This window comes from Geodermatophilus bullaregiensis (assembly GCF_016907675.1).
Taxonomy (GTDB): Bacteria; Actinomycetota; Actinomycetes; order Mycobacteriales; family Geodermatophilaceae; genus Geodermatophilus; species Geodermatophilus bullaregiensis.
In genome coordinates this window covers 4,736,213-4,960,046 of the sequence record NZ_JAFBCJ010000001.1, presented here as the reverse complement: position 1 = coordinate 4,960,046, position 223,834 = coordinate 4,736,213, and the positions used below count along the sequence as shown (strand labels likewise).

232 protein-coding genes, 2 pseudogenes and 1 riboswitch (2 of these 235 cut by a window edge) are annotated in these 223,834 nt (G+C 76.0%); of the genes and pseudogenes, 102 read left to right on the top strand and 132 right to left on the bottom strand.

Translation table 11 applies throughout. The annotated features are described in order from the left end of the window. The 5 genes from JOD57_RS23835 to JOD57_RS23815 all read left to right on the top strand — a co-directional run. Nucleotides 1-1,050, top strand: partial view of a flavin-containing monooxygenase gene (locus JOD57_RS23835; protein WP_204694289.1) — the 3' portion only. The gene continues 459 nt to the left of window position 1, outside the view; 1,050 of the gene's 1,509 nt are visible here — the last part of the coding sequence; its start codon lies beyond the left edge, outside the window; it ends in the stop codon at nt 1,048-1,050. Further along, a complete protein-coding gene (locus JOD57_RS23830; protein WP_204694288.1) occupies nt 1,047-1,988 on the top strand; it encodes an alpha/beta fold hydrolase in 942 nt (313 codons plus the stop codon). Before JOD57_RS23835 ends, JOD57_RS23830 begins: the two co-directional genes overlap by 4 nt. Beyond that, a complete protein-coding gene (locus JOD57_RS23825; RefSeq protein ID WP_204694287.1) occupies nt 1,985-2,839 on the top strand; it encodes an SDR family NAD(P)-dependent oxidoreductase in 855 nt (284 codons plus the stop codon). The genes JOD57_RS23830 and JOD57_RS23825 overlap by 4 nt, the downstream gene beginning before the upstream one ends. Before the next feature lie 19 nt (nt 2,840-2,858). Next, on the top strand, nt 2,859-4,082 hold the full coding sequence (locus JOD57_RS23820; protein WP_307824900.1) for an AGE family epimerase/isomerase: 1,224 nt from the start codon (nt 2,859-2,861) through the stop codon (nt 4,080-4,082). Nucleotides 4,083-4,495: 413 nt separating this feature from the next. After that, nucleotides 4,496-5,494, top strand: a complete 999-nt coding sequence (locus JOD57_RS23815) for a CG0192-related protein (protein WP_307824899.1) — start codon at nt 4,496-4,498, stop codon at nt 5,492-5,494. Here JOD57_RS23815 and JOD57_RS23810 read toward each other — a convergent pair. Next, nucleotides 5,487-6,452: a 2-hydroxyacid dehydrogenase gene (locus tag JOD57_RS23810; RefSeq protein ID WP_204694286.1), complete on the bottom strand. Its 966-nt coding sequence runs from the start codon at nt 6,450-6,452 to the stop codon at nt 5,487-5,489. The two genes, JOD57_RS23815 and JOD57_RS23810, sit on opposite strands and share 8 nt — an antisense overlap. Before the next feature lie 58 nt (nt 6,453-6,510). On the opposite strand from JOD57_RS23810, the gene JOD57_RS23805 reads away from it, so the two are divergent. Both JOD57_RS23805 and JOD57_RS26545 read left to right on the top strand, forming a co-directional pair. Further along, nucleotides 6,511-6,825 carry a hypothetical protein gene (locus JOD57_RS23805; RefSeq protein WP_204694285.1) on the top strand — a complete coding sequence of 105 codons (315 nt, stop codon included), beginning with the start codon at nt 6,511-6,513 and terminating at the stop codon, nt 6,823-6,825. A 137-nt stretch (nt 6,826-6,962) separates the two neighbouring features. Continuing rightward, nucleotides 6,963-7,091, top strand: coding sequence for a hypothetical protein (locus JOD57_RS26545; RefSeq protein ID WP_275582119.1), 129 nt, complete (start codon nt 6,963-6,965; stop codon nt 7,089-7,091). 18 nt (nt 7,092-7,109) lie between these two features. Here JOD57_RS26545 and JOD57_RS23800 read toward each other — a convergent pair whose 3' ends face one another. From JOD57_RS23800 to JOD57_RS23790, 3 genes are all read right to left on the bottom strand, one after another. Then, a complete protein-coding gene (locus JOD57_RS23800) occupies nt 7,110-8,195 on the bottom strand; it encodes a serine hydrolase domain-containing protein (protein ID WP_204694284.1) in 1,086 nt (361 codons plus the stop codon). 139 nt (nt 8,196-8,334) lie between these two features. Next, on the bottom strand, nt 8,335-9,135 hold the full coding sequence (locus JOD57_RS23795; protein ID WP_204694283.1) for a DivIVA domain-containing protein: 801 nt from the start codon (nt 9,133-9,135) through the stop codon (nt 8,335-8,337). Continuing rightward, nucleotides 9,132-10,286 (bottom strand): globin domain-containing protein, encoded by a 1,155-nt coding sequence (locus tag JOD57_RS23790; RefSeq protein ID WP_239568764.1) that lies wholly within the window; start codon nt 10,284-10,286, stop codon nt 9,132-9,134. Before JOD57_RS23790 ends, JOD57_RS23795 begins: the two co-directional genes overlap by 4 nt. Nucleotides 10,287-10,632: 346 nt before the next feature. Here JOD57_RS23790 and JOD57_RS23785 point away from each other — a divergent pair, with 346 nt between their 5' ends. After that, nucleotides 10,633-11,871 carry a globin domain-containing protein gene (locus JOD57_RS23785; RefSeq protein WP_204694282.1) on the top strand — a complete coding sequence of 413 codons (1,239 nt, stop codon included), beginning with the start codon at nt 10,633-10,635 and terminating at the stop codon, nt 11,869-11,871. A gap of 12 nt (nt 11,872-11,883) precedes the next feature. Here JOD57_RS23785 and JOD57_RS23780 read toward each other — a convergent pair whose 3' ends face one another. Next, a complete protein-coding gene (locus tag JOD57_RS23780) occupies nt 11,884-13,203 on the bottom strand; it encodes an FAD-binding oxidoreductase (protein ID WP_204694281.1) in 1,320 nt (439 codons plus the stop codon). A 128-nt stretch (nt 13,204-13,331) separates the two neighbouring features. Here JOD57_RS23780 and JOD57_RS23775 point away from each other — a divergent pair, with 128 nt between their 5' ends. After that, nucleotides 13,332-16,220: an AfsR/SARP family transcriptional regulator gene (locus JOD57_RS23775; protein ID WP_204694280.1), complete on the top strand. Its 2,889-nt coding sequence runs from the start codon at nt 13,332-13,334 to the stop codon at nt 16,218-16,220. 9 nt (nt 16,221-16,229) lie between these two features. Here JOD57_RS23775 and mug read toward each other — a convergent pair whose 3' ends face one another. Continuing rightward, nucleotides 16,230-16,778, bottom strand: a complete 549-nt coding sequence (gene mug, locus JOD57_RS23770) for a G/U mismatch-specific DNA glycosylase (protein WP_204694279.1) — start codon at nt 16,776-16,778, stop codon at nt 16,230-16,232. A 144-nt stretch (nt 16,779-16,922) separates the two neighbouring features. Between mug and dhaK the strand changes: the two genes are divergently transcribed. From dhaK to dhaM, 3 genes are read left to right on the top strand one after another with little or no spacing between them, the layout of a single operon-like run. Beyond that, complete coding sequence (gene dhaK, locus JOD57_RS23765) at nt 16,923-17,924, top strand: dihydroxyacetone kinase subunit DhaK (RefSeq protein ID WP_204694278.1); 1,002 nt, start codon at nt 16,923-16,925, stop codon at nt 17,922-17,924. Continuing rightward, nucleotides 17,879-18,562 (top strand): dihydroxyacetone kinase subunit DhaL, encoded by a 684-nt coding sequence (gene dhaL / locus JOD57_RS23760; protein ID WP_307824898.1) that lies wholly within the window; start codon nt 17,879-17,881, stop codon nt 18,560-18,562. Before dhaK ends, dhaL begins: the two co-directional genes overlap by 46 nt. After that, a complete protein-coding gene (gene dhaM / locus JOD57_RS23755; RefSeq protein ID WP_204694277.1) occupies nt 18,559-18,969 on the top strand; it encodes a dihydroxyacetone kinase phosphoryl donor subunit DhaM in 411 nt (136 codons plus the stop codon). Before dhaL ends, dhaM begins: the two co-directional genes overlap by 4 nt. Before the next feature lie 8 nt (nt 18,970-18,977). On the opposite strand, the gene JOD57_RS23750 is transcribed toward dhaM, so the two are convergent. Next, nucleotides 18,978-19,328 carry a PspC domain-containing protein gene (locus JOD57_RS23750; RefSeq protein ID WP_204694276.1) on the bottom strand — a complete coding sequence of 117 codons (351 nt, stop codon included), beginning with the start codon at nt 19,326-19,328 and terminating at the stop codon, nt 18,978-18,980. A 153-nt stretch (nt 19,329-19,481) separates the two neighbouring features. Between JOD57_RS23750 and JOD57_RS23745 the strand changes: the two genes are divergently transcribed. Continuing rightward, nucleotides 19,482-20,555, top strand: a complete 1,074-nt coding sequence (locus JOD57_RS23745) for a YihY/virulence factor BrkB family protein (RefSeq protein WP_204694275.1) — start codon at nt 19,482-19,484, stop codon at nt 20,553-20,555. A gap of 37 nt (nt 20,556-20,592) precedes the next feature. Here the strand turns inward: JOD57_RS23745 and JOD57_RS23740 are convergent, their stop codons facing one another. The 3 genes from JOD57_RS23740 to JOD57_RS23730 form a co-directional block, all read right to left on the bottom strand. Beyond that, nucleotides 20,593-20,880, bottom strand: a complete 288-nt coding sequence (locus JOD57_RS23740; RefSeq protein ID WP_204694274.1) for a hypothetical protein — start codon at nt 20,878-20,880, stop codon at nt 20,593-20,595. Nucleotides 20,881-21,038: 158 nt separating this feature from the next. Further along, complete coding sequence (locus JOD57_RS23735; protein WP_204694273.1) at nt 21,039-21,806, bottom strand: alpha/beta hydrolase; 768 nt, start codon at nt 21,804-21,806, stop codon at nt 21,039-21,041. 22 nt (nt 21,807-21,828) lie between these two features. Then, complete coding sequence (locus tag JOD57_RS23730; RefSeq protein ID WP_204694272.1) at nt 21,829-22,464, bottom strand: DUF2238 domain-containing protein; 636 nt, start codon at nt 22,462-22,464, stop codon at nt 21,829-21,831. A 104-nt stretch (nt 22,465-22,568) separates the two neighbouring features. Here JOD57_RS23730 and JOD57_RS23725 point away from each other — a divergent pair, with 104 nt between their 5' ends. The 4 genes from JOD57_RS23725 (at nt 22,569) to JOD57_RS23710 (ending at nt 26,579) form a co-directional block, all read left to right on the top strand. Then, nucleotides 22,569-23,756, top strand: coding sequence for an MFS transporter (locus JOD57_RS23725; RefSeq protein WP_204694271.1), 1,188 nt, complete (start codon nt 22,569-22,571; stop codon nt 23,754-23,756). 86 nt (nt 23,757-23,842) lie between these two features. After that, the gene (locus tag JOD57_RS23720) at nt 23,843-25,387 is read left to right on the top strand and encodes an ATP-dependent DNA ligase (RefSeq protein WP_204694270.1); all 1,545 of its coding nucleotides are present in this window, start codon (nt 23,843-23,845) and stop codon (nt 25,385-25,387) included. Between the two features lie 41 nt (nt 25,388-25,428). Beyond that, nucleotides 25,429-26,022 carry a TetR/AcrR family transcriptional regulator gene (locus tag JOD57_RS23715; protein WP_204694269.1) on the top strand — a complete coding sequence of 198 codons (594 nt, stop codon included), beginning with the start codon at nt 25,429-25,431 and terminating at the stop codon, nt 26,020-26,022. Beyond that, entirely contained in the window at nt 26,019-26,579 is a 561-nt protein-coding gene (locus tag JOD57_RS23710; protein WP_204694268.1) for a TIGR03086 family metal-binding protein, read from the top strand. Before JOD57_RS23715 ends, JOD57_RS23710 begins: the two co-directional genes overlap by 4 nt. Before the next feature lie 18 nt (nt 26,580-26,597). Here JOD57_RS23710 and JOD57_RS23705 read toward each other — a convergent pair whose 3' ends face one another. The 3 genes from JOD57_RS23705 to mscL all read right to left on the bottom strand — a co-directional run bounded on the left by JOD57_RS23705 (nt 26,598) and on the right by mscL (nt 28,544). Beyond that, nucleotides 26,598-27,626 (bottom strand): LLM class flavin-dependent oxidoreductase, encoded by a 1,029-nt coding sequence (locus JOD57_RS23705; RefSeq protein ID WP_204694267.1) that lies wholly within the window; start codon nt 27,624-27,626, stop codon nt 26,598-26,600. A gap of 217 nt (nt 27,627-27,843) precedes the next feature. After that, on the bottom strand, nt 27,844-28,014 hold the full coding sequence (locus JOD57_RS23700) for a hypothetical protein (RefSeq protein WP_204694266.1): 171 nt from the start codon (nt 28,012-28,014) through the stop codon (nt 27,844-27,846). 119 nt (nt 28,015-28,133) lie between these two features. Continuing rightward, on the bottom strand, nt 28,134-28,544 hold the full coding sequence (gene mscL, locus JOD57_RS23695; RefSeq protein ID WP_204694265.1) for a large conductance mechanosensitive channel protein MscL: 411 nt from the start codon (nt 28,542-28,544) through the stop codon (nt 28,134-28,136). A gap of 169 nt (nt 28,545-28,713) precedes the next feature. Between mscL and JOD57_RS23690 the strand changes: the two genes are divergently transcribed. Continuing rightward, nucleotides 28,714-30,360: a glycoside hydrolase family 13 protein gene (locus tag JOD57_RS23690; RefSeq protein ID WP_204694264.1), complete on the top strand. Its 1,647-nt coding sequence runs from the start codon at nt 28,714-28,716 to the stop codon at nt 30,358-30,360. Between the two features lie 128 nt (nt 30,361-30,488). Continuing rightward, nucleotides 30,489-30,872, top strand: a complete 384-nt coding sequence (locus tag JOD57_RS23685; RefSeq protein WP_204694263.1) for a YchJ family protein — start codon at nt 30,489-30,491, stop codon at nt 30,870-30,872. Here the strand turns inward: JOD57_RS23685 and JOD57_RS23680 are convergent. The 3 genes from JOD57_RS23680 to JOD57_RS23670 are packed head-to-tail and all read right to left on the bottom strand — an operon-like array spanning nt 30,848 to nt 33,840. Then, nucleotides 30,848-31,522 (bottom strand): dienelactone hydrolase family protein, encoded by a 675-nt coding sequence (locus tag JOD57_RS23680; protein WP_204694262.1) that lies wholly within the window; start codon nt 31,520-31,522, stop codon nt 30,848-30,850. The genes JOD57_RS23685 and JOD57_RS23680 overlap by 25 nt on opposite strands. 9 nt (nt 31,523-31,531) lie before the next feature. Next, the gene (locus JOD57_RS23675) at nt 31,532-32,200 is read right to left on the bottom strand and encodes a response regulator (protein ID WP_204694261.1); all 669 of its coding nucleotides are present in this window, start codon (nt 32,198-32,200) and stop codon (nt 31,532-31,534) included. After that, a complete protein-coding gene (locus tag JOD57_RS23670) occupies nt 32,197-33,840 on the bottom strand; it encodes a sensor histidine kinase (protein ID WP_204694260.1) in 1,644 nt (547 codons plus the stop codon). Before JOD57_RS23670 ends, JOD57_RS23675 begins: the two co-directional genes overlap by 4 nt. Before the next feature lie 165 nt (nt 33,841-34,005). On the opposite strand from JOD57_RS23670, the gene JOD57_RS23665 reads away from it, so the two are divergent. After that, nucleotides 34,006-35,421, top strand: coding sequence for a cation:dicarboxylate symporter family transporter (locus tag JOD57_RS23665; RefSeq protein WP_204694259.1), 1,416 nt, complete (start codon nt 34,006-34,008; stop codon nt 35,419-35,421). 103 nt (nt 35,422-35,524) lie between these two features. Beyond that, nucleotides 35,525-36,757 (top strand): lycopene cyclase family protein, encoded by a 1,233-nt coding sequence (locus tag JOD57_RS23660; protein WP_204694258.1) that lies wholly within the window; start codon nt 35,525-35,527, stop codon nt 36,755-36,757. A gap of 103 nt (nt 36,758-36,860) precedes the next feature. On the opposite strand, the gene JOD57_RS23655 is transcribed toward JOD57_RS23660, so the two are convergent. The 7 genes from JOD57_RS23655 to JOD57_RS23625 form a co-directional block, all read right to left on the bottom strand. After that, nucleotides 36,861-37,343, bottom strand: a complete 483-nt coding sequence (locus tag JOD57_RS23655; RefSeq protein WP_204694257.1) for a hypothetical protein — start codon at nt 37,341-37,343, stop codon at nt 36,861-36,863. A 76-nt stretch (nt 37,344-37,419) separates the two neighbouring features. Further along, complete coding sequence (locus JOD57_RS23650) at nt 37,420-37,911, bottom strand: universal stress protein (protein ID WP_204694256.1); 492 nt, start codon at nt 37,909-37,911, stop codon at nt 37,420-37,422. A gap of 99 nt (nt 37,912-38,010) precedes the next feature. Further along, entirely contained in the window at nt 38,011-38,865 is an 855-nt protein-coding gene (locus JOD57_RS23645; protein ID WP_204694255.1) for a nitroreductase family protein, read from the bottom strand. Nucleotides 38,866-39,014: 149 nt separating this feature from the next. After that, the gene (locus tag JOD57_RS23640; RefSeq protein ID WP_204694254.1) at nt 39,015-40,226 is read right to left on the bottom strand and encodes a low temperature requirement protein A; all 1,212 of its coding nucleotides are present in this window, start codon (nt 40,224-40,226) and stop codon (nt 39,015-39,017) included. Between the two features lie 87 nt (nt 40,227-40,313). Next, nucleotides 40,314-42,041, bottom strand: a complete 1,728-nt coding sequence (locus tag JOD57_RS23635; protein ID WP_239568761.1) for a potassium channel family protein — start codon at nt 42,039-42,041, stop codon at nt 40,314-40,316. Between the two features lie 53 nt (nt 42,042-42,094). Beyond that, entirely contained in the window at nt 42,095-42,481 is a 387-nt protein-coding gene (locus JOD57_RS23630) for a DUF6394 family protein (RefSeq protein WP_204694252.1), read from the bottom strand. 142 nt (nt 42,482-42,623) lie between these two features. After that, nucleotides 42,624-44,447 carry a flavin-containing monooxygenase gene (locus tag JOD57_RS23625; RefSeq protein ID WP_204694251.1) on the bottom strand — a complete coding sequence of 608 codons (1,824 nt, stop codon included), beginning with the start codon at nt 44,445-44,447 and terminating at the stop codon, nt 42,624-42,626. Between the two features lie 118 nt (nt 44,448-44,565). On the opposite strand from JOD57_RS23625, the gene JOD57_RS23620 reads away from it, so the two are divergent. The 3 genes from JOD57_RS23620 (at nt 44,566) to JOD57_RS23610 (ending at nt 47,614) form a co-directional block, all read left to right on the top strand. Continuing rightward, nucleotides 44,566-45,756, top strand: coding sequence for a GAF domain-containing protein (locus JOD57_RS23620; RefSeq protein ID WP_204694250.1), 1,191 nt, complete (start codon nt 44,566-44,568; stop codon nt 45,754-45,756). A gap of 185 nt (nt 45,757-45,941) precedes the next feature. Continuing rightward, nucleotides 45,942-46,538 carry a peroxidase-related enzyme gene (locus tag JOD57_RS23615; protein WP_204694249.1) on the top strand — a complete coding sequence of 199 codons (597 nt, stop codon included), beginning with the start codon at nt 45,942-45,944 and terminating at the stop codon, nt 46,536-46,538. Between the two features lie 59 nt (nt 46,539-46,597). Next, a complete protein-coding gene (locus JOD57_RS23610; RefSeq protein ID WP_204694248.1) occupies nt 46,598-47,614 on the top strand; it encodes an LLM class flavin-dependent oxidoreductase in 1,017 nt (338 codons plus the stop codon). Nucleotides 47,615-47,621: 7 nt separating this feature from the next. Here the strand turns inward: JOD57_RS23610 and JOD57_RS25875 are convergent, their stop codons facing one another. Both JOD57_RS25875 and JOD57_RS25870 read right to left on the bottom strand, forming a co-directional pair. After that, nucleotides 47,622-48,128 (bottom strand): diacylglycerol/lipid kinase family protein, encoded by a 507-nt coding sequence (locus tag JOD57_RS25875; protein WP_307824896.1) that lies wholly within the window; start codon nt 48,126-48,128, stop codon nt 47,622-47,624. After that, nucleotides 48,062-48,523, bottom strand: coding sequence for a diacylglycerol/lipid kinase family protein (locus JOD57_RS25870; RefSeq protein ID WP_307824895.1), 462 nt, complete (start codon nt 48,521-48,523; stop codon nt 48,062-48,064). Before JOD57_RS25870 ends, JOD57_RS25875 begins: the two co-directional genes overlap by 67 nt. A 72-nt stretch (nt 48,524-48,595) precedes the next feature. On the opposite strand from JOD57_RS25870, the gene JOD57_RS23600 reads away from it, so the two are divergent. Continuing rightward, nucleotides 48,596-49,753 (top strand): MalY/PatB family protein, encoded by a 1,158-nt coding sequence (locus JOD57_RS23600; protein ID WP_307824894.1) that lies wholly within the window; start codon nt 48,596-48,598, stop codon nt 49,751-49,753. Here JOD57_RS23600 and JOD57_RS23595 read toward each other — a convergent pair. From JOD57_RS23595 to JOD57_RS23585, 3 genes are all read right to left on the bottom strand, one after another. Continuing rightward, complete coding sequence (locus JOD57_RS23595) at nt 49,750-50,214, bottom strand: DUF3237 domain-containing protein (RefSeq protein WP_204694247.1); 465 nt, start codon at nt 50,212-50,214, stop codon at nt 49,750-49,752. The two genes, JOD57_RS23600 and JOD57_RS23595, sit on opposite strands and share 4 nt — an antisense overlap. A gap of 142 nt (nt 50,215-50,356) precedes the next feature. Continuing rightward, nucleotides 50,357-51,730 carry an FAD-dependent oxidoreductase gene (locus JOD57_RS27130; RefSeq protein ID WP_204694246.1) on the bottom strand — a complete coding sequence of 458 codons (1,374 nt, stop codon included), beginning with the start codon at nt 51,728-51,730 and terminating at the stop codon, nt 50,357-50,359. 25 nt (nt 51,731-51,755) lie between these two features. Then, nucleotides 51,756-52,196 carry a flavodoxin family protein gene (locus tag JOD57_RS23585; protein ID WP_204694245.1) on the bottom strand — a complete coding sequence of 147 codons (441 nt, stop codon included), beginning with the start codon at nt 52,194-52,196 and terminating at the stop codon, nt 51,756-51,758. An 89-nt stretch (nt 52,197-52,285) separates the two neighbouring features. Between JOD57_RS23585 and JOD57_RS23580 the strand changes: the two genes are divergently transcribed. Together JOD57_RS23580 and JOD57_RS27385 are read left to right on the top strand one after the other, a co-directional pair. Beyond that, nucleotides 52,286-52,597: a hypothetical protein gene (locus tag JOD57_RS23580; RefSeq protein WP_204694244.1), complete on the top strand. Its 312-nt coding sequence runs from the start codon at nt 52,286-52,288 to the stop codon at nt 52,595-52,597. Nucleotides 52,598-52,601: 4 nt separating this feature from the next. After that, nucleotides 52,602-52,946 (top strand): annotated as a pseudogene (locus JOD57_RS27385) (VOC family protein); the annotation flags it as partial. Nucleotides 52,947-53,066: 120 nt separating this feature from the next. Here JOD57_RS27385 and JOD57_RS23575 read toward each other — a convergent pair. Together JOD57_RS23575 and JOD57_RS23570 are read right to left on the bottom strand one after the other, a co-directional pair. Beyond that, nucleotides 53,067-53,735 (bottom strand): hypothetical protein, encoded by a 669-nt coding sequence (locus JOD57_RS23575; protein ID WP_204694243.1) that lies wholly within the window; start codon nt 53,733-53,735, stop codon nt 53,067-53,069. 111 nt (nt 53,736-53,846) lie between these two features. Beyond that, on the bottom strand, nt 53,847-55,217 hold the full coding sequence (locus tag JOD57_RS23570; RefSeq protein ID WP_204694242.1) for a vanadium-dependent haloperoxidase: 1,371 nt from the start codon (nt 55,215-55,217) through the stop codon (nt 53,847-53,849). 229 nt (nt 55,218-55,446) lie between these two features. Here JOD57_RS23570 and JOD57_RS23565 point away from each other — a divergent pair, with 229 nt between their 5' ends. Continuing rightward, entirely contained in the window at nt 55,447-55,656 is a 210-nt protein-coding gene (locus tag JOD57_RS23565; RefSeq protein ID WP_204694241.1) for a hypothetical protein, read from the top strand. Beyond that, the gene (locus JOD57_RS23560) at nt 55,656-56,093 is read left to right on the top strand and encodes a hypothetical protein (RefSeq protein ID WP_204694240.1); all 438 of its coding nucleotides are present in this window, start codon (nt 55,656-55,658) and stop codon (nt 56,091-56,093) included. Before JOD57_RS23565 ends, JOD57_RS23560 begins: the two co-directional genes overlap by 1 nt. A gap of 90 nt (nt 56,094-56,183) precedes the next feature. On the opposite strand, the gene JOD57_RS23555 is transcribed toward JOD57_RS23560, so the two are convergent. Both JOD57_RS23555 and icmF read right to left on the bottom strand, forming a co-directional pair. After that, nucleotides 56,184-57,011: a helical backbone metal receptor gene (locus JOD57_RS23555; protein ID WP_307824893.1), complete on the bottom strand. Its 828-nt coding sequence runs from the start codon at nt 57,009-57,011 to the stop codon at nt 56,184-56,186. After that, entirely contained in the window at nt 57,008-60,244 is a 3,237-nt protein-coding gene (icmF, locus tag JOD57_RS23550; protein WP_204694239.1) for a fused isobutyryl-CoA mutase/GTPase IcmF, read from the bottom strand. The genes JOD57_RS23555 and icmF overlap by 4 nt, the downstream gene beginning before the upstream one ends. Before the next feature lie 82 nt (nt 60,245-60,326). Here icmF and JOD57_RS23545 point away from each other — a divergent pair, with 82 nt between their 5' ends. The 3 genes from JOD57_RS23545 to JOD57_RS23535 are packed head-to-tail and all read left to right on the top strand — an operon-like array spanning nt 60,327 to nt 63,534. Continuing rightward, a complete protein-coding gene (locus JOD57_RS23545; RefSeq protein ID WP_204694238.1) occupies nt 60,327-62,177 on the top strand; it encodes a SpoIIE family protein phosphatase in 1,851 nt (616 codons plus the stop codon). Continuing rightward, nucleotides 62,159-62,938 carry a sporulation protein gene (locus JOD57_RS23540; protein ID WP_204694237.1) on the top strand — a complete coding sequence of 260 codons (780 nt, stop codon included), beginning with the start codon at nt 62,159-62,161 and terminating at the stop codon, nt 62,936-62,938. Before JOD57_RS23545 ends, JOD57_RS23540 begins: the two co-directional genes overlap by 19 nt. Further along, entirely contained in the window at nt 62,929-63,534 is a 606-nt protein-coding gene (locus JOD57_RS23535) for an NUDIX hydrolase (RefSeq protein ID WP_307824949.1), read from the top strand. The genes JOD57_RS23540 and JOD57_RS23535 overlap by 10 nt, the downstream gene beginning before the upstream one ends. A gap of 27 nt (nt 63,535-63,561) precedes the next feature. Here the strand turns inward: JOD57_RS23535 and JOD57_RS23530 are convergent, their stop codons facing one another. The 5 genes from JOD57_RS23530 to JOD57_RS23510 form a co-directional block, all read right to left on the bottom strand. Then, nucleotides 63,562-63,948 (bottom strand): hypothetical protein, encoded by a 387-nt coding sequence (locus JOD57_RS23530; RefSeq protein ID WP_204694236.1) that lies wholly within the window; start codon nt 63,946-63,948, stop codon nt 63,562-63,564. Continuing rightward, a complete protein-coding gene (locus JOD57_RS23525; RefSeq protein ID WP_204694235.1) occupies nt 63,945-64,502 on the bottom strand; it encodes a hypothetical protein in 558 nt (185 codons plus the stop codon). Before JOD57_RS23525 ends, JOD57_RS23530 begins: the two co-directional genes overlap by 4 nt. After that, nucleotides 64,499-65,131: a class I SAM-dependent methyltransferase gene (locus JOD57_RS23520; RefSeq protein WP_204694234.1), complete on the bottom strand. Its 633-nt coding sequence runs from the start codon at nt 65,129-65,131 to the stop codon at nt 64,499-64,501. Before JOD57_RS23520 ends, JOD57_RS23525 begins: the two co-directional genes overlap by 4 nt. 38 nt (nt 65,132-65,169) lie before the next feature. Next, nucleotides 65,170-66,045 (bottom strand): alpha/beta fold hydrolase, encoded by an 876-nt coding sequence (locus tag JOD57_RS23515; RefSeq protein ID WP_204694233.1) that lies wholly within the window; start codon nt 66,043-66,045, stop codon nt 65,170-65,172. A 62-nt stretch (nt 66,046-66,107) separates the two neighbouring features. Continuing rightward, a complete protein-coding gene (locus tag JOD57_RS23510) occupies nt 66,108-66,680 on the bottom strand; it encodes a TIGR03086 family metal-binding protein (protein WP_204694232.1) in 573 nt (190 codons plus the stop codon). Nucleotides 66,681-66,717: 37 nt separating this feature from the next. On the opposite strand from JOD57_RS23510, the gene JOD57_RS23505 reads away from it, so the two are divergent. Beyond that, nucleotides 66,718-67,566: a helix-turn-helix domain-containing protein gene (locus JOD57_RS23505; protein ID WP_204694231.1), complete on the top strand. Its 849-nt coding sequence runs from the start codon at nt 66,718-66,720 to the stop codon at nt 67,564-67,566. Nucleotides 67,567-67,575: 9 nt separating this feature from the next. On the opposite strand, the gene JOD57_RS23500 is transcribed toward JOD57_RS23505, so the two are convergent. Beyond that, nucleotides 67,576-67,989 carry a PPOX class F420-dependent oxidoreductase gene (locus JOD57_RS23500; RefSeq protein WP_204694230.1) on the bottom strand — a complete coding sequence of 138 codons (414 nt, stop codon included), beginning with the start codon at nt 67,987-67,989 and terminating at the stop codon, nt 67,576-67,578. 194 nt (nt 67,990-68,183) lie between these two features. Between JOD57_RS23500 and JOD57_RS23495 the strand changes: the two genes are divergently transcribed. Both JOD57_RS23495 and JOD57_RS23490 read left to right on the top strand, forming a co-directional pair. Continuing rightward, entirely contained in the window at nt 68,184-69,701 is a 1,518-nt protein-coding gene (locus JOD57_RS23495; protein ID WP_204694229.1) for a dihydrolipoyl dehydrogenase family protein, read from the top strand. Next, nucleotides 69,698-70,186 carry a DUF1579 family protein gene (locus tag JOD57_RS23490; RefSeq protein WP_204694228.1) on the top strand — a complete coding sequence of 163 codons (489 nt, stop codon included), beginning with the start codon at nt 69,698-69,700 and terminating at the stop codon, nt 70,184-70,186. The genes JOD57_RS23495 and JOD57_RS23490 overlap by 4 nt, the downstream gene beginning before the upstream one ends. A gap of 49 nt (nt 70,187-70,235) precedes the next feature. On the opposite strand, the gene JOD57_RS23485 is transcribed toward JOD57_RS23490, so the two are convergent. Beyond that, on the bottom strand, nt 70,236-71,447 hold the full coding sequence (locus tag JOD57_RS23485) for an MFS transporter (RefSeq protein WP_204694227.1): 1,212 nt from the start codon (nt 71,445-71,447) through the stop codon (nt 70,236-70,238). A 44-nt stretch (nt 71,448-71,491) separates the two neighbouring features. On the opposite strand from JOD57_RS23485, the gene JOD57_RS23480 reads away from it, so the two are divergent. Continuing rightward, complete coding sequence (locus JOD57_RS23480) at nt 71,492-72,079, top strand: TetR/AcrR family transcriptional regulator (RefSeq protein ID WP_204694226.1); 588 nt, start codon at nt 71,492-71,494, stop codon at nt 72,077-72,079. Between the two features lie 105 nt (nt 72,080-72,184). Here the strand turns inward: JOD57_RS23480 and JOD57_RS23475 are convergent, their stop codons facing one another. Beyond that, the gene (locus JOD57_RS23475) at nt 72,185-72,796 is read right to left on the bottom strand and encodes a CDP-alcohol phosphatidyltransferase family protein (protein ID WP_204694225.1); all 612 of its coding nucleotides are present in this window, start codon (nt 72,794-72,796) and stop codon (nt 72,185-72,187) included. A 120-nt stretch (nt 72,797-72,916) separates the two neighbouring features. Here JOD57_RS23475 and JOD57_RS23470 point away from each other — a divergent pair, with 120 nt between their 5' ends. From JOD57_RS23470 to JOD57_RS23455, 4 genes are read left to right on the top strand one after another with little or no spacing between them, the layout of a single operon-like run. Next, a complete protein-coding gene (locus JOD57_RS23470) occupies nt 72,917-74,176 on the top strand; it encodes an ABC transporter substrate-binding protein (RefSeq protein ID WP_307824892.1) in 1,260 nt (419 codons plus the stop codon). 1 nt (nt 74,177) lies between these two features. Continuing rightward, nucleotides 74,178-75,044: an ABC transporter permease subunit gene (locus JOD57_RS23465; protein ID WP_307824891.1), complete on the top strand. Its 867-nt coding sequence runs from the start codon at nt 74,178-74,180 to the stop codon at nt 75,042-75,044. Next, the gene (locus tag JOD57_RS23460) at nt 75,041-75,835 is read left to right on the top strand and encodes an ABC transporter permease (protein ID WP_307824890.1); all 795 of its coding nucleotides are present in this window, start codon (nt 75,041-75,043) and stop codon (nt 75,833-75,835) included. The genes JOD57_RS23465 and JOD57_RS23460 overlap by 4 nt, the downstream gene beginning before the upstream one ends. After that, nucleotides 75,832-76,878, top strand: a complete 1,047-nt coding sequence (locus tag JOD57_RS23455) for an ABC transporter ATP-binding protein (RefSeq protein WP_204694224.1) — start codon at nt 75,832-75,834, stop codon at nt 76,876-76,878. Before JOD57_RS23460 ends, JOD57_RS23455 begins: the two co-directional genes overlap by 4 nt. Here the strand turns inward: JOD57_RS23455 and JOD57_RS23450 are convergent. The 4 genes from JOD57_RS23450 to JOD57_RS23435 all read right to left on the bottom strand — a co-directional run bounded on the left by JOD57_RS23450 (nt 76,860) and on the right by JOD57_RS23435 (nt 81,521). After that, nucleotides 76,860-78,272 (bottom strand): radical SAM domain-containing protein, encoded by a 1,413-nt coding sequence (locus tag JOD57_RS23450; protein ID WP_372440284.1) that lies wholly within the window; start codon nt 78,270-78,272, stop codon nt 76,860-76,862. The two genes, JOD57_RS23455 and JOD57_RS23450, sit on opposite strands and share 19 nt — an antisense overlap. Nucleotides 78,273-78,377: 105 nt before the next feature. Beyond that, nucleotides 78,378-79,238 carry an NAD(P)-dependent oxidoreductase gene (locus tag JOD57_RS23445; RefSeq protein WP_204694222.1) on the bottom strand — a complete coding sequence of 287 codons (861 nt, stop codon included), beginning with the start codon at nt 79,236-79,238 and terminating at the stop codon, nt 78,378-78,380. A gap of 159 nt (nt 79,239-79,397) precedes the next feature. Then, nucleotides 79,398-80,978, bottom strand: coding sequence for an MFS transporter (locus JOD57_RS27125; RefSeq protein ID WP_204694221.1), 1,581 nt, complete (start codon nt 80,976-80,978; stop codon nt 79,398-79,400). A 135-nt stretch (nt 80,979-81,113) separates the two neighbouring features. Beyond that, nucleotides 81,114-81,521: a RidA family protein gene (locus tag JOD57_RS23435; protein WP_204694220.1), complete on the bottom strand. Its 408-nt coding sequence runs from the start codon at nt 81,519-81,521 to the stop codon at nt 81,114-81,116. Nucleotides 81,522-81,582: 61 nt separating this feature from the next. Between JOD57_RS23435 and JOD57_RS23430 the strand changes: the two genes are divergently transcribed. From JOD57_RS23430 to JOD57_RS23420, 3 genes are read left to right on the top strand one after another with little or no spacing between them, the layout of a single operon-like run. Next, on the top strand, nt 81,583-82,194 hold the full coding sequence (locus JOD57_RS23430; RefSeq protein ID WP_307824889.1) for a TetR/AcrR family transcriptional regulator: 612 nt from the start codon (nt 81,583-81,585) through the stop codon (nt 82,192-82,194). Nucleotides 82,195-82,247: 53 nt separating this feature from the next. Next, nucleotides 82,248-83,189 carry a helix-turn-helix domain-containing protein gene (locus JOD57_RS23425; RefSeq protein ID WP_307824888.1) on the top strand — a complete coding sequence of 314 codons (942 nt, stop codon included), beginning with the start codon at nt 82,248-82,250 and terminating at the stop codon, nt 83,187-83,189. Further along, entirely contained in the window at nt 83,186-83,740 is a 555-nt protein-coding gene (locus JOD57_RS23420; RefSeq protein WP_204694219.1) for a dihydrofolate reductase family protein, read from the top strand. Before JOD57_RS23425 ends, JOD57_RS23420 begins: the two co-directional genes overlap by 4 nt. Before the next feature lie 95 nt (nt 83,741-83,835). On the opposite strand, the gene JOD57_RS23415 is transcribed toward JOD57_RS23420, so the two are convergent. From JOD57_RS23415 to JOD57_RS23400, 4 genes are all read right to left on the bottom strand, one after another. Continuing rightward, nucleotides 83,836-84,435, bottom strand: a complete 600-nt coding sequence (locus JOD57_RS23415) for a YceI family protein (protein WP_204694218.1) — start codon at nt 84,433-84,435, stop codon at nt 83,836-83,838. Nucleotides 84,436-84,571: 136 nt separating this feature from the next. Next, nucleotides 84,572-85,384, bottom strand: coding sequence for an acyl-CoA thioesterase (locus tag JOD57_RS23410; protein ID WP_307824887.1), 813 nt, complete (start codon nt 85,382-85,384; stop codon nt 84,572-84,574). Nucleotides 85,385-85,443: 59 nt separating this feature from the next. Further along, on the bottom strand, nt 85,444-86,589 hold the full coding sequence (locus JOD57_RS23405; protein ID WP_204694217.1) for a thiolase family protein: 1,146 nt from the start codon (nt 86,587-86,589) through the stop codon (nt 85,444-85,446). A 38-nt stretch (nt 86,590-86,627) separates the two neighbouring features. Next, nucleotides 86,628-86,783, bottom strand: coding sequence for a hypothetical protein (locus JOD57_RS23400; RefSeq protein ID WP_204694216.1), 156 nt, complete (start codon nt 86,781-86,783; stop codon nt 86,628-86,630). A 66-nt stretch (nt 86,784-86,849) separates the two neighbouring features. Here JOD57_RS23400 and JOD57_RS23395 point away from each other — a divergent pair, with 66 nt between their 5' ends. After that, nucleotides 86,850-87,149: a substrate-binding domain-containing protein gene (locus tag JOD57_RS23395; protein ID WP_204694215.1), complete on the top strand. Its 300-nt coding sequence runs from the start codon at nt 86,850-86,852 to the stop codon at nt 87,147-87,149. On the opposite strand, the gene JOD57_RS23390 is transcribed toward JOD57_RS23395, so the two are convergent. Genes JOD57_RS23390 through JOD57_RS23375 form a run of 4 tightly spaced genes read right to left on the bottom strand, consistent with a single transcriptional unit; the run spans nt 87,146 to nt 90,319 of the window. Beyond that, complete coding sequence (locus JOD57_RS23390; protein ID WP_204694214.1) at nt 87,146-87,913, bottom strand: crotonase/enoyl-CoA hydratase family protein; 768 nt, start codon at nt 87,911-87,913, stop codon at nt 87,146-87,148. The genes JOD57_RS23395 and JOD57_RS23390 overlap by 4 nt on opposite strands. A 50-nt stretch (nt 87,914-87,963) precedes the next feature. Continuing rightward, entirely contained in the window at nt 87,964-89,064 is a 1,101-nt protein-coding gene (locus tag JOD57_RS23385; protein WP_204694213.1) for a CaiB/BaiF CoA transferase family protein, read from the bottom strand. Continuing rightward, nucleotides 89,061-89,777 (bottom strand): dienelactone hydrolase family protein, encoded by a 717-nt coding sequence (locus tag JOD57_RS23380; RefSeq protein ID WP_204694212.1) that lies wholly within the window; start codon nt 89,775-89,777, stop codon nt 89,061-89,063. The genes JOD57_RS23385 and JOD57_RS23380 overlap by 4 nt, the downstream gene beginning before the upstream one ends. 44 nt (nt 89,778-89,821) lie before the next feature. Beyond that, on the bottom strand, nt 89,822-90,319 hold the full coding sequence (locus JOD57_RS23375) for a winged helix-turn-helix transcriptional regulator (protein ID WP_204694211.1): 498 nt from the start codon (nt 90,317-90,319) through the stop codon (nt 89,822-89,824). Between the two features lie 158 nt (nt 90,320-90,477). On the opposite strand from JOD57_RS23375, the gene JOD57_RS23370 reads away from it, so the two are divergent. The 4 genes from JOD57_RS23370 to JOD57_RS23355 all read left to right on the top strand — a co-directional run bounded on the left by JOD57_RS23370 (nt 90,478) and on the right by JOD57_RS23355 (nt 94,978). Beyond that, on the top strand, nt 90,478-90,633 hold the full coding sequence (locus JOD57_RS23370) for a hypothetical protein (RefSeq protein ID WP_204694210.1): 156 nt from the start codon (nt 90,478-90,480) through the stop codon (nt 90,631-90,633). 251 nt (nt 90,634-90,884) lie between these two features. Then, the gene (gene mftD, locus JOD57_RS23365) at nt 90,885-92,111 is read left to right on the top strand and encodes a pre-mycofactocin synthase MftD (RefSeq protein ID WP_204694209.1); all 1,227 of its coding nucleotides are present in this window, start codon (nt 90,885-90,887) and stop codon (nt 92,109-92,111) included. A 128-nt stretch (nt 92,112-92,239) separates the two neighbouring features. Continuing rightward, nucleotides 92,240-93,229, top strand: coding sequence for an LLM class flavin-dependent oxidoreductase (locus JOD57_RS23360; RefSeq protein WP_204694208.1), 990 nt, complete (start codon nt 92,240-92,242; stop codon nt 93,227-93,229). 99 nt (nt 93,230-93,328) lie between these two features. Further along, complete coding sequence (locus tag JOD57_RS23355; protein ID WP_204694207.1) at nt 93,329-94,978, top strand: Na+/H+ antiporter; 1,650 nt, start codon at nt 93,329-93,331, stop codon at nt 94,976-94,978. Nucleotides 94,979-94,990: 12 nt separating this feature from the next. On the opposite strand, the gene JOD57_RS23350 is transcribed toward JOD57_RS23355, so the two are convergent. The 3 genes from JOD57_RS23350 to JOD57_RS25855 all read right to left on the bottom strand — a co-directional run bounded on the left by JOD57_RS23350 (nt 94,991) and on the right by JOD57_RS25855 (nt 96,857). After that, nucleotides 94,991-95,563, bottom strand: a complete 573-nt coding sequence (locus tag JOD57_RS23350; RefSeq protein WP_204694206.1) for a class I SAM-dependent methyltransferase — start codon at nt 95,561-95,563, stop codon at nt 94,991-94,993. Between the two features lie 72 nt (nt 95,564-95,635). Further along, entirely contained in the window at nt 95,636-96,499 is an 864-nt protein-coding gene (locus JOD57_RS23345; RefSeq protein WP_204694205.1) for an alpha/beta hydrolase, read from the bottom strand. A 64-nt stretch (nt 96,500-96,563) separates the two neighbouring features. Next, the gene (locus tag JOD57_RS25855) at nt 96,564-96,857 is read right to left on the bottom strand and encodes a GNAT family N-acetyltransferase (protein WP_307824886.1); all 294 of its coding nucleotides are present in this window, start codon (nt 96,855-96,857) and stop codon (nt 96,564-96,566) included. Between the two features lie 464 nt (nt 96,858-97,321). Here JOD57_RS25855 and JOD57_RS23335 point away from each other — a divergent pair, with 464 nt between their 5' ends. The 4 genes from JOD57_RS23335 (at nt 97,322) to JOD57_RS23320 (ending at nt 100,262) form a co-directional block, all read left to right on the top strand. Beyond that, complete coding sequence (locus JOD57_RS23335; protein WP_307824885.1) at nt 97,322-98,050, top strand: GAF and ANTAR domain-containing protein; 729 nt, start codon at nt 97,322-97,324, stop codon at nt 98,048-98,050. Next, nucleotides 98,047-98,835 (top strand): MEDS domain-containing protein, encoded by a 789-nt coding sequence (locus tag JOD57_RS23330; protein WP_204694204.1) that lies wholly within the window; start codon nt 98,047-98,049, stop codon nt 98,833-98,835. Before JOD57_RS23335 ends, JOD57_RS23330 begins: the two co-directional genes overlap by 4 nt. Further along, complete coding sequence (locus JOD57_RS23325) at nt 98,832-99,755, top strand: hypothetical protein (protein WP_204694203.1); 924 nt, start codon at nt 98,832-98,834, stop codon at nt 99,753-99,755. The genes JOD57_RS23330 and JOD57_RS23325 overlap by 4 nt, the downstream gene beginning before the upstream one ends. A gap of 90 nt (nt 99,756-99,845) precedes the next feature. Further along, a complete protein-coding gene (locus JOD57_RS23320) occupies nt 99,846-100,262 on the top strand; it encodes a hypothetical protein (RefSeq protein WP_204694202.1) in 417 nt (138 codons plus the stop codon). Nucleotides 100,263-100,389: 127 nt separating this feature from the next. On the opposite strand, the gene JOD57_RS23315 is transcribed toward JOD57_RS23320, so the two are convergent. The 5 genes and pseudogenes from JOD57_RS23315 to JOD57_RS23295 form a co-directional block, all read right to left on the bottom strand. Continuing rightward, the gene (locus JOD57_RS23315; protein ID WP_204694201.1) at nt 100,390-100,974 is read right to left on the bottom strand and encodes a hypothetical protein; all 585 of its coding nucleotides are present in this window, start codon (nt 100,972-100,974) and stop codon (nt 100,390-100,392) included. A 151-nt stretch (nt 100,975-101,125) separates the two neighbouring features. Beyond that, complete coding sequence (locus JOD57_RS23310) at nt 101,126-102,547, bottom strand: NADP-dependent succinic semialdehyde dehydrogenase (RefSeq protein ID WP_204694200.1); 1,422 nt, start codon at nt 102,545-102,547, stop codon at nt 101,126-101,128. A 387-nt stretch (nt 102,548-102,934) separates the two neighbouring features. After that, a complete protein-coding gene (locus JOD57_RS25850) occupies nt 102,935-103,114 on the bottom strand; it encodes a hypothetical protein (RefSeq protein ID WP_307824948.1) in 180 nt (59 codons plus the stop codon). Nucleotides 103,115-103,265: 151 nt separating this feature from the next. Next, nucleotides 103,266-104,009 (bottom strand): annotated as a pseudogene (locus JOD57_RS25845) (DUF222 domain-containing protein); the annotation flags it as partial. 319 nt (nt 104,010-104,328) lie between these two features. Next, nucleotides 104,329-105,306 carry a sulfotransferase family protein gene (locus tag JOD57_RS23295; RefSeq protein ID WP_204694199.1) on the bottom strand — a complete coding sequence of 326 codons (978 nt, stop codon included), beginning with the start codon at nt 105,304-105,306 and terminating at the stop codon, nt 104,329-104,331. 104 nt (nt 105,307-105,410) lie between these two features. Between JOD57_RS23295 and JOD57_RS23290 the strand changes: the two genes are divergently transcribed. From JOD57_RS23290 to JOD57_RS23280, 4 genes are all read left to right on the top strand, one after another. Continuing rightward, nucleotides 105,411-106,322: a glycoside hydrolase family protein gene (locus JOD57_RS23290; RefSeq protein ID WP_204694198.1), complete on the top strand. Its 912-nt coding sequence runs from the start codon at nt 105,411-105,413 to the stop codon at nt 106,320-106,322. A gap of 106 nt (nt 106,323-106,428) precedes the next feature. Continuing rightward, complete coding sequence (locus tag JOD57_RS27380) at nt 106,429-106,530, top strand: putative leader peptide (protein WP_372440282.1); 102 nt, start codon at nt 106,429-106,431, stop codon at nt 106,528-106,530. Nucleotides 106,531-106,603: 73 nt separating this feature from the next. Further along, nucleotides 106,604-107,137 (top strand): cysteine dioxygenase, encoded by a 534-nt coding sequence (locus tag JOD57_RS23285; RefSeq protein ID WP_204694197.1) that lies wholly within the window; start codon nt 106,604-106,606, stop codon nt 107,135-107,137. Then, a complete protein-coding gene (locus JOD57_RS23280; protein WP_204694196.1) occupies nt 107,134-107,547 on the top strand; it encodes a rhodanese-like domain-containing protein in 414 nt (137 codons plus the stop codon). The genes JOD57_RS23285 and JOD57_RS23280 overlap by 4 nt, the downstream gene beginning before the upstream one ends. Here JOD57_RS23280 and JOD57_RS23275 read toward each other — a convergent pair. Both JOD57_RS23275 and JOD57_RS23270 read right to left on the bottom strand, forming a co-directional pair. Further along, a complete protein-coding gene (locus JOD57_RS23275; RefSeq protein ID WP_204694195.1) occupies nt 107,544-108,581 on the bottom strand; it encodes a glycosyltransferase in 1,038 nt (345 codons plus the stop codon). The genes JOD57_RS23280 and JOD57_RS23275 overlap by 4 nt on opposite strands. Next, the gene (locus JOD57_RS23270; protein WP_307824884.1) at nt 108,578-109,636 is read right to left on the bottom strand and encodes a glycosyltransferase family 9 protein; all 1,059 of its coding nucleotides are present in this window, start codon (nt 109,634-109,636) and stop codon (nt 108,578-108,580) included. Before JOD57_RS23270 ends, JOD57_RS23275 begins: the two co-directional genes overlap by 4 nt. A gap of 113 nt (nt 109,637-109,749) precedes the next feature. On the opposite strand from JOD57_RS23270, the gene JOD57_RS23265 reads away from it, so the two are divergent. Both JOD57_RS23265 and JOD57_RS23260 read left to right on the top strand, forming a co-directional pair. Next, nucleotides 109,750-111,021, top strand: a complete 1,272-nt coding sequence (locus JOD57_RS23265) for a glycosyltransferase (protein ID WP_204694194.1) — start codon at nt 109,750-109,752, stop codon at nt 111,019-111,021. Next, nucleotides 111,018-112,823, top strand: a complete 1,806-nt coding sequence (locus tag JOD57_RS23260) for a glycosyltransferase family 2 protein (protein ID WP_204694193.1) — start codon at nt 111,018-111,020, stop codon at nt 112,821-112,823. Before JOD57_RS23265 ends, JOD57_RS23260 begins: the two co-directional genes overlap by 4 nt. A 32-nt stretch (nt 112,824-112,855) precedes the next feature. Here the strand turns inward: JOD57_RS23260 and JOD57_RS23255 are convergent, their stop codons facing one another. The 4 genes from JOD57_RS23255 to JOD57_RS23240 all read right to left on the bottom strand — a co-directional run bounded on the left by JOD57_RS23255 (nt 112,856) and on the right by JOD57_RS23240 (nt 115,124). Continuing rightward, nucleotides 112,856-113,290, bottom strand: a complete 435-nt coding sequence (locus JOD57_RS23255) for a hypothetical protein (protein WP_204694192.1) — start codon at nt 113,288-113,290, stop codon at nt 112,856-112,858. Between the two features lie 157 nt (nt 113,291-113,447). Next, the gene (locus JOD57_RS27120; RefSeq protein ID WP_204694191.1) at nt 113,448-114,536 is read right to left on the bottom strand and encodes a zinc-binding dehydrogenase; all 1,089 of its coding nucleotides are present in this window, start codon (nt 114,534-114,536) and stop codon (nt 113,448-113,450) included. Further along, on the bottom strand, nt 114,533-114,691 hold the full coding sequence (locus JOD57_RS23245; RefSeq protein ID WP_239568756.1) for a hypothetical protein: 159 nt from the start codon (nt 114,689-114,691) through the stop codon (nt 114,533-114,535). Before JOD57_RS23245 ends, JOD57_RS27120 begins: the two co-directional genes overlap by 4 nt. A 52-nt stretch (nt 114,692-114,743) precedes the next feature. Continuing rightward, the gene (locus tag JOD57_RS23240) at nt 114,744-115,124 is read right to left on the bottom strand and encodes a hypothetical protein (RefSeq protein WP_204694190.1); all 381 of its coding nucleotides are present in this window, start codon (nt 115,122-115,124) and stop codon (nt 114,744-114,746) included. 150 nt (nt 115,125-115,274) lie between these two features. Here JOD57_RS23240 and JOD57_RS23235 point away from each other — a divergent pair, with 150 nt between their 5' ends. Continuing rightward, nucleotides 115,275-116,285 (top strand): bacteriorhodopsin, encoded by a 1,011-nt coding sequence (locus JOD57_RS23235; protein ID WP_307824883.1) that lies wholly within the window; start codon nt 115,275-115,277, stop codon nt 116,283-116,285. Between the two features lie 347 nt (nt 116,286-116,632). Then, nucleotides 116,633-117,493 carry a pyridoxal kinase PdxY gene (gene pdxY / locus JOD57_RS23230; RefSeq protein ID WP_307824882.1) on the top strand — a complete coding sequence of 287 codons (861 nt, stop codon included), beginning with the start codon at nt 116,633-116,635 and terminating at the stop codon, nt 117,491-117,493. Nucleotides 117,494-117,644: 151 nt separating this feature from the next. Here pdxY and JOD57_RS23225 read toward each other — a convergent pair whose 3' ends face one another. After that, on the bottom strand, nt 117,645-118,373 hold the full coding sequence (locus JOD57_RS23225; RefSeq protein WP_307824881.1) for a GAF and ANTAR domain-containing protein: 729 nt from the start codon (nt 118,371-118,373) through the stop codon (nt 117,645-117,647). 225 nt (nt 118,374-118,598) lie between these two features. Between JOD57_RS23225 and JOD57_RS23220 the strand changes: the two genes are divergently transcribed. From JOD57_RS23220 to pgi, 6 genes are all read left to right on the top strand, one after another. Further along, a complete protein-coding gene (locus JOD57_RS23220; RefSeq protein WP_204694189.1) occupies nt 118,599-120,074 on the top strand; it encodes an amino acid permease in 1,476 nt (491 codons plus the stop codon). Between the two features lie 184 nt (nt 120,075-120,258). Continuing rightward, nucleotides 120,259-121,527 (top strand): NRAMP family divalent metal transporter, encoded by a 1,269-nt coding sequence (locus tag JOD57_RS23215; protein ID WP_204694188.1) that lies wholly within the window; start codon nt 120,259-120,261, stop codon nt 121,525-121,527. A 10-nt stretch (nt 121,528-121,537) separates the two neighbouring features. After that, nucleotides 121,538-122,287: a LamB/YcsF family protein gene (locus tag JOD57_RS23210; protein ID WP_204694187.1), complete on the top strand. Its 750-nt coding sequence runs from the start codon at nt 121,538-121,540 to the stop codon at nt 122,285-122,287. Beyond that, nucleotides 122,287-122,889 (top strand): 5-oxoprolinase subunit B family protein, encoded by a 603-nt coding sequence (locus tag JOD57_RS23205; RefSeq protein WP_204694186.1) that lies wholly within the window; start codon nt 122,287-122,289, stop codon nt 122,887-122,889. The genes JOD57_RS23210 and JOD57_RS23205 overlap by 1 nt, the downstream gene beginning before the upstream one ends. 13 nt (nt 122,890-122,902) lie before the next feature. Then, nucleotides 122,903-123,745, top strand: a complete 843-nt coding sequence (locus JOD57_RS23200; protein WP_307824880.1) for a 5-oxoprolinase subunit C family protein — start codon at nt 122,903-122,905, stop codon at nt 123,743-123,745. Nucleotides 123,746-123,859: 114 nt separating this feature from the next. Further along, the gene (gene pgi, locus JOD57_RS23195; RefSeq protein ID WP_204694184.1) at nt 123,860-125,506 is read left to right on the top strand and encodes a glucose-6-phosphate isomerase; all 1,647 of its coding nucleotides are present in this window, start codon (nt 123,860-123,862) and stop codon (nt 125,504-125,506) included. Between the two features lie 65 nt (nt 125,507-125,571). Here the strand turns inward: pgi and pcaC are convergent, their stop codons facing one another. The 5 genes from pcaC to pcaH are packed head-to-tail and all read right to left on the bottom strand — an operon-like array spanning nt 125,572 to nt 129,523. After that, nucleotides 125,572-125,985, bottom strand: coding sequence for a 4-carboxymuconolactone decarboxylase (gene pcaC, locus JOD57_RS23190; RefSeq protein WP_307824879.1), 414 nt, complete (start codon nt 125,983-125,985; stop codon nt 125,572-125,574). After that, entirely contained in the window at nt 125,982-126,761 is a 780-nt protein-coding gene (pcaD, locus tag JOD57_RS23185; protein WP_204694183.1) for a 3-oxoadipate enol-lactonase, read from the bottom strand. Before pcaD ends, pcaC begins: the two co-directional genes overlap by 4 nt. Further along, on the bottom strand, nt 126,758-128,089 hold the full coding sequence (gene pcaB, locus JOD57_RS23180) for a 3-carboxy-cis,cis-muconate cycloisomerase (protein ID WP_307824878.1): 1,332 nt from the start codon (nt 128,087-128,089) through the stop codon (nt 126,758-126,760). The genes pcaD and pcaB overlap by 4 nt, the downstream gene beginning before the upstream one ends. A gap of 34 nt (nt 128,090-128,123) precedes the next feature. After that, a complete protein-coding gene (pcaG, locus tag JOD57_RS23175) occupies nt 128,124-128,780 on the bottom strand; it encodes a protocatechuate 3,4-dioxygenase subunit alpha (RefSeq protein WP_204694182.1) in 657 nt (218 codons plus the stop codon). Further along, complete coding sequence (pcaH, locus tag JOD57_RS23170) at nt 128,777-129,523, bottom strand: protocatechuate 3,4-dioxygenase subunit beta (RefSeq protein ID WP_204694181.1); 747 nt, start codon at nt 129,521-129,523, stop codon at nt 128,777-128,779. Before pcaH ends, pcaG begins: the two co-directional genes overlap by 4 nt. A gap of 101 nt (nt 129,524-129,624) precedes the next feature. Here pcaH and JOD57_RS23165 point away from each other — a divergent pair, with 101 nt between their 5' ends. Together JOD57_RS23165 and JOD57_RS23160 are read left to right on the top strand one after the other, a co-directional pair. Beyond that, nucleotides 129,625-130,368 carry an IclR family transcriptional regulator gene (locus JOD57_RS23165; protein ID WP_307824877.1) on the top strand — a complete coding sequence of 248 codons (744 nt, stop codon included), beginning with the start codon at nt 129,625-129,627 and terminating at the stop codon, nt 130,366-130,368. A 51-nt stretch (nt 130,369-130,419) separates the two neighbouring features. Then, a complete protein-coding gene (locus JOD57_RS23160; RefSeq protein ID WP_204694179.1) occupies nt 130,420-131,589 on the top strand; it encodes a 4-hydroxybenzoate 3-monooxygenase in 1,170 nt (389 codons plus the stop codon). Nucleotides 131,590-131,613: 24 nt separating this feature from the next. Here JOD57_RS23160 and JOD57_RS23155 read toward each other — a convergent pair whose 3' ends face one another. From JOD57_RS23155 to JOD57_RS23145, 3 genes are all read right to left on the bottom strand, one after another. Then, a complete protein-coding gene (locus tag JOD57_RS23155; protein ID WP_204694178.1) occupies nt 131,614-132,462 on the bottom strand; it encodes a hypothetical protein in 849 nt (282 codons plus the stop codon). Nucleotides 132,463-132,505: 43 nt separating this feature from the next. After that, entirely contained in the window at nt 132,506-133,423 is a 918-nt protein-coding gene (locus JOD57_RS23150; protein WP_204694177.1) for a ribonuclease Z, read from the bottom strand. A gap of 149 nt (nt 133,424-133,572) precedes the next feature. Beyond that, the gene (locus JOD57_RS23145; protein ID WP_204694176.1) at nt 133,573-133,986 is read right to left on the bottom strand and encodes a TFIIB-type zinc ribbon-containing protein; all 414 of its coding nucleotides are present in this window, start codon (nt 133,984-133,986) and stop codon (nt 133,573-133,575) included. 63 nt (nt 133,987-134,049) lie between these two features. On the opposite strand from JOD57_RS23145, the gene JOD57_RS23140 reads away from it, so the two are divergent. Continuing rightward, complete coding sequence (locus tag JOD57_RS23140; protein ID WP_204694175.1) at nt 134,050-135,123, top strand: DUF3616 domain-containing protein; 1,074 nt, start codon at nt 134,050-134,052, stop codon at nt 135,121-135,123. A gap of 31 nt (nt 135,124-135,154) precedes the next feature. Here the strand turns inward: JOD57_RS23140 and JOD57_RS23135 are convergent, their stop codons facing one another. After that, nucleotides 135,155-136,366, bottom strand: a complete 1,212-nt coding sequence (locus tag JOD57_RS23135) for an MFS transporter (RefSeq protein ID WP_204694174.1) — start codon at nt 136,364-136,366, stop codon at nt 135,155-135,157. A 204-nt stretch (nt 136,367-136,570) separates the two neighbouring features. Between JOD57_RS23135 and JOD57_RS23130 the strand changes: the two genes are divergently transcribed. From JOD57_RS23130 to JOD57_RS23105, 6 genes are all read left to right on the top strand, one after another. Then, nucleotides 136,571-138,292, top strand: coding sequence for a carboxylesterase/lipase family protein (locus JOD57_RS23130; RefSeq protein WP_204694173.1), 1,722 nt, complete (start codon nt 136,571-136,573; stop codon nt 138,290-138,292). Between the two features lie 169 nt (nt 138,293-138,461). Continuing rightward, on the top strand, nt 138,462-139,637 hold the full coding sequence (locus JOD57_RS23125) for an acyl-CoA dehydrogenase family protein (protein WP_204694172.1): 1,176 nt from the start codon (nt 138,462-138,464) through the stop codon (nt 139,635-139,637). Between the two features lie 8 nt (nt 139,638-139,645). Beyond that, complete coding sequence (locus JOD57_RS23120; protein WP_204694171.1) at nt 139,646-140,803, top strand: acyl-CoA dehydrogenase family protein; 1,158 nt, start codon at nt 139,646-139,648, stop codon at nt 140,801-140,803. Between the two features lie 274 nt (nt 140,804-141,077). Then, on the top strand, nt 141,078-142,631 hold the full coding sequence (locus JOD57_RS23115) for a Re/Si-specific NAD(P)(+) transhydrogenase subunit alpha (RefSeq protein ID WP_204694170.1): 1,554 nt from the start codon (nt 141,078-141,080) through the stop codon (nt 142,629-142,631). After that, on the top strand, nt 142,628-144,037 hold the full coding sequence (gene pntB, locus JOD57_RS23110) for a Re/Si-specific NAD(P)(+) transhydrogenase subunit beta (protein ID WP_204694169.1): 1,410 nt from the start codon (nt 142,628-142,630) through the stop codon (nt 144,035-144,037). Before JOD57_RS23115 ends, pntB begins: the two co-directional genes overlap by 4 nt. Before the next feature lie 64 nt (nt 144,038-144,101). Beyond that, nucleotides 144,102-144,533: a hypothetical protein gene (locus JOD57_RS23105; protein ID WP_204694168.1), complete on the top strand. Its 432-nt coding sequence runs from the start codon at nt 144,102-144,104 to the stop codon at nt 144,531-144,533. Here the strand turns inward: JOD57_RS23105 and JOD57_RS23100 are convergent. Genes JOD57_RS23100 through JOD57_RS23090 form a run of 3 tightly spaced genes read right to left on the bottom strand, consistent with a single transcriptional unit; the run spans nt 144,530 to nt 146,152 of the window. Then, entirely contained in the window at nt 144,530-145,081 is a 552-nt protein-coding gene (locus JOD57_RS23100) for a DUF4334 domain-containing protein (protein ID WP_204694167.1), read from the bottom strand. The genes JOD57_RS23105 and JOD57_RS23100 overlap by 4 nt on opposite strands. Next, a complete protein-coding gene (locus JOD57_RS23095) occupies nt 145,078-145,920 on the bottom strand; it encodes a pentapeptide repeat-containing protein (RefSeq protein ID WP_204694166.1) in 843 nt (280 codons plus the stop codon). Before JOD57_RS23095 ends, JOD57_RS23100 begins: the two co-directional genes overlap by 4 nt. A 22-nt stretch (nt 145,921-145,942) precedes the next feature. After that, nucleotides 145,943-146,152: a DUF4177 domain-containing protein gene (locus tag JOD57_RS23090; RefSeq protein ID WP_204694165.1), complete on the bottom strand. Its 210-nt coding sequence runs from the start codon at nt 146,150-146,152 to the stop codon at nt 145,943-145,945. 53 nt (nt 146,153-146,205) lie between these two features. Between JOD57_RS23090 and JOD57_RS23085 the strand changes: the two genes are divergently transcribed. Further along, a complete protein-coding gene (locus JOD57_RS23085) occupies nt 146,206-146,592 on the top strand; it encodes a VOC family protein (RefSeq protein ID WP_307824876.1) in 387 nt (128 codons plus the stop codon). Here JOD57_RS23085 and JOD57_RS23080 read toward each other — a convergent pair. The 6 genes from JOD57_RS23080 to JOD57_RS23055 form a co-directional block, all read right to left on the bottom strand. After that, nucleotides 146,589-147,002 carry a hypothetical protein gene (locus JOD57_RS23080; RefSeq protein WP_204694163.1) on the bottom strand — a complete coding sequence of 138 codons (414 nt, stop codon included), beginning with the start codon at nt 147,000-147,002 and terminating at the stop codon, nt 146,589-146,591. The genes JOD57_RS23085 and JOD57_RS23080 overlap by 4 nt on opposite strands. Nucleotides 147,003-147,052: 50 nt before the next feature. Next, the gene (locus JOD57_RS23075) at nt 147,053-147,781 is read right to left on the bottom strand and encodes a DUF72 domain-containing protein (RefSeq protein WP_204694162.1); all 729 of its coding nucleotides are present in this window, start codon (nt 147,779-147,781) and stop codon (nt 147,053-147,055) included. A 16-nt stretch (nt 147,782-147,797) separates the two neighbouring features. Further along, entirely contained in the window at nt 147,798-148,073 is a 276-nt protein-coding gene (locus JOD57_RS23070; protein ID WP_204694161.1) for a hypothetical protein, read from the bottom strand. After that, nucleotides 148,070-148,708, bottom strand: a complete 639-nt coding sequence (locus JOD57_RS23065; protein WP_204694160.1) for a class I SAM-dependent methyltransferase — start codon at nt 148,706-148,708, stop codon at nt 148,070-148,072. Before JOD57_RS23065 ends, JOD57_RS23070 begins: the two co-directional genes overlap by 4 nt. 126 nt (nt 148,709-148,834) lie before the next feature. Continuing rightward, entirely contained in the window at nt 148,835-149,827 is a 993-nt protein-coding gene (locus JOD57_RS23060) for an aggregation-promoting factor C-terminal-like domain-containing protein (RefSeq protein WP_204694159.1), read from the bottom strand. A gap of 214 nt (nt 149,828-150,041) precedes the next feature. Then, nucleotides 150,042-150,198, bottom strand: a riboswitch (cyclic di-AMP (ydaO/yuaA leader). Between the two features lie 162 nt (nt 150,199-150,360). After that, entirely contained in the window at nt 150,361-151,248 is an 888-nt protein-coding gene (locus JOD57_RS23055; RefSeq protein ID WP_204694158.1) for a hypothetical protein, read from the bottom strand. Between the two features lie 240 nt (nt 151,249-151,488). Between JOD57_RS23055 and JOD57_RS23050 the strand changes: the two genes are divergently transcribed. Then, nucleotides 151,489-152,634, top strand: a complete 1,146-nt coding sequence (locus tag JOD57_RS23050) for an LLM class flavin-dependent oxidoreductase (protein ID WP_204694157.1) — start codon at nt 151,489-151,491, stop codon at nt 152,632-152,634. Next, nucleotides 152,631-153,254, top strand: coding sequence for an FMN reductase (locus JOD57_RS23045; RefSeq protein ID WP_204694156.1), 624 nt, complete (start codon nt 152,631-152,633; stop codon nt 153,252-153,254). The genes JOD57_RS23050 and JOD57_RS23045 overlap by 4 nt, the downstream gene beginning before the upstream one ends. 70 nt (nt 153,255-153,324) lie before the next feature. On the opposite strand, the gene JOD57_RS23040 is transcribed toward JOD57_RS23045, so the two are convergent. The 4 genes from JOD57_RS23040 to JOD57_RS23025 form a co-directional block, all read right to left on the bottom strand. Next, nucleotides 153,325-154,902 carry an FMN-binding glutamate synthase family protein gene (locus JOD57_RS23040; RefSeq protein WP_204694155.1) on the bottom strand — a complete coding sequence of 526 codons (1,578 nt, stop codon included), beginning with the start codon at nt 154,900-154,902 and terminating at the stop codon, nt 153,325-153,327. An 89-nt stretch (nt 154,903-154,991) separates the two neighbouring features. After that, complete coding sequence (locus JOD57_RS23035) at nt 154,992-156,452, bottom strand: GntP family permease (RefSeq protein ID WP_204694154.1); 1,461 nt, start codon at nt 156,450-156,452, stop codon at nt 154,992-154,994. 26 nt (nt 156,453-156,478) lie between these two features. Beyond that, entirely contained in the window at nt 156,479-158,026 is a 1,548-nt protein-coding gene (locus tag JOD57_RS23030) for a gluconokinase (RefSeq protein ID WP_204694153.1), read from the bottom strand. Between the two features lie 48 nt (nt 158,027-158,074). After that, entirely contained in the window at nt 158,075-159,409 is a 1,335-nt protein-coding gene (locus tag JOD57_RS23025) for an MFS transporter (protein WP_307824875.1), read from the bottom strand. A 137-nt stretch (nt 159,410-159,546) separates the two neighbouring features. Here JOD57_RS23025 and JOD57_RS23020 point away from each other — a divergent pair, with 137 nt between their 5' ends. Beyond that, nucleotides 159,547-160,773 carry an MFS transporter gene (locus JOD57_RS23020; protein WP_204694151.1) on the top strand — a complete coding sequence of 409 codons (1,227 nt, stop codon included), beginning with the start codon at nt 159,547-159,549 and terminating at the stop codon, nt 160,771-160,773. Between the two features lie 29 nt (nt 160,774-160,802). Here JOD57_RS23020 and JOD57_RS23015 read toward each other — a convergent pair whose 3' ends face one another. Continuing rightward, nucleotides 160,803-161,990, bottom strand: a complete 1,188-nt coding sequence (locus JOD57_RS23015) for an NAD(P)/FAD-dependent oxidoreductase (RefSeq protein ID WP_204694150.1) — start codon at nt 161,988-161,990, stop codon at nt 160,803-160,805. Nucleotides 161,991-161,999: 9 nt separating this feature from the next. After that, nucleotides 162,000-162,191 (bottom strand): ferredoxin, encoded by a 192-nt coding sequence (locus tag JOD57_RS23010; protein ID WP_204694149.1) that lies wholly within the window; start codon nt 162,189-162,191, stop codon nt 162,000-162,002. 92 nt (nt 162,192-162,283) lie between these two features. Between JOD57_RS23010 and JOD57_RS27115 the strand changes: the two genes are divergently transcribed. The 3 genes from JOD57_RS27115 to JOD57_RS22995 all read left to right on the top strand — a co-directional run bounded on the left by JOD57_RS27115 (nt 162,284) and on the right by JOD57_RS22995 (nt 165,823). After that, on the top strand, nt 162,284-163,597 hold the full coding sequence (locus tag JOD57_RS27115; protein WP_204694148.1) for a cytochrome P450: 1,314 nt from the start codon (nt 162,284-162,286) through the stop codon (nt 163,595-163,597). A 55-nt stretch (nt 163,598-163,652) separates the two neighbouring features. Beyond that, nucleotides 163,653-164,492: a mycofactocin-coupled SDR family oxidoreductase gene (locus JOD57_RS23000; protein WP_204694147.1), complete on the top strand. Its 840-nt coding sequence runs from the start codon at nt 163,653-163,655 to the stop codon at nt 164,490-164,492. Nucleotides 164,493-164,569: 77 nt separating this feature from the next. Then, on the top strand, nt 164,570-165,823 hold the full coding sequence (locus JOD57_RS22995; protein ID WP_204694146.1) for a cytochrome P450: 1,254 nt from the start codon (nt 164,570-164,572) through the stop codon (nt 165,821-165,823). A gap of 27 nt (nt 165,824-165,850) precedes the next feature. On the opposite strand, the gene JOD57_RS22990 is transcribed toward JOD57_RS22995, so the two are convergent. Further along, on the bottom strand, nt 165,851-166,738 hold the full coding sequence (locus JOD57_RS22990; RefSeq protein ID WP_307824874.1) for an SAM-dependent methyltransferase: 888 nt from the start codon (nt 166,736-166,738) through the stop codon (nt 165,851-165,853). A 153-nt stretch (nt 166,739-166,891) separates the two neighbouring features. Here JOD57_RS22990 and JOD57_RS22985 point away from each other — a divergent pair, with 153 nt between their 5' ends. From JOD57_RS22985 to JOD57_RS22955, 7 genes are read left to right on the top strand one after another with little or no spacing between them, the layout of a single operon-like run. Then, on the top strand, nt 166,892-167,302 hold the full coding sequence (locus tag JOD57_RS22985; RefSeq protein ID WP_204694145.1) for a nuclear transport factor 2 family protein: 411 nt from the start codon (nt 166,892-166,894) through the stop codon (nt 167,300-167,302). A 28-nt stretch (nt 167,303-167,330) separates the two neighbouring features. After that, on the top strand, nt 167,331-168,884 hold the full coding sequence (locus tag JOD57_RS22980; RefSeq protein ID WP_204694144.1) for an AMP-binding protein: 1,554 nt from the start codon (nt 167,331-167,333) through the stop codon (nt 168,882-168,884). Continuing rightward, entirely contained in the window at nt 168,885-169,346 is a 462-nt protein-coding gene (locus tag JOD57_RS22975) for a MaoC family dehydratase N-terminal domain-containing protein (RefSeq protein ID WP_204694143.1), read from the top strand. It begins immediately after the preceding gene. Continuing rightward, nucleotides 169,343-169,759: a MaoC family dehydratase gene (locus JOD57_RS22970; protein ID WP_204694142.1), complete on the top strand. Its 417-nt coding sequence runs from the start codon at nt 169,343-169,345 to the stop codon at nt 169,757-169,759. Before JOD57_RS22975 ends, JOD57_RS22970 begins: the two co-directional genes overlap by 4 nt. Beyond that, a complete protein-coding gene (locus JOD57_RS22965) occupies nt 169,756-170,208 on the top strand; it encodes an acyl-CoA thioesterase (protein WP_204694141.1) in 453 nt (150 codons plus the stop codon). The genes JOD57_RS22970 and JOD57_RS22965 overlap by 4 nt, the downstream gene beginning before the upstream one ends. Further along, nucleotides 170,205-170,801 carry a nuclear transport factor 2 family protein gene (locus JOD57_RS22960; RefSeq protein ID WP_204694140.1) on the top strand — a complete coding sequence of 199 codons (597 nt, stop codon included), beginning with the start codon at nt 170,205-170,207 and terminating at the stop codon, nt 170,799-170,801. Before JOD57_RS22965 ends, JOD57_RS22960 begins: the two co-directional genes overlap by 4 nt. A gap of 43 nt (nt 170,802-170,844) precedes the next feature. After that, nucleotides 170,845-171,153, top strand: coding sequence for an EthD family reductase (locus JOD57_RS22955; protein WP_204694139.1), 309 nt, complete (start codon nt 170,845-170,847; stop codon nt 171,151-171,153). Nucleotides 171,154-171,208: 55 nt separating this feature from the next. On the opposite strand, the gene JOD57_RS22950 is transcribed toward JOD57_RS22955, so the two are convergent. Genes JOD57_RS22950 through JOD57_RS22935 form a run of 4 tightly spaced genes read right to left on the bottom strand, consistent with a single transcriptional unit; the run spans nt 171,209 to nt 174,779 of the window. Continuing rightward, on the bottom strand, nt 171,209-172,066 hold the full coding sequence (locus JOD57_RS22950; protein ID WP_204694138.1) for a mycofactocin-coupled SDR family oxidoreductase: 858 nt from the start codon (nt 172,064-172,066) through the stop codon (nt 171,209-171,211). Next, entirely contained in the window at nt 172,063-172,479 is a 417-nt protein-coding gene (locus JOD57_RS22945; protein ID WP_204694137.1) for a nuclear transport factor 2 family protein, read from the bottom strand. The genes JOD57_RS22950 and JOD57_RS22945 overlap by 4 nt, the downstream gene beginning before the upstream one ends. Before the next feature lie 15 nt (nt 172,480-172,494). After that, entirely contained in the window at nt 172,495-173,247 is a 753-nt protein-coding gene (locus JOD57_RS22940; protein WP_204694136.1) for an enoyl-CoA hydratase/isomerase family protein, read from the bottom strand. After that, complete coding sequence (locus tag JOD57_RS22935) at nt 173,247-174,779, bottom strand: AMP-binding protein (RefSeq protein WP_204694135.1); 1,533 nt, start codon at nt 174,777-174,779, stop codon at nt 173,247-173,249. Before JOD57_RS22935 ends, JOD57_RS22940 begins: the two co-directional genes overlap by 1 nt. A 113-nt stretch (nt 174,780-174,892) precedes the next feature. On the opposite strand from JOD57_RS22935, the gene JOD57_RS22930 reads away from it, so the two are divergent. Then, the gene (locus tag JOD57_RS22930; protein ID WP_204694134.1) at nt 174,893-175,408 is read left to right on the top strand and encodes a pyridoxamine 5'-phosphate oxidase family protein; all 516 of its coding nucleotides are present in this window, start codon (nt 174,893-174,895) and stop codon (nt 175,406-175,408) included. 16 nt (nt 175,409-175,424) lie between these two features. On the opposite strand, the gene JOD57_RS22925 is transcribed toward JOD57_RS22930, so the two are convergent. From JOD57_RS22925 to JOD57_RS22840, 18 genes are all read right to left on the bottom strand, one after another. Continuing rightward, entirely contained in the window at nt 175,425-176,195 is a 771-nt protein-coding gene (locus JOD57_RS22925) for an enoyl-CoA hydratase/isomerase family protein (protein ID WP_204694133.1), read from the bottom strand. Then, complete coding sequence (locus JOD57_RS22920) at nt 176,188-177,015, bottom strand: amidohydrolase family protein (protein ID WP_204694132.1); 828 nt, start codon at nt 177,013-177,015, stop codon at nt 176,188-176,190. The genes JOD57_RS22925 and JOD57_RS22920 overlap by 8 nt, the downstream gene beginning before the upstream one ends. Next, the gene (locus JOD57_RS22915; RefSeq protein ID WP_204694131.1) at nt 177,012-177,764 is read right to left on the bottom strand and encodes an SDR family NAD(P)-dependent oxidoreductase; all 753 of its coding nucleotides are present in this window, start codon (nt 177,762-177,764) and stop codon (nt 177,012-177,014) included. Before JOD57_RS22915 ends, JOD57_RS22920 begins: the two co-directional genes overlap by 4 nt. After that, nucleotides 177,761-178,990: a CaiB/BaiF CoA transferase family protein gene (locus JOD57_RS22910; RefSeq protein WP_204694130.1), complete on the bottom strand. Its 1,230-nt coding sequence runs from the start codon at nt 178,988-178,990 to the stop codon at nt 177,761-177,763. Before JOD57_RS22910 ends, JOD57_RS22915 begins: the two co-directional genes overlap by 4 nt. Nucleotides 178,991-179,012: 22 nt before the next feature. Beyond that, complete coding sequence (locus JOD57_RS22905; protein WP_204694129.1) at nt 179,013-180,485, bottom strand: aldehyde dehydrogenase family protein; 1,473 nt, start codon at nt 180,483-180,485, stop codon at nt 179,013-179,015. Continuing rightward, a complete protein-coding gene (locus tag JOD57_RS22900; protein ID WP_307824873.1) occupies nt 180,482-181,015 on the bottom strand; it encodes a MaoC family dehydratase in 534 nt (177 codons plus the stop codon). The genes JOD57_RS22905 and JOD57_RS22900 overlap by 4 nt, the downstream gene beginning before the upstream one ends. A gap of 2 nt (nt 181,016-181,017) precedes the next feature. Further along, nucleotides 181,018-181,944, bottom strand: a complete 927-nt coding sequence (locus JOD57_RS22895) for an HpcH/HpaI aldolase/citrate lyase family protein (RefSeq protein ID WP_204694128.1) — start codon at nt 181,942-181,944, stop codon at nt 181,018-181,020. A 14-nt stretch (nt 181,945-181,958) separates the two neighbouring features. After that, entirely contained in the window at nt 181,959-183,125 is a 1,167-nt protein-coding gene (locus JOD57_RS22890) for an acyl-CoA dehydrogenase family protein (protein WP_307824872.1), read from the bottom strand. Between the two features lie 11 nt (nt 183,126-183,136). Beyond that, nucleotides 183,137-184,819, bottom strand: a complete 1,683-nt coding sequence (locus JOD57_RS22885) for an AMP-binding protein (protein ID WP_204694127.1) — start codon at nt 184,817-184,819, stop codon at nt 183,137-183,139. 50 nt (nt 184,820-184,869) lie between these two features. After that, on the bottom strand, nt 184,870-185,406 hold the full coding sequence (locus JOD57_RS22880; RefSeq protein WP_204694126.1) for a nuclear transport factor 2 family protein: 537 nt from the start codon (nt 185,404-185,406) through the stop codon (nt 184,870-184,872). Then, nucleotides 185,406-186,131: an ABC transporter ATP-binding protein gene (locus tag JOD57_RS22875; protein ID WP_204694125.1), complete on the bottom strand. Its 726-nt coding sequence runs from the start codon at nt 186,129-186,131 to the stop codon at nt 185,406-185,408. Before JOD57_RS22875 ends, JOD57_RS22880 begins: the two co-directional genes overlap by 1 nt. Then, nucleotides 186,115-186,921, bottom strand: coding sequence for an ABC transporter ATP-binding protein (locus JOD57_RS22870; protein ID WP_204694124.1), 807 nt, complete (start codon nt 186,919-186,921; stop codon nt 186,115-186,117). The genes JOD57_RS22875 and JOD57_RS22870 overlap by 17 nt, the downstream gene beginning before the upstream one ends. Then, a complete protein-coding gene (locus tag JOD57_RS22865; protein WP_204694123.1) occupies nt 186,918-187,871 on the bottom strand; it encodes a branched-chain amino acid ABC transporter permease in 954 nt (317 codons plus the stop codon). Before JOD57_RS22865 ends, JOD57_RS22870 begins: the two co-directional genes overlap by 4 nt. Continuing rightward, on the bottom strand, nt 187,868-188,758 hold the full coding sequence (locus JOD57_RS22860) for a branched-chain amino acid ABC transporter permease (protein WP_204694122.1): 891 nt from the start codon (nt 188,756-188,758) through the stop codon (nt 187,868-187,870). Before JOD57_RS22860 ends, JOD57_RS22865 begins: the two co-directional genes overlap by 4 nt. A 71-nt stretch (nt 188,759-188,829) precedes the next feature. Beyond that, nucleotides 188,830-189,981, bottom strand: coding sequence for an ABC transporter substrate-binding protein (locus tag JOD57_RS22855; RefSeq protein WP_204694121.1), 1,152 nt, complete (start codon nt 189,979-189,981; stop codon nt 188,830-188,832). A 413-nt stretch (nt 189,982-190,394) separates the two neighbouring features. Further along, nucleotides 190,395-191,861 (bottom strand): aldehyde dehydrogenase, encoded by a 1,467-nt coding sequence (locus JOD57_RS22850; protein WP_204694120.1) that lies wholly within the window; start codon nt 191,859-191,861, stop codon nt 190,395-190,397. Nucleotides 191,862-191,888: 27 nt separating this feature from the next. After that, nucleotides 191,889-192,335, bottom strand: a complete 447-nt coding sequence (locus JOD57_RS22845; protein ID WP_204694119.1) for a nuclear transport factor 2 family protein — start codon at nt 192,333-192,335, stop codon at nt 191,889-191,891. Nucleotides 192,336-192,345: 10 nt separating this feature from the next. Next, on the bottom strand, nt 192,346-193,467 hold the full coding sequence (locus tag JOD57_RS22840) for an NDMA-dependent alcohol dehydrogenase (RefSeq protein WP_307824871.1): 1,122 nt from the start codon (nt 193,465-193,467) through the stop codon (nt 192,346-192,348). 263 nt (nt 193,468-193,730) lie between these two features. On the opposite strand from JOD57_RS22840, the gene JOD57_RS22835 reads away from it, so the two are divergent. Together JOD57_RS22835 and JOD57_RS22830 are read left to right on the top strand one after the other, a co-directional pair. Beyond that, on the top strand, nt 193,731-194,672 hold the full coding sequence (locus JOD57_RS22835) for an alpha/beta hydrolase (RefSeq protein ID WP_204694118.1): 942 nt from the start codon (nt 193,731-193,733) through the stop codon (nt 194,670-194,672). Nucleotides 194,673-194,734: 62 nt separating this feature from the next. Then, complete coding sequence (locus JOD57_RS22830; RefSeq protein WP_204694117.1) at nt 194,735-196,405, top strand: flavin-containing monooxygenase; 1,671 nt, start codon at nt 194,735-194,737, stop codon at nt 196,403-196,405. 145 nt (nt 196,406-196,550) lie between these two features. On the opposite strand, the gene JOD57_RS22825 is transcribed toward JOD57_RS22830, so the two are convergent. Genes JOD57_RS22825 through JOD57_RS22815 form a run of 3 tightly spaced genes read right to left on the bottom strand, consistent with a single transcriptional unit; the run spans nt 196,551 to nt 199,595 of the window. After that, nucleotides 196,551-197,378, bottom strand: coding sequence for a mycofactocin-coupled SDR family oxidoreductase (locus JOD57_RS22825; protein ID WP_204694116.1), 828 nt, complete (start codon nt 197,376-197,378; stop codon nt 196,551-196,553). An 18-nt stretch (nt 197,379-197,396) separates the two neighbouring features. Further along, nucleotides 197,397-198,443, bottom strand: a complete 1,047-nt coding sequence (locus tag JOD57_RS22820; protein WP_204694115.1) for an LLM class flavin-dependent oxidoreductase — start codon at nt 198,441-198,443, stop codon at nt 197,397-197,399. 27 nt (nt 198,444-198,470) lie between these two features. Then, nucleotides 198,471-199,595 (bottom strand): acyl-CoA dehydrogenase family protein, encoded by a 1,125-nt coding sequence (locus JOD57_RS22815; RefSeq protein WP_204694114.1) that lies wholly within the window; start codon nt 199,593-199,595, stop codon nt 198,471-198,473. A gap of 144 nt (nt 199,596-199,739) precedes the next feature. On the opposite strand from JOD57_RS22815, the gene JOD57_RS22810 reads away from it, so the two are divergent. Genes JOD57_RS22810 through JOD57_RS22800 form a run of 3 tightly spaced genes read left to right on the top strand, consistent with a single transcriptional unit; the run spans nt 199,740 to nt 202,475 of the window. After that, on the top strand, nt 199,740-200,930 hold the full coding sequence (locus tag JOD57_RS22810) for a thiolase family protein (protein ID WP_204694113.1): 1,191 nt from the start codon (nt 199,740-199,742) through the stop codon (nt 200,928-200,930). A gap of 4 nt (nt 200,931-200,934) precedes the next feature. Beyond that, nucleotides 200,935-201,702 carry an SDR family NAD(P)-dependent oxidoreductase gene (locus JOD57_RS22805; RefSeq protein WP_204694112.1) on the top strand — a complete coding sequence of 256 codons (768 nt, stop codon included), beginning with the start codon at nt 200,935-200,937 and terminating at the stop codon, nt 201,700-201,702. Then, nucleotides 201,699-202,475, top strand: a complete 777-nt coding sequence (locus tag JOD57_RS22800) for a crotonase/enoyl-CoA hydratase family protein (protein ID WP_204694111.1) — start codon at nt 201,699-201,701, stop codon at nt 202,473-202,475. Before JOD57_RS22805 ends, JOD57_RS22800 begins: the two co-directional genes overlap by 4 nt. A gap of 3 nt (nt 202,476-202,478) precedes the next feature. Here JOD57_RS22800 and JOD57_RS22795 read toward each other — a convergent pair whose 3' ends face one another. Continuing rightward, nucleotides 202,479-203,237 carry a FadR/GntR family transcriptional regulator gene (locus JOD57_RS22795; RefSeq protein ID WP_204694110.1) on the bottom strand — a complete coding sequence of 253 codons (759 nt, stop codon included), beginning with the start codon at nt 203,235-203,237 and terminating at the stop codon, nt 202,479-202,481. A gap of 240 nt (nt 203,238-203,477) precedes the next feature. Between JOD57_RS22795 and JOD57_RS22790 the strand changes: the two genes are divergently transcribed. Beyond that, nucleotides 203,478-204,107: a TetR/AcrR family transcriptional regulator gene (locus JOD57_RS22790; protein WP_204694109.1), complete on the top strand. Its 630-nt coding sequence runs from the start codon at nt 203,478-203,480 to the stop codon at nt 204,105-204,107. A 211-nt stretch (nt 204,108-204,318) separates the two neighbouring features. Here JOD57_RS22790 and JOD57_RS22785 read toward each other — a convergent pair whose 3' ends face one another. Next, nucleotides 204,319-205,737, bottom strand: a complete 1,419-nt coding sequence (locus JOD57_RS22785; RefSeq protein WP_204694108.1) for an MFS transporter — start codon at nt 205,735-205,737, stop codon at nt 204,319-204,321. 186 nt (nt 205,738-205,923) lie between these two features. Here JOD57_RS22785 and JOD57_RS22780 point away from each other — a divergent pair, with 186 nt between their 5' ends. The 4 genes from JOD57_RS22780 to JOD57_RS22765 all read left to right on the top strand — a co-directional run bounded on the left by JOD57_RS22780 (nt 205,924) and on the right by JOD57_RS22765 (nt 211,331). Beyond that, a complete protein-coding gene (locus JOD57_RS22780; RefSeq protein ID WP_204694107.1) occupies nt 205,924-206,325 on the top strand; it encodes a cupin domain-containing protein in 402 nt (133 codons plus the stop codon). Nucleotides 206,326-206,418: 93 nt separating this feature from the next. Continuing rightward, on the top strand, nt 206,419-207,711 hold the full coding sequence (locus JOD57_RS22775; protein WP_204694106.1) for a hydroxyacid-oxoacid transhydrogenase: 1,293 nt from the start codon (nt 206,419-206,421) through the stop codon (nt 207,709-207,711). Then, nucleotides 207,708-210,569 (top strand): FAD-binding and (Fe-S)-binding domain-containing protein, encoded by a 2,862-nt coding sequence (locus JOD57_RS22770; protein WP_204694105.1) that lies wholly within the window; start codon nt 207,708-207,710, stop codon nt 210,567-210,569. The genes JOD57_RS22775 and JOD57_RS22770 overlap by 4 nt, the downstream gene beginning before the upstream one ends. Nucleotides 210,570-210,665: 96 nt before the next feature. Then, a complete protein-coding gene (locus JOD57_RS22765; RefSeq protein ID WP_204694104.1) occupies nt 210,666-211,331 on the top strand; it encodes an NADPH-dependent F420 reductase in 666 nt (221 codons plus the stop codon). 41 nt (nt 211,332-211,372) lie between these two features. Here the strand turns inward: JOD57_RS22765 and JOD57_RS22760 are convergent, their stop codons facing one another. The 11 genes from JOD57_RS22760 to JOD57_RS22710 all read right to left on the bottom strand — a co-directional run bounded on the left by JOD57_RS22760 (nt 211,373) and on the right by JOD57_RS22710 (nt 218,863). Continuing rightward, entirely contained in the window at nt 211,373-211,993 is a 621-nt protein-coding gene (locus JOD57_RS22760) for a GDSL-type esterase/lipase family protein (RefSeq protein ID WP_204694103.1), read from the bottom strand. Between the two features lie 116 nt (nt 211,994-212,109). Beyond that, nucleotides 212,110-212,871, bottom strand: coding sequence for a 3-oxoacyl-ACP reductase FabG (fabG, locus tag JOD57_RS22755; RefSeq protein ID WP_204694102.1), 762 nt, complete (start codon nt 212,869-212,871; stop codon nt 212,110-212,112). 172 nt (nt 212,872-213,043) lie between these two features. Then, nucleotides 213,044-213,463, bottom strand: coding sequence for a DUF350 domain-containing protein (locus tag JOD57_RS22750; protein WP_204694101.1), 420 nt, complete (start codon nt 213,461-213,463; stop codon nt 213,044-213,046). 82 nt (nt 213,464-213,545) lie between these two features. Beyond that, nucleotides 213,546-214,001: an ATP-binding protein gene (locus JOD57_RS22745; protein WP_204694100.1), complete on the bottom strand. Its 456-nt coding sequence runs from the start codon at nt 213,999-214,001 to the stop codon at nt 213,546-213,548. A 77-nt stretch (nt 214,002-214,078) separates the two neighbouring features. Further along, a complete protein-coding gene (locus JOD57_RS22740) occupies nt 214,079-214,345 on the bottom strand; it encodes a DUF8836 family protein (RefSeq protein ID WP_204694099.1) in 267 nt (88 codons plus the stop codon). A gap of 85 nt (nt 214,346-214,430) precedes the next feature. Next, on the bottom strand, nt 214,431-215,792 hold the full coding sequence (locus tag JOD57_RS22735) for an AI-2E family transporter (protein WP_204694098.1): 1,362 nt from the start codon (nt 215,790-215,792) through the stop codon (nt 214,431-214,433). 139 nt (nt 215,793-215,931) lie between these two features. Further along, nucleotides 215,932-216,330, bottom strand: a complete 399-nt coding sequence (locus tag JOD57_RS22730; RefSeq protein WP_204694097.1) for an ankyrin repeat domain-containing protein — start codon at nt 216,328-216,330, stop codon at nt 215,932-215,934. Next, the gene (locus JOD57_RS22725; RefSeq protein ID WP_204694096.1) at nt 216,327-217,094 is read right to left on the bottom strand and encodes a dienelactone hydrolase family protein; all 768 of its coding nucleotides are present in this window, start codon (nt 217,092-217,094) and stop codon (nt 216,327-216,329) included. The genes JOD57_RS22730 and JOD57_RS22725 overlap by 4 nt, the downstream gene beginning before the upstream one ends. Before the next feature lie 60 nt (nt 217,095-217,154). Then, nucleotides 217,155-217,694: a hypothetical protein gene (locus tag JOD57_RS22720; protein WP_204694095.1), complete on the bottom strand. Its 540-nt coding sequence runs from the start codon at nt 217,692-217,694 to the stop codon at nt 217,155-217,157. Nucleotides 217,695-217,771: 77 nt separating this feature from the next. Further along, nucleotides 217,772-218,326, bottom strand: coding sequence for a hypothetical protein (locus tag JOD57_RS22715; protein ID WP_204694094.1), 555 nt, complete (start codon nt 218,324-218,326; stop codon nt 217,772-217,774). A 69-nt stretch (nt 218,327-218,395) separates the two neighbouring features. Further along, a complete protein-coding gene (locus JOD57_RS22710) occupies nt 218,396-218,863 on the bottom strand; it encodes a PPOX class F420-dependent oxidoreductase (protein WP_204694093.1) in 468 nt (155 codons plus the stop codon). A 101-nt stretch (nt 218,864-218,964) separates the two neighbouring features. Between JOD57_RS22710 and JOD57_RS22705 the strand changes: the two genes are divergently transcribed. Next, a complete protein-coding gene (locus JOD57_RS22705) occupies nt 218,965-220,338 on the top strand; it encodes an AI-2E family transporter (protein ID WP_204694092.1) in 1,374 nt (457 codons plus the stop codon). A gap of 80 nt (nt 220,339-220,418) precedes the next feature. Then, on the top strand, nt 220,419-221,372 hold the full coding sequence (locus JOD57_RS22700; RefSeq protein ID WP_204694091.1) for a proteasome assembly chaperone family protein: 954 nt from the start codon (nt 220,419-220,421) through the stop codon (nt 221,370-221,372). 53 nt (nt 221,373-221,425) lie between these two features. On the opposite strand, the gene JOD57_RS22695 is transcribed toward JOD57_RS22700, so the two are convergent. Both JOD57_RS22695 and JOD57_RS22690 read right to left on the bottom strand, forming a co-directional pair. After that, nucleotides 221,426-222,748, bottom strand: a complete 1,323-nt coding sequence (locus JOD57_RS22695; protein ID WP_204694090.1) for an MFS transporter — start codon at nt 222,746-222,748, stop codon at nt 221,426-221,428. Nucleotides 222,749-222,914: 166 nt separating this feature from the next. Then, nucleotides 222,915-223,834 carry the 3' portion of a catalase gene (locus JOD57_RS22690; protein WP_204694089.1) on the bottom strand. It continues 748 nt past the right edge of the window, so the window shows 920 of its 1,668 coding nt (coding positions 749-1,668); the start codon falls outside the window, past its right edge; its stop codon occupies nt 222,915-222,917.

Sequence of the window (223,834 nt, the reverse complement as noted above, 5' to 3'; positions counted from 1 at the left end):
GGCTTCACCCCGGTCTTCGAGGGCCGGGAGCGCTTCCGCGGCCGGATCGTGCACCCGCAGGCGTGGCCCGAGGACCTCGACCACGCGGGCAAGCGCGTCGTCGTCATCGGGAGCGGCGCCACCGCCGTCACCCTCGTGCCCGCGATGGCCGAGACCGCGGCGAGGGTCACGATGCTGCAGCGCACGCCGTCCTACGTCATGCCGGTGCCCTCGGAGGACAGGCTGGCCAACCGGCTGCGGAGGTGGCTCGGCGAGGAGCGGGCGTACCCCCTCATCCGGCGCAAGAACATCGCCAAGGGCCGGCTGATCTGGCAGTTCTGCCAGAAGCACCCCGAGCGGGCCCGCCGGCTCATCCGCTGGGTCAACACCAAGCAGCTGCCGGCGGGCTACCCGGTCGACGAGCACTTCAAGCCGCCGTACGGCCCGTGGGACCAGCGGCTGTGCGCCGTCCCGGACGGCGACCTGTTCCGCGCCATCCGCAACGGCACGGCCGACGTCGTCACCGACCGGATCGCCACGTTCACCGAGGACGGGATCCTGCTCGAGTCGGGTCGCGAGCTGCAGGCCGACGTCGTCGTCACGGCCACCGGACTCAACGTGCAGGCCTTCGGCGGCATCCGGCTCACCGTCGACGGCCGCGAGGTCAGCCTGCCGGAGACGGTCGCCTACAAGGGCATGATGCTCTCCGGCGTGCCGAACCTGGCCTACGCGATCGGCTACACCAACAGCTCCTGGACGCTCAAGGTCGGGCTGCTGTGCGAGCACTTCACCCGCCTGCTGTCGTACATGGACGCGCACGGCTACGACACCTGCTGCCCCGAGCCCGCCGACCCGGACATGCCGACCCGGCCGTTCCTCGACTTCGCCGCCGGCTACGTCCAGCGGGCCATCCACCTGCTGCCTCGCCAGGGTGACCGGATGCCGTGGCTGACGTCGATGGACTACCGCTCCGACGTCAGGCTGCTGCGTGCCGACGACGTCGCCGACCCGGAGCTGCACTTCTCCGCTGCCGCCCGGGCCGCCCGACCCGCCGAGGCGGTGTCGGCGTGACCGCGACCGAGCAGCGGCCGGCCGAGGTCGACGCGGACCGCTTCGTCGACCTCCCCGCCGGGCCGCGGATCTGCCACCGCGTCGACGGCCCGGCCGACGGCGAGCCGCTGCTGCTGATCGCCGGCCTCGGCATCGACCTCACGTCCTGGCCGCAGCCGATGGTCGACGGCCTCGTGGCGCGCGGCTTCCGGGTGGTGCGGTTCGACAACCGCGACGTCGGCCGGTCCAGCCGGATCGGGACGCCGCCGCCGGGCCGGCTGCGGCAGCTGCTCGCCCGCCCGCGGCCGGGCGCCTACGACCTGACCGACATGGCCGCCGACACCGTCGGCCTGCTCGACGCGCTCGGCATCGGGCGGGTGCACCTGGTCGGGATGTCGATGGGCGGCATGATCGCCCAGGTGGTCGCAGCCAGGCACCCGGCCCGCGTCGCCACCCTGACGTCGATCTTCTCCACCACCGGCTCGCGGCGGGTGGGCCAGCCGGCCCGCTCGACGATCCTGCGGCTGGCCGCCGCCGCGCCGCGCACCGTCGAGGAGTCGGTGACCCGGCACCTGGCGATGCTCGGCCACATCGGCTCGACGACGTTCCCGCCCGACGACGAGCTGGAGCGTGCCTGGGCGGTGGGGCTGTGGGAGCGCGGCGGCGGCGTCCGCGCCCGCGCCGGCGTGCCGCGTCAGATCAGCGCCATCCAGGCCTCGGGCGACCGGACCGCGGAGCTGCGGCGGATCACCGCCCCGACCCTCGTCGTCCACGGCGACCGCGACCCGATGGTGCACCCGACCGGCGGCCGGGCGACCGCGGACGCCGTCCCGGGCGCCCGGCACGTCGAGATCGCCGGCATGGGCCACCACATCGCCCCCGGCGTCGTCGAGCGGCTCGTCGCACTCGTCACCGACCACGCCCGCACCTCCCCCACCACGACAGGAGCCCCCCGTTGAGCAGCGTCGCCGGCAAGGTCGCCGTCGTCACCGGCGCCGCGTCCGGCATCGGCCGGGCGCTCGCCTTCGAGCTGGCCAGGCGGGGGGCGCGGCTGGCGCTCTGCGACGTGGACGAGCGCGGGCTGGCCGAGACCGCCGACCGGGCGGGGGCGCTGGGCGCCGACGTGCTCACGGCCCGCCTCGACGTGGGCGACCGCGCCGCCGTCCTCGCCCACGCCGACGAGGTGGCCGCGCACTTCGGGGTCGTGCACCAGGTCTACAACAACGCCGGCATCTCCGGCGGCGGCGGCACGGTGCTCGAGACCGACTGGGAGGTCTACGACCGCGTGCTGCGGGTCAACCTCTTCGGGGTCCTGCACGGCACCAAGGCGTTCCTGCCGCACCTGGTCGCCTCCGGCGACGGGCACGTCGTCAACATCTCGAGCCTCAACGGCTACCTGGCCCAGCCGGGCCTGTCGGCCTACTGCACCAGCAAGTTCGGCGTCCGCGGCTTCACCGAGACGGTGCGCGGCGAGATGCTCGCCGCCGGGCACCCGGTGCGGGTCAGCGTGGTCCACCCCGGCGGGGTCAGGACCAACATCGCCAACGCGTCGCTGCAGGAGGCCGAGGAGCGGGGCCTGGAGGTCACCGAGGAGCAGCGCGCGCGGGTCCGGACGTACGACGAGAAGCTGCTGAGGATGCCCGCCGAGCAGGCCGCGACGATCATCGTCGACGGCGTCGAGGCCGGCCGGCCGCGGATCCTGGTCGGCAACGACGCCAAGGCCGTCGACCGGCTGGTGCGCCTCCTCCCCCGGCTCTACCCGGCGCTGCTCGTCCGCCTCGAGCGCCGGGTGCAGCGCTCCTGGGGCTGACCCGCGCTAGCGTCCCGGCGTGCCCTCCCCCGAGCTGCTGACCGAGGAGCTCGACCGGCTCCTGTCCTTCGCCGCCCGGGCGCGCCGGGACGACGGCGGCTTCGGCTACCTGGCCGCCGACGGGTCGCTCGACCCCGAGCGGCCGCGTGAGACGTACGTGACCGCGCGCATGACGCACGTGTTCAGCCTCGCGGTGCTGCTCGGGTGGCCGGGCGCCGACGAGCTCGCCCGGCACGGGGTCGAGGCGCTCACCGGGCCGTTCCACGACGCCGGGCACGGCGGCTGGCCGGCCTCGCCCGACGGGGACGACACCAAGGCCGCCTACGTGCACGCCTTCGTCGTCCTCGCCGGGGCGAGCGCCGCGAGCGCGGGGATCCCGGGCGGCGCCGCGCTGCTGGCCGACGCGCTGTCGGTGTGGGACGGGCACTTCTGGGACGACGCCGCCGGCATGGCCGTCGAGGAGTGGGACCGCGGCTGGACGACGTGCGCCGACTACCGCGGCGTCAACGCCAACATGCACGGCGTCGAGGCGGTGCTGGCCGCCGCCGACGCGCTGTCCTCCGACCGCGCCGGGGAGCTGCGGCGGCGCGCGCTGCGGGTGCTCGAGCGGGTGGTGCACGGCGAGGCGCGCGCCCGCGACTGGCGGCTGCCCGAGCACTTCGACGCCGCGTGGACCGTGCTGCCCGAGTACAACGCCGACCGCCCCTCCGACCCGTTCCGGCCCTACGGCGTGACGGTGGGCCACCAGCTGGAGTGGTCGCGGCTGGCGCTGCACACCCGCGCCGTCCTCGGCACGGACGCCCCCGGGTGGCTGCTCGCGGACGCCGCGGCCCTGTACGCCGCCGCGGTGGACCGGGGCTGGCGCGCCGACGGTCACGACGGTTTCGTCTACACCCTCGACTGGTCCGACCGCCCCGTCGTCGCCGCGCGGATGCACTGGGTGCTGGCCGAGGCGATCGGGGCCGCCGCGGTCCTCGCGCACGTCACCGGCGAGGCCCGGTACGACGACGACCGCCGCCGGTGGGAGGAGCACGCCGCCGCGGTCTTCGCCGACGACGCGACCGGCAACTGGCACCACGAGCTGACGCCGGACGGGCGGGTGGGGACGACGACCTGGTCCGGCAAGCCCGACGCCTACCACGTGGCCCAGGCGCTGGTCCTGCCGCGGCTGCCGGTGCGCGGGAGCGTGGCCGCCGGGGTGCGGGCGGCGCTGCGCGGCGACCGGGACCCGTCCGGCGGCTGAGCCGGCCGCGGGGGGACGACACGGCCCCGGCGCGGGGACTTCACGACCACGCCGGGGCCGGTTCACTCCCGGTTTGTCCACAGGAGTGTGGGCCGAAACACGTCCAGCGAAAACAGGCGCAGGAAAGCTGGCGGGCGGGGCGCACCCGAGGTGTGTCGTCCCCGGGGCCCCGCCCGCCGTCATCATGCGGGTCTCGGAACCACGCCGCAACAGATGTCTGAGACGTCTACCCGTCCCCGGGCCGAAGGCGTCCCCCCAGCCGGGCCGCGGCTCCGACCTCCGCGTGGGAGGCGCGTCCCCGTCCACCCGGGAGGTGCCGTGCACCTCCCGGGTCCGCTTCTCCCGCGCGAAAGGCGTGGTCAGCGGCGGGTTGGGGGTCCGGAGGTGTCGTAGGCGGGTCGTAGGTTCGGGTCGTGCAGGAGGTCGCCGGTCACGCGTCGCCGGTGGAGCGTGCGCTCGCCGGGTGGCTGGTCGAGCGGCCTGCGCCGTTCCGCCGGTTGCCGGTCGGGCTGCTGTCGCGGGAGCAGAAGGCCACCGAGGTGCAGCGGGTGCAGGCGGTCAAGGCGATGGCCGCCGCCTACGAGGCGGAACTGGTCCTGGGCCTGGCCGACGACAGCCCCGACGACCTCGATCCCACGCCGGGGGCCAGGCGGGGGTCGTGGGCGCCGGGGGCCAGGCGTCGCTGCGGAGTCGGTCCCTGCCCGGTCCAGTGCTCCCGGGGACGGCCGGCCCGGTGCACCCGGCTCCGCGATCGAGCGCCGGCCTCTAACGTCGGCGCCGTGGCACTCGTCTACCGCGCCGAACTGTCCCCGTCGAAGCTCGAGCTGGTGAGCGGCTGGGTGGCCACCCGGCCGTGGGGACGCGACGCCGGCAGCGACCTTCAGCGGGTGGCGGCCTACCGCTTCGACGACCCGGACGGCGAGGTCGGCATCGAGGCCCACCTCGTGCGAACCGCCGACGGCCGGCTGCTGCACGTCCCGCTGACCTACCGCGGCGCCCCGGCACCCGGCCAGGAGGCACACCTGGTCGGCACCCTGGAGCACTCCGTGCTCGGCCGGCGGTGGGTCTACGACGCCTGCGGCGACCCGGTCGCCGTCACCGCGTACCTGCAGGCGGTCGTCACCGGCGGCACCGGCGCCGAGGAGCAGGTGGTGACCGGTGACGGCTCCACGCCACGGGCCACCGACGCCGCCGTCGTCGGCAGTGGTGCGCCGGGGGTGGACGTCGGCCCGCTGGACGGCCTGTCCGTCGGTGACTCCGACGCCGCGACGACGGTCCGCACCGGGCCGCTGACGCTGGTCGTGCACCGGGTGCTCGAGCCCACCGCGGCGCCCGGCGGCCCCGTGCTCACCGGCACCTGGGCGGGGCAGTCCTCCCCCGTCGTCCTGGCGGGTGTCCGGTCGCTCAGCTGACCGGCGTCAGCGGGGGCCGGCCGGCCAGGACGGCGGCCGCGTTGGCCACCGCCAGCCGGCACATCTCGCTGCGGGTGACCGACGCCGCGCTGCCCAGGTGCGGCGTGAGCACCACCTGCTCGAGCTCCAGCAGTCGCGGGTCGACGGCCGGCTCGTCCTCGAAGACGTCGAGCGCCGCCCCGCCGATCCGCCCCTCCCGCAGCGCAGTCACCAGCGCGTCGGTGTCGACGACGCCGCCGCGCGCGGTGTTCACCAGCAGCGCGTGCGGCTGCATCAGCGCCAGCGTGTCGGCGCCGACGAGGTGCCGCGTCTCCGGCGTGAGCGGGCAGTGCAGCGAGACGACGTCGCTGCGCCGCAGCAGCTCGGGCAGCTCGACGAACTCGGTGGCCGCGCGTTCGTCGTCGTCGAGCTGCGCGCGGGTCGGCGTCGCCAGCACCCGCAGGTCGAAGGCCTGCGCCCGGCGGGCCACCGCCCGGCCGATGCGCCCGAAGCCGACGATCCCGAGGGTCGCCCCGGCCGAGAGGTCGAGCCCCACCATCATCCGCGGGCCCCAGATCCACGGCGTCCCGCGGCGCAGGAACCGGTCGCCCTCGGCGATCCTCCGTGCCGCCGCGAGCACCAGCCCCATCGTCAGGTCGGCGGTGGCCCGGTCGAGCACGCCCGGGGTGTTGGTGACCACCACGCCGCGGGCGCGGGCGGCGTCGACGTCCACGTTGTCGTAGCCGACGGCCGTGTTGGCCACCACCTGCAGCTGCGCCCCCGCGGCGTCGAGCACGGCGGCGTCGACCCGCTCGGTGAGCGTGCAGACGACCGCGGCCGCGCCGGCCACACCCTCGAGCAGCTCCCCGGTGGTCGGCGGCTCCTCGCGGCCGACCCGCACCGGTCGGCCGAGCCCGGAGAGCTCGGCCATCGCGTCGTCGGTGAGCAGCCGCGGGACGTACACGTGCCCGTTGTCCATGGGCGCCATCCTGCCGGGACGCCGGGCCGGGCCGGGCCCGGCAGGGAACACTGGTCCGGTGAGCTCCCCGACCGACGGTCTGCGGGCGGCGCGGGGCGTCGTGCGCCTGCTCAACACCTCGGGCGGCGGCGTGCTGTGCCTGGCCGGCGCGGTCGACGCCGCTGCCGTCGAGTCCTTCCACCGGCGCTACGGCCGCGAGCCGGCGCGGGTCGAGGTCATCGACGCCCGCTCGGTGACCTCGCTGTCGCCCCCGGTGGTCGAGCTGCTGGTGGAGCACCTCGCGGCGGCCCACCGGGCGGGGCGCCCGGCGGTGCTGCGCCGCTCCGCGCCGGTCGAGCAGGCACTCGCCGGTGCCGTGCACGGGCCGTGCTGAGCGTCACGGCCCACGTTCACCTCGCGTTCAACGACACCACACCGGGACGCAACAGCCCTGGTTACCGTGGGGAGTGGCTGCCCGAGCAGCCGACGGACGACGACGTCCCCTCACGACCACACTCCCGAGGAGACGACATGACCTCCCGTACCACCACCACCCGCGCTCGCTCCTGGCTGCGCCGCCTCGACGCCTACACCCTCGAGGTGTTCAACCCCGGCATGCCCTACCGGCCGCGCCGGGACCGCACGCCCGCGCAGGGCTGACCGCCCGCGGCGGCCCGCTCACATCCACTCACCGCGCAGGACCGGCCAGATCCGGTCGAGGTCGTCGGTGCCGGCCTGGTCGCCGTTGCAGGAGACGGCCACGGCGACGTGGCGGTCGGCGGAGACGGCGAACCCCGAGAGGAAGCCGGCCCAGGACCCGGGGTGGGAGAGCGCGCCGCCGCGGTCGACGTACACCCCGGCGCCGTAGCCGGTGCTCCCCTCGACCGGTGCCGGGTCCCCGACCTGGGCGTCGAGCAGCGACCGGCCACCGAGCACCCCCGTCCGGTACACGTCGGCCCAGCGCACCAGCTCCGACGGCGTCGTCTGCACCGACCCGTCGCCGACCTGCCCGAACCGTGAGCCCGCCGGCTCCCACGGGGCACCCGGGGAGGCGCGCACGTGGCTGCGCGCCGACGACGTGCCGGTGTTCCCGGGGTCGGCACCGGAGGGGTCGAGCACCATCGCCAGGTCCAGCGGCCCGAACACCCGGTCGGCGAGGAACTGCGGCAGGGGCCGGCCCGCGGCCGCGGCGACCACCTCGGCCAGCAGCACGTAGTCGGAGTTCGAGTACTCGAACCGCTCGCCGGCCGGGTGCCGCAGGTCCGGGTGCGCGGCGATCGCGGCCAGCGCGTCCTGCTGGGTGGTCCGGTCGGTGACCTGCACCCCGGCCGCGGCGAGGTCGGCCAGGTAGTCGGGGATGCCGCTCGTCTGGTGCACCAGGTGGTCGACCGTCACGGTGCCGGCCCAGGCGGGCAGGCCCGGCACCCACCGCGACAGCGGGTCGTCCAGCGACAGGACGCCGTCCTGCTCCAGCAGCAGCACCGCGGTCGCGGTGAACTGCTTGCTCACCGAGGCGACGTCGAACGTCGTCGACGTGGAGATCGGCCGGCCGGTCGTCAGGTCGGCGAGACCGCGGGCGCCGGCCCAGACCACCTCCCCGTCGACGCCCACCGCCGCCGAGCAGCCCGGCGCGTCGGCGGCGAGCACCCGCTCGAGCAGGTCGTCGCTGCGGGCGCTGCTGCGCTCGACGTCGACCCGGTCGGCGGCGGGAGTCGTCGAGGGCGTCGCGTCCCTCGACGTCCCGGCCGTGCAGCCGGTGGACACCGACACGAGCGGGAGGCACGCGGCAGTCCGGGACGGGAGGCGGCGACGTCGCGGCACGGCCGCACCCTGCCGCTCCGTGGGTCCCGGCAGGCGACAGCCCGCGGCGCCGGGCCGGCCGCCTCCCGAGGAACTGGGCTGCTCAGCGCGTGGGACGCGCGGCTCCCTCCGCGGGCGCGGGCCGGGCGTCCGGGCGCAGCGCGTCCTCGCTGAGCAGCACCGCGGCCGCCTCCACGGTCGCGGGCTCCTCACGGCGGGCCGGCGCGGCAGCCGGGAGGACCGGCTGGGGGGGCCGGCCCCGGAGGCGGGCCGGCGCAGCCGGCACCGCGTCCGGGTGCGCGGCACCCCACTCCCGCTCCACGTCGTCGAGCAGGGCCTCGAGGTAGGAGCGCAGCTGCGTGCGGCAGGCCTGGCTGAAGGCCTGCAGGTAGACGACCTGCTCCTGCAGGTCCGCCGTCTGCGGGTCGGCGGCGCCCTCACCGGCGACCAGCCCGCCCCTGCCCTGACCGGTGATCCGCGCCGCGGCCTCCTGGGCCGCCTGGATCATCGCGCCCACCTTCTCGCGGGCCTGCCGGACCTGCTCCTCGTAGTGCTCGCGGGCCTCGGTGGTCATGACCCGGCTGAGCGCCTCGGCCTCGGCCACGTACTGGTCGGCGGTCTGCTGCGCCGCCGCGAGGATGCCCACGGCCTGCGCCGAGGGCGCCTCCGGCCGCGCCTCGCCGTCGACCCGGGCCTGCAGGGCGTGCACCCGGTCGCGCAGCTCTGCCTTCTCCGCGTGCAGCCGGTCCAGCTCCTGCCCCACGCGGTCGAGGAACCGGTCCACCTCGGTGTCGTCGTACCCGGGGTGGAAGATCGAGGACCGGCCGAACCGCACGTCGCGGACGTCCGCGGGGGTCAGCCGCCGGCCGCCGCTCCACGCAGCGGTGTCGGTGCTCGTGCTCATGTGGTGACCTTTCCATCGACATCGGGACCCGGGCGGCTGGGGGCGAACACCTCGGTGCGGATGCGGTCACGGGGCAGCCCGTGCCCGAGGAGCCGCTCGACGGTGTCGTCCACCATCGCCTGCGGTCCGGCGACGTAGGCCTCCCGGCTCGCCCACGGCCCCGACCGCCCCACCACCTCGCCGACGTCCCCGTGCGCCAGCGAGGAGTCCCCGTCCTCGGAGACGGCGGCGGTGACCGTCAGCCACGGGTGCTCCTGCTCGAGCCGCGCCAGGTCCGCGCGGTCGTAGAGGTCCTCCTCGAGGCGGACGCCGACGAAGAGGTCCACCCGCCGGGGCGGGCCGTTGCGGGCGACGTGGTCCACGATCGCCTTGAGCGGCGCCAGCCCCGTCCCGCCCGCCACCAGCAGCAGGTCGCGGTCCGAGTCGGGGTCGAAGCGCAGGTGGTCGACCGGGGGCCCGAGGTGCAGCACGTCCCCGACGTGGACCTGCCGCACCAGCGCGGTGCTGACCGGACCACCGGGCCGTGCCCGCGCGTGGATCTCCAGCTCGCCGTCGGGCCGGCAGGCGTTGGCCGGTGAGTAGTAGCGCCACAGCCGCGGCCGCAGCTCCGTCTCGAGCGAGATCGACTCGCCGGGACGGTGGGACAGTGGCTCCTTCGGACGCAGCCGCAGGACGGCGGTGTCGACGGTGCGCCGCTCGTGCGCGACGACCTCGGCGTCCCACCAGGGCGGCTGGTCGGCCACCTCGTCGGCGGCCTCGACCATCACCTTCGCGACCAGCCCGTAGGCCGCCGTCCAGTCCGCGGCGAGCGCGTCGTTCCAGTCGTCGTCGAAGTGCTCCAGGGTGGCCAGCAGGCTGGCCCCCACCGCCGGGTAGTGCTCGGCCACCGTCCCGAACTTGCGGTGGTCCTGACCCAGCTGGCGGAGGATCGGCACGAGGGCGTCGAGGTCGTCGACCCGGGCCACCACCTCGCCGAGCGCGGCGAACAACCGGTCGCGCTGTTGCGCCATGGAGACCGGGAACAGCTGGCGCGTCTCGGGGTGGGTGAGGAACAGGTGCGCGTAGAACCACAGCGGCGCCTCGTCCCCGGCCGCCGCGGCCTTGGCGAAGTTGGCCCGCATCGCCGGGATGTCCACGAACGCCCCCCTCAACCCGTGGTCCTCGGCCGGCCTGCTGGCCGGACCGTCGTTGGGCCGGGACGCCGCTGCGTCGTGCCGCCGCGGTCACCGCCCCCGTGAGGATCCCTCCCGGCCGCTGCGCTCGGTGCCGCGCGCGGACGCCGAGGGATCCGGGCGCACTGTATCCACGAGCCACGGTCACCGGCTAGCACTCCGGAACCGATCCGGTCGACGTCCGGGGTTTCTCCTGGCAGGGTCGCTGGCCGGGGAGTGCCGGTCGCGGTCGCCCCCGGCCCCGCCGGCCGGGAGGGCGCAGGTGCCACGGGACTCCACCGCTGCGCAGACTGGCTCGACGTCCGTCGACCGTCGGAGGAGGACCATGCTCTCGAACCGCTCCCGTCCCGTCATCGAGGCCACGCTGCCCGTGGTCGCCGACCACGTCGGGGAGATCGCGAAGCGCTTCTACGCGCACCTGTTCGACGCCCACCCCGAGCTGTTCGACGGGGTCTTCAACCGCGGCAACCAGGCCGAGGGCACCCAGCAGGTGGCGCTGGCCGGCTCGGTCGCCGTCTTCGCCAGCGCCCTGGTGCAGACGCCGGAGCAGGTCCCCGAGCGCCTGCTGTCTCGGATCGCGCACAAGCACGCCTCGCTGGGCATCACGCCGGCGCTGTACGACGTCGTCCACGAGCACCTGTTCTGGGCCATCGCCGACGTGCTCGGCGACGCGGTCACCCCCGAGGTGGCGGCCGCCTGGGACGAGGTCTACTGGCTGATGGCGTACGCGCTGATCAACCAGGAGCGCGGCCTCTACAGCGCCCGCGGGGTGCGCCCGGAGACCGTGTGGCGCGAGTGGGAGGTGGCCGAGCGGGTCGAGGAGACCGACGAGGTGGTCACCTTCCGCCTGAAGCGGACCGACGACCACCTGGTCAAGACCTCGCTGCCCGGCCAGTACGTGACCGTCCAGGTGCCGATGCCCGACGGGGTGCGGCAGCCGCGGCAGTACAGCCTCACCAGGGCCGACGACGGCGAGCACCGCCAGTTCTCGGTCAAGCGGGTCCGCGGCGGGGGCAAGCCCGACGGCGAGGTCTCCAACCACCTGTGCGACCACGCCCGGGTCGGCGACCGGCTGACCGTGTCGCTGCCCTTCGGCGACGTCGTCCTCGACGACTCCGGCCGCCCGGTGGTCTTCATCAGCGCCGGCATCGGCGTCACGCCGATGGCCGGGATGCTCTCCCACCTGACCGCGGCGGGCTCGCGCCTGCCCATCACGCTGCTGCACGCCGACGTGGACGAGGAGTCGTTCGCGTTGCGCCGGCAGGTGCTCGAGGACGTCCGGCGGCTGCCCGGCGCCACGGTGCACACCTGGTACGAGCGGGGCGCACGGAGCACCCTGCCGGTCGACGGCGTGCACGCCGGCGTCATGGACCTCGACGACGTCGTGCTGCCCGAGGGCGCCGTGTACTACCTGTGCGGCCCGCTGCCGTTCATGCAGGCCGTCCGCAGCACGCTGCTCGAGCGGGGGGTGCCGGCCCGGGACGTCCAGTACGAGGTCTTCGGTCCCGACCTGTGGCAGGCCGACTCCCAGACCGAGCCCGCGCCCGACGCCGTCCACGCCTGACCGGCGCGGGGTCTACCCGCCGCGCACCGGCCGCCCGCCCGTCCCGGGGCCCGGGACGGGCGGGCGGCCGCGGCCGGCTCCCTCGAGGATCCGGTGCGGGTCGGTGGCCGTGGCCAGCGCCGTCAGCCGGTCGCGGACGGGCGGCGTGGGGGTCCGCGCCAGCACGTCGGGCCAGCGGCCGTGCCCGTGGGCCGGCTCCCGCCCTCCGGTCTCGGGGTCGAGCGCCGCGGCCAGCTCCTCGGCGCAGGCCCAGGTCGCCGCCCGGTCCTCGGTGCCGGTCCCGCCGACGACCCGCACGGCCAGCCGCGCGTCACGGTGGCACAGCGCGCTCGAGCGCTCGGGCACCCAGCCGACCGCGCCGCCGAGCAGCCGCAGCTCCACCGTCCGCGGCGCGCAGCCTCCGGTGGCGGCCCGCAGCACCGGCCCGGCGCCGGCGGCCCCGAGCCGGTCGAGCAGCAGGGAGGACTCCACGCCGGTCACGGGCCCCACTCCCCCACCCAGGTCGGCCGGGCCGCGGACGCCGACGTCGTCCCGCGCCGGCCGCAGCCGGGCGCGCAGCCCGTCGAGCACGGCGGCGCCGTCGCCGGGGTCGCCGGTCCAGCCGAAGCGCACCGACACGGCCACCTCCCCCGTGGGGAGGCGCACCAGCACCAGCGACGTCCCGGCCTGCGGCGGGAGCGCGGCCGACCAGGTGCGCCACTCCTCCAGGACCTGGCCCGCGTCGTCCCCGGGCCAGGACAGGTCCCCCGCGTAGCGCGGCCCCGCGGCCAGCAGGTCCACCTCGACGGCGGTGACCAGGCCCAGCGCCGCGCCGCCCCCGCGCACGCCCCAGAACAGCTCAGGCTCCTCGTCCGGCGCGGCCCTCCGCAGGACGCCGTCGCCGGTGACGAGCTCCACCGCGCGCACCCGGTCCGACGCCGGCCCGTAGGTGCGCGCGAGCAGGCCCACGCCGCCACCGGTGACCGCGTCGGCGACCCGCTCGTCACCCGACGTGCCGGGGACCGGCGCCAGCCCGTGCCGCGCGGCCGCCGCGGCCAGCTGCCGCCAGCGCACCCCGCCGCCGACCCGCGCCCAGCCCGCCTCGGACACGCTCAGCTCGCCGAGGCCGTCGACGTCCACCACCAGTCCGCGGGCGGCGTCCGCGCCGTCCCCTCCTCCCGCCACGGCCACCCCGTGCCGGCCGGCCAGCCGCACCGTGGCGACGACGTCCGCGGCGTCGGCGACCGACACCACCGACCCCCGGACGGCGGCCCCGGGGGACAGCCGGCCCCGCAGCGAGGCCTCCAGGTCGGGCGGCAGGACGGCGGTCGCGGACAGCGGCGGAGGGGGCATGGCGGGCTCCGGACGGGAGGGGACGGTGCTCCCGCAGCGTGCGCACGCGCCCTTGCCGTGACCTTGTCGCGGGCTTGGGGACCGGGAGGACCCCACGACCGGCCCGGGAGCCCCTAGCCTGCCTCCCGATGACCGCGACCTCGTTCCGCGTCCTCGGGCCCGTCGAGGTCTGGCGCGACGGCCGTCTCCTGGCTCCCTCGTCCCCGCGGCACCGCGCCGTCCTCGCCGCGCTGCTGGTCGACCCGGGGCGCACCGTCCCCGTCGACCTGCTCGTCGACCGCGTCTGGAGCGGCCAGCCGCCCACCGCGGTGTCCGCGACGCTGCAGTCGATCGTGTCGCGGCTGCGCCGCGAGCTCGAGCCGGACGTCAGGAACGGCCGGTGGACCCTCCTGGTCACCCGCGAGCCGGGCTACCGGCTCGACGTGGCGCCCGGGGACGTCGACGCCGTCCGCTTCGTGCAGCTGCTGCGCAGCGCCCGCGACCTGGCCGCGCGCGGCGACGTCGAGGCGGCGCGGACGGCGGTCACCGAGGGGCTGGCGCTGTGGCGCGGCCCGGCCTACGCCGACGTGTCGGCGACCTTCGCCGTCGAGGAGGCCGAGCGGCTCGAGCACCTGCGCCTGGCCGCCCGGGAGCTGGCCGCCGAGCTGGACCTGCGGCGCGGCCGGCACGCCGAGATCGTCGACGACGTCCGCGAGCTGCTGCGCGCCGAGCCGCTGCGGGAGGGGCTGCGCGCCTCGCTGATGCTGGCGCTGTACCGCTCCGGGCGGCAGGCCGAGGCGCTCGAGGTCTACGACGAGGGCCGCCGGCTGCTGGCCGACGGCCTCGGCGTCGACCCCGGCCGCCCCCTGCAGGAGCTGCACGAGCGGATCCTGCGCCAGGACGCGGGGCTGGCCGCCGCGCCCGTGCAGCCGGCCCCGCCCGCCCCGGCGGCCGCCCCGGCCGCCGAGGTCCCCGCCACCCCGGCGGTGCGCCCGCTGCCGGTGCCGCTGACCGCCTTCGTCGGCCGGACCCGGGAGCTGGCCGCCGTGGCCACCGCGCTGGGCGGCCGCCGGCTGGTGACGCTCGTCGGGCCCGGCGGCAGCGGAAAGACGCGGCTGGCGCTGGAGGCCGCCCGCCGCCGTCCCGACGGCGCCCCGCCCGCCGCCCTGGTCGAGCTGGCCGGGGTCGAGGACCCCGACCTGGTCGCCGCGCAGGTGGCCACCGTCCTCGGGGTCAGCCTCACCGCCGGGGACCCGCTCGGCGCCGTCGCCACCGCCCTGCAGGACCGCCCGCTGCTGCTCGTGCTCGACAACTGCGAGCACGTGGTGGAGGCGGCGGCCGAGGTGTGCGCGGCCCTGCTGCCCCGGTGTCCCGACCTGCAGGTGCTGGCCACCTCGCGCGAGCCGCTCGGGCTGCCCGGCGAGGCGGTGCTGCCCTGCGGGCCGATGCCGGCGGGCGCCCCGGGCAGCGACGCCGAGCAGCTGTTCCTCGACCGCGCCCGGCTGGTCGCCCCGCACCTGGCCGAGCCGTCGGAGGAGGACCTGGCGCGGGTCCGCGACCTGGTCGTGGCCCTCGACGGGCTGCCGCTGGCCGTGGAGCTGGCCGCGGCCTGCCTGACCACGCTGCCGCTGGCCGAGGTCGCCGGGCGCGTCGACGACCGCTTCGCGCTGCTGTCGGGCGGCTGGCGCACCGCGGTCCCGCACCAGCGGACGCTGGCCGCGACCGTCCAGTGGAGCATCGACCTGCTCACGCCGCCGGAGCTGGCCGTGTTCCGGGCCGTGGCGGTGCTGCCGGGCAGCTTCGGCGCCGACGCCGTCGAGGCGGTGGCCGGGCCGGAGGTCGGCGGCGGCGCGCGGGAGCTGCTGCGGGTGCTCGTGTCGAAGTCGCTGGTCGAGCTCGACCACGGGACCGGCCGCCACCGCGTGCTCGAGACGCTGCGGCAGTACGCCGAGCAGGGCCTCCCCGAGGCCGTCGCGCGGCGGCTGCGCGACCGGCTGGCCGGTCACGTCGTCGACCTCACCGAGCGGCTGGAGCCGACGCTGCGGCGCGCCGAGTGGACCGCCAGCGCCCGCCGGCTCGACGCCGAGCAGCCGGCACTGCGCGCGGCGCTCACCCACACGCTGGCCACCGGCCAGGGCGAGCTGGCGCTGCGGATCGGCGCCGCGCTCTCGTGGTGGTGGTACCGCCGCGGCCACGTCCAGGAGGGCCGCCGCTGGCTGGCCAGCGCGCTGGACGCCACCCCGGACGCACCGCCGCGGGTGCGCAGCGGCGCGCTGCTCGGGGACGCGCTGCTGGCCTACCTCTCCGGTGACGTGGCCTCGATCTGGGCGCGCACCAACGAGATCGTGTCCGCGGCTCCCGACGAGCACGACGGCGTCCTGGCGCTGGCGCTGGTGCTGCGCGGCTTCGTCCGGGCGCTGCTGGGCCAGGCCGACCCCGACGGGGAGACCGCCCGCGACATCGCCCACGGGCTGGAGCTCGCGCAGGCCTCGGGCATCGAGTGGGTGCAGGCCGAGATCGCGATGACGCTGGGCCAGTTCGCCCGGGTGGCCGGCGACGCCGAGGGGGCGCTGGCGCACCTGGCGCGGGCCGAGGAGCTCGCCCTGGGGCTGGGCCACTCGTGGGCGCACTCGTCGGTGCTGTGGATCCGCGCCAAGGTGCTCACCGAGCTCGGCCGCGCCGACGAGGCGCTGGGCGACCTGTGGCGGATGGTCGACCTGACCCACCGCGAGGGCGACGCCACCGGCACGCTGGCCGGGCTGCTCACCGCGGTCGGCGCCGCCACCGCGGGCGGCCGGGCCCGCACCGGCGCCGTCCTGCTGGGTGCGGTGCGGTCCAACGCCCGGCTCGTCGGCTACGACCCCCTCCGGATGGACCCGGTGGACGGCGGGCGCTACGTCACGGCCGTCGAGGCCGCCCTCGACCCGGCCGCGCTGGCCGCCGCCGTGGCCAAGGGGTCCGGACTGGACCTCGGCGCCGCGGTCGCGCTGGTCGGCCAGCTGGCCGGTGAGTCCGAGCCGCTCCCGGCGGGCCGGTGAGCCGAGCGGTTAGGAGCGGGGCGCCCGCAACCCGCCGTACAGCCGGGCGAGGTCGGGCAGCTGGTAGGCGGCGTTCAGACCACTGGGGTTGGGCAGCACCCACGTCTGCGCGCCGCCCAGCCGGTCGGGCTGCCGGCCCCAGCCGGTCCGCGCCCGCTCGCCGGTGGCCAGCCGCCAGGCGGTGATGCCGAGGACGGCGACCACCCGCGGGCGGTGGCGCGCGACCAGGGCGGCCAGCGCCACCGCGCCGTCGCGCAGCTCGTCGGGTCGCAGCTCGGCGGCGGTCCGGGTGGGCCGGTCGACGAGGTTGGTCACCCCGAGGCCGTGGTCGAGCAGCTCGCGGTCCTCCTCCGGTGCCAGCCGGCGCGGGGTGAGCCCGGCCAGGTGCAGCGCCGGCCAGAACCGGTTGCCCGGGCGGGCGAAGTGGTGCCCGCGGGCGGCGGAGAGCAGCGACGGGTTGATGCCGCAGAACAGGACGTCGAGGTCCGGGGCGACCACGTCGGGCAGCGGCTTGCCCGGTCCCCCGCCGTCCGCCGTCGCACCGCCTGCCGTCCCCATGACGCGACCAGTGTCGCCGAGCCGGTCGGCACGGGCGCCGGACGGGTCCGGGCCCGGTCTTGTGGAGTCCGCTGCCCGGTCCCTAGCCTCCGGACGTCACGTGACCGCGGTCACCCCAGCAGGGCCGATCCCCCGGGAGCCCCGGTGAAGAAGCTGCTCAACGACCCGGCCGACGCCGTCGCCGACGCACTCCGCGGCATGGCCGCCGCCCACCCCGAGCTGCGGGTCGACCACGAGACCCGGGTCGTCCTCCGCCGGGACGCCCCGGTGCGCGGCAAGGTCGGGCTGGTCTCCGGCGGCGGGTCGGGCCACGAGCCGATGCACGCCGGCTTCGTCGGCGCCGGCATGCTCGACGCGGCCTGCGCCGGCGAGGTGTTCACCTCGCCCGTGCCCGACCAGGTCGTGGCCGCGACCCAGGGCGTCGACGGCGGCGCCGGGGTGCTGCACGTCGTGAAGAACTACACCGGCGACGTCATGAACTTCGAGATGGCCGCCGAGCTGGTGGCCGCCGAGTCCGACACCGAGGTCGTCGCCGTCGTCACCGACGACGACGTCGCCGTCCAGGACAGCACCTACACCGCCGGACGGCGCGGGGTCGGCGTCACCGTGCTGCTCGAGAAGCTGGCCGGCGCGGCCGCCGAGGAGGGCCGGCCGCTGGCCGAGGTCGCCGACGTCGCCCGCCGGGTCAACGCCACCGGCCGCAGCATGGGCATGGCGCTGACCTCGTGCACCGTCCCGGCCGCGGGCCGGCCCACGTTCGACCTGCCCGAGGACGAGATGGAGATCGGCATCGGCATCCACGGCGAGCCCGGACGGCGCCGGGTGCCGCTGGCGCCGGCCCGGGAGGTCGCCGAGATGCTCGTCGAGCCGATCCTCGCCGACCTGGACCTCACCGGCGGCGACGGCGTCATCGCCTTCGTCAACGGCATGGGCGCCACCCCGCTGCTGGAGCTGTACGTGGTCTACGCCGAGGTGGCCGCCGTCCTGGAGAAGTCCGGCGTCGGCATCGCGCGCAACCTCGTCGGCTCGTACATGACCAGCCTGGACATGGCCGGCTGCTCGGTCACCCTGCTCCGGGCCGACGAGGAGCTGCTGCGGCTGTGGGACGCGCCGGTGCGCACCCCGGCGCTGCGCTGGGGCGGCTGAGCGTGGCCGTCCCGGTCGACGCCGCCGGCCTGACCGCGTGGGTGACCGAGTTCGCCCGGCTGGTGCACGAGCAGCGCGACGAGCTGACCCGCCTCGACGCCGCCATCGGCGACGCCGACCACGGCGCCAACCTCGACCGCGGCATGACCGCGGTGGTCGCGGCGCTGGAGGGCGGACCGGCCGACGACCCCGCCGCGGTCCTCAAGACGGTGGCGACGACGCTGATCAAGACGGTCGGCGGGGCCAGCGGCCCGCTCTACGGCACGTTCTTCCTCCGGGCCGCCGGCGCGCTCGACGGCGGCGACGCCGGCGCCTTCGCCGCCGCGGTCCGGGCCGGGCTCGACGGGGTGGCCGCCCGCGGCAAGGCCGAGCCCGGCGACAAGACGATGCTCGACGCGCTCACGCCGGCCTGCGACGCGCTCGACGCCGCGCTGGCCGAGGGCCGTGACCTGCCCGACGCGCTGCGGGCCGCCGCGGAGGCGGCCGCGGGCGGGCGGGACGCGACCGTGCCGCTGGTCGCCCGCAAGGGCCGGGCGAGCTACCTCGGGGAGCGCAGCGCCGGCCACGCCGACCCGGGCGCCACCTCCGCGGCGCTGCTGGTGCAGGCCGCCGCGACCGCGCTGGCCGGCGGCTCGTGACCGTCGGGCTGGTGGTCGTCTCGCACAGCCGCGCGCTGGCCGAGGCGGCGGTGGAGCTGGCGCGCGGCATGCTGCCCGGCCGCGAGCTCGCCGTCGGCGTCGCGGCCGGCGACGTCGACGGCGGACTGGGCACCGACGCGACCGCGATCGCCGACGCGGTCACCGCCGCGGACGGCGGGGACGGCGTCGTCGTGCTCATGGACCTCGGCAGCGCCGTCCTGTCGGCCGAGACCGCGCTGGAGTTCCTCGACGACGACCAGCGGGCGCGGGTGGTGCTCTCCCCCGCGCCGCTGGTCGAGGGCCTGGTCGGCGCCGCGGTGGTCGCGGCCTCCGGCGCGTCCCGGGACCGGGTGGCCGCCGAGGCGCTGCAGGGCCTGGCGCCCAAGCAGGCGCACCTGGCCGGCTGAGCGACCGGTCAGTCCCGCCGGGCCGTGGGACCGGCGAGCCGGACGTGCAGGTCGTCGACGAACCGGTCGACCGGGCGGGCGGTCTCGCCGGGGCCGAGCGGCTCCTGCGGCACGAGCACCCACAGCAGCAGGTACAGCAGGGCGCCGACACCACCGGCGACGGTGAGCCCGACGAACGCCACCCGCCAGAGCACGGGGTCGGTGCCGGTGTGCGCGGCCAGGCCGCCGCTGACGCCGCCGAGCACCGCGTCGGAGCGGCTGCGCCGGAGCTGGGGCCGCCCCGTCCGCGGGGGGACGGCCTGCGGCGGGACGGCCTGCGGGGAGACGGTCTCAGGGGTGGGGAAGGGGGTCGATGTCATGGCAGTGAGCCTGCCGGGGACGGGTGCCCCGGCACATCGGGGAGCGCCCGGAACCGACCCCGGTCCGGGGCCCGGGTGCCCGTCCGGGGATCCCCTGTGCGGAGAACCGGACGGGAGCGTGCCGGGGACCGGGAGCCGGAGCACACTCCCCCCATGGCGGAGGCGCGCGGCGTCGGGGCCGCGACGGGGACACCGGTGGGGTCGGCACGCCCCCGGCCGGACGACACGGTGACCGACGGCGCGGTGCCGGACGAGGCAGCGCCGCACGACGCGGGGCCGCACGGGGCGGGGCCGCACGACGCGGTCTCGCCGCACCGGATCCCGCCGCGGGGCTGGTGGCGGGTCGTCCGGCGCGCCGTCCGGCACTCGTTCGACGAGCGGCTCATGGCGCTGATCGCCGCGGTGGCCTTCTTCGCGATCCTGTCGATCGCCCCGGTGCTGGTGACGGCGCTGTCGATCTACGGCGCGGTCACCACGCCGACGGAGGCGCTCGAGCAGCTGTCGGCGGTGGCCGGCATGCTCCCCACCGACCTCGAACCCCTGGTCGCCGAGCAGCTGACCACCATCACGGCCGCCTCCGGCCAGGTGCTCACCTGGCGCGGCCTGGCCGGGCTGGCGGCGGCGCTGTGGACGGCGACCACCGCGGCCACCTACCTCGTCGACGCGCTGACCCTCGCCTACCACGAGGAGGAGACCCGCAGCTTCCTGCGCCGCAGCGGGCTCGGGCTGGTGCTGGTGCTCGGCGGTGCGGTGCTGCTGGGTGCGTTGATCACCGTGGCGGGCCTGGTGTCGGAGGCACTCGACGGCGCGCCCGGCCCGGTCCGGGCCGTCGCGCCGGTGGCCGTCTGGCTGGGCATGGCCCTGCTGATGGCGACGGTGCTCGCCGTCCTCTACCGCTGCGCCCCCGACCGGAAGGACGCGCGCTGGCGGTGGATCAGTGGCGGCGCGGTGCTCACGACGGTGCTGTGGCTGGCGACGTCGGCGGCGCTGTTCGCCTACGTGCAGAGCCTCGGCAACTACCAGGCCACCTATGGCTCGCTGGCCGGCGTGGCGATCAGCATGGCGTGGCTGTGGCTCAGCGTGTTCCTGGTCGTCCTGGGCGCGGTGGTCAACGCCGAGGCCGAGCGGCAGACGTCCCGGGACTCCACGGTCGGGCCCGAGCGGCCGCTGGGCGAGCGGGGCGCCGTCGTCGCCGACAGCGCCCCGCCCTACCCGGAGGAGCGGTGACCGCCCGACCGGGTCAGCCGGGGACCGGCTCCGCCACCTAGCCCGAGACCGGCGTCGTGCCGAACATCAGCACCCGGCGGCCGACGTCGTAGTGGACGACGCCGCTGTCGCGGAGCATGTCCTGCAGGGCGTCGGCGTCGTCGGGCGAGAGGGTGAGGACCTCTTCCCAGGCGCCCTGGTCGAGCACCAGCTGCAGGGTGTAGACGCCCGGTGAGCCGGGCTCCTGGGCGGTCCAGGAGAACTGGTAGTGGCTCAGCTGGCGGACCTTGATGCTGTCGTCGGTGACCGGCTGGGAGACGTTCGTCGTCGCTGGCTGCTCTGCCATGAGTCACTCCTGGTGAGAGGCGTACGCGGGAGCCCGCCACCTACCCCGGCGTTCCCCGCGCGGACCCGCGGGACCCGCTCGGCACCGCCTGTCGGTGACCCTGTGCGACCGCCCGTGCCCGCTCCATGACCGCCCCCGCCCGCGGCCCGGCGACCGGGTCAGCCCCCGAGCCGGTCGACCGCCTCCCGGGCCGCCTCCGGCGGCACCACATGGCCGCCGTCGAACTCCCGGTAGGTGACGTCGTACCCGTCGTCGCGGAGCTCGGGGACGACCTCGCGGCTGGTGCGGTCGATCGGCAGGACCTCGTCGGCGGTGCCGTGGGAGACGAAGACCGGCGGCCGCCCGGTGCGCGGCCCCGGGGGCACGAAGCCCGGGGAGAAGGCGACGACCCGGCGGAACAGCTCGCCGTTGGCCAGTCCCAGGCCGAGGGCGTAGGACGCGCCGTCGGAGAAGCCGGCGACGGCGACCCGCGCGGCGTCGACCGGGACGGTGCCGGAGACCGCCGCCAGCGCCCGGTCGACGCCGGCCACGTCGGGGCCGTAGCCCCGGACGACGGCGTCCCAGGTCGACTCCCGGGAGGCGGGCGCGAGGAGCAGCAGCCCCCGCTCGTCGGCGAGCGGCCGCAGCAGCGCGAGCCCGGACTCCGCGTCCCCTCCCGCGCCGTGCAGGACGACGACCAGCGGCACCGGCCCGGTCACCCCCGCGGCCGGCACGTGCAGCAGCGCGTCGCGGGTCTGCTCGAGGCCGAGCGGGCGGGTGCCCGGCGGCGGGGGCGGCGCGCCGGGCGCGGCTCCCGGGCGCGCGGTCAGGGTGGCCGCGTCCCCGGCCGCGGGCGGGGCGCCCGGCACCTGGATCCCGCACCCGGCCAGCAGTGCGGCGCCGGCGACCCGGCCGGTCGCGAGCAGCAGGCCGCGACGGGTGAGCACGGCTCCCCCGTACCCGCTCCGGTCAGGCGCTGACCTCCTCGTGGGTGTTCACGCCCGGGATCCGCCGGACCGAGCCCCAGCCGAAGCGCGCCCACACGACCAGGAGCGCGGCGCCGGCCAGCGAGCCCAGGGTGTCGCGCACCAGGTCGCCGTTCGTGTCGTCGTTGCCCTCGGAGAGCTGGGTGCCCAGCCACGCGTCGGAGCGCCACTCGTAGACCTCCCACAGCGCCCCGATCGTGACGCCGAGGGCCGCGGTCACGACGGCGATGCCCACGTAGTGCCGCAGGTGGGTCTCGTCGCGGGGGTCGGGGACGACGTCGAGGCGGGCGAGGGCGATGTAGACGACGGGCGCGGTGAGCATGGGCAGCGTGAAGTGCACGAGGTCGTCGAAGCGGACGAACCGGTCGTAGAGCCCCAGCGTCTCGCCGAACCCCTGCAGCGCCATCCCCGCCGTCACCGCCAGGTCGTAGACCCGCGGCAGGTTCACCAGCCGGGCGACGACGGTGACCGCCCCCATCACCAGCAGCACCACCGCGGCCCCCGTCCGGCCGGCCACGGCGTAGGCGACCGCGCCGCCCAGGACCACCAGCCGCAGCACGTCGATGCCGTCCCTGACCACCGGCGTCCAGTCACCGAGCACCAGTCTGCGCGCGTCCACGGCCCCGCCCTACCCGGCTCCCGGGCCGTGAGCACGCCGGACCGTGACCGCGCCGTGGCCGGACCGCCCGCCGGCGCGCCGGATCGGCCTGCGAGCATCGGCCCGTGCGGGGACGGGGGATCGACGGGCTCCCCCGCGAGGTCGGCGTGCTCGCCGTCGTCGCCTTCGCCGTCGCCCTGGGGTTCGGCATCGTCGCCCCGGCCATCCCGCTGTTCGCCCGGTCCTTCGGCGTCGGGACGACGGCGGTCGGCCTCGCGGTGAGCGCCTTCGCGTTCTTCCGGTTCGTCTCCGCGTTCGGCGGCGGCGCGCTGGTCGAGCGCCTCGGGGAGCGCGTCGTCCTCGCCACCGGGCTGGCGGTCGTCGCGGTCACCACCGGCCTGGCCGGGCTGGCCACCTCGTTCCCCGTCTTCCTGTGGCTGCGCGCCGCCGGCGGGGTCGGCAGCGCGATGTTCACCGTGGCCGCGCTGGCGCTGCTGCTGCGGGTGGCGCCCGCGGCCTCCCGGGGCCGGGCCGCCGCCACCTACCAGGGCGGCTTCATCCTGGGCGGCATCGTGGGACCCGCGGCCGGTGGCCTGCTCACCGAGGTCTCCCCGCGGCTGCCCTTCTTCCTCTACGCGGCGTCCCTGCTGGTCGCCGGCGTGGTGGCGCTGGTCCTGCTGCGCCCGTCGGCGATCGAGCGGGCCGCGGGTCCCGCCGGGGTCCCCGGCGACCCCGGCTCCGGCCCGGTCCCGCTGCGGTCGGCCCTGCGCTCGCGCGCCTACGTCGCGGCGCTGGTCACCAACCTCGGCGTCGGCTGGGTGCTGTTCGGCGTCCGCAACTCGCTGGTCCCGATCTACGTCATCGAGGAGCTGGGCCGCAGCGCGGCCTGGGCCGGCGCCGGCCTGCTGGCCGGCTCGGCGGCACAGGCGCTGGCGCTGCTGCGCTCGGGCCGGCTGGCCGACACCTGGGGACGGCGGCCGAGCCTGGTGCTCGGGACGGCGACCGGCACGGCCGCGCTGGCGCTCCTGGCGCTGCCCCCGGCGACCGGCGTGTTCCTGCTGTCGATGGCGACCTACGGACTGGCCGCCGCGCTGCTGGCCAGCGTGCCCGCGGCGCTGGTCGGCGACGTGAGCCCGGTGCGGGGCGGCCGGGTGGTGGCGGTGTTCCAGATGTCGGCCGACCTCGGGGCCGTGGCCGGTCCGCTGGTGGCCGGCTGGCTCACCGACGTGGCCTCCTACCAGGTCGCGTTCGCGGCCAGCACCGCCGTGGTGGCCGCCGGCCTGGCCGCGGCGCTCGCGCTGCCGCGCCGCTGACCCCCCGCTCGGGGACGGCGACCGTGCACTCCCGCGGAGGTGCACGGACCTGGGCTCGTGTCGGCCCCGGGTGCGAGAGTGCCGGGGTGCTGCTCGCCGACGTCGTCACCGCCTCCGCCGCGGTGGCCGCCACCCGCGCGCGCACGGCCAAGGCACGGGCGATCGCCGACGTCCTGCGGAGGGCCGAGCCCGGTGAGGTCGGGCCGGTGACCGCGTGGCTGGCCGGCGACACGCTGCAGGGCCGGTTCGGGGTCGGCTGGCGGACGCTGACCCGGCTGACGTCCGACCCCGCCGCCGCGCCCGCGCTGACCGTGGCCGGCGTCGACGCCGTCCTCACCGTGCTGGCCGCCGAGGGCGGGACCGGGTCCGCCGCCCGGCGCGAGACCGCGCTGAGCGGGTTGATGACCGCCGCCACCGCCGACGAGCAGCGCTTCCTCGTCCGGCTGCTCACCGGGGAGCTGCGGCAGGGCGCCCTCGAGGGCGTGGTCCTCGACGCGGTGGCCGCGGCGGCCGGCGTGCCCGCCGACCTGGTCCGCCGGGCCGCGATGCTGTCGGGCTCGCTGCCGGTCACCGCGGCCACGGCGCTCGACGGCGGTGCCGCGGCGCTGGAGCGGGTGCGGCTGGAGGTCGGCCGCCCGGTGCGGCCGATGCTGGCCGGCCCGGGCTCCTCGCTCGACGCCGCGCTCGCCGACCTCGGCGCCGACGTCACGGTCGAGTACAAGCTCGACGGGGCGCGCATCCAGGTGCACCGCGACGGGGACGACGTCCGGGTGTGGACCCGCACGCTGCGCGAGGTCACCGGCGCCGTCCCGGAGCTCGCCGAGCGCGTCCGCGCCCTGCCGTGCGAGCGGGCCGTCCTCGACGGCGAGACGCTCGCGCTGGACGACGACGGCGCCCCGCGCGCCTTCCAGGACACGATGAGCCGCTTCGGCAGCGCCGGGACGGGCGCGGACGGGACGGCCGCGGTGCTGCTCAGCCCGTTCCTGTTCGACGTGCTGCACCTCGACGGCCGCGACCTCGTCGACGAGCCGCTGGCCGTCCGCCTCGACGCGCTCGCCGGGCTGCTGGCCGCCGACCCGCACGCACCGCTGCGGATGCCCGGCCTCCGCCGCCCGACGCCAGAGCAGGCCGCCGGGGTGCTCGACGCCGCGCTGGCCGCCGGCCACGAGGGCGTCGTGGTCAAGGCGCTGGACGCGCCCTACGCCGCGGGCAGGAGAGGCCGGGCGTGGCAGAAGGTCAAGCCGGTGCACACCCTCGACCTGGTCGTCCTCGCCGCCGAGTGGGGGTACGGGCGGCGCACCGGGAGGCTGTCGAACATCTCCCTCGGCGCCCGCGACCCCGACGGCGGCGAGCCGGTGATGGTCGGCAAGACGTTCAAGGGCATGACCGACGAGCTGCTCGACTGGCAGACGCAGACCTTCCCCGGGATCGCCGCCGAGACGGCGGCGTGGGGCGTGCGGCTGCGGCCGGAGCTGGTGGTCGAGATCGCCCTGGACGGCGTGCAGCGCAGCCCCCGCTACCCCGGCGGGGTCGCGCTGCGCTTCGCCCGCGTCGTCCGCTACCGGCCGGACAAGACCCCGGCCGAGGCCGACGACCTCGACGCCGTCCGGTCGCTGCTCGCCGGGAGCTGACGCCTTTCCCTCAGTGGAGTGCTGCTCTAGAGTGCCACTCCATGAACGCGCGCGGCTCGACCAGCAGGGATGCGATCGTCCGGGCGGCACTGGCCGGCGCCCGGGACCGCGGGTGGGCGGAGACCTCGATGCAGGAGGTCCGGCTGCGCGCGGGGGTGAGCAACGGCAGCCTGTTCCACCACTTCCCCACCCGGCAGGACCTCGAGTCCGCCGTGGTCGCCGCCGGTCTCGTCGAGCACGATGGCGCACTGCTGGCGGAGCTGCGCGCGTCGACGGGCGCGCGCGAGGGGGTGCGGGGCGTCGTCGTCCGCCACCTGGCCTGGGTGCGCGAGCACCCGCGCGTCGCGGTGCTGCTGCTCTCCGCCCGGCCGCCCGTGCTGCGGGCCGCGATCCCCCCGGAGGTGGTCGAGGACAGCCGGCGCTTCTTCGCCGAGGTGGCGGCCTGGTTGCGACGGCACGGGTGGAGCGGACAGCCCGGGTTGCCCGTCGTCACCGCGCTGTGGCTGGGACCGGCCAACGACGTCGCGCGGGGCTGGCTGACCGCCGGGGGCGAGGAGCCCGCCGGCGCGGTGGCCGCGGTCGTCGCCGACGCGGCCTGGGACGCGCTCCGTGCGCACCTGCGGGCGGACGCGTGAGCACGGCCCGCGACCGGTACCTGCGGGCGCTGGACCGCGTGGACGACGTCGTCGCCCGCGTCCGGCCCGCGCAGTGGGGGCTCGCCACACCGTGCCCCGACTGGGACGTGCGCGAGCTGGTGGGCCACCTGGCCGACGGTCAGGCGCAGGTGGCCGCGATGCTCCGGGGCACACCTGCCCGGCCCGGGACCGCGGGCCGCGCAGGGCCCGATCCCACGGCGGCCTGGCGGCGGGCCCGGCAGGAGGTGGTCGCCGCGCTGGCCGCGGTGGCCGACGACGCGGTCCTGCGCACGCCCCTGGGCGAGCTCCCCCTGCCGGCTCTGCTCGACACCGCCGTCGTCGAGCCCCTGCTGCACGGCTGGGACCTGGCCACCGCGGTGGGCAGCACGCCGGACCTCGACCCCGAGACGGTCGAGGTGACCCTGACCGGGGTGCGCGCGCTCGGCGACCGGCTGGCCGGGACGGGCACGTACGCGGCGGCCCTGCCCGTCTCCGACGGCATGACCGCCCGGGAGCAGTTGCTGGCCCTCACCGGACGCCGGCCGGTCGCGCCCTGACCGGCGGCCCCGGGGCCGTCAGCCGGCGGCGACCTGCGGGGCGACCTCGGCGCCGAGCAGCTCGATGCCGCGCAGCAGGTCGGCGTGCGCCAGGCGCGGGTTGGTCATCTGCAGCGAGACGCGCTGCACCCCGCCCAGCTGCTCGGAGACCCGCAGCAGCTTGGCCGCGATGGTGTCGGGGTCACCCATGAAGAACGCGCCGTTCGGGCCGCTGGTGGCGTCGAACTGGGCGCGGCTGGGCTGGGCGAAGCCGCGCTCGCGGGAGATCTTGGCGAACATCTCGTGCCAGCCGGGGTAGATGGTGTCGGCCGCGGCCCGCGTGCTCTCGGCGACGTACCCGAACACGTGCAGCCCGACCTGCAGCGCCTCGGGCGTGTGCCCGGCCTGGGCGCCCGCGCGGCGGTAGAGGTCGACCAGCGGCGCGAACTGCCGCGGCTCGCCGCCGATGATCGCGACCATGAGCGGCAGGCCCAGCAGCCCGGCGCGGACGAAGGACTCCGGCGAGCCGCCCACGCCGACCCAGATCGGCAGCGGGTCCTGCACCGGGCGGGGGTAGACGCCCTGCCCGGTCAGCGCCGGCCGGTGCCGCCCCGACCACGTCACGGTCTCGGACGCGCGGATGCGCAGCAGCAGGTCGAGCTTCTCGTCGAAGAGCTCGTCGTAGTCGGCCAGCGACAGGCCGAAGAGCGGGAACGCCTCGGTGAACGAGCCGCGGCCGACCACCAGGTCGATGCGGCCCTTGGCGATGAGGTCGAGGGTGGCGAACTGCTGGAACACCCGGACCGGGTCGGCCGCGCTCAGCACGGCGACGGCGCTGCCCAGCCGGATGCGGGAGGTCCGGGCGGCCGCGGCGGCCAGGATGACCGGCGGCGCGGAGTCGTAGTACTCCGGGCGGTGGTGCTCGCCGATGCCGAACGAGTACAGCCCCACCCGGTCGGCGAGCTCGATCTCCTCGAGCAGGTGCTCCATGCGCTCCGCGGGGCCGACGACGTGCCCCGTCGAGGGGTCGGTCACCGCCGCCACGAAGCTGTCGACGCCGAGGTGCACGGCGGTCTCCTCCCGGGTCGTGGGCGCGGACGCCCCGTGTGGTCAAGCGTTCAACGGCCAGTGAACCAGGCCCGGGCACCCACGCTCCCCGCGTCCGGTCCTCCGACACGCGACGGCGCCCCCCACGGATCGGACCGTGGGGGGCGCCGTTCGCCCTGCCTCCCTGCAGGGTCCCGCCGCGAGCTCGCGAGTGGCGGGGGGCAGGGAGGTCCTTTTGTCAGGCCGCGGAGCTGACGTCCTCGCTCGGCTGGCGGGCTGCCGTCGCGGTGCCGCGCGCGGCCTTGTGACCGGCGAGGTACCAGGCGGTGCAGTCGGGGCAGCTGGCGATCCAGACGTGCCGCGGGTGACGCAGACAGGTGGTCGGACGGGTGGACGGGTGGTGGCTCATGGCGTGGTGCTCCCTGCCGCCTCGCCGGCGGCTCGTGACTTCCGTGCGCTGGTGCAACGCCGTCCCCCCGTCCGCCCATCCGGCCGGCGGGGTGAGCCCCGTCGCGGTCGCTGCCCGCGTCACTCCGCCAGCGGCTGCACGTCGCGGGTGCAGAACATGCAGACCGAGGCGTCCACCGGGATGAAGCTCCTGCAGTGGTCGCACTCACGGCTGCCCTGGGCGCCGGCGGTCTCCCGGCCCGTGGCCCGCCGGATCGCCTGCACCAGGAACATGATCGTCAGGGCCAGCAGCAGGAACGACACGAACGCCGTCAGGAACGAGCCGTAGCGGATCTGCGAGCCGTTCACCGTGAGCACGAGCGCGTCGAAGTCCGGCTGCCCGAACACCGCGGCCACCAGCGGCAGGATGACGTCGCCGACCAGGGACTCCACCACGCCCGCGAACGCGGCGCCGATGGCCAGGCCGACGGCGAGGTCGACCAGGTTCCCGGAGAACGCGAAGTTGCGGAAGTTGGTGAACAGCTGGCCCACGGGTCCCCCTCGCTCGGTGCTCGGCGGCAGCGTAGGGCCGGCGGCAGCCCCCGGCAGGACGGAACGGGAGCGGCACGGCGGCCCTCGTGCGGAGTTGCCAACCAGCGGGGTCCGGGTTCGTGCACTCCCGCCCGGCAGCTTCCTGCCGCCCGGTGCCGATCAGAGGGGCATGTCCGCTCGACTCGTCGCTGCCGGCGCCGCTGCCGGCCGGCAGCAGGTTGCCTGGCCCTCGTCCCCGGCTCAGGCGGCCGAGGACCCGTGGTGGCGCTCGGCCGTCGTCTACCAGGTCTACCTGCGCTCCTTCGCCGACGGCAACGGCGACGGCATCGGTGACCTGGCCGGGCTGCGGTCCCGCCTGCCCTACCTCGCCTGGCTGGGCGTCGACGCGCTGTGGATCAACCCGCACTACCCCTCGGGCGGCGCCGACGGCGGCTACGACGTCGTCGACTACCGCGCGGTGGACCCCGAGTACGGCGACGTGTCCGACGTCGAGGCGCTGGTGGCCGACGCCCGGCAGCTGGGCCTGCGGGTCGTGCTCGACGTCGTCCCCAACCACACCTCCGACCGGCACCCGTGGTTCCAGGCGGCGCTCGCCGACCCCGACGGCCCCGAGGCGTCGCGCTACCACTTCGCCCCGCCGTCGGAGGAGCCGCCGAACAACTGGCGCTCGCTGTTCGGCGGCCCGGCCTGGTCGCGCACCCCCGACGGCCGGTGGTACCTGCACCTGTTCGCCCCCGAGCAGCCCGACCTCAACTGGCGCGACCCCGTCGTCGCCGAGGACTTCGAGCGGACCCTGCGCTTCTGGCTCGACCGGGGCGTCAGCGGCTTCCGCGTCGACGTCGCCTACGGGCTGTACAAGGACGCCGGCCTGCGCGACAACCCGGGCAGCTACTCCCCCACCCTGTTCGGCCACGGTCCCGAGCAGGCCATGACCTGGAACCAGCCCGAGGTGCACGACGTGTGGCGCCGCTGGCGGTCGGTCTGCGACGAGTACCCCGGCACCATGCTGGTCGGCGAGGTCTGCCTGGCCGACCTCGACGAGGTGGCCCTCTATTCCCGGCCCGACGAGCTGCACCAGTCGCTGTCGTTCCGGCTGCTGAAGTCCCCCTGGTCGACGCCGGCCTTCGCCGAGGCCATCGGCAGCGCCCTCGACGCCTTCGGCCGCGTGGGCGCGCCGGTGTCGTGGGTGCTGGGCAACCACGACAAGGACCGCATGGTGAGCCGCTTCGGCGGCGGCGAGACCGGCCTGGCCCGCGCCCGCGCGGCCGCGCTGCTGCTGCTGTCGCTGCCGGGCTCGGCCTACGTCTACGCCGGCGACGAGCTCGGCCTGCCGCAGGCCGACGTCCCCGCCGAGGCCAGGCGCGACCCGATCTTCCTCCGCAGCAACGGCGAGCGCGCCGGCCGCGACGGCTGCCGCGTGCCGATGCCGTGGAACGCCTCGGCCGGGGTGGGCTTCTCCCCCGCCGGCGCGGCCGGGCCCTGGCTGCCGGTGCCGCCGTCCTGGCGCCAGCACGCGGTGTCGAGGCAGACGCGCAACTCCGGCTCGGTCCTGCACCTGTACCGGCAGGCCCTCGCCGTCCGCGCCGAGCACCCGGCGCTGGGCACCGGCGAGGCGACGGTGAGCACCCGCGGCGACGTCCTCACCGTCCGCTGCACCGGCGGCGGGCGGACGGTGCGCTGCGTGGTCAACATGGGCACCGACACCGCGCTGGTCCGCTCCCGCGGCGAGGTGCTGCTGACCTCCGGCCCGGGCGTGCACGCCCCGGGCCGCTCGGTGGCCCTGCCGCCGGACACCGCCGTCTGGCTCGCCGACTGATCGAAGGACCCTCCTACCCCCCACCACTCGCACGCTCGCGGCGGGCCCCTGCAGGAGGGCCACCCGTCCTCCTCCTACCCCTCGCACGCTCGCGGCGGGCCCCTGGACGGGGCCCGGAGACTGGCGGCGTGGCCCCCCGACGCTGTCCCTGCGGCACAGGTCTGACCTACGCGGAGTGCTGCGGCCGGCTGCACGACGGGACGGCGGCCGCCGCCACCGCCGAGCAGCTGGTGCGCTCGCGGTACAGCGCCTTCGCCGTCGGCGACGCCGCCCACCTCGAGGCGACGTGGGACCCGGCCACGCGCCCCCGGTGGGTGGCGGTGGACCCGGCGGTGCGCTGGACCGGGCTGGAGGTGCTGGCCACCACCGGCGGGCGGGTGTTCGACGCCGAGGGCACGGTCACGTTCCGCGCGCACTCCCGCGTCGGCGGGGTCGAGCACGTGCAGGACGAGCGCAGCCGGTTCCGCCGGGTGGACGGCCGCTGGGTCTACGTGGACGGCGACCCCGCCTGACCGGTCGGCCGCTGCGCCGGCAGCCACCGGGACAGCCAGCCTGTCGTGAGGTCGACGACCTGCTCCAGGGCGCCCGGCTCGGGGAACAGGTGGGTCGCGCCCGGCACGACCGCGACCTCCCACCGCCCCGCCAGTCGGGCGGCGGCCGCGCGGTTGAGCGCGAGCACCTGCTCGTCGGCGCCGCCCACGACCAGCAGGGTCGGCGCGCGCACCCGGTCAAGCGCGTCGGCGGCGAGGTCGGGCCGGCCCCCGCGGGACACGACCGCCCGCACCCGCTCGGGCCGGTCGGCCGCGGTGACCAGGGCGGCGGCCGCCCCGGTGCTCGCGCCGAAGACCGCCAGCGGCAGGCCGGCGGCGGCGGACAGCCAGTCGGCCGCCGCGGTCAGCCGGCCGGCGAGCAGCCCGACGTCGAAGCGCAGCTCCCGGGTGCGGTCGTCGACCTCCTCCTCGGCGGCCGTGAGCAGGTCGAGCAGCAGGGTGCCGAAGCCCGCCCCCTGCAGCGCGTCGGCGACCCGGCGGTTGCGCGGGCTCTGCCGGCTGCTGCCGCTGCCGTGGGCGAAGAGCACCACCCCGCGGGCCGCCGCCGGCACGGCGAGGTCCCCGGGGAGGACGGCCCCGGGGACGGGCACTGCGACTGGTGCGGGGTCCATGCCGCCTCCTCAGCGCCAGCGGTACTCCAGCTCCGGGCGGCCCGCGCCGCCGTAGCGGGGCAGGCGGTCGACCAGCCCGGCCTCGGCGAGGTACTCCAGGTAGCGGCGGGCGGTGATCCGCGAGGCGCCGATGAGCTCCGCGGTCTCCGCCGCCGACACCCCCGCCCCCTGCCGGACGGCGGCGACCACGGCGTCCAGCGTCTCCCGGCCCATGCCCTTGGGCAGCGGCGCCGAGCGGACCGGGCGGACGGTGCCCAGCACCCGGTCGATCTCGGCCTGGCCGGCGGCGTCCCCGCCGGCGGTCAGCTGCGCGCGGTACTCGGCGTAGGCCATCAGCCGGTCCCGCAGCGCGGGGTAGGTGAACGGCTTGAGCAGGTAGCCGACGACCCCGTGCACCGCGGCGGCCCGCACGGTGGCCAGCTCCCGCGCCGAGGTGACGGCGAGGACGTCGACGTCGGCGCCCACCGCGCGGATCCGCCGGCACAGGTCCAGGCCGGAGGCGTCGGGCAGGTGCAGGTCGAGCAGGACCAGGTCGACCGCCGTCCGGGTCAGCGCGGCGAGGGCCGCCGCGCCCGTGCGGGCGACGCCGACCGTGGTGAACCCGTCGGTGCGGTCGACGTAGGCGCGGTGGGCCTCGGCGGCGACCGGCTCGTCCTCGACGACGAGCACGGTGATCACGGGGTCACCTGCTCGGGCACCCGCGCCGGCGTCCGCAGCGGCAGCGACACCCGGAACTCCGCGCCCGGGCCCGGCCGCACCGACACCGTGCCCCCGTGCCGGCGGACCACCTGCTCGACCAGCGCCAGGCCGAGCCCGCGGCCCAGTCCGGCCGGGGCGCCGTCCGGGTGGGTCTTGGTCGACCAGCCGCGCCGGAACGCCAGCCGGGCCTCCTCCTCGGTCAGCCCGGGACCGCTGTCCTCCACGCGGACCTCCAGCCGGTCGCCGTCCTCCCAGACGCCGACCTGCACCTCCCGCGGCGGCTCGCCGGAGAGCGCGGCGTCGATGGCGTTGTCGAGCAGGTTGCCGACGACGGTGACCAGGTCACCGCCCGGGATGCCGGTGACGCCGACCGCCGTGCCGGGGTCGACGTCGAGGTGGACCCCGCGCTCGGCGGCGGTGGCGGCCTTGCCGAGCAGCAGCGCGGCGAGCACCGGCTCCTCGACCGCGCCCACCACCCGGTCGGTGAGCTGCTGCGCCGAGGCCAGCTGCGCGGTGGCGAACTCCACCGCCTCCCGGCTGCGGCCGAGCTCCACCAGCGACACGGTGGCGTGCAGCCGGTTGGCCGCCTCGTGCGCCTGGGCGCGCAGCGACTCGGCGAAGGCGCGGACGCTGTCGCGCTCCCCGGTGAGCGCCTGCAGCTCGGTGTGGTCGCGCAGGGTGACCACCGAGCCGGCGTCCCGGCCGGAGGCGCGCGTGGGTGAGCGGTTGACCAGCAGCACCCGGGTGTCGGTCAGGTGCACCTCGTCGACGCCGCGCTGCGGGCGGGCCAGCGCCTGCGCCAGCTCGGGCGGCAGGCCCAGCTCGTCGACCCGGCGTCCGGCGGGGTCGCCGTCGAGGTCGAGCAGCCGCCGCGCCTCGTCGTTGGCCAGCCGCACCCGCTGCTCGCCGTCCAGGAGCAGCAGTCCCTCGCGGACGGCGTGCAGCACCGCCTCGTGGTGCTCGAGCATCGCGGCCATCGTCGTCGCGTCGAGGCCGCCGGTCTGGCGGCGCAGCCGGCGGCTGACCGCCCAGCTGCCCAGCGCGCCGACCGCCAGCGTCACCGCCGCGGTGCCGAGGATGCCCGGCACGGCGGTCGCCAGGTCGGCGCCGACGACGTCGACGGTGAGGCCGGCCGACACCAGCGCCACCACGCCGCCGTCGGCGTCCAGGACCGGGCCGGTGGTGCGCACCGAGGGGCCCAGCGTGCCGGTGTAGGTCTCGGTGAAGGTCCGCCCGGCCAGCGCGGGGGCGATCGTGCCGACGAAGGGCCGGCCGATCTGCGCCGGGTCCGGGTGGGTGAAGCGCGTGCGGTCCGGCGCCATCACGGTGATGAACGACAGCCCGGTGTCGGCGCGCACCTGCTCGACGAAGGCCTGCAGGACCGCGGTCGGGTCGCCGGCGGTGACGGCGTCGACCACCAGCGGCGAGTCGGCCAGGCTCTCGACCACGGCGGTCGTCCGCTGTTCCGCGGCGCGCTGCACGGCCGCGCGTGCGTCGAGGTAGGCGACCACCGTCGCCGTCGCCACCACGGCGAGCAGGACCAGCGCCTGCAGCCACAGCAGCTGCCGGGCCAGGCTCGTCCCCGTGCGGGCCCGCGTCCGGCGGGAGAGGATCGGCACGCTCCGCAGTGTCCCCGCCCGGCGGCCCGACACGGAGGCCGTGGTCGCCGGGGTCCACCTCGTGAACGCAATGAACGCATGCGTGACGCCCGTCACGGCGTCCGGCCCACTGGGAGCGACCACCCGCCCGACCCGGGCGCCGTCCTCGACTCACCAGGAGCACTCATGGCAGCTGGCACCGCGGCCGGCAAGCGTGACCGTACGCACTGGCTCTACATCGCCGTCATCGCCGCCGTCGTCCTCGGCATCGCGGTCGGCTTCGCGTTCCCCGAGTTCGCCGTCTCGCTCAAGTGGCTCGGCACCGCGTTCGTCGGGCTGATCAAGATGCTCATCGCGCCGGTGATCTTCTGCACCATCGTGCTGGGCATCGGCGCCATCCGGCAGGCGGCCAAGGTCGGCCGCATCGGCGGTCTGGCGCTCGGCTACTTCGTGCTCATGTCGACCGTCGCCCTGGCGATCGGCCTGGTCGTCGGCAACATCCTGCACCCCGGTGACGGGCTGCAGCTGTCCGACGAGCTGCGCGGCGCGGGCGCCGAGCTGGCCGGCACGGCCGAGGAGTCCGGCGGCACCACCGACTTCATCCTCGGCCTGATCCCGACCACGCTGGTGTCGGCGCTGACCGAGGGCTCGGTGCTGCAGGCGCTGCTGGTCGCCCTGCTCACCGGCTTCGCGATCCAGGCCATGGGCCGCGCCGGCGAGCCGCTCCTGCGCGGCATCGGGCACTTCCAGAAGCTGGTCTTCCGCATCCTCGCGATGGTCATGTGGGTCGCCCCGATCGGCGCCTTCGGTGCCATCGCCGCGGTCGTCGGCGAGACCGGGATCGACGCGCTGAAGAGCCTGGCGATCATCATGCTGGGCTTCTACGCGACCTGCGCGGTGTTCGTCTTCGTCATCCTCGGCCTGATCCTGCGGCTGGTCGCCAAGATCAACGTCTTCTCGCTGCTGAAGTACCTGGGCCGCGAGTTCCTGCTGATCGTCTCCACCTCGTCGTCGGAGACCGCCCTGCCGCGCCTGATCGCCAAGATGGAGCACGCCGGTGTCAGCGCGCCGGTCGCGGGCATCGTCGTCCCGACGGGCTACTCGTTCAACCTCGACGGCACCGCCATCTACCTGACGATGGCCTCGCTGTTCATCGCCGAGGCGCTGGGCGACCCGCTGACGGTCGGCGAGCAGATCGGGCTGCTGGTCTTCATGATCATCGCGTCGAAGGGCGCCGCCGGCGTCACTGGTGCGGGCCTGGCCACGCTGGCCGGCGGCCTGTCCGCGCACCGTCCGGACCTGCTCGACGGGGTCGGCCTGATCGTCGGCATCGACCGGTTCATGTCCGAGGCGCGCGCGGTGACCAACTTCGCCGGCAACGCGATCGCCACGGTCCTGATCGCCACGTGGACCAAGGAGCTCGACCGCGAGCAGCTGTCCGCGGCGCTGTCGGGCGACTCCCCGTTCGACGAGGCGACCATGATCGACGACCACGACGGCCCGTCCGACGACGAGCTGCCGGCCGACGCGACCAACGCCGGTCCGGGCGAGCGCGACGCCGGCGACGCGCTGCGCAAGGCGGCGGCGGGCTCCACCCGCTGACGTCCTCGGCCCCGGTGCCCGCCGTCCCCTCCCCGGGGCGGCGGGCACCGTCGTGTCCGGGGCCGGTGGTGCGGCTCCCGGGCGGGTGTGGTCGGCTGCCGCGGTGCCTCCCCTCGATGTCGTCGTCGCGGGGGCCGGGCCCGCGGGGCTGTCGGCCGCGGCCGCCTGCGCCGCCGCCGGGCTGCGCACCGCCGTCGTCGCCGCGTCGCTGTCGCCCTGGCCGGCCACCTACTGCCTGTGGGCCGACGAGCTCGACGGGGCCGCGCCCGGGCTCGGGCTGGACCCGGCCGCCGTCGCGGCGGCGTACTCCCCCACCGTGGTGCGCACCGCCGCGGGCGGCGAGCGGCGGCTGGCGCGGCGGTACGCGCGGCTGCGCAACGGCGTCGTCCACACTGCCCTGCTCGGCCGGCTGCGGGCGTCCGGCGGGGAGGTCGTGCCCGGCCGGGTGACGGGGCTGCGCGCCGAGGGCGGGCGCGAGGTCGCCGTCCTCGCCGACGGGCGCGAGCTGGCCGCCCGCCTGGTCCTCGACGCGCGCGGCGGCGGCCCCGGCACCGCCCAGCAGCGGGCCTGGGGCGAGGTGGTGGCCGGCCCGGTCGAGGACCTGGTCCCGCCCGGCGGGGCGCTGCTCATGGACTGGGCGGCGCTGACCGACCCGGCCGCGCCGCCGGCGTTCCTCTACGGCCTCCCGCTCGACGACGGGACCGTCCTGCTGGAGGCGACCTCGCTGGCCGCCCGTCCACCGGTGCCACTGGCCGACCTGCGTGCCCGGCTGACCGCCCTGCTCGGCGCGCACGGCCTGCGGCCCGCCGGCGGGCCCGAGCGGGTGGCCATCCCGCTCGACGCCCCGCCCCGGGCCGGCGGCGCCGGCACGCCGGTGGGCGCGGCGGCCGGGCTGGTGCACCCGGCCACCGGCTACAGCGTCGCCTCCTCGCTGCGGCTGGGCCCGCGGGTCGCCGCGGCGCTCGCCGACGGCGGCGTCCCGGCCGCGCGGCGGGCCGTGCGGGCCGCCCGCCCCCGGACGACGGCCGGGCTGCTCGGGCTGGGCCTGGAGGTGCTGCTGCCGCTGGACACCGGGGCCACCGACGCGTTCTTCGCCGCCTTCTTCACGCTCCCCGAGCGGACCTGGGCGGCCTACCTCGACGTCGGCTCCTCCCCCGCCGCCGTGGCCGCGGCGATGGCCCGCACCTTCACCGCCCTGCCGCCGGCCCAGCGCGCACACCTCCTGCGGACGGCGGCCCGGCTCGGCGGCACGCGCGCCGCGGCGCTGCTCGGCCGGCCGCGGGCCGCCCCACCCCCGGACGATCACGGAGCTGGAACCGCGACACGCCGTCGGTGACCGGCGTAACCCCGTCACGACGCCATGATCGTCGCCAGCAGGGGGTCAGCCGGTCCGCCCGGGAGCACGCTCCCCGGGCAGCGGCCGCCGCGCGCCGGTCACCTCAGGAGTGGTCACCGCGGCGCGTCAGCCGGTGCAGCCACGGGTGCCGCCGCTCCGTCGGCGCCGCGTGGGCCGGACCTGCGTGTGCCGGGGCCGCGTGCGCCGGGGCCTCGCGTGCCGGGGCCTCGTGTGCCGGGGCCTCACGCGGGGCCTCGTGTGCCGGGGCCTCGTGTGCCGGGCCCGCTCCGGTGGGCGCGACCTCCGGTGGCCGGGCCGCCGCGGCGGTCCCGGACACGGTCCCCGCCCCGGAGGTGCCCTTCGTCGCCCCGGCGGCCGTCGAGCCGGTGGCGCGCGGGCGGGGTGCGCGCGCGTGCGTCCGCTCCGCGACCCGGGCGCGGCTGAGCTGGTGCTGGACGCCGAGCGGGTCGCAGCGGTGCCCGCGGGCGGCGACGTCGTGCTGCGCCTCCCACTGCGCCATGAGCTTCTCCCCGGGCGTCATCTCCCACGCGCCCTCCCGCGCCCCGCGGGACTCCGACGGGTCCATGTCCCTCTCCCCTCGACCGGCCCGGGCACGGCCCGGGCGTCCTCGGTACCGACGGCGGCCGCACGGACCGCCTCGTTCAGGCGCGCACCCGCTCCGCCCAGCCCGGCCGCAGCGCGGTGCCCGCGCGGACGACGGTCACCGGGCAGTGCGCCGCCCGCAGCACCGACGTGCCGACCGACCCCGGCAGCCGCCCGCGCGCCCCACCCCGGCCCCGCGCGCCCACGACCAGCAGGTCCGCGCCGGACGAGGCGGCGACGAGCGCGTCGACCGGGGCGCAGTGCTCGGCGCGGCGCTCGACCGGGAGCTCCTCGGGCAGGCCGGCCGCGGCGATGTCGTCGGCCAGCGCCGCCAGCACCGCCCGCTCGTACTCCCAGATTGGCGGCACGTAGCCCGGCTCCCAGCAGTCCGGTCGCGGCGCCGTCGGGATGCTCCACGCCCGCACCACGGTCAGCGGCAGGCCACCGCGCGCGGCCAGGCCGCCGGCCCAGGCCAGCGCCGCCCGGGCGCACGCCGAGCCGTCCACCCCCACGACGACGCCACCCTGCGGCGTCCGCGGCGTCGGGTCCACGGCGCACCTCCTCGCCGGTCCACGCGGCCGGGTGACCTCATCCCACCCGGGGAGCCGCCCGTGCGGAAGGGTCCGAGGTCCCCGCTGCGGCCCGCGCCGTCACCCGGCGAAGGCGAGGACCTCGGCCACGGGGCGCCGGTTGGTCGACGGGGCACGGCGCCGGCCGGGTGGCCCAGCCGCAGCAGCACCTGCGGGTGCCCGCCGAGCGCGAGGCGGGAGCGCAGCTGCGCCCGCGTCGCCGGCCAGTCCAGCGCCTGGGTGAGCGGGGAGGCCGCCAGCCCGGCGGCCGTGGCCTCCAGCAGCACCCGGCCCAGCGGCCGGGCGCGAGCCGACGACGAAGTCGCGGACCAGCCAGTTCGACGGCCGGGTCGCCGGGTCCTCGCCCGGCACCGCCGCGACCGGGACCCCGTCGACGGCCGCGGGGTCGGTGCGCACCCACCGCTCCAGCTCGGCGAGGTACTCCGGCTGGCCCTGCTCGATCTCCTCGGCGCGGGACAGCAGGGACACCGTCGCCACCTCCTCGTTGACCCCGCTGATCGGCCGCAGCCACACGCGGAAGGCCCCGGCGGTCGCCTGCAACCGGTCGACGAGCTCGTCGGGCACGGCCCGCGGCAGGAACGGCGCCCGCTCGGTGTGCCGGGCGGTGATGGCCTGCCCGAGCACCCGGTCCTCCTCGTCCGGCTCGTACCCGCCGGTGACGATGACGGTGGCCAGCAGGTCGGGATCGCCGGCCTCGGGCAGCACCTCGACGTCCGTGGCGCACCCGGCCGCGGTCAGCGCGACGACGGCGGACTCCGCGGCCACCCCGCAGCTGAGGACCCGCTGCCGGCCGCTGGGGTCGAGGGTGGCCAGCGCGCGGAAGGGGTCGGTCCGCACCTGCAGCCGGTCCCCGTCCGCCCGGAAGAGCCAGGGCTGGGTGTTGTGGATCGACGGCGCCCGCGTCGCCGCCTCCACGACCCGGGTCCACTCCTGCTGCTCCGTGCCGTCCTCCCGTCGTCCGTCCGGCCAGGCTCACCCGCGCCGGCGCAGCCTCCCCAGGGCCGGAGGTCCCTGCCGCCGGAGCGTCGCCGGCGGTCCGCCGCCGTGCGGTGGGCCGAGCAGGCTCAGACCTCCTCGGTCGCCAGCTCGCCCGCCGACCGCTGCAGCGAGCCGGCCACCACGACGACGACGACCAGCGCGGCCAGGGCGCCGACCACGACGACGGCCGGCAGCTCCAGCAGCACGTCGAGCAGCGCGACCGCCGCGGCCAGCACCGGCCACCACCAGCCGTGGCGGGAGTCCGTCATGGCCGAGGCCGTGACGCTCGCCGAGACCAGGAAGACCGCCACCCCGCCGGCCAGCAGCAGCCGGGTCCCCGCCGGGACCTCCCCGGCCGCGGCCTCGACGACGGCGAGCTCCACCCCGGCGCCGACGGTGGCCAGCCCGAGTGCCAGTGGCAGGTGCCCGAAGACGTAGACGTCGTGGGAGTGCGCGCTGTTGGACTCCCCCGCCTCGCCGAGCAGCCGCTTGGCCCGCGCGCCGGCGAGGTCGAAGTAGCTCCACCAGAGGGCCGCCGCGAGGACGAACGCCAGCACCGCCACCGGCAGCGCCGCCCCGGACCACTCGGCGTCGTAGAGCCCGTGCGCCACCCCGGCGACCGGCTCGCCGAGGACGAGGATGGTGAACAGCGCGAACCGCTCGGGCAGGTGCTCGACGTGCAGCGGGACGTCGGCCGAGGACCGCGTGGCCAGCAGCGGCACCAGCGCCTCGACCAGGATCGCGGCCGCCCACAGCGCGAACCCGACCGGCCGCGGCACCGCCAGCGACACCGCCCACAGCACCGCGCCCGCGGCCGCGCCGGCCAGGTACAGCCGGGTGAGCGGCCGGGCCTCGACGACGTGCCGGTACGCGCGGTGGTACTGCAGCACCAGCATGAGGCGCAGCAGGAGGTGACAGGCCACGAAGACGGCGAAGCGCTTCCCCGTCGCCTCCGACGCCGACGCCGCCAGCCCGACGACGGCGGCCATGCTGCCCAGCTTGTAGAGCCGGTAGACGACGTCGTCGTGGTCGAAGCGGTTGGCGTAGAGCGTCGAGCTGATCCACGACCACCAGACCGTGGCGAACAGCCCGGCGAAGACGAGGTAGCCGTGCCAGGTCACGTCCTCGCGCAGCGCGATCGCCAGCTCCGCCACGACCAGCACGAAGGCCAGGTCGAAGAACAGCTCCAGGCGCGAGGCGGAGCGGCCGCCGTCGGTCCGCAGCTCCGGCGCCCGGACCGCGTCCCCCCTGCCGGGGAGGACGTCCATCACCCGTCGGGCGAGCCCTCGGTCAGCCACGTGTCTCCCCCATCGCCGGGCACCTCCGTACCGGGCCCGCCCCTACCCGCCGCCGCGGCGGTCCACGCGGCGACGCGCCGCGGGGGCTCACGGTGCGGAGGTCGGCTCCACCACCGGCGTCGAGTGCGACAGCCGCCGCCAGATCCAGCTGGTCGGCACCTGGCGGCCGGTGACCAGGTACTCGGCGACACCGTCGACCAGCAGCGTCGTCTCCAGTGCGCGGCGCATGCCGGCCCGCCCGGCGCACAGCAGCTGGTCGTCGGGCTCGAGCACCAGGTCGTCACCGGGGGCGAGCAGGGTCTCCTCGCCGCGCAGCACCAGCAGGGGCACCACCGCCAGGGGCTCGTCCCGGCGCGCCGGGCTGCGCAGCAGGTCGCCGAGCGCCAGCCGGCCGGTGGCCAGCCACGGCCGCAGCGCCGGTGCCTCGGTGTCGGTAAGCCGCACCTTCCACAGCGCCTCGAGGTGCCGACCGCAGGCGTCGACCAGCCGGTCGACGACGCCGGCCGACCACGCGTCGGTCTGCTGCGGCAGCTCGCGGAGCAGGCGCCACAGCAGCGGCGTGCTGAGCCGGGCGTAGGCGTCGTGGGCGACGACCTGGGTGGGGACGAGCAGCGCGTCGGGCTCCATGGCCGCGAACAGCGCCGCGTTGGTCGGCTGGTTCTGCCGGGCGGCGACGAACAGCTCCCGGTTGGCGCGCCGCGCCTCGGCGACCAGCGAGAGGTTGGTCGTGTCGTTGTCGGTGCCGGCGACCAGGCCCACCGCGGTCGTGAGGTCGGCCCGCCGGATGACCTCGGGCTCCGACGCGTCGCCGAGCACCGTGGCCTCGTCGTCCTGCGGGTCGACCGTGGTCACCTCCAGGCCCTCGGCGCTCAGGTCGGCGGCGAACTGCCGGCCGAACCGGCCGTAGCCGCACACCACCCACCGGCCGGGGGCCGGGGCGTCGGCCCGCGGCGGCAGCTCGGCCCCGGGGCCGCTCTCCAGCCAGGTGGTCAGCTGGTAGGACGACGGGGCGCGCAGGGCCAGCCGCAGGTGGTCCCCGAACCGGTCGAAGGGGTTGATGACCGTCGGGTTCCCGAAGCGGCGCATCCGCTCGGCCACCACCGACGAGGTCGTGCGGGTGACCACGGTCAGGTCGGGGCGCAGCAGCGCGGCCGCCATCGAGACCGCCAGGTTGGCCTCGTCGTCGTTGGTGAGCGCCAGCACGCCCTCGCAGTACGGGTGCCCCAGACCGGCGACACCGAGCACGTGCGCGTCGCGCGCGTCGCCGACCAGGCCGGGGACGTCGGCGTGGGAGGTGTTGAGCTCGAGGGCGTCGATGCGGGCGTCGGCGATGTCGACGACGGTGAACCGGCGGCCCAGCGTGTCGAAGGCGCGCCCCAGGGTCTCACCGGTCTCCCCGTAGCCGGCGATGAGCAGGAAGGGCTCGCGCAGCGCCGTCACCTTGCGCGAGACGTGCCGCAGCGCCAGCGCCTGCCGGAACGCCCGGTCCTGCAGCAGCGCGAGCAGGGCACCGATCGCGTAGGCCCAGCCGATGACGGTCAGGTAGATGGCGCCGGTGACCCACATCCGCTGGGCGTAGGTGAAGGCGTTGGGGATCTCGCCGAAGCCGATCGTCGTCGCCGTGTAGCTCATGACGTAGAAGGCGTCGAAGACGCTCATCCGCGCCGGCTGCCCGTTCGCGTCCTGCCCGGGGACCAGCGACAACCCGAGCACGCTGATCGCGAAGATCACGATGAGCGTGATGAGCGGGGCGCGCATGCGCCGCAGGACCACGAAGACCGTGGCCGACCCCTCCGCGCGTGGCACGACCGGCATCCGCCGCCGTCCGCGCCGGCCGGGCGCCCTCCCGCTGGCGGCACTGGCCATCGTCAGTGCCGCTGGAAGGAGACGGTCTCCACGACCAGCAGGACGATGGAGACGAGGTTGGCCAGCAGCGCGCCCCCTGACAGCGAGACCATGCTGGCCGTCGCGCCGGTGGTCAGTCCGTCGCTGGAGATGTACTGGGCCCAGGCCCAGGTGAGCGAGGCCGCGATCAGCTGCAGGTCGGCCACCAGGCTGGTGGCCAGGTGGACGGCGCCGATCTGCGTCCGGTCGCCGAACTTGAGCACCGTGGCGATCAGGTTGACCACGACGGCGGCGAACAGCTCGTAGACGTTGTGCAGCTCGGGGTCGGAGATGTCGCCGAGGAAGAAGCCGAAGTTCAACGTGGCGGCGAGCACCACGAAGAACCCGAAGACCACCTTCTCGAGGTTCATGCCGGACGACTCACCCCCGATCCGCGGCCCCCTGGTCGGCCCGACCCTAGCGGCGGGACGCCGACCTCACCGGTCGAGCGGCGGGCGGACACCGGCGCCGGGGAGCACGAGGCGTCCCCGGCGCCGGGCGGTCACCGGCGGCTCAGCGCAGGTGGTGCACCTCCTGCAGGCCGTACACCGGCGTCGGGGTGCCGGCCTGCCGCGCCTTGAGCTGCAGCGCCAGGTAGAGCGAGTAGTGCCGCGACTGGTGCAGGTTGCCGCCGTGGAACCACAGCGCCTCCTGCTGGGTCGGCTTCCACATGTTGCGCTGCTCGCCCTCCCACGGGCCGGGGTCCTTGGTGGTGTCCGAGCCCAGGCCCCACACCTTGCCCACGCGGTCGGCGACCTCCTGGCTGATCAGGTCGGCCGCCCACCCGTTCATCGACCCGTAGCCGGTGGCGTAGACGACGAGGTCGGCCGGCAGCTCGGTGCCGTCGTCCAGGACGACGGCGTCCTCGGTGAGGTGGTCGACCTGCCCGTGCACCAGCCGGACGTCGCCATTGGCGACCAGGTCGGCGGCGCCCACGTCGATGTAGTAGCCCGACCCGCGGCGCAGGTACTTCATGAACAGCCCCGACCCGTCGTCGCCCCAGTCGAGCCAGAAGCCGGCCTTCTCGAGCCGGTCGTAGAAGTCGGCGTCGCGCTCCCTCATCTGCTCGTACAGCGGGACCTGGAACTCGTGCATGACCCTGTACGGGATCGAGGCGAAGGTGAGGTCGGCCTTCTCCGTGGTGACGCCGCCGGCGACCGCCTCCTCGGAGTAGAGGGCGCCCAGGCCGATGTCCATGAGGCTGTCGCTCCTCACGATGTGCGTGGAGGAGCGCTGCACCATCGTCACGTCGGCGCCGTGCTCCCACAGCGCGCCGCAGATGTCGAAGGCGGAGTTGTTGCTGCCGACGACGACGACCTTCCTGCCGGCGTACTCGTCGGGTCCCGGGTGCGCCGACGAGTGGTGCTGCTCGCCGCGGAACACGTCCTGGCCGGGGATCTCGGGCACGTTCGGCTTGCCGCTCATCCCGGTGGCCATCACCAGGTGCTCCGGGCGCAGGGTCAGCGGCTCGCCGTCGCGGACGACCTCGACGGTCCACTCCCCGTCCTCCGGCGAGTAGGAGGCGCTGCGCACCTCGGTGCTGCCCCAGTACGGGATCTCCATGACCCGCACGTAGGACTCGAGCCAGTCGCCGATCTTGTCCTTGGGCGCGAACACCGGCCAGTTGTCCGGGAACGGCAGGTAGGGCAGGTGGTCGTACCAGACCGGGTCGTGCAGGCACAGCGACTTGTAGCGGCTGCGCCACTGGTCGCCGGGGCGGGCGTGCTTGTCGACGACGAGCGCCGGCACGTCGAGCTGGCGCAGCCGGGCGCCCAGCGCGACGCCGCCCTGCCCGCCGCCGACGACGAGCACGAACGGCTGCGTGGTGCGGCCGAGCTCGGCGTCCTCACGCGCCCGGCGCTCGGCCCAAGTCAGCCGCTCGCGGTTCACCCCGTGCTCGGCGCCCTTCGGGCGGGCCGGGCCGCGCGGCTCCTCGTGGCCCTTCAGCTCGTACAGCGTGGTGAGCAGCGTCCACGCCCGCGGCTGCCCGTCCTCCTCGACCAGCCGCACCAGGCCCTTGCCGCGGCCGACCGCCGTCTCGAAGGTGAACCAGGCGGTGGTCACGCCGTCGGCCTCCTCGGGCTCCTCGCCGACGGTGAAGCCCGACGGGTCGGTGCGGTCGAGGGTGGCGGTGAGCAGGTCGGTGACACCGGCCCGGTCCTCGACCGTGGTGATGTTCCAGCTGAACGCGATCAGGTCGCGCCAGAAGCTGGTGCGCGCGAACAGGCCGGCCGCCCGGTCGACGTCGCGGGCGCGCAGCGCGTCCTCGAGACCGGTGAACCAGTCCCGGGCCCGCTGGGCGGCGCCGTGCGGTGGTGCGTCGAGGGTCTGCGTCATGGAGGGCTCCTCGCCGTCGTCCCTGACACGCGGTGGTGCGCGTGGTGTGATGGGGAGCACAGCACAGCGCACCTCCCCCGCGGGCGGGAGCGTTGCAGCGGATTGCACGGAGGTGCTGGTGGCCGGCTGGTCGGCGGTCTCACCCGGGACGGACCTCTCCCGGCACGCCCGTGTCCTCACCCGGGTGCACGACGCCGTCATCGGCGGCAGCCCCCCGCCGGTCGCGCCGCGCCGGGTGGTGCAGCGCTCGTGGTCGCGGGTGCTCGGCATGGGCCTGGACCCCGGCCGCCCCAACGCCCGCGACCCGCTGCCGCTGGACGCCGTCGAGGCCCGGCGCCGGCGCTCGGCGCTGTCGCTGGTCGTCGACGAGCTGCGCCAGGTGCTGGTCAGCGTCGCCGACGCCTCGCACTTCCTCGTGGTGGTCACCGACGCCGACGGCGTCGTCCTGTGGCGGGAGGGGGCAGCGGCCACCCGGCTGCGCGCCGACCGGCTCGGCTTCGCCGAGGGCGCGACGTGGACCGAGGCGGCCGTGGGCACCAACGCCATCGGGACGGCGCTGGCCGAGGCCGCGCCGGTGCAGCTGTTCTCCGCCGAGCACTTCGAGCAGGCCCAGCACCCCTGGTACTGCTCGGCCGCGCCGATCCACTCCCCGGTGACCGGCGAGCTGCTCGGGGTCGTCGACGTCAGCGGGCCGGCGCTGACCCTGCACCCGGCCATCGGGGCGCTGGTGGAGACGTCGGTGCGGCTGGCCGAGTCGCGGCTGGCGCGACGGCACGAGCAGCGGCTGGAGCGGCTGCGCCGCAGCGCCGACCCCGTGCTGGCCGGCGTCCGGGGACCCTCGCTGCTCCTCGACGACGACGGCTGGGTGGCCTCCGCCTCGGGCGTCTGCGCGCCCGCGCGGCTGGCCGCGCCCCGGCCCGACCGGGTGATGGCCGTCGCCGGGCTGGGGCTGTGCACGCCGGAGCGGCTGGCCGAGGGCTGGCTGGTCCGCCCGCACGGCCCGCGCGCGCCGCTGACCGCGGAGCTGGACCTCGCCGGCTCCCCCGTCCTGCGGGTCTCCGCCGGCGGGCAGCCGTGGTCGGCCGCGCTGACCCGGCGGCAGGCTCAGGTGCTGGTCCTGGTCTCCGCCGCGGGCCGGGCCGGGCTGTCGGCCGGCGCACTGAGCCGCGGGCTGTTCGGCGACGAGCAGCACGTCGTCTCCGCCCGCGCCGAGGTGTCCCGGCTGCGCCGGGTGGTCGGCGACCTGGTCGGGACCGCCCCCTACCGGCTGGCCGACGGGGTCGCCCTGACGGTGCTGCGACCGGACTGACCGCTCCGGCGGCGTGGGGCTCTCCCGACGCAGGCGAGCACCGGCGGTCCCGGAGCAGGACCGGGTGGGGGAGGTGGCCCTGTCGCCGTCCCGACCGGATCCGCGCGGCCGAGCGTGCCCGCGGCCGCCCGCACGCCCGCCGCGCCGGGCTGCCGCGGCGGCCGCCCGCGGGGCAGGCTGCCCCCGTGACCACCGACACGCCCCGGCCGACCCCGGTCAGCCGCTTCCCCGTCGCCGACCCGGCCGACCTGCCCGCCGACCTCGCCGAGCGCTACGCCGACGTCCAGGAGCGCTCCGGGTTCCTCCCCAACGTCTTCGCCGCCCTGGCCTGGCGGCCGGCCGAGGCGCGCGCCTTCTTCGCCCTGCACGACGCCCTGATGGACAAGGACACCCCGGGCCTGTCCACCGGTGACCGCGAGCTCATCGTCGTCGTCACCAGCGCGGCCAACGACTGCGCCTACTGCGTCGTCGCGCACGGCGCCATCGCCCGCATCCGCACCCGCGACCCGCACCTGGCCGACCTCGTCGCCGTCGACTGGCGCAAGGCCCCGCTCGACCCGCGCCGGCGCGCCGTCCTCGACGTCGCCGTCCGCCTGGCCACCGACCCCGCGGCGGTCACCGCCGAGGACCTCGACCGGCTGCGCGCCCACGGTCTGACCGAGGACGACGTGTGGGACGTCGGCGCGATCACCTCCTTCTTCGCCCTCTCCAACCGGCTCGCGCACTTCGCCGCGATCCCGCCGAACCCGGAGTTCCACCTGCTGGGCCGCCTCCCCCGCTGAGCCGGCGGGACCCGGGGGGCACCGGCCGGCGCGGGCCGGGCGGCGGGCAGGATCGGCGCATGCCCGCCCCCGGCACGCCCCTGGAGCAGCTCGGCTTCCTGACCATCGGGACGTTCGACCCCGCCGACCCCGGACCCGGCCACGAGACCACGCTGCAGGTGGTGGAGCTCGGCGAGCGGCTCGGGTTCGACAGCGCGTGGCTGCGCCACCGGCACCTGCAGTACGGCATCTCCTCGCCGGTCGCCGTCCTCGCCGCCCTGACCCAGCGCACGTCGCGGATCGCCCTGGGCACCGCGGTCACCCCGCTGGCGTGGGAGAACCCGCTGCGGCTGGCCGAGGACCTCGCCACCGTCGACGTCCTCTCCGGCGGCCGGCTCCACCCCGGTGTCAGCGTCGGCCCGCCGATGCGCTGGGACGACGTGCGCGAGGCCCTCTACCCCGACACCGCCGAGGCGGAGGACTTCTCCTACACCCGCGTCGAGCGGCTGCTGCGGCTGGTCGCCGGGGAGCGCGCGAGCACCTTCGCCGGCCGCGAGGGCGTCGTCGAGGAGTTCTCCGACCGGGTGCAGCCGCACTCCCCCGGCCTGCGCGCCCGGCTCTGGTACGGCGGCGCGAGCCTGCGCTCGGCGCAGTGGGCGGGGCAGGCCGGCGTGCACTTCCTGACCAGCAGCGTGGTGAAGGCCGAGGGCGGCCCGGCCGACTTCGCGGCGATCCAGGCCGGGCAGGTGCAGGCCTTCCGGGCGGCGAACCCCTCCGGGCGGGTCTCGCAGGGTCTCGTCGTCATCCCCACCGACACCGCGACCGCCGAGCAGCGGGCGAGGTACGCCGCCTACGTCGAGGCGCGCACCCGGCGCACCCGCAGCCCGCAGGGCCCGGCGGGGCTGCTGTTCGCCCTCGACCTGCTGGGGACGTCCGAGCAGATCGCCGAGGCGCTGTACGCCCACGCCGGCTTCCGCGAGGTGACCGAGGTGGTCTTCGCGCTGCCGTTCAGCCTCACCGACGAGGACTACCGGCAGATCCTCACCGACACGGCCGAACGCCTCGGCCCGCTGCTGGGCTGGTCGCCCCGGGGCTGACGGCGGGTCACCCGGGGACGAGGACCGACCAGGCGCGGGGCTCGACCCGCCAGGTGCGCGCCGCCACCGCGGACCGCAGCTCCCCGTCGGCGTCGAGCTCGACCGGGTCACCCGACACCGACACCTCCCGCCCGCGGACCACCGCGACGTCGTCGCGCTCGGTGTGCCGGCCCGCCACCAGGGCCGCGGCGAAGGCGGCCCGCGCCGCCGGGCCCGTCGCGGTGCACACGACGACGTCGGCGAGGCCGTCGTCGGGCCGGGCACCCGGCGCGAGCGCGGTGCCCCCGCCGATCGTGGGGCCGTTGCAGACGCCGGCCATCAGGACGCCGGTGTCCCCGTCGGCGGACCAGCCCGCCGGGGAGCCGACCGGCGTCCCGTCGACGGTGACCCGCAGCCGCCACCCAGCGGTGGTCGCCCCGGCGACGGCGGCCCCGACCGGGTAGGCCATCACGCCCAGCACGTCCTTGAGCCGCTCGGCCCGCAGCCCCGCCTGCGCCCCCACACCGGCGTGCACGGCGTTGACGACGACCCCGCCCGCGTCGTCGCGCAGCAGGTCCAGCGCCCGCGGCAGCCCGGACAGGACCGCCCGCGCGGCCGCCGCGGGCTCCAGCGGCAGCCCGAGCGCGCCAGGTCGTTGCCCGTCCCCAGCGGCACCAGGCCGATGGGCCGGGCCGGGTCGAGGCCGCCGGCGCGGTCGAGGGCGGCGACGGCCGCGTGCACCGAGCCGTCGCCGCCGACCACCACCGGCCGGCGGTCGCCGCGCCCGGCCACGACCCGCTCCAGCTCGGCGATCCCGGCCGTCGCGGCCACCTCGACGTCGGCACCGTCGCGGAGCACCTCCAGGACCGCCGCCAGCGCGCCGTCGTCCGCCGTGCCGGCCGACCGGTTGACCACCACGAGCACCCGCACGGGCGGATCGTCGCAGGCCGGTCCGAGGGCGGGCAGGATCGGACCCGATCGAGGGACCGGCGGAGGTGGCACGTGAGGGACGACGGGGCCGACGGGATCGTCGGCGAGCTGCGGGCGCGCGGCGGGCTCAAGTGGACGCGGTACCCCGGCGCGCTCGGCGCGTGGGTGGCCGAGATGGACCTCGGTCACGCCCCCGCGATCACCCGCGCGCTGCACGACGCGGTCGACCGCGGCCTGCTCGGCTACCTGCCCGACTGGCTGGCCGCGGACCTGTCCCGGGCGTGGGCGGACTTCGCCCGGGACCGCTACGGCTGGGACGTGCCGCCCGAGCGGGTGCGCCCGCTGGCCGACGTGCTCGCGGGCCTGGAGGCGGCGATCACCTGGTTCACGACGCCGGGCTCGCCGGTCGTCCTGCCGACGCCGGCCTACATGCCCTTCCTCGAGCTGCCCCCGGCGCTGGGCCGCGAGGTGCTGCAGGTGCCGATGGCCCGCGACGGCGTCCGGTTCGTCTACGACCTCGACGCGCTCGGCGCCGCCTTCGCGGCCGGCGGCGAGCTGCTGGTGCTGTGCAACCCGCACAACCCGATCGGCCGGGTGCTGGAGCCCGCGGAGATGCTCGCCGTCGCCGAGGTCGTCGACCGGCACGGCGGGCGGGTGTTCGCCGACGAGATCCACGCGCCGCTGGTGTTCGGCCCGCACCGGCACGTGCCCTACGCCTCCCTGGGCGAGCTCACCGCCGGGCACACGGTCACCGCGACGTCGGCGTCCAAGGCGTGGGACCTGCCGGGCCTCAAGTGCGCCCAGCTCGTGCTGTCCGCCGACGCCGACGCCGAGCGGTGGGCCCGGGTGGGCGGGCACGCCGAGCACGGCGCGTCGACCCTCGGCGTCGTCGCGAACGTCGCCGCCTACACGGAGGGCCGCGAGTGGCTCGACGGTGCCCTGGCCACCCTCGACGGCAGCCGCCGGCTGCTGTCCGGACTGGTCGCCGAGCACCTGCCCGGCGTCCGGTACACCCCGCCGGAGGGCACCTACCTGGCCTGGCTGGAGGGCCTCGACGTCGACGAGCCGGGCGGGTTCTTCCTGCAGCGGGCCGGGGTGGCACTGGTCGACGGTGCCCGGTGCGGCGACGCCGGCCGCGGCGCCGTGCGGCTCAACGTCGCCACCCCGGAGCCGGTCCTCGTCCGGGTCGTCGAGGCGATGGGCGCCGCGCTGGCCGGGCGCGGCACCTAGCCGCCTCGGGCGACCCGGTAGACCCGGTACTCGACCGCCGGCCCCGGCAGGACGCGTCCCTCGCCGACGAACACCGTCTGGTTGACCCAGGAGTAGCGCTCGTCCCCCGTCTCCAGGCGGGGGGTCGTGACGAAGTACTGGTCGCCGAACCCCGTCGGGGTCCCGCCGCCGCCCATGATCGCGAGGATCGCCGGGGTCAGCTCCAGCAGACCCGGGTACTGGACGTAGACGTGGGCGCCGTCCACCGTCTGGATCGTGGCCCGCACGTCCAGGCGGCCGAACCCGTCCGAGCCCACCAGCAGCCAGTCGGCGCCGGCGCCGACGAACCGGCCCTTCAACCGCTCACCCCGGACCTCACCGCCGGTGATCGTCCCCTCCATGCGGTTCCCGAAGGGACCCGGCCCGATCGAGTGGGGCTCGAGGTCGGCGTGGTACTCGAACTCCGGCAGCAGGTGCGGCATGGCGTCCCTCCCCCGGGACAGGAGCGGGCGGAGCGCCCGCCCGGGACGGGGACGCTCTGCCGTGTCCACCGGAGCGGTCAAGGAGTCCCCGCCCGTTCCGCCGGCCAGGACGCCGGGTGGTGACGCCTGGTGCACCCCGGTGTCAGCGGAGGGTGTCGGCCTCCACCGCCTCGAACGCCTTGCGGGCGGCGATGAGCACCGGGTCCCACACCGGCGCGAACGGCGGGGCGTAGGAGAGGTCGAGGGAGAGGACCTCGTCCACGGTCATCTCGTTCCAGATGCAGATGGCCAGCGCGTCGATCCGCTTGGCGGCGCCCTGCTGGCCGACCACCTGCGCGCCGAGCAGCCGCCCGCTGCGTCGCTCGGCGATCATCTTGACCCGGATCGGCGCCGACCGCGGCATGTAGCCGGCGGTGGTGGTCGAGTCGACGGCGGCGGTGACGAACGAGTAGCCGGCCCGCTCCGCCTCGGCCTCCGACAGTCCGGTGCGGGCGGCCTCGGTGGCGCAGATCTTGGTGATGGCGGTGCCGATGACGCCGGGGAACGTCGCGTAGCCGCCGCCGATGTTGATGCCGGCCACCCGGCCCTGCTTGTTGGCGTGCGTGCCCAGCGCCACCACCACCCGCTGCTTCGAGAGGCGGTGCACCGACTCGACGCAGTCACCGGCCGACCAGACGCCGGGCACCTGGGTGCGCATCCGCTGGTCGACGGCGACGCCGCCGGAGGTGCCGAGCGGGATGCCCGCCTCCCTCGCCAGCGCCACGTTGGGCCGCACCCCGAGCCCGAGGACGACGAGGTCGGCGGGCAGCTCGCGGCCGCTGGCGGTGACCACGGCCCGCGCCCGCCCGTCGGGGCCGACGTCGATGCCGGCGACGCCGTCGGACAGGACGAGGTCGATGCCCTCGCAGCGCACCGCGTCGGCGATGTGCTCGCCGACGTCGGGGTCGAACGTGCCGACCGGCGTGGCCGACATGTCGACGACGGTGACGTCGAAGCCGCGGATCCGGCAGGCCTCGGCGATCTCCAGGCCGATGTAGCCGCCGCCGACGACCACCACCCGCTGCACCCGGCCGCTGTCGAGCTCGGCGCGCAGCGCGACGCCGTCGTCGAGCACCTGGACGCCGTAGACGCCCTGCGCGTCGATGCCCTCGACCGGCGGGCGCATCGGCACGCTGCCGGTGGCGTAGACCAGGTCGTCGTAGGGCTCGGTGCCCTCGGTGCCGGCGTCGAGGTCGCGCCAGTGGACGACGCCCTTGTCGGTGTCGATGCCGACGACCTCGGTGCGCATCCGCACGTCGAGGCCGGCGGCGCGGTGCTGCTCGGGCGTGCGGGCGACCAGCTGCGCCTCGCTCCGGACGGTCCCGGCGATCCAGTACGGGATGCCGCACGCGGAGTACGACGTCGCCCGGCCGCGCTCGAACAGGACGACGTCGAGCTCGGGCGTGCGCTTCTTGGCCTGGGACGCCGCGCTGCCGCCGGCGGCGTCCCCTCCGATGACGACGAGGCGCTTGCTCACCCTGGGGAGGCTAGGCCCCGTGGGGCTACAGGCTCACCGCGACCGTCGCGGCGAGTTCCCGGGCGGCCTCCAGGTCCTCCGTCGACGGCGCGCCGGTCAGACTGAGCGGCGCGGCCACCTGCTTCCACCGGAGCGCGCCGGTGATGGTGGCGATGGCCCGCAGCGCCCCGGCGGTGTCGTCGCCGCCGTGCACGTACACGCCGTACGGCAGGCCGACGGTGGCGTCCAGGCACGGGTAGTAGACGGTGTCGAAGAAGTGCTTGAGCGCCCCGGACATGTAGCCGATGTTGGCCGGCGTCCCGAGCAGCACGCCGTCGGCGGCGAGCAGGTCGGCCGGCCCGGCCGACAGCGCCGGGCGCACCTCCAGCTCGACCTCCTCCACCATCGCCGCGCCCTCGCGGACCGCCTCGAGCACCGCTTGCAGGTTCGGCGAGGGCGTGTGGTGGACGACGAGCAGGCGGGGCACGCCGCCATCCTCCCCGGGCGGCGACACGGTCGGGTGAACGGCACCGCCGGGGGGACCCGGTGGCCGGCCCCGCCGTCCACCATCGTGTCGTGGAGCCGGCCGCGCGCATCGTGGTCCGCCGTCCCGGGGGTGGGTACCGGGACCGGTGGCGCTCCTACGTCATCGAGGTCGACGGCGTCCGGGCCGGCACGGTCGCCCGGGGCGAGCAGGTCGAACTCCCCGTGGCGCCCGGACGGCACTCCGTCAGGGCGGTCATCGACTGGTCGGGGAGCCCGCTCGTGCAGGTCGAGGTGGCCGCCGGTGCCACGGCGCACCTGACCGTGCAGCCGGCCGGCAGCGCGACCTCGGCGCTCACGCAGCTGTGGGGACGGGACAGCTGGCTGGTCCTCCGCGAGGAGTGACGCCCTGCCTGGCTGCGGTGCACACCCGTGGGCGTCCGGCCGTGGCTGTCGACCTGTTCGCGGCGTCCCCGTCCGCGTCCACGCGCGCGCCCTGGCCTGGTACGAGCGGTCGTTCGGATCGCCGCCGGTCTTCCTGCCCGACGACGTCGAGGCGGTGTGGGAGGTCGCCGAGCACCGGTACGTCCACACCGAGCTGCGGCCCGAGCACGCCGGGCACGCGATGCACACGCTCGTCGTCGGCGACCTCGACGCGCGGGTCGCGGCGATGAGCGCCCGCGGCGTCGAGCCCGCGCTCCGGGAGACGTATGACAACGGCGTCCGCAAGGTCACCTACCGGGACCCGGACGGCAACGAGATCGGCTTCGGCGGCGCCCCGGTCGCCTCCTGGGCCCCGGCCGGACGGGTCGCGGTCCGACCGGGGAGGCCCGTCCCGCCGGGCCGTGGCGGAGCAGCCCGGCGGGACGGTCGATCAGGAGCGCTGGCGGTCCGAGGAGCGGTACCTGCCGATCGTCGACTCGGAGGACTCGCCGGGCTCGTCGTCGAAGACCATCGGCCCGATCGCGCTGCCGCGCGTGACGACGGCGTCCCGGCCGGTGACGTCGTACCGGTAGGTCCAGGTCCCGTACTCGTCGACGGTGGTGCCGCTCTCCCGGTCGGTGTAGGTGGCGCCGACGCCGGTCCAGGTGATGTCGACCGCCGGGGTACCCGTCGACTCGCCGTGCCCGCTGCCGACCGCGAGCGTGCCGGTCAGCCGTGCCGTGGTGAGCTTCTCGTCGATCGTCAGGGTGACCTGCCCGCCGTCGAGGAGACGAACGCCGAGGAACCGGCAGGGACCGTCCTCGGGTGCCGGCTCGCCGTGACCGCCACCACCGGGCAGGTACGGCGCCGTGCCGACCTCGCACTGGACGTCGTGCACGGTGCCGAACACCCGGGCGCGGCCGTTGCCGAGGTCCTCGGCCCACAGCTCGCCGAAGTGGGCGTTGCCCGGAGCGTCGGCGGCCGGCGGCAGCTCGCCGACCTCGAGCCAGGTGGTGGAGACCTGGGTGCCCGAGCTCTTCGAGAAGAACAGGTCACCGGCCAGCGCCGGTGACGGGGCGGCGACGACGGCGACGGCCGCCGTCGCGGCGGCGGCCGTCATCAGACGGCGCGGGGTGGAGGTGGACCCGGGACCTTCTCTCGGTGGCGCACGGCCGGGCCGTGCGAGGAGGGCGGGACGCCCGGCGGGCGCCCCGGGTCGCGAAGGCGGGGCTCAGCGGTGGGTGCGCACCCGCTGCAGGACCAGTGCGCCGACCTGCTGGCCCTGGGTGAGGCCCGCCTCGATGGCGTGCGGGAAGTGGATGCCGCCGTAGAGCCGGGACTGCGCGGCCTCGCGGGCGGCGTCGTGGAACGAGGCGAAGGTGCGCGGCGCGTGCCCGCGCGCGTCGTGCGAGCGGTCGGTGAAGGAGAAGGTGCCCAGCCGGTCGGTGAGCACCGCGGCGGCCGCGGGTGACGCGACGCTGTGCCCGGAGGTGTGCTCCGGGAACTGCGGGCTGTTGACGTAGGGGAGCCAGCCCTCCTCGACGTGCCGGTCGATGTAGGTGACCGGCCGGAGCAGGTTCCACCGGTACTTCCAGGTCCAGCAGTTGAGGAACGCCTCGTGCAGCGCGATCCCGGTGACGGCGAGCGTGTCCAGAGCGACGTCCAGCCGCGCTCCGCGCAGTGCGAGCGCCTGGGTGGCGATGAGCATCCAGTGGCCCGACGGCAGACCCGTCGGCGTGCCGGACGGCGGGGTGGACGACCCCGGGTTGTCCGTCCAAAACCGGGCGATCGCCCGGTGCTCGTCGGTGTTCTCGACCGACCGCCGGTGGACGGCCACCGCCTGCCGGTGGAACGCCGAGCCCGGCACGGTCGAGAACGGCAGCGGCGGCTCCGACTCGACCTCGTCGGCGCTGGTGAGCACCATCGGACGCACCTCGGACCAGTACGGCTCGATGGCCGGCCGGTGGTTGGGCGGCGTGGAGACCCAGTGCCACTGCTCGGTCGCGGGCGGCGCGTACGGCCGGCCGACGGTCCCGACGTGCCCGTCGGCGGCGGTCCACGGAGCGAGGTGTGCCGCCACGGACCTGCCGTGTGCCACGGAGGCCTGCAGGGCCCGCTCGGACACCCCCGCGGCCCGACGCCGGGCCAGCGCGCCGGCCTCGGCCGCGTCCAACCGTCCCCGCGTGCCGTCGCCGGCGGAGGGCAGCACCTGACGGAGCACGGCCGCCGCCGACGAGACCACCGCGGCCGGCCAGTCCAGCAGCGCGGCGAGGGGGCGCGGTGGCGGCACGGTGAGGTCCCGCAGCTGACCGCCCAGTGACCGGTGCGCAGGCATCCCCCGGACGGCGGCCTCGTACATCGCGATCGCCGTGTGGGCGTAGACGCGGGCGGCGGCCGGGGGGCTGAGGTTCTCCCCGAGCACCAGGTCGTAGGTGGTCTGCAGCCACCTGAGCGCCTCGTCGGCGGCGTGCCCCGCCACGGTCACACCGCCGGGAGCGGGGACGCCCACCGGCGCCGCGGCCGCCGTCCGCGGCAGCGCGAGGGCCGCGCCCGTGCCGAGAGCCGCCAGGAGCACCTGACGTCGGGTCACCTGACTGCGCATGCCGCTCCCCCGCGGAGGCGACGGCGCTCCCGGGCGGTCCGGGCGGGCGCCTCCGTGGCCGGGGATCGTGTCGGGCCGCGCACCGCAGACGACGCCGACGGACCGGTCGTTCTCGAATCGTGACGGGATGTGCACCTGGAGTGACACCTCGTCCGCGCTGTCCGCGCTGTCCGCCGGGGCGCGGGCACGTCCTCGACCCCGCGCCCGAGGTGCAGCAGGATCCCCGGGCATGGCGACCGACTCGCGCATCGGACCGGCGTCGCTCGTGGCGACGCAAATCGGCGTGCCGCCCCCCGAGGCGGACGACGAGGCCCGCGCGCGCTGGACGGCGATCGTCGAGAGCTTCCTCGCGGGCGTGCAGCCGGGACGCCGAGCGGGCGCGGACGACCGCGGGCCCGCCGGGACGTCCACCCCTCGGGCGAGGGTGCAGGAGGCGTGATGGACGGGACACCGGCGGCCCAGCTGCAGCACCTGCGGGCGCTCACGGGCGAGTGGACGACGGAGGGCACGCACCCCCTGCTGCCCGGTGAGGCGATCCGCGGGCGGGCCGTGTTCGCGTGGCTGGAGGGCGAGCACTTCCTCGTCTGGCGCTCGCACTCCGAGCACCCCGAGGTCCCCGACGCGCTCGCCGTCATCGGCGTCGTCGACGAACGGCTGTCGATGCACTACTACGACTCCCGCGGCGTCCACCGGCTGTACTCGGTGAGCGCGGGCCCGGGCGAGTGGCGGACCTGGCGCGACGACCCCGGCTTCTCCCAGCGGTCCACCGGCACGTTCGGCGACGACGGCGACACGATCACGGTCCGCGGCCGGCTCTCCCGCGACGGGACCACCTGGGAGGACGACCTCGCGCTCACCTACCGCCGGGTCCGGTAGGACCGGGCCACGCCGACGGTGTGCGCTGGGGGCGCACACCGGTTCCCGGAACGCGCCCTCGGCGAACGTCGTCGGCGCGGGGCGCCGCGGTCAGCGGCCGAGGGCAGCCAGCAGGTCGGCGCGGGCGGTGGCCAGCGAGGGGCCGTACCAGGTCAGCGCCCGGCCGGACACCAGCACCGACCGGACGCCGGGGAACGCCTCGGGGCCGTCGGCGGCGGTGAACCGGTAGGGCTCGTCGGGCAGCAGCACGACGTCGGGTGCCGCGGCCAGGACGTCGTCGACCGCCACGTGCGGGTAGCGGTCCTCCCCCGCGGCGAAGACGTTGACCAGCCCGAGCCGGGCCAGCACGTCGCCGGTGAAGGTGCGCGGGCCGACCACCATCCACGGGTCCCGCCAGATCGGTACGGCGCAGCGCATCGGCGGCGCCGGCACCGGACGCGCCCACTCGCGAGCCGCCGCCGTCAGCCAGCCCGGCTCCCCCGCGTCGAGCACCTCGCCGAACAGCCGGCGCAACGAGGCCAGCGCCTCGTCCACCGTCTCGATCACCGTGACCCAGACCGGCACGCCCGCCGCGCGCAGCCGGTCGACGTCCAGCCGCCGGTTCTCCTCCCGGTTGCAGACGACGAGGTCCGGCGCCAGCGCCGCGATCGCCGCACGGTCGGGGTTCTTCGTCCCCCGCACCCGGGCCACGTCGAGGCCGGCCGGGGAGGTGCACCAGTCGGTGGCGCCCACCAGCCGGTCGGGCACGGTGACCGCCAGCGCCTCGGTGAGCGACGGGACCAGCGACACCACCCGCCGCGGCGGCCGCGGGAGCTCGACCGGCGTCCCCAGGTCGTCTGTGGTGACGTGCCGGAACGGCCCCGCTGCAGGGCCCCGCCGCGAGCGGAGCGGGTGGTGGGGGGCAGCGGGGTCCTTCACACGTTGCGGCGGTACTGGCCGCCCACCTCGAAGAACGCGTCGGAGATCTGGCCGAGCGAGCACGAGCGGACGGCGTCCATCAGCGCGGCGAACACGTTGCCGCCCGACGTCGCCGCCTCCTGCAGCCGGGCCAGCGCGGCCGGGGCCTCGTCGGCGTGCCGCGCCTGGAAGTCGGCCAGCCGCTGCAGCTGCGACCGCTTCTCCGCCTCGGTGGCGCGGGCCAGCTCCACCGTCCTCGGCGGGGCCTCGTCGCGGTGTGGGTCGAGGAAGGTGTTGACGCCGACGATGGGCAGCGAGCCGTCGTGCTTGCGGTGCTCGTAGAGCATCGACTCGTCCTGGATCTTGCCGCGCTGGTAGCCGGTCTCCATCGCGCCCAGCACGCCGCCGCGCTCGGCGATCCGGTCGAACTCGGCCAGCACCGCCTCCTCGACCAGGTCGGTGAGCTCGTCGACGACGGCCGAGCCCTGCAGCGGGTTCTCGTTGCCGGCCAGCCCCCACTCCCTGTCGATGATCATCTGGATGGCCAGCGCCCGGCGCACCGAGTGCTCCGACGGCGTCGTGACCGCCTCGTCGTAGGCGTTGGTGTGCAGGCTGTTGGCGTTGTCGTAGATCGCGCACAGCGCCTGCAGGGTGGTGCGGATGTCGTTGAAGTCCATCTCCTGCGCGTGCAGCGACCGGCCCGACGTCTGCACGTGGTACTTCAGCTGCTGCGAGCGCGGGTTCGCGCCGTAGCGGTCGCGCATCGCCACCGCCCAGATCCGGCGGGCCACCCGGCCGATGACGGTGTACTCGGCGTCCATGCCGTTGGAGAAGAAGAAGCTCAGGTTGGGCGCGAAGTCGTCGATCGCCATGCCGCGGGCCAGGTAGGCCTCGACGTAGGTGAACCCGTTGGCCAGCGTGAACGCCAGCTGGCTGATGGGGTTCGCCCCCGCCTCGGCGATGTGGTAGCCGGAGATCGACACCGAGTAGAAGTTGCGCACCCGGTGCTCGATGAACCACTCCTGGATGTCGGCCATGCACCGCAGCGCGAACTCCGTGGAGAAGATGCAGGTGTTCTGGCCCTGGTCCTCCTTGAGGATGTCGGCCTGCACCGTGCCGCGGACGGTCGACAGCACCCAGGCGCGGATCTCCTCGGCCTCGGCCTCGTCGGGCTCGCGGCCCTCGTCGGCGCGGAAGGCGTCCAGCCGCTGCTCGATCGCGGTGTTCATGAACATGGCGAGGATCGCCGGCGCCGGCCCGTTGATGGTCATCGACACCGACGTCGTCGGGGAGCACAGGTCGAAGCCGTCGTAGAGCACCCGCATGTCGTCGAGCGTGGCGATCGAGACGCCCGAGGTGCCGACCTTGCCGTAGACGTCGGGCCGCGGGTCGGGGTCGCGGCCGTAGAGGGTCACCGAGTCGAACGCCGTCGACAGCCGGGTCGCCTCGTTGCCCGCCGACAGCACCCGGAACCGCCGGTTGGTGCGGAACGCGTCGCCCTCGCCGGCGAACATCCGCGCCGGCGCCTCGCCGGCCCGCTTGAACGGGAAGACGCCGGCCGTGTACGGGAACGCGCCCGGCAGGTTCTCCCGGCGCAGGAAGCGCAGCAGCTCGGCCTCGTCCTGCGTGCGGGGCAGCGCCACCCGCGGCACCTCCGTGCCGCTGAGCGTCTGGCGCTTCAGCGGCGTGCGGACCTCCCTGCCGCGCACCGTGTAGACGTACTCGTCGCCGGAGTACTGCTCCACCCGCGCCGGCCACTCCTCCAGCAGCGAGCGCACCTCGGGCAGCAGCCCGGAGTCGGCGGCCCCGGCGGCCGCCCGCGCCGCGTCGGCCGCGTCCCCGTCCAGCACCTCGGCCGCGGTGGTCAGGTGCTGGCGGCGCCGGACGAGCGCGGCCTGCTCCTCGGTCACCCGGTGGTGGGCGCGGACGGCGTCGGCGACGTCGGCCAGGTACCGCGCCCGCGACGACGGGACGACGCTGGTCAGCCCGGTCGAGGCGCGCACGTCGACCCGCGGCAGCACGCCGGCCCCGGCCGGCAGCCCCTTCCCGGTCAGCAGGCCGAGCAGGTGCTGGTAGAGCGCGGTGACGCCGTCGTCGTCGAACCGGGCGGCGCTGGTGCCGAACACCGGCATCGACTCCCACGGCTGCCCGAACGCCTCGCGGTTGCGGACCATCTGCCGGGCGACGTCGCGGCGGGCGTCCTCGGCGCCGCGCCGCTCGAACTTGTTGATCGCGACCACGTCGGCGAGGTCGAGCATGTCGATCTTCTCGAGCTGCGACGCGGCGCCGAACTCCGGCGTCATGACGTAGAGCGAGACGTCGCTGAACGGCACGATCGCCGCGTCGCCCTGCCCGATGCCCGGCGTCTCCACGACCACCAGGTCGAAGCCGGCGGCCCGCACCGCGGCCAGCACGTCGTCGAGGTGCTCGGGCACCTGCGCCCCGGCGGTGCGGGTGGCCATCGACCGGAAGAAGGTGTGCGAGCCCTCGCCGCTCTCCAGCGCGTTCATCCGGATGCGGTCGCCCAGCAGCGCCCCGCCGCCGCGGCGGCGGCTGGGGTCGATCGCGACGACCGCGACCCGCAGCTTGTCCTCCTGGTCGCGGCGCAGCCGGCGCAGCAGCTCGTCGGTGAGCGAGGACTTGCCCGAGCCGCCGGTGCCGGTGATGCCGAGGACCGGCACGGTGCGCGCGGCGGCGGCCTCGCGCACGCGGGCGGCCAGCTCGTCGTCGGCGCCGGCCTCGAGCACGGTGATCGCCCGCGCCAGCGCGCGCGGGTCGCCGGTGAGCAGCGCGTCGACGTCGGGGCGCTCGGTCGCCAGGTCGACGTCACAGGTGCGGACGAGCTCGTTGATCATCCCGGGCAGCCCGAGGCGGGCGCCGTCCTCCGGGCTGAAGATGCGCACGCCCCTCTCACGCAGCGCGGCGATCTCCTCGGGCACGATCACGCCCCCGCCGCCGCCGAACACCCGCACGTGCCCGGCGCCGACCTGCTGGAGCCGGTCCACCAGGTAGCCGAAGTACTCGACGTGCCCGCCCTGGTAGGAGGAGATCGCCACCCCCTGCACGTCCTCCTCCAGCGCGGCCCGGACGACGGCGTCGACGCTGCGGTCGTGCCCGAGGTGCACCACCTCCGCGCCCTGGCTCTGCAGCAGCCGCCGCATCACGTTGATCGCCGCGTCGTGGCCGTCGAAGAGGCTCGCCGCGGTGACGAACCGGACGGGGTGGACGGGCACGTGCAGCTCCGCGGATGCCATGCGCCCACGGTAGGCCCGAACTACTAGGACGTCCAACTATCTCCGGCGTGTCCGGTCCCGCGCGCGTGGGCACCGAGGGTCGGTGGAACAGGACCTGCCGGCTCCGGACTGGGCGCGCGTCTTCGACGTCGCCCCGGCCCCGTTCCTGCTGCTGACCCCCGACCTGGTGATCGTGCACGCGAACCGGGCACGGCTGGAGGCGACCGCGACCACGCTGGAGGCCACGGTCGGCCGGCACCTCTTCGACGTCTTCCCCATGCGGCCCGACGACCCGTCCGCCGACGGGCTGCGCAACCTCGAGGCGTCGCTCGAGCTCGCCCGGGACACCGGCCGGCCGGTGACGATGGCGATCCAGAAGTACGACATCCCGCTGCGCGACGGCACCTGGGCCGAGCGCTACTGGAGTCCGGTGAACGTCCCCGTGCTCGACGACGCCGGCCGCGTGGTGCTCCTGCTGCACCGCTCCGACGACATCACCGACTACGTGCAGCTGCGCGGCGAGGCCGACCGCGGCCAGCGCCGGGCCGCCGAGGTCGAGGCCGACCTGCTGTCCCGCACCCGCGAGCTGGCGGAGGCCAACGCCGAGCTCCGGGCGCTCGGCGAGCGGCAGCGGCGGACGGCGCGGGCGCTGGCCGGGCTGGCCGCGACGGTCTCGGCGCTCGCCTCCGCCGAGACCCGCGCCGAGCTGGTCGCCCGCCTGGTCGAGCGCGGCCGTGCCGCGTTCCGCGCCGACTCCCTCGCCCTCGCCCTGCCCGAGCCGCGCACCGGCGACCTCGTCCTCACCGAGGACGGCGCGGCGGTGGGCCGCAGCGTCCCCGCCGACGGCCAGCACCCCGCGGCGGTCGCCGCCCGTGGCCGCGCGGTGCTGGTGGGGGACGCCGGCGCGCAGCCGCCCCCGGCGCCCGGCCTGGCGGCGTGGGCGGCGCTGCCGCTGCGGACCGGGAGCCGGTCGCTGGGCTCGCTGACCCTCGGCTGGTCGGCGCCCCGGTCCTTCGGCGAGGGCGACGTCGGCGTGCTGGAGGCCTTCGCCGCCCAGGCCGCCCAGGCGCTGGACCGGGTCACCCGCCTCGAGGAGGAGCGGCGCCGGGCCTCGGCCACCCGGAGCCTGGCCGAGAGCCTGCAGCGCTCGATGCTCACCGAGCCGCCGCGTCCGCCCGGCCTGCAGATCGCCGTCCGCTACCGCCCGGCGGCCCGCGAGGCCGAGGTCGGGGGCGACTGGTACGACGCGTTCGCCTCCTCCCGCGGGCGGACCACGCTCGTCATCGGCGACGTCACCGGCCACGACCGGATGGCCGCGGCGGTCATGGGCCAGCTGCGCAACGTGCTGCGCGGCGTCGCGCACGCGGTCGAGGGCCCGCCCTCCCAGGTGCTCGGCGTCCTCGACGGCGCGCTCGCCGCGATGGGGATGACCACCTTGGTCACCGCCGTCCTCGCGACCGTGGCGCCTGCCCCGGAGGGCTCCCCGGCCGGCGCCCGGACGCTGACCTGGTCCAGCGCCGGGCACCTGCCGCCGCTGGTCGTCCCGCCCACCGGGCCGCCGCGGCTGCTCGACCGCCGTCCCGACCTGCTGCTCGGCGTCGACCCGGGGACGCCGCGGCGCGACGCCGTCGAGACGCTGCCACCCGGCACGACCGTCGTCCTCTACACCGACGGGCTGGTGGAGCGGCGCGACGCCGACCTCGACGAGGGGCTCGCCCGCCTGCGCGCCGCGGCCGGCGACCTCGCCGGGCGGACCGCCGAGGAGACCTGTGACGCGCTGCTGGCGCGGTTGGCGCCCGAGCGGGCCGACGACGTCGCCCTGCTGGCGCTGCGGGTGCTGCCGGGCGCGGAGCCGCCGCGCGCGGAATCCTCCCCTGCCGGCGCACGTGGTGCCAGAGTGCCCGCCGTCCCCGAACCGAACGGAGCAGTTCCCCCATGGCCTTCCGCAACCTGATGGCGAAGCTCGGCGCCGGCAACGCCGCCGTCGACGCCGTCCTCGACACCCCCACCACCACGCCCGGCGGCACCGTCACCGGCACCGTGCACCTCACCGGCGGGACCGTCGCCCAGGAGGTCGACGAGATCCGGGTGTCGCTGCAGGCGACCGTCGAGGTCGAGAGCGGCGACAGCGAGTGGCGGGAGGACGTCACCTTCGGCACCGCACCGATCGCCGGCGCCGGCCGGATCGAGCCGGGCGCGAAGGCGGCCATCCCGTTCAGCTTCCCCGTGCCGTGGCAGTGCCCGTTCACCGCCGTCGACGGCTGGACGCTGCGCGGGGTGCGGATCGGCCTGCGCACGGAGGTCGACGTCCCCGGCGGGGTCGACCCCGGCGACCTCGACCCGGTCACCGTCGTCCCGCTGCCGGTGCAGCACACGGTCCTGCAGGCCCTCGGCGGCCTCGGCTTCGCCTTCCGCGGCGCCGACGTCGAGAAGGGCCGGCTGGCCGGCAGCGAGCTGCCCTTCTACCAGGAGGTCGAGTTCGCCCCGCCGGCGTCGCTGCGCGGGCGGGTCAACGAGCTCGAGGTGACCTTCCTGGCCGGCCCGCACGGCGTGGAGGTCGTGCTGGAGGTCGACCGGCGCGGCGGGCTGCTCACGGAGGGCCGCGACGTCGGCGGCCGGCTGCGCCTGTCCCACTCCGACACCGACGTCTCCGCGGTGGCCGCCCAGCTCGACGCGGTCGTCCGCCGGCTCGGCGTCCGGCGCGGCTGGCTCTGACCGCCGACCGCGAGACGGCGGCCGCGCGGCTGCGGGACCTCCCGCGCCGCGCGGCCGACCGGCCCGAGCTCAAGGCGGCCGCCGTCGCCGTCTGCGTGACCTGCACCGGCGGGGTGCCCGCCCTGCTGATCACCCGGCGGGCGGCGCGGCTGCGATCGCACGCGGGCCAGTGGGCGCTGCCCGGCGGCCGGCTCGACCCGGGCGAGACGGCGGTCGAGGGCGCCCTGCGCGAGCTCGACGAGGAGGTCGGCCTGCGGCCCGCGCCCGACGCCGTCCTCGGCCTGCTCGACGACTACGTGACCCGCTCGGGCTACGTGATGACGCCGGTCGTCGTCTGGGCCGGCGACGTCGGGCAGCTGGAGCCGGCCGAGGCCGAGGTGGCCGCCGCCTACGAGGTGCCGCTGACCGACCTCGACGTCGAGCCGCAGTTCCTGTCGATCCCGGAGTCCGACGCGCCGGTCATCCGCCTGCCGCTGCTCGGCGGCTGGGTGCACGCGCCCACCGCCGCGGTCGTCTACCAGTTCTGCCAGGTCGTCTGCCGGGGGCTGAGAACCCGGGTCGCCCACCTCGAGCAGCCGGTGTTCGCCTGGCGGTGAGCCTCGGCGGCTGCCCCGGCCGGGTGGTCAGGTCCGCTCGCGGTGCCAGCGGACGGCCCCGGCCGAGGCCACCGCCAGCACGATCCCCGACAGGACGGCGCTGCGCCTGGCCACGTCGCCCCCGGCGTGCGCGGTCCACACCGCGGCGGCGTCGAGGGCGGTGAGCAGCAGCGCCACCTCGGTGGTGCGCCGGGCCTGCGGCGCCGGCGTCACCAGCAGCGCGGCGCCCATCGCGATGTTGCGCGCCGCGCCGAGGCGCACGAGCAGCGGCAGCGCGACGTCACCGCCGGCGGCGTCGGGCCGCACCCCCAGCGCGCCGGCGATCCACCGGGGCGCGAACAACGCCGCCGTGCCGATCCAGATCGACAGCGACCCGGCCGTCTTGCGGGTCCCGTCCCACTCTCCGCTGCTCACGCCCGGCCCTTGCCCGCGAACCGCCTGGTCGAACCGGCGACCAGCACGAGCACCAGCGCGAGGAACGGCAGCGTCACCCAGCTGGCCACCACGTCGCTGACCGTGGCGACGGCGAACGCCGCCGCCGACGGCGCGTCCAGCGGACCGAGCACGCCGTCGGCCCCGAGCGCGGCGACCGACGGCGGCAGCGTGATCAGCGCCGACACCCCACCGCCGAGGACGACGCCGGCGAGCACGGCCGCCGGGGAGGTGCGCACCGCCCGCAGCGCCGTCGCGAAGCCCCGCGCGAAGGCACCGGCCGTGCGGACCCGGCCGCCGACCGGGACCTCGGTGAACGCGCCGGTGAGCCAGACCTGCGCGAGCAGGCCGGTGGTGAAGCCGACGACGTCGACCATCAGCGCGTCGAGCAGGCTCGGGTCGCGGTACACCAGCAGCTGACGGGCCACGTCGGGGACGGTGTTGACCAGCGTGACGGCGAGCGAGGCGGCGTAGACGGGGCCGGCGTGCCGGCGCAGCAGGGCCAGCGCAGCGCGGACGGCGTCGGCCGGGCTCACGTGCGGGTCGCGACGGCCTGGATCCACCGGTCGCCGGCCGCCCGGCGCAGCTTCCCCGGCGGGACGTCGAACCCGGCGCGGTGCAGCTCGGCGACCAGCTCGTCGGTGCCGAACCGGTCGGCGGGGTGGCGGGAGACGGCGCGCAGCCAGGGTGCGTCCACGAAGCGGGCGGTCATCTCCGTCAGCGCCAGCAGCCCGCCGGGCCGCAGCACCCGCGCGGCCTCGGCGACCGCGGCCCGCCAGTCGGCGATGTGGTGCAGCGCGTGGAAGTCGACGACGAGGTCGACGCTGCCGTCGTCCACCGGCAGCGCGGTGGCGTCGCCGACGCGGAAGGTGACCCGGTCGGCGAGGTCGGCGCAGGCCATCCGCGCCCGCCCCACCGTGGCCGGGAAGAGGTCGACGGCGGTCACCGACGTCGCGCCGAACTGCTCGACGGCGCACCGCGCGCCCAGGCCGCGCCGTCCGGTGCCGATCTCCACGCAGCGGGCGCCGCGCGCGCCGAGCCGCTGGAGGATGCGCCCCTCGACGCGGCGGCCGATCTCGTCGCGCAGGCGGCTGTCGACCCAGACCCGGTTGGCGTTCACGTAGGTGGGCGGCACGGTGGTGCTGCCGCGCTGGTCGGGAGGCATGTCGCGCGGCTACCCGCTCCGCCGTCCGGGGAACCCGCTCACGGCGCCAGCGCGCCGTACACCTCCCGGGCGTGGTCGAAGACCAGGAAGTGCCCCTCGCCGGCGTACCAGTGCGCCGAGCAGTGCGGCAGCATCGCGGCCAGCACGCGGCCGAGGCCCACCGGCACCTGCCAGTCCTGGGTGCCGTGCCAGACGTGCACCGGCTGCCGCACCTCGCCGACCGGGAAGCCCCACGGCCGGAACAGCAGCGCCCGGTCCTCCGCGAGCGCCCCCGAGCCCTGGCGCATCCCCTCGGTGAAGGTGGCCGCCAGGGCCCGGCGGACGGCGGGCCGGCCGATGACCCGGCGGTCGGCCGGGTTGAGCCGCACCTGCAGGTAGCGCGGCAGCAGCGCCGGGCGGACGGTGAGCGGCGCGAACACCGGCCGCAGCAGCGCCGTCGCCGCCGGCGAGGGCCGGTGCGCGGCCGCCCGCAGGGGTCCCGGCAGCCAGCCCGGCCACGGCCAGGGCACGTCCGGCGGCGGGGCGCCGCCCAGGACCCCCACCGCCCGCACCCGGTCGGGCAGGGCGTGCGCGCAGGCCAGCGCGTAGGCCGCTCCGCCGGACAGGCTCAGCACGGCGAACCGGTCGACGCCGAGGGTGTCGAGCAGCGCAACGACGTCGGCCGGCCAGTCGGTCACCCGCCGGCCCGGCTGCGGGTCGGACCGCCCGAAACCGGGCCGGTCGGGGACGATCAGCCGCACGCCCCAGCGGCGGTAGGCGGCGGGGTCGTCGACGTGGTGCTCCAGCCGGGAGCTCGGCGACCCGTGGCAACCGAGCACCGGCCAGCCGTCGGGGTCGCCCCACTCGGCGTAGGCCAGCGTCCGGCCGTCGTGCAGCTCCAGCCGCCCCTCGCGGGGCCCGTTCGCGGCGTCCACGCCCGGGGGCTACCCGGAGGCGGCGCGATCAGGCACGGCGTCGGCTCAGGCGCGGCGGCCGTTCAGGCGCGGCGGCCGATCAGGGCCAGCACCCGCGCCTCGCGGCCGGCGCCGTCCGGCACCTCGACACCGGGGCGGCAGATGCCCTCCGTGTACAGGGCGTCCCCCCAGCTGCGGGCGCCGGCCTCGAGCCGGTCGAGCTCGGCGTCGGTGAGGCCGGCGTCCTGCCCCGTGGCGCGGGCGAGGTCCCAGCGGTGCGGGACCAGGTCCCAGACGTAGAACTGCTCCAGCGTCTCCCCCACCGTCGTCGGGCCGGAGAAGCCGTCGGAGCGCGCGTCGGCGACGACCGGGTCGCCGACCGCGGCGAGCACCCGCTCCGCGTGCGCGCGCAGCGCCGCGGCCGGGTCGGCAGCGACGTCGGGAGCGGGTCCGAGGTCGACGCCGCGGCCGGTGAGGAACTCGCGCTGCGTGTCGACCACGTGAGCGACGACGTCGCGGGCGGTCCAGCCCTCGCACGGCGAGGCGGCGTCCCAGCGGTCGGCGGGCACGGCGTCGGCGACGGCGAGCAGCGGCTCGACCGCCGCGGTGTAGGCGGTGGCGACGGGGGTGGTGGTGGCGGTGTCCGGGGTCGGCATGGCAGCAGCCTGGCCGCGTGCGGCAGCCTGCGTCTTGATGGAACCCGACAGCCCGCCCCGGCCGGCCCCGCACCGGCGCGACACGATCGAGCGCGCGCACCTGCGCGACCCGCGCGACGCCTCGCACGTCATGTACCGGCACGAGGTGGAGGGCCCGCTGGCCGCACTGGTGCAGCGGTTCTGGATCCCGGTGTGGTCGGTGCCGCCGGGGCAGGAGTCGGTGCAGCGGGTGCTGCAGTACCCGGTCTGCCTCGTCGTCGTGACGCCGGACTACGCCCGCTTCTACGGCGTCGTGTCCGGGCTGTCGACGACGACGCTCCGCGGTGCGGGCTGGGCGGTCGGCGTGATGCTCACCCCCGCGGCCGGCGCGCTGGTCGCCGGCGGTCCGGTGGCGCCCTACACCGACCGGGCGGTCGACGTCGGCGAGGTGCTGGGCGCCGACGGTGCCGCGCTGACCGAGCGGGTGCGCGCGGCCATGGCGGACGACCCGCACTCCCCCGCCGCGCACGCCGGGGCCATGGCCGCCTACGACGACGTGCTGCGCCGGTTCCTGCCGGTCGACGAGGAGGGGGTGCTGGTCGACCGGGTGGTCGCGCTGGTCGAGTCCCGCCACGACCTCACCCGGGTCGACCAGCTGTGCGCCGGGACCGGGCTGTCGGAGCGCGCGCTGCAGCGGCTGGTGCACCGACGGCTGGGGCTGACGCCGAAGTGGCTGGTGCAGCGCCGACGCCTGCAGGAGGCGGCCGGGCGGCTCCGGGAGCGCAGGACGACGGTGGCCGAGGTCGCCGCGGACCTCGGCTACGCCGACCAGCCGCACCTGACCCGCGACTTCGCGCGGGTGACCGGGATGACGCCGGGCGAGTTCGCCGCCCGGTACGGGGGCTGAGCGGCCGGCTCAGCCCATGGCGGTCTGCCGCTCCGGCTCGATCCAGATGGTGACCCGCTCGGTCCTGATGTTCTCCGCCGGGTAGGGCCGGCCGTCGTACTTCTGCGACAGCTCGTCGATCTGCGCGCGGGCCTCCGGGCCGGTCGTCGTGTCCACCACCCGGCCGCGCACCTCGGCGTAGCGGTAGGGGTTGCCCTCGTCGCGGATGGCGAGGGTGACGCGGGCGTCGCGCTTGAGGTTCTCGAACTTGCGCCGTCCCGTCTCGGTGTTGACGTAGAGCCGCTCGCCGTCGGTGCCCACCCAGATGTACTGGGTCTGGATGCGCCCGCTGGGCAGCAGCGTGCTGATCGCCGCGAAGTTGGGCCCCTCCGCCAGCTCGCGGGTGACCGGGAGGAGCTCGGGACCGTCCTGGGTGTCTGCCACGGCTGCCGCCCTACCCGCCGTGCTCGCGCGGCACGCCTCGGTGACCGGCGGCCGTGCGCCCGCCGGTGGGTCGGCGGCACCGGGGTCGTGCGCCTGCCGTCGCGGCGACCGGACTGCGCACCGCACCTCGCCGTGGGACGTTCGGGGCCGTCCTCGCCGGGAGCGGCCCGCCGAGTGCGACCCGGAGGAGAGCCGTGGCCCGCGAGCGCACCTGGGACCTGGCCGTCGTCGGCGGCGGGACCGCCGGCCTGGTCGGGGCCCGCACGGCCGCCGCCCTGGGCGCCCGCGTCCTGCTCGCCGAGCGGGACCGCCCCGGCGGCGACTGCCTGTGGACCGGGTGCGTGCCGAGCAAGGCGCTGCTGGCCGCCGCCGCCCGCGCCGCGGAGGCCCGCACCGCCTCCCGGCTCGGCGTGACCGTCGGGGACGTGCGGGTCGACCTCGGCGCGGTGATGGCGCACGTGGAGGGGGCCGTCGCCACGATCGAGCCGGAGGACTCCCGCGAGGCGCTGGAGGCGGCCGGCGTCACCGTCGTCCGCGGCACCGCCCGGCTCACCGGCCCGCGGACCCTCGACCTCGACGGGCGGACGACGGCCTTCCGCGCCGCGCTGCTGGCCACCGGCGGGAGGCCGGTCCTGCCGCCGGTGCCCGGCCTGCGCGAGGCCGGCCCGCTGACCAGCGAGACCGTGTGGGACCTCCACGTCCTCCCCCACCGGCTGGTCGTCCTGGGCGGCGGCGGCACCGGCTGCGAGCTCGGCCAGGCGTTCGCCCGCCTGGGTGCGCAGGTCACGCTGGTCGAGGCGCTGCCGCGGGTGCTGCCCGGCGAGGACCCCGACGCCTCCGCGCTGGTCGCCGCCGCCCTGGAGACCGACGGCGTCCGGCTGCTCACCGGCACCCGGGTCACCGCCGTCTCCGGCGAGCCCGGCGGCCCCGCCGACGTCACCGTCGAGGGTCCCGGCGGGCGGCGCACGCTGGGCTGTGACCGGCTGCTGGTGTCGGTCGGACGGCGCCCCGACACCGCCGCCCTCGATCCCGCGGCGGCCGGCGTCGACCTCGACGACCGCGGGTACGTCCGGGTCGACGGCGCGCTGCGCACCACCAACCCGCGCGTCTGGGCGGCCGGCGACCTCACCGCCGTCTCCCACTGGACGCACACGGCCGGGGTGCACGGCGCCACCGCCGCGGCCAACGCCGTCCTCGGGCTGCGCCGCCGGGTCGACCCCACCGCCGTCCCCCGGGTCACCTTCACCGACCCGGAGGTCGCCGCGGTCGGTGCCCGAACGTGGGCGGACGGCGAGCCGGCCCCGCGCACCGTCACGCGGCCCGCCGGCCGGGTGGACCGGGCCGTCGCCGAGGGCCGCACCGACGGCTTCGCCCGCTTGGCGCTCGGTCCGCGCTCGCGGGTCGTCGGCGCCACCGTCGTCGGCCCGCGGGCCGGGGAGGTGCTGGCCGAGCTGACCCTCGCCGTCCGCACGGGGCTGCGCACCGCCGACCTGGCCGCGACCACGCACCCCTACCCGACGCACGCCGACGGCCCGTGGAACGCCGCGCTCGACGACGTCCGGACCCGGCTGGCCCGCGCACGGCCGGCCACGTCCGCGCTGGTGCGGCTGCGGCGGCTGCTCGACCGGGGTCGGCGCAGCGATGACTTCCGCCCGTCCGGCGGGTCCGAGGAGGTGACCACCGCACACCGCGCCGCGAGGAGGACGCCGTGACCACCGAGCACGACCACACCGACGAGGCGGGCGGGCCCCGCACCCCCGAGCCCCACCCGAGGCTGCGCGACCTCGACGTCCTGGTGGGCACGTGGCGGCTCGAGGGCCGCGACCTCGACGGCGGCGCGCCGTTCACCGGCACGGTGACCCGGCGCTGGATGCCGGGCGGCCACTTCCTCGTGCAGGAGACCAGGACGGACGGCGACGAGCACGCGGGCGCCGAGTACATCGGCTACGACCACGCCCAGCAGACGCTGCGCTCGATGCTCTTCAGCGACGAGGGGCCGGGTCCGTTCTGCTCGTTCGCCCTCGAGTACTTCTGGGAGATCGACGGCGACGACCTCACGATCTGGCACGGGTCCCGGGGCTCCCCGGCGCGCTTCAGCGGCACGATCGACCGGCGCGCCGGCACCGTCGACGGGCGGTGGGAGTGGCCCGGCGGCGGCTACCGGGCCACCGCGACTCGCGTCAACGGGCCCGGGTGAGCGGCGCGGTCCCCGTCGGGGGCACCGGTGCCCGGTGCCGCCTCGTCGCTCACCGCACCCGGATCGTCCGGCGGCTCGCCCCGGCGGGTGCCGCGACGGGGTGGCCGCTCTGGCGTGCGGCGGCGACGGTGCTCAGCAGGACCAGGGCGGCGGCGCCCAGGAAGCCGGTGGCGAGGGAGGTGACGTCGGCCAGGGCGCCGAGGGCGGCGGCCCCGAGGGCCTGGCCGGCGGTGAGGGCGACGAACAGGATCGCCGTGGACCCGGCCGCGCGGTGCGGGGTGACGCGGGTGGCGCAGACGATGAGGACGCCGCTCATGGCGACGTAACTGCCGCCGAACGCGGCCAGCGCGACGGCGGCCGGCAGCACGAGGCCGGGCAGGACGACGAGGACGGCCGTCGCGGCGGCCATCACGACGGCGGTGGCGGCCCACGCCCGGCGCGGACCGAGGCGGTGCACGAGGTCACCGCTGGCGGCGCCCAGGATGCCGGCGCCACCGAGCACGGACCACAGCAACGCGGTGGTGACCGCGGGCAGGCCGCCGGTGGTGGCCAGCAGGTCGCGCCCGAAGGTCCACACGGCCGCGCTGCCCGCGCCGGCCAGCAGGGCTGCGACCAGCGACGGACGCAGGGCCGCCAGATCGGTCCGCAGCCGGGAGGCGTCCGCTCGCGGCGCCGCCGGCCCGGTCGGCCACGTGGTGCGCCGGTCGGCCCACCAGGTCACCACCACGGCGGCCACCGCGAAGCCCACCCACAGCAGGCGCCACTGGCCGGACAGGGCGGCGGCCAGCAGACCGCCGACGACGACTCCTCCGCCGGTGCCGCTGTTCACGACCGCCTGGGCGCGGTCGGCAGCCGGCGCGCGGACGGTGGCGGCCACCGCGGCGACCAGTGCCGGGGACGCCGCGCCGGCCGCGCTGCCGGCGACGACCACGCCGACGGCCAGGCTCGTGGCAGACCAGGCGGCGGCCGTTCCCAGCGCCCCGACCGTCGCGAGGGCGCACGCCGTCCAGAGGGTGAGGCGGGGACGGCCCCGGGAGACCAGCCACTGGGCCAGCAGCGCGGCGGCGCAGTACCCGGCGAAGCTGCCCGCGGCGACGGCGCCCGCCACCGTGCCGGGCAGGGCGAACTCGGCGGTGAAGGCGGGCAGGTGGAGCCCGTAGCCGAACCGGACCAGGCCGTAGGTGACCGCGATGACCCCGGTGCCCGCCGCCACCAGCGACCCGGCCCGCCGCTCGACCTGCTCCATCCGAGGTACCTCCACGGCCGTAACGATCGTTATGGTGAGTCGATCGTTACAGTAGTCGGGTGGCGGCGGATCGCACGACGACACCCGCGCGCGAACGGCTGCTGGAGGCCGCCGACCGGCTCTTCTACGCCCGCGGGATCGCGGCCACCGGCGTCGACGCGGTGCTGCAGCTGGCCGGCGCGTCCCCGGCCACGCTCTACGCCCACTTCGCCGGCAAGGACGGCCTGGTCGCCGCCTACCTCGAGCGTCGGCACCACCGCTGGCGCGCCACCTGGGACGCCGTCCTCGCTGGGGCCGAGGACCCCGTCGACCGGCTGCTCTCCGTCCTCGACGCCCTCGTCCTCTTCCGCCGGCAGGAGGGCGCCACCCGTGGCTGCGCCTTCCTGGCCGCCGCCGCCGAGCTCCCCGCCGCCGACCACCCGGCGCGGGCGTGGATCGAGGCCGACACCACCCTGCTGCACCACCGGCTGCACGAGCTGGCTCTCGCTTCCGGCGCCGACGACCCCCGTGCGCTCGTCGCGGAGCTGGTGCTGGTCTACGACGGCACGCTGGCCGCCTACGCCCGGGGAGCTCCCGACCCGGTGCCCGCCGCGCGGGAGCTGGCCCGGCACGCGATCCGGCGCCACTCGGTCACGGGCTCCGCCTAGCCGCCCCGAGGGCCGGCGGAGCGCGGTGGCCGTCGTGAGGACGGACCCGTCACGCTGACGCCGCCGCGACGTCACGAGGGCGAGAGCCCGCCCGAGCCCGCGGGGTCAGCGCAGCGCGCGGTGGCCGGCGACCATCCGCTGCAGGCCGCTGACGCCGACCACCGCGGCCCAGACCCAGGCGATCGTCCCGGCGTGCGCGGGCAGCAGCAGCCACAGGGAGTGCACCAGCACGGTCTCGGTGCCCTCGGCCAGCCCCCCGAGGAACGACAGGGAGCGCCCGTCGTCCAGCCGCCGTCCGGTCCGCTCGGCCAGGGAGGAGAAGGCGAGGAACGTCGCGCCGTTGAGGTAGTAGGCGACCAGCACCGCCACGAACGGCAGCAGCGACCCGCCGTACCCGATCCCGACGCCGGCCACGGTGGCGCCGTAGACGAGGAAGTCGGCGGTGATGTCGAGGTAGCCCCCGGCCGCCGAGAGCGGCTGCCCGTCGCGGGCGCGGCGGCGGGCGAGCACGCCGTCGAGGCCGTCGGCGACCCGGGACAGCAGCCACAGCGCCAGCGCGGGGACCCAGAGCGCGCCGGTGGCCGCCGCGGCCGAGCCGAGACCGAGGGCCAGGCCGAGCAGCGTCACGCGGTCGGGGGTCACGGCCGGGCGGTCCACCCGCGCGGCGAGGCCCTCCAGCGCCGGCGCCACGAGCCGCCGGGTCGTCCCGTCGAGCACAGCGCCTCCTCCGCCTGGCGCGCGACCGGGTTGCGTGACAGCCTTCGCGCGATCGCCATCCTCCCGGGCAGCCCGCCCCGCCGCCTGCCCGTCGCGACCCCTGATCGAGGAGCCGCCCCCGTGCCGAGCAGCCGGCGCCACCTGCGCGTGCCCACCCTCCTGACGGGCGCCGTCCTGGTGACCTCCGCCTGCTCCGGCGCGGCCGGGCCGGGCGCCACGGGCGGCCCGTCGACCACCGCGCCCGACCGCAGCTGGGACGAGGTGCTCGCCGAGGCCGACGGCCAGACGGTGGACCTGTGGATGTACGGCGGCGACCAGCTCGGCAACGCCTACGTCGACGACGTCCTGGCCCCCGCCGCCGCCGGGCTCGGCGTGACCCTGCGCCGGGTGCCGGTCACCGACACCGCCGACGCCCTCAACCGGGTGCTCTCCGAGCTGCAGGCCGGCACCGACGACGGCAGCGTCGACCTGGTGTGGGTCAACGGCGAGAACTTCGCCAGTGGCCGGCAGGCCGACGCGTGGCTGTGCGGCTGGACCGACCAGCTGCCCTCGATGGCGTACGTCGACCCGGAGGACCCGCTGCTGACCAGCGACTTCGGGACGCCGGTCGACGGCTGCGAGGCGCCGTGGCACAAGGCCCAGTTCGTGCTGGCCTACGACTCCGCGGCCGTGACCGACCCGCCGTCGTCGATGACCGAGCTGTTCGCCTGGGTGGAGGCCAACCCCGGGCGCTTCACCTACCCCGCCCCGCCGGACTTCACCGGCTCGGCGTTCCTCCGCCAGGCGCTCTACGCCGTCGCCGGTGGCCCCGACGAGGTGCCCGCCGAGTTCGACCAGGCGGCCTTCGACGAGCTCGCCCCGGAGCTGTTCGACCGGCTGGCCGCGCTCGCCCCCTCGCTGTGGCGGGCCGGCGACACCTACCCGCAGGACCTCGCCGCGCTCGAGGAGCTCTACGCCGGTGACCAGGTGGACGTGACCATGACCTACGGGCCGGCGACGCTGGCCCAGCAGGTCGCCTCCGGCGCGCTGCCGGCGGGCACCCGCGTCCTGCCGCTCGAGGGCGGCACCCTGGGCAACGCGAGCTTCCTGGCCGTGCCGGTCAACGCCGCCGACCAGGCCGGCGCCCTCGCCGTCGCCGACCTGGCCCTCACCCCGGAGCAGCAGCTGGCCAAGGCCGACCCCGCCGTCTGGGGGCAGTACCCGGTGCTCGCCCCGGACCGGCTGCCCGGCGACGTCGCGGCCGCCTTCGCCGCGCTGCCGTCGTCGGAGGCGGTGCCGCCGTTCGAGGAGCTCTCCCGCGACGCGGACCCCGAGCTCGGCGCCGGCTGGGTCGGCCCGCTGGAGGACGGCTGGCGCAGCGACGTCCTCGGCGCCGGCTGAGGTGCCGGCGCCGGTACCGGCCCCGCGGTCGCGCGCCCTGCTGCTCCTGCTGCCCGCCGTCGTGCCGACGGCGGCGGTGCTGGGTGCCGCCCTGACCGTGGCGGTGCTGCAGAGCACCGGGCTGCTGCCGGTGGTCGGCGAGCCCGAGCCGTCGCTGGCGGCCTACCGCGAGCTGGCCGGCGGGCGGGCGCTGCTCGACGGGCTGCGGGTGTCCCTCGGGATCGCCGCGGCCAGCACCGCGCTGGCGCTGGCCGTCGGGCTCGGGACCGCGCTGCTGGCCCGCACCACCCGGCTCGGCGGGCGGCTGCTGCGCGCGGCCGCGGCGGCGACCGTGCCGGTCCCGCACCTGGTCGGCGCCGCCGCCGTCGGCCTGCTGCTGGCCGACTCGGGGCTGGCCGCGCGCACGCTGTCGGTCACCCCCGGGCAGTTCCCGCCGCTGGTCGCGGGCCCGTGGTGGGCCGCCGTGGTCGCCGAGTACGCGTGGAAGGAGTCGGCGTTCGTCGCCCTGGTCGTCCTCGCCGCGCTGGCCGCCGGGGAGCGCGAGCTCGACGAGACCGCGGCGACCCTCGGCGCCGGGCCCTGGCAGCGCCTGCGCCGGGTCGCCCTGCCGCTGGCCGCGCCGGCCGCGATCGGCGCCGGCGGGGTCGGCTTCGCCTACGTGCTCGGCTCCTACGACGTCGCCTGGCTGCTCGGCCGCAGTTCCCCGGAGCCGCTGCCGGTGCTGGCCCACCGGCTGTTCACCGACGTCGACCTGGCGCGCCGCGAGCAGGCGCTGGCCGTCGCCGTCGTCACCACCGTGCTCGCGCTGGCCGGCCTGGTGCTCACCGCCGCGCTGCTGGCGCGCACCGCCCGCCGGGCAGCCGCGTGAGCCGGGTCGCGCCGGCGCGGCAGCGGGCCGGCGTCGCCCCCCGGGTGGCGCTGCTCCTGGCCTGGTTCGCACTCCCCCTGGTGCCGCTGCTGCTCTGGGCGGCCGCCGACCGCTGGTCCTACCCGGCCGCGCTGCCCACCGACTGGGGCGTCACCGGCTGGCGGCAGGCGCTCGACCAGGGCGCGCTGCCCGCGCTCGGGCGCTCGGTGCTGCTCGGGCTCGCGGTGGCCGCGCTGGCCACCCCGGCCGGCGCCATGGCCGGCCGGGCGCTCGCGCTGCACCGCGTCCCCGCGCGCCGGGTCGTGGAGGCGCTCCTGCTCGCGCCGGTCGCCGTCCCGCCGTTCGCGGTGGTGATGGGGCTGACCACGCTCGCGCTGCGGCTCGGCGTCCCGGCCGGGGTGGGGCTGGTGGTGGTGCTCGCCGTCTCGGCGGTGCCCTACACGGTCTTCGTCATGCGGGCGGCCTACGCCGGGCACGACATCGGCATGGAGGAGGAGGCGCGCACCCTCGGCGCCGGTCCGCGGGCGGTGCTGCTGCGGGTGCACCTGCCGCTGCTCGCCCCGGCGCTGGCCACCGCGGCGTTCCTCGCCTTCCTCGTCGGCTGGAGCGACTACGTGGTGACGCTGGTGGTCGGCGGCGGCCGGCTGGTCACGCTGCCGATGCTGGTCGGCGCCCTGTCGTCGGCCACGGGCAACGACGCCGTCGTCGCCGCGGTGTCGCTGGCCGCCGTCCTGCCGCCGCTGGCGCTGCTGCTCGCGACCGCGCTGCTGGCCCGCCGGGGCGCCCGGTGAGCGCGGAGCTGCGCGTGGCGGGCCTGCGCCGGGAGTTCGGCGGCGCGGTCGTGCTCGACGGCGTCGACCTCACCGTCCCGGCCGGCGGCTGCGTCGCCCTGCTCGGGCCCTCCGGCACCGGCAAGAGCACCGTGCTGCGGCTGGTGGCCGGCCTGGACACCCCCGACGCCGGCCGCGTCACCGCCGGCGGCCGCGACCTCACCGGGCTGGCACCCGAGCGGCGCGGCACGGCGATGGTCGGCCAGCGGCCGCGGCTGTTCCCGCACCTGTCGGTGCTCGACAACGTCGCCTTCCCGCTCGCCGTCGCCGGACGCCGGCGCCGCGCCGCCCGGGCCGAGGCGGCCGGCCACCTGGACCTGGTGGGGCTCGGCGACCTGGCCGGACGGCGCCCGGCCACGCTCAGCGGCGGTCAGGAGCAGCGGGTCGCCCTCGCCCGGGCGCTGGCGGCCGCGCCCGCGGTGCTGCTGCTCGACGAGCCGTTCAGCGCCCTGGACCCCGGCGTCCGCGCCGACATGCACCGGCTGCTGGCCGACCTGCGCTCCGCCGTCTCCCCCACCGTGCTGCTGGTGACCCACGACCGGCAGGAGGCCGCCGCGGTCGCCGACACCGTCGCGGTGCTGCTCGACGGGCGGATCGCCCAGCACGACACGGCCGAGGCGCTGCACACCCGGCCGGCGTCGCTGGCCGTGCACCGCTTCCTCGGCGGGCTGGTCGAGGTGCCCGGCCGGGTCGAGGGCGGCGCGCACGTCTCGGCGCTCGGGCGGCTGGCCCTGCCGTGCGCTCCCCCGCCCGGCCCCGCCGTGCTGGTCGTCCGCCAGGAGGCGGTCGGCCTGGTGGCCGCCGGCGACCCGGCCGCCGACGCGACGGGCACGGTCGGCCGGGTCGCCCCGCGGGGCGCGCGGTCGCTGGTGGAGGTGGCCACCGCCGCCGGGACGCTGGCCGCCGAGGCCGGGCCGGGGCTGGCCCCGCCGGCCGGCGCCGCCGTCGGGCTGGTGCTCCCCGTGGCCCAGCGCTGGGTGGTCGCTCAGCCCGCGGCGGGCTGACGCACCTCCACCAGCGGCAGCAGCCGGCGCAGCTCGCGGTTCTCGTCCGGGTCGAGCACGGAGTGCTGCACGCAGGCGGGCACCGTGCGGCCCTGCTCGGGGTGGGCCATGGCGTAGACGCAGGCGCCCAGCCGCTCCTGGGTGGCGCGCACACCCGGGTCGTCGGCCACGACCCCGCGCTCCATCAGCTCCCAGGCCGGCGCGACCTGCGCGGCGTCCATGAAGCTGTGCATGACCACGGTGAACGGCCGCACCCGCCCGCGCGCGGCGGCCAGGCCGCGCACCCCGCCGGAGCGGCGCAGCGCGCGGCGCAGCCAGCCCAGGGCCGCCGGCAGGACGGCGAGGTTGCCGCCGACGGCGCGCAGCAGCCGGGGCACCAGTACCGCCGGCGGGGTGCCGGTGAGCTGCAGCCCACCGAAGCGGGCGAGGAAGGCGTCGCGGACGGCGAGGTCGCGGGGGTCGGTGTCGTCGAGCACCGGCACGAACCGGCCGCCGACCAGCCAGCCCCACGCGGTCCGGTTGCAGCGCGGGTCGCCCATCTGCAGCGCCCGCCAGGGCAGCCGGGTGCCCATGCCGCGCTCGACCTCGGCCCAGACATCGTCGTCGGTGTGCTCGCGGAAGCCCTCCTTCCAGCGGCGCCGGTCGCCGACGAAGGCGGCGGGCTGGAAGGAGAGCATGTCGTAGCCCAGCGGCGCGGTCGTGGCCGCGACCTCGGCGACCTGGCCGAGGTTGCTCGGGGTGACGGTCATGTTGTGCGCCAGGTAGGAGCGCACGCCGTGCTCGGCCCGCAGCCGGCGGAACATCTCGACGAAGGCCCGGCGGAAGGGCTCGAGCTCGGCCTCGCGGCGCGGCCGGGGCAGCCCGCGACGCCCGCGCATGAGCGAGTCCATGTGGGCGGCGAAGGAGACCCGCGGGAGCCGCGGCCGCCCGTCGGGGGCGAGCACGAGCCGGCGCAGGTAGTCCTCGGTGAAGTCTCCGTGGGTCATGCTCATCGGCTCGCGGCCGTGCCGGCGCATGGCCAGCAGCGCCGCGGCGTGCGCGTCGGGGTCGAGCAGGCTGACCTCGCCCCCGATGAGCTGGGCGTGCCCGTGCGGGCCGCGCAGCTCCTCGAGCAGGGCCATCTGCGCCTCCACCTGGGCCACGGTGTGCTCGCCGTCGACGCGCACCTTGTTGGCGTCGGCGGAGTGGTAGCAGGGCGAGCAGGTGAGGTCGCACCTCGGGAAGACGCCGTGGGTGCCCTCGCAGCCGACCGCGTGCCGGCCGACCAGCTGGGCGGGCGTGCGCGCCGACTCCGGCAGCTCGGCCCACCGGCGGGCCAGGGCGGCCGCCTTGAGCCGCGGCACCGGCCGGGTCGCCTCGAGCCACCGCTTCAGTCCCCGCCGCACCCGGACCATCCGCCGTCCCCCCGCCGGGGCCGCGTCCCGGCCCGCTCCCGGGAGTCTCCCCGCGATCGGGGGCGCGCGCACCGGCCGCCCACCACCGGTCCGGGCGCCGCGGGCTCAGTCCTGCTCGAGCCCCCGGACGACGGCGGCCATGTCGACGGCGCCGGGGTCCTCCCGCCGGCCGGCCGCCTCCATGGTCTCCAGCACCGCGGCGGTGAGCCGGTCGTCGACGCCGGCGCCCTGCAGGGCCGCGCGGATGAGCCGGGCGTCTTTGGTCGCACCGGACAGGCCGAAGCTCGGCGGGAAGTCGCCGGCGATCATCAGGCCGCCCTTGAGGTGGGCGTAGGGCGAGTCGACCGGGCCGCCGGAGATGGCGTCGAGGAAGCGCTGCGGGTCCAGGCCGAGGCCGCGGGTCAGCGCGATCGCCTGGGCGGCGCCGGTGGTCAGCATGAACAGCCACGAGTTGCAGGCCAGCTTCAGCCGGCTGCCCGCCCCGGCCTCGCCCAGCCAGACGGTCGTCGACCCCAGGGCGTCGAACACCGGGGCCAGCCGCTCGCGGGCCTCCTCCGGGCCGGAGGCCAGCAGCGTCAGTTCGCCCTTCGCGGCGGGCTCCTTCGTCCCGAGGACCGGGCAGTCGACGAGCACCAGGTCGAGGTCACGGGCGGCCGCCACCGTGCGGTCGGCCCCCTCGACGCCGACGGTCGAGCACTGCAGCCACGTCGTCCCGGCCGCCGGCGCGGCCTGCGTGACGACGTCGACCGCCGCGTCGGCGTCGAGCACCGTCGTCAGGACGACGTCGGCGCCCGCCGCCGCCTCGGCCGGCGTGGCGGCGGCCTCCGCGCCGGTGTCCGTGAGCGCCCGCGCCTTCACGGTGTCGCGGTTCCACACCCGCACGGGCAGACCCGCCCGCCGCAGCGAGGTCACCATCCCGGCGCCCATCGTCCCCGCGCCGAGCACCGCCACCGTCGGTTGCGCCATGCCCTGATCCTGCGCGGCCGGACGGCGCCCCGCAGGTCAGCACCGTGTGCACGCACGGCGGATCGACCCGCCCCGGGTCCACGCTGCGTGCACACACCGCGAGCGCCCCCGTCCCGGGCTCCCGATCGGCACCGCCGTCCGGGCGCCGTCCGCGGCGAGCTAGTGGTGGAACGCGTGGCCGTGGCCGTGCACGCCGTCGGGGCCGTGCCGCTCGCGCGGCGGGTCGGCCCCGTCGTCGTCGGCCCCGACGTCGGCCGCGGCCTCGCGGTCCCGGCGCTCGTGGCGCAGGTCCACGATCGCGAGCACGAGCGCCGCCAGGGCGCCGAGCACCGAGACGCCCAGGCCCGCCGCGGCCGCCGCGGGGTAGTCGTCCCCGGTCGCGGCGAGCACCAGGTAGAACAGGCCGGGCAGGGCGGCGGTGCCCACCGAGGCGCCGAAGCGCTGCGCCGTCTGCAGGCCACCGCCGGCCGACCCGGCCATCGCCACGGGCACCTCGCGCAGCGTCATCGTGATGTTGGGCGAGATGACGAAGCCGCCGCCGATCCCGCCGAGCAGCAGCGCCGGCGCGATCGCCCAGCCGGCCGACGACGGCGGCACCAGCAGCAGCACGGCGGCGGTCGCGGCCAGCCCGAGCACGACGCCGGTGAGGCCGAGGACGGTCAGCCGCCGTCCGTACCGCTCGACCAGCCGACCGGCGACGACGGCCGCCGTCGCCGAGCCGAGCGCGAACGGCGTGACGGCCAGGCCCGACTGCAGCGGGGTGTAGCCCAGGCCGGTCTGGAAGAACAGCGCGAGGACCAGCCAGATGCCGCTGAAGCCGACGAAGTAGACGGTGCCCAGCGCCGCGCCGATCCCGTAGCCGCGGGTCTGCGTGACCAGCCGCGGGTCGAACACCGGCTGCCCGTCGCGGGCCACCACCCGCCGCTCCCACGTGGCGAAGACCGCCAGCAGCGCCGCACCGACGAAGAAGAGCCACCACAGCCGCGACAGGCCGCCGGCCTCGGCCTGCACCAGCGGGTACAGCACCGCCAGCGCACCGGCGCCGAGCAGCAGCACCCCGACGACGTCGACGTGCCCCCGGCCGCCGGAGCCGCCGCGGGGCAGCAGCCGCAGCGCGAGCAGGAAGGCGACGACGCCGATCGGCACGTTGACGTAGAACAGCCAGCGCCAGCCGTCCGGGCCCGACGCCAGGCCGAGGATGGCGCCGCCGGCGACCGGCCCGACGGCGGTGGAGATGCCCACCGTGGCGCCGAAGAGGCCGAAGGCCCGCCCGCGCTCGGCGCCGCGGAAGAGCTGCTGGATGAACGCGGAGTTCTGCGGCGCGAGGCACCCGGCGGCCAGCCCCTGCGCGAGCCGGGCGGCGATCAGCCAGCCCACCGACGGTGCGGCCCCGGCCGCCGCGCTGCACACCACGAACCCGGCCAGGCCGACGAGGAACAGCCGCCGGCGGCCGAAGGCGTCGCCGAGCCGGCCGGCCGGCACCAGCGCCAGCCCGAAGGTGAGCGCGTAGCCGGACACGACCCACTGCACGGTGGCCGGTGTCGCGCCGAGGTCGGTCTGCAGCGAGGGCAGCGCCACCGACACGATGCTGACGTCGAGCAGGCTCATGAACCCGACGACGAGGGTCACCGACAGCGCCCGCCAGCGGAGGGGGTCGGGCCGGTACTCCTCGACGTCTCCGGGTGCGATGTCGCCGGACGCGGTCCGGAGTGCGGCGTCGGCCGTGGCGCGGGGTGGCACGAGGGGAGCCTCCGGGGAGCAGGCGGGCGAGGCGCGGCGGGCCCTGCGCGCCGGTCTCGGAGGGAGGCCGCCGTCCGCGGCGGAACCCGCGGGTGCCCTACCCGGTGGCGCCCCACCGACACCCGCCGGTCCGGGTCAGTCGAGGACGGCGGTGGCGTCCACCTCGATCAGCAGGTCGGGCTCGCCGAGCGCGGCGACCCCGATGAGCGTCACCGGCCGCACCAGGTCGTGCCCGAGCCGCTCGCCGGCCCGCGCGACGCCCGCCCCGAGCTCGGCCAGCTTCGCCGGCTCCCAGTCGACGACGTAGATCGTCATCTTGGCGACGTCGTCGAAGCCGCCCCCGACGGCCGCCAGCGCGGTGGCCACGTTGAGGAGGGCCTGCTCCGTCTGCGCGGCGAGGTCCCCGGCGCCGACCGGCTCCCCCGCCGCGGTGCGGGCGACCTGACCGGCGAGGTAGACGGTGCGGCTGCCGCGGGCGACCGCGGCCTGCCGGTAGACGTCGGAGACGGGCAGGCCGGGCGGGTCGATCAGCTCGACGGTCACGGTTCCTCCTCGGGAGGGGTCGGGGAGCCGAACCATAGCGTTGCTATGGCATGATGCGCCAGTGCCCCGTCCCGCCGATCCCGCCGTCCGCCGGCTGCTGGTCGAGCGCGCCGCGCGGATGCTCGCCGACCGGGAGCCGGTGACCCTGCGCTCGCTGGTCGAGGGCACCGGCGTCTCGACGATGGCCGTCTACACGCACTTCGGCGGCATGCCCGGACTGTGGAGCGCCGTCCGCCAGGAGGGCTTCTCCCGGCTGACCGGCCGGCTGGCCGGCGTCCCCCACACCGCCGACCCGGTGCACGACCTGGCCGCGCTCGGCGTGGCCTACGCGCGCAACGCCCTGGCGCACCCGGAGCTGTACGGGGCGATGTTCGACGCCGGCGCCCGGCTGGCCGACGAGGCCGCCGCGGGGGCGCCGTTCGAGCGGCTGGTCGAGGCGGTGGCGCGGGCCCGGGACGAGGGACGGCTGGCCGCCACGACCGACCCCCGCACGCTGGCCACCCAGTACTGGGCCGCGGGGCACGGGCTGGTCTCGCTCGTGGTGCAGGGGGTGCTGCCGGGCGACGTCCTGGCACCGCTGAGCACCGCCACGACGGTGGCGCTGCTGGTGGCCGCCGGCGACGGGGAGGCGCGGTGCCGGGCGTCGGTCGACCGGGCGTGGGCCGCCGGCTGAGGTGCGCAAGAACGGTCGGGTGCGCGGGGCCGCCGGCTCGCCAGACTGGCACGGTGACCGCTCCCCTCCCCGGCCGCGACCGGTTGCGCGAGCTGCTCGACGCCGTCCTCGACGAGGACAACCGGTCACTGGCCGACATGGCCGGCGACGCCTTCGCCTCCCCCTTCCACTTCAGCCGCCAGGTGTCGGTCGGCGCGGGCGAGGCACCGGTGGCGCTGCGCCGCCGGGTCGTCCTCGAGCGAGCGGCCTGGCAGCTGCGCTCCGGCGCCCGCGTGACCGACGTGGCCCTCGCCGCCGGCTACGAGTCGGTCGAGGGCTTCAGCCGCGCCTTCGCCCGCGCCTACGGCCGCACCCCCGGCAGCGTCGCCGACGACGACGCCGGCCGCCCGCGCACCCGCGACGAGCACTGGCTGCCCGCGCCCAACGGCATCCACTTCCACCCGCCCTCGTCGCTGTGGGTCAGCGACGAGCCGGTGCGCCGCGGCGGCGACGAGGTGACCGCGCTGCTGGTGCACCACGGCGTCGAGGACACCCGGGCGCTGCTCGAGCTGGCCAAGGGCCTGGACGACACCGAGTACCGGCGGGTGCGGTCACCGGGGCTGACCGTGCTGGCCTGGGACGGCCCCGACGAGTCGCTGGCCACCCTGCTCGAGCACCAGGTGTGGACCCTCGAGGTGTGGGTCGCCTCCGTCGAGGGCGCCGACCACCCCGCGCGAGGCGCCGACGACCCGGCCACGCTGCTCGACCGGCACGACGCGGTCGCCCCGCGCTGGCTGGCGGCGGTGCGCGACGTCGCCCGGCGCGGCGCCTGGAACGACCGGCTGGTCGACGCGCTGTGCGAGCCGCCGGAGAGCTTCGTGCTCGCCAGCGTCGTCGCGCACGTCCTCACGTTCTCCGCGCACCGCCGCCTGCTGGCGCGGCACTGGCTGCGCGAGGCCGGCGTCGCCGTCGACGCCGGCGACCCCATCGAGTGGCTCTCCCGGAGGGACCGATGACCCGCACCGTCTACTACACCGCCACCTCGCTCGACGGCTTCGTCGCCGACCGCGACAACTCGCTGTCCTGGCTGCTCTCGCGCGAGAGCGACCAGGAGGGCCCGATGGGCTTCGCCACCTTCGAGAAGGGCCTCGGGGCCATCGTCATGGGGTCGACGACCTACCGGTGGGTCCAGGACAACGGCGGCCCCGACCCGTGGTCCTACACCCAGCCGGCGTGGGTCCTCACCCACCGCGACCTCACGCCGTTCCCCGGGGCGGACATCCGCTTCACGGCCGCGGACACGCGGGAGGAGCTCGCCGCCCTGCACGCCGAGATGGTGGCGGCGGCCGGCGGGCTCGACGTCTGGGTGGTCGGCGGCGGGCCGGTGGCCGCACAGCTGGCCGAGGCCGGCCTGCTCGACGAGGTGGTCGTCGCGATCGCGCCGGTCACCCTCGGCGGTGGCGCCCCACTGCTGCCGGCGCGGGTGGAGCTGGCGACCCGGGAGGTGGCGCAGAACGGGGAGTTCGCCTGCGTCCGCTACGCGGTGGTGCGTCCCGACGCCGCCTGAGCCGGCCGGCGACGGAGGCACCGGGCAGGGAGCCGCGTCGGCGTGTCGACACGTCGACGGGGGGACAGGTCGACGCGGCGACACGCCGACAGGGGTCAGGCGCTGCGGATCACCGAGACGTCGAACTCCACCTGGATGCGGTCGCTGACCAGCACGCCGCCGGTGTCGAGCGGGGTGTTCCAGGTCAGGCCCCAGTCGCTGCGCTTGATGGCCAGCGCGCCCTCGAAGCCGACCCGGGTGTTGCCGAAGGGGTCCTTGGCCGAGCCGGTGAGGGTGAACTCCACCGACACCGGCCGGGTCGTGTCGCGGATGGTGAGGTCGCCGGACACCTCGTAGGTCTCGTCCTCGAGCTGCTCGACGTCGGTCGAGCGGAACACGATCTCGGGGTAGCGCTCGACGTCGAGGAAGTCCGGCGAGCGCAGGTGGGCGTCGCGGTCGGCCTGGCCGGTGTCGATGCTCGCCGTCCGGATGCGGATGGTGACGCTGCTGGCCGTCGGCTGCAGCACGTCCAGGTGCGCCTCGCCCTCGAAGTCGGTGAACGCCCCGCGCACCGTCGTCACCATGGCGTGCCGCGCCCGGATGCCGATCCGGGTGTGCGCCACGTCGATCGTGTAGTCGCCGGTGACGTCGACCAGCGCGGTCGTCGCCGCGTCGAAGTCGGTGGGACCACCCTCAGCTGCCCGGTGCTTGGCCACGTGTCCGTCCTTCCCCCTCGCCGGTCCCCCATCCTCGTCGATCCCCCCGCCGACGACACCGGCGGGCTCCCCGCCGGGTCGGGCGGGCACGGGCACGGGCTCGGCGGCCGGCCCGACGGGCGGGACGGGGGCCGGGTCAGCGGCCCGGGCGGAACGGGTTGCGGCCGGGCCGGAACAGCGTCTCCTGGGTGAGGCTGGCGGCCAGGACGCCGTCGCGGGTGGTGAGCGAGCCGGTGTACCAGCCGCGCCCGCCGGAGACGGTGGCCGGGACGAGGTCCACGAGCACCCACTCGTCGAGCCGGGCGGGCCGGTGGAACCACAGCGCGTGGTCCAGCGTCGGTCCGGGGGCGGCCTCGTCCTCCGGCAGCGCCGACAGCCCGGTGCCGATGTCGGAGAGGTAGGCCAGCGCGCACGCGTGCAGCAGCGGGTCGTCCGGCAGCGCCACCGTCGTCCGCGCCCAGAAGCGGGTCGGCAGCGCCGCGGTCGCGTACGGCTGCTCCGGCCGCCGGCTCTCCATGGAGAACAGCCGCGGCAGGGTCAGCGGCGGGCAGTCCTCCGGCGGCTGTGTCACGGGCGCCCCGGCCACCTGGACGTCGGGCCCGGCCGTCGGCGCCTGGAACGACGCCGACATCGACAGCACCACCTCACCGCCCTGCACCGCGACCACCCGGCGGGCGGAGAAGGAGCCGCCGTCCCGGTCGCGGTCGACGCGGAAGACCGTGGGCCGGGCGGCGTCGCCGCTGCGCAGGAAGTAGCCGTGCAGCGAGTGCGGCAGCCGGTCGGGCGCCACGGTGCGGCCGGCGGCCAGCAGCGCCTGCGCGGCGACCTGGCCGCCGTAGAGGGGGAACGGGTCGGTGAAGACCAGCGTGCTGCGGTAGAGGTCGCGGTCGACCTCCTCGAGGGTGAGGACGTCGGTCACGGTCGGCGAGCCGGCTGCGGTCTCCTGCACGATCGGGCAACGTAGCCGGAGCCCGGGACCGCCCCTGCAGGCGGCCCCGGGCCCGGGTGTCAGAGCAGCTCGAGGATGGTGGCGTTGGCCTGACCGCCGCCCTCGCACATCGTCTGCAGGCCGTAGCGGATCCCGTTGTCGCGCATGTGGTGCACCAGCGTGGTCATGATCCGCGCGCCCGAGCCGCCCAGCGGGTGGCCGAGGGCGATGGCGCCGCCGTTGGCGTTGAGCGCCTTGGGGTCCGCACCCAGGTCGGCCAGCCAGGCCAGGGGCACCGGGGCGAAGGCCTCGTTGACCTCGAACGCGCCGATCTCGTCGACCGACAGCCCCGACCGCGCCAGCGCCTTCTGCGTGGCCGGGATCGGCGCGGTCAGCATGATCACCGGGTCGGCACCGGCCAGCACCGCGGTGTGCACGCGGGCGATCGGGCGCAGCCCCAGCTGGGCGGCCTTCTCGCTGGTGGTCATCAGCAGCGCGGCCGAGCCGTCGGAGATCTGCGAGGAGTTGCCGGCGGTGATCACCCCGCCCTCGGGCCTGAACACCGTCTTGAGGGTGCCGAGCTTCTCGACCGTCGACTCGCGGATGCCCTCGTCCTGGCTCACGACCGCGCCGTCGGGTGTGGTCACCGGGGCGATCTGGGCGTCGAAGCGGCCCTCGGCCCGGGCGGCGGCGGCCTTCTCGTGACTGGCCACGGAGTACTCGTCGCACTGCTGGCGCGACAGCCCCCACTGCTCGGCGATCATCTCCGCGCCGACGCCCTGGTTGATCTGCACGCCGCCGTAGCGCTCGTGGAACCGGGGACCGAAGGGGTCGGCACCGGCGCGGGCGGTGCCCATCGGCACCCGCGACATGGACTCCACGCCGCCGGCGACGACGACGTCGTACTGGCCCGAGACCAGCCCGGCGGCGGCGAAGTGCACCGACTGCTGCGAGGAGCCGCACTGCCGGTCCACCGTCACGCCGGTCACCGTCTCCGGCCAGCCGGCTGCCAGCACCGACGTCCGGGCGATGTCGAAGGTCTGCTCACCGACCTGCGACACACACCCCCAGACGACGTCCTCGACCTCGGCCGGGTCCAGCCCGACCCGCTCCACCAGCGAGGTCAGCACGTGCGCCGACAGGTCGACCGGGTGCACCCCCGACAGCCCGCCGTTGCGCTTGCCCACCGGCGTGCGCACCGCCTCGACGATCACCGCGTCCCGCATGTCCTGCTCCCATCCGACCGGCTGTGGTGCCCGGCACACTAACCCGCGGGCGACGGGGCGGCGGCGGCCCGGGCGGGGCGCCGGAGGAGCACGGCCGCGGCTGCCGCGAGCGCCGCGGCCGTGAGCCAGCCGAGCGGCGCCCCGGCCAGCGGGACGCCGGTGCCCTCGGTGGCGCCGACGACGAGCAGGACCACCGCGACACCGAGTGCCGAGCTGGGCGGCGATGTTGACGACGCCGGCGGCGGTGGCCTGCAGACCGGGTGCGACGTCGGTCCCCGGGGAGGTGGCGGCCACCGAGGACAGCCCCCCAGGGGGCGCTGCGCACCGCGGCGGACCTCGCACTGCGGGTGCCCGGGGACCTGTCCGTCGCCGGCTTCGACGACGCCGCCCCCGCCGCCGGGCTCGGCCTCACCACCGTGCGGCAGCCCACCCGGCTCAAGGGGAGGACGGCCGCGCAGGACCTGCTCGACCGGCTCGCCGGCCGGCCGGCCCCGGAGCCGCGGGCGCTGCCCACCGAGCTGGTCGTCCGGACCTCGACCGGCCCCGCGCCGGCGTCCTAGCGTCCCCGCCAGACGGGCGCGCGGCGCTCAGCGAAGGCGGTCGCGCCCTCGCGGGCGTCCTCGGAGGAGAACACCGGCTCGATCAGCGCCTGCTGCCGCGACCAGCCCTCCTCGGCGGTCCAGTCGGCGGTGCTGCGGGCGATCTCCTTGGTCGCCGCGACCGCCAGCGGCCCGTTGGCGGCGATCACCTCGGCCAGCGCGACGGCGGCGTCGAGGGCCCCGCCCTCGTCGACGACCCGGTTGACCAGGCCGACGGCGGCGGCCCGCTCGGCGTCCACCGGCTGGCCGGTCAGCAGCATCTCCATCGCCACGGCCTGCGGCACGCGGCGCGGGAGGAACAGCGCGGCGCCGGCCGCGGCCACCAGCGACCGGGTCACCTCCGGCACGCCGAAGCGGGCCGAGCGCCCGGCGACGACGAGGTCGCAGGCCAGCACCAGCTCGAACCCGCCGGCCAGCGCCCACCCCTCGACGGCGGCGACCAGCGGCTTGCGCGGCGGCGTCTGGGTGATCCCGCACAGCCCCCGCCCCTCGATCGAGGGGCGCTCGCCGCGCAGGAACGCCTTGAGGTCCATGCCGGCGGAGAAGGTGCCGCCGGCGCCGGTCAGCACCCCGGCGCGCAGCTCGTCTTCGGCGTCGAGCTCGTCGACGGCCGCGGCGACCCCCCGGGCGACCGAGGCGTCGAGGGCGTTCTTGGCCTGCGGCCGGTTGATGGTGACCACCTGGACGGCGCCCCGCCGCTCCACCAGCACGCTGTCGTCGGACACGGGTGCGACCTCCTCCTCCGCGGCGGCGCCGCGGTGCCTGTGCGTCCCCGTCAGCGGGGGCGCGACCACTCCTCCAGCAGGACGTGCGCGTCCGCCGGACCCGGCGGCACCGGCGCGGGCGGGCCGGCCGGTGTCCGGGAGAACCGCGGGGCGGGCGCCGCCTGCAGCACGCCGTCGACCTCGACGAGCGTGCCGCGGGCGGCCAGGTGCGGGTGCGCGGCGGCCTCGTCCGGCTCGAGCACCGGGGTGACGCAGGCGTCGGTGCCGTCGAACACGCGCTCCCAGTGCTCCCGTGGCTGCGCGGCGAAGGCCGCGGTGAACGCCTCGCGCAGCCGCGGCCAGCCGCGCGGGTCCATCTGCGCCGGCAGGTCGGCGCCGGTGAGCCCGAGCCCCTCGAGCAGCGCGGCGTAGAACTGCGGCTCCAGCGCCCCGACGGCGACGAAGCGGCCGTCGGCGCAGGGGTAGACGTCGTAGAAGGGAGCGCCGCCGTCGAGCAGGTTGGTGCCCGGGCGGTCCGACCACAGCCCCTGCCCGCGCAGCGACCACATGAGCTGCGAGATCACCGCCACGCCGTCGACCATCGCGGCGTCCACCACCTGGCCGCGCCCGGACCGCGTCCGCTCGTGCAGCGCGGCGAGGACGCCGACCAGCAGGAGCATCGAGCCGCCGCCGTAGTCGGCGACCAGGTTCATCGGGAAGCGCGGCGCCTCGCCCGGCCGGCCGAGCGCGGCCAGCGTGCCGGTCAGCCCGAGGTAGTTGACGTCGTGGCCGACCCGGTCGGCCCACGGGCCGTCCTGCCCCCAGCCGGTCACGCGGGCGTAGACCAGGCCGGGGTTGCGGGACAGGCACTCGTCGGGGCCGACGCCCAGCCGCTCGGCGACGCCGGGGCGGAAGACGTCGACCAGCACGTCGGCCCGCCCGGCCAGGCCGAGGACGAGGTCGCGGCCCCCGGGGGTCTTGACGTCCGCGGCGATCGAGCGCCGGCCGCGCAGCACCGCGTCCCGGCCGGCGGTCCCCATCGACAGGCCGCCCGAGGGCCGCTCCACCCGGACGACGTCGGCGCCGAGGTCGGCCAGCACCATCGCCGCGTGCGGCCCGGGGCCGATGCCGCCGAGCTCGACCACCCGCAGCCCCGCCAGCGGGCCGCTCACGCGGCGCTCCGCAGGTGCCGGTCGAAGAAGCGCAGGATCCGTCCCCAGGCGTCCTCGGCGGAGGGCTCGTGGAAGGCGAGGCCGGCCAGCCGCTCCAGCGGCGAGAACGGTCCCGTGCTGTGCCGGTTGAGGAAGGAGTGCCCGGCGTCGGGGTACTCGTGCACGTCGTGCTCGACGCCGAGGGAGGTCAGCGTCGTCCCCAGCCGGGCCGCCGCCCCGCGCAGCCCGACGTCGCGGCGGCCGTAGCTGGCCACCACCGGGCAGGCGCCGCGCAGCACCTCCTCGAGGTCTGCCGGGAGCGGGCCGTAGTTGGGCGCGGAGACGTCGAAGCCGCGGGTGGCGCCGTACAGCGCGAACTTGCCGCCCATGCAGAAGCCGAGCACCCCGACCCGGCCGGTGCAGTCCCCGCGCGCGGCCAGGAACCGCCGGGCCGCCTCCAGGTCGCCGAAGGCCGGGCCCTCGCCGCGCGACAGCGACCGGAACGTCGAGCGCAGGCAGCGCAGCGCCCCGCCGGCGGAGAACAGGTCGGGCGCGACCGCCAGGTAGCCGGCCGCGGCCAGCCGGTCGGCCTGCTGCCGGATGTCGTCGGTCAGGCCGAAGGCCTCGTGGACGACGACGACGCCGGGCCAGGGCCCCTCCCCCACGGGCGGGACGGCGAGGTGCGCGGACAGCTCGGGCGCGCTCGCCCCGCCGGGGATCACGGTGGTGGGCAACGGGGACGCCTCCCTGGTCACAGCGGCAGCCGGCGCCGCCGACGCTAGCCCGGTGGTGTGGCCCCGGTCCCGGCGGCCCGCCCGGCCGGCGTCGCGCGGACCTCGCGCGGGCCGGCGACGTCGTGGCCGGCCGCGCAGCGCAGCGCCAGCGACACCGGCTCGCCGCAGTCCCGGTGCGCCAGCTCCAGCGGCGCGGCACCGTCGTCGGTCAGCCACCGGTCGCCCCACTGCATCAGCGCGACGAGCGCGGGATAGAGGTCGCGGCCCTTGTCCGTGAGCCGGTACTCGTGCCGCTGCCGCTCCCCCTCCGGGCGGTAGGGCACCCGCACGAGCAGGCCGGAGGCGACCAGGGAGGCGAGCCGGTCGGTGAGCACGGCCCTGGGGGCGCCGAGCGCCCGCTGCAGGTCGGCGAAGCGGCGCACGCCGAGGAACGCCTCGCGGAGCACCAGCAGGCTCCACTTCTCCCCCACCACCGCGAGCGTGCCGCCGACCGAGCAGCGGGCGCGGTCGAACTCCTCGGCGGGTCGCGTGTCGGCGGTCACGGCTGCAGCGTAGGTCACGCTGGGTTCGCTTGACGAACCATACGGCCAGGAGGATGGTTGGAGATGCAGACCCAGCAGGTCGGAGCCGCGACCGGTGGGTCCGCCGACGGGACCGGGATCCGGCCACCGCCGCCGTCGACGTCCGAGGAGGACCCGTCATGACCCGCCTGCGCACCGCCATCACCTCGGCCAGGGCCTCCGCCCGGACCACCCGCGCCCGCCGCCGCGACGAGCGCGAGATCCAGCGGGCGCTCGCCGCCGCCCCGACGCTCGAGTCGGCGCACGAGATCGTCGCCCTCGCCGCCCGGCGCTGAGCCGCTCCCCAGGAACGCCCTCCGGGAGCGCCACCGGGAGCACCCGCCGCCGTCCGGCGGCGGCCCCACCCGACACGGCCCCGTGGCCTCCGGCCACGGGGCCGAGCCGTCTGCACCCCCGTCTCCGCAGCCGTCGCGCGGGCCGCCTCCGGAGCCGGTCCGCGGTGTGGTGTGCGCTACACCTGCGCCGCTAGGGTGGCACTGAGTGCCAGCCGAGTGGGGCCGGCGGACCGACCGGGACGGAGACGACGGTGGCGAACGCGTGGTTCGAGACGGTGGCCGAGGCACAGCGGCGGGCGAAGCGACGCCTGCCCAAGGGCGTCTACGGCGCCCTGGTGGCCGGCTCGGAGAAGGGCCTGACCGTCGACGACAACCTGCGGGCCTTCGACGAGCTGGGGTTCGCCCCGCACACCGCCGGGCTGTCCAACTCCCGGCAGATGACCACCACGGTCATGGGCCAGGACGTCTCGATGCCGGTGCTGATCAGCCCCACCGGCGTCCAGGCGGTGCACCCCGACGGCGAGGTCGCCGTCGCGCGCGCCGCCGCCGCCCGCGGTGTCGCGATGGGCCTGTCCTCCTTCGCCAGCAAGCCGGTCGAGGAGGTCGTCGCGGCCAACCCGAAGACCTTCTTCCAGATGTACTGGGTGGGCACCCGCGAGGAGATGCTCGCCCGCATGGACCGCGCCGAGCGGGCCGGCGCGGTCGGCATGATCGCCACGCTGGACTGGTCGTTCGCCTACGGCCGGGACTGGGGCAGCCCGTTCATCCCGGCCAAGATCGACTTCGAGGCGGCCCGCCGCTACGCGCCGCAGGTGCTGCTCCGCCCGCGCTGGCTGGCCGCCTTCGCGCGGACGGGGAGGATCCCGGACCTCACCGTCCCCAACATGGTCGCCACCCCCGGCGAGCAGGCGCCCACCTTCTTCGGCGCCTACGGCGCGTGGCTGCAGTCGCCCATGCCGAGCTGGGAGGACGTCGCCTGGCTGCGCCAGCAGTGGGACGGGCCGTTCATGCTCAAGGGCGTCATGCGGGTCGACGACGCCCACCGCGCCGTCGACGCCGGCGTCACGGCGATCTCGGTGTCCAACCACGGCGGCAACAACCTCGACAGCACCCCGGCCTCGATCCGCGCCCTGCCCGCCGTCGCCGAGGCCGTCGGCGACCAGGTCGAGGTGCTGCTCGACGGCGGCATCCGCCGCGGCAGCGACGTCGCCAAGGCCCTCGCCCTCGGCGCCAAGGCGGTCATGATCGGCCGCGCCTACCTGTGGGGCCTCGCGGCCAACGGGCAGGCCGGCGTCGAGAACGTCCTCGACCTGCTGCGCGACGGGCTCGGCTCGGCGCTCACCGGCCTGGCCCGCGAGTCGACCGCCGACCTGCAGCGCGACGACGTCGTCGTCCCGCCCGGCTTCGAGCGGCGTCTCGGCGTCGACGAGCCCGACGCGCCGGTCGAGACCGTCGTCGGGCGCCGGCGCCTGGCCTGAGGAAGGACCTCCCTGCCCCCTGCCCCCCGCCACTCGCGGCGGGAGGCAGGGGCCGCACCGGCGGGAATCCCCCGGACCGCGTGGCGTTGCAGCCGGGGACGAACGCGCACCGCCCCGGAGGTACCACCGTGCAGATCCCGCTGTCCGTGCTCGACCTCGCCCCCGTCGCCCGCGGCGAGACGGTGGGCAGCAGCATCGCCGCCAGCGTCGCCCTGGCGCAGCGTGCCGAGCAGACCGGCTATAGGCGGGTCTGGTACGCCGAGCACCACAACATGCGGCACATCGCCTCGTCGGCGACCAGCGTGCTCGTCGCGCACGTCGGCGCGCACACCTCGACCCTCCGGCTCGGCGCCGGCGGCGTGATGCTGCCCAACCACTCGCCGCTGACGATCGCCGAGCAGTTCGGCACGCTCGAGGCGATGTACCCGGGGCGGATCGACCTGGGCCTGGGCCGTGCGCCGGGTTCGGACCAGAACACGATGTACGCGCTGCGCCGCGACGCGAACTCCGCCGACCGCTTCCCGCAGGACGTCCTCGAGCTGCAGGGCTACCTCACCGGCCACTCGCGGGTCCCCGGCGTCGACGCGATCCCCGGCAGGGGCAGCGACGTGCCGCTCTACGTGCTCGGCTCGTCGATGTTCGGCGCGGGCCTGGCCGCCGCCCTCGGCCTCCCCTACGCCTTCGCCTCCCACTTCGCCCCGCAGGCGCTCGAGCCCGCGGTGGCCGCCTACCGGCGCGACTTCCGCCCCTCCGAGCAGCTCGACGCGCCGTACGTCATCGCCGGGGTCAACGCGATCGCCGCGGACACCCCCGAGGCCGCCCGGGCCGCGCGCGAGGCCACCCGGCGGCGCCTGGCGGTGGGCCTGTTCGGCCAGGGCCGCGACCTCTCCGACGACGAGGCGGAGCTGCTGCTGTCCTCGGGCGCCGGCGTGCACGTGGACCGGATGCTCACCCACACCGCCGTCGGCACGCCGGCCGAGGTGCGCGCGCAGCTCACCGACTTCGCCCGGCTGGCCGACGCCGACGAGCTGATCGTGGCCCACCAGGCGCCGGGCACCGAGGAGCGGCTGCGCTCGGTGACGCTGGTCGCCGAGGCGATGGAGTCCGTCGCCGCCTGAGGGAGGACCCTCCCGGGCTCCCCTCCCCGGCTCACGGACGCGCCGGTGGGCCGGCTCCCGCGTGACGGGCGGCTCCGGGGCGTCGGCGAGGATGTCCCGGTGCACGCCGAGACCGTCCTCCTGCTCGCCCTGGCCGCGGTCGCGGTCATCGTCGCCGTCCGGTGGCTGGGTGAGCGGACCGGGCTGCCGGCGGCCGCGCTGCTCACCGTCGCCGGGCTGGTGTACGGCCTGCTGCCGGGGCCCAACCTGACGCTGGACCCCGAGATCGTCCTCATGGTCCTGCTGCCGCCGCTGCTCTACAGCGCCGCGCTGGACTCCTCGCTGATCGCCATCCGGGCCAACCTGCGCACGGTGGTCAGCCTCTCGGTGCTGCTCGTGCTGGTCACCGCGCTGACCGTCGGCGCCGGGTTCGCGCTGCTGGTCCCCGGCGCCACGCTGGCCGCCGGCATCGCCCTCGGCGCCGCCGTCGCCCCGCCGGATCCGGTGGCCGCGCTGGCCATCGGCCGCCGGGTCGGCCTGCCGCCGCGGATGGTCACGCTCATCCAGGGCGAGGGCCTGCTCAACGACGCCACCGCGCTGACCCTGCTCACCGTCGCGGTCGCCGCGGCCACCGGTGACGGGTTCTCCACCTGGTCCGCGCTGGGCCAGTTCGCGCTGTCCTCGGTCGGCGGGATCGCCGCCGGGCTGGCCGTCGCCTACGGCATCCGCCCGCTGCGCCGGTTGCGCCGCGACCCGCTGTCGTCGAACGCCATCTCCCTGGCCACGCCGTTCCTCGCCTACCTCCTGGCCGAGTCGGTGCACGTGTCGGGGGTGCTGGCCGTCGTCGTCGCCGGGCTGGTCATCGCGCACAACAGCCCGTACTGGGTCTCCGGCGCCACCCGGCTGCAGACCGACGCGGTGTGGCGGCTGGTCGACTTCCTGCTCGAGGGCGTCGTCTTCCTGCTCATCGGCAACCAGCTTCCGGCGGTCATCGGCGGGCTGGGCCGGTACGAGACGTCGACCGTCGTCGTCGCCTCCGCGGTCACCGTGGGGGCGGTCCTGCTGGTGCGGCCGCTGTGGCTGTGGCTCACCGAGCACGCGCCGCAGGCCCTGCACATGCGCCTGGGCGCCGGCCCGGAGGCCGAGGACGACGACCCGCGCACGGTGCCGCGGCAGCTGTCCGGCCGGGAGATCACCGTGCTCAGCTGGGCCGGCACCCGCGGCGTCATCAGCCTGGCGGCGATCTTCACCCTGCCGCTGACCACCGACTCCGGCGAGCCGTTCCCCGCGCGCGACCTGCTGCTGTTCTGCGCCTTCCTGGCCGTGCTGGTCACCCTGGTCGGGCAGGGCACCACCTTCGCGCCGCTGGTCCGCCGACTGGGGATGCGGGCCGACGCCGCCGACGGCGCCCGGCTGCGCAACCAGGCGCGGGTGGCGGCCGTCGAGGCCGGCCTGCTCCGGCTCGACGAGCTGCAGGCCGAGCAGCACGACCACCTCGACGACGCCGCGATCGAGGCGGTGCGCTCCGTCCTGCGCACCCGGCTGGAGCGCTACCGGCAGCGGCTGCAGGTGCTCGGCGACGCGGAGGGCGAGATCCCGATGTCGCCGCAGTACGAGGCGGCGCTGCGGGTGCGCCGGGCGGTCATCGACGCCGAGCGCACCGAGCTGCTGCGCTGGCGCGACCTCGGCCGGCTGCCCGACGAGGGCCTGCGCACCCTCGAGCGCGAGCTCGACCACCAGGAGCACCTGCTGCCCTCCCGGCCCGTCTGACCGCCGGGCGGCTCACCCGCCCTCGCCGCGGGTGCCGGCGAAGAGGAACGCCGGGGGGACGTTCCACGGTGTGACCCGCACGCGCACGTCGGCGAAGCGGCGGCGCAGCTCCCCGAGGATCAGCGGCGAGTACTGGATGACCACCGCGGTGCCGCCGGGACGCAGCGCGCGGGGCAGCTCGTCGAGCAGCCGGCGGCGCAGGTCGGCGTCGAGCGAGGTGAACGGCAGCATCGAGACGAGCACGTCGGCGCGCTCGGCGCCGAGGTGGGTCTCGACGTCCTCGGCGGAGCCGCAGACCACCTCCAGCCGGGGGTCGTCGATCCGCTCGGTGAGCCGGCGGGCCAGCCGCGGGTCGATCTCGACCGCGACCAGCCGGGCCCGCGGGGACAGCCGGGCCAGGATCTCCCGCGTCGCCACCCCGGTGCCCGCGCCGAGCTCGACCACCAGCCGGGCCGCGGGGACGTCGGCGAGGTCGAGCATCGCGCGGATCGCCGTCCGCGACGTCGGCAGCACCGCGCCCACCTGCCGCGGGTGGGCCAGGAAGGCGCGCAGGAAGCGGGCGCCGTCGGCCAGTCCCTGACGCACGTGCCCTCCCGTCCCCGGCGCCGCCCGGTGCGGCCGTCCGGACCCTGTCACGGACGGCTGCCCGGCGCAGGGTCAGGCGGACGGCGCGGGCGTCGTCCGGTGCGCGTCGAGCCAGGCGACGACGTCGGCGAGGACCTCGTCCTTCTCCGGCTCGTTGTGCGGCTCGTGGTAGAGCCCCTCGTAGACCCGCACCGTCAGGTCGGGCGAGGCGGCGTGCGCGCGGACCACCTCGCTGGCCGACGGCGGCATCAGCCGGTCAGCGCCACCGTGGAGCACGAGCAGCGGGAGGGTGAGCGAGCGCAGGCGGGCCGGCATCCCGGCCGCCCCGAGCATGATCGCGGTGCCGGTCCGGGCGACCATCCTGCCGGCGTGGTTGAGCGGGTCGGCGCGGTAGGCGGCGACCACCTCCGGGTCGCGGCTGACCGTCTCGGCGTCGAGGGTGAGCACACCGAGGCCGGGCGCCAGCCGGGACAGCACGGGCGCGAGCACCCGCTGCACCGGGGTGGCCGCGCTGGTGTCGAGGGCGGGTGCGGAGACCACCGCGCCCGCGACCCGCTCGTGCGGCGTCCCGGTGAGGTACTGCAGCGCCACCAGCCCGCCCAGGCTGTGGCCGTAGACGAACAGCGGGACGCCGGGGTGCCGGTCGGCGGCGGTGCGGGCCAGCGTGGCGACGCCGTCGACGGCGGCGGCCAGGCTGACGACGTCGCCGCGGCGGCCGGGCGAGCGGCCGTGTCCGGGGTGGTCGGCGGCGTAGCCGGCGTACCCGGCGTCGCCGAGCCGCTCGGCGACGTGCGCGTAGCGGCCGCCGTGCTCGTGCGCGCCGTGCACCAGCACGACGACCCCGACCGGGTCGGCGACCGTCCAGCCCTGCCAGTACAGCCCCGAGGGCAGCCGGCCCTCCTCGTGCGCGACCGCGCGGCCGGTGTCCTCCGTCATCGCGTCCTCCCGTGCTCGCCCGGTGTCCCGGCGCGGGAGCATGCCACCCCGGCCGGCCGGCGGGTCAGCACGGCGTGGCCGGCGGCCCGCCGTCGACCGGGCCGGGACCGAGGTCGCGCTGCAGCCAGGCGACGTCGTGCCAGGAGCCGTCCTTCCAGCCCACCCGCCGGTAGGTGCCCACCGGCGTGGAAGCGAGCGCCCGGTGCAGTCCGAGGCTGGCCTCGTTGGGCAGCGTGACCCCGGCGAGGGCGACGCGGTACCCGCGGTCGGCCAGCCGGTCGAACAGCGCGCCGTACAGCAGCCGGCCCGCGCCGGTGCGCCGGCGTCCCGGCTCGAGGTAGACGCGCTGACCGTGCACGACCAGCGGTAGGCCGGCCGGGACGTGAAGGGGCCGCCGTAGGCGTAGCCGCGCACCGCGCCGCCGTCGTCGAGCACCAGCCAGGCGTGCGCGTGCTGCGCGGCGGCGATGCGCGCGGCCATCTCCGCCGCGGTCGGCGGCTCGGTCTCGAAGGAGACGGCGGTGCCGGTGACGTAGGGGGCGTAGACGGCGGCGCAGGCCCGGGCGCCGGCGGGGGTGGCGTCCCGGACGACGCCGGACGGGGGCGCGCTCACCCCTCGCACGCTGGCCGGGGAGCCCGCGTCGCCCCGGCGGTCGGAGTCGGACGCGGGTCGCCGCAGGCGCGGCCGATCGACCTCCCGAGGTCCGGGCGTGTCGGCCGGTCGGCTGGCATCATCTCGGGTGCAATCTGCCGCCCTGGGTCGATCGTCACGGAGCAGGGCGGATGCTGACGCCGGGAGACCATCCGGCCTGGAGGTGTCGCGGTGCACCCAGCGACGACGACCGTCCCCGTCCCCCGGACCCGGCTCGACCTGGCCGGATGGCTGCTCGGTGCGGCCCGCCGCTGGCACGCCGCCCCGGACGCCGATGCCGCCGTCCGCGCCGTGGTCGGCGACCTCGCCGCCCTGCTGCCCGCAGGAGCCACCGTGTCGGCCACCCTGCTGGCCGCCGGTCGCCGGCCGCACGAGCCGGTGGCCAGCGACGACCGCGCCGCCGCGCTCGACACCGCGCAGGTCGCCACCGGTGAGGGGCCGCTGGCGGCCGCCCTCGGGGGCACGCCGGCGGGCAGTGCCGACCTCGGCCGGGACGCACGGTGGCCGGCGCTGGCCGCGCGCGCCGCCGCCACGGGCATCCGGACGGCCACCTGCCTGCCGCTGGACACCGGCCGCGAGGTGATCGGCGCCCTGTCGGTCTACACCGTGGGCCCCGGGCCCGACGGTGCGGTGCTGGGCACGGTGGCCGGCCAGGCCGCCCTGGCGCTGCGGGCGGTGCAGCGGATCGAGCACCTGACGACGGCGGTGGCCAGCCGCGACGTCATCGGGCAGGCCAAGGGCGTCCTCATGGAGCGCTACCGGATCACCGCCGACGCCGCCTTCGGCATCCTCGTGCGGGCCTCGCAGGACACCCACCGCAAGGTCCGCGACGTCGCCGCCCTGGTCACCGAGACCGGGGAGACGCCGGCGCACCCGGAGCCCGGGGACCCCTGCCGGTGAGCCGCGGCACCCACGACTGGGTCGTGCTCGACAGCGAGGAGGCGCACGCCCAGGTGGTGGGCGACTTCGTCGTCGAGGGGGTGCGCCGCGGCGAGTGCGTGATGCTGGCCGGACTGGGCACGCGCGAGGCACGGCTGTGGGCGCGGCTGCGGCGGGCCGGTGTCGTGGACGAGGACTGGGTGCCGTCGGACACGACCGCCGTGCGGGTGGTCCCGGCCGACCCCGCGGTGCTCCCCGACCTCGTGGAAGGCGCCCTGGCCGAGGGCTACGCCGGCGTGCGGTTCACCGGCGCCATCACCTCGGCCGGGGAGAACCCGTTCGAGGAGGTGGTCGGGCGGCTGGTCGACGAGCGCCCGATGACCGTGCTGTGTCCCTACTTCCGGGAGCTGCTGCTGCCCGGACAGCACGCGTCGCTGGCCGTCTACCACGACGCCCAGCACGACGCGTCGGCCGAGTACGACGACGGCGTCTTCCGGCTGACCCGGGCAGACCGGGTGCTGCGCCTGGCCGGCGAGCTGGACTCGGGCAACGCCGACGCCCTGCGCGCGGTGCTGCGCACGACCCTCAGCGAGGACGGCGGGCCGGCCACGTGGGACGTCGCGGACCTGCGCTTCATCGACGTCGGCGCGGCCGACTCGCTGGTCGCCGCGGCCGCCGGCCCGCCGGGACTGACCCTCGTCGGCGCGTCACGGCTGACCGCGCGGCTGGTGCGGCTGCTGGCCGAGCGGCACCCGGACCGGCAGGTGGTCCTGGCCGACGAGTCACCAGGGAGGGCGCCCCGGTGACAGCTCCGGCCGTGGCACCGGTCCACCGGTGCGCGTTCCACGCCGGTCCGACCGAGGCCGGTGTGATCGCCGCGGCACTGTGCCGCCGCGCCCTGGCCGCCGGGTCCCCCGTGGTGGCCTACGTCGACGACGTCGTCCGGCGGGTCCTCGCCGAGCGGGTGCCCGACACCGCGACCGTCGTCTTCCGGGAGCGGCAGGTGCTCGTCGAGGAGGAGCCCGAGACGCTGGTCGAGCAGTGGGCCCGGCAGGCCCGGCCGGGGACGGAGGACCTGGTGACCGTCGTCTGCCAGCAGCCGTTCGAGCTCGCGCCGGACGTCGAGCGGTGGTGGGCCTCGGAGCAGGTGATGACGGAGGCGGTCGCGGTGCGGCCGGTGGCGCTCACCTGCCTGATCGACACCACCGGCCACCCGGCGCAGGTCGCGATGGCGCTCGGCACCCACCCCGTGCTGTGGTCCGAGGGCGGCGACCTCCCCAACCCCGACCTGCGGGTACCCGGCGTCCTCCCGGCCGACGGCGGGTGTCTCGCCGAGGCGGTCCTCGACCCGCAGACCGGCGCGGCCAACCGCCTCTGGTGGCACGACCGGCTCGCGACGGCCGGACTGCCCGACGGCCGGCGCGACGAGGTGGTCCTCGTGCTGCACGAGGCCGTGACCGCCGCGGCCACCCTGAACGGGTCCCCGGCCGGGGTCCCGGTCCGCCTGAGCGTCGCCGGCGATCCCGCCTCCGGGATCGCGGTGTCCGGCGAGGTGCTCAGCCACACCCCCTGCGAGCTGCTCACGCCGTCGGAGGTGCCCTCCGACCGTCGGCTGCTGATGCTCTGGCTGGCCGAGAAGGTCTCCCCGGCGGTGTCGCTGGCCGTCCTCCCCCACCCCGGCGGGTCACGGTTCCTCGTGTCCGCGCGACCGCTCGACCGCGTCTGACCGCGAGCGGGTCACGGCTCCGCAACGGCCCGCTGGCCTCCCGCACCCCCCGGAGCAGCCACTCGTTCTGCCCGGAGGGGTGGTCGTGCGGTGACCGAGAGTGGAGACGACGTCGACGGGGACGTCGCCGGGGAGCGGGACGGCGAGGCCACCGAGGTGGAGCGGCCGGCCGAGGCGCGGGCGTGGGTGCGGGCGCGGGCCGAGGCCGCCGGGTGTCCCGCCGCCGTCGTCGACGAGGTGGTGCTGCTGGTGTCGGAGGTCCTGGTGGCCGACGCCGCCCGGTCCTCCGCGGCGGCCGGCCCGCGGCTGCTGCGCGCCCTGCCCACCCCGGACGGCTTCGTGGTCGAGGTGTCGCTGCCCGGTCCGCTGCTCCCGCTGCCGGACCGGCCCGGCGACGACGGGACGGCCCGGCTGGCGGTGGCCGCCGCGGCGACGACCGTCACCGTGCTGGAGTCCCGCCCGGGCGACGCGGGCGGGCAGTGGGTCTGCGTGGCGGTGCGGACGTGACCCGGCCCCGGCCCCCGCGGTGCGCGGGGACCGGGGCCGGGCGCCCCCCGGCGAGGTGTGGCGGACGGGCGGCCCTCCTGCAGGGGCCCGCCGCGAGCCTGAGCTGTGTGGGGCAGAGGGGTCCTCGTCAGTCCGGCAGCAGCCGCCCGAGCAGGCCCCTCACCGTCGAGCCGATGCGGTAGGACTGCACGAGCCAGGCGTTGCACACGATGACCGCGCCGGCCAGCGCCGGGACGGCGGCCTGGGTGACCCGCTGGCGGGCCTGCCACTTCTCGATCTCCGCCGGGGTGCCGGCCGAGGGCAGTGTCGCGTCCTTGACCTCCAGGCTCCCGTCCCTGGCGGCCTGCTCGGCCAGCTTCCCGATCTGCGCGCCCGAGTAGGCGGCGTACGCGGTGGCGCCGGCACCGGCCACGGTGAGCGCCGCCTTGAGGGTGCCGACCGTCGCGTAGCCCTTCTGCAGCGCCAGCCGCTGCTTGTTGCTGCGCGTCAGCTGCAGGCCGGTGACCAGCGTGGCCGCGATGCCGCCGAACTGCGCCGGCTGGAACCGCGACCAGGCGGAGCTGGCCACCCGGACCTTGTCGATGCCCGCGGTCAGGTCGCTGCCGGACTTGTTGACGCCGGCGATGCCCATGACCGAGCCGCCGAACCACAGGGCGGTGCCGAGGTCGTGCACCGACTGGGCGATGAAGTGGTTGTCCGTCGTCGTCGTCACGAGTGCTCCTGTCCGGGTGCCCGCGCCCGTGCGGGCACGGCACCACGTCGAACCGTCGCCGGCGTCCCCGCTGCTCAGGGGCCGGTCGGATGCGTCGTCCGCTACCCCGCCCGGGCGCGCCGGGAAACGGCGCGCCCGGGCGGGGACGGGCTCACTCCGACGCGCTGGCGGTGTTGCCCTGCGCCTGCTCGCTGCTGCGCGGGCCGATCCAGACCGTCTTGGCGTTGGTGAACTCGTACATGCCGAGCTCGGTCAGCTCGCGGCCGTAGCCGCTCTGCTTGACCCCGCCGAAGGGCAGCTCGGGGTAGCTGGTGACCATGCCGTTGACGAAGGCCATGCCCGCCTGGACGTCACGGATGAAGGTGGCCCGCTCCTCGGCGTCCTCGCTCCAGAGGTTGCTGCCCAGGCCGTAGGGGTGGCTGTTGGCGATGTCGATGGCCTCCTCGAGCGAGGAGACCGTCCACAGCGCCGCGACGGGGCCGAAGACCTCCTCGTCGTAGAGGTCCATCTCCGGCGTGATCCCGGTGAGCAGGGTCGGCTCGTAGAACCAGCCCGGCCGGTCGGGGCGCTTGCCCCCGGCGACGACGGTGGCGCCCTTGTCGACTGCGTCCTGCACGTACCGCTCGACGTCCTCCCGGCCGGACTCGGTGGCCAGCGGGCCGACCTGGGTGGCCTCGTCCATGGGGTCGCCGACGACCAGCGCCGAGAGCTTCTCGGCGAACAGGCGGGTGAACTCCTCGGCGACGTCGGTGTGCACGAAGAACCGCTTGGCCGCGATGCAGCTCTGCCCGTTGTTCTGGCAACGGGCGGTGACGGCGACCTCGGCGGCGCGGTCGAGGTCGGCCGACGGCATGACGATGTAGGGGTCGCTGCCGCCGAGCTCGAGCACGGTCTTCTTCAGCGCGTCGCCGGCGATGGAGGCCACCGACTGCCCGGCCGGGGCGCTGCCGGTCAGGGTGGCGGCGGCGACGCGGTCGTCGCGCAGCACGCGCTCGATCGCCCCCGAGCCGATCAGCAGGGTCTGGAAGACGTCGGCGGGGAAGCCGGCCTTGCGGAACAGCTCCTCGATGTAGAGCGCCGTCTGCGGCACGTTGCTGGCGTGCTTGAGCAGGCCGACGTTGCCGGCCATGAGCGCCGGCGCGGCGAAGCGCATGGCCTGCCACAGCGGGAAGTTCCACGGCATGACGGCGAGCACCACGCCGATCGGCTGGTGGACGACGTAGGCGTCCTCGGCGCCCACCGCCCCGGCGTCGGCCGGCCGCGGCTCGAGCATCGCCGGGCCGTGCTCGGCGTAGTAGCGCAGCCCCTTGGCGCACTTGCCGACCTCGGCCCTGGCCGCAGCCAGCGTCTTGCCCATCTCGGTGACCATGAGCTCGGCGACGGCGTCGGTGTCGCCGTCGAGGACGTCGGCAGCCGCGCGCAGCCAGCCGGCCCGCTCCTCGGGGCGGGTCAGCCGGTAGGAGCGGAACGCGGCGACCGCCCGGTCGAGCCGCTCGTCGACGGCCTCGTCCGACAGCGGCTCGTAGGTCTTGAGCGTCTCGCCGGTGGCCGGGTTGGTGGTGGCGATGGCCATGTCGGTCCCTCCCGTCGTCGGCACGCGGTCTGCGCGCCTCTCCGGAGAGGAGCCCTACCCGGCCCGGCGCCGGTCACCCGCGCTCACCCGACCGGCAGCCCGGCCAGGCCGGCGGCCAGCCCGAGGACGGTGCAGACGCCGAGCGTGCGCAGCACCGGCCACCGGAGGCGGAACAGCAGATCGAAGCCGCCGGGGCGCGGAAGGCGCCGAGGAAGGCGACGAACCGCACCACCATGATCAGCGGACCCGGCGTGGTCTCGGCCAGGCGAGCCCGCGCACCATCTGCCCGGCGACAGCCCGCCGTAGGTGGTGACGGCGGCCCGGGCGACGTAGGCGAGCACCGCGTAGGCGCCGCCGAATGCCACACATGTCGGTGCCCCGGTGTCGTCAGGCGGCCGGTTGCAGGCCGGCGCCGGTGACGATCTCGGTGCCGTCGGGGCGCCAGGTGCGCCATCGCCCGTCCGGTCGTCGTTCGACGCGGAAGCCGTGGTGGACCTTGGCGTGGTGCCGTTCGCACAGCAGCGCCGAGTTCTCCAGGCTGGTCCCACCGCCGTCGAGCCAGTGCACCAGGTGGTGCACCTCGCACCACCAGTGAAAGGACCCCTCCGCCCCCCGCCACTCGCGAGCTCGCGGCGGGCCCCTGCGGAGGGGCCGGCCGGTCGGCCAGGCGCTGCTCGCGGCCCAGGTCCAGCGGAGCGCCGTCGGGGCCGAACACCACGCGGGAGACCGCGCCGTCGCAGGCCAGCCAGCGGGCGCGGGCGGCGGAGATGACCGCGCCGAACCCCATCCGGGCGGCGCCGGGTCCGGTGCCGGGGTCGGCCAGGTCCGCCAGGTCGATGACCACGGCGATCTGCGGCTTGTGTCCGCGCAGGGTGGGCAGGCTCCCCGACGCGAGAGCGTTGTCGGCCAGCTGCACCAGCGCGTCGCCGAGGCGATGGGCGCGGCTGCGCTCGTCGCCGGCGGGCCGGTCGGCCTGCACGACGGACTCCAGGACGGCCTGCAGCTTCTCCCCGCCGGCGGCATCGAGCTGCCCGCGGATGCTCAGGGCGCCGTCGGCGTGCTTGGCGATGACCAGCCGGCGTCCTTCGGTCGGGTCGGGCTCGGGCCCGTCGGGATCGAGCCGGTCCAGATAGCCGCGCACCGTGCCGGCCAGCTCCTGATGGGTCTGCAGGCTCGCGGCAACCGCCAGCGCGGCGTCGACCTCGGCCAGGTCGACGTCCTGGGCGGCGGCGCGGGCCAGGTTGCCCGGCTCGGCCACCGGCGCGAGCAGCGCGGCCTGCCCGGCGGTGACCGCCCCGGCGGCGCACGCGGCCGCCACCGCCGGCAGCTGCTCCAGCGCGCGGCCGGTGGCCACCACCCGCCCGGCCTCACCCGTCGACAGGTGCCCGTGCCCGCGCAGCCACGACGCCATCGTCTTCAGCCCGTCGTGCTCCGCGGCGGAGGTCAGCTCGGCCTGCCGCACGGTGCGGGCCACCTCGGCCGCCAGCCGGTTCTGCGCGGCCAGCAGCCTCCGGAGCCGCTCGAGCAGCTGCGGGCCGGACACCGCCGGCAGGTCATCGGAGGCGAGCGCGTCCAGCACGGCAGCCAGCTCGTCCACGACACCTCCCACCGGTTCGATCAGGTGTTCGAAGCCTACCGGACCCGCGGGACCCGTGCGCGGTGAATCCCCAGGTCAGAGCCGTGTCCACGGATCCGCAGCACCCCTCGACGGCGGCCTCGCGGACCACGGCGCCGACCGCGGGGACCGGCCGGCGACCGAGCACCGACCGGACGGAGCGGCGTCAGGCCGGAGCGGGACGGCGGGAGCGGAAGTCACCGCGGCCGGTGTCGCGGCGCCAGTCGTCGAAGGACTCACCGGTGAGCTCCTCGAGCAGCGCGATGTCGGGCAGCAGCGGCGCGAGGACGGCGCGGCGCACCTCGACCGACATCGGTGGCCGCGGCGCGCGGCCGGCATGCAGTGCGGCCACCAGCGGCCTCGACACCTGCCGCCACACCTGCGGCGGGGCGTAGGCACCCAGCGCGGCGCCGGAACGGGCCAGCCGGGCCAGCACCCGGTGACGGACCCCGTCGGCCACGTACGGCTTGACGTTCTCCGGCGCCACCGTGTGCGCCACCCCGGGCTCGACCCCGAGGAAGGAGCTGACCCGGTCGAGCGTCTCGCGCGGGGTGTCGACCAGCTGCCGGTAGCGCAGCACGAGCACCTGCTCCCGCGGCAGGAGGGAGTACAGGTCGCGCAACTGCGCGCCGTAGCGGCCGAGGCCCCGGTAGTGCCAGAACGGCGCGTACCCGTCGGCCACCCGCTCCGCCTCCAGCTCGACGGCGGTGGCGAAGTCGGCCTCGGGCTCCAGGCCGTCGGCGCGCAGGTGCACCCAGTTCGACCACGCACGGTCCACCGGGTCGCGCACGATCGCGACCACCCTGATCCCCGGGACGTCGGCGACCATCCGCCGCTGCGCCGCCCGGTCGTGCAGGTAGAACGGCGTGCTCTCCCCGCGGACCGCGCCCGCCGGCGCGCCGTCGAACAGCCGCAGGTAGTCCTCGCGCCGCCAGACCCACTCGCGGGCGCTGTGCGCGTCACCGGGGCCGCGCTGGCCGCTGCGCGGCGGCGGCCGGCCGCCGGTCAGGTAGTACTTCGGCTCCTTGACCGGCGAGAGGTACAGGCCGGGGTGGGTGGCCAGTGCCGCGTGCAGCGCCGTCGTCCCGGCCTTGGGCGCGCCGGCGACGACGAACTGCGGCAGCCGGTCTGCGTCGGCCCTCACGAGGTCCTGCCTGTGGACCGGCCGCACGCGACGGCGGTGTACACACGGGGCCGGGCTGCCCCGTCGCGGAGCCGCCGACCCCCTCTCCCGATCGGAGCTGCCGCGTGACCGCGTCCGTGCCCCGCCCCCCGGCACCCGACCGCTTCTGGGCCGACGCCGAGGTCGTCGTCGAGCCCGAGGACCCGCGCCCCGGGTCGTGGGCCGGCGCCCCGTCGGTGCTGCTGGTCGACGGCACGTGGTGGCTGGCCCACCGCCTGCGCCGGCCGGTGGGTGAGGGCCGCGGGTTCGGCAACGTGGTGGCCCGCTCGGACGACGGCGTGCGCTTCGACCCGGTCCTCGCCGTGGGCAAGGAGCGCTTCGGCGCCGAGTCGCTGGAGCGGCCGGCGCTGGTGCACACGCCCGAGGGACGCTGGCGGCTCTACGTCAGCTGCGCGACGCCGGGCACCAAGCACTGGCGGGTCGACCTGCTCGAGGCCGCCACGGTCGCGGAGCTGGCCACCGCCGAGCCGCGCACCGTGCTGCCCGGCAGCGACCGCGAGGCGCCGAAGGACCCCGTCGTCCGCTGGGACGGCGAGCAGTGGCACCTGTGGGCCTCGGTGCACCCGCTCGAGGACCCCGACGCCACCGACCGGATGACCACCGAGCACGCCACCAGCCCGGACGGCGTCGACTGGACCTGGCGCGGCACCGCCCTGGCCGGCACGCCCGGCAGCTGGGACGCCCGCGGCGTCCGCGTCAGCACCGTCGTGCTCGACGGCGACCGCACCTGGGCGCTCTACGACGGCCGGGCCACCGCGGAGGAGAACTGGGAGGAGCGCACCGGGCTGGCCGAGCCCGACGGCGCGGGCGGCTTCCGCGCGGCGCCCGGCGGCCCCCACCTGCAGAGCCCGCACGCGCCGCACGGGCTGCGCTACGCCGACGTCGTCGCGCTGCCGGGCGGCGGCGCGCGCTGGTTCTACGAGGCCACCCGCGCCGACGGCGCCCACGAGCTGCGCACCGTCGTCCTGCCCGGCTGACCGGCCCAGGCACGCGGGGCCGACGCCCATCGCTTCCTCCTCGCCGGGGACCCACCGCACGCGACGGCCAAAACGCACCAACCCGGTCGACTTGACACACTATGCCGTGCCGGGGTCACATGGCCGGGTGGCTGCCACCCCGACGCTCACCCGCCGGTCCGCCGTGGACCTGGTGCGGGTGGCCAGCGCGCTGTGTCCGGCCGGCTGAGCACCGACCGACCGCCACCCCTCCGTGCCGCCCCTGACGGGACCCGGCGCGTCCTGCTCGGGAGAACCCCCACGTGACCTCGCTGCTGTCCCCTGCCCGGAACACCGCCCGCGCCACGTCGGCCGCCGCGCTGGCCGCCGCGCTGCTCGCCGCCGCCGACGGCTGGCTGCCCCGCGTCGAGCACCGGGAGCCCAGCCGCTGGACCGGCCTGCTGCCGACCGGTGACGCCGCCGACCTGCTCGACCCGTCCCTGCACGCCGACCTCGCCGGCGCCCAGGTGTGGCTGCTCTCGTGGCTGCCCGGCCAGGGCACGCCGCTGCACGACCACGGCGGCTCCGCCTGCGCGTTCGCCGTCGTCGGCGGGGTGCTCACCGAGGACGTCGTCGGCGGTCGCCCGGGCGCGGTCCGCGAGGCCGCCACCGAGCTGTGGGCCGGGCGGGTGCGCCCGTTCGGGCCGCACCACGTGCACCGGGTCGCCAACCGGGGCACACGCCCGGCCGTGAGCGTGCACGTCTACACCCCCGGCCTGTCGACGATGAACCGCTACGAGCTCGCCGGCGGCAGCCTGCGGCACCTCGGCAGCGAGCGCGCCGGGGTGGACTGGTGACCGGGCAGCGCCCGCCCGGCGCGCGGAGCGTCGACGAGCTGCTGGCCGAGGCCCGCGCGCGGATCACCCGGGTGACGCCCGCGGAGGCCGCGCGGCGGGTGGCCGGCGGCGCGGTGCTGGTCGACATCCGGCCCCAGTCGCAGCGGGAGGCCGACGGCGAGGTGCCCGGCGCGCTGGTCGTCGAGCGCAACCACCTGGAGTGGCGCTTCGACCCGGAGAGCGACGCGCGGCTGCCGGAGGCCACCGGGTACGACGTCGACGTCGTCGTCCTCTGCCAGGAGGGCTACACGTCCAGCCTGGCCGCCGACGCGTTGCGCTCGCTGGGCCTGGCCGAGGCGAGCGACGTCGTCGGCGGGTTCCGCGCCTGGGTGGCCGACGGGCTGCCCACCACGGGCGGCCCCGCCTCCTAGCGGGGTGCGGCGGCCACGCCGGAGAGCACCCGGAAGGTCCGGGCGGCCATCAGCCCGGCGTCGAGCTCGCGCACCGCCCGGGCTCGCGCGCGGGCGCCCAGCTCCGCCCGCCGGGCGGGGTCGACGAGCAGGCCGCGCAGCGCCGCGGCCAGCGCGCCGGGGTCCTCGACCGGGACCACCACGGCGTCCTCCCCCACTGCCCGGCGGACCTCACCCACGTCCGTGGTCACGCACGGCAGGCCCTCGGCCATCGCCTCCAGCAGCACCAGCGGCAGCGCCTCGACGCGGGAGGACAGCACGAAGACGTCGAGGCCGGCGAGGAACCCGCGCACGTCGTCCACCCAGCCGGGGAAGTCGACCGGCAGCCCCGCGGCCGCGACGCGCAGCGCCTCGCCGTCGCGGCCGGCTCCGCCGATCACCGCGTCGAAGGGCACGTCCAGCCGGCGTAGGGCCGCGAGGAGCACGTCGAAGCCCTTCTGCGCCGTGAGCCGGCCGAGGGCGCCGATCCGGGGGACGGCGTTGCCGGCCGGGCCGGCCGGGTCGGGCGGCACGTCGGCGCCGTTGGGGACGACGTGCACCCGCGCCGGGTCGAGCCCGAGGTCGGCGAGCAGCTGCTCGCGGCCCTGCGTCGACGGGCTGAGCACGCCGGCCATCCGCCGGTACAGCGCGGTCAGCGCGGCCCGCTCCTCCCCCCTTCGCGTGTCGCCCACCAGGTGCAGCACGCCGACCGCCGGCGCCACGTCGAGTGCGGCGGCCACCGCGGCGGCGTTGGACGCCGGGTCGACCAGGTTGACCACCACGACGTCGGGGCGCTGCGCGGACAGCGCCGCCCGCGTGGCCGGCGCCGCGGCGGTGTGCCGGGTCAGCGGGACGACGGCACGCTCGACCCCCACTCGCGCGAAGCCGGCCGCCACCGGCTCGGCGCACACCAGCGACGCCGTCGCGCCGCACCCGCCCGCCCGCCGCAGGTGGTGGGTGAGCCACACCTCCGCCCCGCCCCAGGCGTCGGAGTCCGCCACGAAGGAGACCCTCACGGGGCCACCAGCTCCCGCGCGGCCCCGGCGACGGCGGCCGGCGAGACGGTGAGCGCGCAGCGGAACTCGATGGGGCAGGCCAGGTGCGGGCAGGGCGCGCAGGCCACCGTCGGCGTCAGCGCGCGGTGCCGCGGACCGCGGTGCGCCCAGCGGACCGGGTCGCCGGGGAGGAACACGGTCACGCTCCGGGCGCCGACCGCGGCGGCCAGGTGCGCCGAGCCGGTGTCGTTCCCGACCAGCACGGCGCTGTCGCGCAGCAGCGCGGCCAGCCCGCCGAGGCTGGTGGCGCCGGTGAGGTCGACGGCCGGGGCCCGCATCCCGGCGACCACCCGGGCGGAGATCTCCCGCTCAGCGGGCACCCCGGTGACGACGACGGTCAGCCCGTCGGCGGCCAGCGCGTCGCCGACCGCGGCGTAGCGCTCGACGGGCCAGCGGCGCGTCGGCGCCGAGGCACCGGGGTGCAGGACGGCGTACCGGCCGGGCTCGAGGCCGTGCGCCGCGAGGGTGGCCGCGTGCTCGGCCTCGTCGGCGGCGGTGACGGGGAAGCCCATCCCCGCCTCCCCGCCCGGGGGCAGCCCCAGGTGCTCGAGGAGGGCGACGTGCCGCTCGGCCTCGTGCAGCCGGAGCGGATAGCGCAGGTGCAGCGCGCCGGTGCCGGCCGGCGGGTCCCAGCCGGTGGGTGCGAAGCCGCCGGTCAGGCGGGCGCCGAGTGCGGCGGTGACCCGGTTGGCGGCGGGCCGGTCGCCGTAGGCCTGCAGCGCGAGGTCGAAGCGGCGCTCCCGGGCGGCGGCGGTGAAGGGCGCCCAGCCGGCGGCGTCGACCGGGCCGTCGGGGACGCCCTCGGCGCCGGGGAAGGGCAGCAGGGCGACGGGGACGCCGAGCCGCTCCACCACCGGGGCCGTGCGGCCGAAGGTGACGAGGGTGACCTCGACGTCGGGCCGCGACGCGCGCAGCCGGCGCAGCGCGGGCACCGTGCACAGCAGGTCGCCGAGCCCGACGCGCAGCCGGACGAGCGCGACCCGGCGGACGGCGGGGTCGGCGAGCGGAGCGGTCACCAGCGCCCTCTGCCCCGCCCGCGTGCCGGCATAACCCCAGGACAGCGCCTGGGCCGCGCGCCGGCGGGACCCGTGGTGCACTACAGGTCCCCCCTGGAGCCGGAGGTCCCCGCGTGTCCCGCCCCGCCGCACCCCCTGGTCCCGCGCACGTGCTGCGCCTGTGCAGCGTCTTCGAGCCGGCGGCCCGGCGACGGCGGGCGCAGCCGGCTTCCCTGGCCGGGGAGCTCGACGGGCGGGCGGCGCGCTTCGACCCGATCGGCGGGATGCAGAACCACACCGCCACGCTCACCCGCTGCCTCGACACCCAGGGACTGCAGCAGACGGTGGTCACCGCCCGGCTGGCCGGCCCGCGGGGCGCGACCGCGCTGGGCGCCCGCGCCCGCGTGCACCGCACCGGTCTGCCGGTGCCGCGGCTGCGCCAGCTGTGGGCGCTGGCCGGGCTGACCGCGGTGCTGCGCGCCGGGCGCCGGGCGGGGTCCGCGCCCGTCGACGTCGTGCACGCCCACCAGGGCGAGGACCTCGCCACCCTGCCGCTGGCCCGGCTCGCCGCGCGGGTGCACGGCTGCCCGCTGGTGGTCACGGTGCACTGCAGCGTCGGCCACACGCTGACCGGCCGCGGCCCGAAGGTGCGGCTGCTGCGGGCGCTGGGCGGGTGGATCGAGCGCAGCACGCTGCGGCGGGCCGACGCCGTCGTCGTCCTCACCGGGCGCACGGCCGCCGCCCTGCGCGCGGACGGCGTGCCCGCCGGACGGCTGTCGACCATCCCCTCGGGCTACGACCCCGCGCTGTTCACCGGCGGCACCGACGACGTGTTCCCCGGCATCGCACGGCCGCGGATCGGCTACGTGGGGCGGCTGGCGCCGCAGAAGCGCGCCGACCTGCTGGTGCGCGCGTTCGGTCGGATGTGCCGGCCGGCCTCGCTCGTCGTCGTCGGCGACGGACCCGACCGGGCGCTGGTGGCGCGGCTGGCCGCCGAGGGCCCCGCCGCGGCGCGGACCACGCTGGCCGGGTTCGTCGAGCACGGCCGGGTGCCCGCCGTGCTCGCCTCGCTCGACGTGCTGGTGCTGCCCTCGGCCTACGAGGAGATGGGGTCGGTGCTCACCGAGGCGATGGCCGCCGGGCTGCCGGTGGTGGCCAGCGACGTCGGCGGGATCCCCGAGGTGGTGCGGCACGGCGAGACCGGGCTGCTCGTGCCCCCCGGCGACGTCGGGGCGCTGGCCGCCGCGCTGGACTCCCTCGCCGGCGACCCGGCGCTGCGGGCGCGGCTCGCCGCCGGCGCGCGGGCGCGGTCGGCCGACTACGCCTGGCCGGCGTTGGCCGCGCGGGTGGCCGGGGTCTACGACGCGGTGCTCGGCGTGCCGGCCGAGGTGCGGGCCGCCGCGTGAGCCGGGCGGCCCGCGTCGCCGTCCTCGTGCCCGTGCACGACCAGGCCGCCTTCCTGCCCCGGGCGCTCGAGTCGCTGCTCGCGCAGGAGGAGACGGCGTGGGAGGCGGTGGTCGTCGACGACGGCTCGCCCGACCCCGCCGCGGTGGCCGCCGTCGTCCCCGCGGACCCCCGGGTGCGGCTGGTCCGGATTGAGGACAACCGCGGCCTCGGCGCGGCGCTCAACACCGCGCTCGACGCGACCACCGCACCCGCCGTCGCGTACCTGCCGGCCGACGACGTCTGGTACCCCGGCCACCTCGGCGCGCTGCTGGGCTGCCTGGACGACCCGGCGGTGGTGCTCGCCCGCGCCGACCTGGACCGGCCTGTGGGCACCCCGTACGCGCAGCTGGTGCAGGTGGCCCACCGGCGCACCGGCGACCGGTGGACCGAGCGCGCCGAGCTGGAGACCGACGACCTGGACCGGCTGATGTGGACGCGGGTCGCCGCCCGCGGGACGACGGCCGGCACCGGCCGGGTCACCTGCGCGTGGACGCAGCACCCCGGGCAGCGGTCGCGGGCCATCCGCGAGTCCTTCGACGGGGGTCCCAACGTCTTCCGCACCCGCTACCGCGTGCGGGAGCCGCTGCGCGTCGTCTCCACCGACGGCACCGACCTCGACGAGGTCGCCCGCTACGCGCGGTTCCGGGAGCGGTCCTACCCGCCGTCGGCCGACGGGCTGCGGGTGCTCGTCGTCGGCGAGCTGGCGTTCAACCCCGAGCGGGTGCTCGCGCTGGCCGAGCGCGGGCACTCCCTCACCGGCCTGTGGACGGCGGACGGGCTGGGGGACGCGACGGTCGGGCCGCTGCCGTTCGGCTCCGTGCCCGACCTCGACCGCGACCGCTGGCGCGAGGCGGTGCGGGAACTCGCGCCCGACGTCGTGTGGGCGCAGCTGAACTGGCGGGCGGTGCCGTTCGCGCACGCGGTGCGCGCCGCGTCCGGCGATCTGCCGTTCGTGTGGCACTTCAAGGAGTCGCCGCAGCGCAGCGTCGTCCGCGGGGAGTGGCCCCTGCTGGCCGACCTGGTGTGCGGCGCCGACGCCTGCCTGCTGGCCACCGAGGAGGAGCGCGACTGGTTCGCGCTGGCGCTGCGCGGGCGGGTGGACCCCGCGCGGCTCGGCGTCCTGGACGGCGACCTGCCCAAGCGCGACTGGCTGGACGCGCCGCTGTCGCCGAAGCTGTCGGACGCCGACGGGCAGCCGCACGCCGCCGTCGTCGGCCGGCCCTCCGGGCTGGACCTCGACTGGGTGCTCGCGCTGGCCGGCCGCGGCGTGCACACCCACCTGTACGGGCAGGTGCGCGCGCCCGGGCCGAAGGGGTCGTGGACCGGCTGGCTCGAGGAGGCGCTGGCCCGCGCGCCGGGGTTCGTGCACGTGCACCCGGCGGTCGGGCCGGAGGACTGGGTGCGCGAGCTGTCCCGCCACGACGCCGGCTGGCTGCACCGCTTCGACAGCGCCAACGGCGGCGACCTGCGCCGGGCCAGCTGGGACGACCTCAACTCCCCCGCCCGCCTGCCGGTGCTGCTGGCCGCCGGGCTGCCGCTGCTGCAGCAGGCCAACCCGGGGTCGCTGGTGTCGGTGGAGCGGGTGCTGCGGCAGGACGGGACGGGACTGCTCTACCGCTGCGCCGACGACGTCGCCGACGTCCTCGCCCGCGAGGTGGCGGGCCGGGCCGGGCAGGCCGCCGCGCTGGCCGCCCGCGAGCGGCACGTCTTCGACGCGCACGCCGACCGCCTCGTCGACCTGTTCCGCTCCCTCGCCCGCTGAGCGAGGAGCCCGCCCTCCCCACCGGGCGCGCGCTACGGCGCGGCCTGCTCCGGGGTCGGTGCCTCGGCCGGGCTCACCGCGTCCGGCTCGGGCCCCGGGGCGGCGTCCTCCGCGGGCGCGGCCGGGCGCCCGTTGCGGTGCGGCAGGTGCAGGACGCCGCGCAGGTGCGGGTGCGGCAGCCGCGCGACCACCCCCGAGGGGAGGTGGAGGTGCGGCAGGTGCAGGTGCGGCAGGTGCACCTGGGGCACGTGCAGGTGCGGCAGCGGCCGGTGCTGCACCCGCGGCACCCGTGCCACCACCGCCGCCGCCCGGAGCCGCAGCGACTCCTCGTGCCGGGCCCGGACCGCGGCCTGCGCGGCGCGGTGGTCACGCTCCCACCGCGCGGTGTTGCCCCGCGCCATCGCGATGACCAGTGCTATCTCCACCGCGAACCCGACGACCGCGACCAGCGCCCACGCCCACCCCATGACGGCCCCTCCTCCGAGGCCGCCGCGCAGCCCGGTCCCCCGGCGTCCGCGGCGTCACCGGAAGGATGCAGCCGACGGCGTATCCGGAACAAGCCCGATCGCGCCGCCGGCACGCGGCGCACCGCGCGACACGCCGAGGTGCGGCACGGACGCGGCGTCAGAACCGCAGGACGGCCTGCAGCGGCGGCGAGGGCAGCCGGCGGCCGGCGAGGTCGGCCAGCAGCGCCGGGCCGTCCTCGAACGGGACGACGTCGGTGACCAGGTGCCGGCGGACGTCGTCGCCGCGCTCGCGCAGCAGGTCGAGCGTGACGTCGGCCAGCGCCGTCCGCGGCCAGGCCCCGGCCATGCCGCGCGGCACCCGGCTGATCTGCGCGCAGACGACCGACAGGCCGTTGTGGTGGAACTCCTCGCCGAGCCGGACCGTCTCCGCGCCGGCCTGGTAGAAGCCCAGGTCGACGACGACGCCCTGCGGCCGCAGCGCCTTGAGACCGGTGGCCAGCGCCGCGTCGTGCCCCCGGCACTGCAGGACGACGTCGGCACCGGCGTCGCCCGGCGCGTGCCGCCACCGCAGCTTGACCGCCTCCCACGCGCCGCCGTCGTCGTCCACCGTGGCCAGCCCCAGCGACCCGGCGACCGAGCGCCGCCGCGCCGAGGGCTCGGCGACGACGACGTCGGCCGCGCCGTGCCGGACGGCGAGCAGCGCCGACAGCAGCCCGATGACGCCGGCGCCGGTGACCAGCACGTGCCGGTCGCGGACGCCGTCGCCGACCCCGCCGCCGGGGCCGGCGAACTGCGCGGTGGCGTGCAGCAGTCCGTTGACGCAGATCGGGCCCATCTGGGCGAGGTAGACGCCGAGCAGCGGGTCGAGGTCGTCGGGCACCGGGACGACCGGCCTGACCGACGGGTCCGCGCAGCACCCGGTGCGGTGGCCGTGGGCCGTGGCCACGCGGGTCCCCTCGGCCAGGCCGGGGCTGCGGCTCTCGGTGACCCGCCCGACCTCCATGTACCCGAGGGTGCGGACGGGGTAGCCGGCGGTCGGTCCGTCGCCGAACGAGCGCAGGTCGGCGTCCCAGTGCAGCCGGTGGTGCGGGTCGGTGCCGCGCACCAGCGCCACCTCGGTGCCGGCGCTGACGCCGCTGAACTCGGTGTCCACCCACACCTGCCCGGGACCGGGCTCGGCGTCGGTGTCGTCGAGGACCTCCGGCCGCCCCGGGGCGACGACACCGATCGTGCGCACCGGCCTCACAGCGACACCGTGCCACCGTCGGCCGCCGCCCGCGCGACCGCCACCGCCAGCCGGGGGGTGCGCAGCACCCCGGCGCAGGGCGCCCGGACGTCGTCGCCGTCCCCGCGGACGGCGGCGACGAACCCGGCTCCCACCAGCCCGATGCGCGTGCTCACGGGCCGGTCCTGCCCGGCCCGGCGGCGGCCGAACCCCGGCCGACGACCCGCCTCAGCTCACCAGGGCCTGGATCGCCGACTCCTCGAGCTCGGCGTCGGCCCAGCGCATCCGCCGCAGCGCGTCCGGCTGGCACCGCTCCGCCAGCTCGAACAGGTCGCGCCTCCTCGCCCCCTGCGCGGCCCGGGCCGACAGCTCCCGGTCCAGGGAGACGCCGGCGGCCTCGCGGTGCACGTGCCGCAGGTCGGCCAGCAGCAGCAGGCCGGGCTCGGGGCGCCGGCGGAGCAGGTCCGACGTCGTCCGTGGGAGTCGACGCGGGTCGGCCAGGTCTCCCCCGGCCCGTCGGCGTCCGCGTGCCCGACGGCTCGGCGGTGCGGTCGATCCGCGCCATCGTCGTCCTCCTCGACTGCGCAGCGGGCCGGACAGTCGGAACACGTCGACGGTCCTCGGGCCACGAGGGACGACGGCCACCCCGCGACCGGTGTGCACCGGCCACGACCGCCCGGTTCGGTCGCGCACGACCGGGTAGCGGACCCGCCGGGGCCGGACCCGGGTCCTGCACTGCTGCCGACCTCCGGAGGTCCCGTGGACGTCGTCGACACCCCGACACCCGAGCTGCAGACCATGTCGCTGGGCCTCTACGACCTGGTGCACTTCGCGCTCATGGCCGCCGGCTTCAGCCTGCTGGCCTACTTCCTGTACTCCTGGGCGAGCAGGGAGGAGGTCGGCCGCCGCTACCGGCCGGCCGTGTACGCCGGGCTCTGCCTCGCCGCGGTCGCGACCGTGTCCTACCTCGTGCTCTTCCTCAAGTGGGACACCGGCTTCGACCTGCAGGACGGCCTCTACCGGCCCAACGCCGAGGCCCGGTTCACCGGCTCCACCCGCTATCCCGACTGGGCGGTCACCGTCCCGCTGCTGACCGTGGAGCTGCTCGCGGTGTGCTCCCTGGCCGGGTCGCGGGCGCGGAACCTGCGGGCCAGCGCCATGGCCGCGGCCTTCCTGATGATCCTCACCGGCTACCTCGGCGCCCAGGTGGTCGCCGACGGCCGGGACCGGACCGCACTGGTCGTCTGGGGCCTGGTCAGCACGGCGTTCTTCGCCTACCTCTGCGTGGCGCTGATCGGGGCGGTGCGCGCCTCCCTGCCGCACATGGGCCGCGAGGCGGCGGTCAGCCTGCGCAACGCCACGATCGTGCTGCTGAGCAGCTTCGGCGTGTACCCGCTGGTGTACGCGATCCCCGTGTTCGTCGACGTCACCCCCGCCTGGTCCGCCACGGTGCAGGTGGCGTACTCGACCGCCGACGTCATCGCCAAGGTCGGCTTCGGGCTGCTCGTGCACAAGGTCGCCGTCCTGCGGACCGCCGAGGACGTGCGCGCCGGCGTCGACACCCACCCCGAGCCGGTCTGGGTGAGCAACGTGCACGAGAGCGACGGCGTGCTGCCGGAACTGGACCGGGTGTCCTCCTCGGCCGCGGCCACCCTGCGCGGCGGGCACGACCACCACGGGCACGACCACCACGGGCGCGACCACCACCACGACGAGCCCGGGCACGACGGCGCGCACGGCGCGACCCGGCAGGCGCCCGACCCGGGCTGACCGTGCGCCTGCCGCTCCGCCACCGGGGAGGGGTGCCCGCGAGCGACCCGCGGGTGGCCGTCCCGGCCCGTGCGGCCACGGCCGTCTCCCTCACCGCCGCGGGCGCGGTGGTCGCCGTCGAGGTGCTGGTGCCCGGCGGCTGGGGCCGGCCGGCCGGCCTGGCTGCCGCTGGCCGCCGGCCGGCCTGCCGCACGGCGCCGTCGACCGCCTGGTCCCCGCCCGGACGGGGAGCGCGACCTGCTCGCCACCGCCCTGCCGCTGCTGGCCGCGCCCACGCTGCCGCACGTCCTCGTCGTCGCCTGGCCCGACCGCGCCCCTCGCGCGGTGCCGCCGGGTCTCGTGGCACGGTGACGGCCGTGGTGAACGTCCTCTCCATCCAGTCGCACGTCGCCTACGGGCACGTGGGGAACTCCTCGGCGGTCTTCCCGCTGCAGCGCCTCGGCGTCGAGGTCTGGCCGGTGCACACCGTCCAGTTCTCCAACCACACCGGCTACGGCGCGTGGACCGGGCGGGTCTTCGACGGGCAGGCGGTGGAGGAGGTCGTCGACGGCATCGCCGACCGGGGCGTGCTCGGCACCGCCGACGCCGTCCTGTCCGGGTACCTCGGGTCGGCCGACATCGGCCACGCCGTCGTCGGCACCGTGGGCCGGGTGCGGGCGGCCAACCCCGACGCCGTCTACTGCTGCGACCCGGTCATCGGCGACGTCGGCCGCGGCGTCTTCGTCCGGCCCGGCATCGAGGAGCTCATGCGGGAGGTCGCCGTCCCCGCCGCCGACCTGGTCACCCCCAACCACTACGAGCTCGACCTGCTGGCGCAGACGACGACGCGGTCGCTCGACGAGGTGAAGGGCGCCGTCGCGGCGGTGCAGGGGCTGGGCCCCCGGGTCGTGCTGACGACGTCGCTGGTCGCCGAGGACACCCCCGACGACGCCGTCGACCTGCTCGCCTCCGAGGGCGGCCGGCACTTCCGGGTGCGCACGCCACGGCTGTCGGTGGCGGTCAACGGCGCCGGTGACGCCATCGCGGCGCTGTTCCTGGCGCACTGGCTGGAGACCCGCTCGGCCGGCGAGGCGCTGGGCCGGGCCGCCGCGAGCGTCTGGGGGCTGCTGCGGCGCACCGAGGAGGCCGGGTCGCGGGAGGTCCTGCTGGTGGCCGCGCAGGAGGAGTTCGTGTCGCCGTCGCGCACGTTCCCCGTCGAGGAGGTCTGACTGGCGGGGCCGGTGTCCCGGCCTCCCCGGCCCCGAGGGCGGCCCGGTGGCCGTGTGCTCGACCACCGGGCCTGGGGTTGACCGGACCGCCGGCGGTCCGGGCCCCTGCATCGGTTGCCGGCGCCGCAGGGGACGCCGGCCGGCGGGCCGCCTAGCGCCTACCCGGCAACTCGCCGGTTCGCACCAGGTCGGCGGCGATGTCGCGGACCTTGCGGTTGGTGTGCATCGAGACCTCGGCCAGCCGGGCGAAGGCCTGCTCGGGAGTGAGCCGGTGCCGCTCGATCAGGATGCCCTTCGCCTGCTCGATGACCGCCCGGGAGGCCATGGCGGCCTCCAGCTCGGCGGCCACCCGGCGGGCCTCGTCGAGCGCCCGCGCGGTGGCCACCGCCGCGCCCGCGGTGGTGGCCATCCAGCGCACGCTCGCGCGACTGCCGGCGTCGAAGGCACCCGCCTCGCGGGCGTAGACGTTGAGCGCCGCGCCGCCGCCGTCCGACGGGAGGACGAGCGGTACCGACAGCGAACTCAGGGACCCGACGTCCACCGCGGACGCCCGGTACGCCGGCCAGCGCCCGTCGGTGCGCAGGTCGGTGACCTCGACCTCCTCGGCGTCGCGCGCCGCCACCAGACACGGCCCCTCGTCGTGCGCGTACTGGTGCTCGTCGAGGAGGCGCGACAGCGGACCCGTGCTGGCCACGGTCGCCGGACGGCGGTCGGTGAGCACCGTCACGGACACGTCGGTGTGCTCGGGCACGATCTCCGCGGTGAGCTCCGCGGTCGTCTGCAGCACGGACGACAGGTCGGGCTCGGGGAGGACCAGACCGACGAGGCGCTCGAGCACCTGCAGCCGCAGGTCCGGCGTCGGTCCTTCGTGCTCGCTCACGTCGCTCCAGGATCAGGCGGGAGCACGTCGGCGCCCGCGGCAGGACACCCCGAGGGGGAGGTCCTGCGAGGCGCGCCGCTTTATGACGCCGACCCGGGACACGCCCCGGGTACCTGCCCATCGTACGCGGGGGTCCCGTCGCGCGCGGCCGGTGAGGCTCCCGTCCGCGGTGTGACCCGCGTCGTCCGCCGGGCGGGTCCGGACAGGGGCACCCAACATGGGCGGGTGCACCTGTTCCGGACCAAGCCGGTCGAGCGCCTCGGGGACTCCAGTGACGGGACGGCGACCGAGGAGGTGGGCCACCTCCGCCAGCGGTTGTCGGCACGGCACCTCGTCGGCTTCGGCATCGGCGTGGTGATCGGCACCGGCATCTTCACCCTCACCGGCGTCGCCGCCCGGGACACCGCGGGCCCGGCGGTCGTGGTCTCCTTCGCCGTCGCCGGCGTCGTCGCCCTGCTCGCCGCGCTCTGCTACGCCGAGCTGGCCTCCTCCGCGCCGACCGCCGGCAGCGCCTACTCCTACGCCTACGCCACGGCCGGCGAGGTGGTCGCGTGGGTGATCGGCTGGGACCTGTTCCTGGAGTTCGCGCTGGGCGCCGCGGTGGTGGCCCGCGGCTGGTCGGGCTACGTCGGCAACCTGCTGGACCTGCCGCCCTCGCTGTTCGGCGAGGAGGCGCCGGTCAACGTCGGCGCGGCGCTCGTCGTGGTGGCGCTGACCGCCGTCGCGGTGCTCGGCATCCGGGAGTCCGCCCGCGTCACCGCCCTGCTCGTGGTGGTCAAGGTCGCCGTCTGCGTGTTCGTGGTCGTGGCCGGCGCCTGGTTCGTCCGCGGCGCCAACCTCACCCCGTTCGTCCCGCCGGGCCGGCCGGCCGAGGGCGAGGGCGGGCTGGCCCAGCCGCTGATCCAGGCGATCGCCGGCATCGACCCGGTCGTCTTCGGCGTCGGCGGGGTGCTCACCGCCGCGGCCGTCGTCTTCTTCTCCTACACCGGCTTCGAGGCGGTCGCGAACCTCGGGGAGGAGACCCGCCGCCCCGGCCGCGACCTCCCCCTGGGCCTGTTCGGCACCCTCGCGCTGGCCACCGCCCTCTACATCGGCGTCTCGCTGGTCGTGGTCGGGATGGTCCCCTACGACCGGATCGACCCCGGCGCGCCGATCGCCGACGCCTTCGACCAGGTGGGCCTCGGCTGGGCGTCCGCGCTGATCTCGCTGGCCGCGGTCGCCGGGCTGACCTCGGTGATCCTGGTCGACCTGATCACCGTCGGCCGGATCGGCTTCGCGATGGGCCGCGACGGCCTGCTGCCGCAGTCGGTGGCGCAGGTCAGCCCGCGGACCGGCACGCCGGCGCGGGTCACGCTGCTCTTCTCCGTCCTGGTGCTGGTCATGGCGACCTTCGTGCCGCTGGGGGCGTTGGCCGACCTGGTCAGCATCGGCACGCTCTTCGCGTTCCTGCTCGTCTCGGTCGCCGTCGTCGCACTGCGCCGCACCCGCCCGGACATGCCCCGGCCGTTCCGGGTGCCGTTCTCCCCCGTGGTGCCGGTGCTCTCGGCGCTGGCCTGCCTCTACCTGATGCTCAACCTCAGCATCGAGACCTGGCTGCGCTTCCTCGCCTGGCTGGCGATCGGTCTGGTCGTCTACGCCGCCTACGGCTACCGGCACTCACGGCTGGGCCGGACGGCGGAGGCGGCACCCCGCCCGCGCTGAGCCGGCGCTCCCCCGAGCGGAGCCGGAACACATCCGTCCGGCTCGCGTTGCCGCCGGCCGGCGGCCTGGCTAGCGTCCCGGACGGCGGCGAGCAGGCACCGCCACGCCGTCGACCGCGCCGCGAGCCGTCCCGCCGCCCGGGACGCCGGTCCGCGCGCAGCCGGTCGAGAGCCCGGGAGCACCGATGTCGCACCCTCCGGCCGACCGCGCCCAGACCACCCCCGCCGGCACGTCCCCGACCGGGGCGCCCGCCGGCGGCCGCATGTCGGCCGGGACCCGGTCGACACTGCTCGGGGCCATGTTCCTCATGGCCACCTCGGCCATCGGCCCGGGCTTCATCACCCAGACGACGACGTTCACCGTCCAGCTGGGCGCGGCGTTCGCCTTCGCGATCGCCGTCTCGATCGTCATCGACATCGCGCTGCAGTTGAACGTGTGGCGGGTGATCGGGGTGAGCGGTCGGCGCGCCCAGGAGCTGGGCAACCTCGTCCTCCCCGGGCTGGGCTGGGTCATGGCCGCCTTCCTGCTGGCCGGCGGGCTGGTGTTCAACATCGGCAACGTCGCCGGCGCGGGCCTGGGCACCGACGCGATGATGGGGCTGGACCCGAGGATCGGCGGGGCCGTCTCCGCGCTCATCGCCATCGGGGTCTTCCTGAGCAGGCGCGCCGGGGTGGCCGTCGACCGCATCGTCGTCGTCCTCGGCCTGCTGATGATCACGCTGACCGCGTACATCGCGATCACCTCCGGCCCGCCGGTGGGACGGGCGCTGCGGAACGTCGTCCTCCCCGAGGAGGTCTCCTTCCTGGCGATCACCACGCTGGTCGGCGGCACGATCGGCGGCTACATCGTCTACGCCGGCGCCCACCGGCTGCTCGACTCCGGGGTCACCGGTCGCGAGCACGTCCGCGACATCACCCGCGGCTCGATCACCGGGATCGTGATCACCGGGATCATGCGGGTCGTCCTCTTCCTCGCCATCCTCGGCGTGGTGGCCGGTGGCGCCGACCTCGGCACCGAGAACCAGGCGGCCACCGCCTTCCAGACGGCGGCGGGCGAGGTCGGGCTGCGGGTCTTCGGCGTCGTGCTGTGGGCCGCGGCGATCACCAGCGTCATCGGCGCGTCCTACACCACGATCTCCTTCGTCACCTCCCGGACCCGCACCGCCGACCGCACCCGCACGCTCCTCGTGGTCGCCTTCATCGCCGTCACCACGCTGGCCTTCCTGCTCATCGGGGCCGCTCCGACCACGCTGCTGGTGTTCGCCGGCGCGTTCAACGGGCTGCTGCTGCCGATCGGCATCGCGGTGCTGCTCTGGGTGGCCACCCGCCGCGCCGACCTGATGAACGGGTACCGGTACCCGCGCTGGCTGCTCGTGGTCGGCTGGACGGCGTGGCTGCTCACCCTGTACCTGGCGGTCAACTCCGTCCGCCCGGTGATCGAGCTGTTCTCCTGAGGAGGCCGGCATGGACCTCAACTCCGACCTCGGCGAGGGCTTCGGCCAGTGGACCCTCGGCGACGACGACGCCCTGCTCGACGTGGTGACCAGCGCCAACGTCGCCTGCGGCTTCCACGCCGGCGACCCCGTCATCCTGCGGCGCGTGTGCGACCGGGCCGCCGCCGCCGGCGTCGCGGTCGGCGCGCAGGTCGGCTACCGGGACCTCGCGGGCTTCGGCCGGCGGTTCGTCGACGTCGAGCCCGACGCGCTCACCCAGGACGTGCTCTACCAGGTCGGCGCGCTCGAGGCCTTCGCCCGCGTGGCCGGCACCGGGGTCCGCTACGTCAAGCCGCACGGCGCCCTCTACAACGCGATCGTGACCCACGAGGAGCAGGCCGCGGCGGTGGTGCGCGCCGTCGCCGAGTACGACCGGGCGCTGCCGGTGCTCGGCCTGCCCGGCTCGGCGTTCCTCCGGCTGGCCGCGGAGGCGGGGCTGAGCGTCGTCGCCGAGGCGTTCGCCGACCGCGCGTACACGCCGGAGGGCACGCTGGTGTCCCGCCGGCTGCCCGGCGCGGTCCTGCACGACGCCGAGGAGATCGCCCGCCGCTGCGTCGCCATGGCCACCGGCGAGCCGGTCACCGACGTCGACGGCGGGCCGCTGGTGCTGGCGCCGGAGTCGATCTGCGTGCACGGCGACACCCCGGGTGCGGTGGCGATCGCCCGGCGGGTGCGGGCGGCGCTGACGGAGGCCGGGGTGCCGCTGGCCTCCTTCGTCTGATGCGGGTCCTGCCGAGCGGCTCGACGGCGCTGCTGGTCGAGCTCGACGACCTCGACGCCGTCCTCGGGTTCACCGCCGCCCTGCTGGACCGCTCCCTGCCCGGGGTCGTCGACGTGGTCCCGGCGGCGCGGACCGTGCTCGTGGTGGCCGACGGCGACCCGGGTGCTCTCACCGCCGCGCTCGAGCGGCTGCCGTGGCGGCCCGGACGGCGCGGCACCGGCGAGCTGGTGGAGCTGCCGGTGCGCTACGACGGCGCCGACCTGGCCGGCGTGGCCGAGCTGCTGGGCACCGACCCCGACGGCGTGGTCGCGGCGCACACCGGCCGGGAGTGGACGGTGGCCTTCTGCGGGTTCGCGCCGGGCTTCGGCTACTGCACGCCCGAGAGCGACCCCTGGGACGTGCCGCGGCTGGCCACCCCGCGCACCCGCGTCCCGGCCGGCGCGGTGGGGCTGGCCGGCGGGTTCACCGGCGTCTACCCGCGGGAGTCCCCCGGCGGCTGGCAGCTGCTCGGGCGCACCGACGTCGCCGTGTTCGACCTGTCGCGCGACCCGGCGGCGCTGCTGCGGCCGGGCGTGCGGGTGCGGTTCCGTGCCGTCCGGTGAGCCGGGCGGTGCCGTGGGCCGCACCCTCACCGTGCGGGCGCCGGGGCCGCTCGCCACGGTGCAGGACCGCGGCCGGCCCGGGCTGGCCGCGGTCGGGGTGGGCCGGTCGGGTGCGGCCGACCGCGCCTCGGCGGCCCTGGCCAACCGGCTGGTGGGCAACTCCCCCGACGCGGCGGTCCTCGAGGTGACGCTCGGCGGGCTGGCGGTGCGGGCCGGGGCCGACCTCGTCGTCGTCACCACGGGGGCGCGCTGCCCCGGCGGCACCGTGCACTGCGCCCCGGGGCTGCTGCGGGCGGGCGCGACGCTCGCCCTCGGCACGCCGGCGGCCGGGCTGCGGACGTACCTCGCCGTCCGCGGCGGGGTCACCGTCGACCCGGTGCTCGGCTCCCGGTCCACCGACGTGCTGTCCGGCCTCGGCCCGCCGCCGCTGCGGGCCGGGGACGTGCTGCCGGTCGGCTCCCCCGGAGCCCCGCTGCCCGGGGTCGACGTCGCGCCGGTGGCCGACCCGCCGTCCGGATCGGTGACCGTGCGGCTGCTGCCCGGTCCGCGCGCCGACTGGCTGACGCCCGCCTCGCTCGAGGCCCTGGCGGCCTCGCCGTGGACCGTCACCGCCGAGAGCAACCGGGTCGGGCTGCGGCTGGACGGGCCCCGGCTGGAGCGCCGGGTGCGCGACGAGCTGCCGAGCGAGGGCCTGGTCCGCGGCGCGCTGCAGGTGCCGCCGTCGGGTGCGCCGGTGCTCTTCCTCGCCGACGCGCCCGTCACCGGCGGCTACCCGGTGGCCGGGTACGTCGCCGACGCCGACGTCGACCGCTGCGCCCAGCTGCGCCCCGGTCAGCTGCTGCGGTTCCGCGGCTGACCCGCGTGGTCCGCCCCAGCGGTGGGCCGCGGTCCGGGTTCGCCCCCGGGCCCGGCTCCGGGCAGGGTGGGGACGTCGGCAGCCGATCCGTCGGCCGGGAGACAGGAGGGGTCCATGGGCGTCAGGGACAGCGCGGAGTGGCAGGCACTGGCCGAGCACCACCGGGAGGTGGGCGGGCGGCACCTGCGGGACCTGTTCGCCGAGGACCCCGGTCGCGGCACCGACCTCACCGTGGCCGCCGGCGACCTGTACCTCGACTACTCGAAGAACCGGCTCACCCGCGAGACGGTCCGGCTCCTGGCCGCGCTGGCCGAGGGCGTGGGCCTGCGCGAGCGGACCGAGGCGATGTTCCGCGGCGAGCACGTCAACACGACCGAGGACCGCGCGGTGCTGCACGTGGCGCTGCGCGACCCGGCGACGAGCGGTCTCGACGTCGACGGCCACGACGTCCGGCAGGAGGTGCACGAGGTGCTCGGCCGGATGGCCGACTTCGCCGACCGCGTGCGCGGCGGGAACTGGACCGGGCACACCGGCGAGCGGATCCGGGCGGTGGTCAACATCGGCATCGGCGGGTCCGACCTCGGCCCGGCCATGGCCTACCAGGCCCTGCGCGACTACTCGGACCGGTCGCTGACGTTCCGGTTCGTCTCCAACATCGACCCGACCGACCTGGCGGAGGCCACCCGCGACCTCGACCCGGCGAGCACGCTGTTCGTCGTCGCGTCGAAGACCTTCACCACCCAGGAGACGCTGACCAACGCGACGGAGGCCCGCCGCTGGCTGGTCGAGGGGCTCGGCGGGGACGAGGAGGCGGTCGCGAAGCACTTCGTCGCCGTCTCCACCAACGCCGAGGAGGTCGCGGCGTTCGGCATCGACACCGCCAACATGTTCGGCTTCTGGGACTGGGTCGGCGGCCGGTACTCGTTCACCTCGGCGATCGGCCTGTCGCTGATGGTCGCCATCGGGCCAGAGCGGTACCGCGAGCTGCTCGACGGGTTCCACGCGATGGACGAGCACTTCCGCACCGCGCCGTACGAGGAGAACCTGCCGGCGCTGCTGGGGTTGATCTCGCTCTGGTACGTGGACTTCTTCGGCGCGCAGAGCCAGGCGGTGCTCCCCTACTCGCAGTACCTCGCGCGGTTCCCGGCCTACCTGCAGCAGCTGTGCATGGAGTCCAACGGCAAGTCGGTGACCCTCGACGGCTCGGCGGTCGACGTCGCCACCGGGGAGATCGTGTGGGGCGAGCCGGGCACCAACGGCCAGCACGCCTTCTACCAGCTGCTGCACCAGGGGACGGTGCTCGTCCCGGCCGACTTCCTCGGCTTCGCGCAGCCCAACGACCTCGCCCACGACAGGGACCTCGACGGCATGCACGACCTGTTCCTGGCCAACTTCCTCGCCCAGCCGCGCGCGCTGGCCTTCGGCCGCACCGCCGAGGAGGTCGCCGCCGAGGGGACGGCGCCGGACGTCGTCCCGCACAAGGTCATGCCGGGCAACCGCCCGTCCAACGCGATCGTCGCGCGCACGCTGACGCCGTCGGTGCTCGGGCAGCTGGTGGCCGCCTACGAGCACCGCGTCTTCACCCAGGGCGTCGTGTGGGGCATCAACTCCTTCGACCAGTGGGGCGTGGAGCTGGGCAAGGTCATGGCCAACCAGCTCGCGCCGAAGCTGCAGAGCGAGGAGGCGCCCGAGTACGACGCCGACTCCTCCACCAACGCGCTGGTCCGGCTGCTGCGGGAGGGCCGCGGCCGCCCGGCCTGAGGTGGTGTGCGCCTGTGGCGCACCCTCGCCCGGGGGTGCGCCACAGGCGCACACCACCGGCCCGGTCACTCCCGCCCGCGGAGCTCCTCGAGGATCGGGCCGGCGACCTTGAAGGCGTGGTTGGCCGCCGGGACGCCGGCGTAGACGGCCGCGTGCTGGAGCACCTCGGCGACGTCCTCGTCGGAGAGGCCGTTGTTCCTCGCCGCGCGCACGTGCAGCGCGAACTCGTCCCAGTGCCGCAGCGCGATGCAGATCGACAGCGTGGCGATGCTGCGCTCCCGCCGCTGCAGGCCGGGCCGCTGCCAGACGTCGCCCCACGCCGTCCGGGTGATGAAGTCCTGGAACCCGGCGGTGAACGGCGTCGTGCTCGCCACCGCCCGGTCCACCCACGCGTCCCCGAGGACCTCGCGCCGGGTGCGCATGCCCGCCTCCCGGCGGGCGTCGTCGGTGGTGGGACCGGTCGAGGAGTCCTCGCTCACGCGTGGCCCCCGGCCGCGTCCAGGTGGCCCAGCAGCGCGCCGGTGACCTCCAGCGGCTGCTCCAGGTTCGGCAGGTGCGCCCCCGGGCTCACCGACACCAGCGAGGCGCCGGCGATCCCCTCGGCGATGACCTGCTGGTGCGGCGGCGGCAGCGCCGGGTCCTCCGCGCCGGAGACGACCAGCGTCGGCGCGCTGATCCGCCCGAGGTCCTCCCGCAGGTCCACCGCGGCCACCACCTCGCAGCACAGCGCGTAGCCCTCGTCGTCGGCCCCGACGATCATCGCCTCCAGCCGCGCGACCAGGTCGGGGTGCTCCGCCGCGCAGCCCGGGGTCAGCCACCGGCCCACCACCGTCGGCGCCAGCGGCGCGGTCCCACCGGAGCGCGCCGCGGCGGCCCGGTCGAGGAAGCCCTGCGGGTCGGGCCTCGCCGAGGTGGCCAACAGCGCCAGCCGGGCGACCCGGTCGGGCTCGCGCGCGGCCAGCCGCATGGCGGTCATCCCGCCCAGCGACAGCCCCACGAGGTGGGCCCGCCGCGCGTCCAGCCGGTCCAGCAGCGCGACCACGTCGTCGACCAGGTCGTCGAGGGAGTAGGGACCGGGCGGCGCCGGCGACTCCCCGTGCCCGCGGGTGTCGTAGGTGACCACCCGGTAGCGCTCGGCCAGGGCGGGCACCTGCGGGTCCCACATGCCGCGGGTCGCGCCCAGCGAGTTGGACAGGACGACGACCGGCGCGTCGGCCGGCCCGTCCTCGGTGTAGCTCACCTCGACGGCGGTCATGCGTCGTCCCCCTCGGTCAGTCGGTCGTGCTCGGCCAGCGCCGCGTCCACCTGCGCGCCGGCCTCCCCCACGTCGGGTGCGGACCCGGCCAGCACCGCGGCGGCGTCGACGTCGTCCCGGGCGGCCACCACCTCGGCCAGCGGCCGCCCGCTCTCCCGCGCCTCCCGGGTGGCCGCGGCCGCCGCGTCGTGCGCCGCTCCCCGGCCCAGCGACGGCGCCAGCGCCTCGGCCAGCGCACCGGCCAGCGAGCCCTCACCGGCCGCCGCCACGGTCGCCGCCATCCGGCCGACGTCCGGCCGCAGCCCGCGCAGGCTCTCGGCCAGCCACGACGCCGCCGACCCCACGGTGGTCAGCAGCTCGGTCAGCGCCGGCCACTCGCTGTGCCACCCGCCGGCCGCGCGCTCGTGCTCCTGCTCCATCGCGCCCAGCAGCGTCGCCACCAGCCCCGGGGCCCGCCGCGCGCACGCCCGCGCCGAGATCGCCGCCACCGGGTTGCGCTTGTGCGGCATGGCGGAGGAGCCCCCGCGCCCCTCGCCCACCTCGGCGACCTCGGCCACCTCCGACTGGGCCATCAGCACCACGTCGACGGCGACGGTCGCGACCACCCCGGCGGCGGACCCGAGCGCACCGGCGAGGTCGGCCACCGGCAGGCGCACCGTGAACCAGGGGACGGCCGGCGCCACCAGCCCCAGCTCCCCGGCCAGCGCCGCGCGCACCGCGACGCCCGCACCCGACGACGCTGCCAGCGTCCCGACCGCGCCGCCGTACTGCACCGGCAGCGAGGCCACGACCTCGGCCAGCCGCAGCCGCGCGCCCTCCAGCCCGGCCAGCCAGGTCGCGGCCTTGAGGCCGAACGTCGTCGGCAGCGCCTGCTGCATCAGCGTGCGGCCCATGACCACGTCGTCGCGGTGCGCCCGCGCCAGGTCGGCACACCGGGCCGCCGCGGCCGCCAGGTCGGCGTCGACCGCCGTGACCGCCCGCCGCGCGAGCAGCACCAGGGCGGTGTCGACGACGTCCTGGCTGGTCGCGCCCACGTGCACGGCGACCGCGTCGCGCTCCCCCACGGCGTCCTGCAGCGCGCGCACCAGCGGCGGCACCGGGTTGCCCGCGTCGGCGGCCCGGGCGACGACGGTCGCGAGGTCCAGGCGCGAGGGGTCGGCGCAGGCGTCGGCCACGGCGTCGGCCGCGGTGGTGGGGACCAGGCCGCTGCGGGCGGCGGCGCGGGCGAGCGCGGCCTCGACCTCCAGCAGCGCGCGGAGCCAGGCGTCGTCGGAGACGGCCGCCGCCGCACCGCCGCGGGCGAACGTGCCGGCGAACAGACCTGTCACGCGTCCCTTCCTACCGCCGGGCCCGGCACGCCGCTCAGACGGCGAAGAACACCGTCTCCCGCTCGCCCTGCAGGTGGACGTCGAAGCGGTACCCGTCGGCGGTCCGCTCCGCGACCAGGGTGCGGCGCTGCTCCTCGGTCAGCCCCCGCAGGACCACGTCCTCGGCGTTGGCCGCGGCCTCGTCGGCGAAGTAGACCCGGGTGACGACGCGGTCGAGCATGCCGCGGGCGAAGACGGAGACGTCGACGTGCGGCGCCTGCAGGCCGCCCTCGCCGTCGGGCACCCGGCCGGGCTTGAGGGTGAAGACGCCGAACTCCCCCGGCGGGTCGCTCGTCTGCACGCGGGCGTAGCCGCGGAAGCCGGGGTAGGAGGCCGCGCCGCGGGGGTCCTCGGGTGAGGGGAAGCGGCCGTCCGGATCGGCCTGCCAGGTCTCGATCATCGCGTCGGGGACCAGGTCGCCCGCGCCGTCGACCACCCGGCCGCGGATCCAGATCCCGCCCTCGGTGCCCTCGGCGGCGGCCCAGGCGCCGTCCGGCCAGGTCAGGCCGATGGCCAGGTAGGGGCCGACGGTCGCGCTCGGGGTGGTGCCCAGCCGGAGCGGCTCGGTGAGGAAGCCGGTGCCGCGCTGCCCGGAGCGGGGCTGCAGGGGGACGGCCGGGTCGGGCGGGACGTCCAGCGGGTTCGCCGTCACGCCACGTCTCCGTCGTCCTCGGTCTCGAAGGGGGTCTGGTCGGTGCCGCGCAGGACGACGTCCCACTCGAAGGCGAGGGCCCAGTTGTCCTGGGTCCGGTCGAGGGAGTACCGGCTGACCGCCCGGTACCGCGCCGCGGCGGGGATGGAGGTGAAGATCGGGTCCTGGCCGAACAGCGGGTCGTCCGGGAAGTACATCTGGGTGACCAGTCGCTGCGTGAAGGCCCGGCCGAACAGGCTGAAGTGGATGTGCGCCGGCCGCCACGCGTTGTGGTGGTTGCCCCACGGGTACGCGCCCGGCTTGACCGTCATGAACTCGTAGCGGCCCAGGCTGTCGGTGACCACCCGGCCCAGCCCGTCGAAGTGCGGGTCCAGCGGCGCCGGCCAGGTGTCCGCGACGTGCCGGTAGCGGCCGGCCGCGTTGGCCTGCCACACCTCGACCAGCGCGTCGGGCACCGGGCGGCCGTCGCTGTCGAGCACCCGGCCGTAGACGAGGATCCGCTGCCCGATCGCCTCACCGCCGTTGCGCAGCGTCAGGTCGGCGTCCTGGGGCAGCACCCGGTCCTCGCCGAGCACCGGGCCGGTGATCTCGGTGAGCCGGTGCGGCAGGTCGACCGGCGTCCGCAGCGGTGCGCGCAGCGCGGTGCTCCGGTAGCCGGGGAAACCGACGGGCGTCCGCTTCTCGGCGGGTTCGCGCAGGTAGCGCGGCAGGAGCAGCCCGCGCTCCGATGTGGTCCCGGTCATGCCCGGCACGGTACGTCCGGCGGACTACGCTCCCCAAGCCCGCGTTCCCGCCCAGCGGAAGGACGACCGTGTCCGGAGGCGGCACCGCCCCAGGGCGCTCGGTGACCTCCCGGGCGCTCGCCGTCCTCGACGCCTTCGACGCCTCGGCGCCCCGGCTGACCCTCACCGAGATCGCCGAGCGCTCGGGCACCCCGCTGACCACCACCCACCGGCTGCTCGCCGAGCTCACCGGCTGGGGCGCCCTGTCCCGCCGGGACGACGGCCGCTACGAGATCGGCCGCAAGCTCTGGGACCTCGGCCTGCTCGCCCCCGTCCAGTTGGAGTTGCGGCAGCTGGCCTCGCCGTTCCTCCTCGACGTGCACACCGCCACCCGCGACACCGTGCACCTCGCCGTCCGCGACGGGCCGTCGGCCCTCTACGTCGAGCGGATCTCCGGCCGCGAGTCGGTGCCGGTGGTCAGCCAGGTCGGCAGCCGGCTGCCGCTGCACGCCACCGGCGTGGGCAAGGTGCTGCTGGCGTCGGCACCGGACGACGTCGTCGCCGAGGTCCTGGCCGCCCCGTCGCGGGCCACCCGGCACACCGTCGTCGACCCCGCGCGGCTGTCCCGGGAGCTGGCCGAGGTGCGCCGCCGCGGCTGGGCCCGCACCGCCGAGGAGATGTCGCTCGGCACCGCCTCGGTCGCCGTCCCGGTGCGCGTCGAGCGGGCCGGCACGACGGTCGTCGCCGCGGCGCTGGGCATCGTCGTCCCCAGCCACCGGCGCGACCTCGCCCGGCTGGTGCCGGTGCTCGAGGTGGCCGCCCGGGGCATCGGCCGCGCGCTGGCCCGGACGGCACCCTTCCGCTGAGCGGGAGCCGACGGTGTCCACGGGGGCGTAGCCGGGGTCACACTCGCCGGCATGCGCACCCAGGTGGGGATCATCGGCGCCGGCCCGGCCGGACTGCTCCTGTCGCGGCTGCTCGCCCGGCAGGGCATCGACTCGGTGGTGCTGGAGAACCGGTCCCGCGAGTACGTGCAGGGCCGCATCCGCGCCGGGATCCTCGAGCAGAACACCGTCGACGTCCTCACCGAGGCCGGCATGGGCGACCGGCTGCACCGGGAGGGCCTCGAGCACCGCGGGGTGTACCTGCAGTACCCGGGCGTGCGCCACCAGCTCGACTTCCCCGACCTGTGCGGCCGCCGGGTGTGGGTCTACGGGCAGACCGAGGTGGTCAAGGACCTCGTCGCCGCCCAGCTCGACGGCGGACCGCCGCTGCTGTTCGACGTCTCCGACGTCGCGATCGAGGACGTCGACACCGACGCCCCCCGCATCCGGTTCACCGACGCCGACGGGACGCCGCAGGTGCTCGAGTGCGACGTCGTCGCCGGCACCGACGGCTTCCACGGCCCGTCGAGGGCGGTCGTGGCCGGGGGTGCGGGCGGGCAGCAGCTGTGGGAGCGCACCTACCCCTACGCCTGGCTGGGCATCCTGGCCGACGCCGCCCCGGCCACCGACGAGCTGATCTACGCCTGGCACCCCGACGGGTTCGCGCTGTACTCGATGCGCTCGCCGTCGGTGTCGCGGCTGTACCTGCAGGTCGACCCGTCGGAGCGGATCGAGGACTGGTCCGACGACCGCATCTGGTCGGGCCTGGCCACCCGGTTCGCGCACGAGGGCTGGGAGATCAGCACCGGGACGGTCACCGAGAAGTCGATCCTGCCGATGCGCTCGTTCGTCAGCGCGCCGATGCGCCGCGGCCGGCTGTTCCTCGCCGGCGACGCCGCGCACATCGTCCCGCCGACCGGCGCCAAGGGCCTCAACCTCGCCGTCGCCGACGTCGTCCTGCTCTCCCGCGCGCTGGTGCGGCTGCTGCAGGAGAAGGAGACCGACCTGGTCGACGCCTACTCCGACGCCGCGCTGGCGCGGGTCTGGCGGGCCACCCACTTCTCCTGGTGGATGACCTCGATGCTGCACACCACCGGCGACCCGTTCGACGCGCAGCTGCAGCTCTCCCAGCTGCGGCGGGTGTGCTCGTCCGAGGCCGCCGCCCGCGAGCTCGCCGAGAACTACACCGGCCTGCCGCTCTGAACAGACGGCCCCCTCCCCGGTACCTCAGCCGTCGGGCAGCAGGGCGGCCACCCGGTCGGCCGTGCCGGGCGCGAGCGGCAGGTGCCGCAGGACACCGGTGACCTCGTCGGGCTCCAGGCCCTGCTCGCCGAGCGCGGTCAGCAGCCGCCCGGCCTCCGCCGGCGGCACCGGCGTGGGCAGCCCCGCCTCGCGGACGGCGGCCAGCGCGAGGAACAGCGCACCCGCCAGCCCCTCGTCCGGCTGGGGGCCGGCCGGTGCCCGCTCGGCGGCCGCGGCGCGGGCGGTGGCCTCGGCGGCGCGGACGAGCGACAGCGGCAGCCCCTCGGACTCCACCTCCAGCAGCGGGGTGCGGCCCAGCGCGGCGAGCACGAGCAGCTCGGCCTCGGTGCGCAGCGGCTCCTCCCACTCGCCGACGCGGACGACGCCGGCCAGGTCGACGTCGGCGGGGTCCTCGCCGAGGTCGTCGAGCAGCTCGCCCCACTGACCGGGCCTCGTGCGGCGGGCGCGGTCGGCGGCCAGCACGCAGGTCTCCTGCACGAACGGCTCGATGACCTCGCGGTCGAAGCGGTCGGCGAAGACGGTGCCGTCGGCGTCGACGGCGTTGAGCGCGTCCTGGAAGCTGCCGGGGCGGGCGTCGCCGAGCTCGAGCCGGCCGTCCTCCTCCCCCGACAGCGCCTGACCGGTGGCCGCGCGGTCGCCGATGGTCGACCCGGTGGCCACCAGCCGGCCGCGCAGCCGCAGGTGGTGGGGACGGTCGGACAGGCCCACGCTCCACGCGCACGCCTCGGCGATCAGCGCGGCCCGCCGCTCCCGCAGCACCTCGCGGCCCAGCAGGCCGAACCAGTCGGGCTCGAAACCGGAACCGTCGAACACCTCTCCTCCCTACCCCGCGCGCCTCCCTACCCCGCGCGCCTCCCTACCCCGCGCGCGGGGGCACCGGCACGCGCTGCAGGTCGGCGGCGACGACGAGGTCGCCGTCGTACACCGCGCGGGCCTCGTCCTCGAAGCGGCGCGGGTCGTCGTAGCGCTGGGAGAAGTGGGTGAGCACCAGCCGCCGGACCCTGGCCTCCGCGGCCACGCGGGCGGCCTGCCGGGCGGTCAGGTGGCCGTACCGCTCCGCCAGCGCGGCGTCCTCGTGCAGGAAGGTCGACTCGGCGACCAGCAGGTCGGCGCCGTCGGCCAGTGCCGGGACGCCGTCGCACATCCGGGTGTCCATGACGAAGGCGAACCGCTGCCCGGGCCGGGGCGCGCTCACGTCCTCGATCCGCACCGTGCACTCCCCCACGCGCAGGACGCCCGCGCGCTGCAGCCGGCCGACGTCCGGCCCGGCGACCCCGGCCGCGGCCAGCCGGTCGGGCAGCACCCGCCGGCCGTCGGGCTCGACCAGCCGGTAGCCGAAGGACTCGACCGGGTGGTCGAGCCGCCGGGCCTCCCACGTGCCGGCCGGGTCCTCGGCCAGCGGACCGTCGCCGGTGACCGGTCCCCCGCGCACGTCGGCGAGGTCGGCGAAGACGCTGGCGTGCCGGAGCCGCTCGTAGAAGTGCCGCCCCGAGGCCGGGTGGTGGACCGTCACCGGGTGCCGGACGCGGTCCAGCGACATCCGCTGCAGCACGCCCGGCAGGCCGAGGCAGTGGTCGCCGTGGAAGTGGCTGACGAAGACCCGGTGGACGGCGCTGCTCGGCACCCCGGCCAGGAGCATCTGCCGCTGGGTGCCCTCGCCGGGGTCGAGGAGGAAGCCGCGGCCGTCCCAGCGCAGCAGGTAGCCGTTGTGGTTGCGGGTGCGGGTGGGCGCCTGGCTGGCGGTGCCGAGCACGACCAGCTCCCGCGCCGCCACGGCGCCGACGCTACCGGCGCCGTCCGCCCGCGGCCGTGCCGCACGAGCCGTCGGCCGGTGGGTCGCGCGCACGGTCGTGCTCTGCCCCCGATCGGGGGCAGAGCACGACTGCCGGCCGATTGGTCCCCCGCCGGGCGGGCGGCCCCGGATCAGCCGAACAGGTCGGAGAGGAAGGACTCCTTGCGCTTCCTGTGCCCGTACGACGAGCCGTGCGACGAGCCGTGCGAGGACTGGCCGCCGCGCACCGCGCCGAGCACCTCGTTGACCACCGCGCCCAGGCCCGCGCCGCCGGCGGCCGGGTACTGCGCGCCGGCCGCGTGCTGGCCGTACGCCGGCTGTGCGTACGGCTGACCGGAGGGCTGGCCGTGGGCGGAGCCGTGCTGCTGCCCGGCCGGCTGCGCCGCGGCCCCGCCGCCGTGCCAGGCGGTCTCGGCGTCGACCAGCCGCTCGAGCTCCCCGCGGTCGAGGAAGATGCCCCGGCACTCGGTGCACTGGTCGACGTGCACGCCGTTGCGCTCGTAGGTGCGCATCGCGCCCTGGCACTTGGGACAGACGAGATCCATACCGCACGGTACGACGCACGACGGCCTCCCGGCCCGGGGTGGGGCGTGCCATGGTGTGCGGCCGTGACGACGACCTCCACGGTGACCCTCCGCTTCGGTTCGTCCGCCCGGGAGAGCTCGACCCACACCAACCTCTCCGCCGTCCGCAGCGACGGACCGGTGCTCTGGGTGGCCGGCGACGAGACCGCCACGATCGAGCGGCTGGTGGCCGACGACCCGGCCGCCCCCACCTGCTACGGCGACCAGACCGGCTTCTCCCTCGCCGACCTCGTCCCCCTGCCCGGCGGCACCGGCCCGGCCGTCGAGGAGGAGGCCGACATCGAGGGCATCGCCCGGACGCCGGACGCGCTGTGGGCGGTGGGGTCGCACAGCCTGCGGCGCCGCCGGATCCGCGACGAGCACGACGGCGAGCGGGCGCTGCGCCGGCTGGCCCGGGTGACCGGCCAGCCGCGCCGGCAGGTCCTCGTGCGGCTGCCGGTGGTCGACATCGACGGCCTGCCCACCCCCGTGCGGGACGACGGCGCGGGCACCCGCGCCGCGGTCTTCGGGACCCGCGGGAAGGACCTGCGCGACCTGCTGGCCGACGACGAGCACCTGGCGCCGTTCCTGCCGATCCCCGGCAAGGACAACGGCCTGGACGTCGAGGGCATCGCCGTCTCGGGTGAGCGCGTCCACCTCGGGCTGCGCGGGCCGGTGCTGCGCGGCTGGGCCGTCGTCCTGGAGCTGCGGCCGGAGGCCGACCCCGACGACCCCACGCGGCTGCGGCTGCGCCGGTTCCCCGACGGCTGCCGCTACCGCAAGCACGTGCTGCGGCTGGCCGGCCTCGGCGTGCGCGACCTGTGCCCCCAGGGCGAGGACCTGCTGGTGCTGGCCGGGCCCACCATGGACCTCGACGGGCCGGTGTACGTCTACCGCTGGCACGGCGGCTGCGCGGTCGAGGCGCCCACCGTCGTCCGCGGCGAGGTGCTGACCCGCGAGCTGGCCCTGCCGTTCGGCGACGGCGACGACCACGCCGAGGGCATCGGCCTGCTGGGCCCCGCCGAGGACGGCCGGCTGCTGGTCGTCTACGACAGCCCCGCGCCGCGGCGGCTCACCCCCGACGGCGGCGTGCTGGCCGACGTCGTCCGGCTGCCCTGACCCGCCGGGGAGCGGAGGGCAGGACGGTCCCTCACACGATCCGCACCGGCCGGGCGGCGAGCACCCCGGCGACGGCGAGGCCGAGCGCGAGCGCGAGCAGCAGGAGCAGCGGCGCGGTCCACCCGCCGGTGGGCCCCGACAGCGCGCCGACGGCGACCGGCCCGGCGGCGCCGACCGAGTAGCCCACCAGCTGGCTCATGCCCGACAGCCGGGCCGCGGTGTCGGCGTCGGCCGAGCGCAGCACCACCAGGACCAGCGCCAGCCCGATGCCGGCCCCCTGCGCCACCCCGGCCAGGGCGGCCCACACCGGCCAGGCGCCCGGCGCGGCGAGCAGCCCGCCCGCCGGGACCAGCCACAGCGCGGACACCGCCAGCGCCAGGCCGGTCTGCCCCGGCCGGCGGGCGACGACGGCCGGCACCAGCAGGCTGCCGACGATGCCGGTCGCCTGGAACAGCGAGGCGGCCAGCGACCCGGTGGTGACGTCGGCGCCCGCCCGGTCGGCCAGGACCGTGGGCAGCCACGCGGTCAGCGAGAAGTAGAGCGACGACTGCAGCCCCAGCACCGCGGTGACCGCCCACGCGGTCGGCGAGCGCCACAGCCCCGCGCGGCCGGCCACCGGGCGACCCGCCGGGGCGGCGGTGCCGAGCAGGTCCCCGCGCCCCCGCGCGGCCGCCGCCCAGACCCCCGCGCCCGCGACGGCCAGCAGGCCCTCCACGGCCAGGGCCCCGCGCCAGCCGAGCACCGTGCCCAGCGGCGCGGTCAGCGCGGCCGTGGCGGCGGCGCCCGCGACGAGCCCGGCGGTGTAGAGGCCGGTCACCGTGCCCGCCTGCCGGCCGAAGCCGCCCTTGACCACCGCCGGCAGCAGCACGTTGCCCACGGTCATGGCCGCACCGGCCAGGAAGGTGCCGGCCAGCAGCACCGGCGCGCCGTCGAGGACCCGCAGCCCCTGCGCGGCGGCCAGCAGCAGCAGCGAGCCGAGCACCGCCGGCCCGGCGCCGGCGCGGCGGCCGAGCACGGCCGAGGCCGGCGCGAGCAGGGCGAAGCACAGGACGGGCAGGGTGGTCAGCAGCCCCGCGGTCGCCGCCGACAGCCCGAGGTCGGACCGGATCTCGCCCAGCACCGGCCCCACCGCGGCGATGGCGCCGCGCAGGTTCAGCGCGGTGAGCAGCACGGCGGTCAGCAGCAGCCGGTTCTCGGCCAGGACGGCACCCGGCGGCGGGGTCGGGCGGGACGCGGGGACCACTCCTGTCGGACGCGGCGGGTGGACCAGGGACCCGGCCCGGCGGCACATCCTGCCCGCCGCGCCGGCCGCTCCCGGCGCCGCCCCGGCCCGGCCGGCGGTGCCCGGGGGGCCGGGCGCGGTCGTGGAACACCACCCGTTAGCGTGTCACCCGTCCGTGGCCCAGCTCACACCGACGTGGGCCGGGCGGCCCTCCGGGAGGTACCCGTGCACGTCCCCCTCCACCGGCGGCTCCGCCGGTCCCTGCTCACCCTCGGCCTCGGTGCCGCGCTGACCGCCGGGGCCCTCGCCGCAGCCGGCCCGGCCGGCGCCGCACCCGGCCACGCCGACGGCGACGGGTACGGCTCGGGCCGGTCCGCGCCCCGGGTGGTCGAGACGACCGAGGGCCGGCTCCGCGGCTCCGTCGTCGACGGCGCCTACCGCACGTTCGAGGGCGTCCCCTACGCCGCGCCGCCGGTCGGCGACCTGCGCTTCCGGCCGCCGGCGCCGGTGGAGCCGTGGCGCGGCGTGCGCGACGCCACCGCGCCCGGCCCCCAGTGCGCCCAGCTCACCCGGCAGGCCAACCCCGAGACCTACGGCGAGGACTGCCTCTCCCTCAACGTCACCACCCCGGCCGGCCTGGACGCCGCCGGGACCGACCTGCCGGTCATGGTGTGGATCCACGGCGGGTCGTGGGTCTACGGCGCCGGCGCGAACTACGACGCGAGCACGCTGGCCCTCGAGGGCGACGTCGTCGTCGTGACGATCAACTACCGCCTCGGCCCGCTGGGCTTCCTCGCGCAGGAGGACCTCTCGCGCGACAACGGCGCGGTCGCCTCCGGCAGCGCGGGCCTGCTCGACCAGCAGGCGGCCCTGCGCTGGGTGGAGCGCAACGCCGCGGCCTTCGGCGGCGACCCCGGCCGGGTGACCGTGTTCGGCGAGTCCGCCGGCGGCTCCTCGGTGTGCGCGCAGCTGGCCGCGCCCGACGCCGCCGACCTGTTCGACCGGGCCATCCCGCAGAGCTACAGCTGCGCCGCCCGCTACGAGGACCTGCCGACGGCCGAGACCAAGGGCGCCCGCGTCGCCGACCTCGTGGGCTGCACCGACCCGGCCACCCGGTCGGCCTGCCTGCGCACGCCCGGCGAGGACTTCACCCGCCGGCTGCTCACCGCCTGGCGCGACGTCGGCGGCGGCGCCTTCGTCGTCGGGGGCTCGGCACTGCCGGTCCAGCCGGCCGACGCCATCGCCTCCGGCGCCTGGAACGAGGTGCCGGTGCTGCACGGCAACCTCAGCGACGAGAACACGCTGTTCACCCCGCTCACGCCGCTGCGCTCGACCGGGGCCCCGCCGCCGCCCACGCTGACCGTCGAGCAGTACGAGGCCGAGATCCGCGCCCGCTACGGCGCCCGCGCCGACGAGGTCCTCGCCCGCTACCCGGCCGCGGCGTACCCGTCCCCGCTGCGGGCCCTGGCCGAGGTGGCCAGCGACGCCACCGGCGCGCTGTCGACCTGCGAGCACGTCGAGGCCTACGAGCTGCTGGCCGACCGGACGCCGACCTTCGCCTACCAGTTCCGCGACGAGACGGCGTCCCCGCTGATCGACTTCCCGTACCCGGCCTACCCGGAGGACGCCTCGCACGCCGGCGAGCTGCCGTTCCTCTTCCCGGGCCTGTTCGGGGAGCCGCTCACCGCCGAGCAGCAGGACCTGGCGTCGACGATGGTCGGCTACTGGACCGGCTTCGCCGCGACCGGGGACCCCGACGGCCGGGACTCCCACGGTCGGCATGCCGACGGCGGCGGCCACCACGGCGACCGGCACGGCGACCTGCCGGCCTGGCCCCGGTACGCCGACCCCGGTGACGTCCAGGGCCTCGACATCGCCGCCGACGGCGGCGTCGGGCCGGTCGACGTCGCCGCGGACGCGCAGTGCGCGTTCTGGGCGACGGTCTGAGCGCCTCCGCCCCACCCCGGGCCCCGGACAGCAGCGCTGCTGCCCGGGGCCCGGGCACGTCCGCCCCCACCGCGGACGGCCGGAGAGCCGCGTCTACTCCCCGGTAACAAGTGTGGGATCGTCGGAGCACACGTCGAGACGGCACCGCCGCCGTCAGGAGAGAGGTCCCATGCGGTTGCAGCTTTCCCCGGAGATGGAGGCCTTCCGGGATGAGATGCGCACCTTCTTCACCACCCAGGTGCCCGCGGAGATCCGCGACACCGTCGCGGCCCGCCGGCACGTGGGCCGCGAGCAGTACGTGCAGACCCAGCGGATCCTCAACGCCGCCGGCCTGGCCGTGCCGCACTGGCCGGTCGAGTGGGGCGGCCGGGACTGGACGCCGCTGCAGCGCCACATCTGGCGCGAGGAGATGCAGCTGGCCTCGGTGCCCGAGCCGCTGGCCTTCAACGCCAGCATGATCGGCCCGGTCATCGCGGCCTTCGGCGACCAGGAGCAGAAGGAGCGGTTCCTGCCGGCGACGGCGAACCTCGACATCTGGTGGTGCCAGGGCTTCTCCGAGCCCGACGCCGGCTCCGACCTCGCCTCGCTGCGCACCACCGCCGTCCGTGACGGCGACGACTGGGTGGTCAACGGCCAGAAGACCTGGACGACGCTCGGTCAGCACGCCGACTGGATCTTCTGCCTCGTCCGCACCGACCCGACCGCCGAGAAGAAGCAGCGCGGCATCTCGATGCTGGTCTTCCCGATGGACAGCCCCGGGGTGACCCTGCGGCCGATCGAGCTGCTCGACGGCAGCCACGAGGTCAACGAGGTCTTCTTCGAGGACGTCCGCGTCCCCGCCGAGAACCTCATCGGCGAGGAGAACCGCGGCTGGGACTACGCCAAGTTCCTGCTCGGCAACGAGCGCGTGGGCATCGCCCGCGTCGGCGCCACCAAGAAGCTGATCTCCCAGGCGAAGTCCCTCGCCCGCGAGGTCACCGCGGGCGGCCGCCCGCTGTCGGAGGACCCGCGGCTGACCGCGCGCATCGCCGAGCTCGAGAACGAGCTGGTGGCCCTCGAGCTCACCGCGCTGCGCGTCGTCGCCAACTCCGCCGACGGCAAGCCGCACCCGGCCTCGTCGGTGCTCAAGCTGCGCGGCTCGGAGCTGCAGCAGGCCGCGACCGAGCTGATCGTCGACATCGCCGGCCCGCTCTCCCTGGCCTCGTTCGCCGACGGCGGCTCCCAGGTGCCCGACTGGGCCCGCGTGGCCACGCCGGAGTACCTCAACTACCGCAAGGTGTCGATCTACGGCGGGTCGAACGAGGTCCAGCGCACCATCATCGCCGGCACGATCCTGGGGCTGTGAGGTAACCCGTGGACTTCCAGTACGACAGCGAGCAGAACGACCTGCGCGAGGCCGTGCGCGGCCTCCTGCAGCGCGCCTACGGCGACCCCGAGGCCCGTCGCCGGACGGTCGCCACCGACCCGGGCTTCGACGAGAAGACCTGGGCCCGGCTGGCCGAGATGGGCGTGCTCGGACTGCCCTTCGCCGAGGACGACGGCGGCATGGGTGCCGGCCCGATCGAGGTGGGCATCGTGGCCGAGGAGATCGGCCGGGTGCTGGCACCCGAGCCCTTCGTCGAGGCCGTGGTCCTCGCCGGCGGCCTCGTCGCGGCCGTGGGCACCGCCGCGCAGCGGCAGGCGGTCCTCGGGCCCCTGTCCGAGGGCGCGAGCGTGCTCGCCCTCGCGCACGCCGAGCCGGGCACCCGGTGGAGCCCCTCGGCCAGTGGCGTCACCGCCACCGAGGACGGCGGCACGTGGCGGCTGACGGGCGTCAAGGAGCCAGTACTCAACGGTGCCCGCGCCGACGTGCTCGTGGTGTCGGCCGTGGTCGGGGACGGCACCGCGCTGTTCCTCGTCCGGGGCGACGCCGAGGGCCTGACCCGCACCGGCTACCGCACCCACGACGGCGGCCGCGCGGCGAACGTGACCCTCACCGGCACCCCGGCCGAGCTGCTCGGCGCGGGCACCGCCGACCGCAGCGCCGACGTCGAGCGGGCCCAGGCCCTGGCCCGGATCGCCTACGGCAACGAGGCCGTCGGCGCGATGGAGACGGCGCTGCGGACCACCGCGGAGTACCTCAAGACCCGCAAGCAGTTCGGGGTCACGCTCAACCGGTTCCAGGCGCTGACCTTCCGGGCGGCGGACATGTACGTGTCCGTGGAGCTGGCCCGCAGCACCGCGCTGTGGGCGAGCATGGTCGCCGACACCGGCGGCGACGTCGTGGCCGCGGGCGACCGCGTGCGGCTGCAGACCAGCCGTGCCGGCCGGCACGTGGGCAAGGAGGCCATCCAGCTCCACGGCGGCATCGGGGTCACCGCGGAGTACTCGATCGGCCACTACACCAGCCGGCTCACCGCGATCGACCACGTGCTCGGCGACGGCGACTGGGCCGCCGCCCGCCTGGCCGAGACCGTCGACAGCTACCCGACGGTCGACCCGCTGGGTGCGCCCTACACCGGCGCCCCCTAGGCACCCCCTGCACCGGCCGCGGCCGGCGTCCCCCTCCGGGGGCGCCGGCCGCGGCCGTTGACGGGCCGCCGTCCCGACCGCGTCACCGCCGCCGGCCCCGACCGCCCGGCCCGACCTCACCCCCGGGTGCGATCCGGGTCACGATCCGGTGCCCGGGGCACGGCCTGCCACCGCCGCCTGCCACGATGCAGCGCGGGGTGCGGTCAGCCACGGCCCCCTGCACCACCAGGCCCGCCGGCAGAGCCGCCGGCCCCGAGCTGTCCTTGGAGTGCGCGTGCTCATCGGTGTGCCCGCCGAGACCCGGCGGAACGAGACGCGGGTCGCCGCGACCCCCACGAGCGTGGGCCAGCTCTGCGCCCTCGGCTACGACGTCCTCGTCGAGGCCGGTGCCGGGGCGGCGGCCGACTGCCCCGACGAGGCCTACGTCGCCGCCGGTGCGCGGATCGGCTCGGCGGCGCAGGCGTGGGGCGCCGACGTCGTCCTGCACGTCAACGCCCCCACCGCCGCGGAGATCGCCGCCCTGCGTGCGGACGCGGTGCTCGTGAGCCTGCTCGCCCCGGCGCTCTCGCCCGACCTGGTCGACGCGCTGGTGGCCCGCGGCGTGACCGCGCTGGCCATGGACGCCGTGCCGCGGATCTCCCGGGCGCAGTCGCTGGACGTGCTGAGCTCCATGGCCAACATCGCCGGCTACCGCGCCGTCGTCGAGGCCGCCCACGCCTTCGGCCGCTTCTTCACCGGCCAGGTCACCGCCGCGGGCAAGGTGCCGCCGGCCAAGGTCTTCGTCGCGGGCGCCGGCGTCGCGGGGCTGGCCGCCATCGGCACGGCCAGCAGCCTGGGCGCCATCGTGCGCGCCACCGACGTGCGCCCGGAGGTGGCCGAGCAGGTGCGCTCGCTGGGCGGGGAGTACGTGGGCGTGCCGGCCGACGAGGAGGAGCAGGCCGCCGGCGGCGGCACCGGGTACGCCTCGGTGACCAGCGAGAGCTTCAACGCCCGCGCCGCGGTCATGTACGCCGAGCAGGCCCGCGACGTCGACGTCGTCATCACCACCGCGCTGATCCCCGGCCGCCCGGCGCCCCGGCTGCTCACCGAGGAGATGGTGGCCAGCATGAAGCCCGGCTCGGTGGTGGTCGACATGGCCGCCGCGCAGGGCGGCAACGTCGCGGGCTCGGTCGCCGACGAGGTGGTCGTGACCGGGAACGGCGTCACGATCATCGGCTACACCGACCTGCCCGCCCGGCTGCCGGCGCAGGCCTCGCAGCTGTTCGCCACCAACCTGGTCAACCTGCTCAAGCTGCTCACCCCGGGTAAGGACGGGCAGGTGGTCGTCGACCTCGACGACGTCGTGATCCGGGGGATGACGGTGGCGCGGGCCGGCGAGCGGCTCTGGCCGCCGCCCCCGGTGCAGGTCTCGGCCGCGCCGGCCCCGGCGGCGACGGCGCCACCGCCGTCACCACCGGCGCGCAGGGAACCGGCCGGGCCGGGACGCCGGGCGGCGGTCGTGGGGCTGGCCGCCGCGGTGCTGTTCCTGCTGGCCGCCTTCTCCCCCGACCAGCTCATCGGCAACCTGACGGTGTTCGCCCTCGCCGTCGTGGTCGGCTTCTACGTCATCGGCCACGTGCACCACGCGCTGCACACCCCGCTGATGAGCGTCACCAACGCGATCTCCGGGATCATCGTGGTCGGCGCGCTGCTGCAGCTCGGCCACGTGAGCGGGGTGGTCACCGTGCTGGCCTTCCTGGCCGTGCTGCTGGCCAGCATCAACGTCTTCGGCGGCTTCGCCGTCACCCGCCGCATGCTCGGCATGTTCACCCGGGGGGCCACCCGATGAGCGCGACCACCGCCGCGTCGGCGGCCTACATCGTCGCCGGGCTGCTGTTCGTCCTGAGCCTGGCCGGGCTGTCCCGGCACGAGACGGCCAAGGCCGGCAACGCCTACGGCATGGCCGGCATGGCCCTGGCGCTGGTCGCCACCATCGGGCTGGCCGCCCGCGACGGCGACGCGCTGACCGTCGGGCTCATCGTCGTCGCGATGGTGCTGGGCGCGGCCATCGGCATCTGGCGGGCACGGATCGTCGAGATGACCGGCATGCCCGAGCTCATCGCGCTGCTGCACAGCTTCGTCGGCCTGGCCGCGGTGCTGGTCGGCTGGAACGGCTACCTGTCGGTCGAGGGGGCACCGGCCGGTGAGGGCGAGGACCTCGGCCTGCCGGTCGGCATCCACTCCGCCGAGGTCGCCATCGGGGTCTTCATCGGCGCGGTGACCTTCACCGGCTCGGTCGTGGCGTTCCTCAAGCTGTCCGGCCGGATCAGGAGCAACCCGCTGGTGCTGCCGGGCAAGAACGCGCTCAACCTCGGCGCGCTGGTGCTCTTCGCGGCGCTGACCGTCGTGTTCGTCGTCTCGCCGGGCCTGGCGGTGCTGTCGGGGCTGACCGTGCTGGCGCTGGCCCTGGGCTGGCACCTGGTCGCCTCGATCGGCGGCGGCGACATGCCGGTCGTCGTCTCCATGCTCAACAGCTACTCGGGCTGGGCGGCCGCGGCGTCGGGCTTCCTGCTCGACAACGACCTGCTGATCATCACCGGCGCGCTCGTCGGCTCCTCGGGTGCCTACCTGAGCTACATCATGTGCCAGGCGATGAACCGCTCGTTCCTCTCCGTCATCGCCGGCGGGTTCGGCAACGAGGGCAGCACCGCGGCCAGCGGCGAGGCCGACGGCGAGCACACCGAGGTCACCGCCGAGGAGGTCGCGCAGCTGCTGCGCGACGCCGACAGCGTCGTCATCACGCCGGGCTACGGCATGGCCGTGGCGCACGCCCAGTCCGCCGTCGCCGAGCTCACCCGCATCCTCACCGACAAGGGCGTCGAGGTCCGCTTCGGCATCCACCCGGTCGCCGGCCGGCTGCCCGGGCACATGAACGTGCTGCTGGCCGAGGCCAAGGTCCCCTACGACGTCGTCCTGGAGATGGACGAGATCAACGACGACCTCGCCAAGACCGACGTCGTCCTGGTCATCGGCGCCAACGACACGGTCAACCCGGCCGCGGCCGAGGACCCGGCCAGCCCGATCGCCGGGATGCCCGTGCTGCACGTGTGGGAGGCCGAGCACGTCGTCGTCTTCAAGCGGTCGATGAGCACCGGCTACGCCGGCGTGCAGAACCCGCTGTTCTTCCGGTCCAACACCCGGATGCTCTTCGGCGACGCCCGCGAGCGGGTCGAGGACATCCTCCGGGCGCTGTAGTCCCGTCCGCCGTCCGGGCTGCTGCGGTTGCGGCCCGGACGGCAGGGGCGCGACGGTTGCCGTCGTGGACCCCTTCCGCCTCGGCATGCCCAAGATCCCCGGCCTGACCGAGCTGCTCACCACGCTGCAGGCCCAGACCGAGGCGCTCGCGCAGCTGCCCCGGACGCTGACCGACCTCAACGCCGCCGTCCGGGAGCTGATCGCCGCGACGTCGACGGCCACGTCGGCGATCGCGTCGGCCCAGCGCACCGCCGAGCGGCTCGAGGAGCTGGTCGGCGAGCTGGAGGAGCCGGTGCGGGCGCTCAAGCCGGGGCTGCAGCGGGTGGGCCGGGTGCTCGACGACCCGGCGGTGGAGGCCGTCCCGGACATCATCCGCACGATCGACGAGGACCTGCGGCCGCTGATCGCGACGCTGCACCAGGCGCAGTCGCGGGTCGCCGGGGTCACCGGGCTGCTGCGCCGCCGCGGCCGGCCGGAGGACGACGACGTCCGCTAGGAGCGCTCCCGCTCCAGCACGAAGGCGTAGGGGCCGGGCAGGCCGCGCGCGTCCATGAGCCCGAGCAGCCGGTCCGGGGTCACCTGGCGGAACACGTCGACGACGGGCAGCCGGTCGTAGACCAGCGCCGCGGTGAGCACGCCGCGGTGCTCGACCGTGCGCACCCGGGCCGCCGGACGGCGGGTGGTCAGCAGCGGCCGCGCCACCGCGAACGCCAGCCGGGCCGGCCGGCTGCGCACCAGGCCCGGGGCACGGCGCAGCACCGTCAGCGGCGCGAGGGCCGGCTGCACCGGCCGTGGCCGCCCGGCCCGGTCGGGGAACAGCAGCGGGTGCACCGTCTCGGCGTCGACGACCTCCTTGCCCCACCAGCGGTACGCCGTCAGCAGCCCGTCCAGCGGCGAGCCGGTGGGCAGCTCGGTGCCCCGCCACCGGCCGACGAGGCCGGCCACGCCGACGCCGGGGAGCCGGTCGGCGAGGGCGAGGACGGCGGCCGGGGTGGCGCCGCCGCGACGGGAGTCGAGCTCCCGGACGGCGTCCTCGGCGGTCACCGCGGTGCCCAGTGCGGCGGGTGCTCCAGCCCGGGCGGCAGCGCGGTCGCGGCGTCCCCGCGGGCGGCGGCGACCTGCGGGCGGGTGAGGAACAGCGCGCCGGAGAGGTCGGCGCCGCGCAGGTCCGTGGCCCGCAGGTCGGCGCCCAGCAGGTCGGTGCGGTACAGGTCCGCGCCCCGCAGGTCGGCGCCGATCAGGTAGGCGCCGCGCAGGCCGACCCCCCGCAGGTCGGTGCGGCGCAGGTCGGCGCCGACCAGGTCGGCGCCGCGGCGGTCGGCCCGGCGCCGGCCGTTCCCCCGCGGGCGGACGCCGGCCCGCGCCAGCTCGCTGACCGACAGCAGCAGCGCGCCGGCCTCCTGCCGCAGGGCGGCCGTGTCGACGGCGGCGAGCTCGCCGGCCGGCGCGGCCGTGAGCGCCTCGGTGCGGTCCCGGGCGGCCGTCAGCTCCCGGTGCAGCGGCGCGGCCTCGCTCAGGGCGAGCGCCTCGGTGAGGTACCACAGCAGCTCGTGCAGCTGGCGTTGCACGCCGAACGCCGCGAACACCGGCGCCGCGGCCTCCGGCGAGTCCCGCCAGTCCGGGCCGCCGGCGAAGGTCACCTGTACCGTCTGCTGCCCGGCGCCGAAGCAGTCGAACACCGTGCAGCCGGGGAAGCCGCGCTCGCGCAGCTCGGCGTGGATGCCGCAGAGCGCGTCGGCGTGCAGGTGCGGGCAGGCGTGCCCGGCCGGCTTGTCGATCGCGAAGTCGGCCGACGCCGCGAAGGCCGGCGCCACGCAGCACAGCCCCGTGCAGCGGGCGCAGTCCGCGCGCAGCCGCGCCCGGGCGTCGGCGGTGTCGGGCACGGCGGCTCCTCGGGCAGGTCGGTCAGGAGGTGGGGCGCTCCAGGGTGACCAGCACGCCCTCGACGCCGCCCGGGCCGATCCGGCCCTTCACCTCGACGGAGGTGATCGCCTTGAGCTGCCACCCCTCGCGGGCGTGCTCGTTGAGCACCTTCTCCAGCTTGTCACCCGACATCTTCCCGCCGATCAGCCCCTCGCGGAGCTCGACCACCCGGTACTCGTACCGCTGCGCCACGGCGTCCTCCTCGTGTCGGTCCCCGCTCCCCCGGCGATGATGCCGGAGTGGACGTGCTCAGCAGCCGGGTCCTGCTCCGGGCGGCCGACCCCGCGCGGTCGCAGGCCTTCTACCGCGACGTGCTCGGGCTGGCGGTGTACCGCGAGTTCGGGCCGCCCGAGCACCCCGGCGTGGTCTTCTTCCTCGGCAACGGCCTGCTCGAGGTGTCCGGCCCGGGCGAGGAGCCGCCGCGCGGGATGGCGCTGTGGGTGCAGGTCCGCGACGTCGCCGCCGAGGTCGAGCGGCTGCGGACGGCCGGCGTGCCGGTGCTCCGCGGGCCGCAGGTCGAGCCGTGGGGCCTGGTCGAGTCCTGGCTGGCCGACCCGGACGGCGTGCGGATCGTGCTGGTCGAGGTGCCCGCGGACCACCCGCTGCGCCGCGACCGGCGCCCGCCGGGCTAGGTGGCGTCGGCCGGGGGCGGCACGTCCCGGTCGGACGACGACCCGCGGACCACGTCGGCGAAGGACTCCTCCAGCCGGGCCCACGTCGAGCTCCACTCCAGCAGCGGCTCGAGGATCCGCTCGAACACCGCGAGCTGCTCGTCGAAGGCCTGCAGCTGCGCCGACATCGCCTCGATCTGCCGGCGCTGCCCGCGCACGGCCGAGGCGATCGCCCCGAGCTGCGCGGCCGACAGCGCCCCCGGCGGCGAGGGCAGCCGCGGCAGGCTCAGCCCCGAGGGGACCGCGCCGGCGGCCAGCCCGCGGGCCCGGTCGGTGAACCCGCGCAGCTGCGCGACGAACTCCTCGACGGACCGGCTGACCAGGTTGCCCTGTCCCTGCCCTGCCTTCGGACCGACGTCCTGCTCGCTCATGGCTCCAGTCTCCCGCCGGGCCGCCGCACCCGCCGCCCGATGGGCTCCGGTCACCCGCCGGTCAGCGCCCGCAGCGTCTCCGCGTTCCGGACGGCGTGGCCGTGCCCGTCGTTGTTGAAGTAGGCGTAGACGTCCCGCCCGGAGGCCGCCCACTCCCCCACCCGGTCGGCCCACCAGCGCAGGTCGTCGTCGGGATAGGACCCCGCGTAGAGCCAGGCGGTGTCGGGGCCGTGCAGGCGGACGTAGACGAACCGCGCGGTGGCCCGCAGCACGCACGGCAGCCCGGCGCCGCTCATCACGCAGTAGGCCGCGCCGTGCCGCTCCAGCAGCGCGAACACCTCCTCGACGTGCCAGCTGGGGTGGCGGAACTCCACGGCCACCCGCACCCAGTCCGGCAGCAGGGAGAGGAAGTACCCGAGGCGCGCGTCGTCGCGGGCCGCGGCGGGGTGCAGCTGCACCAGCAGCACGGCCCGCCGGCCGTCGAGCTCGTGCCAGGCCGCGGTGATCCGCTCGACCCACGTCTCCGGGGCGTACAGCCGCTTGGCGTGGGTCAGGCCCCGCGGCGCCTTGACCGACAGCCGGAAGTCCTCGGGCAGCCGGTCCCGCCAGCCGGCGAAGGTCGCCGCCCGGGGCCAGCGGTAGAAGCTCGCGTTGAGCTCGACGGTGCCGAACCGGCGGACGTAGTGGGCCAGCCGGTCGCGGGGCGGCGTCCCCGGCGGGTAGAGGACGCCGTCCCAGTGCTCGTAGCTCCACCCCGACGTGCCGACGTGGACGGCCACCGGTGCGCCGCCGTCCTCAGCGGCCGCGCCGGGCCGGCCGCACCACGTCGGCGGCGGCCACCCGGACGCTCCCGGCGAACCGGGTACGGATGCCGCCGGGGTGCGCCTCCAGCGGGGGCAGCAGGGCGTGCGTCAGCCGGACGACGGCGGAGGAGTCGACGGCCAGGACCTCGCCGGACCCCGCGAGGGGAACCGGGTCGAAGCGCCCGGGCGGCGCGCCGGGGTGGGCGGCCCGCACCGAGGCGACCACGGCCGTGCCGCTCGTGAGGTCTAAGGGGGCCGGCGCGCTCACGGCAACCGCCACACCGTGGTCCGGCGCAGGCCGGGGCCCTCGGTCTCGGGCACGTCGTAGCGGACGACCGGCTCGAGCCGCTCGTGGGGGAGGTAGGGCCGGCCCGGGTCGCCGACGAGCACCTCGCAGCCGCGCGCCCGGGCCCGGTCGAGGAAGGGCAGCACCCGCTCGGTCATCTCGCGGTCGTAGCAGACGTCGCCGGCCAGCACGACGTCGACGGCCGGGGGCTCCCGGTCGAGGACGTCGCCGGTGACGCCGATCCCGCCCACCCCGTTGAGCCCGGCGTTGACGCCGACCGCCGTCCGGGAGAACGGGTCGACGTCGCTGGCCAGCACGTGCCGGGCGCCGGCGAGGACGGCGGCGACGGCGACCAGCCCGCTGCCCGACCCCAGGTCGAGCACCGTGCGGCCGGTCACCGGCACGGCCCCGTCGAGCACGGCGCGGGCCAGCGCCTGGCCGCCGGGCCAGGCCGCGGCCCAGAACGGCGGTGCCTCACCGGCACCGCCGGCCGCGTCCTCCATCGCCTCCCAGAGGGCGACGACGTCGTCGGCGACGTGCAGCCGCACCTCCGGGACGAGCGAGGGCCGGCGCACCTGCGTGTGCGCGCGGACGAAGCCGGGCGGGACGACTCGCATGCCCGGCAGTCCACCACCCCGCCCCGACGCAGGGGCCCACCTCGAGCGGAGCGAGCGGTGGGGCCCACGCGGCCCCGGTGCAGGGTCCCGCGCCGAGCGTGCGAGGCGCGGGGCGCCGGGGTCCTCCTAGTACCAGCCCTTGGACTGCGAGTGCGCCCAGGCGGCGCACGGCGAGCCGTAGCGCTCCTCGATGTAGATCAGGCCCGCGTCGATCTGCCGGTAGCCGTCGGAGGTCTTGGCGATGCCGGTGCTGGCCCACGTCGAGTCGAGGAACTGCGGGATGCCGTAGGCGGTGCTGGTCGGGTTCTGCGCGTTGGGGTTCCAGCCGCTCTCCTTGCCCCACAGGTTCTCGAGGCAGCTGAACTGATCGGCGCTGCCGACCTTGCTCAGCGCGTACTCCTTGAAGGTCCCGCGGGCGGCCGGCGCGGCGGCCGACGCGGGCGCGGGGGTGGCAGCCGGGGCCGGGGCCGGTGCGGTCGCGGCCTCCTCCGCGGCGGCGGCGCGCTCGGCGGCCTCGGCGGCGGCCTGGGCCTCGGCCGCGGCCTGCGCCTCGGCGGCGGCCTGGGCCTCGGCGGCGGCGCGGGCGGCCTCCTCCTCGGCGGCGCGGCGGGCGGCCTCCTCGGCGGCGCGCCGGTCGAGCTCGGCCTGGTCGGCGGCGGCCTGCGCCTGGGCGGCGGTGGCCTCCTCGGCGGAGCGCTCGCTGCGGGAGGCGGCGAGGTCCTCGAGCGGGGCGAGGTCGGCGGCCTGCGGCGCCATGGGGGCCGCGGCGTCGGCCGGGAGCTCGTCGGCGACGCCGAGCTGCTCGGCCACGCTGACCGAGGTGCTGGCCGTGTCGGTGCCGGCCTCGGCGGCCGGGCCGCCGGTGGTGACCACGCCGACGATCAGCGCGCCGGCCGCGGCGGCGGCCAGCAGCAGGGCGGGGCGGCGCGGGCCGAGCGGCGGGCTGCTGCGCCGCGCACCGGTCCGGGCGGGGAGGGTGGCACGTGCGCGCCGGCCGCGGCGGTGACCGGCAGCGGGGGCGTCGGTGTCCACGGCGGCCAGGACGGCGGTGGCGTCGCTCACGGGCAGCTCGGCGGTCGCGGCGGCGTCGGCAGGCGTGTTCGGGGTACGGCTGGGCATGAAGGCGGGGGCTCCGAGGGGAGAGTGCGCGCGCGGCAGCCCGGTTCGCGGGCAGGGACCGGCGCACGGCGGTCTACGGGTCCCCGGCGGCCGCGGTCGGCGGCGCCGGGTCAGCGGGGCAGGGAGGCGGCCGGGCTCAGACGGCGCGGTGCACGCGCGGCCGGCAGCACCTGCGGGCCACGGCGGCCCGGAGGCGGGGCATGCGGAGACTCTCCGTTCCTTCCGTGGCCGCCTACCGAGTTAGCTGACGGGTTCGGGCGGGAAGAAGCCCTACGCGCTGCGAGCGGAGCTCGACAGGCGATTCACCCCAGGACTGCGGTGGGTCCCCGGCTCGCGTCCACGGTGCGGACACGACTCGGCGGCGCCCGGCCGGGCTCCCCGGGAGGGGACGAGACGACCGACCGGACGTGGAGAACGTACGTGTCGTTACCTGCCCGTGACAACACCAGGGCGCCAGATACCCGCGTGACGCGTGTTACGGAGCCGTCCGCACCCGACCCGGGGCCGGTGGCCCGGCGGGCCGGGAGTGCGGGTCAGGACGCCGCGGCGACGTCCGCCCCCGGCTTCCGGGGGGTCTCGTCACGGGCCGCGGCGTCGCGTCGCTCGGCGAGCACCGAGACGTCGTCGGGCAGCTCGTCGGTGGGGACCGCGTCCCCGCGCAGGACCTCGGCGAGGCCGGCGAGGGCATCGTCGACGTGCCCGCCCAGCACTCGCAGCGTCTCGCGCACCCGGTCCCGCTCGGCGTGCAGCGCGGCGAGCTCGGCCGCGACGGCGGCCCGCTCCTCCTGCGCCCGCGCGGCCGCCTCGGCCTCCCGCCGGGCCCGCGCCTCGGCGGCCTCGCGATCCAGCCGTGCGCGCTCGGCCGCCGCCGCGCGCCGCGCCTCCTCGGCCTCGCGGTGCGCCTCCTCGCGGGCGGCCTGCGCCTCCGCCCGCACCCCGGCGACCTCGCCGTGGGCCTGCTCGCGCAGCGCGATCACCGCCTCCCGCATCTCGGCGACCTTGGCCAGCCGGGCCTCGGCCTCCGCGCGCGCCTCGGTGCGCACTCGCTCGGCCTCCTCCTGGGCGCGCTCGACCAGGATGCGCGCGTCCTCGGGGCTCGGCAGCGCCTCGCGCTCGCGCACCAGCTGGGCCAGCCGGCGGCGGGCGTTCTGCAGCTCGCCGGAGCAGGCGGCGTAGCGGCTGAGCAGGTGCTCGTTCTCCCGGCGGAGCACCAGCAGCTCGGTCTCGGCCGCGGCCACGTAGTCGTCGACCTGGAGGCGGTCGTAACCGCGGACGGCGTGCGTGAAGACCGGCCCGGTGTTCAGCAACCCGTCGAGACCCCTCGCCGGGGCGTGCTCCGCGGCGGTGTTGTCCGTGAAGGCCGTCCGTCTGGTGCCGCTGGCCCCGGCGTCCGGTGCGGCTCCCTGCGAGTGCTTCGACATCCCGTTCCCCCCGGTCCGTCGTCCTCCCGGGCCCGTCGGGCGATCCAGGTGAGGGACGCCAGACTCCCAGTGGGCCGCACGCCCGTGGCTCCTCACCAGATCACGGGACGGTCACCGACGGAGTGGTCCGCCGCCGTGTGGTCACCCGACTACTGCACGCACAGGCAGCCTGGGAATGTCCTGTGACCTGCACCCGTTCGGTGGAGTAGTAGTTGCACGCTCAACCACAAGGAGCCCGCGATGCAGTTCGGGATCTTCTCGGTCAGTGACGTCACGACCGACCCCACGACCGGCCGCACGCCGAGCGAGGCGGAGCGGATCCAGGCGATCCTGGCGATCGCGGAGAAGGCCGAGGAGGTGGGGCTGGACGTCTTCGCCCTGGGCGAGCACCACAACCCGCCGTTCTTCTCCTCCTCGCCGACGACCACGCTGGCCTACGTCGCCGCGCGCACCACCCGCCTGCAGCTGTCGACGGCGACCACGCTGATCACCACCAACGACCCGGTGAAGATCGCCGAGGACTACGCGATGCTGCAGCACCTCGCCGGCGGCCGCGTCGACCTGATGATGGGCCGCGGCAACACCGGCCCGGTCTACCCGTGGTTCGGCCAGGACATCCGCAACGGCATCCCCCTGGCGGTGGAGAACTACGCGCTGCTGCGCCGGCTGTGGGACTCCGACGTCGTCGACTGGTCCGGCCGGTACCGCACGCCGCTGCAGGGCTTCACCTCCACGCCGCGCCCGCTGGACGGCGTCCCGCCCTTCGTCTGGCACGGCTCGATCCGCTCCCCGCAGATCGCCGAGCAGGCCGCCTATTACGGCGACGGCTTCTTCTCCAACCACATCTTCTGGCCCGAGGAGCACACGCAGCGGATGGTGGAGTTCTACCGCTCCCGCTTCGAGCACCACGGCCACGGCAGCGCCGACCAGGCGATCGTGGGCCTGGGCGGGCAGGTGTTCGTGCGGAGGAACAGCCAGGACGCCGTCCGGGAGTTCCGGCCCTACTTCGACAACGCGCCGGTCTACGGCCACGGCCCCTCGCTGGAGGACTTCTCCCGCGAGACGCCGCTGACCGTCGGCAGCCCGCAGCAGGTCATCGAGCGCACCCTGGGATTCCGCGACTACGTCGGTGACTACCAGCGGCAGCTGTTCCTCGTCGACCACGCCGGGCTGCCGCTCACGACCGTGCTCGAGCAGCTCGACCTCCTGGGCGAGGAGGTCGTGCCGGTGCTGCGCCGCGAGTTCGCCGCGCTCAAGCCCGCGCACGTGCCCGACGCGCCCACCCACGCCTCGCGGGTGGCCGCCCGCGGCGGCGCGCAGGACAGCACCGTCCCCGCCCCGGCCGACGACGTCACCGGGCGCACCGTGGAGGAGGTCTCGGCATGACCACCCGCACCCTCGCCGTGGTGAGCGCCGGGCTGGGCGTCCCGTCGTCGACCCGGCTGCTGGCCGACCGGCTGGCGACGGCGACCGTCGCGGCCCTGCGCGAGCGCGGCGAGGACGCCGTCGTCGAGGTCGTCGAGCTGCGCGAGCACGCCCGCGACCTGGCCGACGCGTTCGTCACCGGCTTCCCGAACGCGGCGCTGCGCGCGGCGGTCGGGACGGTGACCGGCGCCGACGGCGTCCTCGCCGTGACCCCGGTGTTCACCGCCTCCTACAGCGGGCTGTTCAAGTCCTTCGTCGACGTGCTCGACGAGGGGGCGCTCACCGGCAAGCCGGTGCTGCTCGCGGCCACCGCCGGCACGGCGCGGCACTCGCTGGTGCTCGAGCACGCGATGCGGCCGCTGTTCAGCCACCTGCGAGCGATCACCGTGCCGACGGCGGTCTTCGCGGCCCCGGAGGACTGGGCCGGCGGGGACGGCACCAGCCGGGAGCTGGCCGGGCGGATCGCCCGCGCGGCCGGCGAGCTGGCCGACGTCGTCACCGGCCGGCCGGCCTCGGCCCGCCCGGCCGACCCGTTCGCCGACGTCCCCTCCTTCGAGGACCTCCTCCGCGGCAACCCCTGAGGGAGGACCCCGGCCCCCTCCAGGGCACCGCCCCGAGCGTGCGAGGGGTGGGGAGAAGGGGGTCCTCCCCTCAGCCCGCGGCGTCCTCGGACGGGGCCGCGGCACCGCCCTGGGGGCTGTCCTCCGCCGTCATGATCCGGACGATCTCCGCCCGGTCGGCGGCCGAGGGCAGCCCCCAGCCGGGCTCGTAGCCGTACACGTCCCCGAGCGGCGTCGACGCGGTGCGCCCGTCGAGGATCTCCACCGAGCCGGTGTCGATGAGCCCGGGGTGCTCGACGCCGCAGGCCTCGGCGACCTTGAGCAGGTCCCGGCGCAGCGTGGCCAGGTAGTTGGCCAGCCGCACCGACTTCAGCGCCGGGTCCAGGCCGTGCGCGAGCCACGCGTTCTGGGTGGCGACGCCGGTCGGGCAGGTGTCGGTGTGGCACTTCTGCGCCTGGATGCAGCCGATCGCCAGCATCGCCTCGCGGGCGACGTTGACCGTGTCGCAGCCGAGGGCGAAGGCGACGACGGCGTTGTCCGGCAGGCCGAGCTTGCCCCCGCCCGTGAAGGTCACCTGCTCGGCCAGGCCGCGCCGCGCGAAGGCCGCGTAGACCCGCGCGAAGCCGAGCTGGAACGGCAGGGACACCGAGTCGGTGAAGATCAGCGGCGCGGCGCCGGTGCCGCCCTCGCCACCGTCGACGGTCACGAAGTCGACGCCGCGGCCGGTCGTGGCCATCAGCTCGGTGAGCTCGTCCCAGAACGCCATGTCGCCGACGGCGGACTTGATGCCCACCGGCAGACCCGTCTCGGCGGCGAGCAGCTCCACCCAGTCCAGCAGGCTATCGACGTCGCTGAACTCCGCGTGCCGCGACGGGCTCACGCAGTCGACCCCCTCGCGCACCCCGCGGGCCGCGGCGATCTCGGCGGACACCTTCGCCGCCGGGAGCACGCCGCCCAGCCCCGGCTTGGCGCCCTGGCTGAGCTTGATCTCCACCGCCCGCACCGGGGCGCCGGCCACCAGGTCGCGCAGCCGGCCGAGGTCGAAGCGGCCCTCCTCGTCGCGGCAGCCGAAGTAGGCGGTGCCGAGCTGCAGGACCAGGTCGCCGCCGTGCCGGTGGTGGACCGACAGCCCGCCCTCGCCGGTGTTGTGCAGGCACCCGGCCAGGGCCGCACCGCGGTTCAGCGCCTCGACGGCCGCCCCGGACAGCGAGCCGAAGCTCATCGCGGAGACGTTGACCACCGACGCCGGGCGGAACGCGTGGGCCCGGCCGCGCGGGCCGCCGAGCACCTTCGCCGAGGGCAGGGAGACGTCGGCGGCCGACGCCGGGTGCGACGGCGGGACGGCGCGGCCGAAGGTGCGGTGGTTGATGACCGCGTACCCGGCGGTGTACTCGAGGTCGTTGTCGGTGCCGAAGCCGAAGTAGTTGTTCTCGCGCTTGGCCGACGCGTAGACCCACCGGCGCTGGTCGCGGGTGAAGGGCCGCTCCTCGTTGTCGCCGGCCACCAGGTACTGCCGCAGCTCCGGCCCGATCGACTCCAGCAGGTAGCGGGCGTGCCCGAGCACCGGGAAGTTGCGCAGCAGCGTGTGCTCCCGCTGCAGCAGGTCGCGGGCGGCCACCGCCGCGACCGCCCCGAGCCCGGCCACCGCGGCCCGTCCGGCACCCCTCATGACAGCCCCTCCCCGCTCCGTCGCGGCCCCGGTCGGCCCCGGAGGGCCATCGTGGCCCCGGGGACGCCCGGCGGACAGGGAGTGCGGCGTCAGAGGAAGAAGCCGAGCACCAGGGCCAGGACGAAGCCGATGGTGCCGAGCAGCGTCTCCATCACCGTCCAGGTCTTGAGCGTCGTCTTCTCGTCCATCTGGAAGAAGCGGCTGACCAGCCAGAACCCGGAGTCGTTGACGTGCGAGAGCACGGTGGCGCCGCCGGCGATCGCGATGACGATCAGCGCGAGGTCGACCGAGGACAACCCGTCGGTGGCCTCCACCACCGGGGCCATCAGCCCGGCGGCGGTGGTCAGGGCGACCGTCGCCGAGCCCTGGGCGACCCGCAGCAGCACCGAGATGACGAAGGCGGCCACGATGACCGGCAGCCCGATGTCGCCGAGGACGTCGGCCAGCGCCGTCCCGATGCCGCTGGCGCGCAGCACGCCGCCGAACATGCCGCCCGCGCCGGTGATCAGGATGATCGCGCAGACCGGGCCGAGGGCGCTGTTGACGATCGACTCCACCTGCGCGCCGCTCTCCCCGCGCCGGATGCCGAGCACGACCATCGCCACGAGCACGGTGACCAGCAGGGCGACCGGGGTGGCACCGACCAGCTGCCCGGTCCGCACGAGCAACGAGCCCTCGTCCACCGCGCCGGCGGTGGCCAGCGTGCTCAGCCCGGTGTTCAGGAAGATGAGCACCAGCGGCAGCAGCAGGATGCCGACGACCGTGCCGAAGCGCGGCGGTGCCGGGCGGGTCGCCGTCCCGGTGCGCTGCCCGCCCGCGGACGCGATCGCCGGCGAGGTGCCCTCGACCGAGGGGTCGGGCTCGTCGTCGGCCGTCCTCGGCTCGTCCGCCGTGATGTCGGGGACCGCGACGTCGTACCGGCGGCCGGCCCACAGGCCGAACAGGTAGCCCCCCAGGTACCAGGTGGGCAGCCCGATGACCAGGCCGAAGACCAGGACCAGCCCGATGTCGGCGCCGATCAGCTCGGCGGCCGCGACCGGACCGGGGTGCGGTGGCACGAAGGCGTGCATGACGGCGAAGGCGCCGGCGGTCGGCAGGCCGTAGGTCAGCAGCGAGCCGCCCAGCCGGCGGGCGACGGTGAACACGATCGGCAGGAAGACGACCAGCCCGGCGTCGAAGAAGATCGGGAAGCCGAACAGCAGCGCGGCCACGCCCAGCGCCAGCGGCGCGCGCTTCTCGCCGAACCGGCCGATCAGGCTGTCGGCGAGCACCTGCGCCCCGCCGCTGTGCTCCAGCAGCCGGCCGAGCATCGCACCCAGGCCCACCAGCAGCGCGACGCTGGCCAGCGTGGTGCCGAACCCGCTGGTCAGGGTGGTGACCACGTCCTCGATCGGGATCCGGGTGGCCAGCGCCACCAGCAGGCTGATGAGCACCAGCGCCAGGAAGGCGTGCAGCTTCAGCTTCATGATCAGGAACAGCAGCACGCCGACCGCGGCGGCGGCGATGAGCAGCAGCGGTCCGGCGCTCAGGACCGGTTCGACCTCGGGCACGGGCTCCTCCTGGTGGTCGGGCGGGGTCAGCCGGGGTGGCCGGGGGTGTCGTCGAGGGTGTCGAGCGTGGTGAGCACCTCGGCCAGCGCCCGCGTGGACTGCTCGACCAGCGGGCGCGTGCGCCGGTACAGGTCGGCGGCCGCGGGGTCGGGCTCGACGGGGTCGGAGACCCCGACCAGCGCCGTGGCCGCGTCCAGGTCGGGCAGCGCGCCGAGCGCGTGCAGGCCCAGCAGGCAGGCGCCGAGCCCGGTGCCCTCCGGGGAGTCGGCGATGCGCACCGGCAGGTCCAGCGCCGCGGCGAGTGTCGCGACCCACAGCGGGGAGGCGACCGCCCCGCCGGTCGCGCGGACCTCCGAGACGGGCAGGCCGGTGGCCGAGAAGGCGTCGCGGACCAGCGCCAGCTGCTGGCAGACCCCCTCGACCGCGGCGCGCACCAGGTGCGGACGGCGGTGCTCGCGGCGCAGCCCGACGTAGGCGCCACGCAGCCCGGAGCGCCACCACGGCGCCCGCTCCCCCAGCAGGTAGGGCAGGCAGAGCAGTCCGGCGCTGCCGGGCGGGACCTCCGCGGCCTCGGCGAGCAGCCGGGCGTCGACCTCGTCGGCCGCCTCGCGCTCCGGCGGCGGGCCGTCGCCGGCGGCGAGCGCCTGGGCGGCCCAGCGCACCACCGAGCCGCCGTTGTTGACCGCGCCGCCGACCACCCAGTGCTCGTCGGTGAGGGCGTAGCAGAACAGCCGGTGCGCGGGGTCGGCGGTCGGGGCGGGGACGACGACCCGCATCGCGCCGCTGGTGCCGAGCGACACGGCGGCCACCTCGGGGCGGACGGCGCCGATGCCGAGGTTGGCCAGCACGCCGTCGGAGGCGCCGAGGACCAGCGGGGTGTCCTCGGGGAGGCCCGTCGCGCCCGCCACGTCGGGGCGCAGTCCGCGCAGCACCGCCGTCGTCGGGAGGACCTCACCGAGCTGCCCGGCCCGGACGCCGGCGACCGCGAGCGCCTCGGGGTCCCACCGCCCGGTGCGGATGCCGTAGAGGCCGGTGGCCGAGGCGCAGGACCGGTCGAGCACCTGGGGTCCGCCGCGCAGCGCCGAGACGACGAGCTCCTTGACGCCGCCCCAGCGCGGGACCCCGGCCAGCCGGTCGGGGTCGTCGGCCCGCAGCGAGGCGAGCTTGAGCAGCGGCGACATGGGGTGCACCGGCGTCCCCGTGCGCTCGTGCAGGCCGCCGGCGCGGCCGTCGCGGCGCAGCGCCTCGGCGTACCCGGCGGCGCGGTCGTCGGCCCAGGTGACCAGTGGGCCCAGCGGCCGGCCGTCGTCGTCCATGGGGACCAGGCCGTGCATGGCCGCCGACAGGCTGACGCCGACGACCCGGTCGCCGCGTTCGCGGGCGCGCGCGGCGACGGCGGCCAGGGCCTCGACGGCGGCGTCGGCCAGGCGGTGCGCGTCGAGCTCGGCGCGGCCGGGCGCGGGGACCGACAGCGGGTAGCCGACGCTGACCACGTCGCGGACGTGGGCGTCGGTGCCCGCGGTCACCGCCTTGGTGGCCGTCGTCCCCGAGTCCAGCCCGACCACCACGTCCATGTCCGGTGATCGTGCCGAGGACGGCGGGGACGCGCGACCCCTGCCGGGTCAGCGGTGGTAGGCCGACTCCCCGCGCAGTCGGGCGCCGACGGCCACGTGCAGCGGCGCGAGGACGACGCCGTCGTCGGCCATCCGGGCGCGCAGCGCCTTCCGGTGGCGCAGCACGCCGACCAGGCCGACCGCCCAGAACACGTACTGGACGGCGAAGGCGGCGCGGAAGGCGTCGAGGTCGTAGCCGGTCGAGCCGCCGGGCGTGAGGACGTCGAGCACCGCGCCGATGGCCAGCACGGTCAGCAGCGAGGCGACGAAGCCGCCGACGTTGACCACCCCGTTGGCGCTGCCCTGGCGCTCGGCCGGGTTCCAGGTGCGCGCGAAGTCGAAGCCGATCATCGAGCCCGGGCCGTTGGTGCCGAGCACCAGGACCAGCACGACCAGCAGCCACAGCGGCGCCCGGCCGGGCCACAGCAGCACCACCGTCCAGACGGCGGCCGTGGCGGCGAGGATGGCGAGCACCAGCACCGAGCGGCGCAGCGGCCACCGGCCGCACAGCCGGCCCAGCAGCGGGCCGACGCCCATGCCGACGAGCACGAGCAGGGTGAGCAGGCCGGCGGCCGTCGCCGGGGACAGGCCCTGGCCGACGACGAGGAAGGGATAGCCCCACAGCAGGGCGAACACCGTCCCGGAGAACTGGGTGACCAGGTGGGTGTAGAGGCCGATGCGGGTGCCGGGCTCGCGCCAGGTCAGCGCCAGGCTGCGGCGCACCTCGGCCAGGCCGGCCGGGGTGGTGGCCACCGTCCCGGGCGGCGCGTCGCGCAGCGTGGTGAGCACGAGGGCGACGGCGAGGACGCCGACGGCCGCGGCCCCGAGGAAGGTGCTGCGCCAGCCGGCCGCGTGCAGCAGCGCGACCAGCGGGTAGGCGGCCACGATCTGCCCGACCTGGCCGAGGATGCCGGTGAGCTGGGTGACCAGCGGGACGGTGCGGCCGGGGAACCAGAAGGCGATGACCCGCAGCACGCTGATGAACGTCATCGCGTCGCCGGCGCCGACCAGCACGCGCGCCGCGACGGCGGTCGGGACGTCGGTGGCCAGCGCGAGCACCAGCTGCCCGGCGGCCATGGTGAGCCCGCCGGCCAGGATGAGCCGGCGCGACCCGAACCGGTCCACCGCCACCCCGACCGGCACCTGCAGGCCCGCGTAGACCGTCAGCTGCAGCACCAGGAACAGCGAGACCGCCGACGCCCCGGCGGAGAAGCGCTCCTGGGCCTCCACCCCGGCCACGCCGAGGGAGGCCCGGTGGAACACGGCGACGACGTAGGCCGTCAGGGCGGTGAGCCACACGGCGTAGGCGCGCAGCGGGGTGCGGGCGGGCGTCGGGGGCGTCACCCAGGGGACGACAGCGACCCGCTCCGGGTTGTTCCCGCCCGCGCGGTGAGTCGGCTCACCCGCGGTGTCGCCGCCACCGCGTCCCCGCGCCGACGGGGATGTCGCGCGCGCCCGAACTAGGATAAACATGAGTACTGATGAGCGAGAGCCGTGCGGCACCGTCGCGGGTCGCCGTCCTGGCGGTGAGCACGCTGGCGATGGGCCTCGGCGCCGCGCCGATGCCGATCGTGGGCTACCTCGGTGCCGCGCTGCGGGCCGACCTCGGCCTGACCGGTGCCCAGCTCGGCCTCGTCGTCGGCGTCTTCTACGGGGCCACCGGGGTGACCTCGCTGCTCGGGTCACGGGTGGTCGACCGGCTCGGCGCCCGCTGGTGGGTGGCCGGCGACCAGGCGCTCACCGCCGCCGGGCTCGCCGCGGCCGCCGCGGTGGGGTCGTTCCCCGCCCTGCTGGTCAGCAGCGTGGTGACCGGGTGCGGCTACGCCTTCGTCAACGCCGGCACCAGCGTCGCGGTGACCGCGGTGTCCCGTCCGGACCAGGCGGCCACCGCGGTCGCGGCGAAGACGGCGGGGATCCCCGCGCTGCTCACGGTCATGGCGCTGGCCGGCCCGCCCGCGGCCGACGCCGTCGGCTGGCGCGGCGTCGTGCTGGTGCTGGCCGGGCTGGCCGCGGTGAACGCCGTCCTGGCACTGCTCTGGGTGCCCAGCCGGAGACCCGCTCCCGGCCCGGCCGGGGTCCGCGGCGGGGCGCTGCCGCCCGGCTTCGTCTGGGTGGTGCTGGCCGCGACCTGCTTCGTCGTGGGCACCAACCCGCTGAGCGCCTTCCTCGTGGTGAGCCTGGTCGACGGCGGGGTCTCCCCCGTCACCGCCGGCCTCGTGTCGGCGGCGGGCACCGGCACGGGCACGGTGGCGATGGTGTTCGTGGCGCACCGCAGCGAGCGGCGCGGACCCCGGACCCGGGCCGGGACGGCGGCGCTCGTGTGCCTGGTCGGCCTCTGCGGCACGCTGCTGCTCTGGGCGGGGACCCACCTGGGGCTCGCGGCGGTGGCCGTCGGCGCGGTGGCCGGCCTGCTCTGCGCGATGGTCGGCGCCGGGTTCGCGCACGCCGTCACGGTCGACCGGGCCCCGCACGCGGTGGGGCGGGCGACGGCGGTGATGTCGTGCGGCTACTACCTCGGCGCGCTGGTCTCCCCGCTGGCCTTCGGCGCGCTGGCCGACCTCACCGGCGGGTACGACGTGCCGTGGGCGGTCACCGCGGGCGCCATGGCGCTGTCGGTGGCCTCCTACGCCGTCGTCCAGCGGCGGGTGCCGCCGGCGATCGCCGGGCGCCCGCCCGCCGTCGAACCGGCCGGGGCCCCGCCGGCATGAGCGCGCACGTCCGCGGACGGGCCCGGCGGTCAGGCAGCCGAGAGGGCCTCGTCCCAGCCGGCGCCGGCGGCGAGCAGCTTGCGGTAGGGCAGCAGCGCCTTGGTCGCGCCGAACCCGACCGCCGAGCGCAGCAGGCCGTCCCCGCCGGTGAGCGCGACGAAGCTGCCGTCGAGGTCGCCGACGACCACGCGCACCTCGTCCTGGGGCCGCACCCGGCCGAACACCTGCAGGCGCGCGCCGAGCTGGTCGCTCCAGACGTAGGGGACGGCGTCGTGCACGGTCGGCGTGCCGGTGAGGTTGGCCGCGACCACGCCGGCGGTCTCCACCGCGTTGGTCCAGTGCTCGACGCGGACGTCCTCGCCCAGGCGCGGGTGCCGCCACCGGGCGACGTCGCCCACCGCCCACACGCCCTCGGCGCCGGCCGCGGCCAGCCGCTCGTCGCAGACGACGCCGTCGCGCAGGTCCAGGCCCGAGTCGGTCAACCAGCCGGTCTCGGGCACCGTGCCCAGGCCCAGGACGACGACGTCGGCCGGCAGCGCCGTGCCGTCGGTGAGCCGGACGGCACCGACCCGCTCCTCCCCCTCGATCGCCGCGACGCCGGCGCCCAGGTGCAGGTCGACGCCCGCGGCGGCGTGCCGGCCGGTGAGCGCCCCGCCCAGCTCCTGGCCGAGGCCGCGGACCATCAGCGCCGGCAGCGGCTCGACCAGCGCGACCGCGTGGCCGCGCGAGTGCAGCGTCCAGGCCACCTCCGCGCCGATGAACCCCCCGCCGACGACGACCACCCGGGCCCCGGTGGGGCAGGCGGCGCGGACGGCCGCGGCGTCGGCGGCGGTGCGCAGGACGTGCACGCCGGGCCGGGGCTCCAGCCCCGGGACCGTGCGCGGGGTGGAACCGGTGGCCACCACGAGCGCGTCGAAGACGACGGTCTCCCCGCCGTGCAGGCCCACCCGGCGCCGGTCGAGGTCGAGGTCGACCGCCCGGCCGGTGACCAGCTCCACGCCCAGGGCGCCGAGGCGGTCGCGGTCGGTCAGCGGCTTCGCCGCGACGGCCGGGTCGGCGAGGAAGGCCTTCGACAGCGGTGGCCGGTCGGCGGCCACGCCGTCGGCCGAGCCGGGCTCGGCACCGATCAGCACGACGTCGGCGTCACCGCCCCGGCGGCGCAGTCCCTCGACGGTCCGGACCCCGGCCAGCGAGGCGCCGACGACGACGATCCGCACGGCGGTGCCTCAGCCGACCGTGATCGCCCGCTCGGGGCAGCTGTCGGCCCCCAGCTGGGCGTCGGCCTCGAGCGCGGGCGGCACGGGATCGGCGACCACGATCGCGTGGCCGTCGGTCTCGTCGAGCTCGAAGACGTCGGGGGCGCTCATGTGGCAGACGCCGTGACCCTGGCAGGCTCCCAGGTCGACCGTGACGCGCATCTCGTACCCCTCTCCCGGGCCGGGGCCGCCGCGACCGGCGGTCGACCCTGTTGACACGGCAAAACCAGTATAAGCATTATCACACTGTGACGGTGAACAGAGACGAGGACCACATGGTCTCCGATGCCACCCGCGCCACGGGCCGGTGCCCCGTCGTCCACTTCGACCACCACTCCCAGGAGCACGCCGACGACACCGTCGGCGCCTACCGGGCGCTGCGCGAGACCCATCCGGTCGCGTGGAGCGACCTCTACGGGGGCTTCTGGGTCCTCACCGACTACGAGTCGGTGTTCGAGGCCGCCCGCGACGACGACGTCTTCTCCTCCCAGCGCCTCGACCAGTACGGCGGGCCCGGCCTGTCGGTGGTCATCCCGAAGACACCGATGCACAAGCACATCCCGATCGAGCTCGACCCGCCGGAGTTCCGGTCCTACCGCAAGGTGGTCAACCCGATCGCCTCGCCGGCCGCCGTCGCCAGGGTCGAGGACATGATCGTGACGTGGACGACCTGGTTCGTCGACGAGCTCATCGAGTCCGGGCAGGCCGACCTGGCGCAGGTCATCGGCGTCCCGGCGATCTGCACGATCGACTGGCTGGGCCTGCCGGTCGAGGACTGGCAGGTCTACGCCCGTTCCCACCAGGCCACCCTGGCCGAGCCCACCGACAGCCCGGTCTACCGCCGGGCGGTCGAGGTCGACCTCCCGTACTGCTCGGAGCAGATGCGCCGGACGATCGCCGCCCGCGCCGCCGAGCCGCGCGACGACGTCATCAGCTACCTGGTGCAGCAGGAGGTCGACGGCCGGCCGATCACCCAGGAGGAGGTCTTCTCGATCGTCGAGCTGCTGGTCAGCGGCGGCGTCGGGACGACGGCCTCGCTGGTCAGCCAGGCGCTGGTGTGGCTCTACGAGCACCCCGACGTGCGCCGTGAGCTGATCGACGACCCGTCCCTGCTCGACCGGGCCATCGAGGAGTTCCTCCGCTACTTCTCCCCCACCCAGGCGCTGGCCCGCACGGTGCTCAAGGAGACCGAGTTCCACGGCTGCCCGATGGAGGTGGGCGACCGGGCGCTGCTGGCGTGGTCGTCGGCCAACCGCGACCCCGAGCAGTTCGCCGACCCCGACGAGGTCGACATCCACCGCTGGCCCAACCGGCACCTGGCCTTCGGCGTCGGCGTCCACCGCTGCGCCGGGTCGCACTTCGGCAAGCGGATGGCCAAGGAGATGCTCGCCCAGGTGCTCGAGCGGATGCCGGACTACGAGGTCGACCTGGCCGGCCTCAAGCGCTACCCGCGCCAGGGCGTGAACAAGGGCTGGCAGCGGATCCCGGCGACCTTCACGCCCGGCGAGCGCCGGCTGCCCCCCGGCGCCGTCCGCGCGGGTGTGTCCGCCGCCTCCGCGCGCAGCTGAGCACCCGAGCCACGCCCCGCCGCCGCCGGTGGCACCCGAGACGAGGAGCAGACCCATGGCAGGACGCATGGCGGGCAAGGTCGCGTTCATCACCGGCGCGGCCCGCGGGCAGGGGCGCAGCCACGCGGTCCGGCTGGCCCAGGAGGGCGCCGACATCGTCGCCGTCGACATCTGCCGCGACATCGACACGGTGACGCCGTACTACCCGCTGGCCACCGAGGAGGAGCTCGCCGAGACCGCCGCACAGGTGGAGGCCCTCGACCGGCGGGTCGTCACCCGCGTCGCCGACGTCCGGGACCTGGCGGGCCTGCAGGCCGCCTTCGACGAGGGGCTGGCCGAGTTCGGGCACGTCGACACCGTCGTGGCCAACGCCGGGATCGCCACCTACGGCCGGGCCTGGGAGCTGTCCTCCGAGCAGTGGCGCGACATGGTCGACGTCAACCTGACCGGCGTCTTCCACACCGCGAAGGTCGCCATCCCGTCGATGATCGAGTCCGGCCGCGGCGGCAGCATCCTGTTCACCAGCTCGATCGGCGGGCTCAAGGGCATCCAGCACGTCGCCCACTACGTCGCCTGCAAGCACGGGATCGTCGGCCTGATGCGGACGCTGGCCAACGAGCTCGGGCCCTACTCGATCCGGGTCAACACCATCCACCCGACCAACGTCGACACGATCATGATCCAGAACCCGGGCACCTGGGCCATGTTCTCCCCCGGCGACCCCGAGCCGAGCCGGGAGAAGGCGATGCCGGGGTTCACGTCGCTCAACACGCTGCCGGTGCCGTGGATCGAGCCGGTGGACATCAGCAACGCCGTGCTGTTCCTGGCCAGTGACGAGGCCCGTTACGTCACCGGCGTGACCTTCCCCGTCGACGCCGGCGCCTACGTGAAGTAGCCGGCCGCTCCTTGTGGTCCACGTCACACCCTGCGCATGATGTGCAGGCATAGGTGCCGACGACCCAGGAGACCGCCATGACCTCGACCGTGGCCCCGCAGGCACCGGACATCCTCTCCGCGGAGTACCTCGCCGACCCGTACCCGTTCCACAAGGTGCTGCGCGACTCCCACCCGGTGACCTTCCACGAGGCCACGCAGAGCTGGCTGATCAGCCGGTACGCCGACGTCGCCGCCGCCTTCCGCACGCCGGCGTTCTCCAGCCGCAACTACGAGTGGCAGCTCGAGCCGATCCACGGCCGGACGATCCTGCAGATGGAGGGCAAGGAGCACGCCACCCACCGGGCGCTGCTCAACCCGTTCTTCCGCGGCAAGGGACTCGAGGCCTTCCTCCCGGTCATCACCCGCGACGCGGCCGAGCTGGTCGACGCCGTGGTCGCCCGGGCCGGCGGCGACCTCGTCGACGGGTTCGCCGGGCGGGGCCGGGCCGACCTGGTCGCGGAGTTCACGACCTGGTTCCCGATCAACGTCATGGTCGACATGCTCGGGCTCCCGAAGAGCGACCACGAGCGGTTCCACGGCTGGTACCACTCGATCATGGCCCACCTGAACAACCTGGCCGGCGACCCCGCCGTCACGGCCCGGGCCGACCAGACCCGCGAGGAGCTGCGCGACTACGTGCTGCCGATCATCCGGGAACGCCGGGACGGCGACGGCGAGGACCTGCTCTCCCGGCTGTGCCGGGCCGAGGTCGACGGCGAGCGGATGAGCGACGAGGAGATCAAGGCCTTCGTCAGCCTGCTCCTGGTGGCCGGAGGCGAGACGACGGACAAGGCGATCGCCAGCATGGTCCGCAACCTGCTCGACTCCCCCGACCAGCTGGCGGCGGTGCGGGCCGACCGGTCGCTGGCCGACGCCGTGATCGCCGAGACGCTGCGCTTCTCCGGGCCGGTCCACATGATCATGCGGCAGACCGAGGAGCCGGTGGAGCTCTCCGGCACGACGATCCCGGCCGGCGCCACGTGCATCCTCATGCTCGCGGCGGCCAACCGGGACGAGCGGCACTTCGAGCGCCCCGACGAGTTCGACGTCCGGCGCCCCGACCTCGACGTCGCCAAGGCCTTCAGCGGCGCGGCGAACCACGTGCAGTTCGTCCTCGGGCGACACTTCTGCGTCGGTTCGCTGCTGGCCCGCAGCGAGATGACCGTCGCGCTCGACCTGGTCCTCGACCGACTCCCCGGCCTGCGCTACCAGGAGGGGTTCACGCCGCGCGAGGCCGGCCTGTACACCCGCAGCGTCGAGAGCCTGCTCGTCGAGTTCGACCCCGCCTGATCCCGTCGTCCGGGCCGTCCCGCGGGCTCAGGGCTTGCGGGCCACCGCCCCGGCGATGCACTGCTGCACCGGGGTCAGCGGCCGCAGGCGGGGGCCGTCGGGCCACCACAGGTCGCACAGCTCCAGCTCACCGGGCCGGCCGGGACCAGGCGGCACCAACTCCAGGCCGGGCAGGAACGCGGTGATCTGCTCCCGGGTCCGGAAGAGCCCCGACCGCATCGGGCTGTGCACGAACACCTCCTCCATGCGCCGCGCCAGCGGGCCGAGCTCCTCGGTGCCCGGGTCGAGGAAGTGCGCGACCACGACCCAGCTGCCGGACGGGAGCGCGTCGACGTACTCCCGCATCAGTTCGGCGCCGTCGTCGCCGGGGTGGTGGTGCAACGTGCCGACCTGCAGCAGCGCCACCGGCTCGGTGAGGTCCAGCAGGCCGCGGACGTCCTCGTGCCCCAACACCTGGGCCGGCGCGAAGACGTCGGCCGCCACCACCCGACACCACGGGTCCCCGGCGACCAGCGCGCCACCCTCCGCGATGACCGTGGGGTCGTTGTCGACGTAGACGACCCGGGCCGAGGGGTCGGTGCGTCGCGCGATCTGGTGGGTGTTCTCGGCGGTGGGCAGCCCGGAGCCGCAGTCGAGGTACTGGCGCACGCCACCCTGCTCGGCGAGGAAGCGCACCGCCCGGCCGAGGAACCGGCGGTTGGACCACGCCAGGTCGTCCACCTCCGGGGCCACGGCGCGCACCTGCTCGAGCACCCGGCGGTCGACCTCGGTGTTGTGGGTGCCGCCCAGGGCCGCGTCGTAGACGCGGGCGATGCTGGCCCGGGCCGGCGGCTCGCCCACCGGCGCCGCGGAGGACGCCTCCGGCTCCGGGGGAGAGCCCATGTCCGCCTCGCAGGTGGTCGTCGATCCGAGCACGTCGTCGGCGAGTGTGGCCCCCTCCCACCCAGGGGCCAACCCCCCTCGGCCTCCTGCTCCACGGGGTCTGGTCAACCAGGCGAACCATGCATAGGGTAACGGCGGTCACATCCCGTGCCGGCCCAGACGCCGGCCCTCGCCCAGGAGCTCGCCATGTCCGCTCGCGGTGCCATCGAGAACGTCCTCAACCGGTACTCCATCGCCTACGACGACAACGACATGGCGGAGATGGCCGACACGTTCACCGAGGACGCGGTCATGTCCATGCGCATCGCCGGGGGCGACCTGATCGGGCCTTTCGAGGGCAAGACGGCCGTCATGAAGCTGATGACCGACAGCCTGGCCAGCCAGACCGACCAGCGCCGGCACGTGACCACGAACATGGCCCTCCGCAAGGAGACGGGGGACGCCGCGACGGTCAGCTCCTACCTGACGCTGATCTCCGTCGAGAACGGGAAGCTCACGGTGCTGTCCACCGGCAGGTACGAGGACGAGCTGGTCCGGGAGGGCGACGGCGCCTGGCGGTTCACCAAGCGGCACCTCGAGCTCGACCTCCCCTACTGACGCCGGCCCGGACCGCAGGAGAGCCGCCGTGAACCAGGGTCTGGTCCCCGCCAAGTGGGCCGCGCTGACGCCGCGCGCCGAGGCGATCGTCGACGTCCCCAACAGCCGCCGGATGACCTACGCGGAGTTCGACTCACTCGTCCGCCGGCTGGCCAACGGCCTGCGCGGGTTGGGCCTGGAGCGGGGCGACCGCTTCGCCGTCCTGTCGCGCAACTGCGCGGAGTACATGGCGCTCTACTACGCCGCGGGCCGCGCCGGGCTGGTGCTGCAGCCGCTGAACTGGCGGCTGGCCGGCCAGGAGCTGGCCACCATCGTCCGCGACGCGGCACCGCGGGCGGTGATCAGCGCCGACGAGTGGACCGAGACGGTCGAGCAGCTGCAGCGCGACGTCGACGTCCCGCACTGGCTGCAGTTCGGCGACAAGAGCGACGGGTCCCTCGCCGGGCTGGTGGAGGCGGCCAGCGACGAGGAGCCGGTCTGGACCACCCAGGCCCTCGACGACGACCCGTTCTTCATCCTCTACACCGGCGGCACCACCGGGAAGAGCAAGGGTGCGCTGCACACCCACCGCAGCGCCGGGGCCATGATGCTGGCCCAGACCGTCGCCGAGCGGATCGTGCCCAGCGACGTCTACATGCTGACCGGGCAGATGTACCACATCCCCACGGTGCTGGCGATGAACTACAACCGGCACGGCTGCCCGCTGGTGCTGGTCAACTTCGAGGCCAAGCAGGCGCTGGAGGTCATCCAGGAGGAGCGGGTCTCGGCCTTCCTCGGCATCACCACGATGATCAACTGGATGATGGCGGTGCCCGGCTTCGGCAGCTACGACCTCTCCAGCCTGCGCAACTTCCAGTACGGCGGCGGGCCGATGCCGTCGTCGGTCGTGCGCGCGGCGATGGAGAACTTCCCCTGCACGATGATCCAGGGCTACGGGCAGACCGAGGGCGCGGGCATGACGTTCCTGTCGCAGGAGGACCACCTGCGCGCCGTCGCCGGCGACCACCCCGAGCGGCTGCGCTCCTGCGGGCGGGAGGGCTTCACCGCGCAGATCCGCGTCGTCGACGAGTTCGGCGCCGACGTGCCCCGCGACGGCCGCACCGCCGGGCAGATCGTCGTCCGCGGCGAGCAGAACATGATCGGCTACCTCAACCAGCCCGAGCTCACCGCGCAGACCATCCGCGACGGCTGGATGTGGACCGGCGACATGGCCACGTGGGACGAGGACCGCTACGTGTTCATCGTCGACCGCGCCAAGGACATGATCATCTCCGGCGGCGAGAACATCTACAGCGTGCAGGTCGAGGAGGCCATCAACCAGCACCCGGCCGTCCTGGAGTGCGCCGTCTTCGGCGTCCCCGACGAGGAGTGGGGCGAGTCGGTCAAGGCCGTCGTCGTCCTCAAGCCGGGGACGGAGGCGACCGAGCAGGACATCATCGACGAGGCGAGGAAGCACCTCGCCAGCTACCAGAAGCCGCGCTCGGTCGACTTCGTCGCCCAGCTGCCCAAGGCCCCCACCGGCAAGATCCTCAAACGCGAGCTGCGCACCCCCTACTGGGCCGACCGCGACCGGGGCGTCTGAGTGGGCTCCCCCACCGAGGCCGACCTGCAGACCGTCGTCGGCCGCCGCTTCCCCGGCGGCACGTACACCGTCGAGCCGTGGCGGGCGTGGCTGCTGGCCGACACGGTGCTCGCCGAGCCGCCGTCGCTGCGCGACCCGGCGCCCCAGGTGGCCCACCCGCTGTTCGCCTGGATGGCGGCCACCGGGGCGATGGGCCTGACCTGGGACGAGCTGTTCGCCTGGTTCGGCGCCACGGCCGCCGACGGCCCGGTCTTCGGCGAGCACGAGACGACGCTGCACCGGCCGCTGCGGGTCGGTGGCACCTACCGCGTGACCGGTGGCATCGAGTCCGCCGCGCGCAAGGTCGGCCGGCGCACCGGCGTCTTCGACGTGGTCGGCTACGCCATGGACCTGCACGACGAGGGCGGGGCGCCGGCCGCCCGCTGCTGGAACTCCATCGTCTTCCCCCGGAGGGACGCGTGAGCACGCCCACGGTCGAGGTCGGCACCGAGCTGCCCGCCTACGACGTCCCCTCGGTGAGCGCCGAGAAGATGAAGACGATGGCGGCGCTGCTGTCCGACCCCACCCCCATCCACTGGGACGTCGAGACGCTGCGGGCGCTCGGCATGGGCGACCGGCCGGTCAACCAGGGCCCGCTGAACATGGGCTACGTCATGAACGCCGTCACCGCCTGGGCCGGCGGGCCGCAGTCGCTGCGCCGGCTGCGGGTGCGCTTCCTCGGCACGGTGCTCGCCGGGCAGCACCTGCGGGTGCGCGGCACGGTCAGCGGGCTGCGCGAGGAGGACGGCGCGCGGCTGGCCGACTGCGACGTCGTCCTCGAGGTGGTCGACGGGGACGCGGTCGTCTCCGGCAGCGCGACGGTGGTGCTGTCGTGAGCTCCGAGCCGCTGCCCTCCCGGCGGCCGGGCGCGCAGTCACTGTCCTTCCGGTTGGCGTACGGCGACTGCGACGTCGTCGGCATCGCCTACTTCGCCATCTACTACCCGTGGATGGAGCGCGCCCAGACGCTGTGGCTGCACTCCCACGGGCTGCGCAGCGGCGAGCTCGTCGAGGACCTCGGCATCCTCACCGTCGGCGTGCACTCCGAGTGCACCTACCGGCAGATGGTGCGGGTCTTCGACGAGCTGACCATCGAGATCACCCTCGACCGGGTCGGGACGTCGTCGTACACGCTGGGCTTCGACTTCGTCCGCGACGGCTCGGTGGTCACCCACGGCGCGATGACCTTCGTGTGCCGCACGCCCGAGGGCGGCAAGGCCGCGATCCCCGAGCGGCTGATGGACGTGCTGCGCACGCTGCCCACGCCCGCGGAGGTGCCGGCGTGACGCTCGACCTGCCCACGGTGACCGCGGACCTGACCACGGTCCCCCCGCTGCCCGAGGGGGACCTCGCCGCGCTGGCCGCCGCCGTGCGCGCCCAGGCCGACCGGCAGGCGATCGCCGACCTCGGCGTGCTGTACGCCCGCGCCGTCGACGACCACGACGTCGACACCGTGGTGGCCACCTACACCGACGACGGCGTCTTCGAGCGGCGCGGGGTCGCGGCCACCGGCGCCGAGGCCATCCGCGCCGCGTACGTCGCCAGCTTCGGCACCTACCGCACCATGCTGCACACCCCGCACCCCGGCGTGGTGCGGCTGCACGGCGACGGGACGGCGTCGGGCTGGTCGCACGGCCACGCGGAGCTGGCCACGAGCAGCACCCTGGTGCTCGCCTCGTTCCGCTACGAGGACGACTACCGCTGCGAGGCCGGCCGCTGGCGCTTCGCCCGCCGGTCGATCACCTTCATGTACGCCGTGCCCGCCGACGAGCTGGCCACGAGCTTCGGCTCGGTCGAGCGGATGCGCTGGCCGCGCACCGCTCCCGAGGCCGCCGACTACCCGGAGAGCTCCCCCACCTGGGAGACGTACCGGAGCTGAGCTGCCGGGGCGCCGAGGCCCCGGAGGAGGAGACGGAGGACCCGTGTACCGAGTCGTCGTGAACTACCACCACCCCGAGGACCCGAAGGCCTTCCTCGAGTACTACCGCACCACGCACGCTCCGCTGGCCAAGAACCTGCCCGGCGTGTCCGCCTACACGTGGGGGGTGGTCGAGACCCTCGACGGGTCCCAGCCGCCGTTCTTCGTCGTCGCCACGCTGGACTGGCCGTCGAAGGAGGCGGCGATGGCCGACCTCGGCTCGGCGGAGGGTCAGGCCGCGTCGGCGGACATGGCGAACTTCGCGCAGGCCGGTGCCTCGATGTACGCACAGGACCTCGAGACCGTCGTCTGACCCGCCGCGCACTCCCGCGGACGTGCCCGGTGCACTTCCGCGGGAGTGCGCGACGTCAGGGCCGGACCGGGGCGGGGTTGTACCCGGGCAGGGCCAGGTGGCCGGCGTCGACGGGGACCGCCAGGCCGGTGACGCCGTACGCGCCGTCGGAGGCGAGCCAGACGGCGGCGTCGGCGATCGCCTCGGGCCCGAGCGCTCCCTGCCCGCCGAGGACCCCGTAGTGCAGCGCCCCGGCCTCGAAGTCGTCGCGGGTGCCGCCGGGGTGGCCGGCCATCTGGTCGTAGAGGCCCGGCCAGTTGGTCATCGGGGTGTCCACCAGGCCCGGGCAGACGGCGTTGACCCGGACGCCGTGCGGGCCGAGCTCCAGCGCCGCGCTGCGCATCAGGCCCAGGACGCCGTGCTTGCTGGCCGCGTAGTGGGCGGCACCGGCGTTGCCGCGCAGGCCGTTGACCGACGAGATCAGCACCATCGAGCCGGTGCCGCGCTCGATCATGTGCGGGGCGACCGCGCTCATCGACCGCCAGACGCCGAGCAGGTTCACCTCCAGGACGTCGCGGAACTGCTGCTCGGGCATCTGCCAGAACGGCGCCTGCGAGAAGACGCCGGCGTTGGCGACGAGCACGTCGAGGTGCCCGAACGTCTCCAGCCCCTCGGCGACCGCGGCACCCAGGGCCGCCCCGTCGCGGACGTCGGCGGTGCGGGCGACGATCCGCCGGTCGAGCGCCTCCACCTGCGCGACGGTCTCCTGCAGGTCCGCCGCGCGCGCCGTCGGGTAGGGCACCGAGTCGATCTGCGCGTCGATGTCGACGGCGACGACGTCGGCGCCCTCGCGGGCGAAGGCCACCGCGTGCGCCCGCCCCTGCCCCCGGGCGGCACCGGTGACCAGCACGACCTTCCCCGGCAGGCGGCTCACGGCAGGCGCACCTCTCCGCCGAGTGCGGTGACCAGGACGACCGGGTCGAAGAACTCGGCGAGCCGGGTGATCCGCCCGTCGCGGACGCTGAACCGCGAGATGTAGGTGTTCCGGTAGGGCCGGCCGGTGGTGAGCACCCGGGTGTTGCTCGTGTACTCGGCCACGAACTCGCCGGGGCGGCCCTCGAGCGCGTCGATCCGGTAGTCGGCGAAGTCCATCGGGTCCATGAGGCCCTCCGGGTACACCTCCATCGCCTCGGAGCGACCGTGCGACACCTTCGGGAACCCCGGCGGCGCGTACGGGAGGACCAGCTCGACGTCCTCGGCGAAGGTGGCCGCGATGGCCGGCAGGTCCAGGCGCCCGACGGCGTCCAGGTAGGCCACGACGACGTCGCGGTCCTCGGTGCGGCTCATGACTCTCCTCGGTGGTCAGCGGCCGCGGGCGGCCCGGAAGGCGGTGACGGCGTCCCGGTGCTCCGGGGTGCCGAAGAGCAGCGCGACGGCCTCGACCGACTCGTTGAACCCGCTGCCGGCGTCGCGGTTGACGAAGGCCTTGCCGACCCGCACGGCCAGCGACGAGTGCGCCGCCATCTCCGCGGCGAGGGCCACCGCGGCCGGCAGCAGCTCGCCGTCGGGGTGCACCTCCTGCACCAGCCCGGCCCGCTCGGCGCGCGCGGCGTCGACGGTCCGGCCGGTGAGCGCGAGGTAGCGGGTCCAGTGCCGGCCCAGGACGTCGGGCCCGCGGACGATGCCGTAACCGGGCATCAGGCCGACGGTGGCCTCCTTGAAGGAGAAGCGCGCCGACTCCGCGGCGAGCACGACGTCGCAGGCGAGCGCGAGCTCGGTGCCGCCGCCGTAGGCCAGCCCGTTCACCGCGGCGACCACCGGGACGGCGCACCGCTCGACCGCGTGGAAGGCGTCGTAGACCAGCTTCAGGTGCGGCCGGACCCGGGTCACGTCACCGGCCAGCCCGGCGAACATGTCGATGTCCCCGCCGGCGGAGAAGGCCCGGCCCGAGCCGGTGAGCACCACCGCGCGCACGCCGTCGTCCAGGCCGATCGTGCCCATGACCTCGGCGAGCTCGCGGAACCAGGTCTGGTCCATCGCGTTGAGCTTCTCGGGCCGGCTCGTGGTGAGGACGGCGACGCCGGGCTCGGGGTCGGTGCGGGTGAAGCGCTCCATCAGCGGGCCTCCCGGTCCCAGGTGCCGGGCGCGACGCCGTCCGCGCGCAGCTTGTACTTCTCCACCCGCTGGCTCGGCGTCAGCGGCAGCTCGTCGAGGACGCGCACGTAGCGGGGCACGGCGAAGGCGGTGAGCCCGGCGCGGCAGTGCTCGACGAGCTCGGCGGGGTCGACGGTGGCGCCCGCCGCGGGGACGACGGCGACCGCGACGTCCTCCTCCGACAGCTCCGAGGGCAGCCCGTACGCGGCGACCTGGCCGACCGCGGGGTGCTCGGCGACGACCCGCTCGACCTCCCAGGAGGAGACGTTCTCCCCGCGCCGCCGGATGGTGTCCTTCATCCGGTCGAGGAAGGTGAGGAAACCGTCGGCGTCGAGCACGCCGCGGTCGCCGGTGTGGAACCACAGGCCCCGCCACGCGGCCGCCGTCGCCCCCGGGTCGCCGGCGTAGCCGTCGAACATCCAGCCGGCGTGCTTGGGCCGGGCGACGATCTCCCCCGGCGTGCCGGCCGGCACCGGCTCGTCGCGCTCGTCGACGACGGCGACCGTGTAGTTCACCGACTCGCGGCCGGCGGTGCCGATGCGGCGGGCGGTGGGCGGCATGTCGGTGACGACGGAGACCTCGGTGCTGCCGTAGATCTCCGTGAGCCGCACGCCGAAGCGCCGCTCGAAGTCGGCGAACAGCTCCGGCGGGCACGGCGCGCCGAAGCCCACCCGCACGGGGTTGTCGGCGTCGTCGGGCCGGGGCGGCTGCTTGGCCAGGATGCTGGTCATGGCGCCCTGGTAGTTGAAGGCCGTGATGCCGTGCGCGCGGCAGGTGTCCCAGAACCGGCCGGCCGAGAAGGTGCGGTCGAGCACCAGGTCGGCGCCGGCCTCGGCGGCGGCCATGACGCTGCAGTAGCGGGCGTTGGAGTGGAAGAGCGGGAAGACGCTGTAGAGCCGGTCGGCCGGGGTGTAGCCCATGAGGGCGACGGTGTGCCGGGCGAGGTTGACGTTGGCCCGGTGCGAGAGCAGGGCGCCCTTGGGTGGTCCGGTGGTCCCCGACGTGTAGAGGACGACGGCCGGCGCGGTGGGGTCGACCGGCGGCAGCGGCTCCGGGGCGGTGGCGAGCAGGTCGGCGAGGTCCACGTCGCCGGCTCCCGTCCCGTGGACCACGACCGTCCGCACCGTGCCGGGCGAGCACTCGCGGACGGCGTCGAGGAACTCGGCGTCGCAGACGACGACCGGCGCACCGGAGTGCTCGAGCAGGTACCGCAGGAGCGTGCGGCCGGAGGCCGGGTTCAGCGGGACCTCCACCAGGCCGGCGCGGGCCAGGCCGAACCAGACGGCGAGGGTCGCGGTGCTGCTGCGCATGAGCACGCACACCCGGTCGCCGGAGCGCAGGCCGAGCGCGCGGAACCCGGCGGCCGCCCGGTCGGCGCGCGCGTCGAGGCCCCGCCAGGCGACGGTCTCACCGGCCACCAGCGCGCCGGACGCCGGGGCGGCCCGGGCGGCGGCCGCGGCCAGCCAGTCCCCGATCGACGGCGCGACGGTCATGTCCCTCCCGGGGGCGGCCTCCCCCGGTGACGGGGGGCGAGAGCTGTGCCACCATCCAGCCAGAACCTGCGAAGGATGACAAGGGTTTGTTCCGACGGAAGGGAGTCACCGCGATGCCCGGATCCCCCGACGGCCGTCCGCAGGTGGGCACGCGCGACATCGAGGACCTCCGCGGGACCCACCTGGCGCGCGCCGACCAGGACGACCTGCTCGACGCCCAGACCGAGTGCACCGTCGCCTACGCCTCGCGCGAGGGGTGGCCGGCCGCGGTGGTGATGAGCTTCCTGCGCCGGGACGGCCGGTTCTGGCTGACCGCGGTGGCCGGCCGCGACCACCTGGAGTCCCTGCGCGCCGACGGCCGGCTGACCCTCGTCGTCGACAACCGGGGCACCGGACTGCCCGGGCGCCGGATGCTCGCCGTCCAGGGCACCGTCGTCGTCCACGAGGACCGGCGGACCAAGGACTGGTTCTACCCGGCCTTCGCCGCGCGCATGGCCGCCGACGACCCGGCCGCCTTCGTGCGGCTGCTCGACAGCCCGAACCGCGCCGTGCTCGAGGTGACGCCGACCGGCCGGCAGAAGAGCCACGACAGCCGCAGGATCGCCGGCGACGGCCGCGGGGGCCGCTGACCCCCCGCCGCGACGATCACGCGTCGGGAGCCGGGAACCGCGGGCGGCGCTTCTCGAGGAAGGCCTGCGCGCCCTCGGCCATGTCGGGGCTGCCGATCGCCTGCACGAGCATGCCGAGCCCGTTGGTGAAGGAGTCGCGGGCGGCGTTCCACCACACGTTGGAGCTGACCTTGGCGATCTCCAGGTACCGCGGCGAGAGGACGGCGAGCTCGGCCACCAGCGCGTCGACCGCGCCGACGAGCTCGTCGTCGGGGACGACGGCGTTGACCAGGCCGAGCTCCAGCGCCTGTGCCGCGGTGTAGCGCCGGCACAGGAAGGCCATCTCCTTGGCCCGCTTCTCCCCGATCTGCACGCCCAGCACGTTGGTCGCCCCGGTGACGGGAGCGCTGCCCACCCGCGGGCCGGTCTGCCCGAAGGTGGCCGACTCCCCCGCGATCGCCAGGTCGCAGGCCACGACCAGCTCGTTGCCGCCGCCGGCCGCCGGGCCGTTGACCGCGGCGATGACCGGCCGCGGGTGGGTGCGGACCGCGTCGAAGAGCCGCAGCGAGGCCCGGTAGAGCCCGCGCATCGTGGTGACGTCGGGCTCCGAGAGGTTCCCCAGCGCCCCGCCGGCGCAGAACGAGCCCGGCACCCCCGTGATCACGACGGCGCGGCTGCGGGTGCTGCCGTCGAGCGCCTCGACGACCGCCTCGGCCATCTCCGGGTCGTAGGCGTTGCGCCGGTCGGGGCGGTTGAGGGTGATCCAGGTGGCGTCGCCGCGCCGGTCCACCAGCACGGGGTCAGCCACGGGCGGCCTCCACCGGCCCCGGCAGCGGCTCGTCGTCGGACAGGCCCATCAGCCGGGCGAAGTTGCCGCCGAGGATGCCGGCGGTGGTCTCCTCGTCGTAGCCGAGCGCCCGGACGGCGGCGACCTCCCGCGCCGGGTCGGCCATCGGCCAGTCGGAGCCGAACACGATCCGGTCGGCGCCGTGCTGGTCGACGATCGACCGCACCCGGTCGGGCGCGAGCTCGGCCATGGTCGGCGGCCACGAGGTCTCCAGGTGGACCGGCAGCCCGAGCAGGTCGGCCTCGGCCTCCTCCAGCCGGTGGTAGCCGCCGAAGTGGCAGGCCACGAGGCGCAGGTCGGGGAACCGCCGGACGATGTCGCGGATCATCCCCGGCGTCGCCCGCTCGTTGCTCTCCCGGTCGCCGCCGGCGCCGACGTGGGCGATGACGGCGATCTCCGAGCCGAACGCCTCCAGCAGGTCCCACACCCGCCGGTCGGAGTAGGCGAACCCCTGGAACAGCGAGTGCAGCTTGACCCCGGGGATGCCGTTGCGGCGCAGCGACGCCATGTTCTCGTCGACCGACAGGTCGGGGTGCACGGTGCCGAACCCGAGCAGCGACCCGCCGCGGGAGCGGGCGACGAAGCGGTTGGTGCCGTCGACGTACTTCGCGGAGTCGGCGATGCCGAGCAGGACGCCGCGGTCGACGCCGGAGCGCTCGAGCACCCCGGGCAGCGTGGAGATCTTCCCGTCGCCGACCCGCGGCAGCTGCGGCACCCGCGGGCCGAGCGCCCGCTCGGCGAGCTGGTCGGGCCAGGCGTGGCAGTGCACGTCGATGATCACGGCTGTCCTCCGTCGACGGTGATGACCGAGCCGGTGGTGAACGACGACCAGTCCGAGGCGAGGTAGAGCGCCGTCCCCACCACCTCCGACGGCTCCCCGCCGCGGCCGAGCGCGAAGGTCGCCGCCCGGCGGCCGAAGGCCTCCACGTCCCAGGCCGCCGACACGTCGGTGAGGAAGGTGCCGCACATGATCGCGTTGACCCGGACCGACGGCCCGAACGCGTGCGCCAGGCCGACGGTGACCGCGTTGAGGCCGGCCTTGGCCGCGGCGTAGGGCACGATGTCGGCCCGCGGGCGCACCGCGCCGGTGCTGCTCACGTTGATGATCGAGCCGCCCTCGCCGGCCGCCATCCGGGTGCCGACCAGCGCGGCCAGCCGGAACGGCCCCTTGAGGTTGACGCCGAGCACCTTGTCGAAGAGGACCTCGGAGACGTCGGCGACGGTGTCGTAGCGCGGGCTCATCCCGGCGTTGTTCACCAGGACGTCGATGCGGCCGAACTCGGCGTGGACGGTCTCGACCAGCTCGTCGAGGCCCTCCCAGCGGCCGACGTGCGCCGACACCGGCAGCGCCCGCCGTCCGGTGGTCTCGCGCACCTCGGCCGCCGTCTTCTCGCAGCTGGCCAGGTCCCGGCTGGCGACGACGACGTCGGCGCCGGCCGCGGCCAGCCCGAGCACCATCTCCCGGCCCAGGCCGCGGCTGCCCCCGGTGACCAGCGCCACCCGCCCGGAGAGGTCGACGGCGACGCTCATGCCGCCCGCACCGGCGTCGGGCCGACGACGTCGCTGCTGCCGAGGTGGGCGATCTCGTCGCGCGCCATCCCGAGCAGCTCGGCGAGGCCCGACTCGGTGTGCTCGCCGATCGCCGGCACGCCGTCGTAGACCGGCCCGGCGTAGCTGCCCATGTGCAGCACCGGCCCGGGCACGAGCACCCGGCCCAGCGCCGTGCCGGCCAGCTCGACCAGCGTGCGCTCGCGGAAGTGCGGGTCCTCGACGATGTCGCGGGCGTCGTTGACCGCGGCGGCCACCACCTCGTGCGCGTCGAGGTCGGCGAGCACCTCCGCGCGGGGCCGCAGCGCCACCCACGCCTTGACGTGCTCCTGCAGCTCGTCGTTGTTCGCCATCCGCGCGACGTTGGTGGCGTAGCGCGGGTCGTCCTTGAACTCCGGGTGGCCCATCGCGTCGAACAGCCGCATGGCGATCGTCTGGTTGGACGCCGCGATCGACAGCCACTGCCCGTCGGCGGCCTGGTAGATGCCGCGCGGCGAGGCCGAGCCCGAGCCGTTGCCCACCCGCTCCTGGACGAACCCGGTGGCCGTGTAGTTCACGACCAGGTCGCCGAGGATGAACATCAGCGGCTCGTACAGCGCCACGTCGACGACGTCGCCGCGGCCGGTGCGCGAGCGGTTGAACAGCGCGGTCGTCGTCCCGAACGCCGCCGAGAGCCCGGCGATGGAGTCGGCGAAGCCGAACGGCGGCGAGGTCGGCGGGGTGTCGGGCCAGCCGTTGACGAAGGCGTAGCCGCTGACGGTCTCGGCGACGGTGCCGAAGCCCGGCCTCTCGCGGTAGGGCCCGGTCTGGCCGAACCCGGACACGCGGGTGAGCACCAGGCCCGGGTTCTCGGCGGACAGGACGTCGTAGCCCAGCCCCCAGTCCTCCAGCCGGCCGGGCCGGAAGGACTCGACGACGACGTCGACCCGCGCGGCCAGCCGGCGCACCAGCTCGCGGCCCTCGGGCCGGCGCAGGTCGATGCCGATCGACTCCTTGCCGCTGTTGAGCCGGGCGAAGCCCATCGACAGGCCCTCGTGCTGCGGCGTCCACTGCCGCGCGAAGTCGCCGGTGCGCGGGTCCTCGACCTTGATCACCCGGGCGCCGAAGTCGCGCAGCATCCGGCCCGCCGTCGGGGCGGCGTACATGGTGCCCAGCTCCAGGACGGTGATCCCCGCCAGGGGCGGCGTCCCCGCCGCGTCGCTCGTCATGGTGTCGCCGTCCCCCTTGCGTTCACGGCCGCCACTGCACGTGCTGCGGCTCGAGGTACTCGCGGATGCCCCACTCGCCGATCTCCCGGCCGACGCCGGAGAGGCCGAAGCCGCCGAAGGGCGCGTCGGGCCGCATGTTGCCGCCGCCGTTGACCCACACCGTCCCCGCCCGCAGCCGCGCGGCCAGGGCCCGGCCGTGCTCGACGTCGGGGGTGTAGACGTTGGCCGCCAGGCCGTAGGCGGTGTCGTTGGCCAGCGCGACCGCCTCCTCCTCGGTGGCGAAGGGGACGACGACGCCGACCGGGCCGAACACCTCGGTCTGCACCAGCCGGTTGTCGTGCGGCAGTGCGGCGAACACGACCGGGTTGACGAAGTAGCCGCGGTCGGGGACCGGCGTGTCCAGCGACAGCACGATCTCCCCGCCGTCGGCCAGCCCGCCGTCGATGAACGACTGCACCCGCTGCCGGTGGTCCTCGCGGATCATCGGCCCGATGTTCACCTCGCGGTCCCACGGGTCGCCGACCCGGAGCGCGGTGAACGCCTCCCGCGAGGCGGCGAGGAAGTCGTCGACCAGGCTCTCGTGCACCAGCATCCGGGCCAGCGCCGCGCAGCCCTGGCCGCCGTTGCGCGCCCACCGGAGATGGATGTCGCGGGCCAGGGCGGCGGCGTCGACGCCGGGCAGCAGGATGTTGGGCGACTTGCCGCCGAGCTCGAGGGTGACGTTCTTCAGCCCGCGGGCGGCCTGCTCCATGATCCGGGCGCCGACGGCGTCGGAGCCGGTGAACGACACCCGGTCGACGCCGGGGTGGGTGGTCAGGTGCTGGCCGACCGAGGGCCCGTCGCCGACGAGGACGTTGATGACGCCGGCGGGGATGCCCGCCTCCTCGAAGAGCTCGCCCATCCACAGCGTGGTCAGCGGGGTGCGCGGGGAGGGCAGCAGGACCGTGGTGCACCCGGCCGCCAGGGCGGCGCCGAACTTGAAGACGGCGAGGTTGATCGGGTAGTTGTAGCCGGTGATGCAGGCCACCACGCCGGCCGGCCGGTAGGCCACCTCGGAGTAGCTGAGCACCGGGTCGTGCCAGGGCCCGAGCTGCACGGTGCGGTCCACCAGCGCCGCCTCGGCCTGCCACCGCAGGTGCGTGATGCCCAGCCGCACCTGCATGACCTCGGCGAAGGCGACCGGCGTGCCGACCTCGTTGACGATCGAGGCGGTGAGCCGCTCGACGTGGGACTCGAAGACGTCGGCCAGCCGGGAGATCGCGGCGCTGCGCTCCTGCGGGGAGGTCCGCGCCCACGCGGGGAAGGCGCGGCGGGCGGCGTCGATGGCGGCGTCGACCTGGGCGGCCGACGCCGTCGGCACGGTGGCGGTGACCTGCTCGGTGGCCGGGTTGACCGCCTCGATCACCGGCCCCTCCCCCGCGACGAGCCGGCCGTCGATCAGCAGCTCGCGGGTGGTGGGGACCCAGGTGCGCAGGTCGGTCTCGGTGGTCGTCATGCCCGCTGCTCCTCGGGGGTGCCGGTGGCGGTCGCGACGGGGGTCTCGTCCCCGAGGACCCGGGGGTTGGACCCCCCGTGCTCGGGGCTCCTGGCCATCAGGCCGACGCGGGTGCACCGCATGACCAGCTCGTCGTGCTGGTTGTAGCCGCGGTGCTCGAACCAGACGATGCCGCTGTCGGTGCGGCTCCTGCTCTCCCGCTTGTCGAGGATCGTCGTCTCCCCGCGCAGCGTGTCGCCGTGGAAGACCGGGTGCGGGAACTCGACCTTGTCGTAGCCGAGGTTGCCCAGCGTCGTCCCGAAGGTCAGCTCGAGCACGTGGAAGCCGCCGACCAGCGCGAGGGTGAAGAGGCTGTTGAACAGCGGCCGGCCGTGGATGGTGCCCTTGGCGAACTCGTGGTCGAGGTGCAGCGGCTGGGTGTTCATCGTCAGCGACGTGAACAGCACGTTGTCGGACTCGGTGACGGTCCGGGTGAACGGGTGCCGGTAGACCCGGCCGACCTCGAACTCCTCGAAGTACAGGCCTCGCACGGTCAGCGCCCTCCCTCGGGTGCGTCGATGGTGGGGACGGCCGGACCGGCGGCCCCGGGCAGGGACCTGGCGTGGGCCAGCCAGTCGCGCGCGGTGTCGGCGTGCGCCTTGTCGATGTGCACCCCGCGGTAGCGCACCGCGCCGGAGCCGGCGGCCGCGGCGGCCCGGTAGGCGGCCACCAGCCCCTCGTGGAACTCGATCTCCCCGGCGGTCGGCGTGAACGCCTCGTTGACCACCGGCACGTGGCCCGGGTGGATGGCGATCATGCCGCGGAAGCCGAGCTGGCGGCCCTTCTCGGCGAAGGTCTTCAGGCCGACCAGGTCGTCGAGTCGCTCCCACAGCCCGGTCAGCGGGTGGATGCCCGCCTCCCGGCACGCCAGCAGCACCCGGCTGCGCAGGTAGAGGGTCTCCTCCCCCTCCGGCGTCCACCGGTAGCCGACGGCCCGGGCGATGTCGGCGTGCTCGGCGGTCGGGCCGATCATCGCACCGACCCGCGGGGAGGCCGTCGCGATCTCCCGGGCGTGCTGGATGGCGGCGACCATCTCGACCGGGACGATGTACTCCAGCCCCTGCACGCCGTTGCGCGCCTCGAAGTGGTCGAGCAGCGCGTCGTAGCGCAGCACGTCGGTCGCGGTCTCGATCTTCGGCGCGAACACCCCGGTCAGCCCGGGGACGACGACGGCCTCGAGGTCGGCGCCGGTCTGCCGGGTGTCGAGCGGGTTGACCCGGACGAACAGCCCGACGCGGGAGTCGCGCTGGCGGACGGCGCGGATCGACGTCGCCACGGTCTCCCGGGCGCCGGCCTTCAGGTCGGCGGGCACGGAGTCCTCGAGGTCGAGCACGACGCAGTCGGCGCCGGCGGCCAGCGCCTTGTCCAGCCACTGGGGCTTGTGGCCGGGGACGAACAGGACCGAGCGGTACGGGACCATCAGCGCGCCTCCTCTCAGTAACTACGGGGCAGGCCCAGCACGTGCTCGGCCGTGTAGTTGAGGACCATCTCCTGGCTGATCGGCGCGATGCGCATGAGCCGGGCCTCGCGGAAGTACCGCTCGACGTGGAACTCCTTGCCGTAGCCGAACCCGCCGTGCACCTGCAGGGCGACGTCGGCGGCGAGGAAGCCGGCCTCGGCGCAGAGGAACTTCGCCGCGTTGGCCTCCCGGCCGCACGGCAGCCCCCGGTCGACCAGCCAGGCCGCCTTCTGCACGACCTGCTCGGCGGCGTCGAGGCGGATGGCGGCGTCGGCGAGCTGGAAGCTGATGCCCTGGTTCTGCCCGATCGGGCGGCCGAACACCTCGCGCTGCTTGGCGTACTCGGTGCCGCGGCGCAGCGCCGCCCGGCCGATGCCGAGCGCGGCGTTGGCGCTGATCACCCGCTCGGCGTTGAGCCCGCCGAGGATGGTGCGGAAGCCGTGGCCGACCTCGCCGACGACGTCCTCGTCGGCCACGAACAGGTCGTCGATGAACAGCTCGTTGGTGTCGACGGCGTTGCGGCCCATCTTGGGGATCTCGCGGATCTGCACGTGCTCGCGGTCCACCGGCGCGAAGAACAGCGTCAGCCCGGCCGTCTTCTTGCCGTTCGGGTCGCGCGGGCTGGTGCGGGCCAGCAGCAGCATCCGCTGCGCCTCCTGCGCCTTGGTGATCCACACCTTCTTGCCCGAGACGAGCCAGCCGCCGTCGACCTTGCGGGCGGCGGTGGACAGGTTGGTGGTGTCGGTGCCGGCGTCGGGCTCGGTGACGGCGAAGGAGACGTGCAGCTCGCCGCTCACCGCCTGGGGCAGGAACCGCTGCTTGAGCGACTCCGAGCCGTGCTCGATGACCGGGTGGAAGCCGAAGATGCCGATGTGGACGGCGCTGCAGCCGCCCATGCCGGCGCCCGAGGCGGCGATCTCGTACTCGACGAGCGCGGCCTCGGTGACGCCGAGCCCGCCGCCGCCGTACTCCTCGGGGATGGTCAGCCCGAGCCAGCCGGCGTCGCGCACCGCGTCGTAGAACTCCCAGGGGAACTCGTGCGAGGTGTCGTGCTGCATCCAGTACTCGTCCGGGAAGGGCCGGCACATGGCCCGGACGGCCTCTCGGATCTCCTTGTGGGTGGGGTCCTCGGTGTAGTCCACGGCGGTCCTCCTCAGCGGGCGCCGGCCGGCGCGGCTGCGGCGGTCCGGTCGTGGGCGGTCCGGTCGTGGGTGTCGGGGGTGACGCCCTCGGCGCGCAGCCGGGCCTTCTGCACCTTCTCCGAGGGCGTCTTGGGCAGCGCGTCGACGAAGCGGACGTAGCGCGGGACGGCGAAGCCCGGCACCCGGCCGAGGCAGTGCTCCCACAGCTGCGCCGCGGTGACACCGGGGCCGGCCGGGTCGGGCACGACGAAGGCCATGACCTCGTCCTCGCCGGCCTCGGAGTCCGCCGCCACCCCGACGACGGCGACCTCGAGCACGCCCGGGTGGGACAGCAGGCCCTGCTCGACCTCGTAGGAGCTGATGTTCTCCCCGCGGCGGCGCAGCGCGTCCTTGTAGCGGTCGACGAAGTAGTACCAGCCGTCGGCGTCCCGGCGCAGGGCGTCGCCGGTGTGGAACCACAGGTTGCGCCAGGCCTCGGCGGTCTTCTCCGGCATGCCGAAGTAGCCCAGCGAGCAGGTCCACGGGTGCCGTGGGCGGACGACGAGCTCGCCGACCTCGCCGACGGGCACCTCGCGGTCGGTCTCGGGGTCGACCAGCCGGACGTCGAACCAGTCGGCGGCCTGCAGGCCCGCGGCGCCGGCGGGCCGCTCCTCGCCGTAGGGCGACAGGATCGGCGCGCTGGTCTCGGTGAGGCCGAAGACCTCGGTGAACGCCTCGATGCCGTACCGCGCCTTGAACCCCTCGACGATCGAGCTGGCCGTCGGGGCGGCGAACACGGTGCGCAGCACGTTGTCGGCGTCGTCCGGGCGCGGGGGCTGCTTCCAGACGAAGTCCATCATCACGCCGATGAGGTTGGTGGCGGTCACACCGGAGGTGCGGAGCTGGTCGACCCAGCGGCTGGCGCTGAACCGGGGCCGGCAGACCAGCCGGGCGCCGGCGATGAGCGCCGGGTAGGCCGCCATGAACTGGGCGTTGCCGTGGAACAGCGGCGTGCAGGTGAAGTAGGTGTCCTCCGGCGTGAGCCGCTGCAGGCTGACGACCTCCTGGCCGAAGAAGTACATCTGCGCGTGCGGCATGGCGACGCCCTTGGACGGGCCGGTCGTGCCGGAGGTGAAGAAGATCGAGGCCAGCGCGTGCGGCGGCGGCGACGGGAACGCCGCGCCGGGACGGGCGCCGACGGCGAGGTCCTCCCACGGGTCGGCGGCCCAGCCGTGCTCGCGCAGCAGGGCCAGCGCCTGCTCGCGGCTGCCGGTGTCGACCACCCAGAAGTGCTCGATCACCCGGGCGGCGTCGCCGGCGGCGGGGAACTTGGCGGCCTGGACGTCGTCGACCACGGCCCACCGGGGCGCCGCGGTGGCCACCTGGTGCTCGAGGAAGACGCCCTCGTAGGCGGTGTTGACCGGCACCTCGACGGTGCCGCCGACGCCCGTGCCGAGCCAGGTGCGCAGGAACTGCGAGGAGTTGGCGGCCATGACCAGCACCCGGTCGCCCTCGCGCGCACCGGCCTCGGCCAGCCGGTCGGCCACCGACTCGGCCTGGGCCAGCGCCTGCGCGTAGCTGAGGGTCAGCCCCTCCTCCGGCAGGTCGAACAGGACCGCGTCGGGACGGCGGGCCGCGTGGTGGCGCAGTACCGTCGCGAGCGTCCAGTCGCCCTGGTCCGGGAAGACCGGCACGAGCTCGGTGTAGTAGCGCATGTCTCCCCTACCGACGGGGTCCCGCACCTCTTGTGCGGACGTGAACCCACCTAATCATGTGCATGGTTGTTTGACCAGTCCTCCGCCGTCGACCCGGCCACCGACTCCGGCGTGCCGGCGTGGGCGAAGCGGGCCTCCGCGGCGGGCAGGTGCACGACCCGGTCGACGGAGATGCGCTTGTGCGCGATGAGCAGGTCGCCGTCGCGCTCGACGTGGTCGTCGGCGTAGGTGCCGGTGACCACCCGCGTCCGGCCCTGCTCGAACATCGTGGCCTGGAAGTAGGCCGACGTCGTGATCACGTCACCGGTGCGATGGGCGAGCACGTTGGTGACCACGTGCCGGCAGACCGGGATCTGCATCGCGTTGTGCGCCCGGTAGACGTCGAGGAACGCCTCGACGCCGGACTCGGTCGGCAGGTCGCCGCGGGTGACGCCGACGTCGTCGGTGACCATCGCGCGCAGCGCCCCGAGGTCGCCGGCGTCGACCGCCAGCGCGTAGCGGGCGTACAGGCGCGCGCTGCGCGCGCCGAGCAGTGCCGGGTCCTCGGTCGTGGTCGGGTCCGGGCCCGCCGGGGTGGAGGTGGCCATCAGGCGTCCTGGCCGGTCAGCGCGGCCTCGCCGAGGAACGCGCGCAGCACGGACGCGTTGGACCGCGCCTGCGCAGCCGGGCCGGTGAACACGACCTCGCCGCGGGCCATCGCCACGACGTCGTCGGCGACCTCCAGGCCCAGCTCCGCGTTCTGCTCCACCAGCAGGACCGACAGGCCCTCGTCGGCCATCGCGCGGACGGCCTCCAGGACCGACTCGACCATCGTGGGGGCCAGCCCCATGGACGGCTCGTCGAGCATGATCACCCGCGGCGAGCTCATCAGCGCCCGCCCGAAGGCCAGCATCTGCTGCTCGCCGCCCGACAGCAGCCCGGCCGGACCGGACCGCCGCTCGCGCAGGATCGGGAACATGGTGAACACCCGCTCGAGGACCTCCCGGGAGCGCTCGCGGGAGGCGGTGTAGCCGCCGAGGACGAGGTTCTCCTCGACCGTCAGCGGCGCGAACACCCGGCGGCCCTCGGGCACCAGCACCATCCCGGCCCGCACGATGCGGTGCGGCGCCAGCCCGGTGACGTCGCGGCCGTCCAGGGTGACCCGGCCGGCGTGCGGCCTCACCAGCCCGGCGGCGGCACGCAGCGTGCTGGTCTTGCCCGCCCCGTTGGCGCCGAGGACCAGGGTCACCCGGCCCGGCGTCGCCGACAGGCCCACGCCCCGGACCGCCTCCGCCGTCGCGTACCGGACGTGCAGGTCAGCGATCTCCAGCACGGTTCCACCTCTTCCCCAGGTAGGCCTCCTGGACCGACGGGTCCCGGACGACGTCGCGCGGGGCGCCCTCGGCGATGGGCCGGCCCTGGTTCATCGCCAGCAGCCGGTCGCAGGTGTCGACCATCATCGAGACGTCGTGCTCGACGAGCAGCTGCGTGAGCCCCTCGTCGCGCAGCCGGCGCAGCAGGCCGGCCACCTCCAGCCGCTCGGGCTGGTTCATCCCCGCGGTCGGCTCGTCGAGCATGAGCACGCGCGGCCGGCCGGCGAGCGCGCGGGCGATCTCCACCCGGCGGGCGGTGCCGTAGGACAGCTCGCCGGGGCGCAGGTCGAGCAGGTCGCCGACCCCGGTGCGCTCGACGGCCTCCTCGACCGCCTCGGGCACGCTGCGGCGGACCAGCTCGCGCAGCCGGGCGGCGCGGCCGAGGCGGAGGTCGGCGCCGAGCTGGATGTTGCCGAGCACGGTGAGGTCGGGCAGCAGCCGCACGGTCTGGAAGGTCCGCGCGATGCCGCGGTGCGCCAGCCGGGCGGCCGGTGCGCGGCCGTAGTCCTCGCCGTCGAGGGTGAGCCGGCCCCGGGTGAGCGGCAGCAGCCGGGTCAGCGCGGCCAGCAGGGTGCTCTTACCCGACCCGTTGGGACCCAGGATGCCGAGGACCCGGCCGGTCTCGAGGGTGAGGTCGACGCCGTCGACGGCCTTGATGCCGCCGAAGTGCACCGCGACGTCGGTGCCCTGCAGCACGGCGGTGGCCGGCGCCGGCACGCCGTCCCCGGGCCGGTCGTCCAGGGCGGTCACGGCCGGGCCTCCGCCGCCGGGCCGCCGAGGGCGGCGAGCTCCTGCGCGGGGTCGGGGGCGACCACCGCCACCGGGGCGGCGGCGCCGCCGGCCGGGATCGGCCGGTGGCGGGTCCGCAGTCGGTGCCAGCCGTCCTGGGCCAGGCCGAGCAGGCCGCCCGGCACCCAGACGGCGGCCGCGGCCACGATCACGCCGTAGACCACCAGCTGCCAGTCGCCGACGACCTGCAGGACGCTGGGCAGCCAGGTGAAGATCACCGCGCCGATCGCCGCACCCGCCCAGGACAGCGCCCCGCCCACGATGATCATCGTCAGCGCGGTGACCACCAGGTGGAAGCCGACGGTCTCGGGCGAGACGGTGGTGCGCAGCAGGCTGTTCATCCCGCCGGCGGCCGCGCCGAGGGCCCCGCTGACCACGAACACCCGCCGACGGACCCGGGTGACGTCGATGCCGAGGGAGACCGCCAGGTGCGGGTCCTCCCGGACGGCGTCGACCCGGCGGCCGTAGGCGCCCCGCTCGCCGGCGGCCAGCAGCAGCGCCACGACGACGGTCACCGCGACCACGTGCCCGGTGGTCAGCGTGCTGATCGCGCCGTAGAGCCCGGTGGCACCGCCGGTGAGGTCGCCGCCGTTGGTGGCCAGGACACCGAGGAAGAGCGCGAAGGAGATGGTGGCCATGCCGAGGTAGAGGCCGGAGAGCCGGGCCACCAGCAGGGCCAGGAGGTACCCGGCGGCGGCCGCGACCAGCACGCCGGCCCCGATGGCCAGCACCGGGGCGAGCTGGGCGCGGATGGTGAGGATCGCCGCGGTGTAGGCGCCGATGGCGTAGCTGCCGACGCCGGCGAAGGAGAACACCCCCGCGCGCAGCGGCACCTGGATCGACAGGGCCAGCAGGAAGCTGATGAAGGTGGACTGGACGAGGACCAGGTGCGAGAAGTACCAGGCGTTCACGTTCGGCGGACCTCCTGGCGGCCCAGCAGGCCGTTCGGCCGGACGAGGAGCATGAGGAAGATGACGCCGAAGGCGATGGCCGGCGCCCAGGTGCCCGAGGTCGTGACCAGGACCAGCGTCTCGATCCCGGCGAGGACGAGTGCCCCGAGGACCACGCCGGCGATGCTGCCGACGCCGCCGAGGATGATCGCGGCGAAGGCCTTGAGCAGGAACGCGTCGCCGGTCTCCGGGGCGATCGAGCCCAGGTAGTAGGTGAGCAGGACGCCGGCCAGCCCGGCCAGGCCGCCGGCGACGGCCATCGTCAGCAGCGCCAGGCGGCGGCGGTCGACGCCCATCATCGAGGCGACCTCGGCGTCGACGCCGATCGCGCGCAGCGCCAGCCCGGGCCGGGCGGCCCGCAACCACCAGCCGATGACGGCGGCCAGCCCGAACGCGGCCACCAGCGTCACGATCTGCACGTTGCTGACCCGGACGAAGCCCCAGTCGTAGGTGCTGATCCGGAACGTGCTGGCGGAGTAGCCGAACGGGACGCTGCGGGTGAGGTACTGCGCCACCGCCAGGGGGATGATCGCGATGCCGATGCCGCCGACGAGGATCTGCATCTCGGCCTTGCGGTGGTCGGTGGCCCGCCGCTGGATCGGCTCGAAGGCCAGCACCTGGACCAGCAGCGAGAGCACCGCGCCGACCAGCACGCCGACGGCCAGCATCGCCGGGAGCGGCAGCGGCACCTCCTGCACGAGCAGGTGGGCGGTGAACGCGGCGAACATGAAGATCGAGCCGTGGGCGAAGTTGAGGATGCCGATCGTCCCCCAGGCCAGGCTCATCCCGAGGGCGAACAGCAGGTACAGCGACCCGAGGGTCAGTGCGTTGAGCACGTCCTGTGCCATGGGTTTCCTCCCTCGCGGTCCGGTGCCGGCGGCCGGCCGGCACCGGAGCGCGGTGCGGGGTCAGCGGGCGGTCAGGACCCGGCCTCGACCGGGACCTCGGCGCTGCCGTCCCACCGGACGAGGACCCCGGGGACACGGGCGTCGTTGCCCTCGAAGGTGATCTCGCCCTGGGCGCCGTCGAAGCCCTCGCCGGCGACGGCGGCCAGGCCCTCCTGGACCGCGGCGCGGTCGGTGCTGCCGGCCTCGGCGATGCCGCGCGCGAGGAACCACATCGCGTCGTAGGCCTCGGCGGCGTAGTTGTTGGGCTCCTCGCCGTCGTACTCCTCGCGGTAGGCCTCGACGAACGTCCGGGTGCTCTCGACGTCCTGCTCCGCGGTGAAGTTGGTCGGCCACACGAAGCCGGCCGCGCCCTCCCCGGCCGAGGACAGGTTGCCGGCACCGGCGGCGCTCATGCCGATCAGCTCGCCGTCGTAGCCGGCCTGGCGCAGCTGGGTGATCGCCACCGGGTACTGCGGGCCCTGCACCATGAGGAAGGCCGCGTCCGGGTCCTCGCCGGCGATCGAGGACGCCGGGGTGGTGAAGTCCTGCTGGGTCGCCTCGACCCCGCCGGTGCTGAGCACCTCGAAGCCGTGCTCGGCGGCCAGTTCCGGGACGACCTCCTGGCCGAGCTGGACCAGCGTCGGGTTGCCGCTGTTGAACAGCACCGAGGCCGTCGTGACGCCCTGCTGCTCGGCGTAGTCGCCGGCCAGGTCGAAGTAGGAGGCCGCCGGGGGCGTGATGCGGAAGGTGTAGTCGCCGATGACGACGCCCTCGCTACCGGCCTGCACGTAGACGGTGGGCATGCCCTGCTGGTCGACGATCGGCGAGACCGCGGTGGCCTGCGCGCTGGCCTCGGGGCCGACGATCGCCACGTAGGACGGGTCGGCGATCGCCTGGCTGGCGAAGCTGGCCGCCTCCTGCGGGCTGCTGGCGCTGTCCCGGCTGTCGACCTCGATCGTCGTCTCCCCGAGCAGGCCGTCGGCCTCGATCTGCGCGATCGCCAGGTCGATGCCCTTCTGCGCGTTGAGGCCGGCGAAGGAGACCGGCCCGGTCAGCGCGCGGATGCTCATGATCCGGAGCGTGTCGGGGAGTCCCTCGGCGCCGCTGCCGCCACCGGCGTCGCTCCCGCTGCCGGAGGTGCCCGAGCCCGGCGAGGTGCAGGCGGCGAGGCCGAGCGCGAGCACGAGGGCCGCTCCGCCGCGTGCTCCGCGACCGGCCGGGCGCCGTCGCGCCGTTCCCGCTTCCGCCATGGCGTGCCTCCGAAGGCTTGTAATCATGTGCAGGGTTAGCGGGACTGTAACGACGGCCACACGAGCTGTCCAGACCCGAGTGGCGCCGGCTCGCACGTCCGGCGGGCACCTCGCCGGGGGTGCGGGCCGGACGCGGGTGGCCGCGCCGCCCGGTCGCGGGACGTGCACGCACCGCGGTCCCCAGGGCCTGCGGTCCGCGGCACGTGCACACACCGCGGCCGCACCGGCCCCGGACGCGGAGCGGCTCCGGTCCCCTGGGGGACCGGAGCCGCGGCCGGGGCAGGAGCGGCCCTCCTGCAGGGGCCCGCCGCGAGCCCGCGAGCGGTGGGGGGCAGGAGGGTCCTTCCTCAGATGCCCTGGATCATCTTGGTCTCGAGGAAGCCCGCGATGCCCTCGGGACCGCCCTCGCGGCCCAGCCCGGACTGCTTGTAGCCCCCGAAGGGCTGGGTGACGCACATGCCCCAGTCGTTGACGTAGATCTGGCCGGTGCGCACCCGCCGGGCCACCTTCTCCCCGGTCTCCGTGTCGGCCGTGAACACCGCGCCGGAGAGGCCGTACTGGGAGTCGTTGGCGATGCGGACGGCGTCGTCGACGGTGTCGTAGGGGATCACCACGATGACCGGGCCGAAGATCTCCTCCTGCGCGATGCGCATGGAGTTGTCCACGTCGGCGAACAGCGTCGGCTGGACGTAGTAGCCCCGGTCCAGCCCGGGCGGCCGCCCGCCGCCGGTGACCAGGCGCGCGCCCTCCTCGATGCCGGTGGCGATGTAGCCCTCCACCCGCTCGCGCTGGCGCTCGGCGGCCAGCGGGCCGAGGACGGTGCCCTCGGCGCGCGGGTCACCGACCGGCACCGACTCCATGATCGCCTTGACCTGCTCGACCACCTCGTCCTGCTTGTCCCGCGGGACGACGAGCCGGGTGAGCGCGGCGCAGACCTGACCGGAGCTGCCGATGCCGGCGAAGGTGACCGTCTGCGCGACCGCGGCGAGGTCGGCGTCGGGCAGCACGATGGCCGCCGACTTGCCGCCGAGCTCCAGCGTCACGCGGGCGATCCGCTCGGCGCACAGCGCCATGATCCGCCGGCCGGCCGCCGTCGAGCCGGTGAAGGACACCTTGTCGACGTCGGGGTGCCTGACCAGGTGCTCGCCGACCTCGCGCCCGCCGGGCAGCACGCTCACGACGCCCTCGGGCAGGCCCGCGGCCTCCAGCGCCTCGGCCAGGACCATCACCGACACCGGGCCCTCGGGCGCCGGCTTCAGGACGACGGTGCACCCCGCGGCCAGCGCCGGGGCGATCTTCAGCGACGCGGTGGCGACCGGCCCGTTCCACGGGATGATCACCGCGGCCACGCCGACCGGCTCCTTGACGATCGTCGCCTCGCCGCCGCCGGCGACCTGCCGACGCTCCTCGAGCTGCAGGGTGGCCGCCAGCGTCGCGGCGTCGTCCCACATCGCCGTGGCGTTGGCGTGGAAGGCCTTGCTGATCATGGCGGGGGCGCCGATCTCGACGGTGAAGGACGCCTCCATCTCCGGGATCCGCCGGCCCACCTCCTCCCCCACCCGGCGCAGCGCGGCCGCCCGCTCGGCCGGAGCCATCCGGGGCCAGGGCCCCTCGTCGAAGGCCTCCCGGGCAGCGGCGACGGCGGCGTCCATGTCCGCCGGGCTCGCGTGCGGGACGGTGGCCACGACCTGCTCGGTGATCGGGCTGACCACCTCGATCACCGCGTCGGTGGCCGGCGGCACCCAGCGGCCGCCGATGAAGAGCTTGTCGAACGAGCGCACGCCGGTGCCGGCGCGCTCCTCCACTGCGGTCATGCCGGTCCTTCCAGGTGGGTGACGGGCTCAGGCATCGAAGCCCTCGAGCTCGGGCGGGGTGAGTGCGGAGATGCGGCGGGTGGCGATGCGCCAGCCCTCGGGTGTGCGCCGGTAGGTGTCCTCGTTGAGCGCGATCGCCTTGAACGCGGCACCGCTCTTCGTGTGGCCCTCGGAGAAGACGTAGTTGGTGCCGGTCGCCGTCGTCCCGTCCTCGCCGAGGTCGACGACGTGGTTGGTGATCACGTGGAACTGGTCGGCGATGGCCGCCGCGTCCCGCTCGAAGAAGCCGCGGATCGCCGCGATGCCCTCGAACCGCTCGAGGCCGACGGCGGTGGCGTCCCAGACGGCGTCGTCGGTGAAGGCCGAGGCGGCCTCCTGCGGGTCGAAGCGGTCCAGCCCGCGGGCGTAGACGTGGGTGGCCCGCTGGATGTCGAGCACGTCGGCCACCCGGCTGTCGGGCCGCGTGAGCGTCATCGTCGCCGCCTCAGTCGTCGTAGACGATGACGCCGCGGATGTTCTTGCCCTCGCGCATGTCGGCGAAGGCCTCGTTGATGTCCTCGAGCTTGTAGGTCTTCGTGATCAGCTCGTCGAGCTTGAACTGGCCGGCCTTGTACATCTCGGCGATCAGCGGGATGTCGTTCTTCGAGTTGGTCGTGCCGTAGAGCGAGCCCTGCAGCCGCTTGCCCGACATCGCGAAGCTGAACAGGTCGAACTGGACGTCGCGCTGCAGCACCGGCGCGGCCGCCGTCAGCACGATGACGCCGCCGCGGCGGGTGAGCTGGTTGGCCTGCTCGACGATGTCCCCGCGGGCGACGTCGACGGTGATGATCACCCGGTCGGCGCCCTGGCCGTTGGTCATCTGCTCGATCAGCTTCTGCGCCTCCTCGAAGGAGCCCACGGAGTGGGTGGCGCCGAACTGCTTGGCCTTCTCCCGCTTGACGGGCACCGGGTCGACCGTGACGACGTTGCGCGCGCCGCGGTGCACCGCGCCCTGGACGGCGTTCATGCCGACGCCGCCGGTGCCGAGGACGACGACGGTGTCGCCGAGCTGGATCTCGGCGGCGTAGACCGCCGAGCCCCAGCCGGTGGGTACGCCGCAGCCGATCAGCGACGCGGGCATCAGCGGGATCGACGGGTCGATCCGCACCGCGGAGTCGACCGGCACGGTGACGTAGGGGCTGAACGTGCCCAGGTAGCTCATCGCGCCGACGCCCTGGCCGCGCGCGTGGATGCGGTGGGTGCCGTCGGGCGCGTAGCCGGCGAGGACCCCCGCGCCCAGCACGCACATGTTCGCGCGGCCGGACACGCACATCCGGCACTTGCCGCAGGAGGGCAGGAAGGAGAGGACGACGTGGTCGCCCTCGGCCAGGTCGGTGACCTCCGGGCCGACCTCGGTGACGACGCCGGCACCCTCGTGGCCGCCGAGCACGGGCGCCCACGGCAGCGGGATGTCGCCGGTGTCGAGGTGGTCGTCGCTGTGGCAGATGCCCGACGAGGTGAGCTTGACCATCACCTCGCCGCGCTTGGGCGGGTCGAGCTCGATCTCCTCGACGCTCCACCCCGAACGGGTCCCGGGCTCCCACAGCAGTGCTCCGACGGTCTTCACGGCGCTCCTCGGTGTCGACGGTCCACGGGGCGTCGTCGCTCCCGGGGTCGTGGGCGGGTCGGTCGCCGGAGAGGCGTCAGCGGGCCCGCGGGGTGACCGTAGCCACACCCGTCGCCTCGGCGGAAGAGTCCATGCGCATCTTTCGCAGGTTCGGCTGGACGCGCCGGACGGGGGTTGTATCCCTGCGCATGGTCCACCTACTTTGTGTGCTCTGAGTCACCGCAGGCGGCGACGCGGCCGCCCGGTCCCCTGGAGGCACGCGCATGGCCCTGGACGAGGCGACGACGGCCCTGCTCACGCAGCTGGCCGAGAGCGGCACCAAGCCGCTGCACGAGATGACCCCGGAGGAGGCCCGCGGGCTGACCGCCATGCTGGGCGGGATGTACGGGCCGGGCCCGGAGGTGCACCGCGCCGAGGACGCCGCGGCGCCGCGGCCGGACGGGACGTCGATCCCGCTGCGCGTGCTGGTGCCCACCGAGCGGCCGCGGGGCGTCGTCGTCTACTACCACGGCGGCGGCTGGGTGATCGGCGCGCTGCCGGAGTTCGAGACGCTGGGCCGCAAGCTCGCCCAGGCGACCGGCTGCGCCGTCGTCCTCGTCGACTACCGGATGGCGCCGGAGGACCCCTACCCGGCCGCCGCCGACGACGCGTTCACCGCACTGGAGTGGGTGGCCGCGCACCGCGCCGAGGTCGCCGGCGGCGAGGTGCCGCTGCTGGTGGCCGGCGACAGCGCCGGGGGCAACCTCGCCGCGATCGTGTCCCAGAAGGCCCGCGCGGCCGGCGGCCCGGAGATCGCGGTGCAGGTCCTCGTCTACCCGGTGACCGACTGCGACCTGGACAACGGCTCCTACACCGACCCGGCCAACCAGCTGATGCTCAACCGCGAGTCGATGGCCTGGTTCTGGGACCTCTACGCCCCCGAGCACGCGATGCGGCAGAACCCCGACGCCTGCCCGTCGAAGGCCGCCGACCTCTCCGGCCTGCCGCCAGCCGTCGTCCTGCTGGCCGAGCACGACGTCCTGCGCCAGGAGGGCCAGGAGTACGCCGAGGCGCTGGAACGGGCCGGCGTCCCCGTGCAGTCCCGCGTGTTCGAGGGCCAGATGCACGGCTTCTTCACGATGGCCAACGTGCTCCCCGGCAGCGACGCCGGCATCGCCTACGTCGCCGAGGCCGTCGACCGCCAGCTCACCACCCAGCCCGCCTGACCCGCCATCCCCCGGTCGCGCGGCACGGCCGTCCCGGGACCCTCCCGAGAGGAACGGAACACATGACACAGACGCACCAGCAGCCGACGAACACGGCGGTGAAGGGTGTCCCCGAGGTCGACGCCGTCGTCGTCGGCGCCGGCATGTCGGGCTTGTACACGCTGCACAAGCTGCGCGGCCTGGGCCTGACGGTCCAGGTCTTCGAGAAGGGCGACGGCGTCGGGGGGACGTGGTTCTGGAACCGCTACCCCGGCGCCCGGGTCGACGTGAAGAGCATGGACTACAGCTTCTCCTTCGACTCCGAGCTGGAGCAGGAGTGGGAGTGGACGGAGAAGTACCCGCCCCAGGACGAGCTGCTCCGCTACGTCAACCACGTCGCCGACCGCTTCGACCTGCGCCGCGACATCAAGCTCGAGACCACGGTCACCGAGGCGGTCTTCGACGAGGACGTCGAGCGCTGGCACGTGCGCACCGACCGGGGCGACCAACTGTCCACGCAGTACGTGGTCATGGCCACCGGGTGCCTCTCGGCGTCCAAGGTGCCGGAGGTGCCGGGGCTCGACCTCTTCCGCGGCCGCTGGTTCCACACCGGGCACTGGCCGGCGGAGGGCGTGGACTTCAGCGGGCAGCGGGTCGCCGTCATCGGCACCGGCTCCTCCGGCGTCCAGGCCATCCCGCTCATCGCCGAGCAGGCGGCCGAGCTGACCGTCTTCCAGCGGACGCCGAACTTCGTGCTGCCGGCCCGCAACCACCCGATCGACCCGGAGCACCAGCGCTCGGTCAAGGCGCGCTACGACGAGGTCCGCCGGGCCGCGCGGGAGTCCGGCTTCGGCATCGCGGTCCCGACGCCCACGAAGTCCGCCCTCGAGGTCAGCCCCGAGGAGCGGCAGGCCCGCTACGAGAGCGTCTGGTACGACGAGGACAACAACCTCGTCGACATGCTGGTCAGCTACAACGACATGATCACGAGCCAGCCGGCGAACGACACCGCGGCCCAGTTCGTGCGGGACCGGATCGCCGAGATCGTCGAGGACCCGGAGACGGCCGCGGCCCTGCAGCCGCACGACCACCCCTTCGGCACCAAGCGGCCGTGCCTAGGCACGAACTACTACGAGACGTACAACCTGCCGCACGTGCGCCTGGTCAACGTGCGGAAGACGCCGATCGTGGAGATCACCCACCGGGGGCTGCGCACCACGCAGGAGGAGTTCGAGTTCGACGACCTCGTCTTCGCCACGGGTTTCGACGCGATGACCGGCGCGCTGACGGCGGTCGACATCCGCGGCCGCGGTGACGTGCGGCTGGAGGACAAGTGGCACGCCGGCCCGCGGACCTACCTGGGCATCCAGGTGGCGGGGTTCCCGAACCTGTTCACCATCACCGGTCCGGGCAGCCCGTCGGTCCTCTCCAACATGGTCACCTCGATCGAGCAGCACGTGGAGTGGGTGGCCGACGCGATCGCGGCCATGCGCGCCGAGGGGCTGTCGACGATGGAGCCCACGGTCGAGGCCGAGGACGAGTGGACCGCGCACGTCGACGAGGTGGGGCACATGACGCTCTACCCGACCGCGGACTCCTGGTACATGGGCTCGAACGTGCCGGGCAAGCCGCGGGTGTTCATGCCCTACATCGGCGGGGTGGGCGTCTACCGGCAGAAGTGCGACGAGGTCGCGGCCAACGGCTACGAGGGCTTCGTCCGCCGTCCGCAGCGGGTGGCGGCCGGCATGAGCTGAGCTCCCCACGCGGCGGATCCGCGGAGGTGCACCGGTGCACCTCCGCGGATCCGCGCGTCCGGGGACGGGCGCCGGAGCGGTCACGCACGACGCGGGAGGGGGAGGGAGCCGGCGGGCCCTCTCCCCCTCCCGTGCGTGCGGCCGGTCAGATGAGCAGCGTGCCCATGTCGACCGGCAGCGCGGTGCCGGTGACGTACCTCGCCTGGTCGGACAGCAGGAACAGGACGGCGTCGGAGATGTCGCCGGGCTGCACCGGGCCGTGCTCCATGACGTTGGCCATCCAGCCGGGCGGGGCGTCGGCCTGCAGGTCCTTGGTGAAGAACTCGTTGCTGATCATCGGGGTGTCCACGCCCGCGGGGACGACCGTGTTGACCCGGATGCCGTGCTTGCCGAGCGCCATCGCGTAGTTGCGCATGAGCGACAGGACGCCGGACTTCGCCGCGCCGTAGGCCATGTGCCCGGGGTTGAGCATCTCCGTCTTGTAGGCGACGCCGCGGAAGCTCGACGTCGACCCGGTGATGACGACGGCCCCGCCCCGGCCGCGCTCGACCATGCCCGGCGTGACCGCGCGCAGCGTGTAGAAGACGCCCGAGAGGTTGGTGGCGATGGTGTCGTGCCACGCCTCGATCCGCTGGGCGTGCGGACCGGTCGAGGGCAGGATCCCGGCGTTGGCGCAGACCAGGTCGACCCCGCCGAAGCGCTCCTCGGCCTGCCGGACGGCCCCGGCCACCTGCTCCTCGTCGCGGACGTCGCCCTGGACGCCGAGGAACCCCCGGCCGTGCTCGCGGACGAGCTTCTCGGTCTCGGCCAGGTCGTCCGGCGTGGACATCGCGTACTGCACCGAGTCGAACTGCGTGACGACGTCGACGACGACGACGTCGGCTCCCTCCGCGGCCAGCCGCACCGCGTGCGAGCGGCCCTGACCGCGCGCCCCGCCGGTGACGAGGGCGACCTTCCCGTCGAACCGTCCCATGTCCGTCCTCCAGTCTCCTCAGGCCGTGCGCGCGGGCACGGGTTCGGGCTGCGGGGTGGGCAGCGCCCGGATCGCGGGCACCACCTCACGGCCCAGCCGCTCGATCGCGGCGATGGTCTCCTCGGCCGACATCGAGGGCCACTGCGGCCGCAGCAGCAGCGGGTCGACCGGGAAGCGGGTGCACAGGTCGGTGAGCTGGGCGACCACCTCGGCGTCGCTGCCGACGACGGCGTGCTGCGCGACGCTGGCGAGGAAGTCGCGGTCGAGGGTCTCGGCGTCGCCGGCGTACTTCATGCCCTTGCTCGCGTAGGACAGGTACTTCCCCTTCGACACGCGCGCGTACTCGACCAGCGCCTCGTCGCGGGAGTCGGCGACCTGCACGTTGCGGCGCACCGGCTGCGGGCCGAACGGCTTGCCGCGCGCGGCGAAGCCCTCGCGGACGGCCGCGAAGCGCTCCTCGATCTCCTCGTAGGTGGCCTCGGGGGTGACGGGGAAGGCGTCGCCGAACCGCCCGGCCCGGCGGGCGCCGGCGACGCTCTGCGCGCCCACCCAGATCGGCGGGTGCGGGTCCTGCACGGGCCTGAGGTGCGGCTTGACGCCCTCGAGCTGCCAGAACCGGCCGGAGTGGGTGACCTCGTCCTGCGTCCAGAGCTTGACCAGCAGCTCGAGGATCTCGTCGGTGCGGGCGGCCCGCTCCTTGAACGGGACGCCGAGGTAGTCGAACTCCTCGGGCCGGTAGCCGATGCCGGCGCCGAAGACCAGCCGGCCCTCGGTGACCACGTCGAGGGTGGCCAGCTCCTCGGCCAGCAGCACCGGGTGGTACAGCGGCGCGATCATGATCTGGGTGGCCAGCCGGGTCTCGCGGTCGCACTCGGCGGCCAGCCGGGCCAGCAGCGGCACCGGCTGCAGCCAGCGCAGGTCCCCGTAGAGGAAGTGCTGGCCGATCGCGACGTAGGTCATCCCGTGGGCCTGGGCGGCCGCGACGATGCGGCGCACGTCGTCGAACTGCTGGGCGGGGCTGACGGAGCTCGGGACGTCGGAGAGCAGCATGCCGACGGCGACCATGGCGGTCCTCTTCTCGGGGATCGGGGATCAGCGACGGGTGAGCGTCTTCGCCAGCTGACCCAGGAGCACCTCGTTGCCGCCCTCGTAGATGCGCATCGGGCGGGCGTTGCGGTAGAGCCGCTCGATCGTCGAGCCGGTGACCACGCCGAAGCGGCCCATCATCTGCACGCACCGGTCGGCCACCCGCGAGGCGGTCTCGGTGGCGGCGACCTTGGCCATCGACGACCAGTGCAGCGCGCCCTGCGGATCGGCCGCCGCCTTGGCGGCCGCGGAGTAGGTGAGCAGCCGGGCCTGCTCGACCTCCATCCAGCACGTGCCGAGCATCTGCGGGATCGGGCCCAGCCGGGCGAGCGAGGTGCCGAACTGCTCGCGGCCGGTGGTGTGCGCGACCGCCTCGTCGAGCGCCGCCTGGGCCAGGCCGACCGCGGAGCCGGCCACCGACACCCGGAACGTGGCCAGCGTCTGCAGCACCAGCGGGAACGCCTGCCCGGGCTGCCCGACGCGGGAGTCCAGCGGCACCCGGACACCGTCGAAGCGGACCTCGCCGATCACGTGCGGGGCGATGAGGTCGGGCCCGGAGGTGACGGTGACACCCGGGGTCCCGGCCGGCACGAACACCAGCGAGAAGCCGGCCTCCTCCTTGGCGAGCACGGTGAAGAACGCGGCCGCGGGGGCGTTGGTGATGAAGGACTTGTGCCCGTCGAGCACCAGCTCGCCGTCGCGCTCGACGACGGTGGTGGTGATCGAGCGCAGGTCCGAGCCGACGTCGGGCTCGGTCAGGCACAGGGCGGCGACGGCATCGACCGAGAGCACCCGCGGCAGCCACTCCTCCTGCACCCGCGGGCTGCCGGCCACCGACAGCGCGTAGCTGCCGATGCCCTGCATGGCGAACAGCGAGTCCAGGTGCGCCGACACCCCGCCGAAGGCCTCGCGGACGACGGTGACCGCCAGCGGGTCCACGGTGTCCGCGGCCCCGCCGTGCGAGGCCGGCACGGTGACCGCGACCAGCCCGCTGGCCTGCAGCGCCTCGCGCATCACCGGGTCGACGTCGGTGGCGGCGTCGGCCTCCCCGGCGCGCCAGCGCACCTTCTCCCCCGTCTCGCGGGCCCGGTCGAGCAGCTCACGGTGGGCGGTGGGCAGCTCGAAGGACATGCCTGGGCTCCTCCCGGGTGGACCCCGGCGCCGTCGCCGGGGACGACCGGCACGATCCGCGGAGGACCGCTGTCCGGACGTATCCATGTTATTGGTGCTCATGGTTATTGTGTCAACGACCACACGCTACGAGAGGACGCGACCGTGCCCGCAGCCGTCATCGTCGACGCCGTCCGCAGTCCCATGGGCCGCGGCAAGCCCGGAGGCGCGCTGTCCGGCGTGCACCCGGTGGACCTGCTGGCACAGGTGCTGCAGGCACTGGCCCGGCGCAGCGACCTCGACCCCGCCACGGTCGACGACGTCCTCGTCGGGTGCGTCGGGCAGAACGGCGAGCAGTCGGCGACGCCGGGGCGGCAGGCCGTGCTCGCGGCGGGCTGGCCGGAGTCGGTGCCCTCGGTGACCATCGAGCGCAAGTGCGGCTCGGGGCAGCAGGCGCTCGACTTCGCCGTCCAGGGCGTGGTGGCCGGCGCCTACGACGTCGTCGTGGCGGCCGGGGTGGAGTCGATGAGCCGCGTGCCGATGGGCTCGGCCCGCGGCGACGCCGACCCGCACGGGCCGCAGGTCAGCGCCCGCTACTCCCCCGGCCTGGTGCCGCAGGGCATCTCCGCCGAGCTGGTCGCCGACAAGTGGGGCCTGACCCGCGAGCAGCTCGACGCCTACGCCGCCCGCTCGCACGCCCGCGCCGCCGAGGCCGCCGCGGCCGGCGTCTTCGACCGCGAGCTGGCCGCGGTCAGCACCCCCGACGGCACCCTCTCCGCCGACGAGACGATCCGCCCCGGGACGACCCCCGAGAGGCTGGCCGGGCTGAAGCCGGCGTTCGGCGCCCACCCGCTGGCCGCCCGCTTCCCGGAGCTGGACTGGAAGATCACCGCGGGCAACTCCTCCCAGCTCACCGACGGCGCCGCCGCGCTGCTGGTCATGAGCGAGGAGCGCGCCGGCGCCCTCGGCCTCACGCCGCGGGCCCGCGTCGTCGCCTCGGCGGTCACCGGCGACGACCCGCTGCTCATGCTCACCGGGCCCATCCCGGCCACCCACAAGCTGCTGGCCCGCTCCGGCCTGTCCCTCGACGACGTCGCCGCGGTCGAGGTCAACGAGGCGTTCGCGTCGGTCCCGCTGGCCTGGCAGGCCGAGTTCGGCGTCGGGGACGACCGGCTCAACCCGCGCGGGGGGGCCATCGCCCTCGGCCACCCGCTGGGCGCCTCCGGCGTGCGGCTGGCCACCACGCTGCTCGGCTTCCTCGAGGACACCGGGCAGCGCTACGGACTGCAGACCATGTGCGAGGCCGGCGGGATGGCCAACGCCATGGTGATCGAGAACCTCTCCGCGAAGGGCTGAACCCATGGACGTCACTGCAGGGTCCGCGGTCGTCACCGGCGGGGCCTCCGGCCTCGGCCTGGCCACCGCCCGCCGCCTGGTCGAGCGGGGGGTACCGACCGTCCTGGTCGACCTGCCCAGCTCGGCCGGCGCCGAGGTGGCGCAGGAGCTCGGCGGGAAGACCCGGTTCGCCGCCGCCGACGTCACCGACCCCGACGCCGTGGCCGCCGCCGTCGCCTCGGCCGACGAGCTCGCCCCGCTGCGCACGCTGGTGCACTGCGCCGGCCGCGGCGGCGCGATGCGCGTCGTCGACAAGGAGGGGAAGCCGGGCTCGCTCGAGTTCTACGAGTCGGTCGTGCGGGTCAACCTGATCGGGACGTTCAACGTGCTCAGCCAGGCCGCCGCGCGGATGGCCGCCCACGAGCCGGTCGACGACGAGGAGCGCGGCGTCTGCGTGCTGACCGCGTCGGTGGCCGCGTGGGAGGGCCAGATCGGCCAGCTCCCCTACGCCTCGGCCAAGGCCGGCATCGTCGGGCTGACCCTCGTGGCCGCCCGCGACCTGGCCAGCCGGCTGATCCGGGTGGTGACGATCGCGCCGGGCACCTTCGACACCCCCATCCTCGCCCGGCTCCCGCAGAACGTCCGCGACTCGCTCGGCCAGATGACCCCGCACCCGCGGCGGCTCGGCGTCCCGGACGAGTTCGCCCGCCTGGCGCTGGCGATCGTCGACAACCCGATGCTCAACGGCGAGACGATCCGGCTCGACGGCGCCATCCGGATGCAGCCGAAGTGAGCTCGCCCGGGTCACCGGCGGTCCGGGTCGAGCGCGACGGCGCCGTCCTCGTCGTCACCATCGACCGGCCGCAGGTGAAGAACGCGATCGACACCGCGGCCGCCGAGGGCATCGGCGGGGCCATGGAGCTCCTCGACGCCGACGACTCGCTGTTCGTCGGGGTGCTCACCGGCGCCGGCGGGGTGTTCAGCGCGGGCATGGACCTCAAGGCCTTCCTCGCCGGGGAGAAGCCGCACGTGCCCGGCCGCGGCTTCGCCGGCCTGGTCGAGCGCCCGCCGGCCAAGCCGCTGATCGCCGCCGTCGAGGGCCCGGCGCTCGCCGGCGGGTTCGAGATCGCGCTGGCCTGCGACCTGGTGGTGGCCGGCGACGGCGCGACGTTCGGGCTGCCGGAGGTGAAGCGGGGCCTGCTGGCCGGCGGCGGCGGGCTGCTCCGGCTGCCGCGCAAGGCGGGGCTGCCCAAGGCGACCGAGTGGGCCCTGACCGGCGACCGGGTGAGCGCGCAGGACGCGCACGCCGCCGGGGTGGTCAACCGGCTGGTCCCGGCCGGCCAGGCGCTGGAGGCGGCGCTGGAGCTGGCCCGGCAGATCGCGGCGAACGGGCCGCTGGCGGTGCAGGGCACCAAGCGCATCCTCACCGAGGGCCCCGGGTGGCCGGCCGAGGAGGCCTTCGCCCGCCAGTGGGAGGTCTACGCGCCGATCCGGGCCTCGGCGGACGCGGCGGAGGGCGCGCGGGCCTTCACCGAGAAGCGCGCCCCGGTCTGGCGGGGGCGCTGAGGCTCAGCGCCAGTTGATGACCTGGTCCACCAGCTGCGGGTGCCGCTGGCGCACCCAGTCGGCGTACTCCTGCATGTGCTCGCGCATGAGCCGCTCGGCGGCCTCGGCCTCGCCCTCGGCGATCGCGCTGGCGATCGCGGCGTGCACCTCGAGCACGTGCCGGCGCTCGTCGTTGGGCGAGAGCAGGCCGGTGACCTGGTCGCGGAAGACGTCCTCCAGCGACACCGACACCAGGTTGAGCACCGGGTTGCCCGACATCGAGGCGACGCCGCGGTGGAAGTCGGTGGTGGCGTCGTAGTAGGCGGTGTCGTCCTCGACCGCCGTCGTCTCCGGGTCGGCCACCTGGCCGACCAGCTCCTGGCCCCGCCGCTCGGCGGCCAGCCGGGCCATCATCGGCTCGAGGACCAGCCGCGCCTCGATCAGCTGGCCGAACGTCATGCCGCCGAGGTGGAAGAACAGCGTCGACATCCGCCCGTAGTCGCGGGTGCCGACCTCGATGACCATCGGGCCGCCGTTGCGGCCGGGCTTCATGGTGATCAGCCCGTGCACCTCGAGGATGCGCAGCGCCTCGCGCAGGGACCCGCGCCCGACGCCGTAGTCCTCGAGCATCTGCGCCTCGGAGGACAGCAGCGTGCCCGGCGGCAGCTTGCGCGAGACGATCTCGTGCACGATCTCCTGCGCCAGGGCCTCGGCGACCTTGGCGCCCCGCTTGATCGGGCGGGGGCCCGAGCCGTCGGCGCGGGGACGCTGGGCGGAGAGCATGCTCTCGATGGTAACGGCCGGTACCCGCTCCGGCCCGCTCCGGAGCCACTTTCCCCCATCATGGTGAGCATGGTTAGGGCTGCGGGGAGGGCGCGCTGGCCGTCCCGGATCGCCGGTCGTCCACCACGCGGACCCTCCTCGGGGCCGGGTCCGTCGCCGCGTCCGTCGCCGCGTCCGTCGCCCGCCCGGCGGCCGCGCCGGTTCCCGGTCGTCCGCCGCGGGACGCCTAGACTCGCCGCCGTGAACGCGCTGGTCGTGCCGGAGGACCTGACCGAGGAGGACGCCCACCGCCGCGTGCGCGTCCTGCTCGCGCTGGCCTCCTGCATGGCCGAGAAGGGCTACCGGGCCACGACGATCTCCGACATCGCCCGCGCGGGCCGGGTGTCGAAGACGGTGGTGTACGCGCACTTCCGCGACAAGGAGCACTGCCTCCTCGAGCTGTACACGCGCGCCTCGGACAAGATGCTGGCCACCGTGCACGCCGCGCAGCAGCAGGCGGCCGTGGGCGGCCTGACCTGGCGCGAGCGGCTGCGGACCTCGGTGCGCGCCTACCTCGAGGTGCTCGCCGCCAACCCGGAGGTCGCCTGGGCCGCGCTCGTCGAGGTGCAGGCCGCGGGCCGCCCGGCGCTGGCGCTGCGGCGCCAGGTCATCGGCCGCTACGTCGAGCTGATCTGCGGCGTCGCCGCGGACCTGGCCGAGCGGCACCCCGACGAGGTGCGGCCGGTGGACCGGGCGCTGGTGCTGGCCGCGGTCGGCGGGCTCAACGAGCTGATGCTCGCCCGCGTGGAGCGCGGCGAGGTGACCTCCCTGACCGACGACACCGAGGTCGCCACCGAGGTGCTCGTCTCGCTGGTCGCCCACCACGCCTGACAGCGGTGTGCCGAGGGGTCGGCGGCCGTGGCCTCCGACGCCGGCGGTGGTGTGCGCTGAGGGCTCGTTCTGCAGACCGACATGCGCCGTGGGCGCACATCGCTGCAGGTCACGCCGCCCACCGTGGTCCGCCGACCGGCACCAGCGCCCACCGGCGTGCGAGCCCGGGCCGGCACCCGGCAACCAACGCGCACACCGCTGCGAGCGAGCGTCAGCGGCGGGCCGGCCGCAGCACCAGCACCGCCAGCGCCCCGGCCGCGCTGACCGCCGCGCCGGCGAGAGCGGCGGTGTCCCACCCGTCGACCAGGGCGGCCGCGCCGCCGCCGGACGCCGACTCCGCGGTGACCAGCAGCACGACGAGCGTCACCCCGACGGCCGCGCCGAGGTAGCGGGCGGTGTTGTTGGCTCCGCTGCCCATGGCCGCGCGCTCGGCCGGGACGTGCGCCACCGCCTCCCGGCCGAGGGCCGCGTTGGCCGCGCCGTAGCCCACCCCGAGCACGACCAGCCCGGGCAGCAGCACGGTGCCCGCGCTGCCGGCGTCCAGGACGGCCAGCCCGGCCAGTCCGGCACCCGAGACCGCGAGCCCCCCGGCCAGCAGCAGCCGCCCGTCGACGGCGGGCAGCCAGCGCAGCCCCCAGGACGTCGCCGTGGCGACCCCGGACCAGACGACCACGAGCACCGTCGTCGCCAGCAGGCTCTCCCCCAGCGCCCGCTGCAGCACGGTGGCGAGGTAGGACATCAGCCCGACGGTGGCCGCGCCGGTGACCAGCGCCCCGACGTGGGCGGCGACGAACCCGCGGACGCGGAACAGCGCGAGGTCGACCATCGGCGCGCGCACCCGCGCCTCGGCGAGCACGAAGCCGGCGGCGAGGACGACCCCGGCTCCGAGCAGCGCGACCGCCGTGCCGGTGCCCCCGCCGCTGCGGGGTGCCAGGAGCCCCACGAGCAGGCAGCACACCGCGGCGACGAGCAGCAGCGGGCCGGCGACGTCGACCCGCGGACGGCGCCCGCGCGGCGACTCCGGCAGCAGCAGCCGCGCGGCCACGGCCAGGACAACGGTGAGGACGGCGGTGGCGGCGTGGGTGGCCCGCCAGCCGGTGTCACCGTCGAGGACGACCGCCGCGACGCCGCCGACCCCGGTGCCCGCGCCGAGGCTGGCACCCCAGACCGCGGCCGCCCGCGCCCGCGACGGGCCGAGCGGGAAGACCTGGGCGAGCAGGCCCAGGGAGCAGGCCAGCACGGCCGCGCCCCCGACGCCCTGCACCAGCCGGCCGGTGACGAAGACCCCGGTCGCCCCGGCCGCGGCGGTGAGCGCGGCCCCGGCGGCCAGCAGGACCAGCCCGGCGGTGAAGACCCGCCGCCGGCCGACGTCGTCGGCCAGCGCGCCGGTGACCAGCAGGGCCGCCGCCAGCCCGACGCTCATCGCCGACAGCAGCCAGGCCTGCCCGCCCGGGCCGGTGCCGAGCTCGCGGGCGGTGGCCACCGCCGTGGCCAGCGGCGTGACGAAGGCGGCGAGCACCACGAGCGTGCTGGCCGCGACGACGGCCAGGGTGCGGCGCTGCACGCCGGTGGCCCGGGCCGGGAGCGCCGCGGCGGTGGCCGCGGCGGGGGGCTGCAGGGAACGGGACACGCGCGCCTCCTGGCGGTCGCCTCGTCAGTTCGATTTCCGAACTGACGTCGCGGTCACCGTAGCAGGACACCGGCGCCGGTCCCAGCCGGTCGGGTGAGCGCGGCGCATGGTCGGTGCGGGTCGGGGGCAGGACCCTGCGCGAGAGGGCACCGACCGGGTGCCGCCAGACAGCGAGGAGCAGCGCCGATGGCGTCCGTCATCCACTTCACGATCGCGACCGTCGCCGAGGAGAGCCCGGACTTCCGCCGGGTCCTCTGGACGGGGACGAACACCCAGCTCGTCGTCATGACCATCCCGCCGGACGGGGAGATCGGCGAGGAGGTCCACGAGGACATCGACCAGATCCTCACCTTCGTCAGCGGCGTCGGGGAGGCCAGGGTCGGCGGCGCGACCAAGAAGGTGGCGCAGGGCGACCTCGTCGTCGTCCCGGCCGGGACCAAGCACAACTTCCTCAACACCGGGCCGAACCCGCTGGTCCTCTACACCGTCTACGGCCCGCCGGAGCACGCCGACGGCGCGGTGCACCACACCAAGGAGGAGGCCGACGAGGCCGAGGAGTCGGGGAAGGACGAGCCCCCGACCTCCTGAGCCCTCCCGTCCCCGGTGCCGGCGCCACGACGGCGGCACCGGGGACGGCACCGGGGACGGCGCGACCGGCCCCCTTCGGTGCACGATGACGGCATGACCACCAGCGTCTACCAGCCCGCCGACCCGGAGAGCGTGTTCACCTACGGCGCCCCCCGGCTGAAGTTCGGCGTCGGCGCAGCCGACGAGATCGGCTACGACCTCAGCGAGACCGGGGCCCGGCGGGTCCTGGTCGTCACCGACCCCGGGGTGGCCGCGACCGGGCACCCGCAGCGCGTCGCCGACCAGATGGGCCAGTTCGGCATCGAGGCGCACGTGTTCGACGGCGCCCACGTCGAGCCGACCGACGAGAGCCTGCAGATCGCCGTCGACTGGGCCCGGGAGCACGGGCCCTGGGACGCCATCGTCGCCGTCGGCGGGGGCTCCAGCATCGACACCGCCAAGGCGGTCGACCTGCTCACCACCAACCCCGGTGAGCTCATGGACTACGTCAACAAGCCGGTCGGCGAGGGCCGGGCGCCGGTCAACCCGCTCGCCCCGCTGGTCGCCGTCCCGACGACCACCGGCACCGGCGCGGAGAGCACCACGATCTGCGTGCTCGACGTCCTCGCGCTCAAGGTGAAGACGGGGATCAGCCACCCCCGGCTGCGGCCGACGATGGCCGTCGTGGACCCGGCGCTGACCCGCACCCAGCCGGCCGGTGTCACGGCCGCCTCCGGCATGGACATCCTCTGCCACGCGCTGGAGAGCTACACCGCCCGGCCCTACACCAGCTACGACCGCAAGCGCCCCGAGGAGCGGGTGCCCTACTGCGGGTCCAACCCGATCGCCGACATGTGGTCGGAGAAGGCCCTGTCGCTGCTGGCGGAGTCCTTCCGCCGCGCCGTCCGCGACGGCGACGACGACGCGCGGGCGAAGATGGCCATGGCCGCCACCTTCGCCGGCATGGGCTTCGGCAACGCCGGCGTGCACATCCCGCACGCCAACGCCTACCCGATCGCCGGCCGGGTGAAGGACTTCCACCCGAAGGACTACCCGGCCGACGAGCCGATGGTCCCGCACGGCATGTCGGTGTCGCTGACCGCGCCCGAGGCCTTCCGCTTCACCTTCGACGCCGACCCCGGGCGGCACCTGCGCGCCGCCCGGCTGCTCGACCCGCGCGCGGAGGAGACCGGCGACCCGGCGGAGTTCCTGCCGACGGTGCTCACCGCGCTCATGCGCGACATCGACATCCCCGGCGGCATCGGCGCGGTCGGCTACGACGAGGGCGACATCCCCGACCTGGTCGACGGGACGATGAAGCAGCAGCGGCTGCTGGCCACCGCCCCCAAGCCGGTCACCGAGGACGACGTGGCCGGCATCTACCGGCGCTCGCTGTCCCTGTGGTGACCGCCGCCACCACCACTGCCGAGACCGCGGAGGTCACTGCCGCGCTGCGCCGGGCCGGGATCGGCGACGTCGACGACTCGGGGCTGGCCCGGGCGCTGTACTCCTCCGACGGCTCGCTCTACCGCGTGCTGCCGCGCGCCGTCGTCCGCCCGCGCGACGCCGACGAGGTGGTCGCCACACTGGAGGTCTGCCGGGACCTCGGCGTCCCGCTGACCATGCGCGGCGCGGGCACCTCCATCGCCGGCAACGCGGTGGGCACCGGGGTCGTCGTCGACACCAGCCGGCACCTGCACCGGGTGCACGGCATCGACGCCGAGGCCCGCACGGCGGTCGTCGACCCCGGCGTCGTGCAGGCCGCGCTGCAGGTCGCCGCCCGCCCGCACGGCCTGCGCTTCGGCCCCGACCCGAGCACGTCCAACCGCTGCACGGTCGGCGGGATGATCGGCAACAACGCCTGCGGGTCCCGGGCGCTGGGCTACGGCCGGACGTCGGACAACGTCGTCGGCCTCGACGTCGTCACCGGCGCCGGCGAGCGGCTGCGGCTGAGCGAGGGATCGGTCACGGGCGGGCTCGACGACCTGCGCGTGCTGGTCGCCCGCGAGCTGGCCACCATCCGCACCGAGCTCGGCCGCTTCGGCCGGCAGGTGTCGGGCTACTCGCTCGAGCACCTGCTGCCCGAGCGCGGCTTCGACGTCGCCCGCGCCCTGGTCGGCAGCGAGGGCACGCTGGCCGTCGTCCTCGGGGCGACCGTGCGGCTGGTCGCCGACGCCCCCCACCGCGGGCTGGTCGTGCTCGGCTACCCGTCGATGGCCGACGCCGCCGACGCGACGCCGGGGCTGCTGCGCCACGGGCCGACCGCCGTCGAGGGGCTCGACGACCGCATCGTGCAGCGGCTGCGCGACGTGCCGGCCGCCGTCGTCCCCGACCTGCCGGAGGGCGCCGGCTGGCTGATCGTGGAGCTGACCGGCGACAGCGTCGCCGAGGTGGGGTCGAAGGCCGCCGGCGTGCTCGCCGACGCCGGCGCGGTCGACTCCCTGGTGGTCACCGACGTCGCCGAGGCCGCGGCGATCTGGCGGATCCGCGAGGACGGCGCCGGGCTGGCCGCGCGCACCAGCGACGGCCGTCCCGCGCACGCCGGCTGGGAGGACGCCGCCGTCCCCGTCGAGTCGCTCGGCGCCTACCTGCGCGAGTTCGAGGCGCTGCTGGTGCAGCACGGCCTGCAGGGCGTCCCGTACGGGCACTTCGGCGACGGCTGCGTGCACGTGCGGATCGACTTCCCGTTCGGCCGCGAGCCCGACCGCGGCCGCGCCGCCTACCGCGCGTTCGTGCAGGACGCCGCCGCGCTGGTGGCCCGCTACGGCGGGTCGGTGTCGGGCGAGCACGGCGACGGCCGGGCCCGCAGCGAGCTGCTCGGCACCATGTACTCCCCCGCCGCGCTGGACCTCTTCGGCCGGGTCAAGGCGCTGTTCGACCCCGCCGACGTGCTCAACCCCGGCGTCCTGGTGCGCCCGCTGCCGCTCGACCAGGACGTCCGGGTGGCCGCCGCACCCCGGCGGCTGCGCACCGACCCGCCCACCCTCGCGCTGGCCTACCGGCACGACGGCGGCGACTTCTCCAACGCCGTGCACCGCTGCACCGGGGTGGGCAAGTGCCGGGCCGAGCCCTCCGGCGTCGCGGTCATGTGCCCGTCGTGGCCGGCGACCCGGCAGGAGAAGGACAACACCCGCGGCCGCGCCCGCGTGCTGCAGGAGATGCTCGCGCCGGGCGGGCCGGTGCGGGACTGGCGCTCGCCCGAGGTGCACGCCGCGCTCGACCTCTGCCTGTCGTGCAAGGGGTGCTCGCGCGACTGCCCCACCGGCGTCGACATGGCCTCGTACAAGGCGGAGGTGCTGCACCAGTCCTACCGGCGGCGCCTGCGGCCCCGGTCGCACTACACGCTGGGCCGGCTGCCGATGTGGTCCGACCTCGCCGCGCGCGCCCCGCGGCTGGTCAACGCCGTCACGGCCTCCCGGCTGGGCGGCCGGCTGGCCCGCTGGGGCGCCGGTGTCGACCAGCGCCGCTCGCTGCCGGCCTTCGCCGGGGAGACCTTCCGCGCCTGGTGGGCCCGGCGCCCCGCGGCGGCCGACGGGGGGCGCCCGGTGGCGCTGTGGGTCGACTCGTTCACCGACCACTTCGCGCCGGAGGTCGCGCGGGCCGCGGTCACCGTGCTGGAGGCGGCCGGCCACCGGGTGCAGGTGCCCGACGACGACACCTGCTGCGGGCTGACCTGGATCACCACCGGTCAGCTCGACACCGCGAAGCGGGTGCTCGGCCACACGGTGCGCCGGCTCGCGCCGCTGGTCGACGCCGGCATCCCGGTGGTCGGGCTGGAGCCCTCCTGCACCGCGGCGCTGCGCAGCGACGCCGTGGAACTGCTCGACGGGGCGGGTGGGGGAGCCATGGCCGCGCGGGTGGCCGCCGGCACCCGGACGCTGGCCGAGCTGCTCGCCGCCACCGAGGGCTGGACGCCGCCGTCGCTGGCCGGCGTCGAGGTGGTCGCCCAGCCGCACTGCCACCACCACGCGGTCATGGGGTGGGCGGCCGACGAGCGGCTGCTGCGCCGGGCCGGGGCCACGGTCACCCGGCTCGGCGGCTGCTGCGGCCTGGCCGGCAACTGGGGCGTCGAGCGCGGGCACCACGACGTGTCGGTGGCGATCGCCGAGCAGCAGCTGCTGCCCGCCGTCCGCGCGGCCGGGCCGGACGCCGTCGTCCTGGCCGACGGCTTCTCCTGCCGCACCCAGCTCGACCAGCTGGCCGACCGCCCCGGCCGGCACCTCGCCCAGCTGCTCGCCGACGCCCTCGACCGGGACGAGGCGTAGGAAGCTCTCCGCACGTGTCGGCGCCCGACACGTGCGGAGAGCTCCCTGTGCCCGGGGGGCCGGAATGCACGGCGGCGGGTCGCGTTGGCGCCAGGCATGACGACTCTCGGCATCATCGGCGCCGGCAACATCGGCACGGCGCTCGCCCAGGCAGCAACCGACGCCGGCTACGACGTCGTGCTCTCCAACTCCCGCGGGCCGGAGACGCTGACCGACCTGGTGGCCGCGATCGAGGCCCGCCCGTCGCGGCGCGGTCGGGTCCGCGCCGCGACCTCCGCGGAGGCCGGCGCGGCCGGTGACCTCGTGGTGGTGACCGTGCCGCTCAAGGCGCTGCCCGACGTCCCCGTCGAGCCGCTGGCCGGCAAGGTCGTGATCGACACGAACAACTACTACCCGGAGCGCGACGGGCACGTCGCCGCGCTGGACGACGAGCGCACCACGACGTCGGAGATGACGCAGGAGCACCTGCCGACGTCCCGGGTGGTCAAGGCGTTCAACCACGTCTACGCCGCGGACATCACCGGCCGGCGCACCCCGCCGGGGACGCCGCACCGCCGCGCCCTGGCGATCGCGGGGGACGACGCCTCGGCCAAGGAGACCGTCGCCTCGTTCATCGACGAGCTCGGCTTCGACGTCGTCGACCTCGGTCCGCTGTCCGAGGGCTGGCGCGTCCAGCGCGACACCCCCGGCTACGGTCCCGACCTCGACGCCGACGGCCTGCGCGGGGCGGCCGCCGAGGCGAAGCGCTACCGCGACACGTGAGCCGACGCGGCCCGGCGGCACGTCCGCCGGGCCGCACCCGCTCAGGCCGCCCGGCGGGCCCGGCGGGCGCGGGCCACGGCCAGCACGGTGGGCGCGAGTGCGGCGGCGATGCGGGCGTAGCCGGCCGAGGACGGGTGGAAGCGGTCGGCGGAGAACAGCGCGGGGTCGTCGGAGAAGGCGCGGCCGACCTCGGCGGACACCGCGGCGACGGTGGCGCCGTGCGCCCCGGCGACGGCGGCCTGCCGGCGCTGCAGCAGCGCGCAGGCGGCCTGCACGGCGGGGCGGAACGCCGGCGGGACGAACGGCACGCTGGACATGTCCGGCGCGGGGACGACGACGACGTCGCTGCCCAGGGCGCGCAGCTCGGACACCGCGGCGCCGAGCGCGGCGGCGGCCTGCTCGGCCGGCACGAAGCGGGCCAGGTCGTTGGCGCCGACCACGACGACGGCGAGGTCGGGCGGCGGCACCGTGGCGCGGCGCACCTGCGCGGTGAGGTCGCGCGACACCGCGCCGGGCACGGCGAGGACGGTGAGGTCGACGTCGAGCCCCTCGCTGCGCAGCACCTGCGCCAGCCGGGAGCCGAGGGTGTCCTCGACCCGCGCGGCGCCGGTCCCGTACGCGATGGAGTCACCGAGGACGACGAGGCGGAGCGGAGCGGTCACGGCAGGTGCAACGCCGGCCGGCGGGGCGCTGTGCCCGCCGGCCGGCGTGTGGTGCACCTCAGGTGCGGTGGCCCCTGCCGACCCCGCCGCGAGCCTGGGGCCAGGGAGGTCCTGCCTCAGGCCTTCGGGCCACCGGCCGCGTAGACGACCTGGCCGGAGACGAAGCCGGCGCCCTCGCTGACGAAGAAGGACACCAGGTGGGCGATGTCCTCGGGCTGGCCGACGCGCGCGACCGGGATCTGCGAGGCCGCGCCCTTGACGAAGTCCTCGAACGCGATGCCCATGCGCTCGGCGGTGGCCTTCGTCATCTCGGTCTGGATGAAGCCGGGGGCGATGGCGTTGGCGGTCACGCCGAACTTGCCCAGCTCGATGGCGAGGGTCTTGGTGAAGCCCTGCAGGCCGGCCTTCGCCGCCGAGTAGTTGGCCTGGCCGCGGTTGCCCAGCGCCGAGGTGCTCGACAGGTTGACCACGCGGCCCCACGTGGCGTCGACCATGTACTTCTGGCACGCCCGCGTCATGAGGAAGGCACCGCGCAGGTGCACGTTCATGACGACGTCCCAGTCGACCTCGGTCATCTTGAACAGCATGTTGTCGCGGGTGACGCCCGCGTTGTTGACCAGCACCACGGGCGGGCCGAGCTCGGCGGCGACCCGGTCGACGGCGACCTGCACCTGCTCGGCGTCGCTCACGTCGGCGCCCACCCCGAGGGCGGTGCCGCCGGCGGCCTCGATGGCCGCGACGGTCTCCTTGGTGTTGCCCTCGTCGAGGTCGAGCACGGCCACGGCGAAGCCGTCGGCGGCCAGCCGCTGGGCCGTGGCGGCCCCGATGCCGCGGGCGGCACCGGTCACGATCGCGACGCGGGGGGTTCCCTCGCTCATTGCGGTTCCTCTCATGCTGGTGGCGGCGTCGTCGCCGGCCGGTCCGGGCGCACACGCGCGCCCGGTGTCCCCGGCGCGCGCCCGCGCGCTGCGCCGGACACGTTACGTCGGGGTCCTGCGCCACCGTCCCGGGACCCGCCGACCGGTGGGCCGGCGCCCTCGGCGACCGGGCTCAGGGCCAGATCGAGGCGACGATGATCGCGGCCACCGACAGCTGCGCCGCGGCGCTGACCAGGCTGGCGGGGTGGAAGCCGACCTCGGTGACCATGGCGCCCAGCTTCCCGGGCGTGATCAGGTCGAGGGCGACGAAGGCCACCGCCTGCAGCAGCACACCGAGCACCCCGAAGACGACGGTGTAGAGCAGCGCCTGCCCGAAACCCGCGGTGGCGTTGGTCCAGATGGTGGTGAAGGTGATCGCGCCCTGGGCCAGGAAGCCGGCGGCGAGCACGACGGCCGCGCTCACCGACCGGTCGTGGTAGATGTGCCGGCCCAGGTGGCCGGGCGTGAGCAGGTCCAGGGCGAGGTAGCCAAGGGCCAGCAGCACCAGGCCGACGGCGGTGTAGGCGACGGCGTATCCGATGCTGGCCAGCACGGGCGGGACCTCCGGGGACGGGGGGCGGGGCCTGCAAGGTCTACCGCACGCGCCCGCAGGGGCGCACGTGGCGCCCCGCCGGTCACTCCCCCGGCGCGGACCCCGGCGCCGGCTCCGCTGCGGCCCCCCGCGCGGGCTGCGCCGCGACGACGTCCACCCGGTCGAAGCCCTCGGCCGCCGTCGGCGGGACCAGGCGGGCGCGGGCGGACAGGACGCCCACGAGCGGCACGCGCGCCCGGGCCTCCCGGGCCTCGTTGCGGGCCAGGCAGGTGGGCAGCGGGGTGTCCAGCCAAACCGCGCGCACCGGCACCCCAGCGGCCCGGGCGGCGGCGACCAGCGGGGCGCGCTCCTCGGCCGAGGGGTTGGTGTTGTCGACGACGACGCTGCGGCCGGCCGCGAGCAGCTCGGCCACCACCCGCCGCTGCCGGGCCTCGCGGCGGCGGGCACGCGGCCAGTGGTCCTTGCTCACCACGGCGTGGGTGGCCGCGAGGTGCTCGGCCACCCACGTCGACTTCCCCGCGCCCTGCAGGCCGACCATGACGACCAGCTCCGGTCCCGCGCCGGGACGGCGGCCCTCCGGCAGGCCGCGAGGTCGCGCGCGGCGGGGTCCTCCGGTCAGGCGCTCCGCCGCAGCGGGGTCACCGGCTCGTCGTCGTCGTCGAGCGCGGGACGGGCCGCCGGGTGCTCGACCAGCGCGAGCACCCGCCCGGACATGAACCGGGCCGTGCGCACGGGCGTGCCACCGCGGGTGTTCTCGGTGACCTCCACGACGCCGCGGCCGTGGACGACCTCGACGCGCCGGCCGGCGCGGGTGGCCTCGATCTCGTAGGTGCGGGTGCTGCCACCGGCGTCGATGACGACCTCGACACGATCACCCTTCACGGGGTCCTCCTCAGGGTCTTCCCGGGCACTCACCCGGTATGGGGACAACGTCCTCCGCACCCCTGACATTCCGGGAAAGCGCAGGTCAGTCCCCGGATCCGCGGCGTCCGGGCCAGTGCGGGTGCAGCGCCCGCACCGAGGCCAGCGCCGCCCGGCGGTCGTGCGCGCGCTGCCGCGCGCGGCTGGTCCGCGGTGCCCGGGGTTCCTCCCGCAGCAGCGCGTCGAGCCAGTGGCCGCGGGGGTCGACGTCGACCAGCAGCGCCTTGACCAGCAGCGTGAGCGGGATGGCCAGCAGCGCGCCGAGGGCGCCGAGCACCCAGCCCCAGAACAGCAGCGCGAGGAAGGTGACCGTCATCGACAGACCCACCGAGTCGCCCACGAACCGCGGCTGCACGAGCGTCTGGACGACGAAGTTGAGCAGCGCGTAGACGACGATGATCACCCAGAACTCGGTCCACCCGCCGTCGAGCAGGCCGAGCAGGGCGGGCGGGATGACGCCGAGGACGAAGCCGATGTTCGGCACGTAGTTGGTGATGAACGACAGCACGCCCCACAGCAGGGGCAGCGGGACGTCGAGGATCTCCAGGGCGATCGTGTCGCCGACCGCCACGATGGCGCCGAAGACGGTGCTCACCAGCAGGTAGCTGCGCGTGCCCCGGGCGAACAGGCCGAAGGCGATGGGCAGGTGCGGGCGTTCGGCGGCGACCAGCGCCAGCCGGCGGCCGAACCCGCCGGACTCGATGGCGAGGAAGACCATCGCGGACAGCAGCAGGACCAGGGTGGTGGCGGTGTCGGTGACGCGGGCGAGCAGGCCGGTGGCCAGGCCCACGAGCTGCCCGTAGTCGAAGCGGTCGACCAGCTCGGCGATCTGCGAGGAGGACATCCCGGCCTCGTCGAGCCGGCGGACCGCGTCGTCGAGCAGCAGCTGGAACTGCGGGGCGTAGTCGGGCAGCAGGACGGCGAACTGGGCGATGGCGACCACCAGCAGCGAGCCGAAGCTGAGCAGCACCCCCCACACGAGCACCAGGAGCACGGTGGCGCTGGCCCAGCGGGGCACGTGGTGGCGCAGCAGCCACCGCTGCACCGGCATGAGCGCGACGACGACGACCAGGGCGAGCAGCACGGGTGCCAGCAGCCAGGCGATCTCGCGGACACCGGCGACGGCGATGGTCGCCGCCGCCGCCCCGACCAGCAGCACCAGCCAGCGGGGCAGCCCCGCGGAGCCCTCCGGCTGCGGGATCGCCGGGTCCCCGGGCGGGACGTCGACGGCGGCCGCCTCGCCGAGCACGTCGACGGCGGGTCCGGCCGGCCCGGGCTCGTCGGCGGAGGGCTGCGCGGCCGTGGCGAGCGCAGCCTGCAGGTCGGTCGCGTCCGGCGGCGCCAGCCGGGTCGCCCCGGTGCGCGCCCGGTCGGCGTCCTGACCCGGCAGGTGCTGCTGCGCGGTCATGTGTCGACGTCCCTCCCGCCCCGCGGTGGCTGTGCGGGCGCGGGCCGGTCGGCCCGGGATGGCGCCGCACCCGCGCCCCCGTGCGGCGCCGCCGTGAGGTCTCAGGGTGGCACGCCGCGCTCCCGTCCGGGGGGACGTGTCAGCGGGCGGGGCGCTCCAGGAGTGCCGACATCTCCGGCAGCTCGAAGAAGACCGCCGTCTCGCGGGCGCTGGGGCCGCCCGCGTCGGGGTCGGCGCCGGCGTCGAGCAGCGCGCGCACCGCGGGCTCGGAACGGCGGAACACCGCCGCGGCCAGCGCCGTCTGCCCGCGGTCGTTGGCCCGGGAGTGGTCGGCGCCCCGGGCCAGCAGCGCGGCCACCGTCCCGGGGTGGTCGTGGTAGGCGGCCAGGATCAGCAGCGTGTCGCCCTTGTCGTTGGTCAGCTCGAGCGGCACCCCGGCGTCGAGGTAGGCGGTGAGCTCCTCGGTGTGGCCGAAGCGGGCCAGGTCGAAGACCCGCGCCGCCAGCTCGATGACCCCCGGGTCGATCGGCTCGCTCACGACGGCACCTCCCCCGCCCGGTCGACCAGCGCCAGCAGCCGCCGCCAGGCGTCCCGGCAGGCGTCCTCCCACTCGGTGGCGGCCCGGTCGAAGAAGGAGTGCGGCGCCCCGTCGTACACGGCGGTGGTCACGTCCGCGCCCGCCGCGCGCATCGTCTCGGCCAGGGCGAGCTGGTCGGCCACGGGGGTGGCGGCGTCGGCGCCGGCGATCAGCACCAGCGTCGGCCGCGACGCGCGGGTCGCCGCGTCCCCGACCACGGCCGGCCGGCCGTAGAAGCCCGCGCAGGCGGCGACGTCGAGGTCGCCGCCCGACTGCCGCCAGGAGTGGCTGCCGCCGAAGCAGAAGCCCACGGTGACCACCGGCAGGCCGGGGCGGGTGCGGCGGCGCAGCTCGGCGATCGCGGCGGTGAGGTCGGCGTCGATGCCCTCGGGCGTCGTGCGCGGGACGTGCGCCTGCCAGTCGAACCCGCCGTCACGGGTGCCGCCCTCGGCCGGGCCGGCGGTGCGCCCGAACCAGTCGAGCGCGACCGCCGGCACCCCCGCCTCGGCGAAGCGCTCGGCGAGGGCGACGTAGTAGGGGTGCAGGCCGCGGATGTCGGGGAGCACGACGACGCCGGCGGCGGCGGACGCGGCGTCGGACGGGGCGGCCCACGCCGCGGAGAACGCCGTGCCGTCGGCCCCGGTGAGGGTGGTCAGCTCGGTCTCGGCGACCGCACCGGCGCGGCCGGGCGGCGCGGGTGGTCGGCTGCTCGGGTCGTGGCACACGCGACCAGTGCTACCAGGCCGGGGACGCCGGTGCCCGCCGCCCCCGCCCCGGGCCCCGGCTCACTGACCCCCGGTGCGCTCCGCGGCCGCCGCGCGGCCACCGAAGACGGCCGCGGCCACGTCGCGCCGGGCGTCGGTGAGCCACTCGTACTGCCGGTGCGCCTGGTCGATGAGCCGGTCCAGCTCGGCCCTGGGCAGCCGGTCGTCGACCTCGGCGGCGATCCGCAGCGTCTCGAAGCCGCTGCGCTTGCCGCGCACGGCCGAGGCGAGGAACTCGAACTCCACGAGGTCCGACAGCGGCGAGCGGGACAGCAGCCGCCCGTTGAGCTTGGCGCGGGTGATCTTCTCGGCCACCCAGACACCGATCTGCTTGTACTGGCGCACGGGGATGCCGAGGGCCCGCATGACGTCGAGCAGCGAGGACTTCTCGTCGTGCAGCTCGGCGAGCAGCTGCTGCAGCGGCTGCTCCCACCGCGACCCGCGGTGCACGCCGATCATGCGGCCGACCAGCTCGATGCCCCCGGTGGCCGCGGCGAGGTGGTCGTTGACGTAGATGCCCAGCAGCTCGGGATTGCGCTGCGGGTGCTCGGGCTGGCTCATCCGGACCTCCTCGGGACGGTGTCGGTCCCATTCTCCGGGGTGCGGTGATCACCGCGCGCGGCGGTCCCCCGACGGCGTCAGCCGGCGGCCCGGGAGAGCAGGCGGACGGCGGTGGGCCGCAGCTCCTGCTCGAGGTCCCACAGGCCCGCCGCCAGCCGCTGCGCGACCGCCTGCCGGGAGACGCCGAGCCGGGCGGCCACGGCCGCGCGGGTCGCGCCGGCCGCCACGAGGTCGGCCGCCGCCCAGGCCGCCGGGCTGCGCCGGGCCAGCACCACGGCGAGCGCGGTGAGCACCGCCTGCGCGTCGGCGGCGGCCGCCGGATCGGTCCCGCGGACGGCCAGCCGGGCCGGTCGCCGGGTCGCCGCCGCCAGTGCCCGGCGGGCACCGAGCAGCACCGCGGCGTCGTCGTCCGACGCCGGGGCCGCGCCCACCCCGATGCGCCGGCCGCCCTGCCGCACCAGCGCGACGACGGCGTCGACGGCCACCCGCGCCGCGGCGGCGGGATCGGCGTCGGCCACGACGGCGATCCCGCCCTCCCCCACCGGCCGCACGGCGACCCCGGCGGGCAGGGGCGGCGCGGCGGCCGGGGGGCCGCCCGCGGACCGCGGGGCCCAGCCGATCGCGAGCAGCACGCGCGCAGCGTCGTCCCCGGCACCGGCGTCGGCAAGCTCCTGGGCTTGCCCGGCGCGCCGCGCGGGGGCTCAGTCCCCCGCGGCGAGCTCCGGCGGGAAGCCACCGGTGGCCACCGGCCCCCAGGCCTCGACGGTGATCCGCAGCAGCGACTTGCCCTGCCGGGCCATCGCGGCGCGGTACTCGTCCCAGTCGGGGTGCTCGCCGCTGATCGACCGGAAGTACTCCACCAGCGGCTCGAGGGCCTCGGGCAGGTCGAGCACCTCGGCGCGGCCGTCGACCTGCACCCACGGACCGTCGAAGTCGTCGGAGAGCACGCAGACCGAGACGGCGGGGTCGCGGCGGGCGTTGCGCACCTTGGCCCGCTGCGGATAGGTGGAGACGACGACGCGCCCCTCGGCGTCCACGCCGTAGGTCACCGGCGAGAGCTGCGCCCCGCCCTCCCGGCGGCGGGTGAGCAGCACCGCGCGGTGCCGCGGGCGGAGGAAGTCCAGCAGGGCACCGCGGTCGACGCGGTCGGCGGTGGCGGTCCTCGGCACGGTCCCGACGCTAGCCGGAGCGGTCCACCCGCACCGGACCAGGAGCGCGCGGTGGTGATCTCCGGACGGTGGGTCCTGGTGATCTGTGGTGCGATCTCCCCATGAGGTTCCGCCTGCCCGGACACCGGGACGACGCCTCGGCGCCGGCCGGCGCCTCCGCCGCGCAGGGCGCCGGCACCCCCGCGCCGGACGCGTCCCGCACCGGCGCCGCCACCCCCGCGACCGGCGGCGCCGGCCCGGACCCCGCCCTCACCGGCGAGGGCGGGTCGCACGACCCGCGCACCGGCGACCACACCGCCACGGTGGCCCCCGCGCCCACGTGGCAGCGCGGGGAGCGGTTCCGCGCGGCCAGCCGGGCGCTGGCGATCGGCTCGGCGCAGCTGCTGCTCGTCAGCGCCGCACTGGTGGTCATCGGCTGGGTGCTGGGCAAGCTCTGGGTGATCCTGCTGCCCGTCATCCTGGGCCTGCTCTTCGCCACCGTGCTCTGGCCGCCCACCCGCTTCCTGCGCCGCCACCGCTGGCCCCCGGCCCTGGCCGCGGCGGTCGTGCTGCTGGCGTTCCTCGGCCTCATCGGGGGGCTGATCGCCGTGATCGCGCCGCAGGTCGCCGACCAGGTCACCGAGCTCGCCGACCAGGCGGCCGTCGGCCTGGAGCAGGTGCAGCAGTGGCTCCAGGGTCCCCCGTTCGACATCGACGAGGAGCAGATCGGCCAGGTCGTCGACCAGGCGATCGACTCGGTCCAGGCCAACGCGTCGAACATCGCGAGCTACGCCGCCACGGGCGCCTCGGCCATCGGCAACGGCCTGATCAACCTGGTGCTGGCCCTGCTGCTGGCCTTCTTCTTCATCAAGGACGGCCCGCGCTGGGTGCCGTGGCTGGCCGCCCAGACCGGCCCGCGCGCCGCGCCGCACGTGGCCGCGCTGTCGCAGAAGACCTGGAGCACGCTCTCGGAGTTCATCAAGCAGCAGGCCCTCGTCGGCTTCGTCGACGCGCTGTTCATCGGCATCGGGCTGTGGGTCCTCGACGTGCCGCTGGTGATCCCCCTGGCGGTGCTGACCTTCTTCGGCGCCTTCATCCCGATCATCGGCGCCTTCGTGGCCGGCGCCTTCGCCGTGCTCGTCGCGCTGGTCGACGAGGGTTTCACCGTGGCGCTCATCGTCTTCGGCATCGTGCTGCTGGTGCAGCAGATCGAGGGCAACGTGCTGCAGCCGATCATCCAGGGCCGTGGCTTCAACCTGCACGCCGGGGTGGTCATCCTCGCCGTCACCGCCGGCAGCAGCCTGGCCGGCATCGTCGGCGCGTTCCTCGGCGTCCCCGTGGCAGCGCTGATCGCCGTCGTCTACCGGTACACGCGCGACGTCCTGGACGGCCGCCACCCCGAGGTCGCCGGCGACGGCACGCACACGCAGGTCACCGGCGACGACGCGGGCGCGGTGCTGACCCGCGGCGCGGCTCCGGGGACGTCGCGCGGCTGAGCGCCCGGGGCCTGCGCCGGGAATGCCGGGAGGCCCGCCGTCGCTGATCACGGTGACGTCGACCAGCAGGAGGTGCCCCCGTGGCGCAGCGACCGGAGGAGCTCGTCGAGCTGCTCCCCGAGGCCGAGCCGTTCCTCGCCGCCGAGACGGCGGTCACCGATCCGGCCGAGCGGCGGGGACTGGTGCTCGTGCACGCCCTCGCCGGTGACTTCGACGCCGCCTCCTCCGCGGCGCTGGCCGGCGCGCACCTGCTCGCGACGCTGCCGCACCGCACGGTGGCCCGCTTCGACGCCGACGTCCTGGTCGACTACCGGGCGCGCCGCCCGCGGATGACCTTCTCCGGCGACCGGTACGAGTCCTTCGACGCGCCGGAGATCGTGCTGTCGGCGGTCGAGGACGACTCGGGCGAGACGTTCCTGCTGCTCACCGGGCCGGAGCCCGACTACCGCTGGGAGGGCTTCGTCGCGGCGATCGCCGGGCTGGTCGAGCGGCTCGGCGTCACCTCGGTGGTGGCGCTGCAGGCGATCCCGATGCCGGTGCCGCACACCCGGCCGGTCACGGTCACCGCGCACGCCACGCGCCGCCATCTCATCGACGCCTATCCCGTGTACTGGGGCGAGATGCGCATCCCCGGCAGCGCCGCGGCCCTGCTCGAGCTGCGGCTGGGCGAGGCCGGCGTCGACGCGCTCGGCGTCGCCGCGCACGTGCCGCACTACCTGGCCAACGCCACCTACCCCGCCGCGACCCTGACCCTGCTGGAGCACGTGGGCCGGCTGACCGGGCTGCTGCTGCCCACCGAGACGCTGCGCGAGGCGGCCCAGCTCAACCGCGGCGAGATCAACGAGCAGATCTCCCGCTCCACCGACAACACCGCCGTGGTGGCCGCGCTGGAGCAGCAGTACGACCAGTTCACCGCCGCCCGGGAGGACAGCGTCCTGCTCGGCGAGGTGGGTGACGTGCCCAGCGGCGAGGAGATCGGCGCGGAGCTCGAGCGCTTCCTGGCCGAGCAGGACCGCCGGCACCCCCGCGACTAGCGGCTCCGTCCCCCGCGCGACGGGGTCGCCGTCCTCCCCGCCACGGGCGGTCCTCAGCCCGCGGGGCGGACTGCCCGGGTGACGCTGAGGGCCACCGCGCCCAGCGCGCCGACGACGGCGAAGACGTAGAAGCCCCACGGGAAGGCGATGCCCGCCGTGACCAGGGCGCCGGTGATCACCGGGCCGACGATCGCCCCGATCCGCCCGGCCCCGGCCGACCAGCCCAGCGCCGTCGCGCGCACGTGCGGCGGGTTGTTGGCGCTGGTGAACGCGTAGACCAGGACCTGCGCGGAGAACACGAAGCAGCCGGTGAGGAAGCACATGAGGTAGAGGCCCGCCGTCGGCAGCCGCACCGACAGCAGCGCCAGGAAGACCGCGCCGGAGGCGAACCAGATCATCCCGGCGAGCCGGGACCCCACCCGGTCGGCGAACGCCCCGGCGACGAGCAGCCCGACGACGGCGCCGACGTTGAGCACCAGCAGGAAGGCGAGGGAGCGTCCGAGCTCGTAGCCGGCCTCGCGCATGATCGTCGGCAGCCAGTTGTTGAGGCCGTACACGAGCAGCAGCCCCATGAACGACGTGACGCCGATGGCCAGCGTGTTGCGGGCGTGGCCGTCGGTGAACAGCGACCGGACCGTCGCCGCGGCACCACCGGCCCCCGCACCGCCGGACCGCGCCGCGGCGCGGTCCGGCGGGCTCTCCAGCTCCAGCCCGTGCCGCCGGGCCACGTCCTCCGCCTCGGCCCGCCGGCCGGCGGCCAGCAGGTAGGACGCCGACTCCGGCAGCCGCGCCAGCATGAGCGGCACCAGGACGAGCGCCGGCGCCGCGCCGATGACGAACATCCAGCGCCAGCCCAGCGACGGGATGACGACGATGGCCAGCGCCGCGGTGGCGACGGCGCCGACGTGGTAGCCGGTCATGATCGTCGTCGTGGCGCGGCCGCTGCGGCCGGACCGGGTGAACTCGTTGACCATGGCGATCGCCGTGGGCAGGCACCCGCCGAGGCCGAGGCCGGCGAGGAACCGCAGGATCCCGAAGACGAGCGCGTTGGGCGCGAACGCGCACAGCAGGGTGAGCAGCGAGAAGGCCGCCACCGCGCCGATCAGCGCCTTGCGGCGGCCGACCAGGTCGGTGAGCGTGCCGATGGTGAGCGCGCCGACCATCATCCCGACCAGCCCGATGGTGATCACCGCGGTGGCCCCGGTGCCGGTGAGGGCGAACTCCTCCGGCTGGGTCAGCGTGGGGATCACGGTGCCGACGACGACGAGGTCGAACCCGTCCAGCAGCACCGCGACCCAGCACAGCGGGGCCACCCAGCCGGCGGCTCGGGCCGCCCCGGGTCGCGACGTCGCCGGGCGCACGGGGGTCGAGCTCATGGCGTCCTCCACGGTGGGGCGGGCGGTGGGTCGACGCTAGGAGCCACGTGCGCCACGGCCCAACTCGGCTCCCGGTCAGCGGAAGGCCGGCTCCCCCGCACAGGACGGCGGGCCGCGACCGGTGTCCCGGCCGCGGCCCGCGGTGGTCCTGCTGGTCAGCCCCCGGTCAGAGGGTGACCTCGACGTGCTCGTTCGGCACGCAGTGCGTCATCACCAGGCCGGTGACGTCGCGCGGGCCGTTCTTGCCGAGGTTGGCCGCGCGCTGCAGCTCCTCCTCGGTGAGCGTCTGGGTCTGCAGCGGCTGCAGGTGCCGGACGTCGTCGGCGGTGATGCCGAGGCCCTCGCCGACACGCTGGCCGAACTCGTCCTCGGCCATGAACAGGTGCCAGACCATCCGCTCCTGGATCGGGCGGTCGCACTGGGAGAGCGCGTCGACGAAGTTGGCGACCACGTCGTCCTTCTCCCACTGCTCCGACAGCAGGTAGCGCTCGCCGGCCTGCTTGTAGTCGTTGGTCCGCGGGATCCGCTTGCGGGTGAGCCGGCCGGTGATCTCCGGGCCCTGCTCGTCGTGCGTGGGGTACTGCGCCTCACGCAGGCCGCCGAGGATCGACGGCTCGTAGTTGACGTGCGGGTTCTGGCCCGGGCCCAGGTCCACGGCGTAGGCCATCTGGCCGTCGCGCTGGTTGGTGGCCACCCGGGCGTTCTTGGCCTGGTTGACCGGCAGCTGCAGGTAGTTCGGGCCGACCCGGTAGCGCTGGGTGTCGGAGTAGGAGAACGTCCGGCCGACCAGCATCTTGTCGTCGGAGAAGTCCAGGCCGTCGACCAGCACACCGGTGCCGAAGGCGATCTGCTCGTTCTCGAGGAAGAAGTTCTCCGGCGCCCGGTCCAGCGTCATGGTGCCGACCTTGCGCAGCGGGAAGTCGTTCTCCGGCCACACCTTGGTGTCGTCGAGCGGGTCGAAGTCCAGCTCGGGGTGCTCGTGGTCGTCCATCAGCTGCACGTGCAGGTCCCACGACGGGAACTCGCCGCGACCGATGGCGTCGTAGAGGTCCTTGGTGTGCGCGCCGAGCTCGTTGGCCTGGACCG

What these genes read in the sequence shown, in the direction of transcription:
- JOD57_RS23750 (WP_204694276.1), bottom strand. Translation starts at nt 19,328, where the DNA reads ATGACATCGACCCCCTTCCCCACCCCTGAGACCGTCTCCCCGCAGGCC.
- pcaH (WP_204694181.1), bottom strand. Translation starts at nt 129,523, where the DNA reads ATGACCGGGACCACATCGGAGCGCGGGCTGCTCCTGCCGCGCTACCTG.
- JOD57_RS23570 (WP_204694242.1), bottom strand. Translation starts at nt 55,217, where the DNA reads ATGCGCAGTCAGGTGACCCGACGTCAGGTGCTCCTGGCGGCTCTCGGC.
- JOD57_RS23065 (WP_204694160.1), bottom strand. Translation starts at nt 148,708, where the DNA reads ATGCGAGTCGTCCCGCCCGGCTTCGTCCGCGCGCACACGCAGGTGCGC.
- JOD57_RS22935 (WP_204694135.1), bottom strand. Translation starts at nt 174,779, where the DNA reads ATGACCGTCGCGCCGTCGATCGGGGACTGGCTGGCCGCGGCCGCCGCC.
- JOD57_RS23445 (WP_204694222.1), bottom strand. Translation starts at nt 79,238, where the DNA reads ATGGCGCAACCGACGGTGGCGGTGCTCGGCGCGGGGACGATGGGCGCC.
- JOD57_RS23610 (WP_204694248.1), top strand. Translation starts at nt 46,598, where the DNA reads ATGCCCGCCCCCGGCACGCCCCTGGAGCAGCTCGGCTTCCTGACCATC.
- JOD57_RS22745 (WP_204694100.1), bottom strand. Translation starts at nt 214,001, where the DNA reads ATGGTCGGCCTGCAGGGCGCGGGGAAGTCGACGTGGGTGGCCGAGCAC.
- JOD57_RS23630 (WP_204694252.1), bottom strand. Translation starts at nt 42,481, where the DNA reads ATGAACCTCGAGAAGGTGGTCTTCGGGTTCTTCGTGGTGCTCGCCGCC.
- JOD57_RS23370 (WP_204694210.1), top strand. Translation starts at nt 90,478, where the DNA reads ATGACCCGCCTGCGCACCGCCATCACCTCGGCCAGGGCCTCCGCCCGG.
- JOD57_RS23080 (WP_204694163.1), bottom strand. Translation starts at nt 147,002, where the DNA reads ATGAGCGAGCAGGACGTCGGTCCGAAGGCAGGGCAGGGACAGGGCAAC.
- JOD57_RS23540 (WP_204694237.1), top strand. Translation starts at nt 62,159, where the DNA reads ATGGCCTTCCGCAACCTGATGGCGAAGCTCGGCGCCGGCAACGCCGCC.
- JOD57_RS22850 (WP_204694120.1), bottom strand. Translation starts at nt 191,861, where the DNA reads ATGACCGCAGTGGAGGAGCGCGCCGGCACCGGCGTGCGCTCGTTCGAC.
- pntB (WP_204694169.1), top strand. Translation starts at nt 142,628, where the DNA reads ATGAGCGCGACCACCGCCGCGTCGGCGGCCTACATCGTCGCCGGGCTG.
- JOD57_RS22910 (WP_204694130.1), bottom strand. Translation starts at nt 178,990, where the DNA reads ATGACGAGCGACGCGGCGGGGACGCCGCCCCTGGCGGGGATCACCGTC.
- JOD57_RS22735 (WP_204694098.1), bottom strand. Translation starts at nt 215,792, where the DNA reads ATGACCGCGCAGCAGCACCTGCCGGGTCAGGACGCCGACCGGGCGCGC.
- JOD57_RS23255 (WP_204694192.1), bottom strand. Translation starts at nt 113,290, where the DNA reads ATGGGGTGGGCGTGGGCGCTGGTCGCGGTCGTCGGGTTCGCGGTGGAG.
- JOD57_RS23775 (WP_204694280.1), top strand. Translation starts at nt 13,332, where the DNA reads ATGACCGCGACCTCGTTCCGCGTCCTCGGGCCCGTCGAGGTCTGGCGC.
- JOD57_RS23740 (WP_204694274.1), bottom strand. Translation starts at nt 20,880, where the DNA reads ATGGCAGAGCAGCCAGCGACGACGAACGTCTCCCAGCCGGTCACCGAC.
- JOD57_RS23520 (WP_204694234.1), bottom strand. Translation starts at nt 65,131, where the DNA reads ATGCCTCCCGACCAGCGCGGCAGCACCACCGTGCCGCCCACCTACGTG.
- JOD57_RS22695 (WP_204694090.1), bottom strand. Translation starts at nt 222,748, where the DNA reads ATGAGCTCGACCCCCGTGCGCCCGGCGACGTCGCGACCCGGGGCGGCC.
- JOD57_RS22945 (WP_204694137.1), bottom strand. Translation starts at nt 172,479, where the DNA reads ATGAGCCGCACCGAGGACCGCGACGTCGTCGTGGCCTACCTGGACGCC.
- pgi (WP_204694184.1), top strand. Translation starts at nt 123,860, where the DNA reads ATGGGCGTCAGGGACAGCGCGGAGTGGCAGGCACTGGCCGAGCACCAC.
- JOD57_RS23000 (WP_204694147.1), top strand. Translation starts at nt 163,653, where the DNA reads ATGGCAGGACGCATGGCGGGCAAGGTCGCGTTCATCACCGGCGCGGCC.
- JOD57_RS23505 (WP_204694231.1), top strand. Translation starts at nt 66,718, where the DNA reads ATGGAACCCGACAGCCCGCCCCGGCCGGCCCCGCACCGGCGCGACACG.
- JOD57_RS23215 (WP_204694188.1), top strand. Translation starts at nt 120,259, where the DNA reads ATGTCGCACCCTCCGGCCGACCGCGCCCAGACCACCCCCGCCGGCACG.
- JOD57_RS23625 (WP_204694251.1), bottom strand. Translation starts at nt 44,447, where the DNA reads ATGACGCAGACCCTCGACGCACCACCGCACGGCGCCGCCCAGCGGGCC.
- JOD57_RS22795 (WP_204694110.1), bottom strand. Translation starts at nt 203,237, where the DNA reads ATGCTCTCCGCCCAGCGTCCCCGCGCCGACGGCTCGGGCCCCCGCCCG.
- JOD57_RS22940 (WP_204694136.1), bottom strand. Translation starts at nt 173,247, where the DNA reads ATGGAGCGCTTCACCCGCACCGACCCCGAGCCCGGCGTCGCCGTCCTC.
- JOD57_RS23795 (WP_204694283.1), bottom strand. Translation starts at nt 9,135, where the DNA reads ATGAGCACGAGCACCGACACCGCTGCGTGGAGCGGCGGCCGGCGGCTG.
- JOD57_RS23030 (WP_204694153.1), bottom strand. Translation starts at nt 158,026, where the DNA reads ATGGACGTGGTGGTCGGGCTGGACTCGGGGACGACGGCCACCAAGGCG.
- JOD57_RS23510 (WP_204694232.1), bottom strand. Translation starts at nt 66,680, where the DNA reads ATGCCGACCCCGGACACCGCCACCACCACCCCCGTCGCCACCGCCTAC.
- JOD57_RS22860 (WP_204694122.1), bottom strand. Translation starts at nt 188,758, where the DNA reads ATGGCACAGGACGTGCTCAACGCACTGACCCTCGGGTCGCTGTACCTG.
- JOD57_RS23655 (WP_204694257.1), bottom strand. Translation starts at nt 37,343, where the DNA reads ATGGACCCGTCGGAGTCCCGCGGGGCGCGGGAGGGCGCGTGGGAGATG.
- JOD57_RS22815 (WP_204694114.1), bottom strand. Translation starts at nt 199,595, where the DNA reads ATGTCCTTCGAGCTGCCCACCGCCCACCGTGAGCTGCTCGACCGGGCC.
- JOD57_RS22720 (WP_204694095.1), bottom strand. Translation starts at nt 217,694, where the DNA reads ATGAGCCAGCCCGAGCACCCGCAGCGCAATCCCGAGCTGCTGGGCATC.
- JOD57_RS22780 (WP_204694107.1), top strand. Translation starts at nt 205,924, where the DNA reads ATGGCGTCCGTCATCCACTTCACGATCGCGACCGTCGCCGAGGAGAGC.
- JOD57_RS22705 (WP_204694092.1), top strand. Translation starts at nt 218,965, where the DNA reads ATGAGGTTCCGCCTGCCCGGACACCGGGACGACGCCTCGGCGCCGGCC.
- JOD57_RS22930 (WP_204694134.1), top strand. Translation starts at nt 174,893, where the DNA reads ATGCCCGGATCCCCCGACGGCCGTCCGCAGGTGGGCACGCGCGACATC.
- JOD57_RS22805 (WP_204694112.1), top strand. Translation starts at nt 200,935, where the DNA reads ATGGACGTCACTGCAGGGTCCGCGGTCGTCACCGGCGGGGCCTCCGGC.
- JOD57_RS23665 (WP_204694259.1), top strand. Translation starts at nt 34,006, where the DNA reads ATGGCAGCTGGCACCGCGGCCGGCAAGCGTGACCGTACGCACTGGCTC.
- JOD57_RS23205 (WP_204694186.1), top strand. Translation starts at nt 122,287, where the DNA reads ATGCGGGTCCTGCCGAGCGGCTCGACGGCGCTGCTGGTCGAGCTCGAC.
- JOD57_RS22985 (WP_204694145.1), top strand. Translation starts at nt 166,892, where the DNA reads ATGTCCGCTCGCGGTGCCATCGAGAACGTCCTCAACCGGTACTCCATC.
- JOD57_RS22885 (WP_204694127.1), bottom strand. Translation starts at nt 184,819, where the DNA reads ATGCGCTACTACACCGAGCTCGTGCCGGTCTTCCCGGACCAGGGCGAC.
- JOD57_RS22915 (WP_204694131.1), bottom strand. Translation starts at nt 177,764, where the DNA reads ATGAGCGTCGCCGTCGACCTCTCCGGGCGGGTGGCGCTGGTCACCGGG.
- JOD57_RS23050 (WP_204694157.1), top strand. Translation starts at nt 151,489, where the DNA reads ATGCAGTTCGGGATCTTCTCGGTCAGTGACGTCACGACCGACCCCACG.
- JOD57_RS23635 (WP_239568761.1), bottom strand. Translation starts at nt 42,041, where the DNA reads ATGCCGGTCGTGCCACGCGCGGAGGGGTCGGCCACGGTCTTCGTGGTC.
- JOD57_RS26545 (WP_275582119.1), top strand. Translation starts at nt 6,963, where the DNA reads ATGACCTCCCGTACCACCACCACCCGCGCTCGCTCCTGGCTGCGCCGC.
- JOD57_RS23010 (WP_204694149.1), bottom strand. Translation starts at nt 162,191, where the DNA reads ATGCGCGTCACGGTCGACCTGGGAGCCTGCCAGGGTCACGGCGTCTGC.
- JOD57_RS23715 (WP_204694269.1), top strand. Translation starts at nt 25,429, where the DNA reads ATGAACGCGCGCGGCTCGACCAGCAGGGATGCGATCGTCCGGGCGGCA.
- JOD57_RS23785 (WP_204694282.1), top strand. Translation starts at nt 10,633, where the DNA reads ATGCTCTCGAACCGCTCCCGTCCCGTCATCGAGGCCACGCTGCCCGTG.
- JOD57_RS23575 (WP_204694243.1), bottom strand. Translation starts at nt 53,735, where the DNA reads ATGACGGCCGCCGCCGCGACGGCGGCCGTCGCCGTCGTCGCCGCCCCG.
- JOD57_RS23565 (WP_204694241.1), top strand. Translation starts at nt 55,447, where the DNA reads ATGGCGACCGACTCGCGCATCGGACCGGCGTCGCTCGTGGCGACGCAA.
- JOD57_RS22825 (WP_204694116.1), bottom strand. Translation starts at nt 197,378, where the DNA reads ATGGGACGGTTCGACGGGAAGGTCGCCCTCGTCACCGGCGGGGCGCGC.
- JOD57_RS23310 (WP_204694200.1), bottom strand. Translation starts at nt 102,547, where the DNA reads ATGGCCATCGCCACCACCAACCCGGCCACCGGCGAGACGCTCAAGACC.
- mug (WP_204694279.1), bottom strand. Translation starts at nt 16,778, where the DNA reads ATGGGGACGGCAGGCGGTGCGACGGCGGACGGCGGGGGACCGGGCAAG.
- JOD57_RS23020 (WP_204694151.1), top strand. Translation starts at nt 159,547, where the DNA reads ATGAGCGAGAGCCGTGCGGCACCGTCGCGGGTCGCCGTCCTGGCGGTG.
- JOD57_RS22845 (WP_204694119.1), bottom strand. Translation starts at nt 192,335, where the DNA reads ATGACGCTCACGCGGCCCGACAGCCGGGTGGCCGACGTGCTCGACATC.
- JOD57_RS23145 (WP_204694176.1), bottom strand. Translation starts at nt 133,986, where the DNA reads ATGGATCTCGTCTGTCCCAAGTGCCAGGGCGCGATGCGCACCTACGAG.
- JOD57_RS23345 (WP_204694205.1), bottom strand. Translation starts at nt 96,499, where the DNA reads ATGACGGAGGACACCGGCCGCGCGGTCGCGCACGAGGAGGGCCGGCTG.
- icmF (WP_204694239.1), bottom strand. Translation starts at nt 60,244, where the DNA reads ATGGCATCCGCGGAGCTGCACGTGCCCGTCCACCCCGTCCGGTTCGTC.
- JOD57_RS23560 (WP_204694240.1), top strand. Translation starts at nt 55,656, where the DNA reads ATGGACGGGACACCGGCGGCCCAGCTGCAGCACCTGCGGGCGCTCACG.
- JOD57_RS23700 (WP_204694266.1), bottom strand. Translation starts at nt 28,014, where the DNA reads ATGAGCCACCACCCGTCCACCCGTCCGACCACCTGTCTGCGTCACCCG.
- JOD57_RS22880 (WP_204694126.1), bottom strand. Translation starts at nt 185,406, where the DNA reads ATGGCCACCTCCACCCCGGCGGGCCCGGACCCGACCACGACCGAGGAC.
- JOD57_RS23780 (WP_204694281.1), bottom strand. Translation starts at nt 13,203, where the DNA reads ATGCCCCCTCCGCCGCTGTCCGCGACCGCCGTCCTGCCGCCCGACCTG.
- JOD57_RS23055 (WP_204694158.1), bottom strand. Translation starts at nt 151,248, where the DNA reads ATGTCGAAGCACTCGCAGGGAGCCGCACCGGACGCCGGGGCCAGCGGC.
- pcaD (WP_204694183.1), bottom strand. Translation starts at nt 126,761, where the DNA reads ATGACCGCCGTCGAGGTGAGCTACACCGAGGACGGGCCGGCCGACGCG.
- JOD57_RS23690 (WP_204694264.1), top strand. Translation starts at nt 28,714, where the DNA reads ATGTCCGCTCGACTCGTCGCTGCCGGCGCCGCTGCCGGCCGGCAGCAG.
- JOD57_RS23060 (WP_204694159.1), bottom strand. Translation starts at nt 149,827, where the DNA reads ATGCCCAGCCGTACCCCGAACACGCCTGCCGACGCCGCCGCGACCGCC.
- JOD57_RS23420 (WP_204694219.1), top strand. Translation starts at nt 83,186, where the DNA reads ATGACCCGCACCGTCTACTACACCGCCACCTCGCTCGACGGCTTCGTC.
- JOD57_RS23810 (WP_204694286.1), bottom strand. Translation starts at nt 6,452, where the DNA reads ATGGACAACGGGCACGTGTACGTCCCGCGGCTGCTCACCGACGACGCG.
- JOD57_RS23045 (WP_204694156.1), top strand. Translation starts at nt 152,631, where the DNA reads ATGACCACCCGCACCCTCGCCGTGGTGAGCGCCGGGCTGGGCGTCCCG.
- JOD57_RS22895 (WP_204694128.1), bottom strand. Translation starts at nt 181,944, where the DNA reads ATGGTCCCGTACCGCTCGGTCCTGTTCGTCCCCGGCCACAAGCCCCAG.
- JOD57_RS22830 (WP_204694117.1), top strand. Translation starts at nt 194,735, where the DNA reads ATGACACAGACGCACCAGCAGCCGACGAACACGGCGGTGAAGGGTGTC.
- JOD57_RS23405 (WP_204694217.1), bottom strand. Translation starts at nt 86,589, where the DNA reads ATGCGGGACGCGGTGATCGTCGAGGCGGTGCGCACGCCGGTGGGCAAG.
- JOD57_RS22820 (WP_204694115.1), bottom strand. Translation starts at nt 198,443, where the DNA reads ATGGTCGCCGTCGGCATGCTGCTCTCCGACGTCCCGAGCTCCGTCAGC.
- fabG (WP_204694102.1), bottom strand. Translation starts at nt 212,871, where the DNA reads ATGAGCGAGGGAACCCCCCGCGTCGCGATCGTGACCGGTGCCGCCCGC.
- JOD57_RS22765 (WP_204694104.1), top strand. Translation starts at nt 210,666, where the DNA reads ATGACGACTCTCGGCATCATCGGCGCCGGCAACATCGGCACGGCGCTC.
- JOD57_RS22835 (WP_204694118.1), top strand. Translation starts at nt 193,731, where the DNA reads ATGGCCCTGGACGAGGCGACGACGGCCCTGCTCACGCAGCTGGCCGAG.
- JOD57_RS22905 (WP_204694129.1), bottom strand. Translation starts at nt 180,485, where the DNA reads ATGACGACCACCGAGACCGACCTGCGCACCTGGGTCCCCACCACCCGC.
- JOD57_RS23595 (WP_204694247.1), bottom strand. Translation starts at nt 50,214, where the DNA reads ATGCCGCACCTGCTGCCGGAGTTCGAGTACCACGCCGACCTCGAGCCC.
- JOD57_RS23040 (WP_204694155.1), bottom strand. Translation starts at nt 154,902, where the DNA reads ATGAGGGGTGCCGGACGGGCCGCGGTGGCCGGGCTCGGGGCGGTCGCG.
- JOD57_RS23680 (WP_204694262.1), bottom strand. Translation starts at nt 31,522, where the DNA reads ATGGACCCCGCACCAGTCGCAGTGCCCGTCCCCGGGGCCGTCCTCCCC.
- JOD57_RS23210 (WP_204694187.1), top strand. Translation starts at nt 121,538, where the DNA reads ATGGACCTCAACTCCGACCTCGGCGAGGGCTTCGGCCAGTGGACCCTC.
- JOD57_RS23160 (WP_204694179.1), top strand. Translation starts at nt 130,420, where the DNA reads ATGCGCACCCAGGTGGGGATCATCGGCGCCGGCCCGGCCGGACTGCTC.
- JOD57_RS23450 (WP_372440284.1), bottom strand. Translation starts at nt 78,272, where the DNA reads ATGGTCCGGGTGCGGCGGGGACTGAAGCGGTGGCTCGAGGCGACCCGG.
- JOD57_RS22995 (WP_204694146.1), top strand. Translation starts at nt 164,570, where the DNA reads ATGACCTCGACCGTGGCCCCGCAGGCACCGGACATCCTCTCCGCGGAG.
- JOD57_RS22775 (WP_204694106.1), top strand. Translation starts at nt 206,419, where the DNA reads ATGACCACCAGCGTCTACCAGCCCGCCGACCCGGAGAGCGTGTTCACC.
- JOD57_RS23745 (WP_204694275.1), top strand. Translation starts at nt 19,482, where the DNA reads ATGGCGGAGGCGCGCGGCGTCGGGGCCGCGACGGGGACACCGGTGGGG.
- JOD57_RS23125 (WP_204694172.1), top strand. Translation starts at nt 138,462, where the DNA reads ATGCGGTTGCAGCTTTCCCCGGAGATGGAGGCCTTCCGGGATGAGATG.